This is a genomic window from Aeromicrobium sp. Leaf289 (assembly GCF_001423335.1).
In the GTDB taxonomy this organism is placed as follows: domain Bacteria; phylum Actinomycetota; class Actinomycetes; order Propionibacteriales; family Nocardioidaceae; genus Aeromicrobium.
This window is the reverse complement of sequence record NZ_LMNK01000002.1, coordinates 949,129-1,172,376: the sequence shown is the minus strand read 5'-3', so window position 1 is coordinate 1,172,376 and position 223,248 is coordinate 949,129. Positions and strand designations below refer to the sequence as shown.

Annotated in this window: 226 protein-coding genes and 7 tRNA genes (1 of these 233 only partly in view); 73 read left to right on the top strand and 160 right to left on the bottom strand. The window is 71.4% G+C overall.

Annotated elements, in window-relative coordinates; all coding sequences use genetic code 11:
• Window positions 1-205 precede the first annotated feature (205 nt).
• The 28 genes from rplO to ASF37_RS09555 all read right to left on the bottom strand — a co-directional run bounded on the left by rplO (window position 206) and on the right by ASF37_RS09555 (window position 20,778).
• Entirely contained in the window at window positions 206-646 is a 441-nt protein-coding gene (gene rplO / locus ASF37_RS09690) for a 50S ribosomal protein L15 (RefSeq protein WP_055964326.1), read from the bottom strand.
• A 1-nt stretch (window position 647) separates the two neighbouring features.
• Complete coding sequence (gene rpmD / locus ASF37_RS09685) at window positions 648-830, bottom strand: 50S ribosomal protein L30 (protein ID WP_055964323.1); 183 nt, start codon at window positions 828-830, stop codon at window positions 648-650.
• Complete coding sequence (rpsE, locus tag ASF37_RS09680) at window positions 830-1,447, bottom strand: 30S ribosomal protein S5 (RefSeq protein WP_055964320.1); 618 nt, start codon at window positions 1,445-1,447, stop codon at window positions 830-832. Before rpsE ends, rpmD begins: the two co-directional genes overlap by 1 nt.
• A gap of 40 nt (window positions 1,448-1,487) precedes the next feature.
• Complete coding sequence (gene rplR / locus ASF37_RS09675) at window positions 1,488-1,871, bottom strand: 50S ribosomal protein L18 (protein WP_055964318.1); 384 nt, start codon at window positions 1,869-1,871, stop codon at window positions 1,488-1,490.
• Window positions 1,871-2,413 carry a 50S ribosomal protein L6 gene (gene rplF, locus ASF37_RS09670; protein ID WP_055964315.1) on the bottom strand — a complete coding sequence of 181 codons (543 nt, stop codon included), beginning with the start codon at window positions 2,411-2,413 and terminating at the stop codon, window positions 1,871-1,873. The genes rplR and rplF overlap by 1 nt, the downstream gene beginning before the upstream one ends.
• Window positions 2,414-2,429: 16 nt before the next feature.
• On the bottom strand, window positions 2,430-2,837 hold the full coding sequence (rpsH, locus tag ASF37_RS09665) for a 30S ribosomal protein S8 (protein ID WP_055964313.1): 408 nt from the start codon (window positions 2,835-2,837) through the stop codon (window positions 2,430-2,432).
• Between the two features lie 101 nt (window positions 2,838-2,938).
• Window positions 2,939-3,124 carry a type Z 30S ribosomal protein S14 gene (locus tag ASF37_RS09660; RefSeq protein WP_055964310.1) on the bottom strand — a complete coding sequence of 62 codons (186 nt, stop codon included), beginning with the start codon at window positions 3,122-3,124 and terminating at the stop codon, window positions 2,939-2,941.
• Between the two features lies 1 nt (window position 3,125).
• Window positions 3,126-3,689 carry a 50S ribosomal protein L5 gene (gene rplE / locus ASF37_RS09655; RefSeq protein ID WP_055964307.1) on the bottom strand — a complete coding sequence of 188 codons (564 nt, stop codon included), beginning with the start codon at window positions 3,687-3,689 and terminating at the stop codon, window positions 3,126-3,128.
• 2 nt (window positions 3,690-3,691) lie between these two features.
• Window positions 3,692-4,066: a 50S ribosomal protein L24 gene (gene rplX, locus ASF37_RS09650; RefSeq protein WP_055964304.1), complete on the bottom strand. Its 375-nt coding sequence runs from the start codon at window positions 4,064-4,066 to the stop codon at window positions 3,692-3,694.
• A gap of 1 nt (window position 4,067) precedes the next feature.
• Window positions 4,068-4,436, bottom strand: a complete 369-nt coding sequence (rplN, locus tag ASF37_RS09645; RefSeq protein ID WP_055964301.1) for a 50S ribosomal protein L14 — start codon at window positions 4,434-4,436, stop codon at window positions 4,068-4,070.
• A gap of 7 nt (window positions 4,437-4,443) precedes the next feature.
• Window positions 4,444-4,749, bottom strand: a complete 306-nt coding sequence (gene rpsQ, locus ASF37_RS09640) for a 30S ribosomal protein S17 (protein WP_055964297.1) — start codon at window positions 4,747-4,749, stop codon at window positions 4,444-4,446.
• Window positions 4,746-4,970 (bottom strand): 50S ribosomal protein L29, encoded by a 225-nt coding sequence (gene rpmC / locus ASF37_RS09635; RefSeq protein ID WP_055964293.1) that lies wholly within the window; start codon window positions 4,968-4,970, stop codon window positions 4,746-4,748. Before rpmC ends, rpsQ begins: the two co-directional genes overlap by 4 nt.
• Before the next feature lie 2 nt (window positions 4,971-4,972).
• Window positions 4,973-5,395 (bottom strand): 50S ribosomal protein L16, encoded by a 423-nt coding sequence (gene rplP / locus ASF37_RS09630; protein ID WP_055964290.1) that lies wholly within the window; start codon window positions 5,393-5,395, stop codon window positions 4,973-4,975.
• Window positions 5,395-6,237, bottom strand: a complete 843-nt coding sequence (gene rpsC, locus ASF37_RS09625; RefSeq protein ID WP_055964287.1) for a 30S ribosomal protein S3 — start codon at window positions 6,235-6,237, stop codon at window positions 5,395-5,397. Before rpsC ends, rplP begins: the two co-directional genes overlap by 1 nt.
• A 1-nt stretch (window position 6,238) precedes the next feature.
• Entirely contained in the window at window positions 6,239-6,676 is a 438-nt protein-coding gene (gene rplV, locus ASF37_RS09620) for a 50S ribosomal protein L22 (protein ID WP_082480222.1), read from the bottom strand.
• Window positions 6,673-6,954 (bottom strand): 30S ribosomal protein S19, encoded by a 282-nt coding sequence (gene rpsS / locus ASF37_RS09615; protein ID WP_055964284.1) that lies wholly within the window; start codon window positions 6,952-6,954, stop codon window positions 6,673-6,675. Before rpsS ends, rplV begins: the two co-directional genes overlap by 4 nt.
• A 32-nt stretch (window positions 6,955-6,986) precedes the next feature.
• Window positions 6,987-7,814, bottom strand: coding sequence for a 50S ribosomal protein L2 (rplB, locus tag ASF37_RS09610; RefSeq protein ID WP_055964281.1), 828 nt, complete (start codon window positions 7,812-7,814; stop codon window positions 6,987-6,989).
• Window positions 7,815-7,827: 13 nt separating this feature from the next.
• Complete coding sequence (gene rplW, locus ASF37_RS09605; RefSeq protein ID WP_055964278.1) at window positions 7,828-8,130, bottom strand: 50S ribosomal protein L23; 303 nt, start codon at window positions 8,128-8,130, stop codon at window positions 7,828-7,830.
• Window positions 8,131-8,132: 2 nt separating this feature from the next.
• Window positions 8,133-9,119, bottom strand: coding sequence for a 50S ribosomal protein L4 (gene rplD, locus ASF37_RS09600; RefSeq protein WP_056573256.1), 987 nt, complete (start codon window positions 9,117-9,119; stop codon window positions 8,133-8,135).
• 3 nt (window positions 9,120-9,122) lie between these two features.
• Window positions 9,123-9,779: a 50S ribosomal protein L3 gene (gene rplC, locus ASF37_RS09595; protein WP_055964270.1), complete on the bottom strand. Its 657-nt coding sequence runs from the start codon at window positions 9,777-9,779 to the stop codon at window positions 9,123-9,125.
• Window positions 9,780-9,795: 16 nt separating this feature from the next.
• A complete protein-coding gene (rpsJ, locus tag ASF37_RS09590) occupies window positions 9,796-10,104 on the bottom strand; it encodes a 30S ribosomal protein S10 (RefSeq protein ID WP_055964267.1) in 309 nt (102 codons plus the stop codon).
• 785 nt (window positions 10,105-10,889) lie between these two features.
• The gene (gene tuf, locus ASF37_RS09585) at window positions 10,890-12,083 is read right to left on the bottom strand and encodes an elongation factor Tu (RefSeq protein ID WP_055964264.1); all 1,194 of its coding nucleotides are present in this window, start codon (window positions 12,081-12,083) and stop codon (window positions 10,890-10,892) included.
• 107 nt (window positions 12,084-12,190) lie between these two features.
• Window positions 12,191-14,302, bottom strand: coding sequence for an elongation factor G (gene fusA / locus ASF37_RS09580; protein WP_055964261.1), 2,112 nt, complete (start codon window positions 14,300-14,302; stop codon window positions 12,191-12,193).
• Window positions 14,303-14,373: 71 nt separating this feature from the next.
• On the bottom strand, window positions 14,374-14,844 hold the full coding sequence (rpsG, locus tag ASF37_RS09575) for a 30S ribosomal protein S7 (RefSeq protein WP_055964258.1): 471 nt from the start codon (window positions 14,842-14,844) through the stop codon (window positions 14,374-14,376).
• Entirely contained in the window at window positions 14,844-15,218 is a 375-nt protein-coding gene (rpsL, locus tag ASF37_RS09570; RefSeq protein WP_055964255.1) for a 30S ribosomal protein S12, read from the bottom strand. The genes rpsG and rpsL overlap by 1 nt, the downstream gene beginning before the upstream one ends.
• Before the next feature lie 567 nt (window positions 15,219-15,785).
• Window positions 15,786-18,713 (bottom strand): FAD-binding and (Fe-S)-binding domain-containing protein, encoded by a 2,928-nt coding sequence (locus tag ASF37_RS09565; protein WP_235497342.1) that lies wholly within the window; start codon window positions 18,711-18,713, stop codon window positions 15,786-15,788.
• Window positions 18,707-20,026, bottom strand: a complete 1,320-nt coding sequence (locus ASF37_RS09560; protein ID WP_055964252.1) for a hydroxyacid-oxoacid transhydrogenase — start codon at window positions 20,024-20,026, stop codon at window positions 18,707-18,709. The genes ASF37_RS09565 and ASF37_RS09560 overlap by 7 nt, the downstream gene beginning before the upstream one ends.
• Window positions 20,023-20,778, bottom strand: a complete 756-nt coding sequence (locus tag ASF37_RS09555) for a GntR family transcriptional regulator (protein WP_056573259.1) — start codon at window positions 20,776-20,778, stop codon at window positions 20,023-20,025. Before ASF37_RS09555 ends, ASF37_RS09560 begins: the two co-directional genes overlap by 4 nt.
• 172 nt (window positions 20,779-20,950) lie before the next feature.
• Here ASF37_RS09555 and ASF37_RS09550 point away from each other — a divergent pair, with 172 nt between their 5' ends.
• On the top strand, window positions 20,951-22,078 hold the full coding sequence (locus tag ASF37_RS09550; protein WP_056573262.1) for a hypothetical protein: 1,128 nt from the start codon (window positions 20,951-20,953) through the stop codon (window positions 22,076-22,078).
• Between the two features lie 29 nt (window positions 22,079-22,107).
• On the opposite strand, the gene ASF37_RS09545 is transcribed toward ASF37_RS09550, so the two are convergent.
• Window positions 22,108-22,602, bottom strand: coding sequence for an NUDIX domain-containing protein (locus ASF37_RS09545; RefSeq protein WP_056573264.1), 495 nt, complete (start codon window positions 22,600-22,602; stop codon window positions 22,108-22,110).
• A 38-nt stretch (window positions 22,603-22,640) separates the two neighbouring features.
• Between ASF37_RS09545 and ASF37_RS09540 the strand changes: the two genes are divergently transcribed.
• Window positions 22,641-23,720, top strand: coding sequence for an acyltransferase family protein (locus tag ASF37_RS09540; RefSeq protein WP_082480227.1), 1,080 nt, complete (start codon window positions 22,641-22,643; stop codon window positions 23,718-23,720).
• A gap of 328 nt (window positions 23,721-24,048) precedes the next feature.
• On the opposite strand, the gene ASF37_RS09535 is transcribed toward ASF37_RS09540, so the two are convergent.
• The 16 genes from ASF37_RS09535 to ASF37_RS09460 form a co-directional block, all read right to left on the bottom strand.
• Window positions 24,049-27,894, bottom strand: a complete 3,846-nt coding sequence (locus tag ASF37_RS09535; protein ID WP_055964235.1) for a DNA-directed RNA polymerase subunit beta' — start codon at window positions 27,892-27,894, stop codon at window positions 24,049-24,051.
• An 85-nt stretch (window positions 27,895-27,979) separates the two neighbouring features.
• A complete protein-coding gene (gene rpoB / locus ASF37_RS09530) occupies window positions 27,980-31,465 on the bottom strand; it encodes a DNA-directed RNA polymerase subunit beta (protein WP_055964232.1) in 3,486 nt (1,161 codons plus the stop codon).
• A 294-nt stretch (window positions 31,466-31,759) separates the two neighbouring features.
• Window positions 31,760-32,686, bottom strand: coding sequence for a hypothetical protein (locus ASF37_RS09525; protein ID WP_056555862.1), 927 nt, complete (start codon window positions 32,684-32,686; stop codon window positions 31,760-31,762).
• Window positions 32,683-33,309, bottom strand: coding sequence for a hypothetical protein (locus tag ASF37_RS09520; RefSeq protein WP_055964226.1), 627 nt, complete (start codon window positions 33,307-33,309; stop codon window positions 32,683-32,685). The genes ASF37_RS09525 and ASF37_RS09520 overlap by 4 nt, the downstream gene beginning before the upstream one ends.
• A complete protein-coding gene (locus ASF37_RS09515) occupies window positions 33,279-34,493 on the bottom strand; it encodes an MCE family protein (protein ID WP_055964224.1) in 1,215 nt (404 codons plus the stop codon). The genes ASF37_RS09520 and ASF37_RS09515 overlap by 31 nt, the downstream gene beginning before the upstream one ends.
• A complete protein-coding gene (locus ASF37_RS09510) occupies window positions 34,490-35,962 on the bottom strand; it encodes an MCE family protein (protein ID WP_056580009.1) in 1,473 nt (490 codons plus the stop codon). The genes ASF37_RS09515 and ASF37_RS09510 overlap by 4 nt, the downstream gene beginning before the upstream one ends.
• Window positions 35,959-37,152 (bottom strand): MCE family protein, encoded by a 1,194-nt coding sequence (locus tag ASF37_RS09505; RefSeq protein WP_055964218.1) that lies wholly within the window; start codon window positions 37,150-37,152, stop codon window positions 35,959-35,961. The genes ASF37_RS09510 and ASF37_RS09505 overlap by 4 nt, the downstream gene beginning before the upstream one ends.
• Window positions 37,149-38,099, bottom strand: coding sequence for an MCE family protein (locus ASF37_RS09500; protein WP_055964215.1), 951 nt, complete (start codon window positions 38,097-38,099; stop codon window positions 37,149-37,151). The genes ASF37_RS09505 and ASF37_RS09500 overlap by 4 nt, the downstream gene beginning before the upstream one ends.
• A complete protein-coding gene (locus ASF37_RS09495) occupies window positions 38,096-39,199 on the bottom strand; it encodes an MCE family protein (protein WP_055964213.1) in 1,104 nt (367 codons plus the stop codon). Before ASF37_RS09495 ends, ASF37_RS09500 begins: the two co-directional genes overlap by 4 nt.
• Window positions 39,200-39,275: 76 nt before the next feature.
• Window positions 39,276-40,739: an MCE family protein gene (locus tag ASF37_RS09490; protein WP_055964211.1), complete on the bottom strand. Its 1,464-nt coding sequence runs from the start codon at window positions 40,737-40,739 to the stop codon at window positions 39,276-39,278.
• A 2-nt stretch (window positions 40,740-40,741) separates the two neighbouring features.
• A complete protein-coding gene (locus tag ASF37_RS09485) occupies window positions 40,742-41,572 on the bottom strand; it encodes an ABC transporter permease (RefSeq protein ID WP_055964208.1) in 831 nt (276 codons plus the stop codon).
• A gap of 1 nt (window position 41,573) precedes the next feature.
• Window positions 41,574-42,293 (bottom strand): ABC transporter permease, encoded by a 720-nt coding sequence (locus ASF37_RS09480; protein WP_082480398.1) that lies wholly within the window; start codon window positions 42,291-42,293, stop codon window positions 41,574-41,576.
• Between the two features lie 53 nt (window positions 42,294-42,346).
• Window positions 42,347-43,306, bottom strand: a complete 960-nt coding sequence (locus ASF37_RS09475; RefSeq protein ID WP_055966233.1) for an ABC transporter ATP-binding protein — start codon at window positions 43,304-43,306, stop codon at window positions 42,347-42,349.
• A 358-nt stretch (window positions 43,307-43,664) separates the two neighbouring features.
• On the bottom strand, window positions 43,665-44,057 hold the full coding sequence (gene rplL, locus ASF37_RS09470) for a 50S ribosomal protein L7/L12 (RefSeq protein WP_055964201.1): 393 nt from the start codon (window positions 44,055-44,057) through the stop codon (window positions 43,665-43,667).
• Between the two features lie 56 nt (window positions 44,058-44,113).
• Window positions 44,114-44,731, bottom strand: coding sequence for a 50S ribosomal protein L10 (gene rplJ / locus ASF37_RS09465; protein WP_056580008.1), 618 nt, complete (start codon window positions 44,729-44,731; stop codon window positions 44,114-44,116).
• Window positions 44,732-45,002: 271 nt separating this feature from the next.
• Window positions 45,003-45,812: a hypothetical protein gene (locus ASF37_RS09460; protein ID WP_055964194.1), complete on the bottom strand. Its 810-nt coding sequence runs from the start codon at window positions 45,810-45,812 to the stop codon at window positions 45,003-45,005.
• Window positions 45,813-45,964: 152 nt separating this feature from the next.
• On the opposite strand from ASF37_RS09460, the gene ASF37_RS09455 reads away from it, so the two are divergent.
• The 7 genes from ASF37_RS09455 to ASF37_RS09425 all read left to right on the top strand — a co-directional run bounded on the left by ASF37_RS09455 (window position 45,965) and on the right by ASF37_RS09425 (window position 52,814).
• Window positions 45,965-47,137, top strand: coding sequence for a GAF domain-containing sensor histidine kinase (locus ASF37_RS09455; protein WP_082495383.1), 1,173 nt, complete (start codon window positions 45,965-45,967; stop codon window positions 47,135-47,137).
• 132 nt (window positions 47,138-47,269) lie between these two features.
• Window positions 47,270-47,797, top strand: coding sequence for a TasA family protein (locus ASF37_RS09450; RefSeq protein ID WP_055964191.1), 528 nt, complete (start codon window positions 47,270-47,272; stop codon window positions 47,795-47,797).
• Between the two features lie 182 nt (window positions 47,798-47,979).
• On the top strand, window positions 47,980-48,612 hold the full coding sequence (locus ASF37_RS09445) for a signal peptidase I (RefSeq protein ID WP_055964188.1): 633 nt from the start codon (window positions 47,980-47,982) through the stop codon (window positions 48,610-48,612).
• Window positions 48,613-48,682: 70 nt separating this feature from the next.
• On the top strand, window positions 48,683-50,527 hold the full coding sequence (locus ASF37_RS09440) for an Ig-like domain-containing protein (RefSeq protein ID WP_200931201.1): 1,845 nt from the start codon (window positions 48,683-48,685) through the stop codon (window positions 50,525-50,527).
• Window positions 50,527-50,904, top strand: coding sequence for a hypothetical protein (locus ASF37_RS09435; protein ID WP_056580004.1), 378 nt, complete (start codon window positions 50,527-50,529; stop codon window positions 50,902-50,904). Before ASF37_RS09440 ends, ASF37_RS09435 begins: the two co-directional genes overlap by 1 nt.
• Window positions 50,894-51,616 carry a response regulator transcription factor gene (locus ASF37_RS09430; RefSeq protein WP_056580002.1) on the top strand — a complete coding sequence of 241 codons (723 nt, stop codon included), beginning with the start codon at window positions 50,894-50,896 and terminating at the stop codon, window positions 51,614-51,616. The genes ASF37_RS09435 and ASF37_RS09430 overlap by 11 nt, the downstream gene beginning before the upstream one ends.
• Window positions 51,609-52,814: a HAMP domain-containing sensor histidine kinase gene (locus tag ASF37_RS09425; RefSeq protein ID WP_056580000.1), complete on the top strand. Its 1,206-nt coding sequence runs from the start codon at window positions 51,609-51,611 to the stop codon at window positions 52,812-52,814. The genes ASF37_RS09430 and ASF37_RS09425 overlap by 8 nt, the downstream gene beginning before the upstream one ends.
• Before the next feature lie 69 nt (window positions 52,815-52,883).
• Here the strand turns inward: ASF37_RS09425 and rplA are convergent, their stop codons facing one another.
• The 5 genes from rplA to ASF37_RS09400 all read right to left on the bottom strand — a co-directional run bounded on the left by rplA (window position 52,884) and on the right by ASF37_RS09400 (window position 55,388).
• On the bottom strand, window positions 52,884-53,600 hold the full coding sequence (rplA, locus tag ASF37_RS09420; protein WP_055964173.1) for a 50S ribosomal protein L1: 717 nt from the start codon (window positions 53,598-53,600) through the stop codon (window positions 52,884-52,886).
• Between the two features lie 83 nt (window positions 53,601-53,683).
• Window positions 53,684-54,112 carry a 50S ribosomal protein L11 gene (gene rplK, locus ASF37_RS09415; RefSeq protein WP_055964170.1) on the bottom strand — a complete coding sequence of 143 codons (429 nt, stop codon included), beginning with the start codon at window positions 54,110-54,112 and terminating at the stop codon, window positions 53,684-53,686.
• Window positions 54,113-54,162: 50 nt separating this feature from the next.
• On the bottom strand, window positions 54,163-55,020 hold the full coding sequence (nusG, locus tag ASF37_RS09410; RefSeq protein ID WP_235497344.1) for a transcription termination/antitermination protein NusG: 858 nt from the start codon (window positions 55,018-55,020) through the stop codon (window positions 54,163-54,165).
• A 16-nt stretch (window positions 55,021-55,036) separates the two neighbouring features.
• Window positions 55,037-55,258 carry a preprotein translocase subunit SecE gene (gene secE, locus ASF37_RS09405; RefSeq protein ID WP_055964164.1) on the bottom strand — a complete coding sequence of 74 codons (222 nt, stop codon included), beginning with the start codon at window positions 55,256-55,258 and terminating at the stop codon, window positions 55,037-55,039.
• 54 nt (window positions 55,259-55,312) lie between these two features.
• A tRNA-Trp gene (locus ASF37_RS09400) sits at window positions 55,313-55,388 on the bottom strand.
• 415 nt (window positions 55,389-55,803) lie between these two features.
• Between ASF37_RS09400 and ASF37_RS09395 the strand changes: the two genes are divergently transcribed.
• The 4 genes from ASF37_RS09395 (at window position 55,804) to ASF37_RS09380 (ending at window position 59,086) form a co-directional block, all read left to right on the top strand.
• The gene (locus ASF37_RS09395; protein WP_235493042.1) at window positions 55,804-57,177 is read left to right on the top strand and encodes an NAD-dependent malic enzyme; all 1,374 of its coding nucleotides are present in this window, start codon (window positions 55,804-55,806) and stop codon (window positions 57,175-57,177) included.
• An 81-nt stretch (window positions 57,178-57,258) separates the two neighbouring features.
• Window positions 57,259-57,756, top strand: a complete 498-nt coding sequence (locus tag ASF37_RS09390) for a hypothetical protein (protein WP_156364856.1) — start codon at window positions 57,259-57,261, stop codon at window positions 57,754-57,756.
• Window positions 57,753-58,763 carry an adenosine deaminase gene (locus tag ASF37_RS09385; protein WP_082480234.1) on the top strand — a complete coding sequence of 337 codons (1,011 nt, stop codon included), beginning with the start codon at window positions 57,753-57,755 and terminating at the stop codon, window positions 58,761-58,763. The genes ASF37_RS09390 and ASF37_RS09385 overlap by 4 nt, the downstream gene beginning before the upstream one ends.
• Complete coding sequence (locus tag ASF37_RS09380) at window positions 58,760-59,086, top strand: DUF4190 domain-containing protein (RefSeq protein WP_156364857.1); 327 nt, start codon at window positions 58,760-58,762, stop codon at window positions 59,084-59,086. Before ASF37_RS09385 ends, ASF37_RS09380 begins: the two co-directional genes overlap by 4 nt.
• Window positions 59,087-59,121: 35 nt before the next feature.
• Here ASF37_RS09380 and ASF37_RS09375 read toward each other — a convergent pair whose 3' ends face one another.
• From ASF37_RS09375 to ASF37_RS09330, 10 genes are all read right to left on the bottom strand, one after another.
• Window positions 59,122-60,147: a UDP-N-acetylmuramate dehydrogenase gene (locus tag ASF37_RS09375; protein ID WP_055964152.1), complete on the bottom strand. Its 1,026-nt coding sequence runs from the start codon at window positions 60,145-60,147 to the stop codon at window positions 59,122-59,124.
• 115 nt (window positions 60,148-60,262) lie between these two features.
• Complete coding sequence (gene rpmG / locus ASF37_RS09370; RefSeq protein ID WP_055964149.1) at window positions 60,263-60,433, bottom strand: 50S ribosomal protein L33; 171 nt, start codon at window positions 60,431-60,433, stop codon at window positions 60,263-60,265.
• 51 nt (window positions 60,434-60,484) lie between these two features.
• A tRNA-Met gene (locus tag ASF37_RS09365) sits at window positions 60,485-60,558 on the bottom strand.
• Window positions 60,559-60,587: 29 nt separating this feature from the next.
• A tRNA-Thr gene (locus ASF37_RS09360) sits at window positions 60,588-60,660 on the bottom strand.
• Between the two features lie 74 nt (window positions 60,661-60,734).
• Window positions 60,735-61,754, bottom strand: a complete 1,020-nt coding sequence (locus tag ASF37_RS09355) for a quinone-dependent dihydroorotate dehydrogenase (protein ID WP_056579998.1) — start codon at window positions 61,752-61,754, stop codon at window positions 60,735-60,737.
• Between the two features lie 164 nt (window positions 61,755-61,918).
• Window positions 61,919-63,265, bottom strand: a complete 1,347-nt coding sequence (locus ASF37_RS09350) for an NAD-dependent succinate-semialdehyde dehydrogenase (protein ID WP_056579996.1) — start codon at window positions 63,263-63,265, stop codon at window positions 61,919-61,921.
• 116 nt (window positions 63,266-63,381) lie between these two features.
• Window positions 63,382-64,182: an ABC transporter permease gene (locus tag ASF37_RS09345; RefSeq protein WP_055964139.1), complete on the bottom strand. Its 801-nt coding sequence runs from the start codon at window positions 64,180-64,182 to the stop codon at window positions 63,382-63,384.
• 9 nt (window positions 64,183-64,191) lie between these two features.
• Window positions 64,192-65,112 (bottom strand): ABC transporter permease, encoded by a 921-nt coding sequence (locus ASF37_RS09340; RefSeq protein ID WP_235493043.1) that lies wholly within the window; start codon window positions 65,110-65,112, stop codon window positions 64,192-64,194.
• Window position 65,113: 1 nt separating this feature from the next.
• Window positions 65,114-66,289: an extracellular solute-binding protein gene (locus tag ASF37_RS09335; RefSeq protein WP_056579994.1), complete on the bottom strand. Its 1,176-nt coding sequence runs from the start codon at window positions 66,287-66,289 to the stop codon at window positions 65,114-65,116.
• Window positions 66,290-66,327: 38 nt separating this feature from the next.
• Entirely contained in the window at window positions 66,328-67,359 is a 1,032-nt protein-coding gene (locus tag ASF37_RS09330; RefSeq protein ID WP_055964133.1) for an ABC transporter ATP-binding protein, read from the bottom strand.
• Between the two features lie 175 nt (window positions 67,360-67,534).
• Here ASF37_RS09330 and ASF37_RS09325 point away from each other — a divergent pair, with 175 nt between their 5' ends.
• Both ASF37_RS09325 and ASF37_RS09320 read left to right on the top strand, forming a co-directional pair.
• A complete protein-coding gene (locus ASF37_RS09325; protein ID WP_056579992.1) occupies window positions 67,535-68,278 on the top strand; it encodes a FadR/GntR family transcriptional regulator in 744 nt (247 codons plus the stop codon).
• A gap of 5 nt (window positions 68,279-68,283) precedes the next feature.
• Window positions 68,284-68,976 carry a cache domain-containing protein gene (locus ASF37_RS09320; protein WP_055964126.1) on the top strand — a complete coding sequence of 231 codons (693 nt, stop codon included), beginning with the start codon at window positions 68,284-68,286 and terminating at the stop codon, window positions 68,974-68,976.
• Between the two features lie 25 nt (window positions 68,977-69,001).
• Here the strand turns inward: ASF37_RS09320 and ASF37_RS09315 are convergent, their stop codons facing one another.
• Entirely contained in the window at window positions 69,002-69,889 is an 888-nt protein-coding gene (locus ASF37_RS09315; RefSeq protein ID WP_056555925.1) for a LysR family transcriptional regulator, read from the bottom strand.
• A 108-nt stretch (window positions 69,890-69,997) separates the two neighbouring features.
• Between ASF37_RS09315 and gabT the strand changes: the two genes are divergently transcribed.
• Window positions 69,998-71,350, top strand: a complete 1,353-nt coding sequence (gabT, locus tag ASF37_RS09310; RefSeq protein WP_056579990.1) for a 4-aminobutyrate--2-oxoglutarate transaminase — start codon at window positions 69,998-70,000, stop codon at window positions 71,348-71,350.
• Entirely contained in the window at window positions 71,347-72,816 is a 1,470-nt protein-coding gene (locus ASF37_RS09305) for an NAD-dependent succinate-semialdehyde dehydrogenase (RefSeq protein ID WP_056579988.1), read from the top strand. The genes gabT and ASF37_RS09305 overlap by 4 nt, the downstream gene beginning before the upstream one ends.
• Before the next feature lie 35 nt (window positions 72,817-72,851).
• Here the strand turns inward: ASF37_RS09305 and ASF37_RS09300 are convergent, their stop codons facing one another.
• Window positions 72,852-73,490: a TetR/AcrR family transcriptional regulator gene (locus tag ASF37_RS09300; protein ID WP_056555930.1), complete on the bottom strand. Its 639-nt coding sequence runs from the start codon at window positions 73,488-73,490 to the stop codon at window positions 72,852-72,854.
• 93 nt (window positions 73,491-73,583) lie between these two features.
• On the opposite strand from ASF37_RS09300, the gene ASF37_RS09295 reads away from it, so the two are divergent.
• Complete coding sequence (locus tag ASF37_RS09295) at window positions 73,584-75,116, top strand: MFS transporter (protein WP_055964111.1); 1,533 nt, start codon at window positions 73,584-73,586, stop codon at window positions 75,114-75,116.
• A 34-nt stretch (window positions 75,117-75,150) separates the two neighbouring features.
• Complete coding sequence (locus ASF37_RS09290) at window positions 75,151-75,963, top strand: oxidoreductase (RefSeq protein ID WP_056579986.1); 813 nt, start codon at window positions 75,151-75,153, stop codon at window positions 75,961-75,963.
• Window positions 75,964-75,966: 3 nt separating this feature from the next.
• Here the strand turns inward: ASF37_RS09290 and ASF37_RS09285 are convergent, their stop codons facing one another.
• Window positions 75,967-76,983 carry a LacI family DNA-binding transcriptional regulator gene (locus ASF37_RS09285; protein ID WP_056579984.1) on the bottom strand — a complete coding sequence of 339 codons (1,017 nt, stop codon included), beginning with the start codon at window positions 76,981-76,983 and terminating at the stop codon, window positions 75,967-75,969.
• A gap of 274 nt (window positions 76,984-77,257) precedes the next feature.
• Here ASF37_RS09285 and ASF37_RS09280 point away from each other — a divergent pair, with 274 nt between their 5' ends.
• Together ASF37_RS09280 and ASF37_RS09275 are read left to right on the top strand one after the other, a co-directional pair.
• Window positions 77,258-78,523 (top strand): Nramp family divalent metal transporter, encoded by a 1,266-nt coding sequence (locus tag ASF37_RS09280; protein WP_056555935.1) that lies wholly within the window; start codon window positions 77,258-77,260, stop codon window positions 78,521-78,523.
• Between the two features lie 200 nt (window positions 78,524-78,723).
• Complete coding sequence (locus ASF37_RS09275) at window positions 78,724-79,638, top strand: dihydrodipicolinate synthase family protein (RefSeq protein ID WP_055964098.1); 915 nt, start codon at window positions 78,724-78,726, stop codon at window positions 79,636-79,638.
• Window positions 79,639-79,813: 175 nt separating this feature from the next.
• On the opposite strand, the gene ASF37_RS09270 is transcribed toward ASF37_RS09275, so the two are convergent.
• A complete protein-coding gene (locus tag ASF37_RS09270) occupies window positions 79,814-80,449 on the bottom strand; it encodes an isochorismatase family protein (protein WP_056579982.1) in 636 nt (211 codons plus the stop codon).
• 102 nt (window positions 80,450-80,551) lie between these two features.
• On the opposite strand from ASF37_RS09270, the gene ASF37_RS09265 reads away from it, so the two are divergent.
• Window positions 80,552-81,505, top strand: a complete 954-nt coding sequence (locus tag ASF37_RS09265) for a GlxA family transcriptional regulator (RefSeq protein ID WP_056579978.1) — start codon at window positions 80,552-80,554, stop codon at window positions 81,503-81,505.
• 95 nt (window positions 81,506-81,600) lie between these two features.
• Here ASF37_RS09265 and ASF37_RS09260 read toward each other — a convergent pair.
• A tRNA-Tyr gene (locus ASF37_RS09260) sits at window positions 81,601-81,682 on the bottom strand.
• A gap of 127 nt (window positions 81,683-81,809) precedes the next feature.
• Here ASF37_RS09260 and ASF37_RS09255 point away from each other — a divergent pair.
• The 3 genes from ASF37_RS09255 (at window position 81,810) to ASF37_RS09245 (ending at window position 83,368) form a co-directional block, all read left to right on the top strand.
• Window positions 81,810-82,214 (top strand): helix-turn-helix transcriptional regulator, encoded by a 405-nt coding sequence (locus ASF37_RS09255; RefSeq protein ID WP_056555944.1) that lies wholly within the window; start codon window positions 81,810-81,812, stop codon window positions 82,212-82,214.
• Window position 82,215: 1 nt separating this feature from the next.
• Window positions 82,216-82,701: an SRPBCC domain-containing protein gene (locus tag ASF37_RS09250; RefSeq protein ID WP_056579976.1), complete on the top strand. Its 486-nt coding sequence runs from the start codon at window positions 82,216-82,218 to the stop codon at window positions 82,699-82,701.
• 175 nt (window positions 82,702-82,876) lie between these two features.
• A complete protein-coding gene (locus tag ASF37_RS09245) occupies window positions 82,877-83,368 on the top strand; it encodes a YajQ family cyclic di-GMP-binding protein (protein ID WP_055964084.1) in 492 nt (163 codons plus the stop codon).
• 42 nt (window positions 83,369-83,410) lie between these two features.
• On the opposite strand, the gene ASF37_RS09240 is transcribed toward ASF37_RS09245, so the two are convergent.
• From ASF37_RS09240 to ASF37_RS09230, 3 genes are all read right to left on the bottom strand, one after another.
• On the bottom strand, window positions 83,411-83,794 hold the full coding sequence (locus ASF37_RS09240) for a hypothetical protein (RefSeq protein ID WP_055964081.1): 384 nt from the start codon (window positions 83,792-83,794) through the stop codon (window positions 83,411-83,413).
• A gap of 82 nt (window positions 83,795-83,876) precedes the next feature.
• Window positions 83,877-84,617, bottom strand: a complete 741-nt coding sequence (locus tag ASF37_RS09235; protein WP_056579974.1) for a TIGR02206 family membrane protein — start codon at window positions 84,615-84,617, stop codon at window positions 83,877-83,879.
• A gap of 17 nt (window positions 84,618-84,634) precedes the next feature.
• Window positions 84,635-85,222, bottom strand: coding sequence for a bifunctional 2-polyprenyl-6-hydroxyphenol methylase/3-demethylubiquinol 3-O-methyltransferase UbiG (locus ASF37_RS09230; RefSeq protein ID WP_055966224.1), 588 nt, complete (start codon window positions 85,220-85,222; stop codon window positions 84,635-84,637).
• A gap of 93 nt (window positions 85,223-85,315) precedes the next feature.
• Here ASF37_RS09230 and rarD point away from each other — a divergent pair, with 93 nt between their 5' ends.
• Window positions 85,316-86,257 (top strand): EamA family transporter RarD, encoded by a 942-nt coding sequence (gene rarD / locus ASF37_RS09225; protein ID WP_082480402.1) that lies wholly within the window; start codon window positions 85,316-85,318, stop codon window positions 86,255-86,257.
• Window positions 86,258-86,320: 63 nt separating this feature from the next.
• Here the strand turns inward: rarD and ASF37_RS09220 are convergent, their stop codons facing one another.
• The 18 genes from ASF37_RS09220 to ASF37_RS09135 form a co-directional block, all read right to left on the bottom strand.
• Entirely contained in the window at window positions 86,321-87,301 is a 981-nt protein-coding gene (locus ASF37_RS09220; protein WP_369797006.1) for a polyprenyl synthetase family protein, read from the bottom strand.
• Window positions 87,302-87,329: 28 nt separating this feature from the next.
• On the bottom strand, window positions 87,330-88,946 hold the full coding sequence (gene nuoN / locus ASF37_RS09215) for an NADH-quinone oxidoreductase subunit NuoN (RefSeq protein WP_056579972.1): 1,617 nt from the start codon (window positions 88,944-88,946) through the stop codon (window positions 87,330-87,332).
• The gene (locus ASF37_RS09210) at window positions 88,946-90,526 is read right to left on the bottom strand and encodes an NADH-quinone oxidoreductase subunit M (RefSeq protein ID WP_056579970.1); all 1,581 of its coding nucleotides are present in this window, start codon (window positions 90,524-90,526) and stop codon (window positions 88,946-88,948) included. The genes nuoN and ASF37_RS09210 overlap by 1 nt, the downstream gene beginning before the upstream one ends.
• A complete protein-coding gene (gene nuoL, locus ASF37_RS09205) occupies window positions 90,523-92,415 on the bottom strand; it encodes an NADH-quinone oxidoreductase subunit L (protein WP_055964066.1) in 1,893 nt (630 codons plus the stop codon). Before nuoL ends, ASF37_RS09210 begins: the two co-directional genes overlap by 4 nt.
• 10 nt (window positions 92,416-92,425) lie before the next feature.
• Window positions 92,426-92,695 (bottom strand): NADH-quinone oxidoreductase subunit NuoK, encoded by a 270-nt coding sequence (gene nuoK / locus ASF37_RS09200; RefSeq protein ID WP_055966220.1) that lies wholly within the window; start codon window positions 92,693-92,695, stop codon window positions 92,426-92,428.
• A gap of 20 nt (window positions 92,696-92,715) precedes the next feature.
• Window positions 92,716-93,522 (bottom strand): NADH-quinone oxidoreductase subunit J, encoded by an 807-nt coding sequence (locus ASF37_RS09195; RefSeq protein WP_056579968.1) that lies wholly within the window; start codon window positions 93,520-93,522, stop codon window positions 92,716-92,718.
• Window positions 93,519-94,115 carry an NADH-quinone oxidoreductase subunit NuoI gene (nuoI, locus tag ASF37_RS09190; protein WP_055964060.1) on the bottom strand — a complete coding sequence of 199 codons (597 nt, stop codon included), beginning with the start codon at window positions 94,113-94,115 and terminating at the stop codon, window positions 93,519-93,521. The genes ASF37_RS09195 and nuoI overlap by 4 nt, the downstream gene beginning before the upstream one ends.
• Window positions 94,112-95,374, bottom strand: coding sequence for an NADH-quinone oxidoreductase subunit NuoH (gene nuoH, locus ASF37_RS09185; protein WP_056579966.1), 1,263 nt, complete (start codon window positions 95,372-95,374; stop codon window positions 94,112-94,114). The genes nuoI and nuoH overlap by 4 nt, the downstream gene beginning before the upstream one ends.
• Window positions 95,367-97,838: an NADH-quinone oxidoreductase subunit G gene (locus ASF37_RS09180; protein ID WP_056579964.1), complete on the bottom strand. Its 2,472-nt coding sequence runs from the start codon at window positions 97,836-97,838 to the stop codon at window positions 95,367-95,369. The genes nuoH and ASF37_RS09180 overlap by 8 nt, the downstream gene beginning before the upstream one ends.
• Window positions 97,835-99,145: an NADH-quinone oxidoreductase subunit NuoF gene (nuoF, locus tag ASF37_RS09175; protein WP_055964047.1), complete on the bottom strand. Its 1,311-nt coding sequence runs from the start codon at window positions 99,143-99,145 to the stop codon at window positions 97,835-97,837. The genes ASF37_RS09180 and nuoF overlap by 4 nt, the downstream gene beginning before the upstream one ends.
• Window positions 99,138-99,998 carry an NADH-quinone oxidoreductase subunit NuoE gene (gene nuoE, locus ASF37_RS09170; RefSeq protein ID WP_082482011.1) on the bottom strand — a complete coding sequence of 287 codons (861 nt, stop codon included), beginning with the start codon at window positions 99,996-99,998 and terminating at the stop codon, window positions 99,138-99,140. The genes nuoF and nuoE overlap by 8 nt, the downstream gene beginning before the upstream one ends.
• Complete coding sequence (locus ASF37_RS09165) at window positions 99,995-101,344, bottom strand: NADH-quinone oxidoreductase subunit D (RefSeq protein WP_055964043.1); 1,350 nt, start codon at window positions 101,342-101,344, stop codon at window positions 99,995-99,997. The genes nuoE and ASF37_RS09165 overlap by 4 nt, the downstream gene beginning before the upstream one ends.
• Entirely contained in the window at window positions 101,341-102,234 is an 894-nt protein-coding gene (locus tag ASF37_RS09160; protein ID WP_082506459.1) for an NADH-quinone oxidoreductase subunit C, read from the bottom strand. The genes ASF37_RS09165 and ASF37_RS09160 overlap by 4 nt, the downstream gene beginning before the upstream one ends.
• The gene (locus tag ASF37_RS09155) at window positions 102,234-102,788 is read right to left on the bottom strand and encodes an NADH-quinone oxidoreductase subunit B family protein (RefSeq protein WP_055964040.1); all 555 of its coding nucleotides are present in this window, start codon (window positions 102,786-102,788) and stop codon (window positions 102,234-102,236) included. Before ASF37_RS09155 ends, ASF37_RS09160 begins: the two co-directional genes overlap by 1 nt.
• Window positions 102,788-103,147, bottom strand: a complete 360-nt coding sequence (locus ASF37_RS09150) for an NADH-quinone oxidoreductase subunit A (RefSeq protein WP_055964037.1) — start codon at window positions 103,145-103,147, stop codon at window positions 102,788-102,790. Before ASF37_RS09150 ends, ASF37_RS09155 begins: the two co-directional genes overlap by 1 nt.
• A 145-nt stretch (window positions 103,148-103,292) precedes the next feature.
• Entirely contained in the window at window positions 103,293-103,667 is a 375-nt protein-coding gene (locus tag ASF37_RS09145; protein ID WP_055964033.1) for a helix-turn-helix transcriptional regulator, read from the bottom strand.
• Between the two features lie 4 nt (window positions 103,668-103,671).
• Window positions 103,672-104,880, bottom strand: coding sequence for an MFS transporter (locus ASF37_RS09140; RefSeq protein WP_056579962.1), 1,209 nt, complete (start codon window positions 104,878-104,880; stop codon window positions 103,672-103,674).
• Between the two features lie 130 nt (window positions 104,881-105,010).
• A complete protein-coding gene (locus ASF37_RS09135) occupies window positions 105,011-105,703 on the bottom strand; it encodes a demethylmenaquinone methyltransferase (RefSeq protein WP_055964025.1) in 693 nt (230 codons plus the stop codon).
• Window positions 105,704-105,735: 32 nt separating this feature from the next.
• Between ASF37_RS09135 and ASF37_RS09130 the strand changes: the two genes are divergently transcribed.
• On the top strand, window positions 105,736-107,016 hold the full coding sequence (locus tag ASF37_RS09130) for an isochorismate synthase MenF (RefSeq protein WP_056579960.1): 1,281 nt from the start codon (window positions 105,736-105,738) through the stop codon (window positions 107,014-107,016).
• Window positions 107,017-107,116: 100 nt separating this feature from the next.
• On the opposite strand, the gene ASF37_RS09125 is transcribed toward ASF37_RS09130, so the two are convergent.
• The 4 genes from ASF37_RS09125 to ASF37_RS09110 all read right to left on the bottom strand — a co-directional run bounded on the left by ASF37_RS09125 (window position 107,117) and on the right by ASF37_RS09110 (window position 112,959).
• Window positions 107,117-108,661 (bottom strand): aldehyde dehydrogenase family protein, encoded by a 1,545-nt coding sequence (locus tag ASF37_RS09125; RefSeq protein ID WP_082506458.1) that lies wholly within the window; start codon window positions 108,659-108,661, stop codon window positions 107,117-107,119.
• Window positions 108,658-110,253, bottom strand: coding sequence for a GMC family oxidoreductase (locus ASF37_RS09120; RefSeq protein WP_056555972.1), 1,596 nt, complete (start codon window positions 110,251-110,253; stop codon window positions 108,658-108,660). The genes ASF37_RS09125 and ASF37_RS09120 overlap by 4 nt, the downstream gene beginning before the upstream one ends.
• A gap of 187 nt (window positions 110,254-110,440) precedes the next feature.
• The gene (gene menD, locus ASF37_RS09115) at window positions 110,441-112,033 is read right to left on the bottom strand and encodes a 2-succinyl-5-enolpyruvyl-6-hydroxy-3-cyclohexene-1-carboxylate synthase (RefSeq protein ID WP_055964020.1); all 1,593 of its coding nucleotides are present in this window, start codon (window positions 112,031-112,033) and stop codon (window positions 110,441-110,443) included.
• Window positions 112,030-112,959: an o-succinylbenzoate synthase gene (locus tag ASF37_RS09110; RefSeq protein WP_055966210.1), complete on the bottom strand. Its 930-nt coding sequence runs from the start codon at window positions 112,957-112,959 to the stop codon at window positions 112,030-112,032. Before ASF37_RS09110 ends, menD begins: the two co-directional genes overlap by 4 nt.
• 149 nt (window positions 112,960-113,108) lie before the next feature.
• On the opposite strand from ASF37_RS09110, the gene ASF37_RS09105 reads away from it, so the two are divergent.
• A complete protein-coding gene (locus tag ASF37_RS09105; RefSeq protein ID WP_055964017.1) occupies window positions 113,109-113,762 on the top strand; it encodes an SDR family oxidoreductase in 654 nt (217 codons plus the stop codon).
• 29 nt (window positions 113,763-113,791) lie between these two features.
• Here the strand turns inward: ASF37_RS09105 and ASF37_RS09100 are convergent, their stop codons facing one another.
• Window positions 113,792-114,826: an AMP-binding protein gene (locus ASF37_RS09100; RefSeq protein ID WP_056579959.1), complete on the bottom strand. Its 1,035-nt coding sequence runs from the start codon at window positions 114,824-114,826 to the stop codon at window positions 113,792-113,794.
• A 29-nt stretch (window positions 114,827-114,855) separates the two neighbouring features.
• On the bottom strand, window positions 114,856-115,059 hold the full coding sequence (locus ASF37_RS09095) for a hypothetical protein (protein WP_056579957.1): 204 nt from the start codon (window positions 115,057-115,059) through the stop codon (window positions 114,856-114,858).
• A 110-nt stretch (window positions 115,060-115,169) separates the two neighbouring features.
• Between ASF37_RS09095 and ASF37_RS09090 the strand changes: the two genes are divergently transcribed.
• A complete protein-coding gene (locus tag ASF37_RS09090; protein WP_056579955.1) occupies window positions 115,170-116,060 on the top strand; it encodes a 1,4-dihydroxy-2-naphthoate polyprenyltransferase in 891 nt (296 codons plus the stop codon).
• The gene (locus ASF37_RS09085; protein ID WP_235493045.1) at window positions 116,057-116,605 is read left to right on the top strand and encodes a metallophosphoesterase family protein; all 549 of its coding nucleotides are present in this window, start codon (window positions 116,057-116,059) and stop codon (window positions 116,603-116,605) included. Before ASF37_RS09090 ends, ASF37_RS09085 begins: the two co-directional genes overlap by 4 nt.
• Here the strand turns inward: ASF37_RS09085 and ASF37_RS09080 are convergent.
• Together ASF37_RS09080 and ASF37_RS09075 are read right to left on the bottom strand one after the other, a co-directional pair.
• The gene (locus ASF37_RS09080) at window positions 116,598-117,698 is read right to left on the bottom strand and encodes a PLP-dependent cysteine synthase family protein (RefSeq protein ID WP_056579954.1); all 1,101 of its coding nucleotides are present in this window, start codon (window positions 117,696-117,698) and stop codon (window positions 116,598-116,600) included. The genes ASF37_RS09085 and ASF37_RS09080 overlap by 8 nt on opposite strands.
• A complete protein-coding gene (locus ASF37_RS09075) occupies window positions 117,679-117,945 on the bottom strand; it encodes a DUF4229 domain-containing protein (RefSeq protein ID WP_055964001.1) in 267 nt (88 codons plus the stop codon). The genes ASF37_RS09080 and ASF37_RS09075 overlap by 20 nt, the downstream gene beginning before the upstream one ends.
• 151 nt (window positions 117,946-118,096) lie before the next feature.
• On the opposite strand from ASF37_RS09075, the gene ASF37_RS17350 reads away from it, so the two are divergent.
• The gene (locus ASF37_RS17350) at window positions 118,097-118,372 is read left to right on the top strand and encodes a PLD nuclease N-terminal domain-containing protein (RefSeq protein WP_055963998.1); all 276 of its coding nucleotides are present in this window, start codon (window positions 118,097-118,099) and stop codon (window positions 118,370-118,372) included.
• 43 nt (window positions 118,373-118,415) lie between these two features.
• Here ASF37_RS17350 and ASF37_RS09065 read toward each other — a convergent pair whose 3' ends face one another.
• From ASF37_RS09065 to hemL, 7 genes are all read right to left on the bottom strand, one after another.
• Window positions 118,416-119,357, bottom strand: coding sequence for a DUF559 domain-containing protein (locus tag ASF37_RS09065; RefSeq protein ID WP_056579952.1), 942 nt, complete (start codon window positions 119,355-119,357; stop codon window positions 118,416-118,418).
• Between the two features lie 142 nt (window positions 119,358-119,499).
• On the bottom strand, window positions 119,500-120,450 hold the full coding sequence (gene ccsB, locus ASF37_RS09060; RefSeq protein ID WP_055963991.1) for a c-type cytochrome biogenesis protein CcsB: 951 nt from the start codon (window positions 120,448-120,450) through the stop codon (window positions 119,500-119,502).
• Entirely contained in the window at window positions 120,447-122,069 is a 1,623-nt protein-coding gene (locus tag ASF37_RS09055) for a cytochrome c biogenesis protein ResB (protein ID WP_056579950.1), read from the bottom strand. The genes ccsB and ASF37_RS09055 overlap by 4 nt, the downstream gene beginning before the upstream one ends.
• Window positions 122,069-122,815, bottom strand: coding sequence for a cytochrome c biogenesis CcdA family protein (locus ASF37_RS09050; protein ID WP_055963986.1), 747 nt, complete (start codon window positions 122,813-122,815; stop codon window positions 122,069-122,071). The genes ASF37_RS09055 and ASF37_RS09050 overlap by 1 nt, the downstream gene beginning before the upstream one ends.
• Entirely contained in the window at window positions 122,812-123,396 is a 585-nt protein-coding gene (locus ASF37_RS09045) for a TlpA disulfide reductase family protein (RefSeq protein ID WP_082495376.1), read from the bottom strand. The genes ASF37_RS09050 and ASF37_RS09045 overlap by 4 nt, the downstream gene beginning before the upstream one ends.
• Before the next feature lie 3 nt (window positions 123,397-123,399).
• Window positions 123,400-124,056, bottom strand: a complete 657-nt coding sequence (locus tag ASF37_RS09040) for a histidine phosphatase family protein (RefSeq protein ID WP_055963980.1) — start codon at window positions 124,054-124,056, stop codon at window positions 123,400-123,402.
• Window positions 124,053-125,426, bottom strand: a complete 1,374-nt coding sequence (gene hemL / locus ASF37_RS09035; protein WP_055963977.1) for a glutamate-1-semialdehyde 2,1-aminomutase — start codon at window positions 125,424-125,426, stop codon at window positions 124,053-124,055. The genes ASF37_RS09040 and hemL overlap by 4 nt, the downstream gene beginning before the upstream one ends.
• 206 nt (window positions 125,427-125,632) lie before the next feature.
• Here hemL and ASF37_RS09030 point away from each other — a divergent pair, with 206 nt between their 5' ends.
• Complete coding sequence (locus ASF37_RS09030) at window positions 125,633-126,859, top strand: lytic murein transglycosylase (protein ID WP_056579947.1); 1,227 nt, start codon at window positions 125,633-125,635, stop codon at window positions 126,857-126,859.
• A 129-nt stretch (window positions 126,860-126,988) separates the two neighbouring features.
• Here ASF37_RS09030 and hemB read toward each other — a convergent pair whose 3' ends face one another.
• The 7 genes from hemB to ASF37_RS08995 all read right to left on the bottom strand — a co-directional run bounded on the left by hemB (window position 126,989) and on the right by ASF37_RS08995 (window position 134,741).
• Entirely contained in the window at window positions 126,989-128,017 is a 1,029-nt protein-coding gene (gene hemB / locus ASF37_RS09025) for a porphobilinogen synthase (RefSeq protein WP_082506455.1), read from the bottom strand.
• A 4-nt stretch (window positions 128,018-128,021) separates the two neighbouring features.
• A complete protein-coding gene (locus ASF37_RS09020) occupies window positions 128,022-129,695 on the bottom strand; it encodes a bifunctional uroporphyrinogen-III C-methyltransferase/uroporphyrinogen-III synthase (protein ID WP_082482020.1) in 1,674 nt (557 codons plus the stop codon).
• The gene (hemC, locus tag ASF37_RS09015; protein ID WP_055963969.1) at window positions 129,692-130,672 is read right to left on the bottom strand and encodes a hydroxymethylbilane synthase; all 981 of its coding nucleotides are present in this window, start codon (window positions 130,670-130,672) and stop codon (window positions 129,692-129,694) included. The genes ASF37_RS09020 and hemC overlap by 4 nt, the downstream gene beginning before the upstream one ends.
• A complete protein-coding gene (locus tag ASF37_RS09010) occupies window positions 130,669-131,982 on the bottom strand; it encodes a glutamyl-tRNA reductase (RefSeq protein ID WP_055963966.1) in 1,314 nt (437 codons plus the stop codon). Before ASF37_RS09010 ends, hemC begins: the two co-directional genes overlap by 4 nt.
• Complete coding sequence (locus ASF37_RS09005; protein ID WP_055966207.1) at window positions 131,979-132,662, bottom strand: redox-sensing transcriptional repressor Rex; 684 nt, start codon at window positions 132,660-132,662, stop codon at window positions 131,979-131,981. Before ASF37_RS09005 ends, ASF37_RS09010 begins: the two co-directional genes overlap by 4 nt.
• A gap of 154 nt (window positions 132,663-132,816) precedes the next feature.
• Window positions 132,817-133,095: a glutaredoxin family protein gene (locus ASF37_RS09000; RefSeq protein ID WP_056556001.1), complete on the bottom strand. Its 279-nt coding sequence runs from the start codon at window positions 133,093-133,095 to the stop codon at window positions 132,817-132,819.
• Window positions 133,092-134,741, bottom strand: coding sequence for a class I adenylate-forming enzyme family protein (locus tag ASF37_RS08995; protein WP_200931200.1), 1,650 nt, complete (start codon window positions 134,739-134,741; stop codon window positions 133,092-133,094). The genes ASF37_RS09000 and ASF37_RS08995 overlap by 4 nt, the downstream gene beginning before the upstream one ends.
• 94 nt (window positions 134,742-134,835) lie before the next feature.
• Here ASF37_RS08995 and ASF37_RS08990 point away from each other — a divergent pair, with 94 nt between their 5' ends.
• From ASF37_RS08990 to ASF37_RS08980, 3 genes are all read left to right on the top strand, one after another.
• Window positions 134,836-135,714, top strand: coding sequence for an HAD family phosphatase (locus ASF37_RS08990; RefSeq protein WP_055963961.1), 879 nt, complete (start codon window positions 134,836-134,838; stop codon window positions 135,712-135,714).
• Between the two features lie 88 nt (window positions 135,715-135,802).
• On the top strand, window positions 135,803-136,513 hold the full coding sequence (locus tag ASF37_RS08985; RefSeq protein WP_055963958.1) for a sigma-70 family RNA polymerase sigma factor: 711 nt from the start codon (window positions 135,803-135,805) through the stop codon (window positions 136,511-136,513).
• Window positions 136,514-136,658: 145 nt separating this feature from the next.
• Window positions 136,659-137,747 (top strand): DUF5667 domain-containing protein, encoded by a 1,089-nt coding sequence (locus ASF37_RS08980; RefSeq protein ID WP_056579943.1) that lies wholly within the window; start codon window positions 136,659-136,661, stop codon window positions 137,745-137,747.
• Between the two features lie 82 nt (window positions 137,748-137,829).
• Here the strand turns inward: ASF37_RS08980 and ASF37_RS08975 are convergent, their stop codons facing one another.
• The 6 genes from ASF37_RS08975 to proC form a co-directional block, all read right to left on the bottom strand.
• Window positions 137,830-139,191 (bottom strand): 1-acyl-sn-glycerol-3-phosphate acyltransferase, encoded by a 1,362-nt coding sequence (locus tag ASF37_RS08975; protein WP_056579941.1) that lies wholly within the window; start codon window positions 139,189-139,191, stop codon window positions 137,830-137,832.
• The gene (locus ASF37_RS08970) at window positions 139,188-140,171 is read right to left on the bottom strand and encodes an NAD-dependent epimerase/dehydratase family protein (protein WP_055963949.1); all 984 of its coding nucleotides are present in this window, start codon (window positions 140,169-140,171) and stop codon (window positions 139,188-139,190) included. The genes ASF37_RS08975 and ASF37_RS08970 overlap by 4 nt, the downstream gene beginning before the upstream one ends.
• 6 nt (window positions 140,172-140,177) lie before the next feature.
• Window positions 140,178-140,279 (bottom strand): 30S ribosomal protein bS22, encoded by a 102-nt coding sequence (locus tag ASF37_RS16860; RefSeq protein ID WP_012359487.1) that lies wholly within the window; start codon window positions 140,277-140,279, stop codon window positions 140,178-140,180.
• A 66-nt stretch (window positions 140,280-140,345) separates the two neighbouring features.
• Window positions 140,346-140,531 carry a helix-turn-helix domain-containing protein gene (locus tag ASF37_RS08965; protein ID WP_055963945.1) on the bottom strand — a complete coding sequence of 62 codons (186 nt, stop codon included), beginning with the start codon at window positions 140,529-140,531 and terminating at the stop codon, window positions 140,346-140,348.
• Window positions 140,532-140,678: 147 nt separating this feature from the next.
• Window positions 140,679-141,887: an acetoin utilization protein AcuC gene (locus tag ASF37_RS08960; protein WP_056556016.1), complete on the bottom strand. Its 1,209-nt coding sequence runs from the start codon at window positions 141,885-141,887 to the stop codon at window positions 140,679-140,681.
• Between the two features lie 9 nt (window positions 141,888-141,896).
• Complete coding sequence (gene proC, locus ASF37_RS08955) at window positions 141,897-142,727, bottom strand: pyrroline-5-carboxylate reductase (RefSeq protein ID WP_056556019.1); 831 nt, start codon at window positions 142,725-142,727, stop codon at window positions 141,897-141,899.
• Window positions 142,728-142,760: 33 nt separating this feature from the next.
• Here proC and ASF37_RS08950 point away from each other — a divergent pair, with 33 nt between their 5' ends.
• On the top strand, window positions 142,761-143,708 hold the full coding sequence (locus ASF37_RS08950; RefSeq protein WP_200931199.1) for a bile acid:sodium symporter family protein: 948 nt from the start codon (window positions 142,761-142,763) through the stop codon (window positions 143,706-143,708).
• 95 nt (window positions 143,709-143,803) lie between these two features.
• On the opposite strand, the gene ASF37_RS08945 is transcribed toward ASF37_RS08950, so the two are convergent.
• The 3 genes from ASF37_RS08945 to ASF37_RS08935 all read right to left on the bottom strand — a co-directional run bounded on the left by ASF37_RS08945 (window position 143,804) and on the right by ASF37_RS08935 (window position 146,306).
• Window positions 143,804-144,451, bottom strand: a complete 648-nt coding sequence (locus tag ASF37_RS08945; RefSeq protein ID WP_056579940.1) for a LysE family translocator — start codon at window positions 144,449-144,451, stop codon at window positions 143,804-143,806.
• Window positions 144,452-144,515: 64 nt separating this feature from the next.
• Window positions 144,516-145,337, bottom strand: a complete 822-nt coding sequence (locus ASF37_RS08940; protein WP_056579938.1) for a sugar phosphate isomerase/epimerase — start codon at window positions 145,335-145,337, stop codon at window positions 144,516-144,518.
• 45 nt (window positions 145,338-145,382) lie between these two features.
• Window positions 145,383-146,306, bottom strand: coding sequence for an exopolyphosphatase (locus ASF37_RS08935; protein WP_055963926.1), 924 nt, complete (start codon window positions 146,304-146,306; stop codon window positions 145,383-145,385).
• 63 nt (window positions 146,307-146,369) lie between these two features.
• Here ASF37_RS08935 and ASF37_RS08930 point away from each other — a divergent pair, with 63 nt between their 5' ends.
• From ASF37_RS08930 to disA, 4 genes are all read left to right on the top strand, one after another.
• The gene (locus tag ASF37_RS08930) at window positions 146,370-147,128 is read left to right on the top strand and encodes a hypothetical protein (protein ID WP_056579936.1); all 759 of its coding nucleotides are present in this window, start codon (window positions 146,370-146,372) and stop codon (window positions 147,126-147,128) included.
• Between the two features lie 94 nt (window positions 147,129-147,222).
• Window positions 147,223-147,861, top strand: coding sequence for a VOC family protein (locus ASF37_RS08925; RefSeq protein ID WP_055966205.1), 639 nt, complete (start codon window positions 147,223-147,225; stop codon window positions 147,859-147,861).
• Window positions 147,862-147,996: 135 nt separating this feature from the next.
• A complete protein-coding gene (gene radA, locus ASF37_RS17150; RefSeq protein ID WP_056557153.1) occupies window positions 147,997-149,403 on the top strand; it encodes a DNA repair protein RadA in 1,407 nt (468 codons plus the stop codon).
• A gap of 9 nt (window positions 149,404-149,412) precedes the next feature.
• Complete coding sequence (gene disA, locus ASF37_RS17145) at window positions 149,413-150,480, top strand: DNA integrity scanning diadenylate cyclase DisA (protein WP_056579934.1); 1,068 nt, start codon at window positions 149,413-149,415, stop codon at window positions 150,478-150,480.
• A gap of 152 nt (window positions 150,481-150,632) precedes the next feature.
• Here the strand turns inward: disA and ASF37_RS08910 are convergent, their stop codons facing one another.
• Complete coding sequence (locus tag ASF37_RS08910) at window positions 150,633-151,388, bottom strand: hypothetical protein (RefSeq protein ID WP_156368152.1); 756 nt, start codon at window positions 151,386-151,388, stop codon at window positions 150,633-150,635.
• A gap of 46 nt (window positions 151,389-151,434) precedes the next feature.
• Between ASF37_RS08910 and ASF37_RS08905 the strand changes: the two genes are divergently transcribed.
• Window positions 151,435-152,370 (top strand): A/G-specific adenine glycosylase, encoded by a 936-nt coding sequence (locus tag ASF37_RS08905; RefSeq protein WP_056579931.1) that lies wholly within the window; start codon window positions 151,435-151,437, stop codon window positions 152,368-152,370.
• Window positions 152,371-152,424: 54 nt separating this feature from the next.
• Here the strand turns inward: ASF37_RS08905 and ASF37_RS08900 are convergent, their stop codons facing one another.
• Window positions 152,425-152,742 (bottom strand): hypothetical protein, encoded by a 318-nt coding sequence (locus ASF37_RS08900; protein ID WP_156364860.1) that lies wholly within the window; start codon window positions 152,740-152,742, stop codon window positions 152,425-152,427.
• Window positions 152,743-152,821: 79 nt separating this feature from the next.
• Window positions 152,822-155,335: an ATP-dependent Clp protease ATP-binding subunit gene (locus tag ASF37_RS08895; protein WP_055963909.1), complete on the bottom strand. Its 2,514-nt coding sequence runs from the start codon at window positions 155,333-155,335 to the stop codon at window positions 152,822-152,824.
• A gap of 395 nt (window positions 155,336-155,730) precedes the next feature.
• Between ASF37_RS08895 and ASF37_RS08890 the strand changes: the two genes are divergently transcribed.
• The gene (locus ASF37_RS08890; protein WP_056579929.1) at window positions 155,731-156,660 is read left to right on the top strand and encodes a TauD/TfdA family dioxygenase; all 930 of its coding nucleotides are present in this window, start codon (window positions 155,731-155,733) and stop codon (window positions 156,658-156,660) included.
• A gap of 16 nt (window positions 156,661-156,676) precedes the next feature.
• On the opposite strand, the gene ASF37_RS08885 is transcribed toward ASF37_RS08890, so the two are convergent.
• Both ASF37_RS08885 and lysS read right to left on the bottom strand, forming a co-directional pair.
• Window positions 156,677-157,693 (bottom strand): hypothetical protein, encoded by a 1,017-nt coding sequence (locus ASF37_RS08885; protein WP_056579927.1) that lies wholly within the window; start codon window positions 157,691-157,693, stop codon window positions 156,677-156,679.
• Between the two features lie 70 nt (window positions 157,694-157,763).
• Entirely contained in the window at window positions 157,764-159,269 is a 1,506-nt protein-coding gene (gene lysS, locus ASF37_RS08880) for a lysine--tRNA ligase (protein WP_055963901.1), read from the bottom strand.
• Window positions 159,270-159,429: 160 nt separating this feature from the next.
• Between lysS and nhaA the strand changes: the two genes are divergently transcribed.
• Entirely contained in the window at window positions 159,430-161,259 is a 1,830-nt protein-coding gene (nhaA, locus tag ASF37_RS08875; protein ID WP_235493046.1) for a Na+/H+ antiporter NhaA, read from the top strand.
• 86 nt (window positions 161,260-161,345) lie between these two features.
• Here the strand turns inward: nhaA and ASF37_RS16850 are convergent, their stop codons facing one another.
• The 3 genes from ASF37_RS16850 to ASF37_RS08870 form a co-directional block, all read right to left on the bottom strand.
• A complete protein-coding gene (locus ASF37_RS16850) occupies window positions 161,346-161,516 on the bottom strand; it encodes a CsbD family protein (protein WP_082480264.1) in 171 nt (56 codons plus the stop codon).
• Between the two features lie 113 nt (window positions 161,517-161,629).
• On the bottom strand, window positions 161,630-161,803 hold the full coding sequence (locus ASF37_RS16845) for a CsbD family protein (RefSeq protein ID WP_082482024.1): 174 nt from the start codon (window positions 161,801-161,803) through the stop codon (window positions 161,630-161,632).
• A 138-nt stretch (window positions 161,804-161,941) separates the two neighbouring features.
• On the bottom strand, window positions 161,942-162,733 hold the full coding sequence (locus ASF37_RS08870) for a TetR/AcrR family transcriptional regulator (protein WP_056556055.1): 792 nt from the start codon (window positions 162,731-162,733) through the stop codon (window positions 161,942-161,944).
• A gap of 494 nt (window positions 162,734-163,227) precedes the next feature.
• Here ASF37_RS08870 and ASF37_RS17740 point away from each other — a divergent pair, with 494 nt between their 5' ends.
• Both ASF37_RS17740 and ASF37_RS08860 read left to right on the top strand, forming a co-directional pair.
• The gene (locus ASF37_RS17740) at window positions 163,228-164,421 is read left to right on the top strand and encodes an HNH endonuclease signature motif containing protein (RefSeq protein ID WP_156368151.1); all 1,194 of its coding nucleotides are present in this window, start codon (window positions 163,228-163,230) and stop codon (window positions 164,419-164,421) included.
• Window positions 164,422-164,791: 370 nt separating this feature from the next.
• Window positions 164,792-165,202 (top strand): ankyrin repeat domain-containing protein, encoded by a 411-nt coding sequence (locus ASF37_RS08860; protein ID WP_156368150.1) that lies wholly within the window; start codon window positions 164,792-164,794, stop codon window positions 165,200-165,202.
• Here the strand turns inward: ASF37_RS08860 and ASF37_RS08855 are convergent.
• The 5 genes from ASF37_RS08855 to ASF37_RS08835 form a co-directional block, all read right to left on the bottom strand.
• The gene (locus ASF37_RS08855; RefSeq protein ID WP_055963888.1) at window positions 165,165-165,941 is read right to left on the bottom strand and encodes a type III pantothenate kinase; all 777 of its coding nucleotides are present in this window, start codon (window positions 165,939-165,941) and stop codon (window positions 165,165-165,167) included. The two genes, ASF37_RS08860 and ASF37_RS08855, sit on opposite strands and share 38 nt — an antisense overlap.
• On the bottom strand, window positions 165,938-166,408 hold the full coding sequence (panD, locus tag ASF37_RS08850) for an aspartate 1-decarboxylase (protein ID WP_055963884.1): 471 nt from the start codon (window positions 166,406-166,408) through the stop codon (window positions 165,938-165,940). Before panD ends, ASF37_RS08855 begins: the two co-directional genes overlap by 4 nt.
• A gap of 2 nt (window positions 166,409-166,410) precedes the next feature.
• Window positions 166,411-167,259 (bottom strand): pantoate--beta-alanine ligase, encoded by an 849-nt coding sequence (gene panC, locus ASF37_RS08845; RefSeq protein WP_056579922.1) that lies wholly within the window; start codon window positions 167,257-167,259, stop codon window positions 166,411-166,413.
• A 1-nt stretch (window position 167,260) separates the two neighbouring features.
• Window positions 167,261-168,217, bottom strand: a complete 957-nt coding sequence (locus ASF37_RS08840) for a Rossmann-like and DUF2520 domain-containing protein (protein ID WP_056573388.1) — start codon at window positions 168,215-168,217, stop codon at window positions 167,261-167,263.
• Between the two features lie 105 nt (window positions 168,218-168,322).
• Complete coding sequence (locus tag ASF37_RS08835) at window positions 168,323-169,828, bottom strand: glycosyltransferase (RefSeq protein ID WP_056579920.1); 1,506 nt, start codon at window positions 169,826-169,828, stop codon at window positions 168,323-168,325.
• A gap of 32 nt (window positions 169,829-169,860) precedes the next feature.
• On the opposite strand from ASF37_RS08835, the gene ilvA reads away from it, so the two are divergent.
• The 3 genes from ilvA (at window position 169,861) to ASF37_RS08820 (ending at window position 174,424) form a co-directional block, all read left to right on the top strand.
• Complete coding sequence (gene ilvA / locus ASF37_RS08830; protein ID WP_056579918.1) at window positions 169,861-171,156, top strand: threonine ammonia-lyase IlvA; 1,296 nt, start codon at window positions 169,861-169,863, stop codon at window positions 171,154-171,156.
• Window positions 171,157-171,219: 63 nt separating this feature from the next.
• Window positions 171,220-172,692, top strand: coding sequence for a polysaccharide pyruvyl transferase family protein (locus ASF37_RS08825; RefSeq protein ID WP_056579915.1), 1,473 nt, complete (start codon window positions 171,220-171,222; stop codon window positions 172,690-172,692).
• Window positions 172,685-174,424: a DUF885 domain-containing protein gene (locus tag ASF37_RS08820; RefSeq protein WP_056579913.1), complete on the top strand. Its 1,740-nt coding sequence runs from the start codon at window positions 172,685-172,687 to the stop codon at window positions 174,422-174,424. The genes ASF37_RS08825 and ASF37_RS08820 overlap by 8 nt, the downstream gene beginning before the upstream one ends.
• 187 nt (window positions 174,425-174,611) lie before the next feature.
• On the opposite strand, the gene ASF37_RS08815 is transcribed toward ASF37_RS08820, so the two are convergent.
• The 10 genes from ASF37_RS08815 to ASF37_RS08770 form a co-directional block, all read right to left on the bottom strand.
• A complete protein-coding gene (locus ASF37_RS08815) occupies window positions 174,612-175,100 on the bottom strand; it encodes a DUF3180 family protein (protein WP_156364862.1) in 489 nt (162 codons plus the stop codon).
• Window positions 175,100-175,663, bottom strand: a complete 564-nt coding sequence (gene folK, locus ASF37_RS08810) for a 2-amino-4-hydroxy-6-hydroxymethyldihydropteridine diphosphokinase (RefSeq protein WP_056556076.1) — start codon at window positions 175,661-175,663, stop codon at window positions 175,100-175,102. The genes ASF37_RS08815 and folK overlap by 1 nt, the downstream gene beginning before the upstream one ends.
• Complete coding sequence (gene folB, locus ASF37_RS08805; protein WP_055963858.1) at window positions 175,660-176,037, bottom strand: dihydroneopterin aldolase; 378 nt, start codon at window positions 176,035-176,037, stop codon at window positions 175,660-175,662. Before folB ends, folK begins: the two co-directional genes overlap by 4 nt.
• Before the next feature lie 13 nt (window positions 176,038-176,050).
• Complete coding sequence (locus ASF37_RS08800; protein ID WP_056579912.1) at window positions 176,051-176,500, bottom strand: nuclear transport factor 2 family protein; 450 nt, start codon at window positions 176,498-176,500, stop codon at window positions 176,051-176,053.
• Window positions 176,490-177,365 carry a dihydropteroate synthase gene (gene folP, locus ASF37_RS08795; protein WP_235493047.1) on the bottom strand — a complete coding sequence of 292 codons (876 nt, stop codon included), beginning with the start codon at window positions 177,363-177,365 and terminating at the stop codon, window positions 176,490-176,492. The genes ASF37_RS08800 and folP overlap by 11 nt, the downstream gene beginning before the upstream one ends.
• A gap of 13 nt (window positions 177,366-177,378) precedes the next feature.
• Window positions 177,379-177,954, bottom strand: coding sequence for a GTP cyclohydrolase I FolE (gene folE, locus ASF37_RS08790; RefSeq protein WP_055963852.1), 576 nt, complete (start codon window positions 177,952-177,954; stop codon window positions 177,379-177,381).
• A gap of 13 nt (window positions 177,955-177,967) precedes the next feature.
• A complete protein-coding gene (ftsH, locus tag ASF37_RS08785; protein WP_082495371.1) occupies window positions 177,968-179,983 on the bottom strand; it encodes an ATP-dependent zinc metalloprotease FtsH in 2,016 nt (671 codons plus the stop codon).
• Window positions 179,984-180,145: 162 nt separating this feature from the next.
• On the bottom strand, window positions 180,146-180,697 hold the full coding sequence (hpt, locus tag ASF37_RS08780) for a hypoxanthine phosphoribosyltransferase (RefSeq protein ID WP_369797005.1): 552 nt from the start codon (window positions 180,695-180,697) through the stop codon (window positions 180,146-180,148).
• A gap of 60 nt (window positions 180,698-180,757) precedes the next feature.
• Complete coding sequence (gene tilS / locus ASF37_RS08775) at window positions 180,758-181,705, bottom strand: tRNA lysidine(34) synthetase TilS (RefSeq protein ID WP_056556079.1); 948 nt, start codon at window positions 181,703-181,705, stop codon at window positions 180,758-180,760.
• 22 nt (window positions 181,706-181,727) lie between these two features.
• Window positions 181,728-182,780: a zinc-dependent metalloprotease gene (locus ASF37_RS08770; protein ID WP_056579910.1), complete on the bottom strand. Its 1,053-nt coding sequence runs from the start codon at window positions 182,778-182,780 to the stop codon at window positions 181,728-181,730.
• A gap of 55 nt (window positions 182,781-182,835) precedes the next feature.
• Between ASF37_RS08770 and ASF37_RS08765 the strand changes: the two genes are divergently transcribed.
• From ASF37_RS08765 to ASF37_RS08730, 8 genes are all read left to right on the top strand, one after another.
• Window positions 182,836-185,748 (top strand): Na+/H+ antiporter subunit A, encoded by a 2,913-nt coding sequence (locus ASF37_RS08765; protein ID WP_056579908.1) that lies wholly within the window; start codon window positions 182,836-182,838, stop codon window positions 185,746-185,748.
• Window positions 185,749-185,824: 76 nt separating this feature from the next.
• The gene (locus ASF37_RS08760) at window positions 185,825-186,244 is read left to right on the top strand and encodes a Na(+)/H(+) antiporter subunit C (RefSeq protein WP_055963841.1); all 420 of its coding nucleotides are present in this window, start codon (window positions 185,825-185,827) and stop codon (window positions 186,242-186,244) included.
• Window positions 186,241-187,848, top strand: a complete 1,608-nt coding sequence (locus ASF37_RS08755) for a Na+/H+ antiporter subunit D (RefSeq protein ID WP_055963838.1) — start codon at window positions 186,241-186,243, stop codon at window positions 187,846-187,848. Before ASF37_RS08760 ends, ASF37_RS08755 begins: the two co-directional genes overlap by 4 nt.
• Window positions 187,848-188,378 (top strand): Na+/H+ antiporter subunit E, encoded by a 531-nt coding sequence (locus ASF37_RS08750; protein ID WP_055963835.1) that lies wholly within the window; start codon window positions 187,848-187,850, stop codon window positions 188,376-188,378. Before ASF37_RS08755 ends, ASF37_RS08750 begins: the two co-directional genes overlap by 1 nt.
• The gene (locus ASF37_RS08745) at window positions 188,375-188,653 is read left to right on the top strand and encodes a monovalent cation/H+ antiporter complex subunit F (protein ID WP_200914374.1); all 279 of its coding nucleotides are present in this window, start codon (window positions 188,375-188,377) and stop codon (window positions 188,651-188,653) included. Before ASF37_RS08750 ends, ASF37_RS08745 begins: the two co-directional genes overlap by 4 nt.
• Entirely contained in the window at window positions 188,650-188,979 is a 330-nt protein-coding gene (gene mnhG, locus ASF37_RS08740; RefSeq protein ID WP_055963831.1) for a monovalent cation/H(+) antiporter subunit G, read from the top strand. The genes ASF37_RS08745 and mnhG overlap by 4 nt, the downstream gene beginning before the upstream one ends.
• A gap of 100 nt (window positions 188,980-189,079) precedes the next feature.
• Window positions 189,080-189,868, top strand: a complete 789-nt coding sequence (locus ASF37_RS08735) for an exodeoxyribonuclease III (RefSeq protein WP_055963828.1) — start codon at window positions 189,080-189,082, stop codon at window positions 189,866-189,868.
• 116 nt (window positions 189,869-189,984) lie between these two features.
• Window positions 189,985-193,218 carry a CDP-glycerol glycerophosphotransferase family protein gene (locus tag ASF37_RS08730; protein WP_056579906.1) on the top strand — a complete coding sequence of 1,078 codons (3,234 nt, stop codon included), beginning with the start codon at window positions 189,985-189,987 and terminating at the stop codon, window positions 193,216-193,218.
• Between the two features lie 21 nt (window positions 193,219-193,239).
• Here the strand turns inward: ASF37_RS08730 and ASF37_RS08725 are convergent, their stop codons facing one another.
• The 4 genes from ASF37_RS08725 to ASF37_RS08710 form a co-directional block, all read right to left on the bottom strand.
• The gene (locus ASF37_RS08725; RefSeq protein WP_055963823.1) at window positions 193,240-194,538 is read right to left on the bottom strand and encodes a class I SAM-dependent methyltransferase; all 1,299 of its coding nucleotides are present in this window, start codon (window positions 194,536-194,538) and stop codon (window positions 193,240-193,242) included.
• Complete coding sequence (locus ASF37_RS08720; RefSeq protein ID WP_056579905.1) at window positions 194,535-195,884, bottom strand: FAD-binding oxidoreductase; 1,350 nt, start codon at window positions 195,882-195,884, stop codon at window positions 194,535-194,537. The genes ASF37_RS08725 and ASF37_RS08720 overlap by 4 nt, the downstream gene beginning before the upstream one ends.
• An 89-nt stretch (window positions 195,885-195,973) precedes the next feature.
• A complete protein-coding gene (locus tag ASF37_RS08715; protein ID WP_055963816.1) occupies window positions 195,974-196,633 on the bottom strand; it encodes a pirin family protein in 660 nt (219 codons plus the stop codon).
• The gene (locus ASF37_RS08710; protein ID WP_082480410.1) at window positions 196,626-196,967 is read right to left on the bottom strand and encodes a metallopeptidase family protein; all 342 of its coding nucleotides are present in this window, start codon (window positions 196,965-196,967) and stop codon (window positions 196,626-196,628) included. The genes ASF37_RS08715 and ASF37_RS08710 overlap by 8 nt, the downstream gene beginning before the upstream one ends.
• 111 nt (window positions 196,968-197,078) lie before the next feature.
• On the opposite strand from ASF37_RS08710, the gene ASF37_RS08705 reads away from it, so the two are divergent.
• Together ASF37_RS08705 and gluQRS are read left to right on the top strand one after the other, a co-directional pair.
• Window positions 197,079-197,154: transfer RNA gene (locus ASF37_RS08705), tRNA-Glu, on the top strand.
• A gap of 257 nt (window positions 197,155-197,411) precedes the next feature.
• Window positions 197,412-198,272 (top strand): tRNA glutamyl-Q(34) synthetase GluQRS, encoded by an 861-nt coding sequence (gluQRS, locus tag ASF37_RS08695; RefSeq protein WP_055963807.1) that lies wholly within the window; start codon window positions 197,412-197,414, stop codon window positions 198,270-198,272.
• Window positions 198,273-198,412: 140 nt separating this feature from the next.
• On the opposite strand, the gene ASF37_RS08690 is transcribed toward gluQRS, so the two are convergent.
• The 7 genes from ASF37_RS08690 to ASF37_RS08660 form a co-directional block, all read right to left on the bottom strand.
• Window positions 198,413-199,225 carry an alpha/beta fold hydrolase gene (locus ASF37_RS08690; RefSeq protein ID WP_056579903.1) on the bottom strand — a complete coding sequence of 271 codons (813 nt, stop codon included), beginning with the start codon at window positions 199,223-199,225 and terminating at the stop codon, window positions 198,413-198,415.
• Between the two features lie 113 nt (window positions 199,226-199,338).
• Window positions 199,339-200,244, bottom strand: a complete 906-nt coding sequence (locus ASF37_RS08685; RefSeq protein ID WP_055963801.1) for an ABC transporter substrate-binding protein — start codon at window positions 200,242-200,244, stop codon at window positions 199,339-199,341.
• A 24-nt stretch (window positions 200,245-200,268) separates the two neighbouring features.
• Window positions 200,269-201,009, bottom strand: coding sequence for an ABC transporter permease (locus ASF37_RS08680; RefSeq protein ID WP_082480269.1), 741 nt, complete (start codon window positions 201,007-201,009; stop codon window positions 200,269-200,271).
• The gene (locus ASF37_RS08675) at window positions 201,006-201,626 is read right to left on the bottom strand and encodes an ABC transporter permease (RefSeq protein WP_055966194.1); all 621 of its coding nucleotides are present in this window, start codon (window positions 201,624-201,626) and stop codon (window positions 201,006-201,008) included. The genes ASF37_RS08680 and ASF37_RS08675 overlap by 4 nt, the downstream gene beginning before the upstream one ends.
• 30 nt (window positions 201,627-201,656) lie before the next feature.
• A complete protein-coding gene (locus ASF37_RS08670) occupies window positions 201,657-202,469 on the bottom strand; it encodes an ABC transporter ATP-binding protein (protein ID WP_055963798.1) in 813 nt (270 codons plus the stop codon).
• Window positions 202,466-202,924, bottom strand: a complete 459-nt coding sequence (locus ASF37_RS17345; RefSeq protein ID WP_055963795.1) for a rhodanese-like domain-containing protein — start codon at window positions 202,922-202,924, stop codon at window positions 202,466-202,468. The genes ASF37_RS08670 and ASF37_RS17345 overlap by 4 nt, the downstream gene beginning before the upstream one ends.
• Window positions 202,921-203,454, bottom strand: coding sequence for a cysteine dioxygenase family protein (locus ASF37_RS08660; protein WP_056579901.1), 534 nt, complete (start codon window positions 203,452-203,454; stop codon window positions 202,921-202,923). The genes ASF37_RS17345 and ASF37_RS08660 overlap by 4 nt, the downstream gene beginning before the upstream one ends.
• Window positions 203,455-203,608: 154 nt before the next feature.
• On the opposite strand from ASF37_RS08660, the gene ASF37_RS08655 reads away from it, so the two are divergent.
• From ASF37_RS08655 to ASF37_RS08640, 5 genes are all read left to right on the top strand, one after another.
• A tRNA-Asp gene (locus ASF37_RS08655) sits at window positions 203,609-203,682 on the top strand.
• Between the two features lie 117 nt (window positions 203,683-203,799).
• Window positions 203,800-204,411 (top strand): malonic semialdehyde reductase, encoded by a 612-nt coding sequence (locus tag ASF37_RS08650; RefSeq protein WP_055963789.1) that lies wholly within the window; start codon window positions 203,800-203,802, stop codon window positions 204,409-204,411.
• A 91-nt stretch (window positions 204,412-204,502) separates the two neighbouring features.
• A tRNA-Phe gene (locus ASF37_RS08645) sits at window positions 204,503-204,578 on the top strand.
• Between the two features lie 134 nt (window positions 204,579-204,712).
• A complete protein-coding gene (locus tag ASF37_RS17735; protein WP_082482031.1) occupies window positions 204,713-204,949 on the top strand; it encodes a helix-turn-helix transcriptional regulator in 237 nt (78 codons plus the stop codon).
• Between the two features lie 90 nt (window positions 204,950-205,039).
• Complete coding sequence (locus tag ASF37_RS08640; RefSeq protein WP_156367961.1) at window positions 205,040-205,234, top strand: hypothetical protein; 195 nt, start codon at window positions 205,040-205,042, stop codon at window positions 205,232-205,234.
• Window positions 205,235-205,350: 116 nt separating this feature from the next.
• On the opposite strand, the gene ASF37_RS17140 is transcribed toward ASF37_RS08640, so the two are convergent.
• The 3 genes from ASF37_RS17140 to ASF37_RS08630 all read right to left on the bottom strand — a co-directional run bounded on the left by ASF37_RS17140 (window position 205,351) and on the right by ASF37_RS08630 (window position 208,092).
• Complete coding sequence (locus ASF37_RS17140) at window positions 205,351-205,845, bottom strand: hypothetical protein (RefSeq protein WP_156364865.1); 495 nt, start codon at window positions 205,843-205,845, stop codon at window positions 205,351-205,353.
• A 62-nt stretch (window positions 205,846-205,907) separates the two neighbouring features.
• Window positions 205,908-207,158 (bottom strand): hypothetical protein, encoded by a 1,251-nt coding sequence (locus ASF37_RS08635; RefSeq protein WP_156364866.1) that lies wholly within the window; start codon window positions 207,156-207,158, stop codon window positions 205,908-205,910.
• A gap of 316 nt (window positions 207,159-207,474) precedes the next feature.
• Window positions 207,475-208,092 (bottom strand): TetR/AcrR family transcriptional regulator, encoded by a 618-nt coding sequence (locus ASF37_RS08630; RefSeq protein ID WP_055963777.1) that lies wholly within the window; start codon window positions 208,090-208,092, stop codon window positions 207,475-207,477.
• 81 nt (window positions 208,093-208,173) lie between these two features.
• On the opposite strand from ASF37_RS08630, the gene ASF37_RS08625 reads away from it, so the two are divergent.
• Window positions 208,174-209,526, top strand: coding sequence for a cytochrome P450 (locus tag ASF37_RS08625; protein ID WP_200931198.1), 1,353 nt, complete (start codon window positions 208,174-208,176; stop codon window positions 209,524-209,526).
• Window positions 209,505-210,338 (top strand): SDR family oxidoreductase, encoded by an 834-nt coding sequence (locus ASF37_RS08620; protein ID WP_056579897.1) that lies wholly within the window; start codon window positions 209,505-209,507, stop codon window positions 210,336-210,338. Before ASF37_RS08625 ends, ASF37_RS08620 begins: the two co-directional genes overlap by 22 nt.
• Window positions 210,339-210,375: 37 nt before the next feature.
• Here ASF37_RS08620 and ASF37_RS08615 read toward each other — a convergent pair whose 3' ends face one another.
• Window positions 210,376-211,167, bottom strand: a complete 792-nt coding sequence (locus ASF37_RS08615) for an SGNH/GDSL hydrolase family protein (protein ID WP_056579896.1) — start codon at window positions 211,165-211,167, stop codon at window positions 210,376-210,378.
• Between the two features lie 60 nt (window positions 211,168-211,227).
• Here ASF37_RS08615 and ASF37_RS08610 point away from each other — a divergent pair, with 60 nt between their 5' ends.
• Window positions 211,228-212,001 (top strand): SDR family oxidoreductase, encoded by a 774-nt coding sequence (locus tag ASF37_RS08610; RefSeq protein ID WP_056556110.1) that lies wholly within the window; start codon window positions 211,228-211,230, stop codon window positions 211,999-212,001.
• Window positions 212,002-212,011: 10 nt separating this feature from the next.
• Here ASF37_RS08610 and ASF37_RS08605 read toward each other — a convergent pair whose 3' ends face one another.
• Window positions 212,012-212,902, bottom strand: a complete 891-nt coding sequence (locus ASF37_RS08605) for a sterol desaturase family protein (protein WP_056579894.1) — start codon at window positions 212,900-212,902, stop codon at window positions 212,012-212,014.
• A gap of 100 nt (window positions 212,903-213,002) precedes the next feature.
• Between ASF37_RS08605 and ASF37_RS08600 the strand changes: the two genes are divergently transcribed.
• The 3 genes from ASF37_RS08600 to ASF37_RS08590 all read left to right on the top strand — a co-directional run bounded on the left by ASF37_RS08600 (window position 213,003) and on the right by ASF37_RS08590 (window position 215,649).
• Window positions 213,003-213,632: a TetR/AcrR family transcriptional regulator gene (locus ASF37_RS08600; RefSeq protein ID WP_055963757.1), complete on the top strand. Its 630-nt coding sequence runs from the start codon at window positions 213,003-213,005 to the stop codon at window positions 213,630-213,632.
• Window positions 213,629-214,453: an SDR family NAD(P)-dependent oxidoreductase gene (locus ASF37_RS08595; protein WP_055963752.1), complete on the top strand. Its 825-nt coding sequence runs from the start codon at window positions 213,629-213,631 to the stop codon at window positions 214,451-214,453. The genes ASF37_RS08600 and ASF37_RS08595 overlap by 4 nt, the downstream gene beginning before the upstream one ends.
• 119 nt (window positions 214,454-214,572) lie before the next feature.
• The gene (locus ASF37_RS08590) at window positions 214,573-215,649 is read left to right on the top strand and encodes a Glu/Leu/Phe/Val dehydrogenase dimerization domain-containing protein (protein WP_056579892.1); all 1,077 of its coding nucleotides are present in this window, start codon (window positions 214,573-214,575) and stop codon (window positions 215,647-215,649) included.
• Window positions 215,650-215,665: 16 nt separating this feature from the next.
• Here ASF37_RS08590 and ASF37_RS08585 read toward each other — a convergent pair whose 3' ends face one another.
• On the bottom strand, window positions 215,666-216,151 hold the full coding sequence (locus ASF37_RS08585; RefSeq protein ID WP_162239949.1) for a MarR family winged helix-turn-helix transcriptional regulator: 486 nt from the start codon (window positions 216,149-216,151) through the stop codon (window positions 215,666-215,668).
• A gap of 23 nt (window positions 216,152-216,174) precedes the next feature.
• On the opposite strand from ASF37_RS08585, the gene ASF37_RS08580 reads away from it, so the two are divergent.
• Window positions 216,175-218,235, top strand: a complete 2,061-nt coding sequence (locus ASF37_RS08580; RefSeq protein ID WP_082506451.1) for an MMPL family transporter — start codon at window positions 216,175-216,177, stop codon at window positions 218,233-218,235.
• 491 nt (window positions 218,236-218,726) lie between these two features.
• Here the strand turns inward: ASF37_RS08580 and ASF37_RS16830 are convergent, their stop codons facing one another.
• The 3 genes from ASF37_RS16830 to purF form a co-directional block, all read right to left on the bottom strand.
• Window positions 218,727-218,903 carry a DUF3073 domain-containing protein gene (locus ASF37_RS16830; protein WP_082480278.1) on the bottom strand — a complete coding sequence of 59 codons (177 nt, stop codon included), beginning with the start codon at window positions 218,901-218,903 and terminating at the stop codon, window positions 218,727-218,729.
• 93 nt (window positions 218,904-218,996) lie between these two features.
• Window positions 218,997-220,085: a phosphoribosylformylglycinamidine cyclo-ligase gene (gene purM, locus ASF37_RS08575; RefSeq protein ID WP_055963738.1), complete on the bottom strand. Its 1,089-nt coding sequence runs from the start codon at window positions 220,083-220,085 to the stop codon at window positions 218,997-218,999.
• Window positions 220,082-221,575: an amidophosphoribosyltransferase gene (gene purF / locus ASF37_RS08570; RefSeq protein WP_056579889.1), complete on the bottom strand. Its 1,494-nt coding sequence runs from the start codon at window positions 221,573-221,575 to the stop codon at window positions 220,082-220,084. The genes purM and purF overlap by 4 nt, the downstream gene beginning before the upstream one ends.
• Before the next feature lie 341 nt (window positions 221,576-221,916).
• Here purF and ASF37_RS08565 point away from each other — a divergent pair, with 341 nt between their 5' ends.
• The 3 genes from ASF37_RS08565 to ASF37_RS08555 form a co-directional block, all read left to right on the top strand.
• On the top strand, window positions 221,917-222,600 hold the full coding sequence (locus ASF37_RS08565) for a ZIP family metal transporter (protein WP_056579887.1): 684 nt from the start codon (window positions 221,917-221,919) through the stop codon (window positions 222,598-222,600).
• Between the two features lie 55 nt (window positions 222,601-222,655).
• Window positions 222,656-223,108, top strand: coding sequence for an SRPBCC family protein (locus ASF37_RS08560; RefSeq protein ID WP_056579885.1), 453 nt, complete (start codon window positions 222,656-222,658; stop codon window positions 223,106-223,108).
• A 108-nt stretch (window positions 223,109-223,216) separates the two neighbouring features.
• Window positions 223,217-223,248, top strand: the start of a protein-coding gene (locus tag ASF37_RS08555) for an AMP-binding protein (protein ID WP_055963725.1). The gene runs 1,546 nt beyond the window's last position; only the first 32 of its 1,578 coding nucleotides appear in the window; the start codon lies at window positions 223,217-223,219; its stop codon lies beyond the right edge, outside the window.

Below are 223,248 nucleotides of genomic sequence, written 5' to 3'. Positions count from 1 at the left end.
TCCTCGATCGTGGAACCCGTACGGGCCCCCGCGACTCTAACAGTCAGTTCTCGCAGGTCGGCCGTTGCCCGGTGGTTGCAGGACGGTCGTCCTGCGCCGGCACGGCGTCTGCGTCGGCACGAGGTGCCGGACGACGAACGACGGCGAGGCTCTCGGGTGGACCCGAGGGGTCCGAGAGCCTCGCCGTCGTGCGTCAGAGCGTCATTCAGAGCTCGGTCGCGCTGCCGCCGGCGGCCTCGATCTTGCTGCGGGCCGAACCGGAGAACTTGTGAGCCGTGACCTGGACGGCGACCGAGAGGTCGCCCTCGCCGAGCACCTTGACCAGGTGGCCCTTGCGGACCGCCCCGGCCTCGACCAGCGCGTCCACGTCGATGGCGCCACCCTCGGGGAAGAGGGTGCCGATCCGCTCGACGTTGACGACCTGGTACTCCTCACGGAAGGGGTTCTTGAACCCCTTCAGCTTGGGCAGGCGCATGTGGAGGGGGATCTGGCCACCCTCGAAACCGGCCGGCACCTGGTAGCGGGCCTTGGTGCCCTTGGTGCCGCGGCCGGCGGTCTTGCCCTTGGAGCCCTCACCGCGACCCACACGGGTCTTCGCGGTCTTGGCACCGGGGGCGGGGCGCAGGTGGTGGAGCTTCAGCGCCATGTCAGTCAACCTCCTTGACGTCCACGAGGTGCGGGATGGTCTCAGCCATGCCGCGGATCTCCGGACGGTCTTCCTTGACGACGACGTCACCGATGCGCTTGAGACCCAGCGACCGCAACGTGTGGCGCTGGTTCTGCTGGCGACCGATGGCCGAACGAACCTGGGTGATCTCGAGACGTGCCATCAGACACCAGCCTCGACGGGCGCGTTCTGCGCCTCCTTGATGCCCTCGGCCTGCGCCTTGAGCAGGGCGGCGGGCGCGACGTCCTCGACCGACAGGCCGCGACGCTGCGCGACCATCTCGGGCGACTCCAGGCCCTTGAGGGCCGCCACCGTCGCGTGGACGATGTTGATGGAGTTCGAGGAACCGAGCGACTTGCTCAGCACGTCGTGCACACCGGCGGCCTCGAGCACCGCGCGCACCGGGCCACCGGCGATGACGCCGGTACCGGGCGATGCCGGACGCAGGAAGACGACACCGGCCGCCTTCTCGCCCGTCACCGGGTGCGGGATGGTGCCCTGGATGCGCGGGACGCGGAAGAAGTTCTTCTTCGCCTCCTCGACACCCTTGGAGATCGCCGTGGGGACCTCCTTGGCCTTGCCGTAGCCGACACCGACCTGGCCGTCACCGTCGCCGACGATCACGAGGGCGGTGAAGCTGAAGCGACGTCCACCCTTGACCACCTTCGCGACACGGTTGATCGTGACGACCTTCTCGATGTAGTTGGACTTGTCGCCGCCGCGGTCGCCTCGACCACCGCGACGGTCTCCGCCTCCTCGGCGGTTCTGCTGGGCGCTCATGCGGCACTCCCCATGTCGTTGGTGTTGATGTTGTGGGTCATCAGAACTCCAGCCCGCCTTCACGCGCACCGTCGGCCAGCGCCGCGACACGACCGGCGTACCGGTTGCCCGCGCGGTCGAAGACGACGCTCTCGATGCCGGCGGCCTTCGCCCGGTCGGCCACGAGCTCGCCGACCTTCTTCGCCTTGGCGGTCTTGTCGCCCTCGAAGGACCGCAGGTCGGCCTCGAGGGTCGAGGCCGAGGCCAGCGTGTGACCCTCGAGGTCGTTCACGACCTGGGCCACGATGTGCTTGCTGGACCGGGTCACGACGAGACGAGGACGCTCGGGCGAGCCGTGGAGCTTCTTGCGACCGCGGATCTGGCGACGCGCGCGCGACGTGGCGCGAGCGGAGCGACCCTTGGACTGCTTGATGGAGACGGCCATCACTTACCAGCCTTTCCAGCCTTGCGCAGCACGCGCTCGCCGGCGTAACGGACGCCCTTGCCCTTGTAGGGCTCGGGCTTGCGGATCTTGCGGATGTTCGCGGCGACCTCGCCGACCGACTGCTTGTCGATGCCGATGACCGAGAACTTGGTCGGGGCCTCCACGTTGAACGTGATGCCCTCGGGGGCCTTGACGACCACGGGGTGGCTGAAGCCGAGCGCGAACTCGAGCTCCGTCGGGCCCTTGGACAGGACGCGGTAGCCGACGCCGACGATCTCGAGCTTCTTCTCGTAGCCGTCGGTGACGCCGACGACCATGTTGCTGATGAGCGTGCGGCTCAGCCCGTGGAGGGCCTTGCTCCTGCGCTCGTCGTCGGGACGGTTGACCTCGAGGCTGCCGTCCTCACCACGGGCGACCGTGATGGGGTCGGCGACCGTGTGGGACAGCTCGCCCTTGGGGCCCTTGACGCGGACGTCCTGGCCTTCGATGGTGACCTCGACGCCGTTCGGGACGGCGACGGGCAGCTTGCCGATGCGCGACATGTGTTCGTCTCCTCCCTCACCAGACGTAGGCGAGGACTTCTCCGCCTACACCCTTGGTCGTGGCCTGACGATCGGTCAGCAGGCCCTGGCTGGTCGAGATGATGGCGACACCGAGTCCGCCGAGCACCTTCGGCAGGTTCGTGGACTTGGCGTACACCCGCAGGCCCGGCTTGCTGATGCGGCGGATGCCGGCGATCGAGCGCTCGCGCTGGGGGCCGTACTTGAGGGTGATCTGCAGGTTCTTGGCCACCTCGCCCTCAGCGGGCTCGATGACGCGGTAGTCGGTGATGTAGCCCTCCTGCTTGAGCAGGGCGAGGACGCCCTCCTTCAGCTTGGAGTACGGCGCCGACACCTCGTCGTGGAACGCCTGGTTGCCGTTGCGGATCCGCGTGAGCAGATCCGCGATCGGATCGGTCATGGTCATGGTGGTGTGTTCCGTTCCTGCCGCGGTTTCGCATCCCGTGCCCCCAGGCGATGTGCCATGCGGGTGAGGGAGGACCTACGACGGTCGTGAGGGTTGGTGGATTACCAGCTGCTCTTGGTGACGCCCGGGAGCTCGCCGCGGTGCGCCATCTCGCGCAGGCAGATGCGGCACAGGCCGAACTTCTTGTACACCGAGCGGGGACGGCCGCAGCGCTGGCAGCGCGTGTAGCCACGGACCGCGAACTTGGGCTTGCGGGCCGCCTTGATCTTCAGGCCGGTCTTCGCCATGTCAGTTCTCCTTGAACGGGAAGCCGAGCCGCTTCAGCAGCGCGCGACCCTCGTCGTCGTTGATGGCCGTGGTGACGATGGTGATGTCCATGCCACGCGAGCGATCGATCTTGTCCTGGTCGATCTCGTGGAACATGACCTGCTCGGTGAGACCGAAGGTGTAGTTGCCGCGGCCGTCGAACTGCTTGCCGTTCAGACCACGGAAGTCGCGGATGCGCGGGAGGGCGAGCGTCAGCAGACGATCGAGGAACTCCCACATGCGGTCGCCCCGCAGCGTGACGTGCGCGCCGATCGGCATGCCCTCACGCAGCTTGAACTGGGCGATCGACTTGCGCGCCTTGGTCACCTGCGGCTTCTGGCCCGTGATGGCGGTGAGGTCGCGGATCGCGCCCTCGATGAGCTTGCCGTCGCGAGCAGCCTCGCCGACACCCATGTTGACGACGATCTTCGTCAGCCCGGGCACCTGCATGACGTTCGCGTGGTCGAACTCCTCGCGCAGGGCCGGGAGGATCTCCTCGCGGTACTTGGCCTTCAGCCGCGGAGCGGCGGTGGTGGACTCGGCCATGCTCAGATCTCCTTTCCGGTCTTGGAGGACACGCGCACGCTGCGCTGGGCCTCGTAGCTGGAACCGTCTGCACGGTTCTTGGTCACGTCGTCGCGGCGGTAGGACACGCGCGTGGTGGTCTTGTCACCGTCGACGTCGACCACGAGCATCACGTTCGAGACGTGGATCGGGGCCTCACGCGTGATGATGCCGCCCTGGCCGCCGTCGGCGCCGGCGCGCGTGTGCCGCTTGATGCGGTTCACGCCCTCGACGATGACGCGGTTGCGCTCGGCGATCACCTCGATGACCTTGCCCTCGACGCCCTTGTCGGCTCCGGCGATGACCTTGACCTGGTCACCCTTGCGGATCGACAGCGTCGACTTCTTGTTGCTGGTCATGTCAGAGCACCTCCGGGGCGAGCGAGATGATCCGCATGAACTTCTTGTCGCGCAGCTCGCGGCCCACGGGGCCGAAGATGCGCGTTCCACGCGGATCGCCGTCGGTCTTCAGGATGACCGCGGCGTTCTCGTCGAACTTGATGTACGAACCGTCCGGACGACGGCGCTCCTTGACGGTGCGCACGATGACGGCCTTGACGACGTCGCCCTTCTTGACGTTGCCGCCGGGGATGGCGTCCTTGACGGTGGCGACGATGGTGTCGCCGATACCGGCGTAGCGTCGACCCGATCCGCCGAGAACACGGATGCAGAGGATCTCCTTCGCACCGGTGTTGTCGGCGACCTTGAGTCGCGACTCCTGCTGAATCATCTGTCTCTCACTTCGCCTTCTCGAGGATCTCCACGACGCGCCAGCGCTTGGTGGCCGACAGCGGGCGGGTCTCCTGGATGAGCACACGGTCGCCGACGCCGGCCGCGTTGGCCTCGTCGTGCGCCTTGAGCTTCACGTTGCGACGCAGCACCTTGCCGTACAGGGCGTGCTTGACGCGGTCCTCGACGATGACGACGACGGTCTTGTCCATCTTGTCGCTCGTGACGAGTCCCTCGCGCACCTTGCGGTAGTTGCGGTCGCTGCTGGGGGTGTCGTTCGTGGTGGTCACGGTGTCCTTCTCGCTGGTGCTCATGCCTCGACCGCCTCGATGATGCCCAGCTCGCGCTCGGTCAGCACCGTGTAGATGCGGGCGATGTCGCGACGGACGGTCTTGAGGCGAGCGGTGTTGTCGAGCTGGCCCGTGGCGTTCTGGAAGCGCAGGTTGAACAGCTCTTCCTTGGCCTCGCGCAGCTTGGTCTCCAGAGCCTCGGCATCGAGGCCGCGCAGCTCTGCGGCAGTGGTCTTCGCAGCCATGCTCAGAACCCTCCCTCGGTGTCGCGGGTGATGAAGCGGGCCTTCATCGGCAGCTTGTGGATGGCGCGGCGCATCGCCTCACGGGCGACCTCCTCGGTCACGCCCGACAGCTCGAACATGACGCGTCCGGGCTTGACGTTCGCGACCCACCACTCGGGCGAGCCCTTGCCCGAGCCCATGCGGGTCTCGGCCGGCTTCTTGGTCAGCGGGCGGTCGGGGTAGATGTTGATCCACACCTTGCCGCCACGCTTGATGTGACGCGTCATGGCGATACGAGCGGACTCGATCTGGCGGTTGGTCACGTAGTGACCCTCGACCGCCTGGATGCCGAAGTCGCCGAACGCGAGCTCCGTGCCGCCCTTGGCCATGCCGCGCCGCTTGGGGTGGTGCTGCTTGCGGTACTTGACCCTACGAGGCATCAACATCAGGACTGCCCTCCTTCGGTGGCAGCGCCCGCGGCGGCCGCGGCAGGAGCTGCCTCGGCTGCGGGTGCGGCCTGCTCGGCCGAGGCCTGCGCAGCACCCTGTGCTGCCGGAGCCTGGCCGGCCTGGTCGTCACGTGCGGGACGACGCCCGCGCTGGGGGCGACGGCTGCCGGGAGCGGCGGCGCGACGCGCGGTCTCGGCCTCGCGCTCGGCGCGGGTACCGGCGACCTCACCCTTGTAGATCCACACCTTGACGCCGATGCGACCGAAGGTGGTCTTGGCCTCGTAGAAGCCGTAGTCGACGTCGGCGCGGAGCGTGTGCAGGGGCACGCGGCCCTCGCGGTAGAACTCCGAGCGGCTCATCTCGGCGCCGCCGAGACGACCCGAGCACTGGATCCGGATGCCCTTGGCACCGGAGCGCATGGTCGTCTGCATCGCCTTGCGCATCGCGCGACGGAACTGCACGCGACCGCTCAGCTGCTCGGCGACACCCTGAGCGACGAGCTGGGCGTCGAGCTCGGGCTGCTTGACCTCGAGGATGTTGAGCTGCACCTGCTTGCCGGTGAGCTTCTCGAGCTCACCACGAATGCGGTCGGCCTCGGCGCCACGGCGACCGATGACGATGCCCGGACGCGCGGTGTGGATGTCGACGCGGACGCGGTCACGCGTGCGCTCGATCTCCACGCGGCTGATGCCGGCGCGATCCATGCCCTTGGTCAGCAGCTTGCGGATCTTGACGTCCTCACCGACGTAGCTGCTGTACAGCTTGTCGGCGTACCAGCGGCTCTTGTGGTCGGTCGAGATGCCGAGTCGGAAGCCGTGCGGGTTGATCTTCTGGCCCATGTCAGCGACCGCCCTTCTTCGAGTTCTTGCGCGACTGCGGCACGTCAGCGGCCGGCTGCACGACGACGGTCAGGTGGCTCGTGCGCTTGAGGATGCGGTTGGCCGCACCCTTGGCGCGCGGGCGCCAACGCTTCATGGTCGGCCCCTCGTCGACGTGCACGACGGAGATCACGAGGTCGGACGCGTCCAGGCCCTCGGTGGTCTCGGCGTTCGCGACGGCGGACTCCACGAGCTTGTAGAAGTTCGACGCGACGGCCTGCGGAGCGAACCGCAGGATCGCGAGAGCCTCGTCGGTGTCCATGCCGCGGACCAGGTCGCCGACACGGCGGGCCTTCTGCGGCGTGACCCGCACGAAGCGGGCCACGGCGAACGCGCCCGGTGCGTCGCCCAGCAGGCGCTCGCGGCGCGCGCTGACGTTGTCTCGGGTGGCTGCACTCATCGCCTCTTGGCCTTTCGATCGTCCTTCTCGTGACCGCGGAAGGTACGGGTGGGGGCGAACTCGCCCAGCTTGTGCCCGACCATCGCGTCGGTGATGAACACCGGGACGTGCTTGCGGCCGTCGTGCACGGCGACCGTGTGTCCGATGAAGGACGGCAGGATCATCGAGCGACGCGACCAGGTCTTGATCACGGTGTGGGTTCCGGCCTCGTTCTGAGCGTCCACCTTCTTCTCGAGGTGGCCGTCGACGAAGGGACCCTTCTTCAAACTACGGGGCATTCTCTACTCCTGGTTCCTGAGCTCGTCGTAGCTCAGCGGCCGGACTTGCGGCGGCGGACGATCATCTGGTCGCTGGCCTTGCGCTTGCGCGTACGGCCCTCGGGCTTGCCCCACGGGGAGACGGGGTGACGTCCACCGGACGTCTTGCCCTCGCCACCACCGTGCGGGTGGTCGATCGGGTTCATGGCGACACCACGGACGGTCGGGCGCTTGCCCTTCCAGCGGTTGCGTCCTGCCTTGCCCCAGTTGATGTTGGACTGCTCGGCGTTGCCGACCTCGCCGATCGTGGCGCGGCAGCGGACGTCGACGTAGCGCATCTCGCCGGAGGGCAGGCGCACCTGGGCGCGCGTACCCTCCTTGGCGACGAGCTGGACACGCACTCCGGCGGACCGACCCATCTTGGCGCCACCACCGGGACGCAGCTCCACGGCGTGGATCTGGGTACCGACGGGGATGTTGCGCAGCGGCAGGTTGTTGCCGACCTTGATGTCGGCGGTCGGCCCGGCCTCGATGGCCTGGCCCTGACGGATGCCGTCGGGCGCGATGATGTAGCGCTTCTCGCCGTCGGCGTAGTGCAGGAGCGCGATGCGCGCGGTGCGGTTGGGGTCGTACTCGATGTGAGCGACCTTGGCCGGCACGCCGTCCTTGTCGTAGCGCTTGAAGTCGATCACGCGGTAGGCACGCTTGTGGCCGCCACCCTGGTGGCGCGTGGTGATGCGACCCTGGTTGTTGCGGCCGCCCTTCTTGGGCAGCGGCTCCACGAGGGACTTCTCCGGCGTGGTGCGGGTGATCTCGGCGAAGTCGGCGACGCTGGAGCCTCGACGGCCCGGCGTGGTCGGCTTGTACTTGCGAATAGCCATGTCTGGTCAGTCCTCAGCTCGGGCTCGAGAAGATGTCGATGCTCTGGCCGGCGGCGACGCTCACGATGGCCCGCTTGGTGTCCTTGCGCTTGCCCTCACCGTTGCGGGTGCGACGCGTCTTGCCCTTGCGGTTGATCGTGTTGACGGCCGTCACCTTGACGCCGAACACGTTCTCGACGGCGATCTTGATCTCCGTCTTGTTCGCGTCCGGACGCACCAGGAACGTGTACTTGTTGTCGTCGATGAGCGCGTACGTCTTCTCGGAGACGACGGGCGCGATCAGGACGTCGCGGTGGTCCTTGTGCAGGGTGCTCATGCTCACTCACCAGCCTTCGTGAAACCGGCGGCCTGCGCGGTCTCCTCGGTGTCGAACCAGACCTCGGCGACCGTCTGGTCGTACCAGGGGCTGTCCGCGGTGTGGTACTTCATCGAGTCGGCGTTGCCCTTGATCTCGTGACCCTTGGGGGCGTTGCCGCTCTTGAGCGGGGCCTTGGAGCCGGGACCGTAGGGCTGCGTCTTGGTCGCACCCTCGTTCGCGTCGGCGGCCGGGGCCTCGACCTTCTCGGCGGGCTCGGCGTCGGCCTTCGTGGCCTCGGCCTTCTTCGCCGGAGCCTTCTTCGCCTTGGCCTTCGTGGCCGGCTTCGCAGCAGGCTTGGCGTCGGCCTCGACGACCGCGGCGCTCAGCGCGACGGTCTCGGTGCCCTCGGCCGAACGCGCCTCGACGAAGGCCTCGAACGCGGCCTGCGTGAAGATCACGTCGTCGCTCAGCACGACGTCGTACGTGTTCAGCTGGTCGAAGGTCAGCACGACGAGGTCGGTGACGTTGCGCAGGCTCTTGGCCGTCAGCGCGTCCTCGCGCTTGACGACCACGAGCACGCGGCGACGCGTGGTGAGCTCGGCGATCGCGGCGACGGCGGCCTTGGTGGAGGGCACCTCACCGGTGACGAGCGACTCCACCACGTGCAGACGTCCGGAGCGGGCCCGGTCCGAGAGGGCACCGCGCAGGGCGGCGGCCTTCATCTTCTTGGGGGTCCGCTGGTCGTAGCTGCGCGGCGTGGGGCCGTGCACGATGCCACCACCGTTGTACTGGGGTGCGCGGATCGAGCCCTGACGGGCGCGGCCGGTTCCCTTCTGGCGGTAGGGCTTCTTGCCACCACCGGACACCTCGCCACGCGACTTGACGTCGTGCGTGCCCTGACGGGCGGCGGCGAGCTGGGCGGTGACGACCTGGTGGATCAGGGGGATGTTCGTCTGCACGCCGAAGATGTCGACGGGCAGCGCGGCATCAATGGTCTTGACGGCCATGGATCAGGCTCCCTTCGCGGCAGAGCGGACCACGACGAGTCCACCCTTGGGGCCGGGGACCGCGCCCTTGACGAGGATGACGCCCTTGGCGGCATCCACGGCGTGGACGGTCAGGTTCTGGGTGGTGACGGTCTCGGCGCCCATGTGGCCGGCCATGCGCAGGCCCTTGAAGACGCGACCCGGGGTGGCGCAGCCACCGATCGAGCCGGGCTTGCGGTGGTTGCGGTGCGCGCCGTGGGAGGCTCCGACGCCGGAGAAGCCGTGACGCTTCATGACGCCGGCGAAGCCCTTGCCCTTGCTCGTGGCGGTCACGTCGATCTCGTCGCCCGCGGCGAAGATCTCCGGGGAGATCTCCTGGCCCAGGGCGTAGTCGGCGATGGCCTCGGTGCGGATCTCGACGACGTGGCGGCGCGGCGTGACGCCGGCCTTCGCGAAGTGTCCGGCCTCGGGCTTGTTGACCTTGCGTCCGTCGATCTCGCCGAAGCCGATCTGGACGGCGCTGTAGCCGTCGGTCTCGGGCGTGCGGATCTGCGTGACGACGTTGGTCTCGGCAGCGAGGACCGTGACGGGCACGATCTTGCCCTCGGCGTCCCAGACCTGGGTCATGCCGAGCTTGCGGCCCAGGAGGCCGCGCGCGTTGACGGTGGAGGAGGTGCTCATGTGTTCAGGTCCTCCCTCAGAGCTTGATCTCGATGTCGACACCGGCCGGCAGGTCGAGTCGCATGAGCGAGTCGACGGTCTTCGGCGTCGGGTCGATGATGTCGATGAGCCGCTTGTGCGTACGCATCTCGAAGTGCTCGCGGCTGTCCTTGTACTTGTGCGGCGACCGGATGACGCAGTACACGTTCTTCTCGGTCGGCAGGGGCACGGGGCCGGCCACGGAGGCTCCGGTGCGCGTGACCGTGTCGACGATCTTGCGCGCCGAGGTGTCGATCACCTCGTGGTCGTAGGCCTTGAGCCGGATACGGATCTTCTGTCCCGCCATGCTCTGGTCGTCCTTACTCTTCGTCAGCTGTGTGTGCCCCTGGGGCTGGTTCTCCCTGGAGGGGATCGCTCCCCCTCCGCCCCCGAGGTCGGGCGTGTCGCGGAGTTGACCACGAGCGTGCGCGAACCTTCTGGAGTTGGGTGGTTGGACCGCCGGTCCCGGGCCGCGGCCTCTGACGAGTCCGCGTCTCCTACGTTTCCAGCAGCCAGGCCGTTCACCGTGCGGCGCACCCGTCGGTCCCGGCGTGAGTTCCGGGCAAGCACGCCCCAGCAATACGGCCGGAGCAACCGCACTAGTCTGACAGAGACTCCCCCGCAAACACAAATCGCCCCCTCCCTCGTTCTCGGGGGGCACGCGTGGGGGCTCCGTCGCCCCGCGGTTGCGCGGCGTCAGCACCCGCTGAGCCTGCTGCTGCGCCGGGCCGGCTCCTCCTCGAGGTGCGCTCCGAAAGGGCCTCGACCGAGGACCTGGGTGCGTCTCCGGACCGGGCTCGCGAGCTCCGGCGGGGCCAGGAGGCAAGAGGTAGGCGACGCGCCGAACCACTCCGTCAGAGGTAGGTGACGCACCTGTCTGCCGCGCTGAGAGGTGCGATGCCTACCGCAGACCAGACGGTCAGGCGCGTCACCTACCCCCACGCACTCGCCGACTGCCCGGGAGCCCGCCCGAACCCGGTGCCACCCGGCCGACCCCCGCAGGAAACCCGCCCATGAGCCCGGACACGACGAAGCCCCCCGGACCCGAGGGTCCGAGGGGCTTCGTCTCAGCAGTGCTGGTGTGTCGTCAGATCACTTGTTGATCTTGGTGACACGACCGGCGCCGACGGTGCGGCCGCCCTCGCGGATGGCGAAGCGCAGGCCCTCCTCCATGGCGATCGGCTGGATCAGCTCGACGCTCATCTCGGTGTTGTCGCCGGGCATGACCATCTCGGTGCCCTCGGGCAGCGTGACGACGCCGGTGACGTCCGTCGTGCGGAAGTAGAACTGCGGACGGTAGTTGTTGAAGAACGGCGTGTGACGACCACCCTCCTCCTTGGACAGGATGTAGACCTGGCCCTCGAACTCCGTGTGCGGCGTGGTGGAACCGGGCGCGATGATGACCATGCCGCGCTCGACGTCCTCACGCTTCGTGCCACGCAGGAGCAGTCCGACGTTCTCGCCGGCCTGGCCCTCGTCGAGCAGCTTGCGGAACATCTCGATGCCCGTGACGGTCGTCGTCTGCTTGGTCTCACGGATGCCGACGATGTCGACGGTCTCGTTGACCTTGACGATGCCGCGCTCGATGCGACCGGTGATGACCGTGCCACGACCGGTGATCGTGAAGACGTCCTCGACCGGCATGAGGAACGGCTTGTCCGTCTCACGCGGGGGCAGCGGGATGTACTCGTCGACCGCGTTCATGAGCTCGAGGATCGACTCGCCCCACTTGGCGTCGCCCTGCAGCGCCGGGTGAGCAGCGACCTTGACGACGGGGACGTTGTCGCCGTCGAACTCCTGGTCGCTGAGCAGCTCGCGGACCTCGAGCTCGACGAGCTCCAGGATCTCCTCGTCGTCGACCATGTCGCACTTGTTCAGGGCGACGACCATGGCGGGGACGCCGACCTGGCGGGCCAGGAGGACGTGCTCACGGGTCTGCGGCATCGGGCCGTCGGTGGCGGCGACCACGAGGATCGCGCCGTCCATCTGAGCCGCGCCGGTGATCATGTTCTTGACGTAGTCGGCGTGACCGGGGCAGTCGACGTGCGCGTAGTGACGGTTCTCCGTCTGGTACTCCACGTGCGCGATCGAGATCGTGATGCCGCGCTGACGCTCCTCGGGAGCCTTGTCGATCTGGTCGAAGGCCGAGGCCTCGTTCAGATCGGGGTACTTGTCGTGCAGCACCTTGGTGATCGCCGCGGTCAGCGTCGTCTTACCGTGGTCGATGTGACCGATGGTGCCGATGTTCATGTGCGGCTTGGTCCGCTCGAACTTCGCCTTAGCCACTGGGGCTCCTTCTGGGTTGTGAGTTGCAGTGTCTGGAATGTTGCCGGATCTGAAAGCCGTCGGGTCCCGCGGGGAGACCTAGGCCACCTTACCGATGACGCCGAGCGTTACTCGCCGCGGGCCTTCTTGATGATCTCCTCCGCCACGGCCTTGGGGACCTCGGCGTAGGAGTCGAACTGCATCGAGTACGAGGCACGCCCCGAGGTCTTGGACCTCAGGTCGCCCACGTAGCCGAACATCTCGGACAGCGGTACCAGTGCCTTGATCATCTTGGCACCGCCGTAGCCCTCCTCCATCGCCTGGACCTGTCCACGGCGGGAGTTGAGGTCGCCGATCACGTCGCCCATGTAGTCCTCGGGCGTCGTGACCTCGACGGCGAACATCGGCTCGAGCAGAGCCGGGTCGGCCTTGCGTGCGGCCTCCTTGAAGGCCATGTTGCCGGCCAGCTTGAACGCCAGCTCGCTGGAGTCGACGTCGTGGTACGCGCCGTCCTCCAGGGTGAACTTGACGTCGACCATGGGGTAGCCGGCGAGCACGCCGAACTCCATGGCTGCCTGACCGCCGGCGTCGACCGAGGGGATGTACTCCTTCGGCACGCGACCACCGGTGACCTCGTTGTGGAACTCGTAGCCGCCCTCGCCGCCCGCGTCGGGGCCGTTGGGGGCCACGCCGATGACGACCTTGGCGAACTGTCCGGAACCACCGGTCTGCTTCTTGTGGGTGTAGCTGTGCCCGGTGACCGTCTTCTTGATGGTCTCGCGGTACGCGACCTGCGGCTTGCCGACGTTGGCCTCGACCTTGAACTCGCGCTTCATGCGGTCCACGAGGATGTCGAGGTGGAGCTCGCCCATGCCGGCGATGATCGTCTGTCCGGTCTCCTCGTCGGTGTGGACCTGGAACGTCGGGTCCTCCTCGGCGAGCTTCTGGATGGCGACGCCGAGCTTCTCCTGGTCGCTCTTGGTCTTGGGCTCGATGGCGACCTGGATGACCGGGTCGGGGAAGGTCATCGACTCGAGCACGATCGGCTTGGCCGAGTCGGCCAGCGTCTCGCCCGTGGTCGTGTCCTTGAGGCCCATGACGGCCACGATCTGGCCGGCGCCGACCGACGCGATCTCCTCACGCTTGTTGGCGTGCATCTGGTAGACCTTGCCGATCCGCTCCTTGCGGCCCTTGGTCACGTTGAGCACCGAGGTGCCCGACTCCAGGCGACCGGAGTACACGCGGACGAAGGTGAGCTTGCCCAGGTGCGGGTCCGTGGCGATCTTGAAGGCCAGGCCGGCGAACGGCGCGTCCTCCGACGGCGGGCGGGTGTCCTCGACGGTCTCGTCCTTGGCGTCGTGGCCCTTGACGTCGCCCACGTCGATCGGGGACGGCAGGAAGTCGACGACGGCGTCGAGCAGGGGCTGCACGCCCTTGTTCTTGAACGCCGTGCCGCACAGCACCGGGTTGAGCTCGGCGGCCAGGGTGGCGCGACGGATCGCGGCCTTCAGCTCGTCGACGGGGATGTCCTCGCCGTCGAGGAACTTCTCGGCGATCGCGTCGTCGACGTCGGAGAGCGTCTCCAGGAGGGCCTCGCGACCCTCGGCGGCGGCGTCGGCGAGCTCGGCCGGGATCTCCTCGACCGTGTAGTCCTCACCGATCGTCGTCTCGCCGCGCCACGTGAGGGCACGCATGCCGACGAGGTCGACGACGCCGAGGAAGTCGCTCTCGGCACCGATGGGCAGCTGCAGGACCAGCGGCGTGGCGCCGAGGCGCTCGCGGATGGTCTTGACGCAGAAGTCGAACGAGGCGCCCGTGCGGTCGAGCTTGTTGACGAAGCACATGCGCGGCACGCCGTACTTGTCGGCCTGGCGCCACACGGTCTCGGACTGCGGCTCGACACCGGCGACACCGTCGAACACGGCGACGGCACCGTCGAGGACGCGCAGCGAGCGCTCGACCTCGACCGTGAAGTCGACGTGACCGGGGGTGTCGATGATGTTGATCTGGTGGTCCTTCCACCAGCAGGTCGTCGCGGCGGACGTGATGGTGATGCCGCGCTCCTGCTCCTGCTCCATCCAGTCCATGGTGGCGCCGCCGTCGTGGACCTCACCGATCTTGTAGGTGATGCCGGTGTAGAACAGGATCCGCTCGGTGGTGGTGGTCTTGCCGGCGTCGATGTGCGCCATGATGCCGATGTTGCGGACCCGGGTCAGGTCGGTGGTGATGTCGGTTGCCACGTGGCTTCAGCTTTCCTTCGGAAGTCTTGGATGTTCTGTCGCCGGAGCACCGGGGTGCTCCGGCGAACCGGCTACCAGCGGTAGTGGGCGAAGGCGCGGTTGGCCTCTGCCATCTTGTGCGTGTCCTCGCGCTTCTTGACGCTGCCGCCGAGGCCATTGCTGGCGTCGAGGAGCTCGTTCATGAGGCGCTCGGCCATCGTCTTCTCGCGACGCTCGCTCGAGTACTTGACCAGCCAGCGCAGGGCGAGGGTGGTCTGGCGGGCGGGGCGGACCTCGATCGGGACCTGGTAGGTCGCACCGCCGACACGACGGGACTTGACCTCGAGGGCGGGCTTGACGTTGTCGAGCGCGCGCTTGAGGGTGACGACCGGGTCGGTGCCGGACTTGTCGCGGGTGCCCTCGAGCGCGGTGTAGACGATGCGCTGGGCGGTCTGCTTCTTGCCGTCGACGAGGATCTTGTTGATCAGCATCGTGACGAGCTGGTTGTTGTAGACCGGGTCGGTCTCGGGGATGCGCTTCGGCGCGGGACCCTTGCGAGGCATTAGCTCTTCTCCTTCTTCGCGCCGTAGCGGCTGCGAGCCTGCTTGCGACCCTTGACACCCTGGGTGTCGAGGGAGCCGCGAACGATCTTGTAGCGCACACCCGGGAGGTCCTTCACACGACCGCCACGCACGAGCACGATGGAGTGCTCCTGGAGGTTGTGGCCCTCACCGGGGATGTACGCGGTGACCTCGGTACCGGAAGACAGACGCACACGAGCGACCTTGCGAAGCGCCGAGTTCGGCTTCTTCGGGGTCGTGGTGTAGACGCGGGTGCAGACACCGCGGCGCTGGGGCGAGCCCTTGAGTGCCGGCGTGGTGGTCTTGGTCACCTTGGTCTGGCGGCCCTTGCGGACCAGCTGGTTGATCGTGGGCACTACGGACTTCTTTCTTCAGGCGAGAAGGACTCTGAGTCGTGCTGCACTCGCCGCCGAACTGGTGCTGGGTGGCGGGATGCGCGCAGCGGCCTGGCAGATCCAGGCACAGCACTCAACAGTACCTTCCCGCACAACGCCCGAGCAAATCGCGGAGTTCCCGCGGCCGGGCTGTTCCGGACGGGTCTCGTCCTGCGGCTGCGTCGGCTCGGACTCGTCCTGCGGCTGCGCTGCCTCGGCGCCGAGCCGGGTCAGGCTCCGAAACGCCTCGAACGGGGAGCCGACCGGGCCGGCGGGGCCACCACCGGGCAGTGAGAGGTAGGTGGGCCGCGCCACGCGAGGGGTGGAGGTAGGCCGCCCGCGGATGGCGGGCCCGTATCCGCGGGCGGCCTACCTCCCGGGGCGGCTGAAGCGCGGGCCACCTACCGCGCGGGGCCCGGAGCGGGCGCACCCGGATCGGCGCGCACCCAGGTCCCTCGTCGAGGCCTCCGGGGCGCAGGTCCGCGGCGAGGCGCGGCGGCGCAGCCGCAGGACGGGACGAAGCCGGGCGGCGCAGCCTCGGGACGAGACCTACTCCCCCGGCGCGAGCAGCTCGGTCAGGTGGATTGCCGGCACGTCGGCCAGGTCGTCGAGCTGGGTGCGGCAGGAGAAGCCGTCGGCCAGGACGACCGCGCCCTCCCCCATCGCGCGGACGGCGGGCATCAGCTGCTGCTCGGCGACCGCCACCGACACCTCGTAGTGGCCGCGCTCGACCCCGAAGTTGCCGGCCAGGCCGCAGCAGCCCGACAGCCTCGTGACCGTGGCCCCGGTCCGGCCGAGCAGGTCCATGTCGGCCTCGAAGCCGAGCACCGACGACTGGTGGCAGTGCGGCTGGACGACGACCTCGGTGCCCCTGAGGTCCGGCGGCTCCCAGCCGTCGGTCCGCGCCAGCAGCTCGGCCACGGTGTGCACGCCTGCCGCGACCTCGACGGCCCGCGGGTCGTCGGTCAGCTCCACGGCGTCGGACCGCAGGACGGCGAGGCACGAGGGCTCGAGACCGACCACCGGCACGCCGGCGGCGACGTACTCGTGCAGCACGGCCACGGTGCGCTCGACGAGCTCGCGGGCGGTGTCGAGCTGGCCGGTCGTGATCCACGTGAGCCCGCAGCAGGACTGCTTCTGCACGACCTCGACCCGGTAGCCGGCGGACTCCAGGAGCCGGACGGCGGCGAGGCCGCCCGACGTGGAGAAGTACTCGGTGAAGGAGTCGGCCCAGATCGCCACGCGCGGTCGCTCGTCGCGGGAGGCCTCGGCCCGAGCGGTGAGCAGCGGTCGCGCCGCCCGGCTGAAGCGCTGCGTGGCGAAGGCAGGCAGGCTGCGACGCTGGTCGACGCCCGCCACCCAGCGCGCCACGTGGGCGAGTCCGGGCACGCGCAGCGCGAGGTTCGCCAGGCGAGCCACCGGAGAGGTGAGCCGCGCCCAGAACGGCAGCTTGCCGAGCACGTAGTGGCTGCGGGGACGGACCCGCCCCCGGTAGGTCTGGTGCAGCACCTCGGACTTGTAGGTGGCCATGTCGATGCCGGTGGGGCAGTCGTTCAGGCAGCCCTTGCAGGAGAGGCAGAGGTCGAGCGCCTCGTGCACCTCGGGAGCGCGGTAGCCGCCGGTGACGAGACGACCGTCGACCATCTCCTGCAGCACACGGGCGCGGCCACGGGTGGAGTCCTTCTCGTCGCGGGTGGCCTGGAACGAGGGGCACATGACGCCGTTCGACGTCCGGTTGTCGGCCAGGCACTTGCCGACGCCGGTGCAGCGGTGCACGGCGGCACCCAGGTCGCCGTCGTCGTGCAGCAGGCGCAGGCCGCGACGGGTGCCCTGGAGGCCCGCGGCCCAGCCCTTGCCCTGCGCGCGTAGATCGGCATCCAGGGCGCGCACGCCCGGCAGGGGTGCCGGGACTCCGCGGCCATGGGGGGCGGCGGACGGCACAGGATCGGGGTCGACGAGGACGCCGGGGTTGAGCAGGTCGTCGGGGTCGAGCACGTGCTTGACCCCGCGGAAGAGCGCGAGCGCCGGGGCGGAGTACATGAGCGGCAGCAGCTCCGAGCGGGCCCGGCCGTCGCCGTGCTCGCCCGAGAAGGAGCCGCCGTGCGACGCGGTCAGGCGGGCGGCGTCCTCGATGAAGGCCCGGTACCCGGCCGGACCACCGGGCTCGGAGATCGGGAAGTCGATCCGCACGTGCACGCAGCCGTCGCCGAGGTGGCCGTACGGCTCGCCGTGCAGGTCGTGCTGCTGGAGCAGGGCGTCGAAGTCGCGCAGGTAGGCGCCGACGCTCGCGGGCGGCACGGCGGCGTCCTCCCAGCCGGAGAGCGCGGGACGGTCCCAGATGCGTGAGGCGAGACCGGCGCCCTCCTCGCGGATCCGCCAGAACGCCGCCTGCTCGGCCACCGACGTCACGTGGCGGTGCGCCAGCGCGGCCGAGTCGGCCACGACGCGGTCGGCCTGGGCCGCGAGCTCGGCGGGGTCGTCTCCGGCCAGCTCCACGTAGAGGAAGCCGCCGCCACGGGGGTACTCGGGCACGCCCGCGGCACCCTTGGCGGCCCGGTAGACCTCGATGATCCGGGCGCCCAGGCCCTCGCAGGCGATCGGACCGTGCGGAAGCATGGTGGGCACGTCGTCCCCGGCCTCGGCCATCGACCCGTAGCCCAGCACGACGAGGTGCACGTGGCGCGGCGTGGCCACGAGGTCGACGGTGGCACCGAGCAGCACGCCGAGCGTGCCCTCGGACCCGGCCATGAAGGACGCGACGTCGAAGCCCCGCTCGGGCAGCAGGTGCTCGAGGCTGTAGCCGGAGACCTGGCGGCCGAAGCGGCCGAGCTCGGTGCGCACGGTCGCGAGGTCGGTCGCGACGACGTCGCGCAGCCGGTCCAGGGTGGACGACGTCGCGGTGACGTCACGGCCCACCACCAGGCGCTCCCCCGTCCCCGTGGCGAGGTCCAGCGCGGCCACGTTGTCGGAGCTGCGGCCGTACCCGAGGGCACGGTTGCCGCACGCGTTGTTGCCGATCATGCCGCCGATCGTGCAGCGGGTGTGCGTGGACGGGTCGGGCCCGAAGCGCAGGCCCTGCGGCGCCGCGACCTTCTGCAGCGCAGCGTGCACCACACCCGGGTCGACCCGTGCGACCCGCCGCTCGGCGTCGACCTCGTGCACCCGGTTGAGGTGCTTGGCGAAGTCGACCACGATCCCGGTGCCGACGGCGTTGCCGGCGATGGAGGTGCCGGCGCCGCGGGACGTGACGGGCACCCCGGTGGCGCGCGACGCGTCGAGGACGGCGAGCACCTCGTCGACCTCGCGCGGCCGCACGACCACCTGCGGCACGACGCGGTAGAGCGAGGCGTCGGTGCTGTAGAGCGCACGCGTGGTGGTCGAGTCGTCGACGTCGGCGACGCCGCGGCGGCGCAGCTCGGCCACCACGTCGGTCGCGGAGGCGCTCCCGGCCGTCGGCGGCGCCTCGAGGCTCACCACAGCTCGAGCGAGGCGTCGAGGATCCCCGCGACGTCGTCCTCGGTGACCTCGCGCGGGGCCGTGGCGAGGAGGCGCTGCTGCTTCATGGCGCCCTCGACGAGCGGGTCGAGGTCGGCGGCGCCGAACCCGACGGCGGCGAGGCCGGCGGGGATGCCGACGTCGCGCATGACCGCCGTGAGAACCTGCGGCAGCAGGTCGGCCGGGTCGTCGGTCATGACGGCGTCGGGGTCGAGCAGCCGGGCGGCGCGCACGTGGCGGTCGGGGGCGGCGTCGAAGGTGAACCGGAACGCGGCGGGTGCGGTGAGGGAGACCGCCATGCCGTGCGGCACCAGGCCGGCGTGGCCGGAGGCGCCGTCGTCGGCCGGGTAGTGGTCGGGACGGAACTCGCGGACCTGTCCGGCGATCGGGTAGGCGTTCGCGTGCGGGATGTGCACGCCCGCGTTGCCGAACCCGAGCCCGGCGAAGGTGGCGGCCGTGGCCACCTGCGTGCGCGCCTCGAGGTCGCCGCCGTGGGTCACGGCGCGGCGGAAGGACGTGGCCATGAGGGCGAGCGCGCGCTCGGACCAGACGTCGGAGATCGGGTTGGAGCCGCAGTAGGGCACCCGCTGGTCGGCGGTCTTGGCCTCGTAGGACGCGTAGGGCCGAGCCGTGTAGCTCTCCAGCGCGTGGCACAGGATGTCGAGCCCGGACGCGGCGGTCACGTTCGCCGGCTGGGTCAGGGTCAGCTCGGGGTCCACGACGGCCAGGGTCGGCCGCAGCCGGGGGTGGGAGATGCCGGTCTTGACGTGCTGGCTCACCACGTCGAGGACGCAGATGGTCGTGCTCTCGCTGCCCGTCCCGGTCGTGGTCGGCACGGCCACGAGGGGAAGCAGCGGGTTGGCCGGGGCGCGACCGCCGCCGACGGGGGCGTTCACGTAGTCCATGAGCTCGCCGTCGTTGGTCAGCATCAGGTCGACGGCCTTGGCGGTGTCGATGCTGCTGCCGCCACCGACCGCGAGCACGGCGTCGAACGGGCCGTTCTCGCGGGCGAAGGCGATGGCCTCGAGCAGGCTCGCGTCGGTGGGCTCCACCCGACTCCGGTCGAAGGTCACGACGTCGATCCCGTCGCGACCGACGCGCTCGGCGATCTCGGCGGGCGCCCCGGTGGCGGCCACGCCGGGGTCGGTCACGAGCAGCACCCGCCGCGCGCCCAGCACGGCAAGGTCGTGGCCGAGCTCGTGGCGCGCGCCGACGCCCAGCTTGAGGCCGGGAGCACCGTAGGTGAAGACGGTCTCGGGATGGTCGGGGGTGAACCCGCTCGCACCGTGGCTCATGTCCGCTCCTGCCGGCCGGGATCCGATGATCGGGAGATGTCGTCCGACAGTAGCATGCTACTGACGACGAACGAGGCGGTCCGCGTCCTCCAGGCCGCGACGTCGACCTCCGGGTCCAGCTGGCGCGCGAGCAGCTCGGCGGTGTGCACGAGGTGGTCGCGCATGAGCACCGCCGCGCTCCGGACGTCACCGGCGACGACCGCCTCGACGATGGGCGTGTGCTCCTCGAGGATCTCCTGCGCACCACGCGACCGGTGCAGGGTCACCGCGCCTCGCGCCTGGATGGAGGCGCGCAGCGCCAGCACCTCCTCCCCCAGCCTGCTGTTGCCGCTCACCGCGTGCAGGGCGGCGTGCAGGGCCCGGTCGTGGCCGTCGAACGCCTGCTCGTCCCCGTCCCGGGCCGCCTGCTCCATCGCCGCCAGGTGACCCTCCAGAGCGGCGCACTGGTCGGCGTCGGCGTGCCGTGCGGCGAACGCGGCGGCGGGGACCTCCAGCAGCAGGCGCAGGTCGAAGACCTCCAGCACGTCCTGCACCGTGACGCCCCGGACCCGGAGCCCCCGGTTGCGCTCGACCGTGACGAGCCCGGCGTCGGCCAGGCGGAGCACGGCCTCGCGCACGGGGGTGCGGGAGACCTCGAGCTCGTCGGCGAGCCGGTAGATCGAGTGCTGGGACCCCGGAGCCATCCGACCGGTCAGGATCTCCTCCCGCAGGCGGGCGAACACCCGCTCGGCGGTCGTCGTGCGGGCGGTCATCGCGTCGCCTCCTCGCCCCGTGTCCGGACCTGACGCGCCAACCTACCGCGCCTGCGTCGACCTGGGAGGCGCACCGTTGTGCGCCTGCGGCAGGATGGAACGGACCGGTTCGCGCTCCGGACCGGTCGAGGCACGCCCCCGCACCGGGCTCGACCCAGCCCCGAGGAGACCCATGAGACGGACCGCGACCCTGCTCGCCCTCGTCGGCGTGCTCACCCTCGGCGCGTGCGAGACCCGGTCCCAGTCCGACGTCGACCCGAGTGCCGACCCGAGCGCCCAGGCCTCTGCCGCCGTCGACGTCACCGAGCACGAGTCCGGCCCGCAGAGCCCGATCTCCTACGGGCTGGAGGTGCCCTCCGGCGCCGCGCAGCTCGGCCCGCTCGTGCGCTACCGCAGCCCCGCACTCATCCAGGCCTACCAGCCGCAGCTCGACGCGGCCGAGGCCCAGAGGGAGGCGGCCGAGGCCGACGGCGACGAGGACGCCTCCGAGGCACCGGAGCCCACGCCGAGCGAGAGCGAGACGCCCGCGACGCGCCCCAGCGACGACACGTTCGCCCTCATCGACGACGCACCTCGCCCCGACGTCACGATCTCGCTGCTGCGCGTCGACGGGGACCCGACGCTCGTGCTGCGGCGGCTGATCGCCCAGGTCAACGCCGTCATCCCCGATGCCAACCTCGTCGAGGACGACCTCTCGCAGTTCTGCAGGGCCGAGGGCAAGCGGATCACCGGCTGCACGGTCTCCGCGCGCGGCGCCACCGCCGACGACCGCGACATCCGCATCACCATCACCGCCGACCCCGGCGACGTGGCCACCCGCACCGCGTACCCGGCCAGCGACCGCCGCCCCGTCATGACCGTGCGCGCCGAGTACCTGGGCGATCCCCGCAGTGGTCAGCTGGAGCCCCGCGCCTCCTCGGCCGAGGTCCCCCGCGACGTCGAGGGCGAGGACCGGTCCGGGCTCATCTGGCCGAGCATGGACGTCGAGGCCGAGGGCAGCGAACCCCTGCTCGACGGACGCTGGACCGTCCCGTCCACGGGGACCCTCCTGCTGAGCGGCGACCGACCGCGCTTCGCGGCCGTCGTGGCCGACCGGGTGCGCGAGGCCGACGCGATCGCCGAGGACTTCGCGGCCAGCGTCGGGACGCCCACCAAGGACGTGGTGGAGGACCTCAACGAGATCAGCACGACGTACTCGGCGCGCGGCGAGGACGGGAGCCGCGCCCGCGCGACCTTCGTGCTGTCGGCCCGCGGGAGCTACGCGATGCTCTTCTACACGCCCGCGCCCGCCAAGCCCTGATCGTCCCGGCTCGCTACCGACACCGCCCGCTACCGGTACTGGTCGAGGTGGTCGAGCGCGTGCTGGACGGCGGGCAGCAGCCGGCGTTCTCCGTCGTCGACGTGGTCGAGCGGGAGCCAGGCCGCGACGTCGGCGGTGCCGTCGACCTCGACGACCCGAGGCGCGGGCAGCGGTCGGCCGGGCCCTGCCCCCTCGACGGTGACGGCGTACAGCAGGTGGACGCCGTGGTAGTCCTCGAACCGGTCGTCGCGCCCCGGCGCCACGGTGTGCACGTCGTGGACGTCGACCAGGCGGCTGGTGGTCGCGGCGAGACCCGTCTCCTCGTGCAGCTCGCGCAGCACGGCGTCGTGCGGCGACTCCCCGTGCTCGACGCCGCCGCCGGGCAGCGCCCACCACCCCGCGGGGTAGCCGGACGGCGAGACCCGCGTCAGCAGCAGGTGCGGCACGCCGCGCTCGTCGTCGACGACCACGACCGCATAGGCACCCAGTCGCTGCGTGCGACGCGCGTCCTGGCTGCTCGTCATCGGCTCCCCCTTGCCCGCTCCACTAGAGTTCATCCACGATGAGCGCTCTCGACCCGTTGCCCGTGACGACCGCTGCCCCCAAGGAGCGTGTCGCCTACCTCGACAACGCACGGTACTGGGTGATGCTGCTCGTCGTGATCGGGCACTCCCTGACGCAGTTCGTGGCCATGGACTCGGCGCGCGGCGTGTACGTGTGGATCTACGCGTTCCACATGCCGTTCTTCATCCTGATCTCCGGGTACACCGCGCGCCGGTACATGGGCGACGCCCGCCAGGTGCGGCGGATCGTCAGCACCCTCGTCGTCCCGTACCTGATCGTCGAGATCTCGATGCAGATGATCACGCGCCACTACACCGACGAGCCGGACCCCTACATGTTCCTCTCGCCCCAGTGGCTGGCCTGGTTCATGGCGGCGCTGTTCGTGTGGCGGCTGACCACCCCGATCTGGCGGGCGCTGAAGTACCCCATCACGACGTCGATCGCCATCTCGCTCCTCGTCGGGCTCATCGAGGTGCCGAACGTGCTCGCGCTGCCGAAGATCCTGGGGTTCCTGCCCTTCTACGTGATCGGGCTGCACATGAGTCGCGAGCGCTTCGAGCGGCTGGCCGACACCCGCATCCGCATCGCGTCGGCGCTGCTGCTCGCCGGCAGCTTCGTGGTCTGCTACCTGTACTCGGCCGACTGGACGCTCGACTGGCTGCTCTGGAAGCAGCGCTACGACGAGGACCCGTTGGGCGCCACCCCGCTCGAGGGGATCACGCAGCGCGCCGAGCTGTTGGTGGTGGGCCTCGTGCTCACGTTCGCGGCCCTCTCGCTCGTGCCGCGTCGACGCTCGTGGACGACGTTCATGGGCAGCCGCACCTTCTACTGCTACCTCCTGCACGGCTACATCATCCTGGTCCTGCGGTACCAGTTCGAGGTCTTCGACCGGATCGACCGGTACGGCGCCCCCGCCGCGGCCCTCACGATGGTGGTGGCCGTCGTGGTGGCCAACCTGCTGATGACCAAGCTCGTCTCCACCGTCTTCCGACCGGTCTTCGAGCCGCGCCTGACCTGGTTGTTCCGTCCCGAGGCGGACGCGAAGCCGGCCGAGAAGAAGGCGGCCACGGCGGGCTGAGTCGGCGCGCTGCCGGCGGTAGGTCTCGACCTGCGTGGGCGCTGCCTGCGCGGATCCGGTCCAGGCGTCGGGGTGACGCAGGATGCTGCGTCCCCCGAGGCCCGACGACAGCCCGAGAGCTCGACGAAGGTCCCGCCCCGCCGCCCGGTCGAGGCTCTTTCGGAGACCGCGCCGAGCGCTGGCCGAGGCAGCGCACCAGGAAGGTCGCGACCCCCTGCGAGAGCGCACCGGTGGGTCGGACGAAGGGCGACAGCGCACCACCACGTCGTCCGCCCGAACGCCGACGGCCCCGGACCGTGAGGTCCGGGGCCGTCGGGGTGTCAGTCGCTCAGGACTCGTACGACGTGAAGTCGTAGTCGTCGAGCTGGACGGGCTGGCCGTCGGCGGAGCCGAAGCCGTAGTCGTAGGACTCGTAGCCCGTGACGGCGTACGCCGCCTGGCGTGCCTCCTCGGTGGGCTCGACCCGGATGTTGCGGTACCGGTCGAGACCGGTGCCTGCCGGGATGAGCTTGCCGATGATGATGTTCTCCTTCAGGCCACGCAACGAGTCCGACTTGCCGTGGATCGCCGCGTCGGTGAGGACGCGGGTCGTCTCCTGGAAGGAGGCGGCCGACAGCCACGACTCGACGGCCAGCGAGGCCTTCGTGATGCCCATCAGCACCGGACGACCCGAGGCCGGGGTGCCGCCCTCGGCGACGACCCGACGGTTCTCGGACTCGAACGTCGCACGATCGGCCAGGTCACCGGGGATCAGGTTGGAGTCACCCTGCTCGATGACCGTCACCCGACGCAGCATCTGCCGCACGATGATCTCGATGTGCTTGTCGTGGATCGCCACGCCCTGGCTGCGGTAGACCTCCTGGACCTCGTCCACGAGGTGCTCCTGCGCCCGACGGACACCGAGGATGCGCAGGACCTCCTGCGGGTCCGGCGTGCCGTGCGTGAGCTGGTCGCCGACCTCGACGTGGGAGCCGTCCTCGATGAGCAGGCGCGAGCGCTTGCTGACCGGGTACTCCTGCTCCTCGGACCCGTCGTCGGGGACGACGACGAGCTTGCGGGTCTTGTCGGTGTCGTCGATGCGCACCCGTCCGGCCGACTCCGTGATGGGAGCGCGACCCTTGGGCTGGCGTGCCTCGAACAGCTCGACCACGCGCGGCAGACCGTGCGTGATGTCGTCACCGGCCACACCACCGGTGTGGAAGGTACGCATGGTCAGCTGCGTGCCGGGCTCACCGATCGACTGGGCGGCGATGGTGCCGACCGCCTCGCCGATGTCGACGAGCTTGCCGGTGGCCAGCGAACGGCCGTAGCACTTGGCGCAGGTACCGGCCGCCGCCTCGCACGTGAGCACCGTGCGGACCCGGATGGACTCCACACCGGCCACGACGAGCTGGCTGATCTCGACGTCGCCGAGGTCGCCACCGGCCTCCACGAGCACCTCGCCCGTCTCCGGGTGCGTGATCTGGGTGGCCGCGCTGCGCGAGTACGCCGAGGTCTCGACGTTCTCGGCGGGCACGAACGTGCCGTCGTCCAGGCGGGTCGCGATCACCTTGGGCAGACCGCGCTCGGTGCCGCAGTCCTCCTCGCGGATGATCACGTCCTGGCTGACGTCGACGAGTCGACGCGTCAGGTAGCCGGAGTCGGCCGTGCGCAGGGCGGTGTCGGCCAGGCCCTTGCGGGCACCGTGCGTCGCGATGAAGTACTCGACGACGCTCAGGCCCTCACGGAAGTTGGCCTTGATCGGGCGCGGGATGATCTCGCCCTTCGGGTTGGCCACGAGGCCACGCATGGCGGCGATCTGACGCACCTGCATCATGTTGCCTCGTGCGCCCGAGTGGACCATCATCCAGATCGGGTTGTCGGCGTCGGCCGTGAACTTCTTCTCCATCTCGCTGGAGACCTCGGCCGTGGCCTGGGTCCAGATCTCGATGAGCTCCTGGCGCCGCTCGTCCTCGGTGATGAGACCGCGGTCGAACTGCTGCTGGACCTTGGCAGCCTGACCCTCGTACTTGGTGAGGATCTCCTGCTTGTTCTCCGGCGTGACGACGTCCTCGATGGAGATGGTGACGCCCGAGCGCGTGGCCCAGTGGAAACCGGTCTCCTTGAGGTTGTCGAGCGCGACGCCCACGTCGATCTTGCTGTAGCGCTCGGCGAGGTCGTTGACGATGACCCCGAGCTCCTTCTTGCCGACCTGGTAGTTCACGTACGCGTAGTCGTCCGGCAGCGCCTGGTTGAAGATGGCGCGACCCAGCGTGGTCTCGCGCGACTCGACCGTTCCGTCGACGCCCGGGATGCGGATGCGCACCTTGCTCTGCAGGGTGATCTCGTGGCGGTCGAACGCCATGACCGCCTCGGAGACCGAGCTGAACGCACGACCCTCGCCCACGTGCCCCTCACGCTCGAGCGTGAGGAAGTACAGGCCGATGATCATGTCCTGGGTCGGCATGGTGACCGGGCGGCCGTCGGACGGCTTCAGGATGTTGTTCGTGCTCAGCATGAGGATGCGGGCCTCGGCCTGCGCCTCGGCGCTCAGCGGCAGGTGCACGGCCATCTGGTCACCGTCGAAGTCGGCGTTGAAGGCCGAGCAGACGAGCGGGTGGATCTGGATGGCCTTGCCCTCGATGAGCTGCGGCTCGAACGCCTGGATGCCCAGACGGTGCAGGGTGGGTGCACGGTTGAGCAGCACGGGGTGCTCGGTGATGACCTCCTCGAGCACGTCCCAGACCTCGGCCCGGACTCCGCGCTCGACCATGCGCTTGGCGCTCTTGATGTTCTGCGCGTGGTTGAGGTCGACGAGACGCTTCATGACGAACGGCTTGAACAGCTCGATCGCCATCTGCTTGGGCAGACCGCACTGGTGCAGCTTGAGCTGCGGGCCGACCACGATGACCGAACGGCCGGAGTAGTCGACGCGCTTGCCGAGCAGGTTCTGACGGAACCGACCCTGCTTGCCCTTGAGCATGTCCGAGATGGACTTGAGCGGACGGTTGCCCGGTCCCGTGACGGGACGGCCACGACGGCCGTTGTCGAACAGCGAGTCGACGGCCTCCTGCAGCATCCGCTTCTCGTTGTTGACGATGATCTCGGGCGCGCCGAGGTCGAGCAGTCGCTTGAGACGGTTGTTGCGGTTGATGACGCGGCGGTACAGGTCGTTGAGATCGCTCGTCGCGAAGCGGCCACCGTCGAGCTGGACCATCGGACGCAGCTCCGGCGGGATCACCGGGACGGCGTCGAGGACCATGCCCTCGGGGTGGTTGCTGCTGCCGAGGAACGCGGAGACGACCTTGAGGCGCTTGAGCGCACGGGTCTTCTTCTGGCCCTTGCCGGTGGCGATGATCTCGCGCAGCGACTCGGCCTCGGCGTCGAGGTCGAACGACTGCAGGCGCTTCTGGATGGCGGCGGCGCCCATGTACCCCTCGAAGTACGCACCGAAGCGGTACGTCATCTCGCGGTAGAGCATCTCGTCGCCCTCGAGGTCCTGGACCTTGAGGTTCTTGAAGCGGTCCCAGACCTCGTTCAGGCGGTCGATCTCGCGCTGGATGCGGTCACGACGCTGCTTGGCCTCACGCTCGGCGGCGTCCTTGACCTTGCGCTTGGCGTCGGCCTTGGCACCCTCGGCCTCGAGGGCCTTGAGGTCCTCCTCGAGCTTCTGCAGACGCTCGTTGACCTCGTTGTCGCGACGGGTCTCGAGCTGCTCGACCTCGAGGCCGATCTTCGACTCCAGGGACGACAGGTCGCGGTGACGCGCGTCCTCGTCGACGCGGGTGATCATGTAGGCCGCGAAGTAGATGACCTTCTCGAGGTCCTTCGGGGCGAGGTCGAGCAGGTAGCCCAGACGGCTGGGAACACCCTTGAAGTACCAGATGTGGGTGACGGGAGCGGCGAGCTCGATGTGGCCCATGCGCTCGCGACGGACCTTCGAACGGGTCACCTCGACGCCGCAGCGCTCGCAGATGATGCCCTTGAAGCGCACGCGCTTGTACTTGCCGCAGTAGCACTCCCAGTCCCGGGTGGGACCGAAGATCTTCTCGCAGAAGAGGCCGTCACGCTCAGGCTTGAGCGTGCGGTAGTTGATCGTCTCAGGCTTCTTGACCTCGCCGAACGACCACTGACGGATGTCGTCCGCGGTGGCGAGGCCGATCTTGAGCTGATCGAAGAAGTTCACGTCGAGCACGTTGTCTTCTTTCCCTTACGTTTCGAAAGTTCTGTGTAGAGCGGGGAGTGAGGGTGGGGCGCCGCCGAGGCGGCGCCCCAGGGGCTCACACTTCTTCGACGCTGGAGGGCTCGCGACGCGACAGGTCGATGCCGAGCTCCTCGGCGGCGCGGAAGAGGTCTTCCTCCGCGTCGCGCATCTCGACCCTCGAGCCGTCGGCCGAGAGGACCTCGACGTTCAGGCACAGCGACTGCATCTCCTTGACGAGCACCTTGAAGGACTCCGGGATGCCGGGCTCGGGCACGTTCTCGCCCTTGACGATGGCCTCGTAGACCTTGACGCGGCCCACGATGTCGTCGGACTTGATCGTCAGGAGCTCCTGCAGCGCGTACGCGGCACCGTAGGCCTCGAGGGCCCAGACCTCCATCTCACCGAAGCGCTGGCCACCGAACTGGGCCTTACCGCCGAGCGGCTGCTGGGTGATCATCGAGTACGGACCGGTCGAGCGGGCGTGGATCTTGTCGTCGACCAGGTGGTGCAGCTTCAGGATGTACATGTAGCCGACGCTGATCGGGTCGGGGAACTTCTCGCCGGTACGACCGTCGAAGAGCACCGCCTTGCCGTCGGGGCCGACCATGCGCTCGCCGTCGCGGTTGGGCAGGGTCGAGGCGAGCAGGCCCTGGATCTCGTCCTCGCGGGCACCGTCGAAGACGGGCGTCGCGATGTTGGAGTTCGAGGGTGCCCGGTCGGCGCCGATGGCGCGCAGCCGGTCGGCCCACTCGTCCTTCATGTCCTTGATGTCCCAGCCGGCCTTGGCGACCCACCCGAGGTGGATCTCCAGCACCTGGCCGACGTTCATGCGGCCGGGCACGCCCAGCGGGTTCAGCACGATGTCGACCGGCGTCCCGTCCTCGAGGAACGGCATGTCCTCGATGGGCAGGATCTTGGAGATGACGCCCTTGTTGCCGTGACGTCCGGCCAGCTTGTCGCCGTCGGAGATCTTGCGCTTCTGCGCCACGTACACGCGCACCAGCTGGTTCACGCCGGGGCTCAGCTCGTCGCCGTCGGCCGCGTCGAACACGCGGACGCCGATGACGGTGCCGGACTCGCCGTGGGGCACCTTGAGCGACGTGTCGCGGACCTCGCGCGCCTTCTCGCCGAAGATGGCGCGCAGCAGGCGCTCCTCCGGCGTCAGCTCGGTCTCGCCCTTGGGCGTGACCTTGCCGACGAGGATGTCGCCGTTGCCGACCTCGGCGCCGATGCGGATGATGCCGCGCTCGTCGAGGTCGGCCAGCATCTCCTCGCTGACGTTCGGGATGTCGCGGGTGATCTCCTCCGGGCCCAGCTTGGTGTCGCGCGCGTCGACCTCGTGCTCCTCGATGTGGATCGAGGTGAGCAGGTCGTCCTGCACGACGCGCTGGCTGAGGATGATCGCGTCCTCGTAGTTGTGGCCCTGCCAGGGCATGAAGGCCACGAGCAGGTTGGTGCCCAGGGCCATCTCGCCCTCGTCGGTGCACGGACCGTCGGCCAGCGGGGTGCCGACCTCGACGCGCTGGCCCTCGGCGACGAGGGGGCGCTGGTTCGTGCAGGTGCCGTGGTTGGAGCGGCGGAACTTGGCCAGGCGGTACGTGGTGTACGTGCCCTCGTCCTCCATGATCTCGACCATGTCGGCCGAGACCTCCTTGACCACACCCGCCTTCTTGGCGATCGTGACGTCGCCGGCGTCGACGGCGGCACGGAACTCCATGCCGGTACCGACGAGCGGGGCGTCGTTGCGCACCAGCGGCACGGCCTGACGCTGCATGTTGGCGCCCATGAGCGCGCGGTTGGCGTCGTCGTGCTCGAGGAACGGGATCAGCGCGGTCGCGACCGACACCATCTGGCGCGGCGAGACGTCCATGTAGTCGACGTCGCCGGCGGGGCGCAGCTCGGCCTCGCCACCGCGCTGGCGCACCAGCACGGCGTCGTCGACGAACGTGCTGTCGTCGGTGAGCGGCGAGTTCGCCTGGGCGATGATGTAGCGGTCCTCGTCCGTGGCGGTCAGGTAGTCGATCTGCTCGGTGACCGTGCCGTCGACGACCTTGCGGTACGGCGACTCGATGAAGCCGAACGCGTTGATCCGACCGTAGGAGGCGAGCGAGCCGATGAGGCCGATGTTCGGGCCTTCCGGCGTCTCGATCGGGCACATGCGGCCGTAGTGCGACGGGTGGACGTCGCGGACCTCGTAGCCGGCGCGCTCACGCGACAGACCACCCGGGCCGAGGGCGTTCAGACGACGCTTGTGCGTCAGGCCCGCCAGCGGGTTGTTCTGGTCCATGAACTGCGACAGCTGGCTCGTGCCGAAGAACTCCTTCAGCGCCGCCACGACCGGACGGATGTTGATGAGCGTCTGCGGCGTGATGGCCTCGACGTCCTGGGTGGTCATGCGCTCGCGCACGACGCGCTCCATGCGGGCCAGGCCCGTGCGGAGCTGGTTCTGGATCAGCTCGCCGACCGTGCGGATGCGACGGTTGCCGAAGTGGTCGATGTCGTCGGCCTCGACGATCGTGGAGCCCACGGGCGTCTCGAGCTCGGTCTCGCCGGCGTGCAGCGCCACCACGTACTTGATGGTCGCGACGACGTCGTCGATCGTCAGCGTCTGCTGGTCGAAGGCCTCGTCCGCGCCCAGCTTCTTGTTGACCTTGTGACGACCGACCTTCGCGAGGTCGTACCGCTTCGTGTTGAAGTAGTAGTTGTCGAGCAGGTTCTGGGCGGCCTCGCGCGACGGCGGCTCGCCCGGACGCAGCTTGCGGTAGATGTCGAGCAGCGCCTCGTCCTGGGTCTGGACGTTGTCCTTCTCCAGCGTGAGGCGGATCGACTCGTACTGGCCGAACTCCTCGAGGATCTGCGCCTCGGTGAAGCCGAGGGCCTTGAGCAGCACGGTGACGCTCTGCTTGCGCTTGCGGTCCAGACGGACGCCGACGAGGTCGCGCTTGTCGACCTCGAACTCCAGCCAGGCGCCACGCGACGGGATGACCTTCGCGGTGTAGATGTCCTTGTCGGACGTCTTGTCGGGCGTGCGCTCGAAGTAGACGCCCGGTGAGCGGACGAGCTGGCTGACGACGACACGCTCGGTGCCGTTGATGACGAAGGTGCCCTTGCCGGTCATGAGCGGGAACTCACCCATGAAGACGGTCTGGCTCTTGATCTCGCCGGTCTCGTTGTTCATGAACTCGGCGGTCACGAACAGCGGGGCGGCGTAGGTGACGTCGCGGTCCTTGCAGTCCTCCACCGAGTACTTCGGCGGCTCGAACCGGTGGTCGCGGAACGACAGGCTCATCGTCTCGGAGAAGTCCTCGATGGGCGAGATCTCCTCGAAGATCTCCTCCAGACCGGACTTCGTGGAGATGTCGGTGCGGCCGGCAGCGAGGGATGCCTCGACCTCGGCCTTCCACTTCTCGCTGCCGATCAGCCAGTCGAAGCTGTCGGTCTGCAGGGCCAGGAGCTCGGGAACCTCGAGCGGTTCGGAGATCTTGGCGAAGGAGATGCGGCGGGGGGCGTTCTTGTCCCCGGTGTTCTGGACAGGTGCGGCGGCGGTGCGCGAGGCGGCCAAGAGGGGTCCTTCCAAAGGCTCGCAAAGGGGTGTCACGTGATGGACTGCGCGCATGACTGACGCCCCCAGTCAAGGGGCAACGAGGGCGACGAGGTGGGCGCGAAGAATCAGTCTAGCCCCCGGGCCCACACGCACGCAAGCCTGGTCCTTGACAAGACGGCCGGTATGGTTCAGAGTATTCGGCCGCTCGTACGGGGAGCAGCGTGTTGGGACTGCAATGCCAGTGATTCTCGAGGACCCCAGGCGCCCGGTCGGCACCGGGCGAAGCACCGTCGCCCGCGGGCGGGCGTCGGTTCAGAGGGCCTGGATGTCGTCGACGAGCCAGCGGCCGTCGCGCTCGACCATGGTGAGCTCGACACGGTTGCCGAAGACCGTCGGCACCTGCGACCCGTCGGCGAGCCGAGCCTGGTCGACGAAGAGCAGGACCTTCGCCTCGCTGCGCGTGCAGTCGTCTCCGCACGGCAGCGCAGCGGAGTCGCGGGTCGTGGCCTCGACCTGGATCTTGCGCTGCGGAGCCAGGTCGTTGAGGGCCGGCGAGATGGTCTCGAAGTCCTTCGCGAACGAGGGCGTCATGACGTCCTTGGAGTCCTCGAGGTACTGGTCGAGCTGGTCGTAGCGATACGTGAAGATCGTCTCCGCCGCGGACGCCGCGGTCTCGGCCGCCTCCTCGTGGGCGCCGTCCACGCCGTGCGTCTGGCGCCACTCGACGACGCCCCGGTACCCGAAGAACGCGCCGAACACGAGCGAGGCCACCACCATGGCGAGCAGCAGGACCCGCCCGAGCGGCGGGCGGCCACGCGGACCGCTCGGCTCCACCGGAGCGGCCGACGTGGTCTCCGACGTGCCCTCCCCGTCGGTGGCCGCGGCTGCGGCGGCGCGATCCTGACGACGCGCGACCCGCGGAGCCACGCGCGGCGCGGCGACACGGTCCTCGTCGTGGTCCTGGTCCGCGCCGGTCCCGACCTGCGCGGCGTCGGCGGCGCCGGTGTCGCGGTCGTCGGTCGGGGTCGCCTCGGGTGCAGCAGGACCCGTGGTCGACTCCTCGACGGGCGTGGCCGGCTCCTCGCGCGGGGTCGAGCCGGGCGTCGACGTCGGAGGCGTGCCGGGACGCGCGACAGGCTTCTTGACGACCTTCTTGGCCGGTCCGGGGCGGGGCGCGTCGCTCGGCTTGCTCTCGCCGGCGATGCGGCGGCGCCTGGAGGGTCCGTCGTGGGTGCTCACTGGTCGGCCTCCGGCGTCTCCTGGGGCTCCGCGCCGGCGCTCGGGGTGGCGCTCGGCGCCGGGGTGGCGCCGCCGTCGGTGCCGGGCTCGCCCGTGGTGGCGTCGAGCGGCACGACGGTCTCGAACTGGCTCACGAGCCAGTCGTCGCCGCTGCGCGTGAGCGTGACCTTCCAGCGGAAGCGACGCTGCACGGCTGCCTCGTCGGCCGACGTCGTGATCGAGGCGTCGACGGCGACGATGGCCACGGCCGAGTCGTCGTCGATGCTGTCGACGGCGACCCCGAGCACGTTGGCGGCGCCGCTCTTCTGGTCCTTGGACTCGAGGGCTCCGAAGACGGCGCCGGTGATCCGCTCGAACTCGGTGTAGTAGCCCGGCGTCAGCAGCGGCTTCATCCGCTTCTGGTAGTCCGCGAGGTCGGCCACGTCGTAGGTGTTGTACACCGTGGCGAAGTCGTTGACCCGCGCCGCGACGGCGGAACGGTCGGAGTCCTCGCCGCCGTCGCCGATCACCCGCGGCACCACCAGGCCCGCGGCCCCCACGAGCACGCCGAGGACGGCGAGCACGACGAGGATGCGGGAGGAGCGGTGCGCGGTCAGCTGGTCGCCGGTCCGAGCAGGAGCCACTTCCACGAGTCCTTTCCGGCGGCGTCCGCCCCGGTCCCCACGGCGGCCCGGTCACGGTTGATGACGGTCTTGTCGGGCCCGCGCGGGACCTTGTCCTTGACGATACAGCCGGCCTCAAGGTCGAACTGCATGTCGTACAGCTCCTGCGGCTCGCGCCGCGGGCGCTGGCCGTTGTCGTCCTCGTCGCACGGCTTGATCGCGGCCGGGTCGGCCGGGTTGGTGATGACCAGGCCGAACGTGGCGTCGAACTCGCCCTCGGCCTGCTTGGCCGGGGCGACCACGCTGAACGAGCCCTCGAGCAGGTACGGGTAGAGGATCGCCAGCACGCGCAGCGACTTGGCGTTGCGTGCGAGCGGCTCGGTGGCCGAGCGCAGGTCGGCGAAGATCGTCTGCAGCTGCGCTGCGTTCTCCTCCACGACGTCGTTGACGAGCGCCGCGCTCGGCGCGCCCTCGTCGACCAGACGTCGCAGGTCCGGGTCCGCGTCGACCAGCGTGTCCGAGAGCAGAGCGAGGTTCTCGGCGAACGTCGCGAGCTGGGGCTGCTTGTCGATCTGGGTCTGCAGGACTCCCGAGGAGTTGCGGATGAGGCTCTGGGTCACGCCGAGGTTCTCCTGGGCGGCCTCGATGAACTCCGACGACGTGTCGAGGATGCGCTCCAGGTCGGGCGCGGTCCCCTCGAAGGCGGCGCCGAGCTCGTCGACCACGGTCTTGAGGCTGCCGGTGTCGATGCTGGAGACCAGCGAGTTCAGGTTGAGCAGCAGCGTCGTGGTGGAGATCGGGATGTTCGTGTCCGACCGCGGGATGACGGTGCCGGCCTTGAGGTACGGGGCCTGGTTGGAGCGCGGCGACAGGTCGACGTACTGCTCGCCGATGGCCGACTTGTTGGCCACGGTGGCGACCACGTCGTCGGAGATCTTCGGGGCGCTCTTCTCGATGTCGAGGATCACGTCCACGCCGTCGTCGGTGAACTTCAGCTGCTTGACCTTGCCGACCGCGATGCCGCGGTAGGTCACCTCGGCGCCGGCGAAGATGCCGCCGGAGTCGGCGAAGTCGGCCGTGACCGGGAAGGTCCGGTCGACGAAGAGCCGGTCGAGCTGGGCGTACTTGCCGCCGACGAAGGTCGCACCGACCGCCACGATGATGGCGAAGATGACGAGCTGGATCTTGGTGAGCCTGGTGATCATCGCGACACCACCGGTCCGAGCACGAGCCGGCCGACGTCCTCGGTCTGCTCCGCCATCAGCTGGCTCGTGGTGGTGACCCGGCAGTTGCCGAGCAGCGCGCAGATGCCGCTCCCACCGGATCCGCCCTGGCTCGAGCCGCCCCCGCCCGAGCTGCTCGACCCCGCGGACGGCGAGGCACTGGGCCTCGGCGTGGTGCCGGTGAGCGGGCCGAGGCCACCGTCGGTGGGCAGCGACGTGAGGCCCTCGACCAGGTCGACGAGCTGGCCCGCCGGGTCCGTCGCGGTCTCGCCCTCGGCGGGCGCCTCGGCGGTGGCCCCGGCCGGGACGAGCGTGTTGCCGAGCGACAGCAGGCCCTCGATCAGGCTCGTGAGCTGGTTGGTGTTGAGCGACAGGTTGATGTCGAGGTTCATGAAGTCGCCGTAGCAGGCGCCGTCGGCCACGTCCTGACGGACGGTCGCATCGTTCTGCGTGGAGGCGTCGTCGGGGTTGTAGGCCGTGCAGGGGTTGCTCGCACGGGCGGGGCTGCCCCCGACGATCGCGTCGGTGAACGGGAAGCTGAAGATCAGCTGGCTCGCGGTCGCGAGGTCGTCACCGGCGTTCGCCAGCTCGCGCAGCGTCGGCTCGAGGTCGCGCAGCACCGCGAGCGTGTCGTCCTTCGACCGGCGGATGACCCCGGTCGCGGTGTCGCTGAGCCGGTCGAGCGAGGTGAGCAGGCCGACGAGGTCGTCGCGCTGGGCGTTCAGCACCCGCAGGGCCTCGGGCAGGTCGTCGAGTGCGGCGGTGATGGCGCCCTCCTGGTCCTGCGTGGCCCGGGCGAGGTTGTCGACCTTCTCGAGCGCGGTGAGGATGTCCGCCTTGTTGTCGTCGAGCTGACCGACGAACGTCGTGGTGCTCTGCAGGAGCTGCTTGATCTCCGGCTCGTTGCCGTCGAGCGTCTTGTTGAGCTCCTTGACGATGGTGTTGGTCTTCTCGAGCCCGCCGCCGTTGAGCAGCAGCGAGGCAGCGCCCAGCACCTCCTCGATGTCGGGGTTGCGCCCCGAGCGGTCGAGCGGGATGCGGTCGCCGTTGCCGAGCTGGCCCACACCGCCGGTGGTCGGCGGGGCGAGCGAGACGAACTTCTCGCCCAGCAGGCTCGTCTGACGGATCTGGGCCTCGGCGTTGTCGGGCAGCTCCACGTCGCGGTTGATCTTGAGCGTGGCGGTGGCCGTCCAGCCGTCGAGCCGGATCTTGGTGACCTTGCCGACCGCGATGTCGTCGACCCGGACGGCGCTCTGGGGCACCAGGTCGAGGACGTCGCGGAACTGCACCGTGACGGTGTACGGGTCGGACCCGAGGTCCGCGCCGCCGGGCAGCGGGAGCTCGTAGGGCGAGAACGAGCAGCCCGAGAGCAGCACGGCGCTCGCCGCGCCGGCGGCCACGGTCCGCCAGGGGCGTCGTCGCGTGGAGGTGTTCACGGTCCGGGTGCTCATCGGTCCACCGCCAGCATCTGGGAGAGGGACGTGTCGGTGCGGTCCGGCGACGTGGGCTCGGCCACCGCCGCGTTCGCCACTGCGGCCCGTGGGAGCGGGAGCCCGCCGATGATCGGCGAGACGATCCCGTCGAGGATCGGTCCGAGCACGTCCTCGCAGGGTCCGTTGAGGTCGATCGGCAGCTGCTCGCTGAGGTTGCAGAGGAGGTCGCCGGGGTTCTCGGCGGCCCCGAGCACGAGACCCAGGACGTCGGCGTGGTTGTCGAGCGTGCCGGAGTCGCCGTTGTAGGCCAGCGCGACGTTCGACAGCGCCGTGGGGCCGCTCACGGTGAACTCCTCGAGGTCCTTCTGGTGGTCACCCAGCACCTCGGCGATCGTGGCGAGCTGCTTGACGTTGCCGCGCAGCTCCGAGCGGTTGTCCTTGACGAGCCCGCGCACCTCGACGAGGGCCTTGGCCAGCGCCTTCACGGTGGCCTGGAGGTCCTCGCGCTCGCCCTCGAGCACGGTGGAGACCTCCGCCGTGCTGTCGAAGAAGTCGCGGACCGCCTGGTCGTTGGTCTGGAGCAGCTGCACGAACTGGTCGACCTCGCGCATGCTGCCGAACAGCTCGTCCTTGTTGTCGGAGAGCGTCTGGCTGAGCTTGCCGAAGTTGCGCAGGGTCTCGTTGAGCTGGGTGCCCTGGCCGTCGAGCTGCGCCGCGGTGTCCTTCACCAGGTTGCTCACGGCACCGTTCCTGTTGGCGCCGTCGGGACCCAGGGCCACCGACAGGTCGTCGAGCGACTTGTAGATCTGGTCGAGCTCCACCGGCACGGCGGTGCGGTCGACGCCCAGCCGGGCGCCGTCCGCCAGCACCTGCCCACCGTCGTAGGCCGGGGCCAGCTGCACGAACCGGTCCCCCACGATCGACGGCGAGACCACGACGGCCTTGACGTCGGCCGGCAGCTTGACGTCGGCGTCGTAGGAGATCGTCGCGCGCACGGTCTCGCCGCGCGGGACGAGCCGGTCGACGGTGCCGACGGCCACGCCGAGGATGCGGACGTCGGAACCCTCGTACAGCGAGTTGGTCTGGGCGAAGTCGACCGTGATCGTGTTCTTCGCGTCGCGCTGGCCGAAGACGATCACCAGTCCCACGACGAGGACGAGGGCGACGAGCACGGTGAGGATGCGGGCGACGCCGGCGAGCCTGGTCATCCGGCACCTCCGATCTTGACGTAGGTCTCGAACCACGGACCGTTGCCCAGGGCGTTGGCGAAGACCCGCAGGAAGCCGGGCATCACGGTGAGGGCGCGGTCGAGGCTCTGCTCGTTGCGCGCCAGCATGGTCGTGACGGCGCGCAGCTGCCTGAGGGCGGGCTTGAGGTCGGCCTCCGTGTCGTCCACGAGGGCGCTGAGCTGCTCGGAGATCTCCTGCGTCGAGACGAGCAGGCGGTGGATGGCCTCGCGTCGCTCGGTGACCGCGTCGAAGAGGACCGAGGAGTCCTTCACCAGCTGGACGAGCTCGTCGTCGCGCGAGTTGATGACACCCGTGACCTTCTTGAGGTTCACCAGGAGGGTGTTGATCTGGTCGTCGCGCGCCGCGAGGTTGCGCGAGAGGTCCGAGACCCCGCGGATCGCGCCGCGGAACTCCTCGGGCGTCTGGGCGGCGACGTCGGACAAGGTCTCGAGCGCGTCGGAGATCTGGCCGACGTCGAGCGCGTCGGTGGTGGTGCTGAGGTCGGAGAAGGCCTGCACCACGTCGTACGGCGGCACCGTGCGGGACACCGGGATCGTGGTGCCCTTCTCGAGGCGGCCCGAGCCCGAGGGCGTGAGTGCCAGGAACTGCGCGCCGAGGAGGGTGCGGATGCGGATCTCCGCACCTGTCTCGCGGCCCAGCCGCGTGCCCTTGTCGACCTTGAACGTGACCTTGACCTTGTTGCCGGCGAGCTCGATGCCACGCACCTTGCCGACCGGCACGCCGGCCACGCGGACCTCGTTGCCGTCCTTGAGGCCACCGATCTCGGAGAACTCGGCGTGGTACGTGTCCCCTGCGCCGATGATCGGGAGCCGATCGGCGCGGAAGGCCGCGACGAGGAGCAGCGCGATGATCGTGAACCCGAGCAGGCCGATGATGACGGGGTTGCGTTCGCGGAAGGGCTTCATGAGGCGGCCTTCCCGTACTCGCCGTTGCCGGTGCGGCAGCGGTCGCCGCCGGCCTGGACGGCACCCAGCTCGCTGATCAGGCCGTCGAGCAGGCCGTCGAGCGGGGTTCCGGTCAGCTGGGAGACGTCGACGTTCAGCTCGCAGACGTAGAAGTTGAACAGGCTGCCGTTGGAGGCCAGGTTGCCCAGCTTCTCCATCTTGATGGGCAGGATCTGCACGGCTTCCTCGATGGTCTTGAGGTTGCGCTCGCTCGACAGGTTCTTGGTCAGGCGGCGCAGCTGCTTGACGTCGGCCGTGAGGTCGGGCCGGCCTTCCACGAGCAGGTTGGAGGTCTCGGTGGTGAGGTCGGAGATCGAGTCAAGCGAGCCGAGGATCGCCTCGCGGTCGCCCTTCAGGCCGGTGACGAACTGCTGCAGGGTGTCGATCGTGGCCGTGAGCTGCTGGTCGCGGCTGCCGATCGTGTCGAGCACGTCGGACAGGTTCACCACGACGTCGCCGATGAGCTCGTCGCGGTCGGCGAGCGTGCTGGTCAGCGACGCGGTGCGGGCCAGCAGGCTCTGCACGTTGCCGGCCTCGCCCTGCAGGGTCTGGACGATCTCGAAGGCGAACTTGTTGGTGTCCGACGGTGACAGCGCCTGGAAGACGGGCTTGAAGCCGTTGAGCAGCACGTTGAGGTCGAGTGCCTCCTCGGTGCGGTCCTGCGGGATGGTCGAGCCCGGGGCCAGGCGTGCGGTGCCGCCCTCGCCGCCCTGGAAGAGCGCCAGGTAGCGCTGGCCGACGAGGTTGCGGAACCGCAGCTGCGCGTTGGTGTCCTGGGTGAGCGGGGTCGAGGTGCGCACCGAGAAGGTGATGATGGCCTCGTCGGTGTCGTGGATCTCGACCTTCTTGATCGACCCGACGGAGACGCCGGCGATGCGGACGTCGTCGCCCTTGGCCACGCCGGTGACGTCGGAGAAGACGGCCTTGTACTCGTTGCTGCTGCCGAGGTTGGCCCCGCTGAGGGTCAGCATCAGCAGGAACGTGGCCGCACCGGTGACGGCGAAGAAGATCGACAGCTTGACGATCGCAGAGATGGACTCGCGGTCCAGAGCCTTGCTCATCGCGTCACCCCCGTCGGAAGAGCACGGTCCGGGAGCAACGCGATGAGGTGCTGGTCGTTCGCTCGCTTGCGCTCGCTCATCTCACCGTCACCTCCGTGCCACGCAGGATCGGGCTGAGCAGGAGCGACGCGGCGTCGGGGACGCGGTCGGCGTCGACACCGGCCACGGCGGCGGCCATCCGGCGCACGTCGTCACGCTGCTGGGCGCTGTCGGTGTCGGCCAGGCTGGGGTTCCAGAAGCCTGCCGAGTCGAGGTTGGCCACGGCAGCGCGCTCGAAGTCCGCCTCGCTGCCGAACTTGCCGTTGTGGCTGTTCTCGACGCCCACGAGCTTGTAGATCTCCGGAGCGACCTGGAACGGGTCGGCCTGGTTGTAGGGCCACTTGCTCGGGTCGTTGGCGTTCTTCTTGAAGACCTTGAGGTCCTCGCACACGGCGCCCAGGGTGTTGGGGAGTCGACCGTTGTCCTTGTCCGGCGCGTCGATGTACTTCACCTTGTTCGGGTCGGTCTGCTCGGTCTCGTCGAGGGTCTTGTTGTCGGGCACCACGGCGTTCTCCCCCAGCTGGTAGCCGGTGGGCTGCTCGGCGAGGAGCTCCAGGTCGATGTGCACGGTGTTGTTGCGCAGGACGCTGTTGAGCTTCGGCAGCACCGTGGCCATGCCGCCCGTGAAGCACGGGAAGGTGCTGGAGTAGTCGGCCGTGACGCTGAGCAGCTCGCGGTTCTGCTTGGCGAGCACCTCGAGGTTCTCGCCGTTGGCGTCGACGAAGTCGGTCAGCGTGTTCGCCAGCCGGGTGCCCTCGTCGAAGAACGCCGCGAGCTGCGTGCGCTTGGCGACGACCGTGTTGCCGGTGACGACCGTGTTCTTCAGCAGGCGCCCGAGGGTGGGCATCTGCGCGGCGTAGCCGTCGGAGACGGTGCCGAGCTTGGTGAGGTCGTCGACCAGCGTCGGGACGTCGGGGTTGAGTGCCGTGAGGTACTCGTTGGCGGACACGAGGGTCTCGCCGAGCTTCTCACCGCGTCCCTCGAGCGCCTGGGAGACCGCCGTGAGCGTGTACGACAGCTCGGCCGGTTCCACGGCCTGCAGCAGCGGGTAGAGGTCGTTGAGCAGCTCCTCGACCTCGATCGGCACCTCGGCGCGCTGGATCGTGTCGCCGGCCTTCAGCCGCTCGCTGCCCGCGTCGTCGGCGGGGATCAGCGCGACGTACTTCTCGCCGAACAGGGTCTTGGGCACGATCTCCGCGGTGACGTCGGCCGGCACCTGGCCGATCAGGTCGGGCTTGAGACCGAGCACGAGTCGCACGCCGCCGTCGCGCGGCTCGACGTCCTTGACCTCGCCCACGATCATGCCGCGCAGCTTGACGTCGGCGGCCTGCGGCAGGTTCAGGCCGGCCTTGCCGGTGTCGACGGTGACGTCGTCGGTGGCCACGAAGGTCTTGGAGAAGAACGCGAACGTCAGCCAGACGAAGAAGGCCATGAGGACGACGAGACCGGCCCCGAGGAGCTTCAGGCTCGTGGGACGCTCGGCGAAGGGAGTGGCAGCCATCGTCAACCTGCCAATCTGACGGTGACGGTCGTGCCCCAGATCGCCATGGAGGCGAGCAGGTCGACGACGTTGACGGCGACGATCGACGTACGGACGGCGCGGCCCACGGCCACACCCACGCCCGCGGGTCCGCCGGAGGCGTAGTAGCCGTAGTAGCAGTGGATCAGGATCACCACGACGGCGAAGATCAGCACCTTGCCGAACGACCACAGCACGTCACCTGGTGGCAGGAACGTCGAGAAGTAGTGGTCGTAGGTCCCGGTGCTCTGCCCGAGGAACTGCGTGATCGTCAATCTGGTCGCGAAGTAGGACGACAGCAGGCCGACGACGTAGAGCGGGACCACGGCGATGAGCCCGGCCAGCACGCGCGTGGTGACGAGGAACTGCATCGACGGCACGGCCATGACCTCGAGCGCGTCGACCTCCTCGGAGATCCGCATGGCGCCGAGCTGCGCGGTGAAGCCGCAGCCGACGGTCGCGGCGAGCGCGATGCCGGCGACGATCGGCGCGATCTCACGCGTGTTGAAGTAGGCCGAGACGAAGCCGGACAGTGCGGCGGTGCCGAGCTGGTCGAGCGCGGCGAAGCCCTGGATGCCGACCTCGGTGCCGGTGAAGAAGCACATGGCCACGATGACGCCGACGGTTCCGCCGATGACGGCGAGGGCGCCGGAACCGAGCGCGACCTCGGCGAGAAGCCGCAGGATCTCGCGGCTGTAGTTCTTGATCGTGAACGGGATGGCCCGCAGGACGCGCAGGTAGAACAGCAGCTGGGTGCCGAGGCCCTCCAGCGCTGCCGCGGGGCGCTCGTAGACGGCACTGATCTTCGTCGCCATGTCACATCCCCTTCGGTGGGACGAGCTGGATGTAGATGGACGACACGAAGAAGTTCACGATGAACAGCAGCAGGAAGGTGATGACGACGGCCTCGTTGACCGCGTCGCCCACGCCCTTCGGGCCGCCCTTGGCGTTCATCCCCTTGTAGGCGGCCACGATGGCCGCGATGTAGCCGAAGATGACGGCCTTCACCATGCCTTGGTACATGTCGGGCAGCTGGGCCAGCGCCGTGAACGAGGCCAGATAGGCCCCTGGTGTGCCGTCCTGCAGCACGACGTTGAACACGTAGCCACCGGCGACACCGACGATCGTCACCAGGCCGTTGAGGAAGACGGCGATGAGCATGGCGGCGAGCACGCGGGGCACGACGAGGCGCTGGATGGGGTCGATGCCCAGCACCATCATCGCGTCGAGCTCCTCGCGGATCTTGCGCGAGCCGAAGTCGGCCGCGATGGCCGAGCCGGCGGCACCGGCGATCAGCAGCGCGGTGGCGATGGGGCCGGCCTCGCGCACCACGGCCAGCACCGCGGCGGAGCCCGTGAACGACTGCGCACCGAACTGCTTGATGAGCCCGCCGACCTGGAGGGCGATGACGGCACCGAAGGGGATCGAGACCAGGGCCGTCGGCACGATCGTCACGGTGACGATGAACCAGGCCTGGGTCAGGAACTCCTTGAGCTGGAAGGGTCGCCGGAACAGCGCGACGGTGACGTCGAGCATGAAGGCGAAGAGGCCACCTGCGATCCGTGCGGGCGCCGCGATCTTGGTTGCGCTCACGCGGTGCTGCCCGGAGCGAGGCTCATGTTCTCGTCGAACGACCCGGGCGGAGGCGTGATGCCGTTGTCGCGGCACCAGGCGCCCGGCTCGCGCTGCGCGACACGGGGACGACCGTCCGACGGCTCGAGCTGGCGCGGGATGGGCGGCAGCGGCGGCATCTCGATCTCGGACTCGGCCGCGAGCTCGTCGGCGTCCTTCTCCTCGGACATGCCGATCGGACCGACGCGCTGGGCGTTGAGGAACTGCGCGACGACGGGCTCGGTGCTCGACAGCAGCATCTCGCGCGGGCCGAACATCGCCAGGTGCTTGTGGTAGAGCAGGCCGATGTTGTCGGGCACGGTGCGGGTGGAGTTGATGTCGTGCGTGACGATGAGGAACGTGGCGTCGATCTGGGCGTTCAGGTCGATGAACAGCTGGTTGATGTAGGCCGTGCGCACCGGGTCGAGGCCGGAGTCGGGCTCGTCGATGAGCAGGATCTCGGGCTCCAGCACGAGTGCGCGGGCCAGGCCGGCACGCTTGCGCATGCCGCCGGAGATCTCGCCGGGGAGCTTGTTCTCCGCACCGGCCAGGCCGACGATGTCCATCTTGTCCATGACGATCTGGCGGATCTCGGACTCGGACTTCTTGGTGTGCTCGCGCAGCGGGAAGGCGCAGTTGTCGTAGAGGTCCATGGAGCCGAACATGGCGCCGTCCTGGAACAGCACGCCGAACAGCTTGCGGATCTCGTAGAGGTCCTTCTCCTTGCACGTCGCGATGTCGACGCCCTCGATCCAGATGTGGCCCTCGTCAGGCTTCAGCAGACCGATCAGCGTCTTGAGGAACACCGACTTGCCCGTGCCGGACGGACCGAGCATCACGGAGATCTCACCCGCGGGGAGGGTCAACGAGACGTCGCCCCAGATCAGCTGCGAGCCGAAGCTCTTCGTCAGGTTCTCGACCTTGACCTCGACGCCCACGGACCCCTCCTCCACTCCAGCTCGGCCGGTCCCCGTACCGGGCCCGCAGTCGATGTGACCCGGGCCACCCAGCCTAACGAATTTCGGGCGACTCGGTTACGAGTTCGCTCCGTCATGATGACCCGCGAGTAACGTGTCGCAGGTCTCAGAGACCGTACCCCATGCAACTGCGAGTCACAAAGGTGGCCTCGGTCACGTCCCCGACCCTGCCGTTCGGCCCGTCAGCGGAGCGCGACGGCCGCTCAGGCGATCGGCGCGCCGCCGCCTCCTGACACGACGAGACCCCCGCCGACCCGGTCGGAACCGGGTCTGCGGGGGTCTGCGTCGACGTCACGTGGACGTCAGGCTGACAGCCAGGTCACTTGAGCGTGACGGTGGCGCCGGCGGCCTCGAGGGCCTCCTTGGCCTTCTCGGCGGCATCCTTGGCGACCTTCTCCAGGACGGGCTTCGGAGCGCCCTCGACGAGGTCCTTGGCCTCCTTCAGGCCGAGGCTCGTGAGACCGCGCACCTCCTTGATGACCTGGATCTTCTTGTCGCCGGCCGACTCGAGGACGACGTCGAACTCGTCCTGCTCGGCGGCGTCGCCACCGGCGTCGCCACCGGCGGCAGCGGGGGCCGCAGCGGCCACGGCCACGGGGGCAGCGGCGGTGACCTCGAAGGTCTCCTCGAAGGCCTTCACGAACTCGGAGAGCTCGATGAGGGTCAGTTCCTTGAATGCGTCGAGCAGCTCGTCGGTGCTGAGCTTCGCCATGATGTGGCGTCCTTTCGTTGGTGAGACCCCGAGGGGGTCCCGATCAGATCGGGCGTTCAGCCCTCGGTGGAGTCGGTCTCGGCGGGAGCCTCGACCTCGGGTGCCGCCTCGGCCGCGGGGGCCTCGGCAGCAGTGTCGGTGGAAGCGTCGGCGGGAGCCTCTTCGGCCTTCTTCGCCTCGAGGGCCGCCACGAGGCGGGCCGTCTGGGCGAGCGGGGCGTTGAAGAGGGACGCGGCGTTCTGAAGGCTGCCCTTCATGGCGCCGGCGAGCTTGGCGAGGAGGACCTCGCGCGACTCGAGGTCCGCCAGCTTCTTGACCTCGTCGGCATCGAGCGACTTCCCGTCGAGGAAGCCTCCCTTGATGACGAGGGTGGTGTTCGCCTTCGCGAAGTCACGCAGACCCTTGGCGGCCTCGACGACGTCGCCCTTGATGAAGGCGATGGCGGTCGGGCCGGTGAGCAGGTCGTCCGACAGTTCGACCCCGGCCTCCTTGGCCGCGATCCTCGTCAGCGTGTTCTTGGCGACGGCATAGCTCGCACCCTCACCGAGCGAGCGCCGCAGTTCCTGCAGCTGCTTCACGGTGAGACCGCGGTACTCGGTGAGGACGATGCCGTCGGAGTCGCGCAGGCTCTGCGTGAGCTCGGCGACGGCAGCAACCTTGTCCGGGCTTGCCATGGGTCTCCTTCTGGTGGTCGTTGCCTCGACCGACGCACGCGCTGCGGTGCACGTCGTCGGGAGGTCCTGACGGACCCACCTCTGAAGGACACCTGCGCGGGCCGCCTCGTTCGAGGCACTTCGCGGGACCCTTGCGGGACCCGGCCAGCGGTCTTCGGCGTGGTCAGTCTACGCACGAGCCCCCGCCGCACCAAATCGGTGCGACGGGGGCTCGTGTGGAGCGCTGGTCGAGCGGCGTCACCCGGCAGGTGCCGGGTGGGCTCGATCGAGCTCAGGCACCGCCCATCTGGGAGAGGTCGACGTCGGAGATCTGGTCCTTCGCCGGCGCCTCGATGGTGACGTCCTCGCCCCACTTGGTGTAGTCCATGGTCATCTTCGTGCCCGCGACGTCCATCAGGATGCGACGCGGCAGGTTGTCCGGGCCGATGTACATCGTGTAGGTGAGGGTCTCCGGGACCTGGGCGGCGTCCTGGCCGGGAGCACCCATCTGCTCGGTGAGCTTGCTGGAGTCCACGGTGACGACGTACGGGGTGGCCTCGACGCCGTCGAGCTTCTCGGCGTCGCCCTTCTGCTCGAAGCCGGTGACCGCTTCCTGCATCTGCTCGATCTGCTTGGAGGGATCGACGCTGTCGAGCAGGCTGCCGTACTGCTCGCCCAGCGGGTTGCTCTTGTCGTTCAAGTCGATCTTGGCGAACTTGTTCTGCGACATCGAGCCCATGTTCATGTAGAGGACGCCGTCGATGAGGCGCATCTCCATCTCGCCCTGGGCGCCGAGCGTCATGGTCATGCTCATGGCGGAGTCGGCGGCGGTCTTGCCGGTCGACACGTCGCCGGAGGCCTTGATGTCCTGGCCGCCGACGCCGAACGCCATCTCGACGTGGCTGGTCTTGGCGTCCTGCTGGGCCTTCGTCACCTCCGTGAAGAAGTTCTCCTGGGTGAGCTCGGTGTCGGCCTTCTCGCCGACCGAGGACGTGTCACCCTTGGCGCTGGAGGAGTCGTCACCGCCACAGGCGGCGAGGCCGAGGCCGGCGGTCAGGACGATGGCCACCGCGGCGGCGGACTTCTTGAGGCGCAGGTTCATGTTTGGATCATACCTCTCACTTCGCCCGAGTCGGCGTCCGGTCGGCCAATTCCGGACGTCCGTCCGGCGACGGGCGAAGCTCGCCGCGCCGGCGGACCGCGCCGGGACGCGCCAGGTGTGACATGGTCGAGCGAAGCGATCGAGGAGGTCCGGTGAGCACCGTCGTCGGGGGAACGATCGAGCAGCAGGAGCTCGAGCTGGAGCGCTACGCCGTGCTCACCGAGCCCGTGGGTCGCGACCTGCAGGCGCTCGTCGACCTCGTGGCGCAGGCGTGCGACGTCCCCAGCGCGGCCATCAACATCATCACGCGCAGCCAGCAGCACCAGATCGTCGCGACGGCCGGCATCGAGCCGTCCGTCTGCTCCCGGTCGGACTCCATGTGTGCCGCCGTGATGGCCGAGACCGGGAACGTGGTCGTGCCCGACGCGACGCAGGACGAGCGGTTCCGCACCAACCCCTTCGTCACCGGCGACATCGGGGCCGTGCGCTTCTACGCGTCGGCGCCGTTGGTCACGCCCGACGACGTGCACCTCGGCCGGTTGTGCCTGTTCGACGAGACCGCTCGCACCCTGACGCCCGCGCAGGAGGTCTCGCTGCGCACCGTGGCCGGGCAGGTGATGGACGTCCTCGAGCTGCGCCTGCGCACCCGCGAGCTGGAGCGGGCCAACCACCACCTGGCGCTCTTCGCGGGCCAGGTCAGCCACGACCTGCGCAGCCCGCTCACCGCCATCCTCGCCAACGCCGAGCTGCTCGAGACCGAGCCCGTGGTGGTCACCCACGACGACCTCGGCGCCGTCGTGCGCGCCGTGTCGGAGGCGGGCCGGCGGATGAACCGCATGATCGAGGAGATGCTCGACTTCGCGGTCCGCGGTGGTCGGCTGTCGCTCGTCGACACCCCACTGGAGCACGTGTTCACGCTGGCCCTCGCGGACCTGGAGCCGGTCGTGCGCCGCGGTGGCGCGACGATCACCGTCGAGTCGCTGCCCACCGTGGCCGCCGACGCCGACATGCTCTACTCCGTCGTGCTCAACCTGCTGACCAACGCGCTGAAGTTCACCCGTGAGGGCGTGTCCGCCCAGGTGGTCGTGAGCGCCGAGCGACACGGCGACGCGTGGCGGGTCGTCGTGGCCGACAACGGGCGCGGCATCGAACCCTCTCGCCGTAGCGAGGTCTTCGACCTGTACGACCGCGGCGACGACCCCGGCGGGCACGGCATCGGCCTGGCCACCACGCGTCGCCTGGTCCGCGCGCACGGGGGCCGAGTCGGCGTGGACGAGTCGCCGACCGGTGGCGCCGCGGTGTGGTTCGAGCTGCCCGCGAGGTAGCCGGCGGCGAGTTCCGAGATGTGGATCTCGTGGGGAGCTCGTGGGGGACTCGTGTGGATCTGGGCTCCGTAGCGTTCCAGACATCACCTCGACCACGGTCGAGCCCCACCGGTCCACACAGGAAGAACCCCCATGAACACCAAGAAGGTCCTCGTCCCCCTCGCCACCCTGCTCGCCGCCGGCGCGGTCGCCATCGGCTCGGGCGCCACGTTCACCTCGAGCACCGCCAACACCATCAGCTCGGTGACCTCCGGCACCCTGTCGCACACCAACTCCAAGAGCAACGCCGCGGTCTTCAACCTCACGAACATCAAGCCCGGCGACGTCGTCAACGGCAGCCTGACCATCACCAACACCGGCTCGCTGCCGGCCGCGTTCAGCCTGACCGAGACCACCTCGACGAACCAGTTCGCCGACGACGCCCTGACCCTCACCATCACGAACACGACCTCGGGCACCCAGGTCTACAGCGGCAACTTCGGCGGTCTCGTCGACGGCAAGAAGAACACCCTGGGCACCGTCGAGCCCGGCGTCGTGAGCAACTACACCTTCTCGGTGCGCCTCGCCGACACCGCCGACAACACGCAGCAGGGGAAGACCGCCTCCGCCGCGTACAGCTGGGACTCCACGCAGCTCTCGGCCACCACCACCAACCAGTGAGAGCCACCCGGACGCCGGCCGTGAGGGAGGCCGACGTCCGGGCGCCCCGGCCAACAGGGGTGGTCCGCGCACCTGACCGGGTTCGCGGACCACGGCCGGACGCAGGACACGTGCTGGTCCCCGTACGAGGAGAGGGACCGCACGGTACGACCACCCGCCACGAGCAGGAGAAGGAGAAGGACATGACCATCCCGCACCGCCGCACCCCCCGACGCGCAGGCCGGGTCCTCCCGGTCATCGTCAACTCCCTCCTGCTCGTGGCGACCGTGGCCGGGCTGGCCTACCTGGCGCCCAGCCTGCTGGGCTACGAGCGCTACGTCATCACCGGCGGGTCCATGTCCGGCTCGATCGAGAAGGGCGCGGTCGCCTTCGAGAAGGCCACCCCCGTCGCCGACCTCGCCGTCGGCGACGTGATCACCTACCAGCCCCCGGCCGACAGCGGCGTCACGAACCTGGTGACGCACCGCATCATCGACATCGGCACGTCCGAGAGCGGCGCCCCGCTGTTCCGCACCCAGGGCGACGCCAACCCCCAGCCCGACCCCTGGACCTTCTCCCTCACCGCACCGGACCAGCCGGTCGTCGAGTTCCACGTCCCGCACGTCGGCTGGGCCCTCGTCGCGCTCGCCGACCGCGACACCCGCCTCCTCGTGATCGGCGTGCCGGCCGGCCTGATCGCCCTCGCGAGCGGCGTCGAGCTGCTCGGCGCCCTCCGCAGCGGCGGACGACGCCGCGACCGGACCGAGGCGCCCGTCCAGCCGACCGCCCCACTGGTCCCCGTCCAGCTCCCCGTCCCCGTCCCCGTCCACTCCTGACCGGTTCCGTGGAGGTCGTGTGACCTTCGCGTGGGGTCTTCGTGGAGTCGACCTCCCTACCGTTGAGGACATGAGCATGAACGCCCGTCACCGAGCACCGTCCCCCCTGCGGGGCCGCGCGCCGCTGGCGGGCGTCGTCGTGGTCCTGGTCGCGCTCGCGTTCTCCGTGACCGGCTTCTCGTCGGCCAGCTTCTCGGCCCGCACCGTCAACCCGGTCGGTACCGTGACCGCGGCGTCGGACTGGACGCCGCCCAGCGTGGCCGTCACGGCGCCGGCCGGCGGCAGCGTGACCGGGACCGCCACGATCGCCGCCACCGCGAGCGACGCCGAGTCCGGAGTCGCCCAGGTGGTGCTGCAGCACCAGGCCGCCGACGCGTCGAGCTGGACCACGCTCTGCACGGACACCACTGCGCCGTACTCCTGCTCGTGGGACACCCGGACGGGCGCGACCCCCGACGGCCCCTACGACCTGCGCGCTGTCGCCACCGATAAGGCGGGCCACACCACCATCTCCGAGCCCGTCCGGACCTACGTCGCCAACACCTTCGCCATCGTGCTGGCCCCGCTCGGCGAGGCCCTGACCGGCACGGTGACGGCATCCATGAGCGTCTACAACGCCGGCCTCGCCATCGGCTCCCCCCGGTTCGAGTACTCCCCCGCCGGCACGAACAAGTGGACCCGAGCCTGCACCGGCAGCCTGTTCATCAACACCACCACCACCTGCTCCTGGAGCACCACGACGGTGCCGGACGGCACCTACGACGTGCGCGCCGCGATCGACACCCTCGCCGGCACCCGGTACTCCACCGTGCAGACCGACGTCCTCGTCGACAACACCAAGCCCGCCGTCACGATGACCGACCCGGGCACGCCGCTGAGCGGAACCCGCACCTTCTCCGCCACGGCGACCGACGCGGGCTCGGGTGTCGAGACGGTCGAGCTGCAGTACTCCCAGGGCACCACCGGCACGTGGAAGACGCTGTGCACCGTCACCTCCGCGCCGTGGTCGTGCCGCTACGACACCACCGCGCTGACCGGCGGCACCTACTCCTTCCGCGCCGTCGCCACCGACGCCGTCGGCCTGCAGTCCACCTCCGCTGCCGTGGCCAACCGGGTCGTCGACAACACCGTCTCCTCGGTGTCGCTGGCCGACCCCGGCCAGTACCTCACCGGCACGGTCACGCTGACCGCCGCCGCCAACGCCTCGGCGGGGATCGCCTCGGTCAGGATCCAGCGCGCCCCCGCCGGAGGCAGCACCTGGACCGACGTGTGCACCGACACGACCGCTCCCTACACCTGCGCCTTCGACACCAAGTCCGTCGGCGACGGCAGCTACGACCTCCGAGCGCAGCTGGTCGACACTCGCGGCACGATCACGACCTCCGCCGTCGTCGGTGCCCGCCTCGTCGACAACAGCCCGGTACGGGCGCTCGACGTGCAGTCCGCCAACGGCGGCGGCACCGTGGGCCGGGTCGACAACGGCGACACCGTCACCTTCACCTACAGCGAGAAGCTCGACCTCGCCACCGTGGTCGGCGGGTGGGACGGCACCGCCAGGGCCGTCACCGTCCGGCTGCGCGACGGCAACCTCGTCGGCGGCGGCGCCAAGGACGACACGATCGACGTGACCGGGGCCAACCTCGGCGCCGTCAACCTCAAGGCCGACTACGTCAAGAGCGGCAAGACCGTCCAGTGGGCCGGAAGCATGACGGCCACGACCGTGACCGTCGGCGCCTCCACCCGCACCGTCGTGACCGTGAAGATCGGTGCCGTGACCTCAGGATCGGGGCTGCGCACCGTGACCAGCGCAGCCACCATGACGTGGACGCCGTCCGCGTCCGCTGCCGACCTGTCCGGCCAGAAGTGCTCGACGGCCCCGGCCGTCGAGACCGGCACCGCCGACCGGGACTTCTGATGGCACGCGTCGCTCCGTCGCACCTCGCGCCGACCGGCACGGCCCTGCTCGGGCTGCTGCTCGGACGGGCGGCCGTGTCCACCGCGCACGAGCCGTACGCGTCGGTGCTGCTGGGGGTCCTGGCCGCCATCGCGCTCCTCTCGGCGGCCCGCCTGGGCACGGCCCGGTGCATCGAGTCGCGGGTGGCTGCGACCGCGGTGGCCCTGGCGACGGTGACGGGCGTCGTGCTCGCCAGCACCGTGGGTCCTCCCGGCTCGACACCGCACCCGGTCGACGTCACGGTGGTCGCACTTGCGCTGGCGGCCGCGGCGGTCCTGACCCTGGTGGTGGCACCCGAGCCGGAGCGCGCGCCCGCAGGTGACCTCTATGCTCGATGAGGTGTCTCACACTCTCTTGATCGTCGAGGACGACGACCAGATCGCCGCTCCCCTGATCCGCACGCTGGAGCGCGAGGAGCACCTGGTCGAGCGCGTGGCCACCGGCACCGAAGCCCTGGAGCGGCTGGACGTCGGCGGCGTCGACCTGGTGCTGCTCGACCTCGGCCTGCCCGACCTCGACGGGCTCGAGGTCTGCCGGAGGGCCCGGGCGGACGGGTTCGAGGGCGGCATCATGATCCTGACCGCCCGCGGTGGGGAGCTCGACCGCGTCGTCGGTCTGGACGTCGGCGCGGACGACTACCTCGCCAAGCCCTTCGCCCTGGCCGAGCTGCTCGCCCGGGTCCGGGCACTGCTGCGGCGCAGCGCCCGGCCAGGACCCGAGGTCGCCCCCGCGCCTCCCGTGTCGTCCCCGACCGGCGGGGTTCGCGTCGACCGCGACACCCGGCGCGCCTGGGTGGGCGACTCCGAGCTCACGTTGACGGTCAAGGAGTTCGACGTGCTGGCACTGGTCGAGGCCGCCGGCGGCAGCGTCGTCACGCGCGAGCACGTGATGGACGAGGTGTGGGACGAGAACTGGTTCGGCTCCACCAAGACGCTCGACACCACGATCGGTCGGTTGCGCCAGAAGCTCGAGGACGCCGACGCGCGGGGCCGTGTCGTCACCGTGCGGGGCGTCGGCTTCCGCTGGGAGATCGACGCCGCGGATGCGTGACCGCCTGGTCGCGACGTTCGTCGGGCTGACCCTGCTCGTGCTGGCGCTGTTCGCCGTCGCGGCGTCCTACGTGGTCGCCGACGTCGTGCAGGACCAGGAGCGCGAGCGCGCCGATCGCACCGCCGCCCTGATGGCGGCCGCGGTGGGCGCCCGGCTGACCGCGGGAGCCACCGTCGACCAGGACTACTTCACGTCCCTGCTGCAGGACGACGAGCGCGTGGTCTACCAGCCCCCCGCCGGCGAGCGCATCACCGCAGGGACGGTGACCGTCGACGGCCCGCGCAGCACCCGGGCGGTCGACGGTGGGGGCAGCGTGACCCTCAGCCTCTCCGGTCGGTCGATGACCGACCGCGTGTCGGCCGGAGTCCTGCCGCTGGTCCTGCTCTCCCTCGCGCTGGCCGCGGTCGCGGGCGTCGTGGCGGTGGTCATGGCACGTCGCTTCGCCCGGCCCTTCGGCGAGCTGTCGATCGTGGCCGCCGAGATCGGCGCGGGCCGCTTCGACACGCCGGTCCCCCGCTACCGGGTCCGGGAGGCCGACGAGCTGGGCCGGGCGCTGCGCGACACCGGTCGCCGGCTCGACGTCCTGCTGGAGCGTGAGCGCTCCCTGGCCGTGACCGCCTCGCACGAGCTCCGCACGCCCATCACCGCCCTGCGCCTCTCGCTGGAGGACCTCACGCTCTGGAAGCAGGTGCCGCCCGAGGTGGCAGCGGAGCTGACCAGCGCGATCGCCGCCGTGGACCGGCTGGGCGTCGCGGTCACCGAGCTGCTCGAGGTACGTCGCGACGACGCCCTCGACGACGAGGTCGCCCTGGACCTCGTGGACCTCACGTCCACCGTCGCCGAGCGCTGGCGGGAACGGCTGTCCGAGCAGGGTCGCGATCTCATCCTCACGTCGCGGGCGCCCGTCCCGGCCAAGGTGGCCCCCGAGCCGGTGCGGCAGGTCGTCGACGCCCTGCTGGCACAGGCGACCGACGGCGGCACGGGCAACGTCACCGTCGACGTGTCGACGCTGCGCACCGTGCTGCGCGTGCGCGTGACCGACCAGGGACCACGTCGCCTGCCGAGCGGCGTGCTGCACGGCGACGCCGGGGTCGACGGCCTGGCCGAGGCTGCCGTGACCGCCGAGTCGGTGGGCGGCTACGTCACCGTGCAGGACGCACCGCAGTCACGCGTGATGCTGATCCTGCCCCACCACTGAGGTCGCGCCCCCGGACGCACGGACCCCCTCCGCCCGAGGGGCGGAGGGGGTCCGGTGTCGGCTGGAGGCTCAGGCCTCGTCGGCCGACGTGAAGTTCCGCAGGTGCGTCGTGTCGACGGGGACACCCGGGCCGTTCGTCGTGGAGACGGTGATCTTCTTCAGGTACCGACCCTTGGAGCTGGCCGGCTTGAGACGCAGGATCTCCTCGAGGGCCGCGCCGTAGTTCTCGGCGAGCTGCTCGGCCGAGAACGAGGCCTTGCCGATCACGAAGTGCAGGTTGGCGTGACGGTCGACGCGGAACTGGACCTTGCCGCCCTTGATGTCGCCGACGGCCTTGGCGACGTCGGTGGTCACCGTGCCGGTCTTCGGGTTCGGCATCAGGTTGCGCGGGCCGAGGACGCGGCCGAGCCGGCCGACCTTGCCCATCATGTCGGGCGTGGCGACGACGGCGTCGAAGTCGAGCCAGCCCTCGTTGACCTTGTCGACGAGCTCGTCGGCACCCACGTGGTCGGCGCCGGCCTCACGGGCGGCGTCGGCGTTGGCACCGGTCGCGAAGACCAGGACCCGAGCGGTCTTGCCGGTGCCGTGGGGCAGGTTGACGGTGCCGCGCACCATCTGGTCGGCCTTGCGGGGGTCGACGCCGAGGCGGACGGAGACGTCGACCGTGGAGTCGTAGTTCTTGCTGCCCGACTCCTTGGCCAGCGTGGTGGCCTCGAGCGGGGTGTAGACGGCGTCCTTGTCGATCTTCTCGGCGACGGCGCGGTACGCCTTGCTGTGCTGTGTCATGTCTGGCTTCCTTCGGTGTGCACCAGGTGTGGTCTCGCGGGCCCAGCCGGCCCTGCCACGTGTTGCTGGTCGGGGTGGGTGTGTCAGTCGGTGGTGACGCCCATGGAGCGGGCGGTTCCCTCGACGATCTTCATGGCCTGGTCGAGGTCGTTCGCGTTCAGGTCAGGCAGCTTGGTCGTGGCGATCTCGCGGATCTGGTCCTTGCTGAGCTTGCCGACCTTGTCGGTGTGCGGCGTGGACGAGCCCTTGGACAGACCGGCGGCCTTCTTGATCAGCTCGGCGGCCGGCGGCGTCTTGGTCACGAACGTGAACGAGCGGTCCTCGTAGATCGTGATCTCGACGGGGACGACGTTGCCGCGCATGGACTCCGTGGCGGCGTTGTACGCCTTGCAGAACTCCATGATGTTCACGCCGTGCGGGCCGAGCGCGGTACCGACGGGGGGCGCCGGGTTCGCCATGCCGGCGTTGAGCTGCACCTTGACGAGTGCGGCGACCTTCTTCTTGGGAGGCATTGTTCTTCGGGTCCTTCTGTGGATGGGTGGTGCAGGCCGGAGGAGCCGGCTCAGACCTTCTGGATCTGGGTGAAGCTCAGCTCGACCGGGGTCTCGCGACCGAAGATCTCGACGAGGGCCTTGACCCTCTGCGCGTCGAGGTTGATCTCCGTGATCGTCGCGTGGAGCGTGGCGAACGGACCGTCGACGACCATGACGGAGTCACCCGTCGTGAAGTCGGCGAACTCGACCTTGGGGGACGATGCGGTCTGCTGCTGCTCGGGGGCGTCGGCCGCCTGCTGGGCGACCTCGGCCTCCACCGCCGGGGCGAGCATCTGCTCGACCTCGGCGAGGCTGAGGGGCACCGGCTGGTGGGAGTTGCCCACGAAGCCGGTGACCGACGGGGTGTGGCGCACGACGCCCCACGACTCGTCGGTGAGGTCCATGCGGACCAGGACGTAGCCGGGGAGCACGGTGCGCTTGACGAGCTTGCGCTGCCCGTTCTTGATCTCGGCGACCTCCTCGGTGGGGACGACGATCTCGAAGATGTAGTCCTCGGCGTTGAGCGAGGTGATGCGGTTCTCGAGGTTCGCCTTCACACGCTTCTCCATGCCGGAGTAGGTGTGCACGACGTACCAGTCGCCGAACTGGCTGTAGAGCCGCTCGCGGAACTCCGCGAGCGCGTCGACGGGGGCGTCCTCGCCGGCCTCTTCACCGTCACCGGCCTCGTCGGCAGGGACGTCGGCGTCGAGCTCGGCGTCGACCTCGGCCTCGGCGGCCTGGTCGGCGTCGACGGTCTCGTCGGCGCCCTCGGGCACGTCCTCGACCTCGGGGGCCTCGTCGATCGACGCGGCGGACTCGTCCGACGCCTCGACGTCGGAGAGCTCCTCGACCTCGACGTTGCTCGTCTCGGGGGACTGTTCAGTCACTGGTTTCCTCTGCAGTTCACGCGAACACGGCGAACATCGCCTTGCCGAACCCGTAGTCCAGGCCGGCGACGAACGCCATCATGATCAGGACGAAGACGAGCACGACGAAGAAGTAGTTGACGACCTGCGGCCGCGTGGGCCACACGACCTTCCGCAGCTCCGCGACGACCTGCCGGTAGAAGGTCAACGGCGACGTGCGCCGTTCCTTCGTGGCCGACGTCTCGTGGCGATCGCTCACGGTGTCCCCTTCGTTGGTCGTGCTGGTCTGGATGGTGCGATGTGGTGATGGTGCTGGCACGGCACGAGGGACTTGAACCCCCAACCTTCGGTTTTGGAGACCGATGCTCTGCCAGTTGAGCTAGTGCCGTCCACCGGCGCTTCTGCCCGTCTCCCCCGTCCTGCGTGCAGGACACGAGGGCATGACGAAACAGAGTGAGATCTCACCGGTCCGTCCAGTGTACGGGGTGCGCACCGGCCGAGTCGAACCGACCGCCGGCGCCCTCTGCCGCCTGCGGCCCGGCACCCCCGCTGCGCCGTCTGCCGCCTGCGGCCCGGCCCCCCGCCGTACCGTCCGCCGCCTGCGGCCCGGCCCCCCGCCGTACCGTCCGCCGCCTGCGGCCCGGCACCCCGCCGTACCGTCCGCCGCCCACGGCCCGGCACCCCCGCCGGGCGGCGTGAACTCAATGTGCACGACTCGCGGGTAACCGGTCCGGTCCCGTAGAACAGAGGATCGTGAGCCATTCCACGACCGAAAGTGCCGTCGGCGCGTCCCCCGCCCCGAACGTGTCCCACTCCATCACGGTGCGCCTCGAGGTGCCGGCCGGCGGCACCGCCGTGAGCCACCTGACGACCACGGTGGAGTCCAGCGGGGGCATCGTGACCGCGCTCGACGTGGCCGCGTCGCGCGCCGACGCCCTGCGCATCGACCTGACCATCGCCGCCGGCGACACCGCCCACGCCGACCGCATCGTCGAGGGGCTGCGGGCGATCCCCGACGTCGCCGTCAAGAAGGTCTCCGACCGCACCTTCCTCATGCACCTCGGCGGGGTCATCGAGACCGCGTCCAAGCACGCGCTGCGCAACCGCGACGACCTCTCGATGGTCTACACCCCCGGCGTCGCCCGCATCTGCCAGGCGATCGCGGCCGACCGCGAGGACGCGCGGCGCCTGACCATCAAGCGCAACAGCGTGGCCGTGGTCACCGACGGCTCGGCCGTGCTCGGACTCGGCAACATCGGCCCGCACGCAGCCCTGCCGGTCATGGAGGGCAAGGCCGCCCTGTTCAAGACCTTCGGCGGCATCGACGCCTGGCCGCTGTGCCTGGACACCCAGGACGTGGACCAGATCGTCGAGACCGTCGCCGCCGTGGCCCCCGGGTTCGCCGGCATCAACCTCGAGGACATCTCGGCGCCGCGGTGCTTCGAGATCGAGGCACGCCTGCGCGAGCGGCTCGACATCCCCGTCTTCCACGACGACCAGCACGGCACCGCCATCGTGGTGCTGGCCGCGCTGCGCAACGCCCTGCGCGTGGTCGAGAAGTCGCTCGAGGACGTGCGCGTGGTGCTGGTGGGTGCCGGCGCCGCCGGCACCGCGATCCTGCGGCTGCTCCTCGGGGCAGGCCTGCGCGACGTGGTCGTGTGCGACGTCGACGGCATCGTCTCCACGGAGCGCGGCGACACCGACCCCACGCTCGCCTGGATCGGGGAGAACACCAACCCGCGTGGCGTCTCGGGCACCCTGAAGGACGCTCTCGTCGACGCCGACGTGTTCATCGGCGTCAGCGCGCCACGCCTGCTCGGTGCCGCCGACGTCGCCACGATGGCCGACGACGCCGTGGTGTTCGCCCTCGCCAACCCGGACCCGGAGATCGACCCGGCCCTCGCCCGCGAGCACGCGCGCGTGGTGGCCACCGGTCGGTCGGACTACCCGAACCAGATCAACAACGTGCTGGCGTTCCCGGGGATCTTCCGCGGACTGCTCGACGCGCACAGCCACGGCATCGACGTGCCGGTGCTCCTGGCGGCGGCCGAGGCCATCGCGGCGTGCGTCGAGGACGACGAGCTCAACGCCGACTACATCGTGCCGAGCGTCTTCCACCCGGAGGTCCACCACCGCGTGGCCGACGCGGTCGAGCGTGCCGCCCGCGCCTCGCAGTAGCCGCGGCCTCCACCCGGCGCACGCGCGACGCACCCGGCGGTGGACGGGCGCGGGGTCGGCACCGGCCGATACGGTGACGCCATGAGCGTCGCCCAGCCCGCCCCGTCCCCCGGCCGCTCGCTGCGGGTCCTCGCGCTCACGTTGGGCACCTCGCCCCTCATCGTGCTGGTCGCGATCCTGTTCGTGCTGCCTCCCGACCAGGGTGAGCTCTCGGTGGTCGGCGCGGCCGCCGCCCTCGGTGCCGTGGTCCTCGGCTTCCTCGCCGCGCAGACGATCGGCTACCGCGTGGCCGCACTGGAGCCCGGGCTCGACGAGGCCGCCGCCCGGCGCGCCTCGGTGCAGGCGTTCCAGACCACGATGATCCTGCGCTTCGTCCTGACGGAGGCCCCGCTGATCGCCGCGCTGGCGCTGTCGTTCGTCCTCGACGAGGGGCCGTGGCCGTTCGTCCTCGCCGTCGTCGTCGGGGTGCCCTCCATGCTGTTCCACGTGCTGGTGCGTCCTCGCACGATCGAGCGGGTCCGGGCCGGGCTCGAGGCCCGCGGGGCCCGCTCGTACGTGGCGGAGGCCCTCACCCCGTGAGGTCCGTCGCCACGCTGCCCAAGGCGCACCTGCACCTGCACTTCACCGGGTCGATGCGCCACACGACCCTGGTGGAGCTCGCCGAGCGCGACGGCATCCGGCTGCCGCCGGCCCTCGTCGAGGAGTGGCCGCCCCAGCTCGTGGCCACGGACGAGAAGGGCTGGTTCCGGTTCCAGCGGCTGTACGACGTGGCCCGCTCGGTCCTGCGCACGGAGGACGACGTGCGGCGCCTGGTCCTGGAGGCGGCCGAGGACGACGCCCGCGACGGTGCGGTGTGGACCGAGATCCAGGTCGACCCGTCGGGCTACGGCGCCCGGTTCGGTGGCATCACCGCCTTCACCGACCTCGTGATCGACGCCGCCCGTGACGCCGGAGAGCGCGTGGGCACCGGCATGGCGGTCGTGGTGGCCGCGAACCGCACCCGCCACCCCCTCGACGCCCGCACGCTGGCGCGCCTCGCCGGGCAGTACGCCGGACGCGGCGTGGTCGGCTTCGGGCTCTCGAACGACGAGCGGCGGGGCGACACGGCCGCCTTCGCCCCGGCCTTCGCGATCGCCGAGCGGGCCGGGCTCTCGCTCGTGCCCCACGGCGGTGAGCTGCGCGGCCCGGCCCACGTGGCGCAGTGCCTCGACCACCTGCACCCCACCCGCCTGGGCCACGGCGTGCGCTCGAGCGAGGACCCGGCGGTGCTCGAGCGGGTCGCCGAGGCCGGCGTGGCCCTCGAGGTGTGCCCCACCTCAAACGTGGCGCTCGGCGTGTACGCCACGCTCGAGGAGGTGCCGGTGCGCACCCTCGTCGAGGCCGGCGTCGACGTCGCGCTCGGCGCCGACGACCCGTTGCTCTTCGGCTCGCGGCTGGCCGGTCAGTACAACGTGCTGCGGGCCGCGCAGGACTTCAGCGACGACGAGCTGGCCGACCTCGCCGCGATGTCGCTGCGCCGCTCGCACGCCCCCGACGACCTCAAGGCTGCGGCCCTGGCCGACGTCGACCGGTGGCGGACGTCGTGAGCGGCATCGACGTGCCGGACCTCGACCACCCCGCGCCCACCGTCCACCCCGGCGCGGACCGGGCCTACGTGCTGGGCCTGCTGTCCCTCGTCGGGGCCGTGTTCGTGCTGCCCGCCCTGCTCGGCCCGTACGTCTGGCACCTGGGGGTCTCGACGCGTCGCGAGATCGACCGTGATCCTGCACGGTGGGTCGGCCGCCGACAGGCCACGGCCGGAATGGTCCTCGGCGCGCTCGCCACGGCACTGGTCGTCGTCGGCCTGCTCGTCCTGGTGGGCTTCGCCGTACGGGCCCACCTGCAGCTCTCCGCGGACACGGGGTACTGAGGCCCTCGCCCGAACCGTTCGTCCGCGAGGCCGGCTCAGAGGGTGCAGCCGACGAGCACGGGTTCCGGCACGAGGGTGATGCCGAAGGCGTCGCGCACGCCGTCGCGCACCTCCCGGGCCAGGGCGAGCAGGTCCTCGCCCGTGGCGTCGCCGCGGTTCGTGAGGGCCAGGGTGTGCTTGGAGGAGACCGCGGCCCGCCCACCGGCCACCGTGTGACCGCGCTCGAACCCGGCGGCCTGGATGAGCCATGCCGCGCTCGTCTTGACGGTTCCGTCGGCCTGCGGGAACCGCGGGGCCCCCTCGGGCAGACGCCCGGCCGCGTCGGCGTCGAGGACGGGGTTGGTGAAGAACGACCCCGCGCTCCACGTGTCGTGGTCGTCGGCGTCGAGCACCATGCCCTTCGCGGCCCGCAGCCCGAGCACCGCCCCACGGACGTCGGCCAGGGGGGCGCGGTCGCCCACGTCGACGCCCAGGCGGGTGGCCAGCTCGGCGTACGCGACGGGCGCGGACAGGTCGCCCAGACGCAGCTGGAACGCCACGGCGAGCACCACGAACCGGCCGGGCTCGGCCTTGAAGCGGCTGTGCCGGTAGCCGAACCCGCAGTCCACGGCGAACAGGGTGCGCACCCGCTGCTCGGCGCGGTCGTAGACCCGCACCGAGGCGATGGTCTGCGCGACCTCCTGGCCGTAGGCACCGACGTTCTGGATGGGCGTGGCCCCCACGGACCCGGGGATGCCCGACAGCGCCTCCAGCCCGACCCAGCCGGACTCGACGGCCACCGCGACGAGCGCGTCCCACGACTCCCCCGCCTGCACGGTGACCATGGCGCCGCTGCAGGCGTCGGCGTCGACCTGGCGCCCCGTCGTGCGCACGAGCACGACGGTCCCCTCGAAGCCGGCGTCGCCGACCACGAGGTTGCTCCCGCCCGCGACCAGCAGGAGCGGGACGCCGGCGTCGTCGGCCGTCCGCACCGCGTCGACGAGCTCCTGCTCGGTGGTGGCCTCGACGACGTCGCGCGCCGGCCCCCCGAGGCGCAGGGTGGTCAGCTGCGCGAGATCCATGCGTCGAGCCTAGGACCCGCTCCCACGGTCAGGGGAAGGAGGTGACGCACCGGACCAGGACGCACGAGACCCCCGGCCGTGCGGCCGGGGGTCTCGTGACGGTGGTGCGGGAGGCTCAGCGCGTCTCGCGGTGGACCTGGTGGGTCTTGCAGCGCGGGCAGAACTTCTTGAGGTCGAGACGATCGGGATCGTTGCGACGGTTCTTCTTGGTGATGTAGTTGCGCTCCTTGCACTCGGTGCAAGCCAAGGTGATCTTGGGTCGAACGTCGGAGCTCTTGCTCGCCACTGGTCTGCCTCTTCTGGTCTGGGGGTGATGCCGTGCACGTGCGGTCTTCGGTAGCTGGGGCGGGACTCGAACCCGCGACACCACGATTATGAGTCGTGTGCTCTAACCACCTGAGCTACCCAGCCGCGAGGGGACGAGTCTCCCCGTCTCTCAGAGCCCCTTTACGGAATCGAACCGTAGACCTTTTCCTTACCATGGAAACGCTCTGCCGACTGAGCTAAAGGGGCAAGCCGACAGCCAACAGTACCCAATGGTCGGCGCAGGACGAAATCGGGGGGTCCCCCTTCTCCGCCGACGTCGCTCAGAGCCTGGAAGCGCGGGCCAGACGGGCCGGCCACAGCGGCCCGCCGTAGACGAATCCGGTGTACGCCTGCACCAGGTCCGCACCCGCGTCGAGACGGTCGCGGACGTCCTGCGGCGTGGTCACGCCGCCGACGCCGACCAGGGCCAGCCGGTCGCCCACACGTCCCCTCAGGCGGCGCAGCACCTCCGTGGACCGGTCGGCGAGCACCGGCCCGGAGAGGCCCCCGGCACCCGCGGCGTCGACCGTCGCCCGGGGCGTGCGCAACGAGTCCGGGCGCGCGATCGTCGTGTTGGTGGCGCTGATGCCGGCCAGCCCTAGCTCGAGAGCCAGGTCGGCCACCGCGTCGACGTCGGCGTCGGCGAGGTCCGGCGCGATCTTGACCACCAGAGGAACGCCCTCTCGGGCGGTGACGTCGCCCACGGCCTCGAGGATGGGCCGGAGCGAGTCGACGGCCTGCAGGTCGCGCAGGCCCGGGGTGTTCGGGCTCGAGACGTTGACCACGAGGTAGCTCGCGTAGGGGGCGAGCAGGCGGGCGCTCTCCACGTAGTCGGCCACGGCCTCGGCCGCCGGCACGACCTTCGTCTTGCCGATGTTGACGCCGATCACCGCGTCGGCACCCGCACGGGTGCGGCGCAGCCGGTGCAGGCGGGACGCCACCACGGCCGCACCGTCGTTGTTGAACCCCATCCGGTTCACGATCGCCTCGTCCTCGAGCAGCCGGAACAGGCGCGGCCGTGGGTTCCCCGGCTGCGGGCGCGCCGTGACCGTCCCGACCTCGACGTGCCCGAAGCCCAGCCCCAGCAGGCCCGGGACGGCGCGGGCGTTCTTGTCGAAGCCCGCCGCCAGCCCGAACGCGTTCGGGAACTCCACCCCCATCACGGTGCGGGGCGCCGGGGGCACCGACGTCAGCGGAGCGGCGAGGCGACCCCCGAGCCGGATCGCCCGGAACGCCTGCTCGTGCGCGACCTCGGGGTCCATGCGGGCGAAGACCGTCGAGAACAGCGCGTCGTAGGCCACGGCCGCCAGCCTAGTCCGGGCCGATCACGCCCATCGCGGCGACGCTGCCGTGGCCCGGGGTGCCGGCCCCGCCCGCCCTGTTGCCGAGCGGGACCGGCACCTACTGGGACGGAGCAGGACCCCGGTCATGACGCGGGACCGGGCACCTCGTCGAGGTGCGGCGCTCAGCCGACCGTGCGGATGAGCTTCTTGTTGACGAACTCGTCCATGCCGAAGCGTCCGAGCTCGCGGCCGAACCCGGACCGCTTGACGCCGCCGAAGGGCAGCTCGGCACCCTCGGCGCCGACGCCGTTGACGAAGACCATGCCGGCCTCGATGCGGTCGGCCACCCGCTGGGCCTGGTCGGCGTCGTCGGTGAACACGTAGGAGCCGAGACCGAACGGGGTGTCGTTCGCGAGCTCCACGGCCTCCTCCTCCGACCCGACCTTGAACACGATGCCCACCGGGCCGAACAGCTCCTCGTGGAAGGCGTCGTCACCGGGCTTCACGCCCGTGAGCACGCCGGGCGGGAAGTGGGCGCCGTCGCGCTCCCCCGCGCTCTCCAGGTGCGCGCCCTGCTCGACGGCACGCTCAACCTGGTCGGCCAGACGCTCGGCCGCGGCGACGGACGACAGCGGCGCGATGCCCTCGGCGGCCGCGAGCATCTTGGCGGTGAACTTCTCGACGAACGAGTCGTAGAGGTCCTCGACGACGATGAACCGCTTGCCCGCGTTGCAGGCCTGGCCGGTGTTGTCGAGCCGCGCCGCCACGGCCTTGTCGACCGTGTCGTCGAGGTCGGAGCTGCCCAGCACCACGAACGGGTCGGAACCGCCGAGCTCGAGGACGACCTTCTTGAGGTGGCGACCAGCGATCTCGGCCACGGCCGCACCGGCGCGCTCGGACCCGGTGAGCGAGACGCCCTGGACCCGCGGGTCGGCGATGACGTCGGCGACCTGCTCGTTCGTGGCGTAGACGTTGACGTAGGCACCCTCGGGGAAGCCGGCGTCGAGGAAGATCCGCTCGAGCGCCGCGGCGGACTCGGGGCACTGCGGTGCGTGCTTGAGGACGATGGTGTTGCCGGTCGCGAGGTTGGGGCCCGCGAAGCGTGCGATCTGGTAGTACGGGAAGTTCCACGGCATGATGCCGAGCAGCACGCCCACGGCCGTGCGCTTCACGACGGCCGATCCCTCGCCCTCGAGCAGCTCGAGCGGCTCGTCGGCCATGAACGCCGCGGCGTTGTCGGCGTAGAAGTCGTAGATGGCGGTGCAGAAGTCGACCTCGCCCAGGCACTCCTCGAGCGGCTTGCCCATCTCGCGCTGGATGATGGCGGCCAGCTCGTCGCGACGCTCGTGGTGCAGCGCGCCGACGCGGCGCACCAGCTCGGCCCGCTCGGCCACGGTGGAGGACCGCGACCACGTGCGGAACGCCTCGTCCGCGGCCGTGACCGCGTTCTCGACGTCGGCGTCGCTGGCGGTGGGGTACTCCTGGACGACCTCGCCGGTGGCGGGGTTCGTGACGGCGTAGAGGCTCATCGGGGGCTCCTTCGATCAGGGGCGGAGGGTGGTGGCTGGTCGTGAGGTCGGGAGTCCGACGTTACGCGGTGCGCGGGTCCTCGGCCCGGCGACGAGCGGCGGCACGGGTGCGCCGCTCATCGAACCGTCTCCGCCTCGCCGGCGATGCGCTGCGCGATCCAGATCGGCACCACGGAGACGACGATCAGCACCACGGCCACGACCGCGACCACCGGCGCCTGGTTGGGACGGAACAGGTTGTTGAGGATCCAGATCGGCAGGGTCGTGGTGCCGGGCCCGGCCGTGAAGGTGGTCACGATGATCTCGTCGAAGCTCAGCGCGAAGGCGAGGAGACCACCGGCGAGCAGCGCCGAGCGCAGCTGCGGGAACGTGACGAGTCGGAACGTCGTCCAGAGGCCCGCGCCCAGGTCGGCCGAGGCCTCCTCCAGGTTGCCGCCCATGCGGCGCAGCCGGGCGATGACGTTGTTGAACACCGTGACGATGCAGAAGGTGGCGTGCGCGACGATCAGCGTGGCCACGCCCAGCTCGATGGCCAGGATCCCGCGGAAGGCGTTGTTCAGCGCCACGCCGGTGACGATGCCGGGCAGGGCGATCGGCAGGATCACGAGCAGGTTCACCGTGTTGCGCCCGAAGAACGCGAACCGCTGCAGCGCGAAGGCCATGAGCGTGCCGAGCAGCAGCGCCACGGCGGTCGAGGCGAGCGCCACCTGCACGCTCGTGAGCACCGCGTCGCGGGCGCCCGCGCTGTGGAACGCGCGCACCCACCACTGGGTGGTGAACCCCTCGGGCGGCCACGTCATCGACGGGTCGGGGTTGAAGGAGTTGGCCACCACGACCAGCAGCGGCGCGTACATGAGCACCAGCACGAGGCCGGTGACGCCGAGCAGCAGACGTCGCGCGAGAGGACTGAGGGTCACGACGCGCTCCTAGAGGGTGTCCAGGGCGCCCGTGCGGCGGACCGCCGCGAGGTACCCGAGCATGACGACGATGGGGATGAGGGCGATCGCGGCGGCGAGCGGCAGGTTGTTGGCCGCGCCGACGTTCGTGTAGACGAGGTTGCCGAGCATCTGGTTGGCACCGCCCACGATGTTGACGCTGATGTAGTCGCCCAGCGTGAGGGAGAAGCTGAAGATCGAGCCCGCGGCGACCGAGGGCAGCAGCAGCGGCATCACGACGGTCCGGACGGTGGTGCCCGCCGACGCGCCGAGGTCGCCCGCAGCCTCGAGCATCGAGTCGGGGACGCGCTCCATGCCGGCGAAGATCGGCAGGATCACGTACGGCAGCCAGATGTAGGCCTGCGTGAGCACGACGGCGGTCAGCCCGTAGCCGGGCGTCTGGCCGCCGAACGGGTTCAGCACCCAGTCGACGAGCCCGCCCTCGCTGAGCAGCGACCGCCAGGCGAACGCCTTGACGAGGTAGCTCGCCCACAGCGGCGTGAGGACCGCGACCACCAGCAGACGCCGGGCACGCGGCGACGCGACCTTGGCCATGTAGAAGGCGATCGGCAGCGCGATCGCGACGTCGACGACCGTCACCAGCGCCGCGACACCGAGCGTGCGCAGCGTGACCGTGCGGTAGAGCGAGTTGGTGACGACCTCGCGCAGGTTGTCGAGGGTGAGGCCGCGGTCGATCTCACCGGTGAAGCTGTCGACCGACCACAGCGCCGTCACGAGCAGCGCCGAGAGCGCCACCACGTAGACGAGCACGAGCCACGTCAGCGGCGCGGTCAGGAACAGCCCGAGCCTCAGCCGCGGCCGCGTGGCGAGGAAGGAGGAGGCCCGGCGGGTGGCCGCCCCGGTCCCGGACAGGGACGGGACGGCCACCTCGGACGTGGTCGACTGGGTCACGTCAGCCCTTGATCTCGGTCCAGGCCTTGGTCCAGTCCGAGTAGTCGGTGCACTCGACGTCCGTGCGGCCGTCGAGGCACTCGGCGATCGGCGTGCGCCAGTACCAGATCTTGTCCGAGTAGGCCTTGTCGCCGGCGTGGTACGTCTCGCAGAAGCCCTCGCTCGCGAATTCGCACGCCTCCTCGCTGTTCGGCGACTCGCCGAAGTACTCGGTGGCCTGCGCGTTGGTCTTCGGGTCCTCGATGTGGTCGAGCCACTTGTAGGCGCAGTTGGGGTTCTTGGCCTTGGCGGCGATCATCCAGGTGTCGTTCCAGCCCGTGACGCCCTCCTTCGGCACCGTGACCTTCACGTTGTCCTGGTCGATCGTGTTCGCGATGACCTGCCAGGTGGTGCCCACCACGGAGTCGCCGGTCTTGAAGGCCGAGGCCTCCTTGAGGTAGTCCGACCAGTACTCGCCGACGTTGGTGCGCTGGCCCTTGAGCAGGTCGACCGCGGCGGCCAGCTGCTTCTCGTCGAGGGCGTAGGGGTTCTCGATCTTCAGCTCCGGCTGCGTCGACATGAGGTACATGGCGGCGTCGGCGATGTAGATCGGCGAGTCGTAGGCCGTGACCTTGCCCTTGTACTGCGAGGACTTGTCGAACACGACGTCCCACGACGTCGGCTCGTCCTTCACGACGTCGGCGTTGTACATGAGCAGGTTGGCGCCGTAGCCGTGCGGGACGCCGTAGTTCTTGCCGTCGACGGTGTTCCACTCCTGGTCCTTCAGGAAGTCGAAGACCTTCTCGTAGTTCGGCACCAGGTCGGTGTTGACCTCGGCGGCCGCCTTGGCGGCGATCATGCGCAGCGTGAGGTCGCCGGACGCGGCGACGACGTCGTAGTCGCCGGACTTGGCGAGGTTGAACGCCTCGTCGGACGTGCCGTAGACCTTGCTCGTGACCTTGCAGCCGGTCTCCTCCTCGAAGGAGGTGACCCAGTCGGCGTCGGGGTCGTTGCTGCCGTCCTCGACGTAGCCGGGCCACGCCAGGATCGAGACCTGGCCCTCGGTCTTGCCGAGCTTCGTGGGTGCACCCGTGGCGGCGTCGTCGTCGGAGCCCCCGCCACAGGCGGCGAGAGCGAGGCTGCAGGTGACGGCGGCGGCGATGGCGCCGACGCGGCCTCTCCTGGTCGTGGGGATCATCTCGGATTCCGTTCTCTTCTGTGGGTGTGGTGGGGGGATCAGGTGAGCGTCACGAGGTCGTCGTGGCGCCACGAGGCGACGACGGCGTCGCCCCGCTCGACCGCCGCCAGGGCGGTGGAGGGCTCGAGGACGACCAGGCGGGCGCCCTGCTCGGTGTCGACGACGACGCGCCGACCGATGCCGAGGTAGATGGTCTCGGCGACGACGCCGCGGACGCTGTCGCGACCGTCGACCGGGTCGCTGGCGATGCCGGAGGCCGCGAGGTGGATCTTCTCCGGCCGCAGCGCGTAGCGACCCTCCCGTCCGAGGACGGTGCGCGAGGCGTCGGGGTCGAAGAGGTTCGACGTGCCGACGAACGACGCGACGTACTCGTCGACCGGGGTCTCGTAGACGTCCCGGGGGCTGCCCAGCTGCACGATCCGCCCCTCGTTGAAGACGGCGACGCGGTCGCTGAGCGTGAGCGCCTCCTCCTGGTCGTGGGTGACGAAGACGAAGGTGATGCCGAGCTCGCGCTGCAGCTGCTTGAGCTCCACCTGCATCTGCTCGCGCAGCTTGAGGTCGAGGGCGCCGAGGGGCTCGTCGAGCAGGAGCACCTTCGGGCGGACCACGACGGCCCGGGCCAGGGCCACACGTTGGCGCTGGCCGCCCGAGAGCTGCGTGGGGCGACGGTCGGCCACGTGCTGCAGGCGCACCGTCTCGAGGGCCTCGAGCGCACGGGACCGGCGCTCGCGGCGGTCGACACCGCGCACCCGCAGTCCGTAGGCCACGTTCTCGAGCACGCTCATGTGCGGGAACAGCGCATAGTCCTGGAACACGGTGTTGACGTCGCGCTCGAAGGGTGCCGAGCCGGTGACGTCGCGGCCCCCGAGCTCGATCGAGCCCGCGGTCGGCTGCTCGAAGCCGGCCACGAGACGCAGCACCGTGGTCTTGCCGGACCCCGACGGACCCAGCATCGAGAAGAACTCGCCGTCGGCGATCTCCAGGTCCACGCCGTCGACGGCCCGGACCTCGCCGAAGTGCTTCTGCAGGCCGCTCAGTCGGATCGCGGGGGTGGCGCCGGTGCCGGTCATCGGGCTCCTTCGACGGATTCTCCCCGTCCGTCCTGACGGTCGGGAGGAGTGGTGCGGATCACCTTCCGCCGCAAAACATATGGTCTTGGATGTTAAATGTCCACACCTTCGTGTCACGATCCGGTAAACATGTGCGCACCGGCAGCCCGGCCGGTCCGAGGACACGAGGAGATCCATGGCCGCCGTCCGTCGACGCTCGACCCGGGCGCGGACCGCCGTGTTCGCGCCGATCGGCGAGCTCGGCCGCGCGGTCCGCGTGGAGCAGCGTCTGGCGCAGGCGATCCGCTCGGGGATCCTCGAGGACGGGGAGCGACTGCCCAGCGAGTCCGAGCTGGCGAGCATGCTCGGCGTCGCCACGGTCACGGCGCGCGAGGCGCTCGTGTCGCTGCGCGCGCAGGGGCTCGTCACCACCACGCGCGGGCGCGGCGGCGGCTCGTTCGTCACCCGCCCCGTCGGCGCGACCGACGACGTCCTCGAGCGTCGCGTGGCTGCCATGACCCGCGTCGACATCGCCGACCACGGCATCCACTACGCGACCGTGCTGAGCGGGTGCGCCGAGCTGGCCGCCGAGCGGGCCAACGTCGAGGAGGTCGAGGACCTGCGGGCGATCCTGCCCCCCGACGACACCGACGACGCGGCCACGTGGCGCCACGTCGACACCGAGCTCAACCTCGCCGTGGCGGCGCTCTCGCACTCGGCCCACCTGGCCCGCGACGTGATGCGCCTGGAGATGGAGTTCGGTGGGCTCCTGCGGCTCGGATTCGGGCACGCGGACCAGCAGTCCGCCCTGCGCGACCACCACAGTGCCCTGCTCGCCGCCATCGCGAGCCACGACGGGAACGAGGCCCGACGCGTGGTGCGCGCCCGGGTGCGACGCCTGCTCGGCGAGCTCGCCGAGCTCCACGCGAGGATCAGGTGAGTCCGATGTCCCAACCCCCGAACGCCCCCGCCCCGGGTCCCGGCACCGAGGTGCCCCCTCAGGTCGCGGCCTGCGTGCAGGCCGTCGAGGACCTGTTCCACCCGCTGCTGGTGACGCTGCGCGAGAGCGGCGAGGCCCTGGCCCCCCTCTTCGACGGCCCCGTCGACGCCGCGCGGGTGCTCACCGCGTCGCGCCCCCACGCCCTCGAGGTGCTCGCCGACCCGCACACCGTGGGCGCGGGCTTCGTCGTGTCACCGGGGATCCTCACCGACGAGACCTACCTGCTCGCGTGGTGGCAGGGCGACGACCAGGGGCTCATCCCCGACTCCATCGCCCTCGTGCAGTCGACGGACTACAGCCGCCAGGAGTGGTTCCGCACCCCGCAGCGCACCCACGCGTCGCACGTGACCGGTCCCTACATCGACTACGTCTGCACCGACGAGTTCATGCTCACCTCGACGGTCCCGGTGGAGCGGGACGGGCGCATGCTCGGGGTCATGGGGGCGGACGTGCTGGCCGAGACCGTCGAGCGGACGCTGCTCGAGGTCTTCCGCGCCGCCGACGCGACGCTCGTGAACGACCACGACCGCGTGGTCCTGTCCTCGCACGTGCACCTGTTCGCCGGCGAGCCGGTCGACCGCGGCGACTTCACGGCCCAGGTACCGTGCCCGGGACTGCCCTTCACGGTGCTGGTCTGACCCAGCAGGGCACCGGGCACTGGGATCAGGCGGGACCCGCGCCCGGGTAGGCGTCCACGACGAAGGTCCGCAACCGGTCGGCCAGGGCCGCGAGCGTCTCCTGCGCGGGATGGGTCGAGGACCAGGCCACGAACAGTCGGACCGTGAGGTCGGCTCCCCCGGCCCGGACACGCACCCCGTGCAGGCCGTACCGGCTGTCGTCGGAGACCACCGCCACGCCGCGACCAGCGGCGGCGAGCGCCTGCGCCACGGTGCCGCTGCTCGCCTCCACGAGCGACGCCGGCCAGCGCTGCTCGCGCTCGACCACCGCGTCGAGCACCTGCCGGGCGGCGAACGTCCGGGGCACGGTGACCACGACCTGCTCGAGCAGCTCGGCGAGCCCGACCCTTTCGCGGTCGCCCCATGGGTGGTCGGCCGGCACGAACGCCCACACCGGCAGCTCCGGAAGCGCGGCCGAGCGCAGCGGTCGGCGCGGGCGGCGGGTGGTCACCACGAGGTCGGCACCCCGACGCAGCGCCTCGTCCACGTCGAGCGGATCGGTCTCGACCACCGACGGGGTCGGGTCGTCGGGGGCCAGGCTGGCGAGGAAGGGCGACACGACGTCGGTGAGCGTGGTCGCGGGAGCGGCGATGGTCACGCGGTCCAGACCGCCCTCGGCCCGCACCCGGGCAGCGGTGCGCAGGGCGTCGGCCGAGGCCAGGACGTCGCGGGCCAGTGGCAGCAGGCTGCGACCCGCGGAGGACAGCACCAGCCGCCCGCCGTGCCGCTCGAACAGGTCGACACCCAGGTCGCGCTCGAGCTGGCGGACCTGGCGCGAGAGCGACGGCTGGGTCACCCGCACGCGTTCCGCCGCCGCGCTCACGGTCCCGGCGTCGACCACCGCGACGAAGTAGGTGAGGGTCCGCAGCTCCATCCGCCCACCATATGCCTGTCAGGCATCGACTTGATCCGATATCGGCATTGGACGGCATGACGTGACCGGCGGGAGACTGGCGTGGTCACCGCGTCCCAGGAGGAACCCATGTCCGTGCGACCGCCCGTCGTCCAGAAGCGCCACCTGGCCACCGAGCTGCCCGGACCGCGCTCGCGCGAGCTGATGGCCCGCAAGCACGCCGCGGTCGCCGCCGGCGTGGGCACGACCATGCCCGTCTTCGCCGTCGAGGCCGGGGGCGGCATCGTCGTGGACGTCGACGGCAACAGCCTCATCGACCTGGGGTCCGGCATCGCCGTGACCACGGTCGGCAACAGTGCGCCGCGCGTCGTGGCGGCCGTGCAGGAGCAGGTCGCCGCGTTCACGCACACGTGCTTCATGGTCACGCCCTACGAGGGCTACGTGGCCGTCGCGGAGACACTCAACCGGCTCACCCCGGGCGACCACGACAAGCGCACCGCCCTGTTCAACTCCGGCGCCGAGGCGGTCGAGAACGCCGTCAAGATCGCCCGCGCCCACACGAAGCGGCAGGCCGTCGTCGTCTTCGACCACGCGTACCACGGCCGCACGAACCTGACGATGGCCATGACCGCGAAGTCGATGCCGTACAAGCACGGCTTCGGACCGTTCGCCTCGGAGGTCTACCGCGCCCCGCTCTCCTACCCGTTCCGCGACGGCGACCTCGGCGGGGCGACCGCGGCCGCCCGCGCGCTCGACGTGGTCGAGAAGCAGGTGGGGGCCGCCAACCTGGCCGCGATCGTCATCGAGCCCGTCCAGGGCGAGGGTGGCTTCATCGAGCCGGCGCCGGGCTTCCTCCCCGCGCTGGCCGCGTGGTGCCGCGCGAACGACGTGGTGTTCGTGGCCGACGAGGTGCAGACCGGCTTCGCGCGCACGGGCGACCTGTTCGCCTGCGACCACGAGGGCGTGGTCCCCGACCTGATCGTGACGGCCAAGGGCATCGCCGGCGGCCTGCCGCTGTCGGCGGTGACGGGCCGCGCCGAGATCATGGACGCCGCGCACGTCGCTGGGCTCGGCGGCACCTACGGCGGCAACCCGCTCGCCTGCGCCGCCGCGCTGGCCGCGATCGAGACCATCGAGGCCGAGGGGCTCGTCGAGCGGGCCCGCGAGGTGGGGACGCTCATGACGGAGCGGCTCCGAGCCCTGCAGGCGCGCGACGACCGACTCGGTGACGTGCGCGGCCGTGGCGCGATGATCGCCGTCGAGCTGGTGAAGCCGGGCACGACCGACCCCGACCCCGACCTCGCGAAGACCGTGGCGTCGGCCGCCCACGCCGAGGGCGTCATCGTGCTGACCTGCGGCACCTACGGCAACGTGCTGCGCTTCCTCCCGCCGCTGGCCATCGGTGACGACCTGCTCCACGAGGGGTTGGACGTGCTCGAGGCGGCCTTCGCGGCCGCGCCGCGGTCCGGGCAGACCCGATGAGCGTGCAGGTCACGTCCGCCCACGTCGAGGCCCTCGACCCGACCCGTGGCGTGCTCGTGGGTGGCGTCTGGCGGGCCGGGGGCTCGGGGCACTTCGACGTCGTGGACCCGGCCGACCTCTCGGTCGTCGCCCAGGTGTCCGACGGCGACCTGGGCGACGCCACCGCGGCCGTCGACGCCGCCGCGGACGCGTTCGTGGCGTGGCGTCGCACGTCGCCGCGCCAGCGGTCGGTGGTGCTGCACCGAGCGTTCGAGCTGATGATCCGCGACACCGACCGGCTGGCCGACCTCATCGTCAGCGAGAACGGCAAGTCCGTCACCGACGCGCGCGGCGAGGTCGTCTACGCCGCCGAGTTCTTTCGCTGGTTCGCCGAGGAGGCGGTGCGCCCTCACGGCGACTACGGCTCCTCCCCCGCCGGCGGCACGCGCACGATCGTGACGCACCGACCCGTCGGCGTGGCCGCGCTCGTGACGCCGTGGAACTTCCCGGCCGCGATGGCCACGCGCAAGATCGCGCCGGCCCTCGCAGCCGGCTGCACGGTGGTGCTGAAGCCCGCCGCCGAGACGCCGCTGACGGCCCTGGCCGTCGCCCGTCTGCTGACCGAGGCCGGCGTGCCCGACGGTGTCGTGAACGTGGTGCCGACGACCGACGCCGCCGGGGTCGTGGGCCACTGGCTCGCCGACCTGCGGGTCCGCAAGATCTCGTTCACCGGGTCCACCCGCGTCGGCTCGATCCTGTTGGGCCAGGCCGCCGAGCGCGTCGTGAACGCGTCGATGGAGCTGGGCGGCAACGCCCCGTTCGTCGTGGCGGACGACGCCGACGTCGACGCGGCCGTGGCCGGCGCGATGGTCGCGAAGTTCCGCGGTGGCGGCCAGGCCTGCACGGCGGCGAACCGCTTCTACGTGCACGCCGACGTCGTGGACGCCTTCGTCGAGCGCCTCGGCGCCGAGGTCGAGCGGCTGTCGGTCGGTCCGGCACGCGGCGGCGCCACGGTCGGCCCCCTCATCTCCACCACGGCGGTCGAGACCCTGGGCCGCGTGGTGGACGAGGCGGTGCGGGCCGGCGCGCGCGTCAGCCACCGCGCCGAGCTGTCCGACGCGCCCGGCCACTTCTTCGCGCCGACGGTCCTCGTGGACGTCCCGGCCGACGCCGCGATCCTCGACCACGAGCTGTTCGGCCCCGTGGCCCCGATCGTCACGTGGCACGACGACGAGGAGCTGCTCCGGCTCGTGAACGCCAGCGAGATGGGCCTGGCCGCGTACGTCTTCTCGCGCGACCTGCAGCGAGCGATCCGGCTCGGGGAGGCGTTCGACGCCGGCATGGTCGGCGTGAACCGCGGCCTCGTCTCCGACCCGTCGGCCCCGTTCGGCGGCGTCAAGCAGAGCGGTCTGGGCCGCGAGGGCGCCCGCGAGGGCCTCGAGGAGTACACCGAGACGCAGTACCTCAGCGTCGACTGGCCCGCCTGACCCCGCGCCTCGGGAGTCCTCACGAGGCGCGACGCCTAGGGCAGCAGGTCGCCGGCGCGCGTCTCGGTGCCGGTCGTCGCTCCGTACGACCGGTCGATCGCGGTGAGCACGGTCTCCAGAGCGGCCTCCCGCTCAGCGTCGGACGCACCGCGCACGGCGCCGTCGACGGCGAGCACGGAGAACCCGTGCATCGCGGACCAGCACGTGATCTCCGCACCCGGGCGAGCCTGTGCCGACAGGAACCCGACCTCGACCAGCTCGTCCAGGGCCTGGCCCAGCAGCAGGTAGGGACCGGCTCCCTCCAGGTCCGTCGAGACCGCCACGCTGGAGAACGCCAGCGAGAACAGGCCGGGCTCGCCCACGGCGAACTCCACGTAGGACCGTCCGACCGCCGCGAGGCGACGGCGCGCCCTCAGCACGGGATCGTCGGTGTCGACGTCGGCCCAGCGCCGCTGCATCGTCTCGACCAGGCGGTCCATGACACGGCCCGCGACCTCCGCCACCAGGTCGTCGCGATTGGCGAAGTGCCGGTAGGCGGCGTTGTGCGAGACACCCACCCGGCGCGCGAGGTCGCGCAGCGCCAGGCCGTCGGCACCTCGCTCGCGGGCGGCGTCGACCGCGGCGTCGACGAGTGCCTCGCGCAGGTTGCCGTGGTGGTACGCGGGGGACGCCATGGCACCACCCTAGCGAAGGACGGCTCTCATGTTGACAGCGACAACACTAGCCCTCATGCTCAATGTTGACGCCATCAACTTCGAGGAGCGCGCATGCCCCGGAAGTCCCTGATCCTGCTCACCGTGTGCCTCGCGACGCTGACGATCAACCTCTCCACGATGATCGTGAACATCGCGCTGCCGTCGCTCGCGGACGAGCTCGACGCCGGCACGCGTGACCTGCTGTGGATCGTCGACGGCTACAACCTGGCCTTCGCCTCCCTCGTGCTCGCGATGGGCAGCCTGTCGGACCGGTTCGGTCGTCGGCCCGCCCTCGTCCTCGGCCTCGCCGGCTTCGGACTGAGCAGCGGCGCCGCCGCGCTGGTCGACAGCAGCGGTCAGCTGATCGCCCTCCGGTTCGCCATGGGCGTCTTCGCCGCCGTGATCTTCCCGACGACGCTGTCGATCATCGCCAACACCTTCACCGAACGGCGCGCACGTGCGTCCGCGCTCGGTCTGTGGGGCGCCTCCGTCGGCGTCGGCGTCGCCATCGGGCCCGTGGTCGGCGGCATCCTGCTCGAGCACTACTCCTGGCACAGCGTCTTCTGGGCGCTCGTGCCCCTGACCGTCGCCACCATGGGCATGGCGATCGCGTTCGTCCCGGAGTCACGCGACCCGTCGGTGCCGCGCATCGACCGGTACGGCTTCGCCGTCTCCGTCGCCGCCCTGGGCACGCTGACCTACACGATCATCGAGGGACCCGAGCACGGGTGGCGCAGCATCGAGACGTTGACCGGGTTCGCCGGCGCCGCGGCGCTGATCGCCGCGTTCATCGCGATCGAGCGGGCGGTGGAGCACCCCATGATCGACGTCACGCTGTTCCTCGACCGCCGGTTCAGCGCCGCCTGCGCGGCGGTCACGATCGCCTTCTTCGCGCTCTTCGGCTTCATCTTCCTCATCACGCAGTTCTTCCAGTTCATCCGTGACTACACGCCGCTCGAGACCGGCCTGCGCTTCCTGCCCGTGGCCCTCTCCCTGGCGGTCGCCTCGATCGTCGGCGCCCAGCTGGCACCGCGCATCGGCACGAAGCTCGTCGTCGCGCCCGGGCTCGCCCTGCTGGGTGGCGCCTTCCTCTGGATCTCCCAGATCCCGGCCGACGTGGACTACCCGACCGTCGTCGTGCCGCAGATGCTCATGCTCGGCATCGGGATCGGACTGGTCAGCACGCCGGCCACGGAGTCGATCATGCAGGTGCTCCCGCCCGCCCGCGCCGGGGTCGGCTCGGCCGTCAACGACGCGACCCGCGAGCTCGGTGGCACCTTGGGCGTCGCCGTCGTGGGCTCGATGTTCGCCTCCCGGTACGCCGACGCGCTCCGCTCGGCCCTCGAGGGGCGCGTCGAGGGGACGGTCCTCGACCGGGCCGCCGACTCCGTCGGGTTCGCCGACGTCGCCGCGTCCCAGGTCCCCGGCCTGTCCGCGGTGGTCGACGCGTCGTTCCTCGACGGCCTCGAGCTGGCGTGCGTCGTCGTCGGCGTGCTGTGCCTCGTCGGCGCCGCCGCAGGACTCCTGGCCCTGCCCGGCGACCGCTACGACCCCCTCGACGCCGAGGACGAGCCCGCCGACGGCACGGCACGCCTCGACGCGTGACTCCCTGACCCCCACCCCCACCACGGAGGACCACATGAACGAAGCACGCCCCGTCGCCATCGTGACCGGTGCGTCGTCGGGCATCGGCCGGGCCGCCGCCCGAGCGCTCGCAGACCGCGGGTTCGTCGTCGTCGGCACCAGCCGCCGCGGCAGCGGCGAACCCGACACCGACGGCATGCTGCTCCTGCCGCTCGACGTCACCAGCGACACGTCGGCGACCGCACTCGTGCAGGACGTGCTCGACCGGTTCGGACGGATCGACGTGCTCGTCAACAACGCCGGCATCGGGCTGCTCGGCGCCGCCGAGGAGAGCTCGGCCGAGCAGGCCGCGCGGGTGCTCGACGTCAACGTGCTCGGTGCCATCCGGATGACGAACGCCGTCCTGCCGCACATGCGCGGACGCGGCAGCGGACGGGTCGTCAACGTCTCGTCGGTGCTGGGCCTGATGCCCGCGCCCTTCATGGCGGTCTACTCCGCCACGAAGCACGCGCTCGAGGGCTACTCGGAGTCGCTCGACCACGAGATCCGCGCCCTCGGGGTGCGCGTGCTGCTGGTGGAGCCCGCCTACACCAGCACGTCCTTCGAGGGCAGCGCGCTCGCTCCGGACCGACCCCTCACCGAGTACGACGCGCAGCGGGCCACCGCGGCCGACGTGCTCGCCGCCGCCATGCGCGGTGCCGACGATCCGGCCGTCGTGGCCGACATCGTCGCGAAGGCTGCCACCGACCGCCGACCTCGCGTCCGCTACCCGGCGGGCCCCCTCGCGCGGCGGGTGTCCCTCCTGCGGCGGCTCGCCCCGCGGGCGGCGTTCGACCGCCAGGTCCGCAGCCTCAACCGCCTGCCGTGAACCTCAGCGCGGCGGACGCGCCGACGTACTGCGGGGGATGAGCGTGGGTGCGACGGTGACGTGCCGCGGCGACGCTCCGGCACGGGCCTCGTCGAGCAGCTCGAGCGCAGCGGCGGCGATCTGGTCGAACGGCACGCGCACCGTCGTGAGCGGACGAGGCAGGCGGGCCGAGACCGGGACGTCGTTGTAGCCCACCACGGAGAGGTCCTCGGGCACCGAGAGACCCAGCGCCTGGGCCGCCGCGAGCACGCCGATGGCCGTGTTGTCGTTGACCGCGAACACCGCGGTCGGCCGGTCGCCGGCCGCGAGCACCTCGCGCGCGACCAGCTCGCCGGACTCCATGCTGAACGCCGACTCGTGCACCAGGTCGTCGACGTCCGTCACCCCGGCCTCGGCCATCGCGCGCCGGAAGCCCGCCTGACGACCGACCGCGCTCGACGCGAACGAGGGCCCGGCCACCAGGGCGATGCGTCGGTGACCGAGGTCGAGCAGGTGCCGGGTGGCGAGGTAGCCACCGAGCTCGTCGTCCCCGGTGGCCGACGGGGTGGTGCCGTCGGAGCGCAGCGCCAGCACCACCGGCACCCCGTGCCCACGCAGCCCCGACGTCACGTCGTCGTCGAGGCGCGCCGTCGTGAGCACCAGGCCGTCGATCCGCTGGTCGAGGAGCTGCTCGACGGCCTCGGCCTCGGCGGCCGGGTCGTCATCGGTCGTGGCGACGATGGCGAACTGACCGCGGCGGGCGCACGCCGCGGCCAGCTGCTCGAAGGTCATGGCCATCACCGTGTCGGTGAGCCGTGGCACCAGCACGCCGATGGTGCGGGTCTGCTGCCGTCGCAGCGCAGAGGCGAAGCGGTCGCGTCGGTAGCCGAGCCGTCGCGCGGCCTCGCGGACGCGCTCCGCGGCCGGACTGCCCGACGGCGGCAGTCGCTCGTCGAGAACCCTCGAGACGGTCGACTTCGAGACGCCTGCCTCGCGCGCGACGTCGAGGATCGTGGGGGGACGCACGGGCGTCTCGGTCACGCTGTCCTCCTCTGGTCGACGAGCCGGGTGCTGGCCAGCATAGGCGCAGACGGCGCTCGCACCCATCTGCCCGCTCCCGAAGACGCTCACCCGAAACGGTTGACAGCGTGGTCCCGGTCACACACGATGGGAACGTTCCCGTGAACGTTGTCACACTCCGGCTGCGCAGCGTGGCCACCCGCCGACGACGTCCGTCCACCACGAGGACACCGCCCGGACCGACCGGACTGCCCACACGGACGAGCCCCCGTGGGATAGACAGAGAAGGACGACCATGACTGACACCGCCCCCGCCACCGCCGAGCAGGCGGGACCCCGCTCGGACCGATCCCGCCGCTCACGCCGCGGGCTCGCCGCCACGCTCGCCCTCATGGGACCCAGCTTCATCGCCGGGGCCTGGCAGTTCGGACCCGGCAACCTCGCGTCGGCCGTGCAGGCCGGCAGCGCCCACGGATACGCCCTCATCTGGGTCATCGCCGTCTCGACGCTCCTCATGATCGTCTTCACCGACATGAGCGTGCGCCTGGCCATCGTCTCCCCCGGCTCCCTCGTGCAGACGATCAAGGACCGACTCGGCCGCCCGGTCGGGACGGCCGCCGGCATCGGCGTCTTCCTCATCAGCCTCTGCTTCTCGGTCGGCAACGCCGTCGGGTCGGGCCTGGGCTTCTCGATGCTGTTCGGGGGCTCCCCCACCCTCTGGACCATCGGCTGCACCGTCGTCGTCGGGGCCGTGGCCTGGGCACCCAACTACTACAAGCTCTTCGAACGCGCCATGCTCGGGCTGGTCGTGCTCATGGGCATCGGCTTCGTGCTCGGCGCCTTCCTGTCCAAGCCCGACTGGGTCGCCGCGGCCGACGGCCTCTTCCCGACCATCCCCTCCGACGCGGGCCTGCTGATCATCGCCCTCGTGGGCACCAACTTCTCGATCAACGCCGCGTTCTTCACCGGGTACGCCTCGCGCGAGCGGGGTCTGAAGGCCGAGGACTACCGCACGACGACGATCGCGGACACGATCCCCGGCATCCTGGCGCCCGGCATCATGACGGCCCTCGTCATCGTCACCGCGGCCGCCGCGCTGCAGAACACCGGCACCGGCGCCGCCACCTTCCCCGAGCTGGCGAACGTCCTCCGTCCGGTCGCGGGCGAGCTCGGCGCCACGCTGTTCGGGCTCGGCTTCTCCGCCGCTGCGTTCTCGTCGATGGTCGCCAACGCGACGGCCGGCGGCACGCTGCTCTCCGACGGCCTCGGACGCGGCAACACGATGGACCGGGTGAGCGTCAAGCTCGGCATGCTCGCGGTGCTGGCCTTCGGGCTCGTGGTCACGCTCGTCTCGAACGGCTCACCCGTGGAGCTGATCATCACGGCACAGGCCCTCACGGTGATCGTCGCACCGCTGCTCGGCCTCCTGCTGTTCGTCATGACCACGCGCCGCGACCTGATGGGTCGCTACGTGAACCGGTGGTGGCAGAACGCGCTCGGGCTGGTGGGGCTCGTGGCGATCTTCGCGCTCTGCTACCGACTGCTCACGATCGTGCTCTGACCCGCTGCGCAGCACGCCGCCGTCGGCCCCGCTCCTTCTCGAGGAGCGGGGCCGACGGCGTTCGCAGAGGCCGTCCCGATCGATCTCGGGTCGACGTCGCTTGGCCCTTGACACGGTGACCGGGGTCACGCACACTCATTGTGGGAACGTTCCCGCGAACGTTCCGTAACCACGACCGACCCGTTCGAAGAGGACCCACCATGACGCTCGACCTCCGCGGCCTCACCCCGGCCCCCGTCACCCCGTTCACCCGCGACCTCGAGGTCGACTACGACGCCGTGGCGTCACTGACCCGCTGGTACGCCTCCATCCCCGGCATCACCGGCCTGGTCTATCTCGGCCACGCGGGCGAGGGCACCTACCTCACGCAGGAGGAGCAGGTGAAGGTCATCGAGGTGGCCGTCGCGAACGCCGGCGACGTGCCGGTCATCGCCGGCATCACCGGCGAGGGCGACAAGGTCGCGGGTCTCGAGGCCAAGCGCGCCGTCGACGCCGGCGCCAGCGCCGGACTCCTGTACCCCTCGCACGGCTGGCTCCGCTTCGGCTACCAGCAGGGCGCCCCGCAGGAGCGCTACCGCATCGTGCACGAGGAGTCGGGCCTGCCGCTCATCCTGTTCCAGTACCCCGATGCGACCAAGGCCTCCTACGACCTGCAGACCCAGCTCGAGATCGGCGCGCAGCCCGGCGTCTTCGCGACGAAGAACGGTGTGCGCAACATGCGCCGCTGGGACACCGAGATCCCCGTCCTGCGCCAGGAGCTGCCCGACCTGCAGATCCTCTCGTGCCACGACGAGTACCTGCTCCACACGATGTTCGACGTCGACGGCCTGCTCGTCGGCTACGGAGGAATCGCCCCCGAGCTGCTGGTCGAGCTCATCGCCGCCGGCAAGGCGCACGACTACCCCGCGGCCCGCGCCCTCCACGACGCCCTGCTCCCGGTGACCAAGAACGTCTACCACCGCGGTTCGCACATGGAGGGCACCGTGGCGCTGAAGCTGGCCCTCGTCGAGCGCGGCAAGCTCGAGCACGCCGCCGTCCGCCCGCCGCTGCTCGACCTCGCCCCCGAGGCGCAGGGCGAGATCAGCCTCGCCCTGAAGCAGGCCGGGATCATCTGATCCCACCCCGCGACCCGGTGGCTCCCGGCGTCGCGCCCCGACCCGCCGTGTGGACACGCGGGGCTCGGACCCACCTGACGGGTCCGGCTCGGGGCGCGACCCTGGGGGTCACCAGCGCACGAGACGCCCCTCGCCGACCGGCGAGGGGCGTCTCGTCGTGCGGGACGCGTGGCGCTCAGCCGCTGAAGCGCTCCCGGCCCTGGAGAGCAGACGTGCCGAGGTCGCTCTTCGGCAGCGCGGTGCCCGCCCGGGCGGCCTCGACCCAGTCGTCCGTGGTCCCGACGGCGGCGAAGTTGGAGTTGAGCAGCACCATCAGCGTCGAGTGCACCTGCTCGGCCGACGCGCTCCCCGCCTCGTTCGCGAGGTGGATGGCCCCGGTCGCGTCCGACAGCACCTCGGCGGCGATGCCCCGCGTCTCTGCGTCGGCGGCCGTGGCGAGGTCGCAGTTGTTGGTCATGTAGCCGACGATCGTGATCGTGTCGACCTGCCGGTCGGCGAGCCACTCGGTGACACCGTCGGCGCTGAACGCGCTGCCGTGGACCTTCGAGGCGCGGCCGAACTCCGGCCTCAGGCGGCGCTCGACCTCCGGGTGCAGCTCCCAGCCCTTCGAGCCGACCGCGAAGACGGGCGAACCCTCCGGCAGCTCGTGCTGGAGCACCAGGACCGGCACGTCGAGCTCGACGGCGACGTCGATGGCTCGGGAGATGTTGGCGAGCGACTCCTCGCGGGGTGGGTGCTGGACCTCGAGCGGACCGTCGACGTACTCGTTCTGGACGTCGACGACGACGAGGGCGCGGCGGGTGGCGGTCACGATGGTGCTCCTTGGTTCGTCCGGGTGGACCTCCATCCTCGGGGTGGGGGCCAGGTACCGTGAGTGGCCCGAACGCCACCTATCGATGCTTCCAGGACAATCATGCGGATCGCGGTCCACGCCTTCGACGGCATCAGCCTGTTCCACCTTTCCGTGCCGACGACCGTCTTCGCCGAGGTCGCGCGGCTCGGCCTCGACTCCTCCTGGCGCACCACGGTCTGGAGCAGCGAGGCCCGCGTGACGACGGCGGAGGGAGTCTCCCTCGGCGACCTGGCCGGTCCCGACGCGACGACGGACGCCGACCTGCTCGTCTTCCCCTCGTGGCACGCCGACCTGCGCCCGGCCGACGACACCGTGGCCACGGTGATCCGGGAGGCGGCCTGGCGGAGTGCTCGCCTGGTGGGGCTGTGCCTGGGTGCGTTCCCCCTGGCCGGAGCGGGGGTGCTCGACGGACGGTCCTCGGTCACCCACTGGGGCGCCGCCGAGGACCTGGCGGCGCGGTACCCCGACGTCGACGTCGACGCCGACGCGATCTACGTCGACCACGGCGACGTGCTCACCTCGGCCGGGACGGCCTCGGCCATCGACGCCTGCCTGCACGTCGTCCGACGCGAGCTCGGCTCCGAGGCGGCGACGACCCTCGCCCGGCACCTCGTCGTCGCACCCCACCGCGAGGGCGGGCAGGCGCAGTACATCGCTCGCCCCATGCCCGAGCCCGACGGCGTCGGACAGCTCGGTGACACCATCGCGTGGACCATCGAGCACCTGGACCAGCGGATGACCGTCGAGGCGATGGCCGACCACGCACGGATGAGCACCCGCAACTTCACCCGTCGCTTCACCGAGGCCACCGGCGCGAGCCCCGCGCGGTGGCTGTCCGGACGCCGCCTCGACGAGTCGCGCCGACTCCTGGAGCGGACCGACCTGCCGGTCGCGTCGGTCGCGCGGCGGTGCGGCTTCGGCAGCGTCGTCACGTTCCGCCAGCGCTTCACCGACGCCTACGGCACCACGCCGACCTCGTACCGTCGGCGCTTCGCTGCGCTTCCCCATCACTGAGCCGCCCGCAGCGGGTGGAGCTCGATCATGAAGAACGGGCCCCGCCGGGCTCTCGCCCGACGAGGCCCGTCGGTTCCAGCGACTCTCTCACGCTGTGGCAGGTGCAGGATTCGAACCTGCGAAGGCAATGCCGGCTGATTTACAGTCAGCTCCCTTTGGCCGCTCGGGCAACCTGCCAGGGATGCTGCCCGCCGAGACGGGCAACGACGAGAAACCATACCGCAGAGGGGCCTGCGCAGCCCAACCGCATCCGTGCCCTCGAAGGGGTTGACAACCTACAACCATCTAGTTGTAGGTTGTGCTCATGAGTGATCACCAGGACGACGACCGGGCCGATGCCCTGTTCGGCGCCCTGGCCGACCGGACCCGGCGCGACATCCTGCGCCGCGTGCTGGCCGGGGAGCACTCCGTGAGCCGGCTCGCCGAGCACTACCCGATGAGCTTCGCCGCCGTGCAGAAGCACGTCGCGGTGCTCGAACGGGCCGGTCTGGTCACCAAGCGTCGGGTCGGCCGCGAGGCCCTCGCGAGCGGGGACGTCGAGGCCGTGCGGTCCGTCGCCTCGATGCTCGGCGAGATCGAGGCCGTGTGGCGCGGACGCGTCGCCCGGATCGACGACCTCCTCGCCCAACCGACAGCCCAACCCACCGCACCATCCGCCACACCGTCCGAGCAGCACGACACCACCACCCACACCACCCAGGAGAAGTGACATGCCCGTCATCGACGTCCAGAAGGACCTGGACCAGCGCACCATCACCATCACCGCCGAGTTCGCCGCTCCCGTCGAGCGCGTGTTCGGCATCTACGCCGACCCCCGCCAGCTGGAGAAGGTCTGGGGACCGCCCACCCACCCCGCGACGTTCGTCGACCACGACCTGACGCCCGGCAGCCGCATCACCTACTACATGACCGGCCCGGAGGGCGAGAAGTACGGCGGCTACTGGGACGTGGTCTCCGTCGACGCCCCTCACGGCTTCGAGGTGCGGGACGGCTTCGCCGACGCGGACCTGAACCCCGTCGAGAGCATGCCGTCCTCGACCAACAGCTTCCGCTTCGAGCCGATCGACGGCGGCACCCGCGCCACCTACGTCTCCTCCTACCCGACCGCCGAGGCCCTGCAGCAGGTGCTCGACATGGGGGTCGAGGAGGGCGCGCGCGCCGCCATGGGGCAGATCGACGACTTCCTGGCGGCCTGACCCGGCAGGGGTGCCGGGCCCTGGGCGGCAGACGGCCCGGCAGGGGTGCCGGAGCTGCGTCACGGCCTGGGGCGGCAGACGGCACGGCGGGCACTCGAGGCGAGCGCCTAGTCTGAGGGGCGGGACCTGCGGGTCCCGTCCCTTCGCCGTCCCAGCCAGCACAGGAGAGAGAACCGTGGCCGACTCCTCGTTCGACATCGTCAGCAAGCTCGACCGTCAGGAGGCCGACAACGCCCTCAACCAGGCGATGAAGGAGATCTCCACCCGGTACGACTTCAAGAACACCGGCGCACTGCTGGAGTGGAAGGGCGAGGAGGGCATCGAGATCACCGCGAACGCCGACGAGCGCGCTCTCGCCGTGCTCGACGTGTTCAAGGAGAAGCTCGTCAAGCGCGGCATCAGCCTCAAGGCGCTCGAGACCGGCGATCCCCGTCAGAGCGGCAAGGACGTCAAGATCAACGGCACGTTCAGCCAGGGCATCAGCACCGAGCAGGCCAAGAAGGTCTCCAAGCTCATCCGAGACGAGGGGCCCAAGGGCGTCAAGGTCCAGATCCAGGGCGACGAGCTTCGCGTCACCAGCAAGAAGCGCGACGACCTCCAGGAGGTCATCGCGCTGCTGAAGGGTGCCGACCTCGACTTCGCGGTGCAGTTCGTCAACTACCGCTGACGGACGCATCACCCGGTCGAGGCCGGCCGTACCCCCTCGGCGTCAGCGGTCGACGCGGACCACCGACAGGTCCTCGGCGATCTCGACGCTGACGTCGTCGTCGTTGCCGAGGTCGACCTCGACCTCGTAGGCGTGGTCGCGGTCGTCGCTGCGCTCGACGTCGGTCACGCGACCCTGGCCGACCTCGTCGAGGGCGACCTTCTCGAGCTGGCCGCGCAGGTCGGCGTCGGTCACGTCGTCACCGTCACCGCCGTTCGTGGACCCGGCCGACGGGCTCTCCGACGTCGGCGCACTCTCGGTGGACTGCGCGGACGAGGTGGCGGCGGGGACGACGTCGTCATCGGCGTCGTCGGAGCCGCAGGCGGTCATGCCGAGTGCGAGCACGAGGGCGGTGGCGGAGGCGGCGAGCAGGCGGGTGGTCTTCATGGGGTTCTCCTCGGGGGCTTGGTGTGGTCCCCATGCAAGGCCCCGTGCGTGAGAGCGGCATGACGCGACGGTGAGAGGCTTCTCATGCAGGGCGCGCGGCGCCGGCGAGGGTGCCGGTGCGGGCGCGCGTCCACGGCCACACCAGCAGAGCCCAGACTGCGGCGACCACGGCGATCTCGACCGCCACGTACCAGGGCCACGCCGGCAGGACGTCGAGCAGCGAGGCGCGGCTCGGCTTGCCGTTGAGGTAGCCGTAGTTGGTGTCGGCGAGCGTGTTGTAGACCAAGACCGACGCCGCCCAGACGAGCGTGATCACGACCGTGCGGCGGTAGGTCGACCACGTCGGCAGCACACCGAGCCCGACGACGAGGTAGACCGCGGCCCACACGATGAGCAGGTGCATCGCCCAGAACATGACGAACCTCGGCTCGGGCCAGGCGGAGGCGAGGTCGGGCGTGGCCATGCCTTGCGTCGTGAGAGTGAGGCCCCAGAGGTAGGTGACGGTCGACGTGAGACGAGAACGCGTCCACAAGGCGTGCACCGCGAACATCCAGGCCAGGTCGCACAGCTGGAAGGGCAACGACGTGCGCGGGTTCCACTCCGCCGGCAGCAGCTGCAGGACCTGCAGGGGCACCGTCACGGCGACGATGCCGACGGCGAGGACGCGGCTCGTCGTGGCCTCCCCTGCCGTTCCGCGCACCCGCCGGCCGAGCAGCACGATCGGCGCCAGGCCGACGGCGAACAGCACGAGCACCGTCACGTGGCTGGTGTCGTACGCCTGGAACTCCCCCGCTGCGAGCACGTCCCGTCCGTCGATCACCACGACCGCAGCGTAGACCGCTAGGCGGGCCGCCGGGCGATCGTCACCGCGAAGTCGGACGCAGGGGTGAGCGGCCGCAGGTCCCACGTGGCGAACCGCTGCTCCACGGCGAGGCCGGCGGCGTCGAGGTCGGCGTCGAGGTCGGGCAGGCCGTAGTGCCAGTCGAGGCGGAAGCCGAGCACCAGCGCTCCGTCGTCGGTCACGTGGCTCGCGAGCCGCTGCACCACCTGCCGTTCGGTGCCCGGCGCCAGGAAGACCATCACGTTGCCGGCGGTGACCACGACGTCGAACGTCTCGCCGAGGTCGAGCCCGGCGAGGTCGGCGACCAGCCAGCGAGGCCCGGGGTGCGTGGCCTGCGCCTCGGCGACCAGCACCTCGTCGGCGTCGACGCCGGTGACGTCGTGCCCCCGCCGGTGCAGGGTCCCGCCGAGACGTCCGGCACCGCACCCGGCGTCGAGCACCCGGGAGCCGCGCGGGCTCAGCGCGTCGACGAGCCGCGCCTCGCCCTCGAGGTCGGCACCCTCGGCCGCCAGCTCGCGGAACCGGTCGCGGTACCAGGTGGAGTGGTTCTCGTCGGTGTCGGTGAACCAGCGTGGTGTCGACGTCATGGACACCATCGTGGACGATCGCCCACCCCCGTGCGCGTCCGGCCGGACGGCCCGTCGCATCGACTCGGACCGGACCGGGCCTACGCTCGGACGGTGACGCAGCAGGACACCCCCACCACCACGGCGCCTCGAGAGGGCAGCGGGCTCCCCTACGGCATCGGCGCGTACCTCTGCTGGGGACTGTTCCCGCTGTACTGGCCGCTGCTCGAGCCGGCCGGACCGCTGGAGGTGCTGGCCCACCGCATCGTGTGGTCGCTGGTCTTCGTGCTCGTGCTCATCGCCGCGACCCGACGCTGGGGACGCTTCCGCGACATCGCCCGTGACCGCACGCTCATGCTGTTCCTCGCGCTCGCGTCGGTCACGATCGCGCTCAACTGGGGCGGGTTCATCTGGGGCGTCACCAACGGGCACGTCATCGAGACGTCGCTCGGCTACTTCATCAACCCGCTGGTCACCGTGCTCCTCGGCGTGTTCGTGCTCAAGGAGACCCTGCGGCCCGCCCAGTGGGCCGCCGTCGGCATCGGGTTCGTGGCCGTGGTCGTGCTCACCGTGGACTACGGGCGCCTCCCCTGGATCGCGCTCCTGGTCGCGGGCTCGTTCGCGACCTACGGGTTCCTCAAGAAGCGGGCCTCGCTCGGGGCCTTCGAGGGGCTCGGCATGGAGACGCTCATCCTGGCGCCCGTGGCCGTGGCGTTCCTGGTCGTCCTCCAGCTGCGCGGCGACCTGACCTTCGGCCACGCGGGTGCCGCGAACGCGACGCTGCTCGTCGGGACCGGTGTGGTCACGGCCATCCCGCTGCTCATGTTCGGGGCCGCCGCCACCCGGCTGTCGCTCACCACCATCGGGCTCCTGCAGTACCTCGGACCGTTCCTGCAGTTCCTGCTCGGCCTGTTCGTCTTCGACGAGGCGATGAGCACCGCGCGCTGGATCGGCTTCGCCCTCGTGTGGTCGGCGCTCGTGATCTTCACGATCGACGCGATCGGCAACCGGCGCCGCATCCTGCGCCAAACCGCCACCAACGCCGAGGCCTGCTGACCTACCCGTCCGCTCCCGGGGCCGCGTCCTGACGCGGGCTGGGGGCGCGGACGGGGCGAGGCGTCAGGCCAGACGCGTGGCGAGGGAGTCGCAGAGCGCCTCGAGGGCGCGGCGGGCCGGCACGTCGGGCAGGTCGGCCAGCAGGGCTCGGGCGGCGTCGGCCTCGGCCTGCACGTGCGCCCGCGCCTCGGCCATGGCCGGGTGCACCCGCAGCGCGGCGAGCACCTCCTCGACGACGGCGTCGTCCTCGATCGGGCCGGCGAGGAGCTCGCGCAGCTCGGCGTCGGCCGGGTCGGTGCCGCGCAGGGCGAGCAGCGTGGGCAGCGTCGGGACGCCCTCTCGCAGGTCGGTGCCGGGCGTCTTGCCCGAGTCGTCGCTCTCGCTGGCGATGTCGAGCACGTCGTCGCTCAGCTGGAACGCCACGCCGATGCGCTCGCCGAACTCCGTGAGCGCGGCCTCGACCTGCTCGCCCGCGCCCGCCGCCCGCGCACCGAAGCGCGCCGACGTGGCGATCAGCGAACCGGTCTTGTCGGCCACGACGTCGAGGTAGTGCTGCAGCGCGTCCTCACCCTCGGACGGACCGATGGTCTCGCGGATCTGCCCCCGGACGAGCCGCGAGAAGGTCTCGGCCTGGATGCGCACGGCCTCGGTGCCCAGCGTCGAGACGAGCTCGGAGGCCTGCGCGAAGAGGTAGTCGCCCACGAGGATCGCCAGCGAGTTGCCCCAGCGGTCGTTGGCGCTCGGCGCCCCCCGCCTCAACGGGGCCTCGTCCATCACGTCGTCGTGGTACAGCGTGGCCAGGTGGGTGAGCTCCACGACGACGGCCGACGGCACGACGTCGGGGTGGTCGGGATCGCCCAGCTGCGCGGCGAGCACCACGAGCAGCGGCCGGAACCGCTTGCCCCCGGCGTTCACGAGGTGGGCGGCGGCCTCGGCCACGAACGGGTCGGGGCTGTCGACGGCCTCGGCGAGGCGACGCTCGACGGCCTCCACCCCGAGGCGCACGCGCTCCTCGAGGGTCGGGTCGTCGAACGAGACTCCCAGCGACACGTCTGCTCCTGGTCCGGTGGGCTCAGCGCACGAACGTGCCCGCGTGCTGAGCGAGATCGAGCACCGGCCCTGGAAGGATGCCCATGGCCACCGTGCCCACAGCGGCTGCTGCGATGACCACCGTAGTCAAGAGGCTCGGCAGCGCGACCGTCGGCCCGTCGCCGACGGGGTCGGTGAAGAACATCAGCACGATGACGCGCACGTAGAAGTAGGCCGCCACGGCGCTGGTCAGCACGCCGGCGACCACCAGGGCGCCGTACCCGCCCGACCATGCGGCACTGAACACGCTCCACTTGCCGATGAAGCCGCCGGTGAGCGGGATCCCGGCGAACGACAGCATGAACAGCGCGAACGACCCGGCCAGGAACGGCGACTCCTTGCCCAGCCCGGCCCACCGCGACAGGTGCGTGGCCTCGCCTCCGGCGTCGCGCACCACCGTGACCACGGCGAACGCCCCGATGGAGGCCACGCCGTAGACACCGAGGTAGAAGAGGATGCCCGAGACCGAGGTGATCCGGTCGGTGTCGGCCACGTAGGCGCCGGCCAGCCCCACCATGAGGAACCCGGCGTGCGCCACCGACGAGTAGGCGAGCATGCGCTTGACGTCGGTCTGCGCGATGGCGATGAGCGAGCCGACGACCATCGTCAGCAGGGCGATGACCCACAGGGTCGGACGCCAGTCCCACGAGGCTCCGCCGAAGGCCACGAACAGCACGCGCATGAACGCGATGAACGCCGCGGCCTTCGTGCCGGCCGCCATGAACGCGGTGACCGGGGTGGGGGCGCCCTGGTAGACGTCGGGGGTCCACTGGTGGAAGGGCACCGCGCCGACCTTGAACAGCATGCCGACGCTGATCAGCGCGACGGCCGCGAGCAGCAGGTGCTCACCGCCCGTGCGCGACGTGACCGCGGTGTCGATCTCCGAGAGCCGGAAGCTGCCGGAGTACCCGTACGCCAGGGCGACGCCGTAGAGGAAGAACACCGACGAGAACGCACCGAGCAGGAAGTACTTGAGCGCGGCCTCCTGGCTGAGCAGGCGCCGACGTCGCGCCAGCCCGCACAGCAGGTACAGCGGGAGGCTCATGACCTCCAGCGCCACGAACATGGTGATGAGGTCGTTGCTGGTGGCGAACAGCATCATGCCCGTCAGCGCGAACAGGGCCAGCGGGAAGGTCTCGGTGTGCTCGAGGCGCATCGTCGTGGCCTCGGCCTCGCCGGCCGAGCCGGGAGGATCGACCGCCCGGCCGGTGAAGGCGCTGAGCCCACCGTCGAGGCGACGCTCGGCGAACAGGGCCACGCTGAGCAGGGCGAACAGCAGCAGCAGGGCCCACGTGAAGACGCCGGGCCCGTCCACGGCGAGGGCGCCCTCGGTCACGACCGAGCCGCGCGCCGTGACATCGCCCTCGATGCGGTCGAGGGACAGGTAGACCCGCACCGTGTCAGCGAACGCGGCCACGATGCCGACGGCGGCGAGCAGCGCCTGTGCGGCGAATCGCGTGCGGCGGGGCCAGAAGGTCTCCACGAGCACGGCCACCATGGCCACGCCGCCCACGACCAGCAAGGGGGAGACGAGCGACCACTCGACGGTGGGCGCGGCGATGTCGGGTCGGTCGGCGACCAGTGGCAGCAGCGTCGACATCAGTGACCACCCTCCGTCTCGTGCGAGTCACGGGTCGGGACGTAGGCCCCCGACTCGCTCAGACCGTCCAGGCTGGCCGGGGTCCGCGGCGCGGGGTCGCCGACGCCGACCTGGCTCACGACCTCGGTCACCGCGGGGTTGATGACGTTGAGCAGCGGCTGCGGGTAGAAGCCCAGCCCGACGATCAGGACGATCGCCGGCGTCAGGGCGGCCACCTCGCGCGGCACGAGGTCGCGCACGGCCTCGGCCCCCGGCTGCAGCGGTCCGGTCATCGTCCGCTGGTACATGATCAGGATGTAGAGCGCCGCGAGCACGATGCCCAGCGTCGCGAGCACCGCGGCGGGCACCGACCGGGTGAACGTGCCGGCCAGCACCATGAACTCGCTGACGAACGGCGCGAGGCCGGGCAGCGACAGGCTCGACAGGCCCGCGACCAGCAGGATCCCCGCGAGCACGGGCGCGATCTTCTGGACCCCGCCGAAGTCGCGGATGCTCGCCGACCCGCGGCGCGAGATCATCATGCCGGTCACGAGGAACAGCGCGGCCGTCGAGAGCCCGTGGTTGAACATGTAGAGCGTCGAGCCCGCGGTGGCCGTGTGGGTGAAGGTGAAGATGCCCAGGATGATGAAGCCGAAGTGCGAGACCGACGTGAACGCCACGAGCCGACGGATGTCGTCCTGTCCGATCGCGCACAGCGCCCCGTAGAGGATGCTGATGACCGCGAGGGTGATGACCACGGGGCTGGCCCACTCCGAGGCGCCGGGGAAGATCTCCAGGCACCAGCGCAGCATGCCGAACGTGCCGACCTTGTCGATCACGCTGACCATGAGCACCGACGTGCCCGGCGTGGCCGTGCCGGCGGCGTCGGGCAGCCAGGTGTGGAACGGGAAGAGCGGCGCCTTGATCGCGAACGCGGCCATGAAGCCGATGAACAGCAGCCGCTCCGTCGTGGTGCTCATCTCCAGCCCCGAGAGGTCGGAGAGCAGGTACGTGGGATCGCCGGCGCGGGCCGTGACGACGTACAGGCCCACGATCGAGGCGAGCATGAGCAGGCCGCCGACCAGGTTGTAGATGAGGAACTTGACCGCCGCGTAGGTGCGCCCCGCCCCACCGTAGGAGCCGATGAGGAAGTAGATCGGGATCAGCGTCGCCTCGAACAGGACGTAGAACAAGAAGGCGTCGGTGGCGCAGAAGACACCGATCGCGAGACCTTCCAGCACGAGCATCCACGCGAGGTAGGAGTTCACGCTGCGGCTTGAAGGGATGCGGTCGTCCCAGGCGGCGAGCAGCACGATGGGCACGAGCACCGTGGTGAGCAGCACGAGCGTGAGGCCGATGCCGTTGACGCCCAGCGAGTAGTGCGCCCCCAGGGGACCGATCCAGTCGTGCAGCTCGGTCAGCTGGTAGCCACCGGCCTGCACGTCGTAGCGGGCCATCATCGCGAGCGAGAGCACGAGCGTCAGCACGCTGAACGCGAGCGCCACGATCTTCACCGAGCGCGCGCTCGCCGCGGAGCGCGGCATGAGCGAGATGGCCAGGGCACCCACGAGCGGGGTGGCGGCGAGGACGGACAGGATCATGCGAGGGTCACCGCCAGGAGAGCGAGCACCACGACGAGCGAGCCGACGAGGATGCTGAGGGCGTAGCTGCGCACGTAGCCGGTCTGGGGCTTGCGCAGGAACTGCGAGGTGTCGCCGAGTCGGTCGGCGAGGCCGGTGACCAGTCCGTCGACGAGCTTGGCGTCGAGGTACACGAGCACCCGGGTGAGGTGGCTCGTGGGCCGGACGACGAGCACGTCGTTGACGGTGTTGCCGTAGAGCTCGTGGCGGCCCGCGCGGGTGAAGGCGGAGACGTCGCCGTCGGACGGCGCCACCTGCGTGATGGGGCCGCGTCCGAACGAGCCCCGCGTGTAGGTGAGCCAGGCCAGGGCGACGCCGACCGCGACGACGAGCGTCACGATGATCGACATGCCCCACGCCGGCACCGCCAGCTCGTGGTGCTCGGTGGGTCCGACGACCGGCTCGAGCCAGTGCTCGATCCAGCCGCCGAGGAGCAGCACGCCGCCGAGCACCGACAGGGCGGCCAGCACCATGAGCGGCACCGTCATGACGCGCGGCGACTCGTGCGGGTGCACGTCGTCGAGCCAGCGCTTCGGCGAGGTGAAGGTCATGACCATGAGCCGGGTCATGTAGAACGCCGTGACCCCGGCACCGAGCAGCGCCGCGAGGCCCACCCAGAACGAGTGCCCGAACGCCGCCTCGATGATCTTGTCCTTGGAGAAGAAGCCGGAGAACCCGGGGAACCCGATGATGGCGAGGTAGCCCAGGCCGAACGTCGCGAAGGTGATGGGCATGGCTCGCTGGAGCGCGCCGTAGTGCCGCATGTCGACGTCGTCGTCCATGCCGTGCATCACCGAGCCGGCCCCGAGGAACATGTTGGCCTTGAAGAAGCCGTGGGTGATGAGGTGGAAGATCGCGAAGGCGTAGCCCGCCGGGCCGAGTCCGGCGGCCAGCATCATGTAGCCGATCTGGCTCATGGTCGAGCCGGCCAGCGCCTTCTTGATGTCGTCCTTCGCGCAGCCGATCCATGCACCGGCCAGGAGCGTGACGAGGCCGACGACCACGACCGCCGTCTGCGCCGTGGGCGCCGCGTCGTACACCCCGTTGCTGCGGACCACCAGGTAGACGCCGGCGGTGACCATCGTGGCGGCGTGGATGAGGGCCGAGACGGGCGTCGGGCCCTCCATGGCGTCGAGCAGCCAGGCCTGCAGGGGCACCTGGGCGGACTTGCCGCACGCGCCGAGGAGCAGGAGGAGGCCGAGCGCGGTCGCGACCGACTCGCTCGCCGAGCCGACCGCACCGTTGACCGCCTGGATCGACGACGTGCCGAACTGCGCGAACATCAGCATGATCGCGAGCGCCATGCCGAGGTCGCCCACGCGGTTGAGCACGAAGGCCTTCTTGGCCGCGGCGGCCGCCGACGGCTTGTGCTGCCAGAACCCGATGAGCAGGTACGAGGCCAGGCCCACGCCCTCCCAGCCCAGGAACAGCACCAGGTAGTCGTCCGCGAGCACGAGCGTGAGCATCGCCGCGATGAAGATGTTGAGGAACGCGAAGAACCGACGGCGCCGCTCGTCGTGCTCCATGTAGCCGATCGAGTAGACGTGGATCAGCGTGCCCACGCCGGTGATCAGCAGCACGAACAGCGCCGACAGCGGGTCGAACCGGTAGGCCATCTCGACGTTGAACGGACCGGCCGAGATCCAGGTGAACAGCGAGTCGGCGACCGAGCGGTCGTCCTCGGGTCGACCGAGGAGCTGGACGAAGGCCACCAGCCCGATGACGAACGAGGCCGCGGAGGCCGCCGTGCCGACGAGGTGGCCGACGCGGTCGCCCTCCTTGCCCCACACGAGCAGGCCGAGGCCGCTGACCAGCGGCACCACGACGAGCAGCCAGACGAGATCGAGCACGCCTACCCCTTCAGAGCTTCAGGAGGCTCGCCTCGTCGACCGAGGTCGTACGACGCGTGCTGTAGATGGACACGATGATGGCGAGGCCGATGACGACCTCCGCCGCGGCCACGACCATGACGAAGAACGCCGCGATCTGGCCGTCGAGGTTGCCGTGCTGACGGGCGAAGGTGACCAGGGCGAGGTTGGTCGCGTTCAGCATGAGCTCGATGCACATGAAGACGACGATCGCGTTGCGGCGCACCAGGACGCCGACCGCACCGATGGTGAACAGGATCATCGACAGCGTCAGGTACTCGTTCACGACTCGTCCTCCCGACCCGCGGCCCCGGAGCCCCGCCGGCGCTCTCCGTCGTCCTCGTCCTCGTCACGGAGCTGGTCGGTGACGGCGTGGATGTCGTCGTCGAAGCCGTCACGCAGCTGGCCGCGCGCGACGATGCTCGGTGAGACCGAGTCGTCGGCGGGGGTGCCGTCGGGCAGCGGGGCCGGGGTGTCGACCGCGTTGTGGCGGGCGAAGACGCCCGGCGTCGGCGGGTTTCCCGGGTGGCGACCGGTGGCGGCGTACTCGGCCATCCGGTCCCGGGCGATGTCGCCCTGGCTGCGCCGGGGCGACAGGGCCTCGCGGTGCGCGAGCACCATGGCGCCCAGCACCGCGGTGACCAGCAGCGCGGCGGTGAACTGCATCGCCACGACGTAGGGGCTGAACATCAGCTCCGCGAGCCCGAACACGTTGCCGTTCTCGTTGGCCGATCCGAGACCGGTGACCGGGCCGAGGGCCGTCTGGCCGACGGCCGTGACGAGCACGAGGCCGAACCCGAGACCGGCGACCGACGCGGCGAGCCGCTGGCCCTTGATGGTCTCGGTCAGCGACTCCGAGGAGTCCACGCCCACGAGCATCAGCACGAACAGGAAGAGCATCATGATCGCGCCGGTGTAGACGATGATCTGCACGGCGAACAGGAACGGGGCGCCCTGCGCGGCGTACAGCACGGCCAGCCCGATCATGACGACCGCGACGCTGAGCGCCGCGTGCACCGCCTTGCGCGCGAAGACCAGCCCGAGGGCGGCCACCACCACGATCGGCGCGATGATCCAGAACGCGGTCACTCGCCCGGCTCCTCGTCCGTGGTGGCGCCACCGCTGGTGACGCCGACGATCGGGAGGGTCTTGCCCGCGTAGTAGTCGTGGTGGTCGTCGCTGATCAGCATCCCGTGCGGCGGCTCGACCATGCCCGGAAGCAGGGGTGCCAGCAGGTCGGACTTCTCGTAGATGAGGTCCTCGCGGTTGTTGTCGGCCAGCTCGTACTCGTTGGTCATCGTCAGGGCCCGCGTGGGGCACGCCTCGATGCACAGGCCGCACAGGATGCAACGCAGGTAGTTGATCTGATAGACGCGGCCGTACCGCTCCCCCGGGCTGAAGCGCTCGTCGTCGGTCGTGCCGTTGGAGGCACCCTCGACGTAGATCGCGTCGGCCGGGCACGCCCAGGCGCACAGCTCGCAGCCCACGCACTTCTCGAGCCCGTCGGGCCAGCGGTTCAGCTGGTGCCGGCCGTGGAAGCGGGGCGCCGTCGGCACCTTCTCGAAGGGGTACTGCTGCGTGACGGGCTTCTTGAACATCGTGCGGAACGTGACGCCGAACCCGGCGATCGGGTCCCACAGCGTCTCCTTCAGGCTGCCTCCGCCGTTCGACTGCTGACTCATCGTCGGACGCCCTCCTTCCGGTTCCAGGACTGCTCGGGCATGGGCGGGGTCGGGTACCCCGCAGCGGGGCCCTCGCCGTCGGGCGCGGTCGCGCCGTCGGCTCCACTGGTCGGCACGGTTTCGGGCTTCTTCCGCTCGGGGATGAACAGGCTGACGAGCAGCACCACGGCGGCGACCCCGGCCGCGACGAACAGCGTCTGGCGGTCGAAGGTGCCGTCGGTCATTCCCTTGCGGACGATGATCACGGCCACGATCCAGGCCAGCGAGATGGGGATGAGCACCTTCCAGCCGAACGCCATGAACTGGTCGTAGCGCATGCGGGGCAGGGTGCCGCGCAGCCAGATGAACAGGAAGATGAAGCCCAGCGTCTTGCCGAGGAACCACAGCACCGGCCAGTAGCCCTCGTTGAGCATGCCGTCGTTGATCTGGCCGAGGCCGAACGGGGCGCGCCAACCGCCGAGGAACAGCGTGGTGGCCAGCGCCGAGACGGTGACCATGTTGATGTACTCGGCCAGGAAGAACAGCGCGAACTTCAGCGACGAGTACTCGGTGTGGAACCCGCCGACCAGCTCGCCCTCGGCCTCCGGCAGGTCGAACGGCGCACGGTTCGTCTCGCCGACCATGGCGATGATGTAGATGATGAACGACGGCAGCAGCGGCACGAAGAACCACAGGTCCTCCTGGGCGGCCACGATCTCGCTCGTCGACATCGACCCGGCGTAGATGAACACCGTGACGAAGCTCAGCCCCATCGCGACCTCGTAGGAGATCACCTGGGCGCTCGAGCGAAGACCGCCGAGCAGGGAGTAGGTGGAGCCCGAGGACCAGCCGGCCAGGACGATGCCGTAGACGCCGATCGACGTGACCGCCAGGACGTACAGCACGGCGACGGGCATGTCGGTCAGCTGCAGCGGGGTGACGGTGTCGGTGAAGGGGATCCGCACCTCGGGACCGAACGGGATGACCGCCCAGGCCAGGAAGGCCGGGATCGTGGCGAGGATCGGCGCGAGCACGTAGACGACCTTGTCGGCCGCCTTGACGACGATGTCCTCCTTGAGCGCGAGCTTGACGCCGTCGGCGAGGCTCTGCAGCAGGCCGAACGGGCCGTGCACGTTGGGGCCGACGCGGTGCTGCATGCGGGCCACGACGCGACGCTCGAACCAGATGTTGAACAGCGTGTAGACCACGAGGATCACGAAGACCAGCAGCGCCTTGAGCGCCACCACCCACAGCGGCTCGTTGCCGAACAGCTCACTCATGAGCGGCACCTCCGGCGCTCAGGCGGACGACCGATCCGTGGTCGGCACCGAGGGCACCGCGCAGGTGGACGCCGTTGTTGCCGGGTGCCCACACGACGCCGTCGGGCAGGTCGGCGACCTGGGTCGGGAAGTCAGCGCTGCCGAGGTCGGTCGCGATCGTGGCGACGCCGCCCGGCTCGACGCCGGCCGCGGCGAGGGTCGCGACCGATGCCTTGAGCACGGCCGGTCGCGCGGTGGCGCGGTAGCGCTCCTGGCCGTCCTGCAGCCGGCCGTCGTCGACCAGCTGGCGCCACGTGGCCAGCAGGACCTCGCCGGACCCGGGTGCCGACGGTTCGGGAGCAGCCAGGTCGGGGTCGGCGACGCCGGACCCGTCCCACGGCCCCAGCTCCCGCATGCTGCGCATGGCGCCGGCCGTGGTGCGGAAGCCGAGCGGTGCGCCGAGCTCCTCGGCGATGCCGGCGAGCACCCGCACGTCGGTGAGGGAGCCGGGCACCTGGAGCACCGTGTCGAACGGACGCAGCCGTCCTTCCCAGGTGACGAAGGTGCCGGACTTCTCCACCGGCGGGGCCACCGGCAGCACCACGTGCGCGGCACGGGTGACCTCGCTCTCGCGGACCTCCAGGCTGACGACGAAGTCGGCGGCGGCCAGGGCGGCACGTGCGGCCGCCGGGTCGGGCAGGTCGTCGATCTCGACGCCGCCCACGACGAGGGCGCGCAGCTGGCCCTTGGCGACGGCCTGCAGGATGCCGCTCGTGTCGCGTCCGGCCTTGGCCGGCACGGAGCGGATGCCCCAGGCCGCGGCGAGGTCGGCGCGCGCCTCGGCGTCACCCACTGGGCGTCCTCCCGGCAGCAGGCTGGGCAGGCACCCGGTCTCGACGGCGCCACGGTCCCCCGCACGACGCGGCACCCACGCGAGGCGGGCTCCCGAGCGCTCGGCCAGACGCACGGCGGCGCTGAAGGAGCCGGGCGCACTGGCGAGACGGTCACCGAGCAGGACGATCGCCCGGGCGTCGAGGCCCAGCTCGTCCGCGGCGATCGCGTCGGTGCCCAGTCCGTCCAGCACCGAGGCCTCCTCGCCGGGTCGGGCGGTGAGCAGCTCACCGCCGCACTTGGCGAGGCCACGGGTGGTGTGCGAGCCCACCGCGACGACGCGGACGCCGTGCTTGGAGGCCTTGCGCAGGCGCAGGAAGAGCGTGCCCGCCTCGTCCTCGGGCTCGAGCCCGACGAGCAGGACGGTCGAGGCCGACTCGAGGTCGCGCGTGACGACGTCGCGTCGGGCCGCCACCCGCGCAGCGAGGAACGCCGACTCCTCGAGGGAGTGCGGTCGGGTGCGGAAGTCGATGTCGTTGGTGCGCAGGGCAGCACGGGCGAAGACGCTGTAGGCGTAGGCGTCCTCGGCGGTCAGGCGACCTCCGGGCAGCACGCCGACCTTGCCGGCGGCCTCGCGCAGACCGGCCGCGGCCGCGGCCAGCGCACCCGGCCACGACGCCGCCACCAGCTCGCCGGAGTCCGGGTCGCGCACGAGCGGCGTCCGCAGCCGGTCCTGCTGACGGCTCCACGCGAACGCGAAGCGGTCCTTGTCGGTGATCCACTCCTCGTTGACCTCGGGGTCGTCACCGGCCAGGCGGCGCATGACCGCGCCGCGACGGTGGTCGACGCGGATCGCGGCGCCACAGGCGTCGTGCTCACCGACGGACGGTGTCGAGACGAGGTCGAAGGGGCGCGACCGGAACCGGTAGTCGGCACTCGTGAGGGCGCCGACCGGGCAGATCTGGATGGTGTTGCCGGAGAAGTAGGAGTGGAACGGCTGCTCGCCGCCCTCCCGGCGGTCACCGAAGGCCGCCTCGTCGGTGGCCGGTCCGATCCCGACCTGCTGACGGGCCCCACGCTCTACGAGCGCGATGAACGGGTCGCCCGCGATCTGCTCGGAGAAACGGGTGCAGCGGGCGCACAGCACGCAGCGCTCGCGGTCGAGCAGCACCTGCTCGGAGACCGCCAGCGGCTTGGGGAACGTCCGCTTGGTCTCGGCGAACCGGCTCTCGCCGCGGCCATGGCTCATGGCCTGGTTCTGCAGCGGGCACTCCCCGCCCTTGTCGCACACCGGGCAGTCGAGCGGGTGGTTGACGAGCAGCAGCTCCATCGTGCCGTGCTGGGCCTTCTCGGCGACGGGCGACGTGACCTGCGTCCTGACGACCATCCCGGGGGCCACCTCGAGGGTGCACGACGCCTGCGGCTTGGGGAACCCACGACCGTTGCCGGCGTCGGGGACCTCCACGAGGCACTGGCGGCACGCCCCCACGGGCTCGAGCAGCGGGTGGTCGCAGAAGCGCGGGATCTCGGTGCCCACCAGCTCGGCGGCGCGGATGACGAGCGTCCCCTTGGGCACGCTCACCTCGACGTCGTCGATGGTGCACGTGACGAGGTCGACGGGGGTCTGCGTCTCGCGGGAGGCCTCGAGGGTCATGCGGTCACCTCGCTCGGGAACAGGGTCGACGCCGCAGGCGGGAACAGCTCGGCCGACGGCGTGTGCAGGCCGGCCTCGAACTCGCTGCGGAAGTGCTGGACGGCTGACGTGATGGGGCTCGTGGCGCCGTCGCCCAGCGCACAGAAGGACCGTCCGAGGATGTTGTCGCACAGGTCGAGCAGCAGCTCGATGTCGCCCTCGCGGCCCTCGCCCGCGTCGAGACGCTGCAGCACCTGCACGAGCCACCACGTGCCCTCGCGGCACGGCGTGCACTTGCCGCACGACTCGTGCTTGTAGAACTCGGTCCAGCGCAGCACGCAGCGCACCACCGACGTGGTCTGGTCGAAGACCTGCAGCGCCTTGGTGCCGAGCATGGACCCCGCTGCGCCGACGCCCTCGTAGTCGAGGGGGACGTCGAGGTGCTCGGCGGTGAGGATCGGGGTGGAGGAGCCACCGGGGGTCCAGAACTTCAGCTCCGAGCCGTCCCGCAGGCCGCCGCCGAGCTCGAGCAGCTGGCGCAGGGTGATGCCGAGCGGCGCCTCGTACTGACCGGGACGCTTCACGTGGCCCGACAGCGAGTAGAGCGTGAAGCCCTTGGACTTCTCGGTGCCCATGGAGCCGAACCAGTCGATGCCACCGCGCACGATGGCCGGCACCGAGGCGATCGACTCGACGTTGTTGATGACCGTGGGGCTGGCGTACAGACCCTCCACGGCGGGGAACGGCGGGCGCAGCCGGGGCTGGCCGCGGCGGCCCTCCAGCGAGTCGAGCAGCGCCGTCTCCTCGCCGCAGATGTAGGCGCCCGCGCCGGCGTGGATGACCAGGTCGACCCGCCGGCCGGAACCCAGCACGTCGGCCCCGAGGTAGCCGGCCTCGTAGGCCTCGCGGCACGCGGCCCGGAGCCGGCGCACGACGTGCAGCACCTCGCCGCGCACGTAGATGAAGGCCTGCTCCGCCCGGATCGCCAGGCTCGCGATGATGACGCCCTCGATCAGCTCGTGGGGGTTGGCCATCATGAGCGGGATGTCCTTGCAGGTGCCCGGCTCGGACTCGTCGGCGTTGACCACGAGGTACTTGGGGTTCGGGTTGTCCTGCGGGATGAAGCTCCACTTCATGCCCGTCGGGAAGCCGGCGCCTCCACGGCCGCGCAGGCCCGCGTCCTTGACCAGGGTGACGATCTCGTCGGGCGCCATGTCGAGCGCCGAGCGCAGGGCCGCGTAGCCGTCGCGCTCCTCGTAGGCCGCGCGGGTCCAGGACCGCTCGTCGGCCCAGTTCCGGCTCAGCACCGGCGTCAGCACGTCAGTCATCGGACTCCCCGCTCTCCTTTGAGCCGCCACCCTCGACATCGGCGTCGGACTCCTCCGCCACGGTCTCGTCCTCGGCCCGACTGGTGTCGGCCTCCGCCTCGGCCCTGTCCTTCTCCGCCCGCGACCCGGAACCCCCGCCGGCGGCCTCGGACTCGGCCGCCGCGCTCGTCGAGCCGCCGTCGGTCGTGTCGAGCGGCGGGGCGGACCAACCACGCTCGTTCGCGATCTCCAGACCCACCAGCGACGCGGCTCCCGCGGACGGACCCTCGTCGACCCGGCCGTCCTCGAAGCCGGCGAGCACCCGCTCGGCCTCGCGCCAGCTGGTGATCGTGGCCCCGCGGCTGGAGGTGACCTGCTCGCCGGCACGCAGCCGGTCGACCAGCTCCACGGCCGACTCCGGCGTCTGGTTGTCCATGAACTCCCAGTTGACGGTCAGCACCGGCGCGTAGTCGCAGGCCGCGTTGCACTCGATGTGCTCGAGCGTGACCGTGCCGTCGGCGGTGGTCTCGTCGTTGCCGACGTCGAGGTGCTCCTTGAGCCGCTCGAAGATCAGGTCGCCGCCCATGACCGCGCACAGCGTGTTGGTGCACACGCCCACGTGGTGCTCGCCCATCGTCCGACGCTTGTACATCGTGTAGAAGGTCGCGACGCCCGAGACCTCGGCCGCCGAGAGGCCGAGCAGCTCGGCGCAGAGCTCGATGCCCTCGGCCGTGACGCTGCCCTGCACGGACTGCACGAGGTGCAGCATCGGCAGCAGCGCGGAGCGCGCCTGCGGGTACCGCCCCATGAGCTCGCGCAGCTCATCGACCGTGCTCTCGTCGATCGCCGGCGTGGACGACTGCAGCTCACTCACCTGTCGACACCTCCCATGACCGGGTCGATGCTGGCGATGGCCACGATGACGTCGGAGATCATCCCGCCCTCGCTCATGATCGACGTGCCCTGCAGGTTGATGAAGCTGGGATCGCGGAAGTGCGCGCGGTACGGGCGGGTGCCGCCGTCGGACACGACGTGGCAGCCGATCTCGCCGCGCGGCGCCTCGATGGCCGCGTAGGCCTGGCCGGGCGGGACCCGGAAGCCCTCGGTGACGATCTTGAAGTGGTGGATGAGCGCTTCCATCGACTCGCCCATGATGTGCCGGATGTGCTCGGCGGAGTTGCCCTGGCCGTCGGAACCGACGCTGAGCTTGGCCGGCCACGCGATCTTCGGGTCGTCGACCATGACCGGCGCTCCCTCGAGGGTCGCCAGACGGTCGATGGCCTGCTCGACGATGCGCATGGACTGCCACATCTCCTCCAGGCGCACCCGGAAGCGGCCGTAGGCGTCGGGCTCGTCCCAGGTGACGACGTCGAAGTCGTACGTGTCGTAGCCCCAGTACGGCTGCTTGCGGCGCAGGTCCCAGTCGTAGCCCGTGGCGCGCAGGGGCGGGCCGGTGAGACCGAGCGCGAGGCAGCCGTCGAGCTCGAGGTGGCCGACACCCTTGAGGCGCCCCTTGAAGATCGGGTTGGCGTTGCAGAGGGCGGCGTACTCGGGCAGGCGCTTCTTGAGCACCGCCACGGTGTCGCGAAGCTGCTGCAGGCCCCCGGCCGGCAGGTCCTGGGCCACGCCGCCGGGGCGGAAGTACGCGTGGTTCATGCGCAGCCCGGTGATCGCCTCGAACAGGTCGAGGATCAGCTCACGGTCGCGGAACCCGCAGGTCATGACCGTCAGCGCGCCGATCTCCATGCCGCCCGTGGCGATGCACACGAGGTGGGAGCTGATGCGGTTCAGCTCGAGCATGAGGACACGGATGACCTGGGCCTTCTCGGGGACGTCGTCCTCGATCCCGAGCAGCCGTTCGGTCGCGGCGACGTAGGCGGCCTCGTTGCTGAAGGGGGCCACGTAGTCCATGCGGGTGCAGAAGGTCACGCCCTGCGTCCAGGTGCGGAACTCCATGTTCTTCTCGATGCCGGTGTGCAGGTAGCCGATGCCGGGGCGGGCGTCCTTCACGGTCTCGCCGTCGATCTCGAGGATCAGGCGCAGCACGCCGTGCGTCGACGGGTGCTGCGGGCCCATGTTGACGACGATGCGGTCACCGTCGACGGCCGAGGCGTCGATGGTGTCCCAGTCCTGGCCGGTGACCGTGAAGACCGGTCCCGACGGCGTCTCGCTGGTGCCGGCGTACGCGTCGTGAGTGCCGGTCTCGTGGGTGCTCGTCACGAGTAGCTCCTGCGCTGGTCGGGGCTCGGGATCGTGCCGCCCTTGTACTCGACCGGGATGCCGCCCAACGGATAGTCCTTGCGCTGGGGGTGGCCCTGCCAGTCGTCGGGCATGAGGATGCGGGTGAGGGCGGGGTGGCCGTCGAACTCGATGCCGAACATGTCCCAGGCCTCGCGCTCCTGCCAGTCGGCCGTCGGGTAGGTGGCCACGACGCTGGGCACGTGCGGGTCGGCGTCGGGGCAGGTGACCTCGAGCCGGATGCGGCGGTTGTGGGTCATCGACAGCAGGTGGTAGACGACGTGCAGCTCGCGGCCGGTCTCGTGCGGGAAGTGCACGGCCGAGAGGCTGCTGCAGAACTCGAAGCGCAGGGCCGGGTCGTCGCGCAGGTGGCGGGCGGTGTCGGCGAGGGCCTCGCGGCGGACGAAGAAGGTGATCTCGCCGCGGTCGACGACGACCTTCTCGATCGCGCCGGTGTCCTCGGTGAGGGTGGCGAGCCGGCCGTGGACGTCGTCCCACCAGCTGGTCCCCCCGGCACCGAAGGGTGGCTGCGAGGGGGCGGGCATGGCCACGGGACGGGTCATGCCGCCGTAGCCGCTCGTGTCGCCCGTGCCGTGCACGCCGAACATGCCCTCGCGGACGTCGACGACCTCGAGGGTCTCGGCGTCGCTGGGGACCACGCTGGTGTCGGCGCTCGCGGCCCCGTCGTCAGTGGCCTCGGCGTCCGCGGCCCCGGCCTCAGCAGCCCCGGACCGAGCAGCCTTGGGGTCGCGGGAGCGGTCCTGCGTGTCGGTGTGGGCGTCGACCGTCTCGGTCTTGTCGCCCACCGCGGGCTTCGTCGCCGTGTCGGCGGCCTTCTTCCTCGCGGGCTTCTTCTTCTTCTCGTCCGCCATCAGCGCATCAGGCCCTTCATGGCCGACGTGGGCGTGGCCGACAGCGCGACCTGCTCGTCGGCCTTGATCTCGGCGAGGCGGTTGGCGCCGAGCTTGGTGTGCTGGATCTGGTCGTGCAGCTTGAGGATCGCGTCGATCAGCATCTCGGGTCGCGGCGGGCAGCCGGGCAGGTACATGTCGACGGGGACGACGTGGTCGACGCCCTGGACGATCGCGTAGTTGTTGAACATGCCGCCGGAGCTGGCGCACACACCCATGGCGAGCACGTACTTGGGCTCGGCCATCTGGTCGTAGATCTGGCGCAGGACAGGGGCCATCTTGTTGCTCACGCGGCCGGCGACGATCATCAGGTCGGCCTGGCGCGGGCTGGGGCGGAAGACCTCCATGCCGAAGCGCGAGGAGTCGAACCGGGGCGCGCCGAACGTCATCATCTCGATCGCGCAGCACGCCAGCCCGAAGGTGGCGGGCCAGAACGACGCCTTGCGCATGTAGCCGGCGAGGCCCTCCACCGTCGAGAGCAGGACGCCGCTGGGCAGCTTCTCCTCGAGACCCATCAGGTCCACTCCATTCCGCCGCGCCGCCACTCGTAGGCGTACGCGATCGTGACGTTGACGAGGAACAGCAGGATCGCGAAGACCGCGAACCAGCTCATCTGGTCGAAGGCGACCGCGAAGGGGTAGAGGAAGACGATCTCGATGTCGAAGACGATGAACATCATCGCGGTGAAGAAGTACTTGATGCTCACCTTGCCGCCGCCCTCGGGCAGCGGGCTCGGCTCGATGCCGGACTCGTAGCGATCGAGCTTGGCGCGGTTGTACCGCTTGGGCCCGGTGAACGGGGCGATGCCCACGCTGAACACGGCGAACCCTGCCGCGAGCGCACCCAGGACGAGAACGGGTGTGTACTCGTTCACCGCCACCTCCAGCGAGATCGACGCAACCTGACGTAGAGCGAGATCGTGACCTTGTGAATCACTTCACAACGTGACCTGCGCCTCACTCTACGCCCGGCTCGGACCGCCTGTAACTGAGGTCACACTAACCTCGCCCCGCACGCCGTCAGCGGTGGTGCGGCTCGCCCGTCACCACGTGGTCCGCATGGCCGATGGCCTCGAGCAGGAGCCGCCGCAGATGGCCGCCGACGAGCGTGTACCGCACCCGTCGGCCCTCGCGGTGCGCCTCCACGAGGCCGGCCAGCCGCAGCTTCGCCAGGTGCTGGCTGACCGAGGTCCGGCTCGCGTCCACGGTGTCGGCGAGCGTGGAGACGTCGGCGTCCTGACGGGCGAGCACCCACAGCAGGTGCAGCCGGGTGCGGTCGGAGAGGAGCCCGAAGACCTCGGACGCCTCCGCCAGGCGCTCCGGCGTCGGCTCGACGTCGTGGCGCAGGCTCGGCTCGGCCCGCACCGTCCTCGCGTCCGCACCGGTGTCGCTCACCCGGTCATTGTGTCGCAGGCACGGGCTCCTCCGACCCGGCGCGCCGCGGCGTCAGAACGACGACCGCCGCCACGAGGGCAACCCCGCCGAGCGCCACGAGCGCGAGGGCCGGGGAGACCTGCACGCCGACGAGCCCCGCCAGCGGGTACGTGAGGAGGTAGCAGGCGTGCGACCACGCGAAGTGGCCGGCGAACAGCACCGAGAGGGTCCGCCCTTCGGCCTGGGCGCGCAGCACCTGACCCGACGGAGTCAGCACGAGCGACGACCCCAGGCCCAGCAGCGCCCACAGGACCACCAGCCCTGCAGTGCTGCCGACCGCCCCACCGGCCAGCAGCGTGACGGCGACGACGACCGCGCCGAGCCGCATCGTCGACCACGGGTCGCCCCGACCCGGCAGCCAGCCGGCGCGCGAGACGAGCAGCGCCCCGACGACCGACCCGGCGCCGAACACGGCCAGCACGACCCCCACCCCTGCCTCCGCGCCGCCGACGTCGTCCACGAGCGTCGGCGTGAGCACCAGCGCCGCGGCGTACGCACACGCAGCCACGAGGTCGAGCAGGAGGAGCCGGCGCAGGGCCGAACGCCGGAGGAACTCCACGAACCCGCCGCCCACGCGGTCGTCGTCCCGCACCGGCGGGGCGGCACCAGGCGGACGCGCCAGGAGCACGGCGACCGCGGAGCCGACGAAGCCCGCCCCGGCGAGCACGAAGAGCGCGCGGGCGTCGACGACGAGCAGCGCGAGTGCCGCGAGGGACGGACTCACCACGGCCTCCGCGTCGTAGGCCACGCGCGACAGCGACAGCGCCTGGCGGTAATCGCCCTCGTCGCCGAGTACCCGAGGCAGCAGTGCCTGGTAGGCGGGCGTGAAGCCCGCCGAGGAGGCTTGGAGGACCAGCACGAGCAGGTAGACCTGCCAGGTGGCGTCGACCAGAGGCAGCGCCAGTGCCACCGCCACCCGCACGACGTCGGCTCCGACGAGCACCCGTAGCGGTGCCCAGCCCGCGGTCACGCGTGCGATCCACGGCGACAGGACGACGTACGCGGCGATCTTCACGGTCAGCGCCGTCGCCAGCACCCCCGCCGCCCGCGGTCCGGCGAGGTCGGCGGCGAGCAGCGCGAGGGCGACCGTGAGGACGCCGGTCCCCAGGAGACCGCTCAGCTGCGCGGCGAAGAGCCGGGCGTAGGTCGGGTGACGGCGGAGCGTGGTGAGCACGTGACCATCATGTGCGCATGCGCGCACATGTGCAACGGAGAAGGTGCGTCCACCAGCACGGCCCCGACGTTCGGCTCGCGCAGGTTCGCCCCCGCGGACGTGCCGACGCCCTAGGGCCTCCCCCGCCCGGTCAGGGACGGACGGAGTGGTGCAGCGCGACGATCCCGCCGGAGAGGTTGTGCCACTCCACGCGGCCCCAGCCCGCCTCGACCATGCGCAGCGCCAGACCCTTCTGGTCGGGCCAGGCGCGGATGGACTCCGCGAGGTAGACGTACGACTCCGGGTTCGACGACGTGCGGCGCGCGATGCTCGGCAGCGCCCGCATGAGGTAGTTGGAGTAGAGCGCGTCGAACGGCTCCCACGTGGGCGTGCTGAACTCGCACACGACGATCCGTCCGCCGGGGCGGGTCACGCGCAGCAGCTCGGTGAGCCCCTGCACCGGGTCGTGGATGTTGCGCAGCCCGAAGGAGATCGTGACGGCGTCGAACGAGGCGTCCGCGAACGGGAGCCGCATCCCGTCGCCCGCGACGAACGGCAGGTGCGGGAAGCGACGACGGCCCTCCTGGAGCATGCCGAGGGAGAAGTCGCACGGGACCACGGTGGCGCCGGCCTCGCGGAACGGCTCGCTCGACGTGCCGGTGCCCGCGGCCAGGTCGAGGATGCGCTCGCCGGGCTGCGGATCGACCAGCTCGACGACCCGACGGCGCCAGCGTCGGTCCTGTCCCATCGACAGCACGTCGTTGGTCAGGTCGTAGCGACGCGCGACGGTGTCGAACATGCGCGCGACGTCGCGGGGCTCCTTGTCCAGGCCTGCTCGGGTCACCTCCTTACCTTCCCACGAGTAGCCTGGATCGGGTGACGAGCCCTCCGACGCCAGCCGTCGACACCGCCTCAGCAGCGAGCCCCCTGCCGAGGCCGCTCGTGGCCCGCACCGTGGAGGTCGACGACCCGGGCCCCCTCCTGGCCCTGCTGGGCCGCGAAGTCGACGCCGTCGCCTGGGTGCACCACGGTGACGGGCTCGTCGGCTGGGGTCGTGCCGCCGCGTTCTCGACGGACGGCCCCGGCCGCTTCGAGCGCGCGCACCGCTGGTGGCGCGAGGTCACCCGGCACAGCGTCGTGCGCGACGAGGTCGAGGTGCCCGGGAGCGGCCTGGTGGCCTTCGGCAGCTTCGCCTTCGCCGACGACGGCCGCGGCAGCAGCCTCGTCGTCCCCGAGGTCCTGGTGGGCCGACGCGACGGTCGCAGCTGGGTGACGGTCGTCGGCACCTCCATCAGGACCGCGCCCGAGCTCGTCCCTGCCGAGGCTCCCGTGCACCCGACCGGCATCGAGCTGGTCGACGGGCCCGTCGACAGCGACGCCTGGCAGGACGTCGTCGCCGAGGCGGTGCGTCGCATCGCCGCCGGGCAGCTCGACAAGGTGGTGCTCGCCCGCGACCTCGTGGCCGAGCTGGACGAGCCGCTCGACGTCCGCGCCCCCCTGCGTCGCCTCGCCCGCGACTACCCCGGCTGCTGGACGTTCCACGTCGACGGCTTCTTCGGCTCCACGCCGGAGATGCTGGTGCGCCTGGAGCGCGGGCTGGTCACGTCGCGCGTGCTGGCCGGCACGATCCGGCGGACCGGCGACGACACCCGCGACCTCGCGCTCGCCGCGTCCCTCGCCCGGTCCAGCAAGGACCTCGAGGAGCACGAGTACGCGGTGCGCTCGGTGGCCGAGGCGCTCGCCCCGCACTGCCGCAGCACCAACGTCCCCGACGCCCCGTTCGTGCTGCACCTGCCCAACGTCATGCACCTCGCGACCGACGTGACCGCCGTGCTGCGCGGCGACGCCAGCGCCCTGACGCTCGCGGCCGCCCTGCACCCATCGGCGGCCGTCGGCGGCACCCCCACCGACGCCGCCGTGGCCCTGATCGCCGAGATCGAGGGACTCGACCGCGGCCGCTACGCCGGGCCGGTCGGCTGGATCGGGGCCGAGGGCGACGGCGAGTGGGGCATCGGGCTGCGCTCGGCCCAGCTGGAGGCCGACGGCCACCGCGTTCGCCTCTTCGCCGGCTGCGGCATCGTCGCGGACTCCGTCCCCGCCGACGAGCTGGCCGAGAGCCAGGCCAAGCTCGTGCCCGTGCGCGACGCCCTCGCCTGACGCCGACCGACCAGTCCCCACGTTTCGGACACTTCCGGGGCACTTTCGTGCCCTCGAATGCCCCGCAGGTGTCCGAAACGTGGGGACTGACGGGTCGGGACTACTCCTTGAGCGTCTTCTTGCCGCCGTGCAGCAGCGTGACGATGAGGTTGAGGCCCTTCTCGTCGCGCACGGTGCGCTTGAAGGACGTGAGGTTGAGCGGCGGGGCGTAGCGCTGGCGCGTGATGGCCTTGGCGTACGTGAACTCCTTGAGCCCGTCGGGGCCGTGGATGCGCCCGAAGCCGGACTCGCCGACGCCGCCGAACGGCAGGCCGGGCACGCCCGCGAACGTGATGATGCCGTTGACCGACGTCATGCCCGAGCGGATGCGACGGGCGATCTCCATGCCGTTGCGCTTGGAGAACACCGCACCCGCGAGGCCGTACTTGCCGGCGTTCGTGAGGCGCACCGCCTCGTCCATGTCGCGCACCGGGTTGATCGCCAGCGTCGGGCCGAACGTCTCCTCGGTGATCGCGCTGGACGTCTCCGGGACGTGGGCCAGGATCGTGGGCTGGACGAACCGCTCGCCCACTGCGTCGATGCCGCCGACGACGGCGGTGGCACCGCGGTCGAGGGCGTCCTGGACGTGACTGCGGATGACGTCGACCTGGGACGGCATCGTGATGGGGCCGATGTGCGCGCCCGCGTCACCACCGGCGCGCAGCCCCTGGGCCTGCTCGGTGATCTCGGCGACGAACGCGTCGAAGACCCGCTCGTGCACGTAGACGCGCTCGGTGCCGATGCAGGTCTGGCCGGCGTTGGACATGCCGCCCCACAGCGCGGCCTCGGCGGCCTTGGCGATGTTGGCGTCCTGGTCGACGATCAGCGAGTCCTTGCCGCCGGCCTCGATCACGACGGGCGTGAGCCGCTCGGCGCACGCGGCCATGACCTTCTTGCCGGTGGCGGTGGAGCCGGTGAAGGCCAGCTTGTCGACGCCCGAGGTGCACAGGGCGGCACCCGTGGGGCCGAGACCGGTGACCGTCTGCAGGACCGGGATGCCGCCGACGACCTCGCTGAGGGTGTCGGCCAGCCACACGCCGACGCCCGGCGTGTACTCGCTGGGCTTGAACACGACCGTGTTGCCGGCGGCGAGGGCGTAGGCGATCGAGCCCATGGGCGTGAAGACCGGGTAGTTCCACGGACCGATGACGCCGACCACGCCGAGCGGCTTGTACTCGACCGTCGACTTCTGGTTGGCCATGACGAGCCCGGACGACACGTTCTGCGGGCCGAGCACCTTCTTGGCGTGCTTGGCGGCCCAGGCGACGTGGTCGATCGCGAGCGCGATCTCCAGCTGTGCGTCGGCGATCGGCTTGCCCGTCTCGCTGCGCGAGAGCGCCGCCAGCTGCGCGATGCGGCGGGTGATGACGCTGCGCCACGTGAGCAGGTGCTCGGCCCGCTCGTCGAAGCTCAGGGCACCCCACCACTGCGCGGCGTCGCGGGCCCGCTCGACGGCCAGTGCGACGTCCTCGGGGCCGGCGACCGGGTGGACACCGACCACGTCGCCGGTGGCCGGGTCGAGCGACTCGAAGGTCTCGACACCGTCGGCAGGCACCGAGGCGGACGTGGCGGGCGGGTTCGGGTGACGGTCGAACGTCGAGGTCATCGGGACTCCTTGATGAGGTCGGCAGCCTTCTCGCCGACCATGATGGTGGGGGCGTTGGTGTTGCCGCGGGGGACGGCGGGCATGACGGAGGCGTCGGCGATCCGCAGGCCCTCCACGCCGCGGACACGCAGCTGCGGGTCGACGACGCTGTCGTCGCCCGTGCCCATCGCACAGGTGGCGACGGGGTGGTAGAGCGTCTGGCACAGGCGCCCGATGGAGGCGAGCACCTGGTCCTCGGTCGGGTCGAGCGACGCGGGCTCCCACGGCGCCTTGACGAAGCGGGCCAGCGGACCGTCCTTGAGGATCTCGCAGGCTCGACGGATGCCGGCGGCGAGCGCCTCGAGGTCGGCGCGGTCGTCGAGGTAGCCCGCCTCGATCTCCGGCTTCCACGTCGGGTCGGCCGAGCGGAGGCGCACGTGGCCGCGGCTCTTCACGTTGACGAGCGTGGCGGCGAGCGTGAGCGCCGGCTGCGACGGCTCGTGCAGGCCGTTGTCCCAGAAGCCGGTGGGCGCGAAGTGGAACTGCAGGTCGGGCAGGTCGAGGTCGTCGCGGCTCTTGAAGAACGCACCGGCCTCGGCGACGTTCGAGGTGAGCGGTCCGCGGCCGAGCTTCTGGGCCTTGAGCAGCTGGGGCAGGTTGAGCGACGCGGCGATGTCGGTGGTGTCCTGCGTGTGGGCGAGCACGCCCGACACGGGGTGGTCCTGCAGGTTCTGGCCGACGCCCGGCAGGTCGACCTGCACGTCGATGCCGTGCTCCTTGAGATGGGCGCCCGGGCCGATGCCCGACAGCATGAGCAGCTGCGGTGAGTTGACGGCGCCACCGGCGAGCACGACCTCGCCGTTCACGCGCACCGACTCGGTGAACGCGCCGCGCCGGTACGTGACGCCCACCGCACGCTTGGAGCCCTTCGTGCCCTCGAGGTCGATCGACGTCACGAAGGCCTCGGTGCGCAGCACCAGGTTGGGGCGGCCGAGCGCAGGCCGGATGTAGGCGTCGGCCACGGACCAGCGCCGACCCTTGCGGCACGTGACCTGGTAGAGCCCGGCGCCCTCCTGCTCGGCGCCGTTGAAGTCGTCGGTGCGCTTCATGCCGTTGGCCACGGCCGACTCGACGAACGCGGTGCTGAGCTCGTGGTCGTGGCGGCGGTCCTCGACGTGCAGGGGACCGTCGTTGCCGTGGAAGGAGTTGCGGATCCGCTGATTGCCCTCGGACTTGCGGAAGTACGGCAGGACGTCGTCGTAGCCCCAACCCTCGGCGCCGTAGCCGTCGCGCCACTCGTCGTAGTCGGCGTGGTTGCCGCGGATGTAGATCATGGCGTTCATCGACGTGCAGCCGCCGAGCGCCTTCATGCGCGGCCAGTCGGCCCGGCGGTTGCCGAGGTGCTTCTGCGGGGTGGTCTGGTAGCCCCAGTCCCACGACGTCTTGAAGAGGGTGGAGAAGCCGGCCGGCAGGTGGATCATGTCGTCGTCGTCGGCCGGGCCCGCCTCGAGCAGCAGCACCCGGACGTCGGGGTCCTCGCTCAGGCGCGTGGCGACGACGCCGCCACCGCTGCCCGACCCGATGACGACGTAGTCGAAGGTCTCGATCCCCATGTCCGTCCTTCCCTCGTCCGGCTGCGAGGTCGTGGACGACCTTCCGCCGGGATGCGTGATGCGCGTCACCACCGTACTCCCGGCATGGTCGATGACACCAGAACTGTCACGGTTTCTCGCCCACCGGACGGCCCCGTCGGACGGGGCCGTCGGACGGGGCCATCGGACGGGGCGCGGCCCTCTGCGGTCAGGAGCCGGCGAGGGCGCTCGTCGCGGCGGTGCGCAGAGCGGCGTCGAGGGCACGGCGGTCGTCGCGACGCAGGGTCACCTCGACCACCTCGAGCCCACCCGTCGGTGACGCGAGTGCGGCGGCGAGGCCGTCCGGCTCCACGCGTCGGTGCGGCACGCGGTACCCGGCGCAGAGCGCGCCAAGATCGGCACCCGTCGGGGTGCCGAAGACCCGCTCGAAGGCGTCGGCGTGCTCCGGGCCGCCCTGCTCGAGCGTCGCGAAGATGGCGCCGCCGTCGTCATTGACCACCACCACGGTGAGGTCGGGTCGGGGCTCGCCGGGGCCGACCAGCAGTCCGTTGCTGCCGTGCAGGAACGTGAGATCACCCATCACGGCGAGTGCTCGGGTGGAGTCGCGGGCGAGCGCCGCGCCCACCGCCGTCGACACCGTGCCGTCGATGCCCGCGAGGCCGCGGTTGGCGACCACGTAGCGGCGTTCCCCCACGATCCATGGCCTCGCGACGACGTCGAGGTCACGGATCGGCTGGGACGCGCCGACCACCAGCAGACCGCCGGGTGGGAGCGCCTCCGCCACGGTGCGGGCGACGGCGAGCCCCGACGCGGGGTTCGCGGCGACGACGGCGTCGACCGCGCCGACCACACGCGCGTCGGCGTCGGTCCACTCCTGCAGCCACGCGGCGTCACCGACCCCGGCCGCCGCGACCTCGTCGGTGAACGTGACGCGCGGACCGGCGGGCACCGGGAACGTGGCCTGCGTGCCCACGTGCACCACGTCGACGTCGGCGCGGGCGAGCAGCCGCGTGACGGGTCGGCTCAGCGTGGGGTGGCCGAACGAGACCACGCGCTCGACGCGGTCGGCGAGCGGCGGGTGGCCGAGCAGCAACCGGTACGTCGCGAGCGCGTCGCCGGTGCGCGAGCCCGACGTCGGCTCGGCGAGCAGCGGCCAGCCGGCGTCGCGGGCGAGCACGCGCGCGCGTCGGCCCGCGTCGTCGCCGGCGAGCACGACGGTGCGGGGCCCGGCGTCGAGCGTGACCAGGGTGCCCGGTTCGTACGCCCGACGCACGCTGCCCAGGACGGACGCTGCGGGGTCGTCGAGGGTCCAGTCGATCGGCTCCACCAACGGCTCGTCGAGCTCGAGGTTGAGGTGCACCGGCGCGTCCGGGCCCATCAGCAGCTGCTTGACCCGGTCGATGCTCCGGATCCCGGGGAAGATGTCCGGCTGCACGGTGGTCTGGTTCGCGCCGGTGCCCCGCAGCCGCGCCGGGCGATCCGCGGTGACGGCGAGCACGCCGATGCCCGCGTGGAGCGCCTCGAGCATCGCCGGGTGCAGGTTGGCCACGGCGGTGCCCGACGTCGTGACCACGGGCACCACACGGTGGGAGGTGCGGGCCAGGCCCAGCGCGAGGAAGCCGGCCTCCCGCTCGTCCACGCGCACGTGCAGACGAATGCGTCCGGCGCGGTCGGCGGCGTGCAGGGCCAGGGCGATCGGCGCCGACCGCGAACCGGGCGACAGGACGGCGTCCGTCACGCCGTGGGCCAGCAGGGTGTGCAGCAGCCGACGTGCGACGCCGGTGGCGCGCTGCTCGCTCACGGCGCGTCCCCCACCCGGAGCAGGGCGTCCACCCGGTCGAGCCGGGCGGTCCAGGCGGCGGCGGTCGGCAGGTCGGCGGCCACCGAGGCCAGGGCGGCGGGGTCGACGTCCACCCGGCGCACGGGCAACCAGCCGTCGACGGGCACCAGCGGGGCGTCCGTCACGTCGCCGCCGAGCAGCGAGGTGGTGCCCAGGCCGCAGGCGTAGGGCAGCTCCGGGAGCGCCGCGGCGAGCGCCACCCCGGCGGCGAGCCCCACGGACGACTCGACGGCGCTGGAGACCACGACGGGCAGCCCGATCTCCTCGGCGACCCGCAGGCACGCTCGCACGCCCCCGAGCGGCTGGACCTTGAGCACCGCGACGTCGGCGGCCTCGAGGTCGCGCACGCGGTACGGGTCGGCGGCACGCCGGATCGACTCGTCGGCCGCCACCGGCACGTCGACCCGACGTCGGACGAGTGCGAGCTCCTCGACGTCGGCACACGGCTGCTCCACGTACTCGAGGGTGCCGACGGTGTCGAGCGCCCGGATCGCCACGACGGCGTCGTCGACCGACCAGCCGCCGTTCGCGTCCACCCGGACCCGCCCGGCAGGACCCAGGGCGTCGCGCACCGCCTCGACGCGGGCGATGTCGTCGGCCAGCGACTGTCCGCGCTCGGCCACCTTGACCTTCGCCGTCGACGCTCCCGAGGCGCGCACGATCGCCGCCGCCTGCTCGGGGCCGACGGCCGGCACGGTGGCGTTCACGGGCACCCGGTCGCGCACCGGGTCCGGCCAGCCCTGGTGCGCCGCCTCGAGGGCGCTGGCGAGCCACGGCACGCACTCGTCGTCGTCGTAGTCGAGGAACGGGCTGAACTCGCCCCAGCCGGCCACGCCCTGCAGCAGCACGCCCTCGCGTCGGGAGATGCCGCGGAACCGCACGGGCATCCCGATGGCGAAGGTGTGCACCGGCCGAGCCTATCGCCGTCGGGACGCGCGCACCGGCTCGTCGGCCGCCGGCTCCTGCGAACGGTGAGCCTGCGCACACCACGCCGTCCGGACCTGCACCCTCACCACGGGCGTGCCACCGTGGAGGCATGTCGCAGATCGCCATCGTCGGGGGCCACGGCCAGATCGCCCTCCACCTCATCGACCAGCTCCGTGCCCGCAGCCACGACGTCGTCGCGCTCGTGCGCAGCGACGCCCACGTGTCCGACGTCGAGCAGCGCGGTGCCACCGCGCGCCGCCTCGACATCGAGAAGCAGGACGCCGACGGCTTCGCCCACGCCTTCGAGGGATGCCACGCCGTGGTGTTCGCCGCCGGCGGCGGCGCCGACGGCAACATCGACCGCAAGAGGAGCGTCGACCTCGAGGGGTCGCTGAAGTCGATCGACGGGGCGAAGCTCGCCGGCATCAGCCGCTTCGTGCAGGTCTCGGCCATCGGCGTCGACCTGCCGCTGCCCGAGGACACCGACGACGTGTGGCGCGCCTACGTGGAGGCCAAGCGCGACGCCGACGTCGCCCTGCGCGGGAGCGGCCTCGACTGGACGATCGTGCGCCCCGGCCGCCTCACCGACGACCCGGCTCGCGGCACCGTGACGCTCGGCGACTCCGTGGCCCGGGGGGAGATCCCCCGCGCCGACGTGGCCGCCGTGCTCGCGGAGTCCCTCGACACCGGGGCGGGCATCGGCCGCCAGTGGGACCTCGTGTCCGGAGACACCCCGATCGACCAGGCCGTCGCCTCCGCCTGACGCCACTCGGACCTGGGGCGGGCGGCGGCTCACCCGCCGGTGAGCCGCCGCACGGCCAGCCGGTCGACCTTGCCCCCGGGCAGGAGCGGCACCGCGTCGACGAGCACAACGTCGCGCGGCCCCCACGCCCGGGGCAGACCGGCATCCTCCAGGGCGTCGCGCAGGCGCTCGGCCCGCACGCCGTCGAGGCACGTGGCGTCGGCCGGCACCACCACGGCGACGACGCGCGTGCCCCACTCCTCGTCGGGCACACCGGCGACCGCCGCGTCGTGCACCTCGGGCACCTCGCGCAGCGCCCGCTCGACGGCGGGCAGCGGCACGTTGACCCCGCCACTGACCACCACGTCGTCGGCGCGACCCACCACGCTCAGCACACCGTCGTCGACCCGGCCGAGGTCGGCCGTGTCGAACCACGCACCGACCCGAGGCTCGTCGCCGTAGCCGTCGAACAGCACCGGGCCCGACACCTGGACGCGCCCCACGCCGTCGACGGGCTCGACGATGCGCAGGTCCACGCCGTCGAGCGGGACGCCGTCGTACACGCAGCCGCCGCTCGTCTCGCTCATGCCGTAGGTCCGCACCACCCGCACACCCGCCTCGCGCGAGCGCTCCAGCAGGGCGGGGTCGACGGCAGCGCCGCCGACGAGGACGGCGTCGAGCGACGCGACCACGTCGAGTCGTCCGGCCTGCGCCAGCCGGTGCAGCTGGGTCGGGACCAGCGAGGCGTACCGCCGGGGTGCCGCCGTCGGTGGCCGCATCGCCGCCACGGCCTGCTCCAGGTCGGCGTGCTCGTCGAGCAGCACCGGCTCGGCTCCCGCGAGCAAGGACCGCACCAGCACCTGCAGGCCACCCACGCCGGTGACCGGCAGGGCCAGGAGCCACTGGCCCGGCCCACCGAGACGCGCGGCGCTGGCGGTGGCGGACGCCAGCACCGCGTCGCGCGACAGCCGCACGTCCTTGGGCTCGCCCGTGCTCCCCGACGTGCGCACGACGAGGGGGGCGGTGTCGACGCCGTCGACCCACGGCCGGAGCAGCGCCAGGACCTCACGCGCCGGCCCCGCCACCGGGCGCAGCGACGCCGGGCCCGCTCCGGTCAGGGCCCCGGCTCCAGGTCGTCGTCGGTGATCGGGTCACCGGGCTCGCGCACCGGACGGGACTGGTACAGCGCCGCCGCTCCGGTGAGCAGCGCCCCGAACCCCGCGGCGATCGGCAGCCAGCCACCGGCCGTCGTGACCGCGAGCCACACGAACAGACCGGTCAGCCCCACGAGCACGAACGGGAACGGCGGCTGCTTCATGCGCCCAGCGTAGGCGCTGGCAGACTGACGGCTGAACCTTGCGGAGCCCGCGCGGAGAGCCCTCGACCGGAGGAGCCCCGGGCCGAGGAGCCCCCGGACGAAGGAGCACGGTGACCGACAGCAGCAGCGCGACCCTCTCGCAGTGGGTCGAGGGGGCCCGTCCCCGCACCCTCCCCGCCGCCGTGGCGCCCGTGCTCGCGGGCACGGGCGTGGCCGCGTTCGTCGACGACGTGGTCTGGGCCAAGGCGCTGCTCGCCCTCGGGGTCTCGCTGGCCCTGCAGATCGGCGTGAACTACGCCAACGACTACTCCGACGGCGTCCGCGGCACCGACGACGACCGCGTCGGCCCCCTGCGCCTGGTGGGGTCGGGGCTCGCGTCGCCGGCCGCGGTCAAGGCCGCGGCCCTCGGCTTCCTCGGCCTCGGCGCGCTCCTCGGCCTCGCCCTCGCCGCCACCACGACGTGGTGGCTGCTGCTCGTGGGCGTCGCCGCGCTCGGGGCCGCGTGGACCTACACCGGCGGCTCCAACCCCTACGGCTACCGGGCCCTCGGCGAGGTGAGCGTGTTCCTGTTCTTCGGGCTCGTGGCCGTGCTCGGCACCGTGTACGTGCAGGTCGAGGCGCTGCCCTGGGAGGCGTGGGCGGCCGCCGTCGGCGTCGGCGCACTCGCCTGCGCGATCCTCGTGGCCAACAACCTGCGCGACATCCCCACCGACGTCGAGGCCGGCAAGCGCACGCTCGCCGTCGTGCTCGGCGACGCCCGCTCGCGCACCTTCTACGTCGCGCTCGTGGTGGTCGCCGCGGCAGCGGCGGGGGCGATCGCCGTCGGCGCCACCCCGTGGGCCCTGCTGGCGCTGCCGGGGCTGCTCCCCGTCGTCCCCGCCGTGCGCGCGGTCGTCGGCGGGGCCGTGGGCCCGGCCCTCGTCCCCGTCCTCAAGACGACCGGCATCGCCGAGCTGCTGTGGTCGGCCGGGCTGGCGCTCGGCCTCGCGCTGGGCCGGTGAGCTCGGCCGATATGCCGCCCACGGCCCGGCACCCCCGCCGGCTCCGCGTCGGAGTCGTCTCCGACACCCACGCGCCGCGGTTCTGGAAGGGCCTGCCCGAGCGCGTCGCCGAGGAGCTGCGCGGCGTCGACCTGGTGCTGCACGCCGGCGACGTGTGCGTGCCGTCGGTGCTCGACGAGCTGGCCGCGCTCGCCCCCGTCCGCGTGGTCCTGGGCAACAACGACGGCGCCGACGTGGCCGCGTGGGGCGCACCGGAGACCCTCGAGCTCGAGCTCGCCGGCGTGCGCGTGGCGATGATCCACGACGCCGGCGCCAAGCAGGGCCGTGTGCGGCGCATGCGTCGGCGCTTCCCCGACGCCGACGTGGTCGTGTTCGGCCATTCCCACATCCCGTGGGACGAGACGAGCGAGGATCCCGACGACGGCCTGCGGATCCTCAACCCCGGCTCGCCCACCGACAAGCGACGCCAGCCGCACGGCACGCTGGGCCACCTCGTGCTCGCCGACGGTCGCGTCGAGTCGTGGACGCTCGTCGAGGTCAGCTGACCCCACGGTCGTTCGGCACCGGCAGGGAGCCGGTCGCGTCGTACTCCTCGAGTATCGCCGAGAACGGCGCGAGGTCGATGCCGCGCTCGGCCAGCCACGCGTCGTCGTAGTACGAGCTGAGGTAGCGCTCCCCCGCGTCGCACAGCAGCGTGACGATGCTGCCCTGCTCCCCTGCCCGGTGCATGCGGGTGGCAAGGGTCAGCGACGCCCACACGTTGGTGCCGGTGGAGCCGCCCACGAGTCGTCCGAGCCGGTCGCTCGTCCAGCGCATCGTGGCGATGGAGGCGGCGTCGGGGACGCGGAGCATGTCGTCGATGACGCCGCCGACGAACGACGGCTCCACGCGCGGCCGGCCGATGCCCTCGATGCGCGACGAGGCGCCCGTGACCACGTCGGAGGTGTCCTGCGCCCAGCCGTCGAGGAACGCGGAGTTCTCGGGATCGGCCACCAGCAACGACGTGGGGTGGCGGCGGTAGCGCAGGTAGCGGCCGATCGTGGCCGACGTGCCGCCCGTGCCGGCGCTGACCACGACCCAGGTGGGGACGGGATGACGCTCGGCCGACATCTGCTCGAAGATCGACTCGGCGATGTTGTTGTTGCCCCGCCAGTCGGTGGCTCGCTCGGCGTAGGTGAACTGGTCCATGTAGTGGCCACCGCAGTCGGCGGCCACGCGGCGGGCCTCGTCGTACACGTCGGCGGCGTTCTGCACGAAGTGGCAGCGGCCGCCGTGCCACTCGATGAGCGCGACCTTCTCGGTGCTCGTGGCGGCCGGCATGACGGCCACGAACGGCAGGCCGACGAGCCGGGCGAAGTATGCCTCGCTGACGGCGGTGGACCCGCTGGACGCCTCGACGATCGTGGAGTGCGGACCGATCCAGCCGTTGCAGAGGGCGTGCAGGAAGAGCGAGCGGGCGAGGCGGTGCTTGAGGCTGCCGGTGGGGTGGACCGACTCGTCCTTCAGGTACAGGTCGACGTCGGGCGTGGCGACGGGCACCGCGTGCAGGTGGGTGTCGGCGCTGCGGTTGGCGTCGGCCTCGACGCGGCGGATCGCCTCGTCGATCCAGGCGCGGGTCTCAGTCGACGTCTTCGGCACTGCGCGACTCCTCGATGCGCGACGACATGCGCTCGGCCCGCTGCTGCACGTTCGCGGCGAGGTCCTCGCGCATCCCGGCGAGCAGGAAGATCGAGATGATCGAGGAGATGATCATGGCGGCGAGGAGGACGAGCAGGTTCGTCAGCTCGTCGAACTCCAGGAAGAACTGGCCCACGCCCCACAGGAGCAGGTAGGTGACGGCCAGGACGCTGAGCCGGGCGAGCGTGTACCTCCAGAAGGCCTTCATGCCCCGAGGTTATCGGTCGACGCGTCGAGGCAGGTCGCTCGCCCGCGCTCACGCCCTCGACGGCGGGGCCGGGGTGGTCGTCCGCCGCTCGACCGTCGCGCGGCCCGGCCGTCGACCAGCCGAGGTTGAGGGTCGCGGGTACGGTGTCGCCATGGGCAAGGCACTGATCGCGATCGTGGGCGTGGTCCTGCTCGTGTACGCGTTCTTCGACCTCATCGCCACCCCTCGCTCGCAGGTCCGCGGCCTGCCGAAGGCGGCGTGGTTCGTCGCCATCCTGGTCCCGTTCGTCGGACCGCTCGCCTGGGTGTTCCTGGGCTCGCAGCCCCGCAAGGGCCGCCCGCCCCGCGACTCCGGCTACGGCTGGCCCGGCGGCCGCCCGCCCACCCGCGGCCCCGACGACGACCCCGACTACCTCCGCGGCCTCTGACCCCACCCCGGCCGTCTCCCCGTTTCGGACAGTTGCGGGTGGGTCAGGCGGCTCGTTGTGCCCCGGAAGTGTCCACAACGGGAGCCCGAGTGAACCAGCGGAGCCACTGGACGCTCGTCACCGGACGCGGTCCGTCGTAGCCGCGCTCGACCAGGGCGCGATGAACGCGCCACGGAATGTGCCGTGGCTCGGCCAGGTCGGCGGCCGCAACCACGATGACCCGGTAGCCGAGCGCCTCGAGCGCCTCCCGTCGCCACCGGTCACGTGCCCACTGGCGAGCGTCGGTCTCGTGGTGCCGCCCGTCGTACTCCACCACCACCTTCCAGCGCGGGTACAGGAGGTCGACCCGCGCGACGAACCGGCCCTGTGCGTCGCGGGCGACGACGTTGACCCGCGGCTCCGGCAACCGTGCGAAGACCAGCATGAGCCGGAGCAGGGACTCCATGGGTGACTCCGCTCCCTCCCGCACCAGGGCCATCGCTCGCCGTGCGCGAACCACGCCATGGAGGTGATGGGTCCAGCAGAAGGTGTCCAGGACGTTCCTCGTCGTGGCGGTCCGCAGGAGGTGTTCCGCCGCCTGCACCAGCGCGACGATCCCGAGCCGGGTCGCGCAGTCGACGAAGGTCCGCTCCGGCGTCGTCACCCGGAGGCCGTCGCGCTCGACGGTCTGGATGGGGTGCAGTCGACGGTGCAGCACGACCCCGGGCAGACGGGTACGCAGCTCGGTGCGGGTGGAGAGCTCCAGTCCCGCTCCCCTGGTGTCGTGTCCCCAGAGGGCCAGCGCGGTGCGGTGACTCACCGCGCAGTCGTCAGGGAGCACGAGGAGCACCGCGAGCAGCCGCACCCGCAGGGTCAGCGCGACGTCGGCTCCGACGTACACGCCGCGCAGCAGTCGACGGAACCGGCGACTCCGCAGGACGTCGCGTGTCACCCCGCTCGCCGCTGCCTCGCTCACGGTGAACGGTCGGTCGGTGGGCAGGTCCATCGCCCCACCGTGGCCGCACCCCGGTCGCAGGGCAACGCACCCCTGTGGACAACCGGCACGTCCCTACGTTTCGGACAGTTGCGGGGCACTTTCACCGGCCGGAGTGCCCCACAACTGTCCGAAACGTGGGGACTGGTCGGGGCTACTTGGCGTAGGAGTGGAGGCCGGAGCCGAAGAGGTTGACGCCGTAGTAGCTGAATAGGAAGGTGGCGAAGCCGACGATCGCGATGGTCGCGGCGCGCTTGCCCTTCCAGCCGGCCGTGGCACGGGCGTGCAGGTAGCCGGCGTAGACCACCCAGGTGATGAACGCCCAGACCTCCTTGGGGTCCCAGCCCCAGTAGCGGCCCCAGGCGTAGTGCGCCCAGATCGGGCCCGCGATGAGGGCGCCGAACGTCCAGAGCGGGAAGCCCACGGCGATCACGCGGTAGGCCAGCTGGTCCATCACGGCGGCGGTCGGGAACCGCGACAGCGTCGGGCCGACGGTGCCGTTCTCCTCGGCGCGGGCGCGGACGAGGTACAGCACCGACGCCGCCGTGCCGAGCAGGAAGAAGGCTCCCGCGATCATGACCGCGGCCACGTGGATGACGAGCCAATAGGAGTGCAGGGCGGGCACGAGCGGTCCGGCCGGCACGTACGTCGACGACGCCATTCCGAGCACGACCAGCGCGAAGCCCGTGACGATGCCACCGAGCCACTCGATGGGCGAGATCCGCGCGACGACGACGTAGACGACGAGCGCCACCAGGGCACCGCCGACGCCGAACTCGTACATGTTGCCCCACGGCACCCGCTGCGCCGCGAGCCCGCGGGAGACCATGCCGACGACCAGCACGACGCTCGCGAGCACGGCGAGGGAGTAGGCGATCGACGAGAGGACGTCGGGACGGCTCGGCGACTCCTCGGGCGAGGCAGGCGCGTCGTCGGCGACCGTCCCGGCGGGGGCACCGGCGGTGACCGGCACCTGGGCGGACGCGGGCGCGCTGCGCCGTGCGAAGCCCCACTCGGCGACGTGCGCGAGGAAGGCCAGGGCGACGATGCCCGTGGCCGAGGCGATGGCGTAGTTCGAGACCTGCGCGTAGTCGGCGAGGTTCATCGGGTCTCCTTCTGCGGATCGGTCCGGTCACCGAGCCCGCTGCGCAGCCGCTCGAGCAGCTCGTCGAGGCTCGTGCCGAGGTCGTCCCGGGGGACGCGGTCGAGCGCGGCGACCTCCACCACGGTACGTGAGCCGTCCCGACGGGCCCGGACCCAGGTGCGCCGGGGGCGGATCGCCAGCGAGAGCACCAGCCCGACGATGCCGATGCTGATGCCACCGAGGGGCAGCCACACCAACGGCGTCGACGCGATCTGGAACCGGGCGAAGAGGGTCAGGTCGACGAACTCGATGGTGCCGCCGTCGGGCAGGTCGGCCTCCTGGCCCGGGCTCAGGCTCACCCGGAAGTTCGACCCGTCGGCGTTCTTGTACTGCTCGAGGTTCTCCTTGTCGAGCACGTAGACCGACTGCGGGAGCCCGTCGTCGATGCCGAGGTCGCCGTGGAAGACGAACAGCCCGAGCAGCGGGTTGACGGCGCCGGGGAAGGCCGAGATCGACGCCTCCTCCGTGCCGTCCGACACCGCGGTCGGCAGGAAGAAGCCCTGGAAGCCGAGCTGCTCCGGCTGGGCCTCGGGCACCTTGATGACGCCGTTGGAGGTGTACGTGCCGTCCGCGGGCAGGAACGGGACCGCCCCGTCGAACACGACGTCGCCCTGTGCGTCCGTGACCCTGATGACGGGAGCGTAGCCCTGGCCCACGAGGAACACCGACGTGCCGTCGACGGCCAGGGGGTGGTTGACGCGGATCTCGTACGGCTTCTCCGCGCCGTCGACGCCGGCCCGGTAGGAGCCCGACGCCTCGAACAGCCGCGGCGCACCGCGCTGCGGGCCCTCGGTCCAGAACCGCGCGACCATCCGGTCCAGCTGCAGCGAGAACGGCGGCAGGTCGTCGGTGTCGAACAGCGCACCCGAGGAGAACTCGTCGTACTGGGTGAGCACGTTGGCGAAGCCGTCGCCCTGCGTCACGATCGCCGCACCCCGGTAGCCGAACAGCGCCCCCACGGCCACGCCGACCAGCACCGCCACGATGCTCGTGTGGAACACCAGGTTGCCGAGCTCGCGCAGGTAGCCGCGCTCCGCCCGGACCTCGGCAGCGTCGTTCGCCGCCCCGGGCCCGGCACCCCCGCGCACGACGTCGATGCGCGTGGGCAGCAGGCGCGGGCCACGCAGCGTCTCGCGCGCGACGGCCAGCACCTCCTCGACGTCGGCGTCGGTCTCGAACACGGCCGACGCGGGCAGTCGCTCGAGGTTGCGCGGGGCCTTGGGCGGACGGGCGCGGACCGCCTTCAGGTACACCCGGGTGCGCGGCAGGATGCAGCCCACCAACGACACCATGAGCAGCAGGTAGATCGCGCTGAACCAGGGCGACGTGTAGGTGTGGAAGACGCCGAGCCGCTCCAGCCACGGCGTGAGGTCGGGGTGCCGGGCCTGGAACGCCTCCACCGCCCGGGCGTCGACACCGCGCTGCGGGACGATCGAGCCCGGGATCGCCGCCACGGCGAGCAGCAGGAGCAGCAGGAGCGCCGTGCGCATCGACGTGAGCTGGCGCCACGCCCACCGCAGGGTCTCGACCGTGCCGAGCGCAGGCGCCAGGTCGGGGCGCTCACGAGGTTCGCGGGCCATCAGATCGCCGCCCCGTAGCCGCCGGCCCACGTCTGCAGGTCGGTCACGAGGGCGTCCCACACACCGGTCACCAGCAGCACCCCCACGACGACGAGCAGCCCGCCACCGACCCGCTGCAGCGTCTGCTGGTGGCGGCGGGCCCAGCGGACGGCACCCATGAAGCGGCCGAAGGCGAGCGCCGCGACCACGAACGGCAGCCCCAGCCCGAGGCAGTACGTGAAGGTCAGGAAGGCGCCGCGCTCGAGCGTGCCCTCGGTGTTGGCGAGCGTGAGCACCGCACCGAGCGTGGGGCCGATGCAGGGCAGCCACCCCAGCCCGAAGAAGACGCCCAGCACGGGGGCGATGGCCACGCCCACGGCGGGCACGGCGTGGACGCGCACCTCGCGCTGCAGCACCGGCAGCACGCCGCTGAACACGAGGCCCAGCACGATCACCACCAGGCCGAGCACGATCGACATCAGCCGCCGGTAGTCGTAGAGCTGCTGGCCCACCGCGCCGAACAGGGCACCGCCGGCCACGAACACGACCGTGAAGCCCAGGACGAACAGCACGGAGCCGAGCAGCAGGCGCGACCGGCCCGACGTCTCGAGGTCCTGCACGCCCACGCCGCTCACGTAGGACAGGTAGCCGGGCAGCAGCGGCAGCACGCACGGCGAGAAGAAGGACACCAGGCCGGCCACCACGGCCACCGGCACCGCGAGCAGCAGCGACCCCGACAGGACGGTGTCGGCGAACCAGTCGGTCATGACCGGCTCGTCAGCACGTCGTCGATGACGCCCGAGAGCGTGGACGCACGCAGGTCGGGGTCGATGATCCTCGCCGCCACCCGGCCCTCGGCGTCGATGACCCAGGTGGTCGGGATGGCCTGCGACGGCAGGCTGTCGGCGAACCCGAGCTGCTGGCGACCGTCGGTGTCGACGATGCTCGGGTAGGTCGTGCCGACGCGCTTCTCGAAGGCCCGCGCCGCGGCCGTCTGGTCGCGCACGTTGAGCCCGAGGAACTGCACGCCCTGGTCTGCGTACTGCTCCGCGACACCCTGCAGCACGGGTGCCTCCTTGCGGCACGGCGGGCACCACGAGCCCCACACGTTCACCACCAGCGTCCTGCCCGCGAAGTCGGCGGAGCTGATCGTCTCGCCCTCCAGGTCCTCACCCTCCAGGACGGGCGCCTCCTCACGCTCGTCGACCGGCACGAGGCTGACGAAGCGGCTGCCGCTCACGTAGCCGCCCGTGGAACCCTCGGTGCCGCGACCGGAGCAGCCGGCGAGCACCGCGAGGGTCACGACGAGCAGCAGCACGCCACCTCGCCGGGGGAAGGATCGGGTCACGGGTCAGGCGCCTCCGACGAACTTCTTGCCGGCCTTGAGGTCGTCGGGCAGCAGGTCGCCCGCGGGCTCGGCGTAGGTGAAGCCGACGTAGTCGTCGCCGTCGAAGGTGAGGCTCGTGATGCTGGCGAGCGTGCACTGCCGCTTGCGCGGGTCGTGCACGAACGAGTTCTGCTCGAACGCCTGGCGGGCGATCCAGACCGGCAGCTGGTGGGAGACGATGACCGCCTCGTGGCCGCGGGCGGCGTCGCGCGCGTCGGCCACGGCGGCCCGCATGCGCGTCGCGATGTCCTGGTAGGGCTCGCCCCACGAGGGACGGAACGGGTTGCGCAGCAGCCACCAGTTCTTCGGGTGCGCCAGCGCCCTCGGCTCCGCCCCGACGGTGCGGCCCTCGAAGAGGTTGTCGGCCTCGATGACCCGCGGGTCGATCGTCACCTCGGCCTCGAGCAGGGTCGCGAGCGGCGCGGCGGTCTGCTGGGCGCGCTCGAGGGGCGAGGACACGAGGTGGACGATCTCGTGCTTGGACAGGAAGTCGGCTGCCTTGACGGCCATCTGGTGACCGAGGTCGGAGAGGTAGAACTCCGGGAGCCGGCCGTAGAGGACGCCCTCGGGGTTGTGCACCTCGCCGTGGCGCATCAGGTGGACGATCGTGCGTTCGCTCATGAGGGGGTCCTTGCGATGGTCGACGGCTCTACCGATGACGGAGCGGCTGCCTCCTGGGGGGCCGGCGTCGCTGCGGCAGCAGCACGAGCGGCGGCGGGCAGCGCCTCGGCCATCCTAGAGAGTGCGCGGTCGTCGTGCGCCGCCGAGACGAACCAGGACTCGAAAGCGCTCGGGGGCAGGTACACGCCGGCGTCGAGCATGGCGTGGAAGAACGCGGTGTAGCGGTACGTCTCCTGGCGCTGCACGCCCGCGAAGTCGCGCACCGGCTCGGTGAGCCCCCACACCACGCTGAACATGCTGCCGACGTTCTGCACCACGTGCGGGACCCCGGCCTCGTCGAGCGCCGACGACACGAGGTCGCGCGCCTGGGCCGACCAGTCGTCGAGGCGGGCGTAGGCCGCGTCGTCGGCGAGGCGCAGCGTGGTGAGTCCCGCCGTGGAGGCCACGGGGTTCCCGGCGAGGGTCCCGGCCTGGTAGACCGGACCGCTCGGCGCCAGCAGCGACATGACGTCGGCGCGACCGCCGAAGGCCGCCGCAGGGAAGCCGCCGCCCATGACCTTGCCGAAGGTCAGCAGGTCGGGCCGCCATCCCTCGACCGCCCCGTCGAGGCCCCAGTGCCCGGAGCGCGTGACGCGGAACCCCGTCATCACCTCGTCGCTCACGAACAGCGCACCGTGCGCCGCGCACGTCTCGGACAGGAAGCGGTTGAACCCGGGCTCGGGCGCCACGACGCCCATGTTCCCGGCCGCGGCCTCGGTGATCACGCATGCGATGTCGGCACCGTGCTCGGCGAACGCCGCCGCCACGGCGTCGCGGTCGTTGAACGGGAGCACGATCGTGTCGGCGGTGACGTGGGCGGGGATCCCGGGCGAGCCGGGGAGCCCGAGCGTGACCACGCCCGACCCGGCCTCGGCCAGGAGGGAGTCGACGTGCCCGTGGTAGCAGCCGGCGAACTTGACCACCCGGCTGCGCCCGGTGAAGCCGCGGGCCAGGCGGATGGCCGACATGGTCGCCTCCGTGCCCGACGTGACCAGACGGACCTGCTCGACGGGAGCGCGGCCGACGATCTCCTCGGCCAGCTCCACCTCGGGCGGGCTGGGCGTGCCGAACGAGGTGCCGCGGGCCGCCGCGGCCGTGACCGCGGCGATCACCTCGGGGTGCGCGTGGCCGAGCAGCATCGGGCCCCAGGACCCCACGAGGTCGAGGTACTCGGTGTCGTCGGCGTCGCGCAGCCAGGCCCCCTGGGCCGAGACCATGAAGCGCGGGGTGCCCCCCACCGCACGGAACGCTCGCACCGGGGAGTTCACACCGCCGGGCGAGACCTGCACGGCGCGGTCGAACCACTGCTGGGACACGGGAGTGGGGGCCATGGATCCAGTGTCTCAAGCCGTGCCCGAGGAGGAGGCCCCACGCCCCCTTCCACCCCGGGAGAGGGATGCCGTCGTCCCTCGTTCGCCGTAACCTTGCGGTGATCCGTCTCGTTGGTGAGACGAGGGCCACACCTGCGGGGACGCACCAGCAGGTAACATCTGTTTACTGTGACGCGAGCCACGCTGTCACGGGAGGGACGAGACGCATGGGAGCACGCAAGCTCAGCCGCTGGCAGAAGGCCAGCGCCCTGGTGCCGATGAGCCTGCTCGTCGTCGCATGGGGTGCCGCCATCAGCAACTCCGGTCTCGCCACGGCGGACGACCGGGTCAGCGCCGACGAGGTCCCCGACGTGCCCGCCACGGCGTTCGAGAAGCCGGCCAGCGTCCAGGCCGAGCCCGCGGGCGTCGACTCGCGCGCCGGTGCCTCCGGCACCCTGGCCACGCTGTCCACCAACGGCATCCCGTCCTCCGCGCTCTACGCCTACCGTCGCGCCGAGACGCTGCTCGCCAAGGCCGACGCCTCCTGCAACCTGCCCTGGAACCTCGTCGCCGCGATCGGCCGCGTCGAGTCCAACCACGGCCGCACCGGCGGCAACGCGCTCGACTCCAAGGGCGTGGCCAAGCCCGGCATCTACGGCATCCCGCTCGATGGCCGCGACGGCGTCGCGAAGATCACCGACAGCGACAACGGCGCGCTCGACAAGGACTCGGTCTACGACCGTGCGGTCGGCCCGATGCAGTTCATCCCCGGCACCTGGCGCTCGGTCGGCGTCGACGCCGACGGTGACGGCAAGAAGGACCCCCAGAACATCAACGACGCCGCCACCGCGTCGGGCATCTACCTGTGCTCCGGCAGCGGCGACCTCTCCGACGAGGGCGACGCGGCAGCGGCCGTGCGGCGCTACAACAACTCCTCCTCCTACGTCGACCTCGTGCTGAGCATCAGCAAGGCCTACGCCAGCGGCGACTTCACCGCCACTCCCAACGGCACCTCCACGGGCTCGGTCCTCACCAGCCGCTCGTTCGACCAGACCCTCACGCCGGCCCAGCGCACCGACGCCGCCAAGAAGGAGAAGAAGGTCCGCCAGAGCGAGGCGTCCGGCGGGTCGAAGGGCGGATCGGGAAGCGGATCGACCGGCGGCACCGGCTCGACCGGCGGCGGGACCGGGTCCACCGGTGGCTCCACCGGCGGTGGCACGGGCTCGACCGGCGGGTCCACGGGTGGATCCTCCGGCGGTGGCGGCTCCACGGTCGGCGGTGCCGTCCAGGGCGCGGTCGAGAACACGCCCCTGGCACCCGTCACCAAGCCGGTGACGGACCTGCTCTCGGCCACCGAGGCCAACCTGCGCTGCGCGCTCGAGGTCTCCGCTCTCCCGCTCAGCACCCACGCTGCTCGGTTCAAGACCTGCATGGACAAGTACACGAAGGGCTGATCGCCCTGCTCGAAGCCCCCGGTCGTCCCACGACCGGGGGCTTCGTCGTTCCTGGCCCACCCGCCGCGACGGGACGGGGGCGCTGCGGAGCGCGTCGTCGCGACGACGGCACCTCCGGACCCGGAGGTCTCAGGCGCGACGGGCGAGCTCGGCGGCCCAGTACGTCAGCACGATGTCGGCGCCGGCGCGGCGGATCGACGTGATCGTCTCGTCGACGGTGCGGTCGCGGTCGATCCAGCCCTGCTGGGCGGCGGCCTCGACCATGGAGTACTCCCCCGAGACCGTGTACGCGGCGACCGGCAGGCTCACGTGCGCGCGCACGAGCGAGACCAGGTCGAGGTAGGCCAGTGCCGGCTTCACCATCACGATGTCGGCACCCTCGGCCACGTCGAGCAGGGTCTCGCGCAGCGCCTCGCGGGCGTTGCCCGGATCCTGCTGGTAGGTCTTGCGGTCCCCCTGCAGCGAGGAGTCGACGGCCTCGCGGAACGGTCCGTAGAAGGCGGACGCGTACTTGGCCGCGTAGGCCAGGATCGCCACGTCCGTGTGACCGGCCGCGTCGAGGGCGGACCGCACGACGCCGACCTGGCCGTCCATCATGCCGCTGGGACCCACGAGGTGGGCCCCCGCCTCGGCCTGCGCCACGCCCATCCGCCCGTAGATCTCGAGCGTGGCGTCGTTGTCGACCCGCCCGTGGTCGTCGAGCACACCGCAGTGGCCGTGGTCGGTGAACTCGTCGAGGCACAGGTCGGCCATGACGAGCAGGTCGTCGCCGACCTCGTCGCGCGCGTCGGCGAGGGCGATGTTGAGGATGCCGTCGGCCGCCAGCGCCCCGGACCCCTCGGCGTCCTTGTGCTCGGGGACGCCGAACAGCATGACGCCCCCGAGGCCGAGGTCGGCGGCCTCGCGCACGGCACGCCGCGCCGAGTCACGCGAGTGCTGCACGACGCCGGGCATGCTCGCGATCGGCCGCGGCTCCCGCAGGCCCTCGGCCACGAACATCGGCAGCACCAGCTGCGACGGCTCCGTGCGCGTCTCACGCACGAGCGCCCGCATGGCGGGCGTCGTGCGGAGACGGCGCGGTCGGTGGAGGGGCGGTCGGTGAAGGGGCGGACCCTGCACCGGTCCTGCGGAGCGATCGGCCGAGGGTCCCGACGTCATCGACTCAGGCCTTGCGCCGCGAGGAGGGCTTCTTCTGCGACGGCTTCAGCACCGGCTCGCCGGCCTCGAGGAACTCGAGACGGCGCGCGGCACCGAAGGCGGCCAGCGCGTCGGCCAGCACCTCGGCCGACGGCTGCTCGGCCATGACGTCGACCCGCAGACCGTGCTCCTCGGCCGTCTGGGCCGTGGCCGGGCCGATGCACGCGATGATCGTCGACGCGTGCGGCTTGCCCGCGATGCCGACCAGGTTGCGCACCGTGGAGCTCGACGTGAAGAGCACCGCGTCGAACTTGCCGGTCTTGATGGCCTCGCGGGTCGGCGCCGGCGGCGGGGCCGCCCGCACGGTGCGGTACGCCGTGACGTCGTCGACCTCCCAGCCGAGCTCCTGCAGACCCGCCACGAGCGTCTCGGTCGCGATGTCGGCGCGCGGCAGGAACACCCGGTTGATCGGGTCCAGCAGCTCGTCGAACGGCGGCCAGTCCTCCAGGAGGCCCCGGGCCGACTGCTCGCCGCTCGGGACCAGGTCGGCCTTGATGCCCCAGGTGGCGATGGCCTCGGCCGTCTTCTCGCCCACGGCTGCGATCTTGAGACCGGAGAACGCACGGGCGTCGAGCCCGTACTCCTCGAACTTCTCGCGGACGGCCTTGACGGCGTTCGCGCTCGTGAAGGCGACCCACTCGTACCGGCCCTCGACGAGTCCGCGCACGGCCTTGTCCATCTGCTGGGGGTTGCGCGGCGGCTCGACCGAGATGGTGGGGACCTCCTCGGACACGGCGCCGTAGGACCGCAGACGCGCGGCCAGGCCGGCCGACTGCTCCTTGGTGCGGGGCACGAGCACGCGCCACCCGTAGAGCGGCTTGGTCTCGAACCACGAGAGCGCCTCGCGCATGGCCACGACCTCGCCCACGACCGTGATGGCCGGCGAGGTCATGCCTGCGGCGCGCGCGTCGACGGCGATGTCGGCGAGCGTGGAGACGACCGTCGACTGCTCGGTGGTGGTGCCCACGCGGGTCATGGCGACGGGGGTCTCGGCGGACCGGCCGGCCTCGATCAGGCCCGCGGCGATCTCACCGATCCGCGCCACGGCCGACAGCAGCACCAGGGTGTCGGTGCCGGCGTAGTCGGGCCAGGCGATCGACGCGTCTCCGACGCTGACGACGCGGTACTGGCGGTGCGCCTTGTTGGTCAGCGGCACGCCCGCGTAGGCGGGGACGCCCGTCACAGACGAGACGCCGGGGACGATCTCGAAGGCGATGCCCGCCTTCGCGCAGGCCGCGGCCTCCTCGGGTGCCGTGGCGTACGTGAACGGGTCGCCGCTCACGAGCCGCACGACGTGCGCCCCGGTCTTCGCGTGGCGCACCACGAGACGAGCGCGCGCGGCGTGGGTGAGGACGACGCCGTCCTCACCGAGCCCGCCGTCGACGACCTCGACGCCCTCGGGCACGAGGGCAGCCTGCTCGGGCTGCTCGATGATGGCGACGTCGGCCTGCGCGATGAGCTCGGCCGCGCGGACGGTCAGCAGGCTGGCGTCGCCCGGTCCCGTGCCGACGAAGCTCACGTGCCCCAGCGGCTTGGGGCTGCGCTTCGTGGCGGGCTCCTTCTTCGCGGGTGCTTCGACGGTGGCGGTGGTGGGTGGTGTCACGGTGGTGGTCTTCTTCCTGGACTGCCGGGTGGTCATGAGGCGGAACCGATCGATGGACCGACCGCAGGGGTGGCCATCAGCTCGGCTGCGCCCTCGGCGAGCATCTCGGCAGCGAGACGTTCGCCGACCGCTGCCGGCTCGCTGAGCGAGCCGGAGGCGGACAGGCGGATGGTGGGTGAGCCGGAGGGGTCTCCGACCACGGCACGCAGCCACAGCTCGTCGCCGTCGTCGCCCCAGACGACGTCGGCGAGAGCTCCGACCGGTGCGCTGCACCCTGCCTCCAAGGTGGAGAGCAGGGAACGTTCTGCCGTGACGGCGGCCCGGGTGTCCGGGTCGTCGAGCACGGAGAGGAGGCGAGCGGTCGCGTCGTCGTCGACGCGGCACTCACAGGCGAGGGCCCCCTGTCCGGGGGCGGGGAGGACCTGGATGGGGTCGAGGACCTCGGTGGCCTCGGACTCCCGCCCCAGGCGCAGCAGGCCGGCGCGGGCCAGCACCACGGCGTCGAGGTCGCCGGAGCGGACCTTGGCGATCCGGGTGTCGACGTTGCCGCGCACGGGGACGACCTCGACCCCCAGGCCGAGGGCGTTCAGCTGGGCCTCGCGACGCGGGGAGCCGGTGCCCACGCGCGCACCACGGGGCAGCTCGCCCAGGGTCAGGCCGTCGCGGGCCACGAGCACGTCGCGCGGGTCCTCGCGGACGCTGACCGCCGCGAGGGAGAGCCGGGGGTCGGCGGCGGTGGGCAGGTCCTTCAGGGAGTGGACGGCGACGTCGACGGTCCCGTCGACCAGGGCCTCGCGCAGCGCGGCCACGAACACCCCGGTGCCACCGATCTGGGTGAGCGGCGCCTGGTTGCGGTCGCCCTCCGTGCTGATGGTCACGAGCTCGACCTCGACACCGGTCAGCTCGGTGATCCGAGCCGCCACGTGACCGGACTGGGTCGTGGCCAGGGCGCTGGCGCGCGTGCCCAGACGCAAGGGGGTCTCACGCGCGGGATGCTGGGAGGCGGTGGTCATGCCTTCTCCCCCTTCACCTGGGTGACCGCCTGGACCGCGGCGGGGTCGAGCGCGAACAGGTCGGAGAGCGCGTCGGCGTAGGTGAGGCCGCCCGGCCCGTCGACCAGCTGCTGCACGCGCACGGTGGGAGCGTGGATGAGCTTGTCGGCGACCCGCTTGAGCGCCAGGCGCACCTGGTCGACCTGCTCGTCCGGCAGGCCGTGGAGCCGGCCGAGCAGGCGGCTCGTCTCGGCCTCGACGACCTCGGTCGCCATGCTGCGCAGCGCCACGACCGTGGGCGTGACGCGTGACTGGCTCTTGGCGGCGAGGAAGCTGCGCACCTCGTCGTCGACGATGGCGCGGACCTGCTGGACGTCGGCCGCGAGCTCGGCGTTCTCCGAGCGAGCGGCCAGCGTGACGAGGTCGATGACGCTGACGGACTCGAGCTCGGCCACCCCGGCCTCGACGTCGCGCGGCAGCGCCAGGTCGACGAAGACCAGCTCGCCGGTGACGTTGGACAGCCCGTCGTCGAGGACACGGGACACGCGGTCGGTGGCGAACACCGAGCCGGCCGCCCCCGTGCAGCTGATGACGACGTCGGCCGCGGACAGCTCGACGTCCATGGCCTCCCACCGCACGGCGCTGACGCCGAACGTGGCGACGAGCTCGTACGCCCGCTGGAACGTGCGGTTGGCGACCATGATCCGGTGCGGGGCCACGCCGCGGTCGACGAGCGTGCGCACGGCGAGGCTCGCCATGGTGCCGGCACCGGCCACCAGGAAGCGCGTCCCCGGAGCGGTCACGACCGGGCCGACGGCGTCGAGGCCGGCCGTGACGGTCGAGGGCGCGAGCCGGTCGATGCCCGTCTCGGCGTGGCCGCGCTTGCCGATGCGCAGCGCCTGCTGGAACAGGGCGTTCAGGGCCGACCCGATCGTGGACTCGGCCTGGCCGGTGTGCAGCGCCTGCCGCACCTGGCCGAGGATCTGGCTCTCGCCGAGGATCATCGAGTCCATGCCGGAGGCCACCGAGAACAGGTGGGCCACGGCCGAGTCGTCGTAGTGCACGTAGGCGTGGTGCACGAGGTCCTCGCGGCCCATCCCGGCCTGCTCGGCGAGCAGGTGGGAGACGTCCTCGAGGGCGTTGTGGAAACGGTCGGCCTCCACGTACACCTCGACGCGGTTGCACGTGGAGATCACGGCCGCCTCGGTGACCGACGCCGACTCGAGGGCACGGTGGGCCAGCTTGACCGCCGCGTCCGTGTCGAGGGAGGCGCGCTCCAGCACGTCGATGGGGGCCGAGCGGTGGGACATGCCCACGACCAGCACGCTCATGCAGTCTCCGCCTTCCGCTGCTCGTGGTAGGCCAGGATCTGCAGCTCGACGGAGAGGTCGACCTTGCGGACCTGGACGTGGTCGGGGACCTGCAGGACGGCCGGGGCGAAGTTGAGGATGCTCGTGACGCCGGCGGCGACCAGCCGGTCGGCGACGTCCTGGGCCGCGTCGCCCGGCACGGCCACGACGGCGATCGCGATGCCCTGCTCGGACACGAGCGAGTCGAGCGCGGCGAGCGGCTGCACCTGCAGGTCGCCGATGGTCGAGCCCACCCGGTCCGGGTCGGTGTCGACCACCGCGGCGACCCGGATCCCGCGCGGGCTGAAGCCCGGGTACGTGGAGAGTGCCGAGCCGAGGTGGCCGGCACCGACGATCACGACGTCCCACGTCTGCGTCTGACCCAGTCCGCGGGCGATCTGGTAGCGCAGGTACTCGACGTCGTAGCCGACCCCGCGCGTGCCGTAGGAGCCGAGGTGGGAGAGGTCCTTGCGCACCTTGGCCGGGTTGACCCCTGCCGCCTCGGCGAGCTCGACGGACGAGCACGTGGTGGCGCCGGCGTCGGCGAACGACGCGAGGACCCGCAGGTACAGCGGCAGCCGGGCGACGGTGGCGTCGGGAACGTCACGCGGGGCCTGGGCCGTTGCACGGTCAGGGGTCCCGGCGAGCCGGGGGGTGCGCAGAAGGGTCACGGTGCTCCATCGCGCCGCGGCGGGGATTCACCCAAGGGGGTGTTCGCAGCGCCACATCAGTTTACGAGCTTGTGAACGTGGGAACAAAATCGAGAGCAGGGGTGGGTGGGATTCCTCACACGCGCCGTGGTAAAGGTCGCGACGCTCAGGAGCTGCCGAGGGCCGTGCGCAGCCGCGCCTCGGTGACCCGGAAGAAGTCGTGCTGCCGGCCGTCGACGAAGGTCACCGGCACCATGTCGGAGAACCTGCGGACCAGGGCGGGGTCGGCGTCCACGTCGACGCGGGCCCACGTCGCGTCGACGTCGGCGCACACCTCGGCGACCGTGGCCTCGGCGGCCTCGCACAGGTGGCAGCCCTCGCGGCTGTAGACGACGACCCGCGCGTCGAGGGCGTGCGGGACGTCGGTGTCGGCGGGACCGGTCACGGTGCGAGCAGCCCGAGGTCCTGGCTGCGGGCCAGCGCCCGCAGGCGCCCCTTGGCGACCTTGCCCGTCGCCGAGTGCGGCAGCCCCTCGACCACGACGACCTGGCGCGGCTGCTTGAACCGAGCGAGCCGAGTGGAGCAGTGCTCGACCACGCTCGCCTCGAGCGCCGCCGCGTCGACGTCCGAGGACGTGGGGACGACGAACGCCACGACCGCCTCGCCGGTGCTCTCGTCGGGCAGGCCGACCACGGCCACCTCCGAGACCTCGGGGAGCTCGACGACCACGGCCTCGACCTCGGCGGGGTAGACGTTGAAGCCAGACACGATCACGAGCTCGCGCACCCGGTCGACGAGCGTGAGGTCGCCCTCGTCGTCGAGGTAGCCGATGTCACCGGTCGGGTACCAGCCGTCGTCGCGCGGGCCGTCGGAACCGTCGGGCCAGTAGCCGGAGAACAGGTTGGCGCCACGCACCCAGATCTCCGCAGGGTCGCCGGGAGCGGCGTCGGAGCCGCCGGCGTCGACGAGGCGCAGCTCGACACCCGGCAGCGCGCGACCGACCGAGCCGGGGCGCGGCGGGACGCCGACGTCGCGACCCGACGCCAGCGTGGCGGTGATGACGGGGGCGGTCTCCGTGAGCCCGTACCCCTGCTCGACGTGGTGCCCCGACGACTCGGCGAAGACGGCCGCCAGCTCCGGGTCGAGCGCCGACGCGCCGCTCAGCACGTGCTTGACCCCGCCCAGGTGCTCGCGCAGGTCGGAGCGCCCGGCCCAGGCCGCGATCACGGGGGGCGCGAGCGCCACGTTCGTGACCCCCTCGTCGCGGATCGTGCGGAGCAGGCCGGCCGGGTCGAACCCGTCGACCATCACCACCCGCGCACCCTGGCGCACGGCTTGGCCGAGGACGGCGTTGAGGCCGTAGATGTGGAACATCGGCAGCAGACCGAGCACGACGTCGTCGGCCGTGACGATGGCCGGCTCGACGGCCGCGGTCTGCTCGACGTTGGCCAGCAGGGCACGGTGCGACAGGACCGCGCCACGGGGCTTGCCGCTCGTGCCCGACGTGTAGAGCACGACCGCCGGGGCCTCGTCGTCGCGGGGAGCTGCCGGCTCCACGGCGGGCGCGTCGCGCAGCAGGCGCTCGAAGGCGATCTCGCCCGGTCCGGGCTCGGTCCCGTCGACGACGACCGTGAGGCCGGGGCCCTCGTGGTCGAGCCCGGCGACGGCGGCGCGGACCTGCTCGATGCCCGTCTCGTCGCAGAGGACGACCCTGGCGCCGGAGTCCGCCAGCATGCGGCCGATCTCGCGCTCGGTCGAGCGGGGGTTGACGGGGACGGCCACCATGCCGCCGCGCAGGATGCCGAAGTAGGCGACCGCCAGGTCGATCCGGTTGGCCATCACGAGGGCGACGCGATGGCCGCCGCGCAGCCCCACCCCGCTCAGGCCGCGGGCCACGGCGTCGGCCGCTGCGTCGAGCTCGGCCCAGGTGCGCTCGTGACGCCCGCCGCGGTGCTCCACCAGGGCCACGGCGTCCGGCGTGCGCTCCGCCGCGGCGCCCAGCAGCCCCGAGACGTTGGTGGGCCCCGGGACGCTGGTGGGAGCCGGGACGTTCGTGAGCCCAGGGACGTCCGACTCGTTCGAGGAGGTCACGATGCGAGTCAACCACAGCGCGCCCGGCCCCCGCGGGGGGTTCGAGCGACCGAGGAGCCTGGGCGAAGGACCACTCGACCGATAGCCTCGTGGCATGACCAGCCAGCGGGTCCCCCGGACCGGGCCGAACCTGCGGTCGCGCTCCGTCCTGGCCGGTCAGGCCGCCGCCGCCGCGAGCGAGGTCGAGCACTGGCTGGCACCGCGTCCGGACGCCGACGCCGCAGCGTTCTTCGACGTCGACAACACGATCATGCAGGGCGCCTCGATCTACCACTTCGCCCGCGGGCTGCACCGGCGCGACTTCTTCACGACCGGCGACATCGCCAAGGCCGCCTGGCAGCAGGTGTACTTCCGCCTCGCCGGCGTCGAGGACCCCGAGCACATCGCGAAGGCCCGGTCCTCCGCCCTGGCCTTCATCGCCGGGCACAGCGTCCGCGAGCTGGAGGAGGTCGGCGAGCAGATCTTCGACGAGCACATGGCGCACAAGATCTGGCCCGGCACGCGGGCGCTCGCCCAGCAGCACCTCGACGCCGGCCAGCGCGTCTGGCTCGTGACCGCCGCGCCGATCGAGATCGCCGCCGTCATCGCCCGTCGTCTCGGCCTCACGGGCGCGCTCGGCACCGTGGCCGAGCACGTCGACGGCGTCTACACCGGCGAGCTGGTCGGCGAGCTGCTGCACGGCGAGGGCAAGGCCGTCGCCGTCACGGCGATCGCCGAGCGCGAGGGCCTCGACCTCGCGCGGTGCTTCGCCTACTCCGACTCCCACAACGACCTGCCGATGCTCTCGCTCGTCGGGCACCCCTGTGCCATCAACCCCGACCCGAAGCTGCGCTCCCACGCCAAGGACCAGGGCTGGGACGTCCGCGACTACCGCACCGGTCGCAAGGTCGCCCTCGCCGGCGGACGGGTGGCCGGCAGCGGGGCCCTCGCCTTCGCGGCCTGGCGTGCGGCACGCGCCCTCCGGCGCCGCTGACCGCCCAGGGAGCGAGACCGATCCCGGATTTCTGCAGACACGCGCCGTCCCAGCGGCATACGATCGACTCGATCTTCGGGAGGGATCGATGGCCGCGAACGTGGGAGCACTGCGATGGGCGCTGTCCCACGCCCTGGCGACCCCTGACGACACCCTCCTCGCCATGGCGCTGGCCGAGCCGGCGCCCGCGCCCGGCCCCTCGCTCAGCTCCGCGTTCTCGAACGGACCGGTCGACCCGCACGGCGATCCCGAGGAGCTGCGCCTGCGCGCCCTCGTCGACCTCGCCCGCGAGGGCGACGCCGAGGCGTTCGGCCAGCTCTACGACCACTACGTGAACGGGATCTTCCGGTTCATCTACTACCGGGTCGGGTCCCAGCAGCTGGCCGAGGACCTGACGAGCGAGACCTTCGTCCGCGGCCTGCGTGCCATCCAACGCTTCAGCTGGCAGGGCAAGGACTTCGGCGCGTGGCTCACCACGATCGCCCGCAACCTCGTCGTCGACCACTTCAAGTCCGGCCGGGCTCGGCTCGAGATCGTCTCCGACGACGTGCCGGAGGGCCCGCAGACCGCCCCCAGCACCGAGGACGACGTCATGTCGCTCCTGTCGAACGAGATGCTCTTCGCGGCCGTGGCCGAGCTGCCCACCGAGCAGCGCGAGTGCGTGCTGATGCGCTTCATCCAGGGCCTGAGCATCGCCCAGACGGCCGCCGCCCTGGGCCGGACCGAGGGCGCCATCAAGCAGCTGCAGCTGCGCGCCGTGCGCAACCTCGCCAAGAAGATGCCGGAGGGCATCCGATGAGCGGCGTCGCGCGGACCGGGCCGACGCGCCGCCTGGCCACCGGGCCCCTGATGGACGAGATGGTGCGAACCGCGTCACGAACGCGTAACTCCGACGTCTTCCCCATCGTTGGAGCTGTAGACGCCACCACAGACAGGACGACGCGATGAGACCCCGCTCGGGCCGCGACGACGCCCAGGCCTTCCACGAGGCCTGGGAGTCCGGCACCCCCGCCACCGCCGAGGTGGCCGAGCTGGTGCGCGCTGCCGAGCTGGTGTGCGAGTCCGCCGTCGCGACCCCGCGACCGGAGTTCCGCGCCGCCCTGCGCGAGCGACTCATGACCGAGGCGCAGACCGTCCTCGTGCCCGACCCGGGCGCCTCGCGGCGTGCCGTGGCCGACCGCACGCCGCCCACCGTGGCGCCGTCGGCTCCCCGCACCCGCCGCCGGATCGCCGGCCTGGCCGTGGCCGCCGTCTCCTCCCTCGGCGTGGTCGGCATGGTCGCTGGCAGCGCCCAGGCCATCCCGGGCGACGTCCTCTACCCCGTCAAGCGCGGCGTCGAGAACGTCGAGCTGGCCATGCAGCGCACCGACGAGGGCCGCGGCACGCAGCGGCTCGAGATCGCCGCCGAGCGGCTCCGCGAGGCCCGCGCCGTGCTGGGCGACGGCTCGACCAAGCAGCGGGCCCAGGTCGGCGCGCTCCTCGACGACTTCAGCACCGAGGCCGAGCAGGGCTCGGCCGAGCTCTTCGGCGCCTTCGACTCCGACGGCTCCACCGCGACGATCGACACCGTCAACGACTTCGCCGCGGCCTCCGCCGTCGACCTGAGCGTCATGTCGGCCGAGGTCCCCGCCGACGCGGCGTCCGCGTTCGACTCGGCGACGGCCGTCGTCACCGACCTGGCCGGTCAGGCCGGCCGTCTGTGCGGCACGTGCGCCAAGGCCGACGTCGACGCCCTGGTCCAGGTCGTCCAGCAGGTCGTCCGACCGGGCCGTCCCGCGTCTGCCTCCGATGCCGAGCCGGCCGCCAGCACCCGCGACGACACCGCCCCGGCCCCGGTCACGAAGGCGCCCACGTCGGACGAGGCCACGAGCGCCCCGACGCCGGCTCCGGCACCGGTCACCCCCTCGCCCTCGGCGAAGCCGCAGGGCCTGCGCGCGGTCACCGATCCACTCGTCGGCGGCCTGCTCGGCAACGAGGAGACCGAGGGGCTGGTCCCCGGCCTGCTCAACGGCCTGCTCGGCACCAAGAAGTAGCAGCGGCTCCGCCGCAGGGGAGCAGCAGCGGCTCAGCCGCAGGGCCACGTCCTGGACGGTCGCGCCCGACCCGTCCCGCCGCTCAGAAGAACGCGTTGCCGCGATCGACGAGCAGCCGGTACAGCGTCTGCTGGATGGTCTCGCGCACCTGGTCGGTGACGTTGAACAGCAGCATCGGGTCGTCCGCGGCGTCGGGCTCGTAGGCGTCGGTGCGGATGGGCTCGCCGAACTCGATGATCCACTTGCTCGGGAGCGGGATCATGCCGAGCGGGCCGAGCAGCGGGAAGAACGGGGTGACCGGCAGGTAGGGCAGACCCAGCAGACGAGCCAGCGAGGGCACGTTGCCGACGAGGGGATAGATCTCCTCGGCACCCACGATCGAGACCGGCACGATGGGCACCTGGGCCCGCAGCGCGGACGACACGAAGCCGCCGCGACCGAAGCGCTGAAGCTTGTACCGCTCGGCGAAGGGCTTGCCGATGCCCTTGAACCCCTCGGGCCAGACGCCGGCGATCTCGCCGGTGCCGAGCAGACGCTCGGCGTCCTGGGTGCAGGCCAGGGTCGCGCCGGCACGTCGGGCCATCTGGCCCACGAAGGGCAGGGCGAAGACCAGGTCGGCGCCCAGCGGACGCAGGTCGCGGCCGCTGTACTTCTTGACCGCGTATCCGGTCATCACGCCGTCGAGCGGCACCGTGCCCGAGTGGTTGGCCACGAGGAGCGCGCCACCGTCGGTGGGGATGTTCTCCGCGCCGCGCACCTCGAGCCGGAACCACGTCTCGGCGAGCGGCTCGACCGCGGCGATGAGGATCTCGGTGAGCTGGGGGTCGAAGCCGAACTCGTCGACCTCGAAGTCCCCGGTCAGTCGCTTGCGCAGGGCCGCGAAGGCGAGGGCGAGCCGGTGCTCCCAGTCGGAGCCGAGGACGCGCTGGGCCGCCTGCGCGACGGCCAGGACGATGTCCTCGACCGGCAGGCCGGGCAGGGTGGCCCTGCCCGATGCCGTGCGCGTCTCGCGTGCCGCCTCCTCGGCCGCAGCGGCGGCAGCAGCCGCGGCGTCCTCCTCGGTGACCGCCCGGAGCCGAGAACCCCCGGCGGTGGACCGCGACGAGGCGGGCCGCTTGGCCGAGGCACCCGTCGCACGCTTGGCCGAGGCGGCCTTCTTCGTCGCCCCGGGGCCGGTGGCGGCGGACTTCTTGGCGCCCGACGTCGTGCCCTTCGTGGTCTTGGCTGCGCCGGACGTCACGGCCTTCGTCGCGGCGGGCGGGGTCTCCACAGCCGGGGTGTCGGCGGGCTCCACGGGCTCGGCCGGTGCCGCAGCCTTGCGGACGGGCTTGCCCGACGCCGGGGTCTTGCCGGCGAGGGAGCGTGCGCCCGAGGAGGGCGAGCCTCCGCGGGAACCGCGTCCGGCTGCGCCCTTCGTGCCGATGGTGCGGCGCTCGTCCGTCATCGGCCACCTCCCAGGAGCGCCAGGACACCGGGTCGCTGCGCGAGTCGGAACTCCTCGAAGACCTGCTCGGTCGTGGCCGAGAGCTCGTAGCCGAAGATGTCGCGCAGGGCGCTGGTGTCGACCGCGCGGCCGTACGTCAGGAGCCGGTGCAGGTCGGGGGAGATCTCGCCGCCCATGCTGCGCACGATCCGTGCCGCAGCGGCACCGAAGCCGATGCCGGGCAGGGGCACCACGGGCTTGCCCATGCGGCGCGCGGCCTGCGACAGCAGCAGCACGCCGGACCCTGCCGCGTTGAACGTGCCGGGGCGGTCCTTCACGACCGACTGCTCGATGATCGAGAGCGTGTCCTGCAGCGAGAGGAACTGCAGCCGGGGGTCGAAGCCGATCACGGCCGGCAGCAGCGGGTTCAGGAAGTAGCTGCGCAGCGGCGACTCGATCTGCGGGTGCAGCGTCTGCGCGGCCCGCACCGTCGTGATCAGGATCTCGGGCCGACGCCGCGCGAAGCCGCGCACGTACGACTCCACCTCGACGACGTCCTTGGGGAAGCCGGTCCGCACCCCGCCGCGAGCGGAGTCGGACTCCATGAACAGGGCGGGGTCGCGCGGCGACGAGCCGTAGACGGCCACCGACGACCCGACGACGAGCTTGGAGACCGTGGTGGAACGCTGGCAGGCCGCCAGCAGCTGCATCGTCCCGATGACGTTGCGCTCCTTGACGCCGGAGCCGGAACGGCCCCGGGCCGGGGCGAGGTCGAGGTGGACGACGGTGTCGACGTCCTCGACCGCGATCACCTTCGCGACGACGGGGGTGCGGATGTCGGCGCGGACGAACTTGACGCCGCCGAGGTCGCCCTCCGGGGGGCGCAGGTCGATCCCCACCACGCGGTCGATCCCGGCGGACTCACCGAGATCGGCGAGATGGCGAGAGACGCGCGAGGCGAGAGTGCCCGAGACCCCCGTGACGAGGACGACCCGCCCCATAGGTCCCTACTTGCCGAGCTTGCGACGCTGGACGCGGGTTCGCTTGAGCATCTTGCGGTGCTTCTTCTTCGACATCCGCTTACGACGCTTCTTGATGACTGAACCCACGGATATGACCTCTGCTTGTTGCGGAACTGGCGGACGCCAAGACTACGCGACGACGGACGGGACGGCTCAGCCGGCCTCGTAGTAGGACTTCTGGAGGTAGTCCTCGACCGCCTTCTCCGGCACGCGGAAGCTGCGGCCGACGCGGATCGCCTCCAGCTGTCCGTTGTGGACGAGTCGGTACACGGTCATCTTGGAGACGCGCATCTGTGCCGCGACCTCCGCGACGGTCAGGAAGGTCGTTCCTGCGGTCATGTCCTCACCTTTGCTTTCGGGGCACCCGCGCCTCCCCGGCTTCCCCTCCGGCGACGCGTCACGAGTGCGTGCTGGGAAGCGTAGTGCCTCGTGGGACGTTTGGGATAGGGGAGACGAAAGTGGCCGGGCGCGACGTGCCCGCGCAGGTCACAGGTGCGGGTCGAGACCGAGCAGCGGGAAGGTGTCGGTGCGGGCCGCGAGGATCGAGCGGTCGAGCCAGCTGGCGGGGTCGTAGCCCAGCTCCCAGGCTCGGTACGAGGCGGACCGACCGTCGGTCATGCGCTGCGGGGCCCGCACGCCCCGGAGCCGCTCCACGTGGTCGCGCCAGCCCTGGGTCGTCGCGGTCTCGGGGTCCACGTCGTGGTCCGCCAGGATCGCGAGCAGGTGCGTCCACGCCCTGGGCACGACCTCGGTGACCGCGTACCCGCCGCCACCGGTCGCCACCCACCGTCCGCCGCAGACCTCGCGGGCGAGGTCGCGCACGGCCAGGTACGACGCGCGCTGGCCGTCGACGCTGAGCATCAGGTTGGTCAGCGGATCGTCCATGTGGGAGTCGCACCCGTGCTGGGAGACGATGATCTCGGGACCGAACTCGCGGATCACGTCGGGGACGATCGCGTGGAAGGCGCGCAGCCACCCCGCGTCGGACGTGCCGGGCGGGAGCGGGATGTTGACCGCCGAGCCCTCCGCGCCCGGGCCGCCGGTCTCCGTGGACCAGCCCGTGCCCGGGAACAGCGACTGCGGCCCCTCGTGGATCGAGATGGTCAGCACCCGCGGGTCGTCGTAGAACATGGCCTGGACGCCGTCGCCGTGGTGGGCGTCGACGTCGAGGTAGACGACCTTCTGCGCGCCCTGCGCCAGCAGCCACGCGATCGCGACGCCGAGGTCGTTGTAGATGCAGAACCCGCTCGCCGAGCCCGGCATCGCGTGGTGCAGGCCGCCCGAGACGTTGGCGGCGTGGGTGTTGCGCCCCGTCCAGACCCGACGCGCGGCCTCCAGGGTGGCCCCGGCGATGAGCGCGCTCGCGTCGTGCATGCCGCTGAAGACCGGGTTGTCCTCCGTGCCGAGGCCGACGCTCGGGTCGGCGTGGGTGGGGTGCTGCGACAGCTTGCGCACACGCTCCACGTAGGCGGGCGTGTGGACGGTGCACAGCTCCTCGTCGGTGGCGGGCTCGGCGCCCACGACCTCGAGGTGGTCGAGCACGCCGAGCTCGCCGGCCAGGACCATCGTCAGGTCGACGCGCACCGGCGCCATGGGGTGCGCGGCACCGAAGTTGTACCCGGTGAGGCGTTCGTCGAAGACGAGGCAGGGCCCAGCGGTCTCGTCGCTCGCCCCGGTCGGTTCGGTGTCCGGCATGCTGGCAGCCTACGACGCGGAGAGCTCGGCCGAACGGCGTGCCGCCGCTTCGACCCCCGCACGCAGGGCCGCGTCGACGCCGTGGTCGTCGAACGTGCTGATGGCGGCGTGGGTGGTGCCGTGCGGCGAGGTGACCCGGCGGCGCAGCTCGGCGGGCTCGTCGTCGGTGTCGGCGAGCAGGGCCGCGGCTCCCCGGATGGTCTGCTCCGCCAGGGCCCGGGCGGTGGCGCGGTCGAGGCCGGCCGCCACACCGCCGTCGATCATCGCCTCGGCCAGGTAGAAGACGTAGGCGGGTCCGGAGCCGGAGACCGCCGTGACGCCGTCCTGCTGGTCCTCCGGCACCACGACGACCCGACCGCCGGTCTCGAGCAGGGCCACGGCCTCGGCCAGCCGCGTGTCGTCGCAGGCGGCGCCCGGCGAGACGCCGAACATGCCCTCCCCCACCAGCGCCGGGGTGTTCGGCATGGCTCGCACGACCGCGACGCCGTCGGCCAGCGCGCTCTCGTAGGTCGCGATGCGGACGCCTGCGGCCAACGACACGAGGGTGGCCGCGGGGTCGACGAGCGGGGCGATCTCGGCCACGACGGACGGCACGTCCTGCGGCTTCACCACGACGAGCACCACGCCGGCGCGCTGCACGGCCGCGGCGACGTCGGTGACCTCGACCCCGTGCCGCTGCCTCAGCTCCTCGGCACGCTCGGGCATCTTCTCGCTGACGACGAGGTCGACGGGGCGTCGGCCCGACGCGATCAGGGCGGTCAGCAGCGTCTCGCCCATGACCCCGCCGCCGAGGATCGCGATGCGTGCGGGGTCGATGCCGTCGCTCGAGGTACCAGTCATGACGCCAGCGTAGGCGGGCGTAGCGTCGTGGCCGTGCGCCGTGTCGACCCGTTCCTCCTGCTGCTGCTCGCCGTGGCCGTCGCCGGCTCCGTGGTCCCGGCGACCGGGCCGGCGTTCGAGGTCGTGCGGATCGCCTCCATGGTGGGCATCGGGCTGCTGTTCTTCCTCTACGGCGCGCGACTCTCGGCGGCCGAGACCCTGCACAACCTCCGGCACTGGCGGCTCCAGCTCAGCATCCTCTCGGTCACGTTCGTGGTCCTGCCCGTCCTGGGGCTCGGCGCCCGACTGCTGACCGACGCGTGGCTGTCCCCGCAGCTCGCCGCCGGCCTCCTGCTCGCCACGCTGGTCCCGTCGACGGTGCAGGGCTGCGTCGTCTACACCCGCATCGCCCGCGGCAACGTGGCCGCGGCCGTGGTGAGCGCCTCGACCTCGAACCTGCTGGGCGTGGTCCTGACCCCGGTGCTCGTCGCCCTGCTGCTGGGTGGCGAGGCCCGCGTCGACGCCGACTCCGTGCTGCGGATCGTGCTGCAGCTGCTCGCCCCGTTCGTGCTCGGCCAGCTCCTGCGACCCGTGGTCGGCGGCTGGGTGACGCGCCACGACACCGGGCTCAAGCGCTTCGACCGGTCCACCATCCTGCTGATCGTCTACGTCGCCTTCAGCGAGGGAGCCGAGGCGGGCATCTGGTCGGCCGCCCCCGTCCTGGACGTCGTCGCCGTGGCACTGCTCTGCGCGGCGCTGCTGGGCGCCGCCCTCGGCTGGTGCGTGGCCTGGGGACGGCTCGTCGGGTTCGACCGCGGCGACCGGGTGGCTCTGCTGTTCTGCGGCAGCAACAAGAGCCTCGCGAGCGGCCTGCCGATGGCGACCGTGCTGTTCCCCAGCGACGTCGTCGCGTTCGTCGTGCTGCCGCTCATGATCTACCACCAGCTGCAGCTGATCGTCGGCTCCGTGCTGTCGAGCCGGCTGGGGCGGGCGGGGGCCTAGGTCGTCCGTCCGCGTCGTCGCAGGTAGGCGTAGCACCTCTCGGCGGTCCGAACAGGTGCGTCACCTACCTCTGGCTGCCGCGACACGTGCGTCACCTACCTCCGGTGCCCGGTGGCGGCGAGGGCCACGCCGAGCCCGATCATCGACACGCCGCCGAGGGCGCCGACGGCCTCGCCGCGCCGCGGCGACCGCGCGAACCAGGACCGCAGGCCGCTGGCCACGACGGCCCAGAGCCCGTCGCTCAGCAGACCGATCGCGAAGGCCACGAGTCCGAGCAGCAGCATCTGCGCGGGCACGTGGCCCGCTCCGCGGTCGACGAACTGGGGCAGCACGGCAGCGAAGATCATGAACGCCTTCGGGTTGGTGATCCCCACGACGAAGCCCTGCCGGGCCACCACCCGCAGCGGGAGGCGCCGCTGCGGCGCAGCCCCGTCGACGTCGGCCATGGTGAGGTCCTTGCGGTGCCGCACCGCCTGCACCCCCAGCCAGACCAGGTAGGCCGCGCCGGCCAGCTTGACCACGGTGAAGGCGAGCACCGAACGTTCCAGGATCGCGGACAGGCCGAGCGTCACCAGGCCCACGATCACGAGCAGCCCGGCGGAGTTCCCGACGACGGTCGCCAGGGCGACGGCGCGGCCGTAGGCGAGGGCGCGCCCGATCACGAACACGACGCTGGGCCCCGGGATGGCGATGAGCACGAGCGCGGCGAGGCCGAACGCGACCAGCTGGTCCAGGGAGATCATGGCCGCATCCTGGCACGCGGTCCCGTCGTCGGGGCGCTGTTCGCGGGGTCCGACGCGTGACCCGTCAGGGACGTCGCGCGGCGTGCAGCCGGGCGAAGGCCAGGGCCTCCAGCAGGTCGGCCTCGCGCTCGGCCGTGTCCGAGGCCTTGCGGGTGTTGATCTCGACCACGATCTCGCCGTCGAAGTCGGACTCGGCGACGAGCTCGAGGAACTCCGCGCACGGCTGCGTCCCGCGCCCGGGCACCATGTGCTCGTCCTTCGGCGAGCCGGCCCCGTCGGCCAGGTGCACGTGGGCCAGGCGGCTGCCCAGCGTGCGCGCCATCGCGACCGGGTCGTCCCCGGCGGTCGCGCTGTGCGAGAGGTCGAGCGTGACGTGCGCGTACTCCTCGTCGACGGGGTTCCAGTCGGGCAGGTACGCGTGGAACTCGCGCTTGCCCGTGCGCCATGGGTACATGTTCTCCACGGCGAACACGACGCCGTGCTCGGCCTCGAGGTCGGCGATGCCCTCGACGAAGCCCTTGGCGTAGTCCCGCTGCCAGCGGAACGGCGGGTGCACCACCACGACCGACGCGCCGGTGGCGTGAGCCATCTCGGCGCTGCGGTGCAGCTTGCCCCAGGGGTCGGTGCCCCACACCCGCTGCGTGAGCAGCAGCGTCGGAGCGTGGATCGACACGATCGGGACGCCGTGGAACTCCGAGAGCGCGCTGCAGGCCACCGCGTCGGTGCTCACGTCGTCGACGCCGACCATGACCTCGACGCCGTCGTACCCCAGGCGCGCCGCCGCCTCGAACCCGCTGGCCGTGCTGCCGGGGTAGACCGACGACGTCGACAGCGAGACCCGCAGCTGCGGGTCGGAGCGGCGCTCGGCAGGCTTCCGGGTCGACATGGCAGGGGCAGCCTAGATCAGCGGACCATGGTGGGCAGACCGGGCCTACAGGTGCGCGAGGTGCTCGAGGAGCACCCCTTCGCGCAGCGCCCACGGACAGATCTCGAGCTCGTCGACGTCGAAGAGGTCCATGGCGGCCTCGGCCACGACCGCGCCGGCCACCATCTGGTGAGCACGGTCCTGGGAGACACCGGGCAGGGCGGCGACCTCCTCGTCGCTCAGGTGGACGATCTCGGAGATGAGCGGGCGCAGGTCGGCGCGGCGCAGCACGCGCCTCACGTACCGACCCTCGCTCGACGGCGCGGCACCGCACATGCGCGCGAGGGACCGGAAGGTCTTGCTGGTGGCGACCGCCCGGTCGAATCCACCGCCACGCAGCAGCGGCCCGGCCACGTCGGCCATCACCGAGCGCGCGTGCAGACGCAGCTCGACGTGACCGCGCTCGCGACGCGGGTCCGACGAGAGCCAGTCGCGGGTGAGACGCCCGGCACCGAGCGGCACCGAGCGGGCGACCTCGGGCTCCTCGTCGGCTCCCACGGCGATCTCGAGCGACCCGCCGCCGATGTCGAAGACGCCGAGGCGGCCGGCGGACCAGCCGAACCAGCGGCGGACCGCGAGGAACGTGAGTCGTGCCTCGTCCTCGCCCGGGAGGACCTTGAGGTCGACGCCCGTCGACTCCCGGACCGCGGCCAGGACCTCGTCGGCGTTGTCGGCGTCGCGCACCGCGGAGGTGGCGAAGGCGACCACGCTGGAGCAGCCGCGCTCGAGCGCCTCGGACTGCGCCTCGCCCACGTACTTCACGAGCCGGGCGAGGCCCTCGCCGGTGACCCGGTTGTCGTCGCCGAGCTGCTCCGCCAGGCGCAGCGGCTCCTTGAAGGAGTGCGCCGGGAGCGGGGGTCCGCCACGGTAGGCGTCGACGATGAGCAGGTGCCCGGTGTTCGACCCGATGTCGAGGACGCCCATGCGCATGGCCCCATCCTCCCACGGATGCCCACGGCCGGGGCGCGGCGTCGGTCTCCGTACAGTGGACGCATGCCGGAGGTCGACCTGGGATTCCCGCGGACGTGGGTCGAGTTCGCGAACCCGGACGACGCCGACGAGGTGTTCCGCTGCGACCTCACGTGGCTCACCTCCCGCTGGACCTGCGTCTTCGGCGGCGGGTGCGCGGGCATCTACGCGTCGAGCCCCGACGCCGGCTGCTGCACGCTCGGCGCGCACTTCGCCGACGACGAGGACCAGGCGCGCGTGGCCACGGCGGTCGAGCGCCTGACGCCCGAGCGCTGGTACCGCCACCCCGACGGCCCGAACCCGTTGGACGGATCGTGGACCGAGACCGACGAGGACGACGAGCCCAAGACCCGCGCCGTCGAGGGCGCCTGCGTGTTCCACAACCCGCGTGGCTTCGAGGGTGGCTACGGCTGCGCGCTCCACGGGCTCGCGCTCGCCGAGGGCGTGCCGCCGCTGACGCTGAAGCCCGACGTGTGCTGGCAGCTGCCGCTGCGCCGCCAGTTCCGCGACGTCGAGCGCGGCGACGGCACCTCCTACTCGGAGGTCCAGATCGGCGAGTACGTCCGGGCCGGCTGGGGCCCCGGCGGTCACGACCTCGACTGGTACTGCTCGTCCAACACCGAGGCGCACGTGGCGCCGGAGCCGCTGTACCTGACCAACCGCGACGAGCTGGTGGCGCTCATGGGCGAGTCGGGCTACGCCGAGCTGGCGCGCCAGTGCGAGGACCACCTCGACGCCGGCGGCCCCAACCCCCACCCCGCGACGGTGGGAGCGACGCCGTGAGAGCCGCTGCGGGAGCGGTCCGATGAGCACCGCGCACCTCACGCTGGTCGACCCCGGTCGTCCGGACACCTGGGCCGTCTGGCAAGAATGGCCCATGCACCTCGACCACCTCTCGTACGCCGCCGGACCCGCTGGCCTCGACGCCACCGTGGCGGAGCTCTCCGAGGCCCTCGGAGCCACGTTCCTCGACGGCGGGGCCCACCCCCGCTTCGGCACCCGCAACATGGTGCTCCCCCTGCGCAACCGTCAGTACGTGGAGGTCGTGGAGGTCCTCGACCACCCGGCCGCCGACAAGGCCGCTTTCGGCCAGGTCGTGCGCCAGCGCACCGAGGCCGGGGGCGGCTGGATGGCCTGGTGCGTGTCGGTCGACGACATGGCCGAGGTCGAGCACCGGATCGGTCGGCACGCCGTGCCGGGCAACCGACGTCGCCCCGACGGCTTCAACCTCGAGTGGCGCCAGATCGGGACCAGCGGCATGAAGGCCGACCCGCAGCTGCCCTACGTCACCTGCTGGGACGTCCCGCCCGAGGAGCACCCGTCGCAGATGGCGCCGTCCGACATCGCCCTCACGGCCGTCGAGATGGCCGGTTCCCCGCAGCGGCTCTCGGACTGGCTGGGCGAGCCCGCCGTGACCGCACTCGAGGAGATCGCCGTCGAGTGGGTGGCACCCCACGGCCTGCCCGGCATCATGAGCGTCTCGTTCTCCACGCCGCAGGGCGACGTCCGCATCTGAGCCGTCCCCACGGACTGCCCGACATCGCCGCTTCCCTCCCGACGGGCGCCGGCCCCGGCGGGAGCCGACGTGACGCGGGCGCGCCCTGTGCGTGCGGCCGACCTCCTGTCGGCACCCGCGCCTAGGGTGGGCAGCATGCCCACTGCCAAGGCGACCAAGGCCGCCAAGCCCGTCTACGCCTGCGCGGAGTGCGGGTGGACCACCAGCAAGTGGGTGGGCCGCTGCGGCGAGTGCCAGGCGTGGGGCACGGTCGACGTCGCCTCCCCCGCCGCCCGGGCCGGTCGCACGGCCCCGGCCGCCACCGTCACCCCCGCCCGTCCGATCACCCAGGTCGAGGTCGAGTCGGCACGGTCCATCTCCTCGGGCATCGGCGAGCTCGACCGCGTGCTCGGCGGCGGTGTCACGCCCGGCGGCGTGCTGCTGCTCGCCGGCGAGCCCGGCGTCGGCAAGTCCACGCTGCTGCTCGAGCTGGCCGCCCGGTGGGCCCAGCAGGGCCGCCGCACCCTCTACGTCTCGGGCGAGGAGTCGGCCGGTCAGGTACGGCTGCGGGCCGAGCGCACCGGGGCCGTCCACGACGAGCTGTACCTCGCCGCCGAGACCGACCTGGGGGCCCTGCTCACCCACGTCGAGCAGGTGCGCCCGAGCCTGCTCGTGGTCGACTCCGTGCAGACGATCGGCTCGGCCGACGTCGACGGCGTCCCCGGCGGCGTCACCCAGGTGCGCGAGGTCGCCTCGGCGGTCATCCAGCGCGCCAAGGCCGAGGGCATCGCCACCCTGCTCGTCGGGCACGTCACCAAGGACGGCTCGGTCGCCGGTCCGCGGGTGCTCGAGCACCTGGTCGACGTCGTCCTCCAGTTCGAGGGCGACCGCGCCTCACGACTCCGTCTGCTGCGAGCGGTCAAGAACCGCTTCGGTCCGGTCGACGAGATCGGCTGCTTCGACCTGGCCGACTCCGGGCTCGTCGAGGTTCCCGACCCCACCGGCCTGTTCGTCAGCCGGCACGAGCAGCCGGTCCCGGGCACGTGCGTCACGGTCACGATGGAGGGTCGTCGCCCGCTCCTGGCCGAGGTGCAGGCGCTGGCGGTCGAGACGAACGCCCCGTCACCCCGTCGCACCTCCAGCGGCCTCGACTCCTCACGCGTGGCCATGATCCTGGCCGTGCTCACGCGGCACTGCGGCGTCAACCTGTCCCGCCACGACGTCTACACGGCGTCGGTCGGCGGCGCGCGTCTGGTGGAGCCGTCGGTCGACCTCGCGGTGCTCGTGGCGGCCGCGTCGGCCCAGGCCGACCGCGTGGCGCCGCGGGGTCTGGTGGTGCTGGGCGAGGTGGGCCTGGCCGGCGAGGTGCGCCCCGTGCGGCACACCGCCGAACGTCTGCGGGAGGCCGCCCGCCTCGGCTTCACCTCGGCCATCGTGCCCGCACGTTCGGAGGGTCTCGACGACGTCCCGCGCTCGCTGCGCGTCACCCAGGTGGCCGACGTCGTCCAGGCGGTGCTGGCCCTGCCGAGCGCGCGTGGTCGCGACACCCCCGCGCGGCCCTAGACTGCTCCCGTGGCCTCCCGACCCGACCTGCGCACCGTCCTGGCAGCGATCGCGCCCGGAACCGCCCTGCGCGAGGGGCTGGAACGCATCCTGCGCGGCCGCACCGGCGCGCTCATCGTGCTGGGCCAGGACAAGGTCGTCGAGTCCGTGAGCACCGGCGGCTTCGCCCTCGACGTGCCCTTCACCGCCACCGGCCTGCGCGAGCTGGCCAAGATGGACGGCGCGATCGTCCTCGACTCCGACGCCCAGCGGATCCTGCGTGCCGCCGTGCACCTCATGCCCGACCCGTCGATCCCCACCGACGAGTCCGGCACCCGCCACCGCACCGCCGACCGGGTCGCCCGCCAGACCGGGCTGCCGATCATCTCCGTCTCGGCCTCGATGCACATCATCGCCCTCTACCTCGAGGGCACCCGTCACGTGCTCGAGGACGCGGGAGCGATCATCGGCCGCGCCAACCAGGCCATCGCCACGCTCGAGCGGTACCGCAGCCGCCTCGACGAGGTCTCCGACGCCCTCTCCGCGCTCGAGATCGAGGACCTCGTGACGGTGCGCGACGTCGCCGCCGTGGCCCAGCGTCTGGAGATGGTCAGCCGCATCGCCACCGAGATCGACCAGTACGTGCTCGAGCTCGGCACCGACGGTCGCCTCCTGGCGCTCCAGCTCGAGGAGCTGATCAGCGGGGTCGACGCCGAGCGCGAGCTGGTCATCCGCGACTACATGCCGTCCGGCCGTCGCGGACGCGCCGTCTCGACCGTCCTGAACGACCTCGCACGGATCGACTCCTCCGAGCTGGTCGACCTCACGAGCGTGGCCACCGCCCTGCGCATCGGCGCCGGCGACTCGCTCGACCACCCTCTCGCCCCCCGCGGCTACCGGCTCCTCGCGCGCGTCCCGCGACTGCCCCACACGGTCGTGGACCGGCTCATCGACCACTTCGGCACGCTGCAGAAGCTGCTCGCCGCCAGCATCGACGACCTCCAGACCGTCGACGGCGTCGGCGACCTGCGCGCCCGCGGCGTTCGCGACGGCCTTTCCCGCCTCGCCGAGTCGAGCATCCTCGAGCGCTACGTCTGACCCGTCCCCCTCGTCAGAGGTAGGTGACGCACCGAACCGGGCCGTCAGAGGTAGGTGACGCACCAGATCGCGCGTCCGAGAGGTACGACACCTACCGTCGACCCCTCAGCGAGGAGGTGCGCTGCCGGAGTCCACGACGGAGGCCACCGGGCTCACTCCTCGTCGGGCGCCGGGGTGGGGGTGGTCGTCTTCGGCGACGGCGAGCCGCTCGGCTTCGGGGTGGCGCTCGCGGAGCTGCTGGCGGTGGCCGTCGGCTTCGGCTTGGCAGCTGCCTGCCCGAGACGGAACTTCGCCGACCCGGGCTCGCCGCCGAGGGTGCCGATGCGCAGCGTGTACGTGCCGGGCGAGGCCCAGCCCTCCTTGGCCGAGCAGGCGGGCCCGGAACCGCGACCGGACCAGCTGGTGGCCACCGACGTCGACCACCCGGGACTCAGCGCGACCGGATCCTCGAGCAGCGCCGACCGGCAGACCGCCGAGTCCCACACCGCCGTGTCACCGCTGCTGATGACGGCCACGAGGTCGGCATCGGCTGGGTCGAGCGTGCAGCCCTTCGCCTCGGTGGTGGACACGAGGAGCTCCACGCGGACCGCCTTCTTGGCCCGCTGGTCGGCCGGGACGGTGGGCGTGATCCGCACCGCCTCCGGGTCGCACGGGGTGCTCGCCGTGGCGAGCGCCACCTGGACGTCCGACTGCGCGGCCTGGGTGGGCGCGGGCTCGGGCGTGGGTGTGCTGCCGGCCGACGTGGACGCCGACGGAGCAGGCGCAGCGGCCGGCGGGTCGTCGTCGGCGCCACCGGGCCAGAGGGTCACACCGACCCACACCAGTGCGATGACCAGGGCCAGCAGCATGAAGCGACGACGCCAGTAGATCGCCCGCGGGACGGGGCGTCGGACCGGTCGCGAGCTCACCCTCCGACCCTAGTTCGCGCGGCACCCGTGCGAGGATCGACGCGCCATGACCTCCTCCCCCAGCACACCGGTCGAGGACCTGCCCGGACTGCACGCCGCGGTGGTCGACTGGTTCGACGCGAACGCCCGCGACCTGCCCTGGCGGGGACCCGTCCGCCGCCCACGGCCCGGCACCCCCGCCGGGGGGCCCGACGACCTGCCCGATCCGTGGGCCGTTCTGGTCTCCGAGCTCATGCTCCAGCAGACCCCCGTGTCCAGGGTGCTTCCGGTCTTCGAGACCTGGATGACGCGCTGGCCCACCCCCGCGTCGCTGGCCGCGGAGCCCTCGGGCGAGGCGGTTCGAGCCTGGGGACGACTCGGCTATCCGCGCCGGGCGCAGCGCCTGCACGCCGCGGCCGTCGCGATCACGACCGACCACGGCGGCCGGGTGCCCGACGACCACGCCGCCCTCCTGGCCCTTCCGGGGGTCGGCGAGTACACCGCCGCGGCCGTCGCCTCGTTCGCCTTCGGGCAGCGGCACGCGGTCATGGACACCAACGTGCGTCGCGTGCTGGCACGCGTGGTCCTCGGCCAGGCGTACCCCTCGACCTCGATCTCGGCGTCCGAGCGACGACTGGCGGCAGCGCTGCTGCCCGCCGAGGGCGCCCACCGCTGGGCCGCGGCGACCATGGAGCTGGGCGCGCTCGTGTGCACCGCCCGGGCGCCGCGGTGCGACGTGTGCCCGGTGGCGGACCGCTGCCGCTGGCTCGCGCTGGGCCGACCCGACCACGACGGCCCGCCCCGCCGAGGACAGACCTGGGCCGGCACCGACCGCCAGTGCCGTGGTCGCCTGCTGGCCGTCCTGCGCGACGCCACGGAGCCGGTGGACCAGGGGCGGCTCGACGCCGTGTGGGACGACGCGGCGCAGCGCGAGCGCTGTCTGGACGCCCTGCTGGACGAGGGCCTCGCCCAGGTGCACCCCGACGGCACGTTCAGCCTGTGAGCGAGCGCCTCGGCGACACCGCGGCGTGACTCAGGGGCTCAGGGGCTCAGGGGCTCAGGGAGCGTTCGGCGAGCTCGCGCCTCCACGGCGGCCGATGACGAGGGCGGCCACGCCCGCGCCCACGCCCGCGACGAGCAGGAGCAGCCCGGCGATCCGGAAGGGCTTCGGCGCCGACCGGTAGTCGGCGATCTCCTCGTAGCTCTCGATCGAGATCGGGCACCCACCCTGGTCCTCGTCGACGAAGCCGGACGAGGGCGTGCCCTCCTGGACGCACACGGCCTCGGGCTCACCCGGCTGCAGTGCGAAGGCGAGGACGCCTGCCACCACGAGGGCTGCGGCGACGATGAGGAGCTTCTTGGCCTTCGAGGTCATCCCCGCATCCTCGCCCAGCACGACGACGGCGTCCAATCCCGGAGGGATCGGACGCCGTCGTCGTGACTGCTGCGTGCTGCTACTCGGAGCTGCCTGCCTCGACCGCGAGCGGGTCGTGGCCCTCGGTCAGCTCGAGGTCGGCCTTGGGCGTGCCCACGAACGTGAACACGGCCTCGGCACCCTCGCCCTCGACGTCGACCAGGACGATCTCGCCGGCCCGAAGCTCACCGAAGAGCATCTTCTCGGCCAGCGTGTCCTCGATCTCGCGCTGGATGGTGCGGCGCAGGGGGCGCGCACCGAGCACCGGGTCGAACCCGCGACGCGCGAGCAGGTCCTTGGCCGCGGTCGTGAGCTCGATGCCCATGTCCTTGTCGCGCAGACGGTCCTCGAGGTTGCGGACCATCATGTCGACCATCTGGATGATCTCGTCCTGCGTGAGCGGCGGGAACACCACGATCTCGTCGACACGGTTGAGGAACTCGGGCCGGAAGTGCTGCTTGAGCTCCTCGGAGACCTTGGCCTTCATCCGGTCGTACGACCCCATCGTGTTGTTCGCGTCGGCGAAGCCGAGCGAGACGCCCTTGCCGATGTCACGCGAGCCGAGGTTCGTGGTCATGATGATCACGGTGTTCTTGAAGTCGACCACGCGGCCCTGGGAGTCGGTCAGGCGACCTTCCTCCAGGATCTGCAGCAGCGAGTTGAAGATGTCCGGGTGGGCCTTCTCGACCTCGTCGAACAGCACCACGCTGAAGGGCTTGCGGCGCACCTTCTCGGTGAGCTGGCCGCCCTCCTCGTAGCCGACGTAGCCGGGAGGCGCACCGAACAGTCGTGCCACGGTGTGCTTCTCGCTGTACTCGCTCATGTCGAGCTGGATGAGCGCGTCGTCGTCGCCGAACAGGAAGTTGGCGAGCGCCTTGGACAGCCACGTCTTGCCGACGCCCGAGGGCCCGGCGAAGATGAAAGACCCACCGGGACGACGCGGGTCCTTCAGACCTGCGCGCGTGCGGCGGATGGCACGGCTGAGGGCCTTGATGGCCTGGTCCTGGCCGATGACCCGCTTGTGCAGCTCGGCCTCCATGTTGAGCAGGCGGCCGGACTCCTCCTCGGTCAGCTTGACGATCGGGATGCCGGTGGCGAGCGCCAGGACCTCGGCGACGAGCTCCTCGTCGACGACGGCCACGACGTCCATGTCGCCGGCCTTCCAGGCCTTCTCACGCTCGGCCTTGGCGAGGATGAGCTTCTTCTCCTCGTCACGCAGGGAGGCCGCGGCCTCGAAGTCCTGCGCGTCGATGGCGCCCTCCTTGCGGCGGCGGACGTCGGCGATCTTCTCGTCGAACTCCTTGAGGTCCGGCGGAGCCGTCATGCGGCGGATGCGCAAGCGCGAGCCGGCCTCGTCGATGAGGTCGATGGCCTTGTCCGGCAGGAACCGGTCGGACACGTAGCGGTCGGCCAGCGTGGCGGCCGCGACCAGCGCGTCGTCGGTGATGGTGACGCGGTGGTGCGCCTCGTACCGGTCGCGCAGGCCCTTGAGCATGTCGATCGTGTGGGCGATCGAGGGCTCCGGCACCTGGATCGGCTGGAAGCGGCGCTCGAGCGCCGCGTCCTTCTCGAAGTGCTTGCGGAACTCGTCGAGCGTCGTGGCGCCGATGGTCTGCAGCTCACCACGGGCCAGCATCGGCTTGAGGATGCTGGCGGCGTCGATCGCGCCCTCGGCGGCACCGGCACCGACGAGGGTGTGGATCTCGTCGATGAACAGGATGATGTCGCCGCGGGTGCGGATCTCCTTGAGCACCTTCTTGAGGCGCTCCTCGAAGTCGCCGCGGTAGCGCGAGCCGGCCACGAGCGCGCCGAGGTCGAGCGTGTAGATCTGCTTGTCCTTGAGCGTCTCGGGCACGTCGCCGCGGACGATGTCCTGGGCGAGACCCTCGACGACCGTCGTCTTGCCGACGCCGGGCTCGCCGATGAGCACCGGGTTGTTCTTGGTGCGGCGGCTGAGGACCTGCATGACGCGCTCGATCTGGTTCTCGCGACCGATCACGGGGTCGAGCTTGCCCTCGCGGGCGGCCTGCGTGAGGTTGCGACCGAACTGGTCGAGCACGGCCGACGTGCTGGGCGCGGCCTCGGCGGGGGCGCCGGAGGTCTCGGCCTCCTTGCCCTGGAAGCCGGAGACCAGCTGGATGACCTGCTGGCGGACGCGGTTGAGGTCGGCGCCGAGCTTGACGAGGACCTGGGCGGCGACGCCCTCGCCCTCGCGGATCAGGCCGAGCAGGATGTGCTCGGTGCCGATGTAGTTGTGGCCGAGCTGCAGCGCCTCGCGCAGGCTCAGCTCGAGGACCTTCTTGGCGCGCGGCGTGAACGGGATGTGCCCGCTGGGCGCCTGCTGGCCCTGGCCGATGATGTCCTCGACCTGTCCGCGGACGGCCTCGAGCGAGATGTCGAGGCTCTCCAGGGCCTTGGCGGCGACGCCTTCACCCTCGTGGATGAGGCCGAGGAGGATGTGCTCGGTGCCGATGTAGTTGTGGCTGAGCATGCGCGCCTCTTCTTGGGCGAGCACGACGACGCGACGGGCGCGGTCGGTGAACCTCTCGAACATGGGGCCCCCTTGATCGGGTGTGTTCTTGTCAGTCTAGGTGCGGGTGCCCCAGCGCACTGCGGGACGTCCACGTACGTCACACAACTGGAACCCGGGGCCGGGTGTTCCGCTGTTCACCCTGGGCGTAACCAGCGCCGGCCCCGCCGCGGGCACCGGGGCGCAGGGCTCGCCCTCAGGGGGTGCTCGGGCCGGCTCGGCGATTCCCATCACCTGATGGGAATCGCGAGCTCACCATGGCTCTCCCCCACCCACCATGGCGGACCTTCGCAGGTGAGTGAGGGAGAGCCAAGGTGAGCGAGGGCGGGGCGTCCACACTGCGAGATCGTCGCCAGGCGTCGCCGATCGGGCGCACCGTGGGAGGGACACACCCCCGACGACGTCCGGAGCGACTCCTCATGACCCTCACCGCACCCGATCCCACGACGACGGCCTCCACGGTCGCGGTGCGACAGGTGGGTGGACGCATCGGCGCCGTGGTCTCCGGCGTGCGTCTCGGTGGCGACCTGACGGCTGCCGAGGTGCGTGACGTCCGCGCCGCGCTGCTGCGCCACAAGGTGATCTTCGTCCGCGGGCAGCACCACCTCACCGACGCCGAGCACCACGCGTTCGCCGCCACCCTCGGCGTCCCGACCTCGCCGCACCCGACGGTCCGCGGGGTCGGAGCGGCGGTGCTGCCGATCGACTCCTCGCACGGCAAGGCCAACGCCTGGCACACCGACGTGACCTTCGTCGACCGCGTGCCCGCGATCAGCGTCCTGCGGTCGGTGACGCTCCCGCCGTACGGAGGGACGACGGTCTGGGCCAACACCGCGGCGGCCTACGCGTCGCTGCACCCCGCGGTCCGGGCGATGGCCGACCGGCTGTGGGCCGTGCACACCAACCGGTACGACTACGCCGCGGACGTCGACGAGCAGCGCATCGGCGGCATCGACGTCGCCGAGGAGACGTACCGGGAGGAGTTCGGGTCGAGGCTGTTCGAGGCCGAGCACCCGGTCGTGCACGTGCACCCGGAGACCGGCGAACGGTCGCTGCTGCTGGGCCAGTTCGTCAAGCGCCTCGTGGGACTGTCCACGCGCGACTCGGCCTCGGTCCTCGAGATGCTGCAGCGCGAGATCACCCGCCTCGAGAACACCGCGCGATGGAGCTGGGAGCCGGGCGACGTCGCGATCTGGGACAACCGCGCCACCCAGCACTACGCGGTGGCCGACTACGACGACCACCACCGCGTCATGCATCGCATCACCGTCGCGGGCACCGTTCCGGCGAGCCTCGACGGCACCCGCTCCACGCAGCGCGTCGGCGACACCTCGGCCTACTCCTCCTGACGGCCGACGCAGCCGCCTAACGCGTCGGGACGGGGCCCGCCCGGTGGTGGAACGCCGCCGCGACCGTGCACCCGGACAGGACGAGCACGGCCAGACCCCGGCGCAGCATCTCGCCGCCCTCCGCCGCGTCCGGCGCGAGCCCGCTGGAGAACCAGCCGAGGAACAGCAGGAGCAGGCCGAGCAGCACGCCGACGACGGCCGAGCCGCGCCACACCAGCGCCACCCGGCGACGCGCCGTCGACGCGGGGGCGCCCGACGTCGCGACCCGCGCGACCGCCTCCTGCTCCCGCACGAGCAGCGACACGGCGGCGAGCGCCACGAATCCGGAGAGCACGGCCGTGCCGCGGTCGGGCCAGCCGAGGGGAACGACGAGCGCGAACAGCGTGAGCACGAGCATGCCGATCGGCAGCTCGGGCGAGCGCGCCGCGCGCTCCAGCCGGTCCGGCTCGGCGTCGGCGGCCGCGCGCGTGCCGGCGAAGCGTCGGCCGAGACCACCGGGCTCGCGCGACGCGACCACCGTGGCCAGCACGCAGCCGAGCAGGAGCACGCCGAGCACCAGCCCGACCGTCCACCGCGTCAGCGTCGCCCGGTCAGCAGCGGACGAGGCCGCGTCGACGCGCCGTGCGATCTCGACGTCGAGCGAGGCGAGGGACTCCCCCCACTCGACCGCCTCGGCCCGACCCCGGTCGTCGCGCGCGATGCGCAGGTCGAGCCGGTCGGGCTGCTCGGACTCCTGCGGCGGACCGCTGTCGCTGCGCGCAGGCACGTCGACCTCGACGGGCGAGGACGCCCCGCTCACCTCGACCTCGTAGGTGGAGCGGGCGCTGTAGGAGCGCGGGAGCACCTCCTGCACGCGGCTCATGCGCACGAAACGGCCCTCGACCAGCTGGGTCGTCCCCTCCCACCCGCGGGCCTGGGCGAGCTCCTCGGCCGTCGACTCGGCACGGTGCTCGACCGAGCCGACCGGCACGATCGCGACCCCCGCCGCGACCAGCAGCAGTAACCACCAGAGGGCGACCGGCGCACGGGACATGCCGCGATCCTGCCCGACGTCGCACGGCCGACGCGACCGCCGCGCGCCCCCGCGGGTCGTGCGTCCGGTCTCAGACCTCGCGACGCGAGATCGGGAACAGGATCGCCTCGCGGATGCCGATGCCCTGCAGCAGCATCACCAGCCGGTCGACGCCCAGCCCGAGCCCACCGGCCGGGGGCATGCCGAACTCGAGCGCGCGCAGGAAGTCCTCGTCGACGTCCATGGCCTCGGGGTCACCGGCCGCGGCGAGGCGCGCCTGCTCCTCGAGCCGCTCGCGCTGCACGACGGGGTCGTTGAGCTCGGTGTAGGCCGGAGCCAGCTCGACGCCGTTGATGATCAGGTCCCACGCCTCGACCAGGCCGGGGGTGGTGCGGTGCTTCTTCGCGAGCGGACGCACGGCCTCGGGGTAGTCGCACACGAACGTCGGCTGGATCAGCGTGTGCTCGACGAGCTTCTCGAACAGCTCGAGCACGATCTCTCCGGCGCCCCAGTGGTCCTGCAGCGCCACGTCGTGCCGGGCGGCCAGGGCCTTCAGCGACTCCTCGGACGTCTCGACGTCGACCTGCTGGCCGACGGCCTCGCCCACCAGCTCGTGGATCGTGGCCCGCCGCCAGGGCTGCTCGAGGTCGATCTCGCTGCCGTCCCGACCGGGGACGACCGTCCGACCGACCGCACGGGCCGCGTCGACCACGAGCGCGCGGGTGAGGTCGGCCATCGTGTCGTAGGAGCCGTACGCCTCGTACGCCTCCAGCATCATGAACTCGGGGTTGTGGGTGTTGTCCACGCCCTCGTTGCGGAACGTCTTGCCGATCTCGTACACGCGGTCGATGCCGCCGACGAGCGAGCGCTTGAGGTGCAGCTCGAGGGCGATGCGCAGCAGGGCGCTCTCGTCGAAGGCGTTGACGTGGGTGTGGAAGGGGCGGGCGGCCGCTCCACCGTTGGTGTGCTGGAGCACCGGCGTCTCGACCTCGACGTAGGCGCGCTCGTCGAGGGTGCGGCGCAGCGACTGCAGCACCTTGGCCTTCACGCGGACGTTGTCGCGGGCCTCGGGGCGGACGATCAGGTCGACGTAGCGCATCCGACTGCGCGCCTCGTCCGAGAGCGGGTTGTGCTCGTTCGGCAGCGGCCGCAGCGTCTTGGCGGCGATCGCCCACGACGACGCCTGGACGCTCAGCTCGCCGCGCCGCGACGTGATGACCTCGCCCGTGACGGCCAGGTGGTCGCCGATGTCGACGAGGTGCTTGAGCCGCTCGAGCGACTCCTCCCCCACGCCGTCGAGCGAGACCATCGCCTGCAGGCTCGTGCCGTCGCCCTCGCGCAGCGAGACGAACACCAGCTTGCCCGTGCCACGGCGGAAGATGACCCGCCCGGCCACCGTCACGACGTCGCCGGTGTGGTGGTCGGCGCCGAGCACCTCGGGGTCGTAGGCCTCGCGCACCTGCGCCAGGGTGTGGGTGAGACCCAGGTCCGTCGGGTACGGCTCGAGGCCGGCGTCGATGAGCTGCTGGCGCTTCTCGCGGCGGATCCGCAGCTGCTCGGGCAGGTCGTCGTCGGGGTTCTGGGTGTCGGCGCTCACGGAAGGGGAGTCTAGTGGCCGGGCACGGCCCGGCTCGCCCGGCGGGCGGGTCCGGGCAACGGCCCACCCGCCGCGGTCGGGTGCCACCGACGGCAGCGGGAACAGCACGGCGAGGCCGATGGTTGGTGCACTCCGTGACCCGACTGCGAGGATGTCGCCCGTGAGCGAGACCGAGACCGCTGCCGACTCCCGCCTGACCCGGCTCCGTCGTGGGGTGGCCGGGGCCGAGACCGAGCAGCTGGGCGCCGGCATGCTGCTGGTGGCCACCCTCGCGGCCATCGCCTGGGCCAACCTCGGCAGCGGGTACGACGCGTTCTGGCACACCGAGGCGCGCGTGGCCGTGGGCGACTGGTCGATGGGCCTCGACCTCTACCACCTGGTCAACGACGCGCTCATGGCGTTCTTCTTCTTCGCCGTCGGGCTGGAGGTCAAGCGCGAGCTGACGATCGGCGAGCTCACCGACCGGTCCCGCGCCATCGTGCCCGCGACCGCGGCGCTCGCCGGGCTGCTGGTCCCCGCGCTCGTGTTCCTGCTGATCGCACGCGACTCCGGCCAGGCGCACGCCTGGGGCGTGGTCATCTCCACCGACACGGCGTTCCTCGTGGGCGCGCTCGCCATCATCCGGCCGCACCACCCCTCCCGGCTCCGGGTCTTCCTGCTGACGCTGGCCGTCGTCGACGACATCGGCGCCCTGGGCGCCATCGCGATCTTCTACACCGACGACCTGCGCGTCACCCCGCTGCTCGTCGCGGTGGGGGCCCTCGCGCTGATCGCTCTCGTGCGACTGCTGCCGTCGGGCCGGGGCCCGTTGTACGCGGCGCTGTCGGTGGTGGTCTGGTTCGGTCTGCACGAGGCGGGGGTGCACGCCACCCTCGCGGGCGTCGCGGTCGCGCTGCTCATCCCCGTCGCAGCGCCTCGCCGGCACGACGTGGAGCGCGTCGTGGAGCTGACGCGTGCGTTCCGCCAGTCCCCCAACCCGGCCTACGCCGCGGCCGCGGGCCGCCAGCTGCGCGAGTCCATCTCCATCAACGAGCGGCTCCAGCAGTCGTTCGCGCCCTACGTCGCGTTCGTGATCCTGCCGATCTTCGCGCTCGCGAACGCCGGCGTGGTGCTCGACGCCGCGACCCTCGAGCGGTCGGCCTCGTCGTCACTGACGTGGGGCGTGGTGGCCGGGCTCGTCGCCGGAAAGCTCCTCGGCATCACCGGCGCGACCCTGCTCGCCCAGAAGGTGGGCCTCGGTGTGCTCGCGCCCGGTCTGACCATCGGCCGCGTCGCGGGCGGGGCCGCCCTCTCGGGGATCGGCTTCACGATCTCGCTGCTGATCGTCGGCATCGCCATCGACGACCCCGCGGCGCAGGACGAGGCTCGCGTGGGCGTCCTCGCCGCCTCCGTGCTGGCGTTCGTGCTGGGCTGGGTCGTCCTCAAGGCGCTCGACGCCCGCCGGCCCGTCGTGCAGCCCGGTGCCGTGCTCCTGCGGCCGTTCGACCCCGAGCGCGACCACTTCAAGGGCCGTGCCGACGCCCCGCTCGTGCTCGTGGAGTACGGCGACTTCGAGTGCCCGTTCTGCAGCCGGGCCACGGGCATGGTCGACGAGGTGATCGAGCACTTCGAGGGCGACCTCGTGTGGGTGTGGCGCCACCTGCCGCTGCACCAGCACCACCCGCACGCCGAGCTGGCGGCGCGCGCCTACGAGGCGGCCTACCTGCAGGGTCGGCACTTCGACTACGCCCGCCTGCTGTGGGCCAACCAGGCGCAGCTGGAGCGGCTCGACCTGCTCCGCTACGCCGACGAGATCGGCCTGGACCTCGAGCGCTTCGAGGCCGACCTCGACTCCGACCCGGTGCGCCGACGTGTGCGCGAGGACGAGGACGACGCCGACCTCATGGACGTGTCCGGGACGCCGACGTTCTTCATCGGCACCGCCCGGCACGGCGGCCAGTGGGACGCGCCCACGCTCATCGCCGCCCTCGACGCCAGCCGGGGCCGCTGAGTCCGTGCCCGCACGTGCGGGCACAGAAAAGCCCGGTCGCCGTCGTGACGGTGACCGGGCTTCGCCGGATGCTCAGCGAGCAAGGATCACTTGAAGGCGTCCTTGACGTTCTCGCCGGCGTTCTTGACCGAGCCGGACGCCTGGTCCTTCTTGCCCTCGGCCTCGAGGTCCTTGTTGTCGGTGGCCTTGCCGACGTTCTCCTTGACCTCGCCGGCGACCTTCTCAGCGGTGTTCTTGGCCTTGTCGATGAAGCTCATGATGATCCTCCTGGATCGGTGGGTGACACTTCGACGGTACGACGGCTGGAAGTCGCTGCAACTCCAACGAGCGCTGCCCGATGAACGTTCAGTGACTTCTCAGTGACACGCGTTTACTTCTTGAAGGCGTCCTTGACGTCCTCGCCCACGTTCTTGATCGAGCCCTTGGTCTGGTCCTTCTTGCCCTCGGCCTCGAGGTCCTTGTTGTCGGTCGCCTTGCCGACGGCCTCCTTGACCTCGCCGGTGACCTTCTCCGCGGTGTTCTTGGCCTTGTCGATGAAGCTCATGGAACTCTCCTTCTCGGGTGGGGGAACGGGGTGGCTTACGTTGTAAACCTTACGCCGTAAGCCTGCGGCCCACAAGACGAGTGTCGTGCGACCTCGGTCACGAACGGGGGCGCGCTCGCGACCCGGTCGGCGAGCAGGTCAGTCGGCGAGACGCGAGGCGATGCCGTCGAGCATCTCCTGCAGGGCGCGGTCGAACTCCTCGGCGTAGCGGTCGGCCGCCAGGCCGGCAGCCAGCCGGTGGATCGTCGGGTACGTCGCCTCGTCCACGGCGCCGGAGGGGTCGAGGATCTCCAGGGGCGTCTCGGCCTGCGCCACCGCCTCCTGCTCGTCCTCGTCACGGGTGGGGGTGAGCCCACCGGGCACGGGCTCCGCGGCGTCGGCACCTGCGGAGAAAGACCCGTCGCCGTCCCGCGGGTCTCGCAGCGTCCGCGCCCCCGTCTCCATGAGCAGGTAGCCCAGCAGGAAGCTGTTGAACGACCGGTAGGCGAACACCACCTGGTCGTCGTCGAAGCCCTCCGCCTGCAGCGCCTCGAGCACCGACTCGATCCAGGTCAGGGACCGCAGCGGCGGGTTGATCCACGGCGCCTCCGACGGTCGCGTGGCCACGATCGGGAAGGCGTGCGGGTGCGCCATCGCGTAGCGGCGGACGCCGCGCGCGAGCCGCTCCAGGTAGTCGCGCCAGCCGTTCTCGGCCACCCGCAGCACCTCGGGATCGGCGTCCAGCTCGGCCACCACCAGGTCGACGACCGCGTCGAGCAGGTCGTCACGCGTGCCGACGTGCTTGTAGAGGCTCATCGCCTCGACGCCCAGACGCTTGGCGATCCCCCGCATCGAGGCCGACCCGATGCCCTCGTCGTCGATCAGCCGCAGGGCGGCCTCGGCGATCTTGCGGCGCGTCAGCGTGCCGCGTCGGGAGGTCGTGGAGGGCATGGGGGGATCGTGCCACGGAGGAGCAGGGCCAACGACCCGGAGTGCCGGCGCCGAAGGACTCGAGGGTTTCGGACCTTCGTCACGCATTCGAATATGTGCTTGTTTCCTGCCTGATACTACCTCTACAATGGGGGTAGGCCAGCAGGAGGAAGCATGAGCGTCGCCGCACTCGACACCCACCCGGTGCCGTCGTGCGTGCAGAACCTCGAGCTTTGCCTCGACGCGATGACCACCGACGCGTGNAGGAGGAAGCATGAGCGTCGCCGCACTCGACACCCACCCGGTGCCGTCGTGCGTGCAGAACCTCGAGCTTTGCCTCGACGCGATGACCACCGACGCGTGGTCGGGCCTGGATCCCGACACCGTGCGTCAGCTCCTCACCCGCCTCGCGAAGATCGAAGCCAGGATCAGCGCTCACAAGATGGCTGCGGCCCGGGTGCTCGAGAAGGCCCGCAAGGCCGCAGCCAANTCAGCTCCTCACCCGCCTCGCGAAGATCGAAGCCAGGATCAGCGCTCACAAGATGGCTGCGGCCCGGGTGCTCGAGAAGGCCCGCAAGGCCGCAGCCAACGGGGACGGACCGCGACCGGGAACGGGCACCTCCACCGGAGCCACGATCTCGATCGACTTCGGTGGGGACCGCAGCGGCGCCGACGCGCTGGTCAACACCGCGCAACGGATCGAGGAGCAGACCACCCTCATCGAGAACGCGCTCGCCGCCGGAGTGATCAGCACCAAGCAGGCCGACCTGATCTCCCGCGCCCTGGCCAAGCTTCCCGACGACGTCACCCCAGAGCAGCGTGAGCGCTGCGAAGAGACTCTCCTGAAGGATGCGCAGAAGCTGACGCTCAAGGACCTGCGCCGCAGGGCCGCCCGGATCACCGACGCCTACAAGAAGACCACCGACGAGGTCGACGCCGACGAGGACGAGATCCTCCGCCGCCGCGAAGAGGAAGCCCGCAAGAAGACGTCGTTCTCGATGTGGGACAACAACGACGGCACCATCACCGGCCGTTTCACCCTCCCCGAGGCCCAGGGCGCGATGCTCAAGACCGCTCTTGACGCGTTGGCTGCGCCGCACCAGAAGGTCGGGACCGTCAACGCCGCGACCGGCGAGATGGACGAGATCGGCTTCGGCCAGACCTACCCCCAGCGCCTCGGCCACGCCTTCGCCACGTTGATCGAGCACATCCCGGCTGATTCCCTGCCGTCCAACGGTGGCGTCTCCGCCGTCGTGACGGTCAACCTCGACCTCGACACCCTCATGGGCGGCGTCAAGGCCGCCGGGCTGTCGGACGGCACCCGCATCAGCGCCGGCGAAGCGCGCCGGCTCGCCTGCTCGGCACAGATCGTCCCCATGGTCCTCAACGGAACGCCACTCCCGCTCGACCTCGGCTCCGCCAACCGGTACTTCAACCGCAGCTCACGCCGGGCGATGGAGAAGCGCGACATGGGATGCACGACACCCGGATGCGACCGTGACGCCAGGTGGACCGAGGCTCACCACCTGAATCCGTACGCGATCTCCAAGACCACCGACATCAGGGACGGCGCACTTCTCTGTCCGTTCCACCACCACCGAGCACACGACCAGGGCTGGATCGGACGCATCAACCCCGACGACGGACACGTCGAGTGGAAGCTCCCCGGCTCCGACACCTGGCAACGCAACCAACGCTGGCGACCCTGAACCCTCACGCCCACGACACCCCGACCTCTTGGTGGGGGGTGCTCGTGCTGCCCGCGCATCGCTGAGCTGCCCAGAGTGGTCTCGATACGCGGTTCCGAGCTCCTCCGTCGCCGGAACCGCTACTCGACCACCGGGCGTGAGCCGCGCTCGACCACCGAGGCCGACGTCGCTGGTCGAGCAGGACGGGCGAGCGTGCGAGGCCCGTCCGTATCGAGACCACTCACCGACGGTCTCGACACGCAGGGCGGCTACCGCTGGACCGCCCAGGAGTGGTCTCGATACACCTCCCCTCGCTGGCGCTCGTGGAGGCACTCGACCACCGAGTGCCGGCCCGGCCGGCCCTAGACTCGCGGCGACGAAGGGAGTGCCCATGTCGGGCGGGGACTTCAAGGACATGTTCGCCGCCGCCGTGCGCGGCGACGTCGAGCTGGTCCGCTTCCACCTGGAGCGGGGCGTCGACCCCGACTACGTGCACCCCGAGCTGCAGTCGACCGCGCTGGTGACCAGCATCCTGGCCGGTCAGGATGCGGTGGCTCGAGAGCTGCTCGGCCACGGAGCCGACCCGACGCTGGTCTCCGAGCTGGACGAGACCACACCGGTCGCGGCGGCCCGGGCTGCGGGCCTGACCGCGCTCGAGGCCCACCTCGTCGAGCTCGGCGCACGCCCGGCAGCGGGTGCACCTCCGGCAGGGCCCGCTCCTCGTGGGCGGGGCGACCGACGGGCGGCGTGGTGGCCCGCGTGGCTCAGTGGTTCTTCTCGTGCACCAGACGCAGACCGGTGAGGGTCAGCCACGGGTCGCGTGACGTGATCGTCGTGCAGTGGTCGAGCACCACGTCGGCGTAGGCGCCGGTCGCGATGACCGCCACGTCGTCGGGGTCGGCCTCCAACGACTCGATGATCCGGTCGACCATCCCGTCGACCAGGCCCGCGAACCCGTAGACCGCGCCCGACTGCACGGCCTCGACGGTGTTCTTGCCGATGACGTCGCGGGGGACGGCCAGCTCGACCGCCCGCAGCTGGGCGCCGCGACGAGCCAGCGCCTCGAGCGACAGCTCGACGGCCGGCGCGATCGCCCCGCCCAGGTACCGGTTCCGGTCGTCGACCACGTCGAAGATCGTGGCCGTGCCGTTCATGTCGACCACGATCGCCGGCCCGCCGTACACCTCGGCCGCGGCGAGCGCGTTGACGATGCGGTCGGCACCCACCTCGCGCGGGTTGTCGGTGTGGATCGGGATGCCGGTCTTCACGCCCGGCCCGACGATCGAGACCGGGAGTCCGCCGTAGTACCGCTCCAGCATCGCCTTCAGCTCGACCTGGATCGACGGCACGGTGCAGCACATGGCCACCGCCTGGACGTCGGCCAGACCCGCTGCGCGCACGAAGCCGTGGGCGAGCAGGTGCCACTCGTCGGCCGTGCGCTGCGTCTGCGACGAGACGGTCCAGTGCTCGACGAGCTTCTCGCCCTCGAACGCGCCGATGACCGACTGGCTGTTGCCGACGTCGAGCGTCAGGAGGGTCACGGCGCCACCGTCGCCGCCCCCGGCCCGGCACCCCCACCGGCCGCCACGAGCGGGTTCTCCACGACGTCGCCGCGGGTGAGCCCCGACCCGGGCAGGGCCTCGGCCGGGTCGGACCCGGTGCCGATGATGCGATTCTCGGAGTCCACGAACACGACGCTCGGCTGGTGCTCGCGCGCCTCGGCATCGTCCATCTGGCCGTAGCCGATGAGGATCACCAGGTCACCGGGATGCACGAGGCGCGCGGCGGCACCGTTGATGCCGATGACGCCCGAGCCCCGCTCGCCGGCGATCGTGTAGGTCTGGATGCGGGCGCCGTTGTCGATGTCGACGATGTGCACGAGCTCGCCCGGCAGCAGGTTCGCCGCGTCGAGCAGGTCGGCGTCGACCGTCACGGAGCCGACGTAGTGCAGGTCGGCCTGCGTGACGGTGGCGCGGTGGATCTTCGAGGTCATCATCGTGCGGAGCATGGTCAGGGTCCCTTCCGGAGCACCACGGGTGAGTTGTCGAGCAGGCGCGTGGTGCCGACCCTGGCTGCCACCAGGATCCGCGCCTCCCCCTCGTAGGAGTCGTCGACGTCGCCGAGCAACAGGTCGGTCACGACCAGGTAGTCCACCTCGACGCCGTCGGCGGCGTCGAGCACCTCGCGCGCGGCCTTCAGCACGGCGTCGCGTCCGACGACGCCCTCGTCGGCGGCGGCTCGCAGCGCGACGGAGAGGGCGAGCGCCTGCTCGTGCTGGATCGGCGTCAGGTAGGTGTTGCGCGAGCTGAGCGCCAGGCCGTCGGCCTCGCGGACGATCGGGTGGCCCACGACCTCGACGTCGAGCGCCAGGTCGCGCACCATGCGGCGGATCAGCGCCAGCTGCTGGAAGTCCTTCTCGCCGAAGACGGCGACGTCGGGGCGCACGAGGGCGAACAGCTTCGCGACCACGGTGAGCACGCCGCGGAAGTGCGTGGGGCGGGCGGCGCCCTCGAGCACCTGCCCGAGCGGGCCCGGGTCGACGGTCACAGCCCCGTCCAGGCCGCCGGGGTACATCTCGTCGACGTCGGGCGCGAACACGACGTCGACGCCCTCGCGCTCGCAGACGACCAGGTCGGCGTTGAAGGTGCGCGGGTAGGCGTCGAGGTCCTCGCCCGGCCCGAACTGGGTGGGGTTGACGAAGATCGAGACCACGAGCGTGTCGCCGAGCGGGCGTGCGTGCCGCATGAGGCGCGCGTGGCCGTCGTGCAGCGCACCCATGGTGGGCACGAACGCCGTGCGGTCGGCCCCCGCGAGGGCCGCACGCAGCTCGGCCCGGGTACGGGCGACGACGGGGGTCATGTCAGGCCCGTCCGTGCGCGTGCTGCCGCTCGTCGGCCGATCCCGACCCGTGGAGCCCCGACCCGCGAAGCACCGACTCGTCGAGGGCGGACTCCACGACCGCCGCGGTGGCGGCGTCGAGCCGACCGTCGGCCGCGGCGCGCTCGGTGGTGGCGTGGGCCATGGCGACGTAGGCGTCGCGGGTGGAGGCGGGCTCGGTGGCGAGAGCGTCGACGTGGGCCCGCACGGTGGTGACGTCGCCGCGGGCGATGGGGCCGGTCAGCGCGGCGTCGCCGAGGTCGAGAGCGTTCTCGAGGGCCGCCTCGAGCAGCGGGCGCAGGATCTGCGAGGCCTCGGCCCCGGCACCGATGCCGTGGAGCAGCTCGCGGGCCTGGGCGACGAGCGTGACGAGGTGGTTGGCGCCGTGGCTGAGCGCCGCGTGGTAGCGGACCCGGTCGGCGTCGTCGATCCACACCGGGGTGCCGCCGAGCGTGACGGCGAGGTCCTCGGCGACCTCGCGCTCGGCGTCGCCGGCCGTGAGGCCCATGGCGCACGAGCGACCCAGGTCGACCGACGAGCCGGTGAACGTCATGGCCGGGTGCAGGGCCACCGGGCGCGCGCCGACGCGCGCCGCGGACCGGAGGGCGTCCAGACCGTGCCGCCCGCTCGTGTGCACGACCACCTGGCCGGGACGCAGCACCGTCGAGAGCTCCTCGGACACGGCCACGAGGGCGTCGTCGGGGACGGCGAGCACCAGCACGTCGCTGCGCGCGGCGACCTCGGCCGGCGACAGCACCGGCACGTCGGGCACGAGGGTGCGGGCGCGCAGGGCGGAGGCGTCGGAGCGGGCGCTGATGCCGACGACGTCGCGGCCGGCGGCGCGCAGTCGGGCGGCCAGGACGGAGCCGACCCGGCCGGCGCCGACGACGCCGTAGGTGGTGCGCTCACGCGCAGGGTCGTGCTGACGTGCGTGCGTCATGGGGAGTGCCTCTCGTTCCAGTCCCGCGAACGGGTACCAGACTGCTGACACCGTCAGTCTACGACCGTCCTCCGGCGGCGCACAGTGGCACGGAGGTGGCGAGGGTCACAGCGTGAGCCGGTGGCTCCGCAGGCCCTCGAGGTGCAGGCCCTCGGGCCCGTCGACGGTCAGCGTCAGCACCAGCTCGCAGCGCCGGGTGGCGGGGGCCGGGAAACGCAGCCGCCAGCCCGAGCCCGGGTAGCCGCGGACGGTGCCCGCCCGCGACGTGAAGGCGGCGGCGTCGTCGGTCCGCTCGACCTCGCCGGCTGCCGTGTCGCGGCCCGTGAGCACGCGTGCCGTGAGCGACGCGGCGGCCACGTCGGCGTGGGGGAACCAGGCCCGCACGTCGACCACGAGCTCGTCGGCTCCGGCCAGGACCTCGCGCACGGTCGTGCGAAGCCGCACCTGCTCGGCGGTGGCCAGGTAGGTCACGGGGTCGAGATCGTCGTCGAGGCGCCCCGGCAGGTCGATCGCCGGGCCGTCGGACGTGGGCACCAGGTCGAACAGCTGTGACTGCAGGCCCTCCGCGCGCACGAACCGCCAGACCGCGGCGAGGTCCCCGGTGGCGCGGGCCTGGTCCAGGAGGGCGTTCATGACGCGGTGCTGGGCCGGCACCTCGCGGGCGTAGCGGTCGGGGGCCACCGCCGCCACGAGCCGAGGGATCCGCTGCACGAGGACCTCGAGGTAGGCGTCGTCGGCCCGCTCGAGCTTGAGCGTGGAGTTGGGGACGTTGTGCTTGAGCAGCTGCAGCGCCCGCTCCTCGCGGACGGCGGGCAGCGGCTCGAGCAGGCGGAGCGACTCGTCGGCGGCGTCCATGCGGGCCGTCACGTTCTCGACGGTCACCTGCCCCTGCGAGGTGGAGGCCGTCTGCCGCCGCCAGGAGTAGGCCATCGTGGAGGTCACGTCGATGCCTGCGGCCTCGCGGAACGCCTGGGCCGTGAGGATCTGGTCCTCGTAGATGACCCCGGGAGGGAACGCCAGCCCGGCCGCGTCCCAGAAGGTGCGCCGGAACACCTTGGCGCAGGCGATGGCGTGGACGAGCACGTCGGGCCGTTCCGACACCGTGGTGCCCTCCACCGGCCGCGCGTGCAGCGCCCGGATCCACGGCGCGGGCCGCACCACGGTCCCGCCCTCGAGCCGCTGGTACGGCAGCACGGCGAGGTCGGAGCCGCTGCGCTCCAGCCCCCGCACTGCCGCGTCGAGACCCTCGCGGGTGACGACGTCGTCGGCGTCCACGAACGTGAGGTAGGTGCCGGTGGCCACCTCGACACCACGGTTGCGGGCCGCGCTCTGGCCGGCGTTCGGCTGCGAGAGCACCACCACGCGCGGGTCGCGCGCCGCGACCTCGTCGGCGATGGCCCGGCTGCCGTCCGTCGAGCCGTCGTCGACGACCACGACCTCGAGGTGGCGGTAGCGCTGCCCGAGCACCGACTCCAGGGCCGCCGCCAGGTGCTCCTCGCCCTGGTACACGGGCATCACGACGCTGAGCGTCGGCCCGCGCAGGTCGCGGACCCGACGGGCGGCCCGGCCGACGGCACCGCGGACGAGGCGACGGACGGGCGGGCGGGGCACGCCGCGAGCATAACGTCGGGTAGACAAGCACCATGAGCACCGACGCACAGGCCGAGGCCGACGGCCTCCTGGTCACGGCCGACGACGTCGAGGCGGCCGCGGAGCGGCTGGCCGGCGTGGTGACCGCCACCCCGGTCGAGCGCAGCGCGCGGCTGAGCGAGGTCACGGGTGCCGACGTCTGGCTCAAGCGGGAGGACCTGCAGGTCGTGCGCTCCTACAAGGCGCGGGGCGCGTACAACCTCATCGCGCAGCTCGACGACGCCGCACGGGCGGCCGGCGTGGTCACCGCGAGTGCAGGGAACCACGCCCAGGGCGTGGCGTTCGCGTGCGCCGCGCTCGGCGTGCGCGGCCGCGTGCACCTGCCCCGCACGACGCCCCACCAGAAGCGCGACCGGATCGCGAGCATCGGCGGCGACGCCATCGAGATGATCCTCGACGGCGAGACCTACGACGACGTGTCGGCGGCAGCCACCCGCGAGGCGCTCGACGGCGCCACCCTGGTGCCGGCCTTCGACGACCCGCGCACGATCGCCGGTCAGGGCACGGTCGTGCAGGAGGCGTTCGACCAGCTGCAGCAGCTCGGCGAGCCCGTCCCCGACGTGCTCGTGGTGCCCGTCGGCGGAGGCGGCCTGCTCGCCGGCAGCATGGCCTGGCTCCGCGAGCGCCATCCCGGGGTCCGGGTCGTGGGCGTGGAGCCGGCCGGGGCGACGTCCATGGCGGCGGCGCTCGCAGCCGGCGAGCCGGTGACGCTGCCCGAGATCGACACCTTCGTCGACGGCGCCGCGGTGCGACGCGCGGGTCGGCACACCCTCGACACCGTGCGCGGCAACGGCTCCCCGTCCGTGCAGATGCTCGGCGTCCCGGAGGGCCAGGTGTGCAGCGAGATGCTCGCGCTGTACCAGAGCGACGGCATCATCGCCGAGCCCGCAGGCGCCCTCGCGACGTCGGTCCTGGGCTCCCTGCTGACGGTGGCGCCCGGCTCGCGCGTGCTGTGCATCCTGTCCGGCGGCAACAACGACGTCAGCCGCTACGCCGACGTCGTGGAGCGCTCGCTCGTGCACGAGGGCCGCAAGCACTACTTCCTCGTTGAGTTCGCGCAGGAGCCGGGTGCGCTGCGACGCTTCCTCGACGAGGTGCTCGGCCCCGACGACGACATCGCCCTGTTCGAGTACGTCAAGCACAGCAACCGCGAGACCGGCCCCGCCCTCGTGGGCATCGAGCTGGCCCGCGCCGACGACCTCCCGGCCCTGCTCGAACGCATGGAGGCCGCACCGCCGCGCATCGAACGGATCGAGAGCGACAGCCCGCTGTTCCGCTTCATCCTCTGACCCTCCTCGGGCACGGCGGCGCGACCCCGCCGTCGTGAGCACGGCCTCTGACAGACTGGCGCCATGCCTCGTCTGCTGGTCCGCTCCGGCAAGGACCCGTTCACCCCGGTGGGCGCGGAGACGACCCTCACGCAGGACGTCTTCAACTCCAACTCCGGCAACTACCTCTTCCAGCACTCGGTGTGGCGGTCCCTGGCCGTCGACGGCACCGAGCTGGTCAGCTCGAGCACGCTCTCGGAGCGGCGCTCGCCCGAGCCCGGCGACGCCGAGCGGATCAACGCCGAGTTCGACCACCTCGTGGTGCCGATGGCCAACGCGTTCCGACCGCAGTTCGTGCGTCACCTGACGGCGCTCACCGAGCTCGTCGAGCAGCTCACCATCCCCGTCACCGTGGTCGGCATCGGCTCGCAGGCGCCGCACGGCGAGGGCCCGGAGTCCCTGGGCGAGATCGCCGACCCCGTGAGGCGCTTCGTCTCCGCCGTGCTCGAGCGCTCCGCCTCCATCGGCGTACGCGGCGACTTCACGCGACGCCACCTGGCACTCCTCGGGTTCGGCGACGACGTGGTCGACGTCATCGGCTGCCCCTCGCTGTTCCTCTGGGGGCCGGACCACCGCGTCGAGCGGCGCGTGACCGCCCTCGGCGACGACGCGGCCCTGGCCCTCAACTTCACGCCCGAGGTACCGGGCATCGGCGACTTCGTCACCCGGCAGGGCGAGCGGCACCCGAACCTCGTGGCCGTCGGCCAGGACGCGCACGACCTGCGGGCCATGCTCTGGGGCGTCCCGCACCCGCACGTCGACGACCCCGCCGTGCCTGTCCACCTGCACCACCCGCTCTACCAGCAGGACCGGCTGCGGCTGTACCTCGACACCTGGACCTGGTACCGCGACCTCGCCCAGGTCGACTTCGTGTACGGCACGCGCTTCCACGGCAACGTCGCGGGGCTGCTCGGCGGCACGCCGGCCGTGCTGCTGGCCCACGACTCGCGGACCCTCGAGCTGGCCGAGTACCACCGCATGCCGCACCGCGTGGTGTCGGCGTTCGACGAGGCCACCGCCGGGCTGCACGCCGACGAGCTGCACGCCGCGGCCGACCTCGACGCCTTCCACGCCGAGCTGCCGGCCGGCTTCGCCCGGTACACCGCCTTCCTGGAGCGCAACGGCCTCACCCACCGGTGGTCGCCCGGCACCAGCGCGCAGTCCTTCGACGAGCGCCTCGCCGCGGTGGACCTGCCGCCGGCGGTGCACACGCTCGCCGCGCCGGGGCTCGACCAGGTGGCCGCACGCCTGCAGTGGCTGCGCGAGGGGATGGTCCTCGACATCACACGGCACCCGCAGCGGTACGAGCCGCCCTTCCCGCACCCCGCGTGGCGCGGGGCGGGCAGCCGCCACGCGCGCCTGGCCGACGACGCGAAGGCCCGCGACGCCGCCAACGCCGACGCGGTCGCCGCGCTGGCGCGCCGTGTCGAGTCGTTGGAGAACACCCGGTGGCGGCGCTTCGTCGCCCGGCTCAGGAAGGCGGTCGGTCGTGGCTGACGCCTCGGGGCAGCGGGAGTCGGGGTCGCAGCGGTCGGGGCGGGTCCCGTCGGCCGTCGACGTCCTGGCCGAGGAGTGGCTCGACGTGATGCTCGAGCACGAGCCCGAGTGGCACGTCTCCCTCGGCCGGCCGGGACGCGATGGCGAGTACGCCGACCTGTCGCCGTCGGGGCACGAGGCGTACGCCGACGCGGCACGCGCCATGCGTCGCCGGCTCGACCACGTGGAGCCGCGTGACGACGTCGACGTCGTCACGCACGCGGAGCTCGTGCGCGTGCTCGACCTGCACGTCGAGGAGCACGACGCCGGCACTTGGCGCAGCGACCTCAACGTGATCGCCTCGCCCGTGCAGAACGTGCGCGACGTCTTCGACCTGATGCCGCGCGACGACGTCGACGGCTGGTCCGGCGTCGCCACCCGCCTCGCGAACATGCCGGGTGCGCTCGCCGGGTACACCGAGTCGCTGCGCTCCGGGATCCGCGCCGGCGACACCCCGGCGCGCCGCCAGGTCGTCGAGGTCGTCGACCAGGCCCGACGCCAGGCCGAGGCCGGCGCGTTCTTCGACGAGCTGGCCGACGCCGCCGCGTCCGCGTCCGTGCCGGCGTCGCTGCAGGCCGACCTGCGGCGCGGCGCCGACGGCGCGCGGGCCGCGTACGCCGAGCTGGCGACCTTCCTGGCCGACGAGCTGGCCCCGGCGGCCCGAGAGCGCGACGCCTGCGGCCGCGACCGGTACGCCCTCGCCTCGCGCGGCTTCCTGGGCGCGGCCGTCGACCTCGAGGAGACGTACGACTGGGGGCTCGAGGAGCTCGACCGCATGGTCCGCGAGCAGGAGGCCGTCGCGCAGCAGGTCCTGCCCGGAGCGTCGGTGGCCGAGGCCGTCGCGCACCTCGAGTCCTCCCCCGAGCACCGGCTGGTGGGCACCGACGCCCTGCAGGCCTGGATGCAGGAGACGAGCGACCGCGCCGTCGAGGAGCTGGGGCGCACCCACTTCGACGTGCCCGACATCATGCGCTCGCTCGAGTGCCGCATCGCGCCCACCCAGGAGGGCGGCATCTACTACACGCCGCCGAGCGACGACTTCGCCCGCCCGGGGCGCATGTGGTGGAGCGTGCCGGAGGGTGTCACGGAGTTCGACACCTGGCGCGAGCTGACCACCGTCTACCACGAGGGCGTGCCCGGCCACCACCTCCAGTGCGGCTATGCGGTGTGGAACGCCGCCGAGCTGAACGCCTGGCGTCGCGGGGCCCTCTGGACCTCCGGACACGGCGAGGGCTGGGCGTTGTACGCCGAGCGGCTCATGGCCGACCTGGGCTACCTCGACTCCCCCGCCGACCGGCTCGGCATGCTCGACGGCCAGCGCATGCGGGCGGCCCGGGTGGTGCTCGACCTCGGGGTGCACCTCGAGCTGCCCCGTCCCGACGGCGACGGTCCCTGGACCGCCGAGCACGCCTTCGCGTTCATGGCCGAGCACGTGAACATGAACGCCCCGTTCGTGCGCTTCGAGGTGAACCGCTACCTCGGCTGGCCGGGCCAGGCGCCCAGCTACAAGGTCGGCCAGCGCATCTGGGAGCAGGTCCGCGACGCCTGGGTCCGTGAGCACGGTCCGGATCTCAAGGAGTTCCACCGCCGGGCGCTGAGCCTCGGCTCCGTCGGGCTCGACACGCTGCGCGCCACGCTGGTCGGTGGATGCGCAACATCAGAACGCGACCTGCGGTTGAGGATCCACCGATGACCACCACGTCCCCCGCCATCGGTGGATGCGCAACATCAGAACGCGACCTGCGGTTGAGGATCCACCGATGACCACCACGTCCCCCGCCATCGGTGGATGCGCAACATCAGAACGCGCGCTGCGGTTGAGGATCCACCGATGGGGGCGGATCGGCGTCACTCCAAGGTGGTCCGCAGACCCGGCCGAGCTACGCCGCCGTCGCGGCGCCGGGAGGGGCGTCGTCGTCCTCGTCGTCGGGCTGGGGCACGTGCAGGGTGCGCTCGAGCAGGAGCGCTGCGACGAGGAGGAGGAGGCCGGAGACGGAGGCGAGACCACCCTGCAGCACCCTGTCCTGCCCGAACATCGTGTCCCAGTCACGCACGAAGGAGAGCGCGAAGCCGCCGTAGGCACCCACCGAGAGCGCCCCGACGATGCTGCACGCCTTCGCCATGGCGAGCAGGGTCACGGCGTGCTGGGAGGTCATCCGCTGCTTGCGCTGGTGCAGGCTCTGCCAGGTGCTCCAGGCGACCGCTGCCACGAGGGCCGCCAGCGCCAGGAGCAGCACGGCCACCAGCCAGCCGGGCCGCGGCGGCGACAGGCCGAGACGCAACGACGCGGGCCGGACGACCGATCCCAGCAGCAGCCCTACGGCGACCAGGGCGGCGACGTGGACGGCGGTCGTCCGCCCGGCGTGCATCACAGAAGGATCTCGAGATCCTCTCGCCGGACGACGCCGGACGTGTCGACGTCGCCGACGAGGTCGGCCACGAATCCCTTGCCGGGGATCTCGCCCTCGGGGTCGATCTCGAGCCACGGGACGAGCACGAAGCCACGCTCGTGCGCCCGCGGGTGCGGCAGCGTGAGGGTCTCGTCGTCGGCGATGCGGTCGCCGACGACGACCAGGTCGACGTCGAGGGTGCGCGGGGCGCCCGGCTCCGAGCGCTCGCGTCCGAAGGCGTCCTCGATGGCGTGGGCGCGGTCGAGCAGCGTGTGCACCGTGAGGGTCGTGTCGAGGAGCACGACGGCGTTGAGGAAGGCCCCCGACCCGTCGGGCGTGCCGACCGGCTCGGTCTCGTAGACCGACGACACGGACACGACCTGGACCTCAGGGGTGTCCTCGAGGGCGGACACCGCGCCCTGGAGACGGTTCAGCCGGTCGCCCAGGTTCGACCCGATCGCGATGACGGCCTGGCGGATGGGACGCATGCCACCCGTCATGGTGTCGGCGTCCAGCACGTACGGCGTGGGCGATTCGGTCACTGGTGGCTCCGCTCTATCGTCACGCTGACGTCGGAGAACGTCACCGCGATGGGCGCTTGGGGCTTGTGCACGGTCACGCTCGCCCATTCCACGGACGGACGTGCCAGGCACCAGTCCACCATACGGAGGGCGAGGGACTCAATCAGGTCCACCGGCTCCCCGGTGACCACGGCCTGGACCATCTCGGCGACCTCGGCGTAGTTGACGGTCGCCGTCAGGTCGTCGCTCGACCCGGCCGGTCCCAGGTCGATGCCGAGGCTCACGTCGACCACGAAGGTCTGGCCGAACCGGCGCTCGTGCTCGAGCACGCCGTGGTGGCCGAAGGCCGTCACGCCGCTCAGGTCGATGCGGTCGAGACCGTCAGGACATGCCATCAGTGCTCCTCCATCAGGGCTGTTCCGTCATGCCGGGCTCATCGGGAGCCTCGGGGTCGATGTCGAGCACCGGCGAGGCGTGCCGCGACCACAGTCGCCACACGCCGCCGGACCGGACGAGCACCGACGTGCAGATCGCCTTGCCGCCGGAGAACTGCTCCGGTGACTCGGTGCCCTCCCCCGAGAGGATGTTCTCGGTGCACGTGACGAGCGCCAGGTCGGCCTCGGAGCCCAGCGGCCAGGACACCTGGACGTCGGTGAGGAAGAACTGGATGTACTCCACGTTCGCCATGACGAGCGCCCACGAGCGCAGCACCGCGTCGGTGCCCTCGATGGCCTCGGCGCCGGGGTGCACGCACAGGGCGCTGGGCGAGTCCACCCACAGCGAGCTCATGAGGTCGAGGTCGCCGGACTCCACCGCGTCGTAGAACGCGCGGTGACGCGCCAGCACGTCAGCGGCCATGGTCGACACCCCCTGGGACGGACTCCTGCGCGATCCGCGCGACCACCCGCACGGCGTCGGCCGACGCGGCCACCTCGTGCACCCGCACGGCCCACGCCCCGGCCTGCGCGGCCAGCGTGGACAGCGCGACGGTGGCCGCCTCCCGACCCTCGGTGGGCCGCAGCGTGCCGTCGGCGTCGGCGAGGAGCTCGCCGAGGAAGCGCTTGCGGCTGGCCGCCACGAGCATCGGGAGCCCCAGCGCGGTGAAGGCGGAGAGCGCGGCGAGCACGGTCCAGTTCTGGCCACCGGTCTTGGAGAAGCCGAGACCGGGGTCGACCACGAGGCGGGACCGGTCGACTCCCGCGGCCAGGGCCTCCTCGACCCGCTCGGAGAGCTCGGCGACCACGTCGGCGACGACGTCGTCGTAGTGGGTGAGGTCCTGCATCCGGTCGGCGTGGCCGCGCCAGTGCATGAGCACCAGCGGGACGTCGCGCTCGGCGGCGAGCGGCACCATGCGGGCGTCGGCACGGCCGCCGGACACGTCGTTCACGAGCACGGCACCGGCGTCCAGCGCCGCCTCGGCCACGTCGGCGCGCATCGTGTCGACCGAGACGGCCACGCCGTCGGCAGCCAGCTCGCGCACCACGGGCACGACGCGGCGCAGCTCCTCGTCGAGGTCGACGCGCACCGCGCCGGGGCGCGTGGACTCACCACCCACGTCGACGAGGTCGGCGCCGGCCTGGGCCAGCTCACGCCCGTGCCGGACCGCGCTGTCGAGGTCGAACCAGCGTCCGCCGTCGGAGAACGAGTCGGGCGTCACGTTGACGACGCCCATGACCCGGCACCGCCCGATGGGCTCCAGCACCTGTGCGGGTGCGAGCCCCATCAGCAGGCCCCGGTCACCGAGCGCCACCGCTCGTGATGAGCCCCATCGCCTCGGCCCGGGTGGCGGGGTCGCGCAGCTGTCCGCGCACGGCGCTGGTGACCGTCCGGGCGCCGCCCTTGCGGACGCCGCGCATGGTCATGCACAGGTGCTCGGCCTCGATCACGACGATCACGCCGCGCGGTTCCAGCACCTCGGTGAGGGCGTCGGCGATCTGGGTGGTGAGCCGCTCCTGCACCTGGGGCCGACGGGCGAAGACGTCGACGAGCCGGGCCAGCTTGGACAGGCCGGTGACGAATCCGTCGGATCGCGGGATGTAGCCCACGTGCGCGACCCCGGTGAACGGCACCAGGTGGTGCTCGCACATCGACCACAGCTCGATGTCCTTCACGAGCACCAGCTCGTCGTGACCGACGTCGAACGTGGCCGTGAGGACCTCGCGCGGGTCCTGGTCGAGACCGGCCAGCAGCTCGGCGTACGACCGGGCCACGCGGTCCGGGGTCTCCTTCAGGCCGTCACGGTCGGGGTCCTCCCCGACGGCGATCAGCAGCTCGCGCACCGCCGCTGCGGCGCGCTCGACGTCGACGCTCATGCTGTCCTCGTCCTCACGCCGGCCCGACCGGGCCCTGCGGGGTGGGATCGTCCGGCGGCGGTGCGTCCGGGCCGGTGTCGGGACCGACGACGATGCCCTCGGTCTCGGGCTCCTTGAGCCGTGCCGCCTCCGGCGCCTCGACCGGGGGCTGGTCCGACGGCTGCCGCGTGTCCGAGCCGGTCCACGCCGGACGCACCTCGCGCCGGCGCAGCGGCTCGAAGATGCGGGCGACCTCGCGCTTGTCGAGGGTCTCCCTCTCCATGAGCTCCAGGACGAGGGAGTCGAGCACGTCGCGGTTCTCCGCGAGGATGTCGAACGCCTCCTGGTGGGCGTGGGCGATGAGCGAGGAGACCTCCTCGTCGACCACGGCGGCCACCCGCTCGGAGTAGTCGCGGGTGTGGCCCATGCCCATGCCACCACCGAGGAAGGGCTGGCTGTTGTCGCTGCCCAGCTTGATGGCGCCCACGCGCTCGCTCATGCCGTACTGGGTGACCATGGCCCGGGCCAGGCCCGTGGCCTTCTCGATGTCGTTGCCCGCGCCGGTGGTCGGGTCGTGGAAGACCAGCTCCTCCGCCGCGCGGCCACCGAGCATGTACGCCAGCTTGTCCTGCAGCTCCGCGCGCGTCTGGCTGTACTTGTCCTCGTCGGGCAGGACCATCGTGTAGCCGAGGGCGCGGCCACGGGGCAGGATCGTGATCTTGTGCACCGGGTCGCTCTGCGGGAGCGCCGCGGCCACCAGGGCGTGTCCGCCCTCGTGGTAGGCCGTGACCAGCCGCTCCTTCTCGTTCATCAAGCGCGTGCGCTTCTGCGGACCGGCCATGACGCGGTCGATGGCCTCGTCGAGCGTGGCGTCGGTGATGACCTTGTCGCTGTTGCGCGCCGTGAGCAGGGCGGCCTCGTTGAGCACGTTGGCGAGGTCGGCGCCGCTGAAGCCGGGGGTACGTCGGGCCACGCTCTCGAGGTCGACGTCGGGGCCGATCGGCTTGCCGCGGGCGTGCACCTTGAGGATCGTCTCGCGGCCCTTGAGGTCGGGGGCCTCCACGCCGATCTGGCGGTCGAAGCGGCCGGGACGCAGCAGGGCGGGGTCGAGCACGTCGGGCCGGTTGGTGGCCGCGATCAGGATGACGCCGCCGCGCACGTCGAAGCCGTCCATCTCGACGAGCAGCTGGTTGAGGGTCTGCTCGCGCTCGTCGTGGCCGCCGCCCATGCCGGTGCCGCGGTGGCGGCCGACCGCGTCGATCTCGTCGATGAAGACGATCGCCGGGGCGTTCTCCTTGGCCTGCTCGAACAGGTCGCGCACGCGGCTGGCGCCCACGCCCACGAACATCTCGACGAAGTCGGAGCCGGAGATGGAGTAGAACGGCACGCCGGCCTCGCCGGCCACGGCGCGGGCCAGCAGCGTCTTGCCGGTGCCGGGCGGGCCGTAGAGCAGCACGCCCTTGGGGATCTTGGCGCCGACGGCCTGGAACTTGGCCGGCTCCGACAGGAACTCCTTGATCTCGCCGAGCTCCTCGATGGCCTCGTCGCAGCCCGCGACGTCGGCGAAGGTGGTCTGCGGGGTGTCCTTCGTGATGAGCTTCGCGCGCGACTTGGCGAACTTCATGACGCCACCGCCGCCGCCCTGGAAGCGGGTCATGATGAACAGGAAGAGACCGACCAGGAGCAGGATCGGCAGGATCGAGCTGGCGAGGTAGGTGAGGAACCCGGTGGTGGGGACCTTGACGTCGAAGGTCTTGAGCTTCTTGTCGACGACCTCGGCCTCGGCCTTCTCGACGAGGCGGTCGCCCTGGCCGGCGAGGAACTTCGCGCGCACCTTGGTGCCGTCGTCGAGGGTCGCCTGGATCTCCTGGTCACCCTCGACGAAGGTCATCTCCGAGATCGTGCCGTCGTCGAGGTAGCCGACCATGGTGGCCGTGCGGACCTCCTTGAAGCCGTCGGCCCGCCCGGAGAACTGGAGGGTGACGACGACGAGGACGAGGATGAGGACGATCCAGACCCAGGGACCGCGGAACAGGCGCTTGGCGTTCATGGACACGGGCCGGCGGGGCCCACTCCTCCTCGTGTGCTCGGTCGGCGGCCCTCGCCGCCGACACAGGAACCGTACACGTCAGGACGAAGTCCGACCTGCCGATCCCGTACTGGCAGAACGCTCACGCGAACCGTGACGTTCCCGCTGGATCGGGACGTGCTCTCAGGAGTACACGTGGGGCGCCAGCGTCCCGATGCTGCGCAGGTTGCGGTACTGCTCGGAGTAGTCCAGGCCGTAGCCCACGACGAACGCGTTGGGGATGTCGAAGCCGACGTACTTCACGTCGACGTCCATCTGCAGCGCGTCGGGCTTGCGCAGGAGCGTGGCGATCTCGACCGAGGCCGGACCGCGGGAACGCAGGTTGGTCACGAGCCACGACAGCGTCAGGCCGGTGTCGATGATGTCCTCGACGATGAGGACGTCACGGCCCGAGATGTCGGTGTCGAGGTCCTTGAGGATGCGGACCACGCCGGACGACGTGGTGCCGGAGCCGTAGGACGAGACCGCCATCCAGTCCATCTCGACGTGGCGGTCGAAGCTGCGCGCGAGGTCGGCCATCACCATGACGGCGCCCTTGAGCACGCCGACCAGGAGCAGGTCGCGACCGGCGTAGTCCGTCTCGACCTGGCGCGCGATCTCGCGCAGCCGCGCGACGATCTGCTCCTCGGTGAACAGGGTCTGGTCGAGGTCGAGGTCGGACTCGACGTGCTGGATGTCCACGGACTCAGCCTGCCACAGCACCCCTCGGCACGGACGAGGACCGCCCCGATCGGATCAGGGACCGCCGCCGATCCGGTGGAGCCGGCCTGCCGTCCGCGTCAGCGCGACGTGACCGGGCAGCTCGACCCGGTCCTGGCCGTGCCAGTCGGTGACGAGACGGTCGAGCGCGGCGAGGTGGACCGAACCGAGCTCCCCGGGGACGGCGCCGGCCTCGAGCGCGAGTCGGCGGAGCACCCGGGACCGCAGCGCAGGCGGGAGAGCCACGAGCGTCGCGACATCGGCGGCGTCCTCGACCTGGCCCGCCAGCTCGTCGAGCAGCGTCGTGTCGTGACGCAGCTGGTCGGCGGTGCGGGCGAGCGCCTCCGGCACCCCCGAGCCCAGCACGTCGTCGAGCAGGGGAAGCACCTCGTGCCGGAGCCTGGCACGACGGTAGGCGGGGTCGGCGTTGTGCGGGTCGGTCCACCAGACCAGGTCGTGGGCGCGGCACACCGCCTCGGTGTCGGACCGGCGCAGACCGAGGAACGGCCGACGCCAGCGCCCGTCGCGCGCTGCCATGCCGGCGAGCGAGCGCGGCCCCGAGCCCCGGCCCAGTCCGAGCAGCACGGTCTCGGCCTGGTCGTCCAGGGTGTGCGCCAGCAGCACCACGCCTTCGCCACCCGCGGCCTCGAGCAGGGCCGCCCGGCGTGCCGCACGCGCTGCGGCCTCGGGCCCGCCGACGGTCCCCACCTGCACACGGACCGCGCCGCCGGGCAGGCCGAGCGAGCGCACCTGCTCGACCGCGCGGGCCGCCACCGCGTCCGACCCGTCCTGGAGACCGTGGTCGACCACCACGACGCGCGCGCTTCGGTCGTCACGGTCGGCCACGAACGCGGCGCAGACCGCCAGCGCGAGCGAGTCGGCCCCGCCGGAGACGCCGAGCACCACCGGTGCGTCCGGTGCGACGTCGGCGAGGGCGTCGCGCACGCCCGCTCGACCACGCGCTTCCGCGTCGAGCAGCCTCACGCCGCGGCTCCCGGCCCGTCGCTCAGCCGTGCACCCGCGCCACCCAGGCGGCGGGGTCGAGGATCTCGGCCCGGTCGGGCAGGTTCTCCGGCCGTTCCCACACCGCGTTGAAGCCCGACAGCCCGACCTTCTCGTTGACCTCGCGGACGAACACGGCGCCGTCGCGGTACTGGCGCATCTTGGACTCCAGGCCCAGCAGACGCCGCAGCACCCGGTCGAGCCCGCCGCCGCCCTGCCGTCGCTGGTCGAACCGCTTGCGGATCGTGGCCACCGACGGGATCACGTCGGGCCCCACGCCGTCCATGACGACGTCGGCGTGGCCCTCGAGCAGCGACATGACGCCGGTGATCCGGTCGACGACGGCCTTCTGCCGCTCGTTCTGGAACAGCTCGGCGAGAGAGGCGTCGGAGGTGCCCCGCAGGACCTTGACCAGCTCGCCCACGCCCTCGGTGAGGAAGCGCTGCACGGCCTCGGAGTCGAGGTCCGTGGCGGCGGTCAGCTCGTCGATCAGGCCGCGGAGGTGGTCGCGCATCCACGGCACGGCCGTGAACTGCACCCGGTGGGTCTCCTCGTGCAGGCACACCCACAGCCGGAAGTCGTGCGGATCGACGTCGAGCGTGCGCTCCACGTGGACGATGTTCGGCGCGACGAGCAGCAGCCGGCCGCCCTCGCCGCGCGGCCCGGTCCAGAACGGGTCGAACTGGCCCAGCACCTTGCCCGACAGCAGTGCCACCAGTCCGCCGATCTCGGCACCGCTCACCCGGCTGCCGACGGCGTGGGCCAGACCGCTGCGCGGCCGCCCCGCCTCGATGCGGGCCACGACCGGGTCCATGAGCACCTCGAAGGTGCCGAGGTTTGCCTCGATCCATCGAGGCCGGTCGACCACGAGCACCGGCGCCTGCGCCTGGACGGTGTCGGGTGCGTGGAGGTCGGAGAACTCGCGGACCGGGCCGGTGGACCGGGCCGCCGCCTCCCGCAGCTCGCCGACGACGTCGTCGGCCTCCGCCGGCGACAGGTCGGGCCCCGGACGTGACAGCTTCGTCGCCGTGCCCTGCGCGACGCCCCAGTCGATCATGGGGCCACGGTACGGCGTGCCGCCATGCGGGACCTCCCGATAGGGTGGGGTCAGAATGATCGGGCTCCTCGCGCTGCACCTCGTCGCCGCAGCGGGAGCCCCTCTCCTGGTCAGGTTCCTCGACCGTCGCGCCTTCGTCGTGCTGGCCCTCGTTCCGGCCGCGTCCTTCGCGTACCTGCTGCCACGGGCGCTCGACGTGAGCTCGGGCACGAGCGACCCGATCGTCGAGCGCTGGAGCTGGATCCCCTCGCTCGGTGTCGACGTCGACCTGCTGATCGACCCCCTCACGGCACTGATGTCACTGGTGGTCACGGGCGTCGGTGCACTGGTGCTGCTCTACTGCGGCTGGTACTTCCGCCAGGGCGATCCCGAGATCTGGCGGTTCTCCGGCGTGCTCACCGCCTTCGCCGGGTCGATGCTCGGACTGGTCCTGTCCGACAACATGTACGTGCTGTTCGTGTTCTGGGAGCTCACGACGGTGCTGTCGTACCTGCTGATCGGGCACAACCCCGAGCGCCGGGCCAACCGCCGGGCGGCCATGAACGCGCTGCTCGTGACCACGTTCGGCGGGCTTGCCATGCTCATGGGCCTGTTCGTGCTGCACGCCCAGACCGGGACGGCTCGGCTCAGCGAGATCGTCGCCGACCCGCCGTCGGGCCCGGCCGTCACGGCCGCGGTGGCGCTGCTGCTCGTCGGCGCGCTCAGCAAGTCGGCACTCGTCCCGTTCCACTTCTGGCTCCCGGGAGCCATGGCGGCGCCCACGCCGGTGAGCGCCTACCTCCACGCGGCGGCCATGGTGAAGGCCGGCGTGTTCCTGGTGCTGCTCCTGGCCCCCGCGTTCGCCGACACCCCCGGCTGGCGGCCCGTGCTGCTCACCCTCGGCATCATGACGATGATCATCGGCGGGCTGCGCGCCCTGCGCCAGCACGACGTCAAGCTGCTGCTCGCCTACGGCACCGTGAGCCAGCTCGGCTTCCTGGTCGCGGTGGCCGGGGCCGGCACCCGGTCGGCCGCGTTCGCCGGTCTCTCGCTCGTGCTCGGGCACGCGCTGTTCAAGTCCACCCTCTTCCTCGTGGTCGGCATCGTCGACCGCAGCACCGGCACGCGCGACCTGCGCGAGCTCAGCGGACTCGCCCGTTCCATGCCCGTCCTGTTCGTCGTCACGCTCGTGGCCGCGGCGTCGATGGCCGGGCTGCCCCCGCTGCTCGGGTTCACGGCGAAGGAGGCCGCGCTCGCGGCGTTCGTCGACCTCGGCGAGGACGCGGGCATCGGCGTCTGGGGCACGGTCTCGCTCGTGGGACTGGTGGTCGGGTCGGTCCTCACGGTGGCGTACACGGCACGCTTCGTGTGGGGCACGTTCGGCACCAAGGACGTCGCCCCCACCGACGTCGCGGCACCGGGACCCTGGTTCCAGGCATCTCCCGTGATCTTGTCCGTCCTCACGGTCGCCGGCGGCGTGGCCGGTCCCCTCCTGACGCCGCGGATCGAGTCCTACGCCGAGGCGTTCGGCGCCGGCGCCCACGAGCCCGTCCTGACCCTCTGGCACGGGTTCACCCCGGCGCTGTGGCTGTCGGTCGCCGCCGTCGTCGGCGGCATCGCCCTCTGGCTGCTCCGCCGACCCGTCGCGCACCTGCAGGAGACGCTCGTGCGTCGGCTGCACCTGCCCGACGCCGAGCGCAGCTACCACGCGGTCGTGCGCGGCGTCGACCGCGCGAGCGTCGAGGTCACGGGCTTCACGCAGCGCGGCTCTCTCCCGGTCTACCTGGGTGTCGTGCTCGTGGTGCTCGTGCTCCTCCCCGGCAGCGCCGCCATCAGGGCGTGGGGCTCACCGTCGATCTCCGTCGGCGACGGCGGTGCCTTCGAGCCCGACGACGCGCTACGCATCGCCACGGCGGCCCTCGTCTGTGGCGCCGCGCTGCTCACCGTCCGCTCCCGCCGACGCCTCCGTGCCGTGCTGATGCTCGGCGTCACCGGCTACGGCACGGCCCTGCTGTTCGTGCTGCACGGCGCCCCCGACCTCGCGCTCACCCAGGTCCTCGTGGAGACCTTCGCGCTGGTCACCTTCGTGCTGGTGCTGCGCCGCTTCACGCCGTTCTTCTCCGACCGGCCGTTCACCGCGGCCCGCCGGGTGCGCATCGCGATCGGCGCCACGGCCGGCCTGGCCGTGGCCGCGTACGCCGTGGTCGCGGCGAACGCCCGCACCGCGTCGCCGGTCGGGCGGGCGTTCGAGGGTCCGGCCTACGACTTCGGCGGCGGCGAGAACATCGTCAACATCACGCTCGTCGACATCCGCGTGTGGGACACCTTCGGCGAGCTGGCCGTGCTCGTCGTGGCCGCCACCGGCATCGCGAGCCTCATCTTCCTCATCACCGACCGGGCCCAGTCCCACCGCGAGACCCGTCGGGCGCGCCCCAGCGCCACGGACGAGCGCGAGGACTGGCTGCCCGGCGCGGCCTCCCTCGACATCGAGCGCCGCTCCGTCGTCTTCGAGGTCGTGGCGCGCGCGGTGTTCCCCGTGCTGATGATCTTCTCGGTGTACCTCATGTTCACCGGCCACTACACGCCCGGCGGCGGGTTCGCAGGCGGGCTCGTCGCAGGGCTGGCGCTCGCCGTGCGCTACCTCGCCGGCGGTCGGCGCGAGCTCGACGCCGCCGCGCCCGTCGACGCCGGCGTCGTGCTCGGCTCGGGCCTGGCCATCGCCGCCCTGTCCGGGCTCGTGCCACTGCTCGTGGGTGCCAACACCTTCCAGAGCGGTGTCTTCGACATCCCCGTCCCGCTCCTCGGCGACGTCCACGTGGTCACCTCGGTGGCCTTCGACGTCGGCGTCTACCTCGTCGTCATCGGGCTCGCGCTCGACGTGCTGCGCAGCCTCGGCGGTGGCATCGACCGGCACGGCGAGCAGGGCCACACCGACTCCGGGCTCTCCGAGGAGTGCACGAGCGACGACGCGAAGGGGGCGAAGGCATGAGCGAGCGCCAGCGAGCGAACCGAGGGCTCCTCATGTCGGCGCGCCCGTACCATGCCCTTCCCACGGGGGTGACGACATGAGTGTCGATCTCGCCCTCGTGATCGCGATCGCCGTCCTGGTCGGCTGCGGCACGACGCTCATGCTCGAGCGCAGCCTGAGCCGGATCCTCGTCGGGTTCGTCATGGTCGGCAACGGCGTGAACCTGCTGTTCCTCGTGGCCTCCGGACCGAGCGGGGCGCCGCCGATCGTCGGCCGCGAGGACATCACCGACCCCCTCCCCCAGGCGATGGCCCTGACCGCCATCGTCATCACCCTCGGCGTCAGCGCGTTCGGCCTGGCCCTCGCCTACCGCTCCTGGCAGCTGTCCGGCAGCGACGACGTGAAGGACGACGTGGAGGACGACCTCGTGCGCCGTCGGGCCGAGGCCGACGAGACGTCCGGGACGTTCGACGAGCCCGAGACCAGCGTCCCCGACGAGGAAGGGGCCGACTCGTGACCCAGCTCGTCGTCCTGCCCGTGCTGCTCCCCCTGCTCGGCGCCGGCCTCTGCCTCGTGCTCGGCCGCTCCGCCCGCGCCCAGCGGATCGTCAGCGTCGCGGTGCTCGCGTCCGTCGTCGCCACCGCCGCCACCCTGCTGGTGCGCGCCGACACGCAGGGGCCCCAGGCGCTCACGCTGGCCGGCTGGGGACCGGAGATCGGGATCACGCTGGTCGCGGACCGGCTCTCGGCGCTCATGCTGCTGGTCTCGTCGGTCGTCACCCTCGCCGTGCTGCTGTACTCCTTCGGCCAGGGCATCGTCGAGTACGGGCGCGACACCCCGCTCTCGGTGTTCCACCCCACCTACCTGGTGCTGAGCGCGGGCGTCTCCAACGCGTTCCTCTCGGCCGACCTGTTCAACCTGTTCGTCGGCTTCGAGGTGCTGCTGGCCGCCAGCTACGTGCTCATCACGCTGGGCGGCACGGAGGCGCGCATCCGGGCGGGCACCGTGTACATCGTCGTCAGCCTGCTGTCGTCGGTCGTCTTCCTCATCGCCATCGCGTGCGTGTACGCCGCGACCGGCACGGTGAACTTCGCGCAGCTCTCGCAGCGGCTCGGTGAGCTGGACCCGGCGGTCGCCCACATGCTGCAGCTGCTGCTGCTCACGGTGTTCTGCATCAAGGCCGCGGTGTTCCCGCTGTCGGCCTGGCTGCCGGACTCCTACCCCACCGCGCCCGCCCCGGTCACCGCCGTGTTCGCCGGACTGCTCACCAAGGTCGGCGTGTACGCGATCGTGCGCACCCAGACCCTGCTGTTCCCCGACGACTCGATGAGACCCCTGCTGCTGACGGCAGCGATCCTCACGATGGTGGTGGGCATCCTGGGCGCGGTCGCGCAGACCGACATCAAGCGCATCCTGTCGTTCACGCTCGTCAGCCACATCGGCTACATGCTGCTCGGCGTCGCGCTCGGCACGGAGCTGGCGCTGTCGGGCGCGGTCTACTACATCGCGCACCACATCACCGTGCAGACGGCGCTCTTCCTGCTGGCCGGACTGATCGAGTACCGCACCGGCACCACCAACCTCGACCGGCTCGGTGGGCTGGCACGGTCGGCGCCGATCCTGGCCGTCGCCTTCTTCGTGCCGGCGATGAACCTGGCCGGCATCCCACCCTTCTCGGGATTCCTCGGCAAGGTCGCGCTCGGACGCGCCGGCATCGAGGCGGGCGACTGGCTCGCGGTCACGGCCGTGGTGGCCAGCGTCGCGGTCAGCCTCCTCACGCTCTACGCCATCGCCAAGGTCTGGAACCGCGCCTTCTGGCAGCCGGTCGACGACGACCTGGCCCAGTCCGTGGTCGACGACGGCTCCGACGTGTGGTCGCACGGTGCGATGCACGGGGGCGGCGACGTGAACACCCGCTTCCAGGCGACGTCGGCCTGGCAGCGCCTGGCCGAGGAGCAGCGGCTCCCCCTCGGCATGGGACTGCCGACGCTCGCGCTCGTCGTCGCCTCCGTGGCGCTCACCGTGCTCGCCGGGCCGTTGTTCGGCGTCACCGACGCCGCTGCCGTCGAGCTGCTGCAGCGCACCCCCTACATCACGGCGGTCCTGGGAGGTGGCGGCTGATGCCCCGCTGGCGGGTCGTCCTCGGCCTCACCGTCGTCTGGCTCCTGCTCTGGGGCTCCGTCACGCCCACGCTCGTGCTCGGCGGCCTCATCACGTCGGTCCTGGTGCTGCTGCTCTTCCCCTTCCCGCGGGCACCCTGGCGCTGGACGCTGCGACCGTGGCCGACGACCACCCTGGTCCTCCGGTTCGCCGCCGACATGCTGCGCGCGTCGGTGCAGGTGGCCTGGCTCGCCGTCCGTCCGTCCGCACCGCCGCCGAGCGCGGTCGTGCGCGTGCCGCTGGTGACCCGCTCGGAGCTGCTGCTCACCGCCACGGCCGAGCTGGTCTCCCTGGTCCCGGGCTCGTTGCTCGTCGAGCTCGACCCGGAGGCGCCGGCGCTCTACATCCACGTGCTCGACGCCCGCTCCCCCGAGCGCATCGAGCGGGCCATCGCCGCGGTCCACGAGCAGGAGCGTCGCGTCGTCGAGGCGTGGGCCCCCCGTGACGAGCGCGACGCCTACCGCCGCACCGTGCAGGAGGCCGCCTCGTGATCCCCGTCGCCGTCGCCTGCGCCACCATGCTGGTCGTCACCGGCGTGCTGTGCCTCGTCCGGATCGTGCGCGGCCCGACGATGCTCGACCGCACCGTTGCCGCAGACGTCTTCGTCGCCGCCTGCCTGTCCGCCGTGGGGGTCGAGGCCGCCATCAGCGGTCACGTCGACACCGCCCCCGTGCTGCTGGCCCTGGCGCTCGTGGGCTTCCTCGGCTCGGTCAGCATCGCGCGGTTCGCCGCACGCGACATCGACGCACCCCCGGAGGACCCATGACCACGTCCCTGATCGTCGACATCGTGTCCGGAGCCCTGCTGCTCGTCGGCAGCGCGCTCGCGCTCATCGCCGCCATCGGCCTGGTGCGCTTCCCCGACGTGCTCACCCGCATGCACGCAGCCACCAAGCCGCAGACCCTCGGCCTGCTCCTGGTGCTGGCCGGCCTGGCCCTGCGCATCCGCGACCCCGGCGCCCTCGCCATCATCGGGCTCGTCGCCCTCTTCCAGCTGTTGACCGCACCCGTCTCGGCGCACATGGTGGCGCGCGCCGCCTTCCGCACGGGCGTCGCCGACACCTCCCGCCTCGAGCGCAACGACCTCGACTAGTCCTTCCATTTCGGACACCTCCGGGGCACCACGTCCGGTCGAGATGCCCCGGAGGTGTCCGAAACGGAGGGACTGGAGCGACGTTGGTAGGTTCGGGGACGTGCGCATCGCCACCTGGAACGTCAACTCGATCCGCAGCCGCGTCGACCGCGTGACGGCCTTCCTGGAACGGCACGACGTCGACGTGCTGGCCATCCAGGAGACCAAGTGCCGCGAGGACCAGTTCCCCGCGCTCGAGCTCAGCTCGATGGGCTACGAGTACGTGCACGTGGGCCTCAACCAGTGGAACGGCGTGGCGCTGCTGTCGCGGGTGGGCCTCGAGGACGTGGCCACCTCCTTCGCCGACCAGCCGACGTTCGGCGACCCCGCGGTGGTCGAGCCGCGCGCCGTGGGCGCCACGTGCGGCGGTGTGCGGATGTGGAGCCTCTACGTCCCCAACGGCCGCGACCTCGAGCACGAGCACTTCACCTACAAGCTCGAGTGGCTCGACCGCCTTCGCGCCGACGCCGCAGGCTGGCTGGCCGCCGACCCCGACGCGCAGATCGCGCTCACCGGCGACTGGAACATCGCCCCCCAGGACGACGACGTCTGGGACATGGCGGCCTTCGACGGCAAGACCCACGTGTCGGCACCCGAGCGTGCCGCGTTCGCGAGCTTCGTCGACACCGGCTTCAGCGACGTCGTCCGCCCGCACGCCCCCGGCCCCGGCACCTACACGTACTGGGACTACCAGCAGCTCGCGTTCCCGAAGAAGCGCGGCATGCGCATCGACTTCGTGCTCGGCTCCCCCGCGCTGGCCGCGCGCGTCGAGGGTGCCTTCATCGACCGCGAGGAGCGCAAGGGCAAGGGCGCCAGCGACCACGCCCCCGTGGTCGTCGACCTCGGCTGAGGTCGTTATCGTGGCGCAGTCGCCCAGCGTGACGGCACCGGACCGGCTCCTCGCCCCTCCGTGCGGAGACGCTCCGACCGTCCCGCCCCCGTCCCGAGCGCCCAGGGAGGTCAGTCGTGCCACCTCGTGAGACCACCGACGCCCCGCCGCTCGGACCCGACTCGCGTCTCGTCGTCCGCCGCGACGGCGCCCTGCTGACTCTCGAGATCTCGCTCGCACGGCCCGCCCACACCCTCGTGGTGCGCCAGCGCGACACCCTGCGTGAACGACGCGTCCCCGTGACCGACGGCACCGCGACGTTGGACCTCGACGACCTCTGGGCCTGGAGCGGTGACTTCGAGCGCTTCCTCGACCTCTGGCTCCTCGTCGGCGAGTCCGCGGACGAGGTCCGGCTCGGCGGGTTCGCCCACACCGACCGCGACGCGGCCTTCGGCCAGCACGTGGTCGTCCCCGGCGACGGGACCGAGGTCGTGCCCCACCGCGGCCTGACCTTCACGATGTCGCGAGCCGGGAACGCCGCGGTCCACGTGGGCCCACCGCGGCGGCAGGACGTGCGCACCGCCACCGACCGCATGACCACACGTCGCGGCAACCTGCACGTGTCCGCGCGGTTTACCACGGGAAACAACCTGCTCGGCCGAATCCGCCTGCTGGCCGTGGTGCGTGACACCGGCGAGGAGCACGAGCTGCCGATCACCGCCACGTACGACGAGGAGTCCACGCGGCGTAGGGCCGGCAACCGGCACTACGGCGTCGACTTCGAGGTGCCGTTCCAGCAGATCGCACCCGACGGACACCTCGACGGAACCGTGCTCGACCTCGTCTACGAGATGGAGTTCGCCGACGGCGCGACACCGCTGCGTCGCGGCATCGTCATGCCGTCGCTGGTGGGCCGTCGCGGCCTGCGCGAGATGTTCGCCCGCGGACCCGAGCACGCCACGACGTTCATCCCCTACCGCACGTCGAAGGCGCACCGCGTCGCGTTCAACATCGAGACGACGACGCGCGAGCTCCTGCGGTACCGCCGGCGCCTCGCCGTCGTCGCGCCGCTGCTCAGCCTGCTGCGGCCGTTCCTGCGCGTCTGGCTCGTCGGCGAGCAGCCGTTCAAGGCCCAGGACAACGGCTACCACTTCTTCCGCTGGGTGCGGCTCAACCGGCCGAGGCGCCGCGTGTACTACGTGGCCGACCCCGGCCTGTCCAACCTCGCGGAGCTGCAGGACCTCGGCCAGGTGGTCATGCGCGGCTCGCGTCAGCACCTGCGTCTCAACCTGGTCGCGTCGCGGATCCTCTCCACCCACCACGCCGACTACCTCCTCGCCTCCCGCTCCCCCGGGTACCGGCGCTGGGTGCGCGGTCGTCGCGTCTTCCTGCAGCACGGCGTGATGGGCACCAAGAACATGGCGCACCTGTACGGGCGCCGCGCTCCCGGCTTCCGCACCGACGACGTCATCGTCAGCTCGACCTTCGAGGCCGAGATCCTGCGCAACGACTTCGGCTACGAGGCCGCTCAGGTGCACGTGACCGGTCTGGCGCGGTTCGACCGGCTGCTCGACGGCAGCGTCGAGCCCGACCGCGCACTCCTGGTCATCCCGACCTGGCGCGACTGGCTGCTGAACCCCAACGACGTGCCGGACAGCGAGTACGCGCAGGCCTGGTCGGCCGTGCTCGACCACCCCCGCGTGCGCGCCATGGCCGACGACGGCGTCGAGGTCCGGTTCATCCTGCACCCCAACATGCGCGCCCACTCGGCCCTGTTCGACCGACCCTGGGTCACGGTGCTGCCGTCGGGCGCGACGAACGTCCAGGACCTCATGAAGTCCAGCGCGGCGCTCCTCACCGACTACTCGAGCGTCGGGTTCGACTTCAGCATGCTCGAGCGTCCGGTGTTCTACCTGCAGTTCGACCGACGTCTCTACCTGGCTGGCGGCGGCTCCCACCTCGACCTCGATGCCCAGCTGCCCGGCCGCATCGCCTTCGACGTCGAGACCGCCGTGCGCCTCGTGACCGAGTCGGCTGCCGGGGGCTTCGTCGCCGACGAGAAGTCACGGGCGCGGGCGCGTCGCTTCCTGGACCACCGCGACCTGGAGTCCTCGCGCCGCATCCACGACCTCGCGATGCGGCGGTCGTCGCCCCTGGTGGCCGTCCGCCGCGTGCGCGCGAGCGTCTGGTCGATGCGCCTGTTCGAGACGTTCCGGCGCAGCAAGGCCTACGGACCGGCCATGCGGATGCTGTTCCGCATCGCACGGCTGCTCCCTCGGCAGGACGTCGTGGTGCTCGAGAGCGGCCTGGGCAAGCAGTACGGCGACAGCCCACGTGCCATCCACGAGGAGCTCCTGCGCCGTGGCACGCCGTTGCACCTGACCTGGGTCAACGACACCTCCACCCGTATCCCGGGTGACGACGTCGAGAAGGTGCGTCGGCTCTGGCCCCGGTACTTCTGGCGTCTGGGCCGGGCCCGCTACTGGGTCAACAACCAGAACTTCCCGCACTACCTGCGGCCGTCCTCACGCACCCGCTACCTGCAGACGTGGCACGGGACGCCGCTGAAGCGCATGCAGCACGACATCGACGGCATCGGCGAGCGCGACCCCGAGTACCTCGAGAAGGTCACCCGGATGACCGGCTACTGGGACGCACTCGTCTCGCCCAGCCCCTACGCCACCGAGTGCTTCCGCTCGGCGTTCCGCTACACCGGCGAGGTGCTCGAGTCCGGGTACCCCCGCAACGACCTCTTCCACTCGGCCGACGCCGCAGCCCGGGCCCGGCTCGTGCGGCAGCGTCTGCGCATCCCCGAGGACCGCAAGGTCGTGCTCTACGCGCCGACCTTCCGCGACGACGTGAAGCGCGGCAACAGCTTCCTGGCCGACCTGCGGCTCGACCTCGACCTGCTGCAGCGCAGGCTCGGCGACGAGTACATGGTGCTGCTGCGCTTCCACTCCATCGTCAAGGGCCGGCCCGAGGTGCGGGCCGAGCAGATGGACTTCGTCCGCGACGTCACGCTGTTCCCCGACGCCCAGGACCTGTTGCTCGTGGCCGACGTGCTCATGACCGACTACTCCTCGATCATGTTCGACTACGCCGCCCTCGACCGGCCGATGGTCTTCTTCACCTACGACCTCGACCACTACCGCGGGTCGCTGCGCGGCTTCTACCTCGACTTCGAGGACGTCGCGCCGGGCCCGCTCGTGCGCACCAGCGAGGAGGTCGCCGACGCGCTCGCCGACCTCGACGCCCTGCGCGAGACGTACGCCCCCCAGCGCGCGGCGTTCATGGAGCGCTTCGCACCGCTCGACGACGGTCACGCCGCCGCGCGGGTCGTCGACGGCTTCTTCGGCCCTGCGGGCTCGTAGGGCCGTCGCCCGGTCCGGGGGTCAGCTGCCCCAGGTGGGCCGCAGCGGCATGTGGGCGTCGCCGTCGGGCCCGACCTTCACGCCCAGCACCTGGTGCAGGCCGATCTCGTTGCGCTCGAAGGCGAGGCGCGAGCCGGCCATGTAGAGCCCCCACACCTTGGCGATGCCGAGGCTGACCTCGCCGAGAGCCTCGTCCCAGTGCTCCTCGAGGTTCTGCGACCAGCCCTGCAAGGTGAGGGCGTAGTGCTCGCGGATGTCCTCGACGTGGCGCACCTCGAGCCCGTGGTCGTGCATGGCCGACACGATCGTGCCGACCGGGGCCAGCTCGCCGTCGGGGAAGACGTAGCGGTCGATGAACGCGCCCGCCTTCGGCGACAGCGACCCGTCGCGCCGGGTGATGCAGTGGTTGAGCATGCGACCCCCGACCCGCAGCTTCCCCTGGAGGAAGGCGAAGTAGTCGGGGTAGTTGCGCACGCCGATGTGCTCCATCAGGCCGATGGACGAGACGGCGTCGAAGTCGCTCTCGCCCACGTCGCGGTAGTCGCTGAACCGCACCTCGGCCAGGTGGTCCAGACCCTGGTCCTTGATCGCCTGCTGCGCCCACTGCGCCTGCTGCTCGCTGAGTGTGACGCCGAGGGCCTGCACGCCGTAGTGCTCGGCGGCGTGGCGCACCATGCCGCCCCAGCCGCAGCCGACGTCGAGGAGCCGGTCGCCCGGACCGAGCCCGAGCTTGCGGCACACCAGGTCGTACTTCTCGTACTGAGCCTGCTCCAGCGTGGCGTCCTCGGTGGGGAAGACGGCGCAGGTGTAGGTCATCGACGGGCCGAGCACCAGCTCGTAGAACCGGTTGGACACGTCGTAGTGGTGGTGGATCGCCTCGGCGTCGCGCGCCTTGCTGTGCCGCATCCCCTCCACCACACGGCGCCAGCGCGGCAGGTGCTCCTCCGGGGGAGGCGGCGGCGGCTTGAGGTTCGACAGACCGAGGCTGCGGACGATCTGCAGCAGCTCGGCCGGGCCGGGCACCTTGAGCCGCAGGCGGCTCTGCACCAGGGTCATCAGGTCGTAGGGGTTGGCCAGCGACACGCCCTCGATCTCGAGGTCGCCGGCCACGAAGGCGCGGCCGAAGCCGAGGTCCCCGGGGGCGGTCATCAGGTAGGCCAGTCCGCGCTCGGTGCGCAGGCGGACGGTGATGTCGGCGTCCTCGGGCCCGGCGCTGCTGCCGTCGTAGGCCTCGAAGCGGAAGGGCATGCCATCGCGCATGAGGCGCTCGACGGCGCCGGCGATGGTGAGGGTGTCGGTGTCCCGCGTGATGATGCTCATGAGTTCCTCACGGCTTTCTCGTACAAGGAGCTGAGTCGCCCCTCGGGGTCGTGCTCGGCGCGCACGGCGTCGAGCGCCGCGGTGCCGTACAGGTCGGCGAAGGTGGCCTCGTCGTAGAAGGCCTCGGAGTACAGCGACTTGTGGCCGCCGAGGGTGTGCACGTGCTCCTCGATGCGCCGGTTCACCAGGCCGTCGGGAGAGCCGACCGGCACGACGACGGTGCCCCAGAAGCCCAGGTTCACGTAGGTCTCGCCCGGACGCAGCGGGTAGCCGGGCCAGGAACGGGTGGTGCGCAGCGGGCACAGCCACACCGGCCGCATGCCGACCTCGGCGTCGAACCAGGAGAGGAACTCCGGGACCGCGGCCACCGGGACCTCCACGTCCTGGATGACCTTCTCGCGGCCGGGGACCTTCTTCACGCGGTCGAGCAGCCGGCTGACGCCGACCTTCGCGTCGAGCGCGATGATCCGGTGGTAGACGTCGGAGCGTCGCCAGCGTCGGGGCCAGACGCGACGCACCCACGGGTTCTGGGCACCGAAGGCGGCCGAGCACCAGAACCAGTCGGTGTCCCAGCGCCACAGGTAGTCGTGCATCGTGAGGCGGTCGGTCTCGCGGCGCTGGAGCGAGCGGTAGAACACGTCCTGGCCGGTGTAGTCCGACGTCGGACCGGGCTCGTCGGTGAACCGGGCCAGCGTCACGTACACCTCGTCGGGCGCGAAGGCGGTGGCGTCGAGCCCGTGGACCGGTTCGCCGTGCCAGGTGCCGGACTCGGCGACCTCGCCCAGCATCGTCGCGGCGTCGGCGGCGTCGTCGAGGCGGACGTGGCGCAGCGCGACGTAGGGCGGCACGGCCTCGAGACGGATGCGCAGTCGCGTGGCGTAGCCGAGGCTGCCGTAGGAGTTGGGGAAGGCGTCGAACAGCCCGTCGCCGGGCTTGCAGGTGACGATCTCCCCAGCGCCGGTGAGCACGTCCATCTCCAGGACCGACTCGTGCGGGAGGCCGTTGCGGAACGACGTCGACTCGATGCCGAGCCCCGTGACGGCGCCGCCGAGCGTGATGGTGCGCAGCTGCGGGACCACGTAGGGGATCAGACCGTGCGGGAGGGTGGCGTCGACCAGGTCCTCGTAGGTGCACATGCCCTGGACGTCGGCGGTGCGCTCGCCGACGTCGAGGGCGACGACCCCGTCGAGGCCGTCGACGTCGAGGCCGGGGACCCCTGGGTCGGCACGTGGGCGGAACAGGTTGGACGTGCGCTTGGCGAGGCGGACCGGAGCGCCGGCCGGGATCGCCGCGTAGGAGCCGAGCAGCCTGTCGGCCGCCCGCTGGTGCTCGCTCCAACCCTTCACCCGCCCAGACTAGAGCGGCGGGAGGGCGGACCTCCACCCGGGATGGTTGCAGACGTCAACGACCCAGGGGGGACGCCTCGTCCGGCTCCTCAGCGCGCGTCGGGCAGTCGCCAGACCAGTGCCTCGCCGTCACCGGCGACGAGGACGCGTTCGACGTCGGTCGCGCGGAGCTCGTCGCCCGGCCCGAGGCGGACGCCGTCGGCCACCACCTCGCCGCGCGTGACGTGGACGAGGACCTTCGCGGCACCGGTGACCTCCAGCGGCCTGTCGCCCCGAGGACGCGCCACCAGGAGCTCGGCGTCGGCATGGACGGGCACGGTCGGATGGAGCCCGGGCTTCTCCGGCACCTTCGCGGAGGCGTACTGCGGCGCGGCGTCGTGACGGGAGCGCAGCATCATCTGCACGAACCGCAGCGGCTCGGTCGGGGAGGCGTTCAGCTCGGCGTGCTCGGCCCCCTCACCGGCACTCAACCGCTGCGCCACGCCCGGCGCGATCGTGCCCGCGTGGCCGGTGGTGTCGCGGTGCGCGAGCGCCCCCTCGAGCACCCAGGTGACGATCTCGACGTCGGCGTGGCGGTGGGCGTCGTACCCGCGACCCGGCGCGACGAGCTCCTCGTTGATCGCCACGAGAGGACCGAACGCCACGTTGTCGGGGTCGTAGTGCGCGCCGTAGGAGAACGAGTGGAGCGTGCGCACGCCCTCGCCCTCGGTGACGTAGCGCTCGCCCGCGCGGCGGACCCGACTAGGCATAGCCGAGCTCGTGCAGCCGTGCGTCGTCGATGCCGAAGTGGTGCGCGATCTCGTGCACCACGGTGATGCCGACCTCGTGCACCACGTCGTCCTCGGTGTCGCAGATCGCGAGGGTGGGGTTGCGGTAGATCGTGATGCGGTCGGGCAGGACTCCCCCGTAGGCGGTGTCGCGCTCGGTGAGCGCCACGCCGTCGTAGAGCCCCAGCAGGTCGGGGTCCTCGGGCGGGGCGTCGTCCTCGACGAACAGCACCACGTTGTCGAGCATCGCCGTCAGCTCGGGGGGCACCTGCGCGAACGCGGCCTCGACCAGCTCGGCGAACCGGTCCTCGCTCATCTCCACCACGGGTCCATCCTGCCCGAGCGCTCCACGGCCGTCGGGGCGGAGCACGCGGGGTGACGGGCGCGTCCCGTCGGCCTCCGCGGCCCCGTATGCTGGGGCGGCCGCGCCCCCTTCGTCTAGCGGCCCAGGACGCCGCCCTTTCAAGGCGGTAGCGCGGGTTCGAATCCCGTAGGGGGTACCAGATCTCCCCTCGCCCGAGCCGTCTCGATGTGATCTTGGTCACTTCTGGGCCCTTTTCCAGGAATATGCCCTGACCTGCGAAAACTCGAGTTGGAAGCGTGTAGTTCTCGACCTACGATGACCCCATGGTCGCCGTCCTCCTCACCTTCGTCAGTCTCGTCCTCACTCTCGCCATCGGCGCCGTCTTCCTGCTCGGGGCCCACCAGCTCGTGACCATGATCGTGCGCCACCTCGAGACCCGTCCGACATACTCGGACGATGCCCGCCGGACGCTTCGCTCCCTCGCCGTCCGGCGACCTGCACGTCGGTAACCTCCGCACCGCGCTCCTCGCCTGGCTGTTCGCCCGCTCGACGGGACGCAGCTTCCTGATGCGCGTCGAGGACCTCGACCGCGTCCGCGCCGGCTCCGAGGAGCAGCAGCTGGCCGACCTGCGCGCCCTCGGCATCGACTGGGACGGACCCGCCGTGCGCCAGAGCGAACGTCGCGACGTCGTCGACGCCGCCATCGCCACCCTCGAGTCGGCGGGCCTGACCTATCCGTGCTTCTGCACCCGTCGTGAGGTGCAGGAGGCGGCGAGCGCACCCCACCTGCCGCCCGGTGCCTACCCGGGGACCTGCCGCGACCTGACCGCCGACGAACGCACCGCGCGCGCCGCCGAGCGGCCGGCGGCCCTGAGGCTGCGGTCCGCGACGCCCACGTGGACCGTGCACGACGAGCTCCACGGCGACGTCGAGGGAGCCGTGGACGACTTCGTCCTGCGTCGCAACGACGGCGTGCCGGCCTACAACCTGGCCGTCGTGGTCGACGACGCGGCGCAGGACGTGGACCAGGTGGTGCGCGGTGACGACCTGCTGACGTCGGCGCCGCGACAGGCCTACCTCGCCACGCTGCTCGGCCACGCCCAGCCGACGTACGCGCACGTGCCGCTCGCCGTGAACACCCAGGGCGTCCGCCTGGCCAAGCGCGACGGGGCGGTCACGCTCCGCGAGCTCGGCCGCGACCAGGCCTGGGCCATGATCACGGCGTCACTCGGCTTGAGCGGTGACACCCCGTCCGACCTGCTCGCGTCCTTCGACCCCGCATCACTCCCGCGGCAGCCCTGGACCGTGGTCGGCTGAGGCCGCCCTTCCCCTTCCCCCGGCAGTGGGTGGCCCGCACTGCCGGACCACCCAGAGGTGGGAGAGCCGCGGATGGCGGCGCCGTGTCCGCGCACCACCTACCTCGGCCCCGGAGGCACCGCAGCCACACGAGGAGTCGTTCAGGAGCGGGCGAGGAAGTCCTCCACCAGACGGGTCACGGCCTCGGGCTGCTCGATGGTGCTCGAGTGCCCCGCCTTCGGCACGACCTCGAGGCGAGCACCGGCGATGCCGGCCACGATCGCCTCGGCCTTGGCCACCGGCGTGGCCACGTCGTCCTCCCCCACGATCACCAGGGTCGGTGCCTCGATCCGGTCCAGCTCCGGAGCGATCGGGTCGCGATCGGTCACCCCGAGGATCGCCGCGCGCATGCCTCGGCGGTCGACCGTGGCCAGCTTCGCCATCCACGGGCCGACGACCTCGTCGCGCCGCGACGAGCCGAGCAGGTCCGGGCCGAACATGATCGGCTCGACCTTCGAGCGCACCGGCCCCATGCCGAGCCAGCGGTAGACCCGCGCCAGCGTGCGGTACTGCGCGACCTTCTCGGGGTCCTCGGGGCCGGCGCTGGTGTCGAGCAGCACGAGCGAGAGCACCCGTTCCGCGTGTCGGGCCGCGAGCCTCATGCCCACGAACCCGCCCATCGACAGACCGGCGTAGTGCACCGCGTCGAGACCCAGGTGGTCCAGCAGGGCCACCAGGTCCCCCGTGAGCGAGTCCATGTCGGCAGCGCGGTCCGCTGCGGCCGGCGTGTCCCCCTGCCCGCGCCAGTCCACCGTGATGCAGCGGTACCGATCCTTCAGCGTCGCCACCTGCGGGTGGAACATCCACCCGCTGAACAGCAGGCCGTGGCCCATCACCAGCGTCGGCGCACTGGGCGACGGCTCGCCGGAGTCGGTGTAGTGGAACGAGATCCCGTTGACATGAGCGTGTGGCACGGCTCACAGGGTGCCACATCACCAGGCGCGTCCGGGGCGCACCGAACCGGGGCCGGACGCACCACGGCCCGGCACCCACGCGGGTGCCGGGGCCGTGACGCGGGTCCGATCGATCAGATGAGGCCCTTCTCCTCCAGCCACTCCTTGGCGACGGTGGCGGCCGAGGCCTTCTCGTCGCCGTCGACCCGGCCGTTGAGCTCGATGAGGTCCTCGGTCGTCAGCTCGGCCGAGACCGCGTCGAGAGCGTCCTCGACCACGTCGCTGGACTTCGCGTCGTTGATCAGCGGGATGATGTTCTGCGCCGCGATCAGGTTCTCCGGGTCCTCGAGGGTCACGAGGTCGTTGGCCTTGATCGAGGGCGTCGTCGAGTAGATGTTCGCGACGTCGACGTCACCGTCCTTGAGCGCCTTGATCGTGGCCGGTCCACCGGCGTCGCTGATGGGCGTGAACTCCACGTCCTTGGCGCCGTAGACCTTCTTCAGGCCGGGGACGCCGTAGGGCCGGGTCTCGAACTCGGGGTTCGCGCCGACCTTGACCGTGCCGAGCTTGGCGAGGTCGCCGATCGAGGTGATGCCCTCGGACTCGGAGAGCTCCCGGGTGACGTTGTAGGAGTCCTTGTCCTCGGCCGGGGCGGGCTCGAGCGTCTCGAGCTCGTCCGGCAGCGCGTCGTCGAGCGCGTCCTCGACCGCACCGGGCTCGGTGGCCGTGGCGTTCTTGTCGAAGTAGAGCAGCAGGTTGCCGGTGTACTCGGGGATGAGGTCGATCTCGCCGCCCTCGAGCGCGGGGATGTAGGCCTCGCGCGCACCGATGCGCAGCTTCTTCTCGACCTTGACGTCCTTGGCCTCGAGGGCCTGGGCGTAGATCTCGGCGACGATCTCGGCCTCGGTGAAGTCGGCCGAGCCGACGACGATCGTGTCGGAGTCGGACGCGCCGGCCTCCGTGGGGTCACCGCCGCAGGCGGTGAGGGTGAGGGCGGCGGCCGCGAGGGCGGCGCCGATCCCGATCTTGTGCACGGACATGTCTCTCCTTGGGGGTGGTCGTGCTCAGGTGGTGGAGGTCTGGGTGGTGGAGGTCTGGGTGGTGGCCGTCTCGATGGTGTCGTCGTGCGAGGAGCCGGCGCCCCGCGTCGGGCGGGCGCTGCGGGCGGCAGCACCCTGCGCGACGGCGAACAGGCCGTCGAGCAGGAGCGCCAGGACGACGACCACCACGGACCCGCCCACCATCTGGGGGTAGTCGCGGACGGCCTGGCCGTCGAAGATGAAGCGGCCGAGCCCGCCGAGCGAGACGTAGGCGGCGACCGTCGCCGTGGCCACCACCTGCAGCGTGGCGGCCCGGAAGCCGCCGACGACGAGTGGCAGGCCCAGAGGGACCTCGACCTTGGTGAGGATCTGCCACTCCGTCATGCCTTGGGCGCGTGCGGCGTCGACCGTCTGGGGATCGACGGACTCGACGCCGGAGTAGGCGCCGGCCAGCAACGGCGGCACGGCGAGGACCACGAGAGCCAGGATCGGTGCGCCGAGGCCGATGCCGAGCAGCAGGGTGAAGACGGTCAGCACGCCGAGCGTCGGCAGAGCGCGCAGGGCGCCGGTGACGCTGATCGCGAGCCCGCGGAAGCGGCCCGTGTGGCCGATGTAGAGACCCAGCGGGACCGCGATCGCCGCGGCCACCGCGATCGTGAGGCTCGTGTACCCGAGGTGCTCGACCACCCGGTTCGGGATGCCGCGCTCGCCGGACCAGTTCGCGCCGTCGGTGAGCCAGGCTGCGGCGTCGGAGACCACGCTCATCGCTTCGCTCCGCTCGTCTGCGCCCACGGCATGAGCGTGCGTCCGGCCAGCACCAGGAGGGCGTCGATGACCAGGGCCAGCACCACGATGCCGACCAGGCCGACCATGATCTCGGTCAGGAAGTCACGCCGGTAGCCGTTGGTGAACAGCGACCCGAGGTTGGAGACACCGATGAGCGCGCCGACGCTCACCAGGCTGATCGTGGAGACGCTCACGACCCGCAGCCCGGCCAGCAGCACCGGACCGGCGAGCGGCAGCTCCACCCCGAAGCCCCGCTGTCGCGACGAGTACCCGGTGGCGGTGGCGGAGTCGAGCACCGCCGGGGACACCGACTCGAAGGCGTCGGCGGCCGTGCGGACCATGATGGCCACGGCGTAGAGGCTGAGCGCGACGACCACGTTGAGCGGGTCGAGGAAGCCGGTGCCGATGATGCCCGGCAGCGTGACGAACAGGGCCAGCGACGGGATCGTGTAGAGCACGCTGCCCGCCCCGAGCAGCGTGCCGCGCAGCCTCGGGTGCCGGCTGGCGTACCAGCCGATGGGCACGGCCAGGACGAAGCCGATGACGATCGGCACCAGGCTGAGCCAGGTGTGGGCCCAGAAGAGCTCGAGCACCATGTCGCGGTTCTGCCACGCCCACTCCACGGCTCAGTCCTCCAGCACGCCGGCGGGGCGCCCCGTGGCGTCGACGACGACACGGCGGCCGTCACGATCCTCCACGCGCAGGGACCGGCCCCCCTTGTCGAGGCCGACGAAGCTGGCGACGAAGTCGTCGGCCGGCGCGGCGAGGATGTCGGCCGGTGCGCCGACCTGCGCGATCTCGCCGCCCTTCTTGAGGATCACGACCTGGTCGCCCAGGGCAAAGGCCTCGTCGATGTCGTGGGTGACGAAGACGATGGTCTTGTCCAGGTCGCGCTGCAGTCGGCGCAGCTCGCCCTGCAGCTCGAGCCGGACGATGGGGTCGACGGCGCCGAACGGCTCGTCCATGAGCAGGATGTTGGGGTCGGCCGCGAGCCCGCGCGCCACCCCGACGCGCTGCTGCTGCCCCCCGGACAGCTGCCCGGGGTACTTGCGCGCCTGGGACTCGTCGAGCCCGACCGTGCGCAGCACCTCGAGCGACCGCTCGCGCGCCGCCTTCTTGTCGGTGCCGTTGAGCCGGAGCACGGTGGCCACGTTGTCGACGACCTTGCGGTGCGGCAGGAGGCCGGCGTGCTGCATGACGTAGCCGATGCTGCGGCGCAGCTGCACGGGCTCGGAGGTCGCGACGTCGACGTCGTCGATGAGCACCTGCCCGGCACTCGGGTCGACCATGCGGTTGACCATGCGCAGCAGCGTGGTCTTGCCACACCCCGACGAGCCGACGAACACGGTCGTCGTGCGCGACGGGATGGTGAGGTCGAAGGAGGCGACGGCCTGGGTCCCGTCGGGGAAGGTCTTGCCGACGGACCGGTACTCGATCATGGGACGACAGTCTTCACGGCCGCACCGACATCGGCAATCGGAAACGTGTCGACGGGCAGCCCGGCGGCTCGCCACGCGTGGATCCCACCGACCACGTCGGTGGCGTCCAGACCCAGGGATCGCAACGCTGCGGCGGCGAGCGAGGACGTGTAGCCCTCGGTGCAGAGCACGATCCACTCGGCGTCCCACGTGGCCTCGGCCAGGCTGGCGCCGGACTCCGGGTGCAGACGCCACTCGAGGTGGTTGCGCTCCACGTGGAGGGCGCCGGGCACGATGCCGTCGGACTCACGCTGCCACTGCGGGCGGATGTCGACGAGCCGGGCGCCGGCCCTCGTGCGGTGCGCCGCCTGGTGAGGACTGACCCGGACCAGCCGGCTGCGGGCGTCGGCCAGCAGCGCGTCGACCGAGGCGAAGCGTGCCGCCCTGCGGGGCGGCTCGGCCGCGAGCGCGCTCACGAGGCAGCCTGCCGAGCGTCCCGTGCGGGCGCCTCGATCTCCGGGTCGTCGGTCCAGACGTGGGCGAGCCGGACGAGTCGAGCCGATCCGTCTCCGTCGGGCTCGACGTCGAAGAAGTCCATCCGCTCCAGGGGCGGGGAGTAGACGTGGACGCTGACCGCCGTGCCGGGGAGGACGTTGCGCACGTCGTGCACGTACCCGGGACCGAAGGCGACGACGTCCCCTCGCGTGCGAGTGGCGCCGTCGGCCTCGCGGACGGCGGGGTCCCACACGGTCTCCTCGAGCTCGCCGGACACGACGGTGAAGGCGCCGCTCGACCCGCCGTGCCCGTGCAGCTGGGTGCCCTGCTCCCGGGTCCAGGAGATGAGCCAGACGTCGACGTGGTCGTCGTGGTGCAGGCGCACGTGCCAGCGCTCGTCGGGGTCGGCGTGCACGGAGTGCAGCTCGGCGCGGACCTCGTCGGCCACACAGGTCGCGCGCTCGACCAGCTGGGCGAGGGGCAGTGCGCGGCGGTGACGGCGAGGCTTCATGGGTCGATCGAACCGCGCCGCGACCGTTCGCGGGCGGGGTCCCGGCATGCGGACGCACCGCTGGGCGCCGACGTGCAGTGGTAGGCGAGCCCCCGTTTTGTGGTCGCCCGACCCCATGGGATAGAGTGACCGTCGCGGTTACGCCGCACTGCAAGGCCCCGTGGCGCAGTTGGTTAGCGCGCCGCCCTGTCACGGCGGAGGTCGCCGGTTCGAGTCCGGTCGGGGTCGCAGAGGAACGAAAAGAGGGCCCGCGCCATCAGGCGCGGGCCTTCTTCGTGCTCCGGCGCCGGTGTCCGGTGCGTCACAGTCGGAATGCTCAGCGGCGTAGAGGTGGTTGAACGTTCCATGACTTCCACGACCACGAGTGAGTACGTCCTCGACGACACGGCCCTCGACACGCTGTTCCGCGAGGCACGCACGGCGAACACCTTCACCGACGAGCCCGTGACGGTCGAGGAGATCCGCGCCGTCCACGCGCTGACCAAGTTCGGCCCCACGGCCATGAACAACCAGCCCCTGCGGATCGTCCTCGTGCAGAGCCCCGACGCCCGCGCCCGTCTCGTCGAGCACATGAGCGGCAGCAACAAGGCCAAGACCTCCACGGCCCCGCTCGTCGCGATCCTGGCGGCCGACACGGACTTCCATGACCACCTGCCGGAGTTCTTCCCGCCCTTCCCCGGCGCCCGCGACATGTACGACGCCGACGAGGCCATGCGCTTCCAGCAGGCCGAGTTCAACGCGGCCCTGCAGATCGCCTACTTCCTCATGGGGGTGCGCGCGACCGGTCTGGCCGCCGGACCCATGGCGGGCTTCGACCGCAGCGGCGTCGACCGTGACTTCCTGGGCGGCACGAGCTGGCGGTCGCAGCTCGTGGTGAACCTCGGCCACCCCGGCCCGGACGCCTGGCAGGAGCGCCTCCCGCGCATCGAGTTCGACGACGCGGTGCGCGTCGTCTGACGTCCGGCCCCCCTTTGCCGCACCCACCCAAACCGGTTTCAGGTCCGCGGATCCTGTGCGATAAGGTGGCGGTCGCCCGTTCGCGGGCGACGGTCAGGTAGCTCAGTTGGTAGAGCGTCCGCCTGAAAAGCGGAAGGTCAGCGGTTCGACCCCGCTCCTGACCACCAGAGCGGTCCCGGTGATCGGGACTGCTTTCCGGGGTAATTGTTTCCCCTCGAATCCCAGACTCAGATCGAAGATGGCCCGCGGAAGTCGCGGGAGGGTTTGATTTCTCAAACCTGCCCGATCAAGGAGTGAGTGGATGCCCGCTACTGAGCCCGCGGGCAGGTCCGAAGGCCGTCGAGCCACGCTCACGGAACTGGGCCTCCGCGTTGCTGCGTGTCGCACTGAACTTGGACTGAGCCTGGCGTCTGTCGCCGAGGCCGTTGGGGTCCACCACTCCACGCTGTCGAGACTTGAACGCGGCCAACAGGACCTCGGCGCGAGTCATCTCCCGATGCTTGCCCAGGCCCTCGACGTCAGCGTCCGTGTGTGGTGACGTGTGACGCAGCGATCTAACTTGAGGACGCGTATCTTCGAAGTGTCTTGCGGCTCGGGCGGCGCTTACCACCTCGATAGGACTAACGCCATGGGTGACACCGCCGACATCCCGTACGACGAGCAAGCACCAGAGCAGCGGGCCGTGACCCGGCACCAGTGGGATGTCGACATCAGGGCGACCCGCGAGGCTCTGAACTATGCGGAGCGCTTTGCCTCAAAGGGCCGCGCCTACGTGGAGGCAGCCTCCGATGAGTCCGTAATTCGTCGCAGCGGGGCGCGCTAGCCGATGGAAAGCCGATCAGCCGCGCCTATGCCTGGCTGAATTCTTGGCAGCGCAGTCATACATTTGCGCAAGCGCAGCAGGAGGCCCACTCACGACATTGGATCGAACAGAGGAGGTCACGCCTCGGGGCAAGTCTTTCCGGCGACGATCTGAAGGCTATAGCGAACCTCTTGCTGAAGTTCTTGCCCGTCGTGCAGATAGTTGACGCGCACGGCCCCAGACGAGCCTGCACCGGTCCGCGCGCGGACGCCGACCCAGAGAAACCATGTCTGGGCCGGCTTGATAACCGCGCCGGGAACAGACTGACCTTCCTCCTTTAAAGTCTCTTCGGCCCCGGGATAGGCGGGTGGCCACTGAGACCAGACCAGCCCATTCGCTTTCTTGTCGCTAGGCACGATCGCTGCGCCAACGATCTCCAGTCCCTGGGCATCGATCAGTTCTGCGGACTCGAGCGTGACGTCTGACTGAGTAGTGTTCTTGAGTAGTGCCTGCCCGAACGTCTTCGGCTCGCTGCCATTCGCCTGGCAAAGAGTCCACGCCGATCCGACATCGAGCGCCTCGCCGGTCCGGACTCCATTGCTCGAACAGCTCGCCGTGGCCGCGACCAACAAGGCAACGGCTAGGACCGCCGCGACCCGTCGAGACTGGGACGAAACCCGTACAGGTGAACCTCTCACGTGAGCCCTTGCATGGCGATGACTCGGGCGTCACCACCGGGGAAGTCGGCGCTGCCGCACAAGTTTCCAGCCGTCGTGAAACTCCATTTCTGCTCAGCCGCGGTCGTGAACCCCGTCTGCGAGGAGAGGTCGATGCCGATGGCTGCCTCGATCTTGACGCCGTTGTTCCACCTGATCGCCTCGGTAGAGTTCTTCGTGCCTGACGAGCCCGCGGCGTAGGGAGTGCAGTTGGGTGTTGCGAGCGTGCTGCGACCCGTTCGGGTTCGCGTACCGCCCTCGTGCTTGATGGGGCGCACCGTCACTTCGCTGACGCCCCTCGTGGGGTAGAACGTGCAGTACTTGCCGTACGAGAACTGAGTGTCGAAATTCAGGTACTGCGGAGTAGTAATCTTCGGGAACTCGACCTTCAGGGTGTGTTCGCGAGTTACTGCATCAGAAGCGGTGAAGATGCCGTCGACCTCGATAGCGGTCCCGAGCGACGTCGACGCCAGAGTGCTGTAGACGAACTCTGATTCTTTCCCGCTCACCCTGATGAGGGCGTTGCCGACGTTGACCCAACGGTTTCCGAGATTCTCGATCAAGGTGGTGCCGGTGGACGGGCAGACCTCGTCCTGACTGGCCTTGGTGCTCGTCGGCGAAGGCACGTCCGTCAGCGCTTCCGCTTGAGACTTCGACTCTTCGTCGGACTCACCCACGGTCTGGCCAGTCGCCGAGTACGACCGCTTGCCGGCTGTAGCCGTCGTCGATGGCGCATTTAGAGCGACTTCGGAGCCGCGCAAAACGTCGCCCGTCCTGCTGTCGACCACGGCCGCAGATTCAGGCACACCGTCAGCCACACGGGAGTCCGCGAGCGTCACCGTCCGAGTCACGATGCCTTCTGACCCGAGGTCGCCGACGACGTCAATGTCGAGGTACTTCTCGCCATGCATGAGGTTCGTGATGTCGGCGATGTCGCTCGCAAGAATGTCGACCTGCCCCGTCCGTGAGGTCGCGCGTCGCGCGATCTCCACGCGATCAACTTGCTGTCCCACCCTCACATCGGCAAGGTCCTTTGCCGATGGCCACGCGTAGAGGGTGACGGGGACATGTGCTGCCGGGTCGCCTTGCGCATCAGCGACCCCGACCGAGACGACGACCTCGTCGTCAGCAGAGGCGGTTGCGCTCTGCCAAGTCAGTCCCACAACTGCCACCGCGCCCACGACTGCGCTGACTCCGATTTTTTGTGCGCCCAACAAGCTTGTACGCATGCCTCGACCCCCCGAGATTGGTTCCGCTCAAGCAAGCGGTGCCCGCAGTTTCGGCGTTCAGGTGGCCGCCGTCAAGGATTCAGTAGATGGCCACACCGTTTCGAGACGAACGTAGGTACTTCTCGACCTTGTTGTCATTATTCGGCTTCTGCCATGTTATCGACGCCGTTATTGCCTGACTGTCACACGATGTCGAGGTCGCCCGACTCCGCCGAAGAGGTTCGCCTCGAGGACGACCGTCGGATTGGCGCGGTACCGGCCTGGCGCGACGGATCTCCCGCGCCGCGTCCTCCCGTCCGGAGGCACGAGCGCACCCTCAGCGGTGCGCGGTGGCCTCGAAGAGGTGGACCGCCGCGTCGACGATGTCGTCGGGCTCCGCCTCGACGGCACCCTCGAGCCAGTCGGTCACCAGCTGGGCGATCCCGCCGATGAACATCGTGGCGGCCAGCCGACCCTCGGGCTCGTCCCAGGCGCTCGGCCCGTGCAGCGACCGCGACTCCTGGGCGGTGAGCGCCACGAAGTCGCGCAGCAGCTCGGCGCGGCGTGCCCGCAGCGCCGGCAGCGCGACCGACTCGATCATCGCCACACGTCCCTTGCGGGGGTCGTCGGTCAGGATGCGCACGAAGGCCGCGAGACCGGCGCGCACCCGCTGCTCGGCGTCGCCCTCGGCCTGCTCGAGCGCCGAGACCGACGCGGACGCGATCTCGGCGGCGACCGCCTCGAGCACCGCCGTGAGCGCCGCCTCGAGGTTCGTGAACTGCTCGTAGAAGTAGCGCTCGGAGAGTCCGGCGGTCGTGCACACCCGGGTCATCGTCACCGGTCCGGCCGCCTCGGTGCCCCACACCTCGAGGGCAGCCTCGAGCAGCCGTTCACGCCGCTCCCGCCGTCGCTCCTCGTGCGTCCGTCCGCCGTAGACCCCTGCCTTCACCGCCATGTCGACATCATACGTGGATATTGACAGGACGCCCTTCCTGAATCAGGATGACCCGTGATGCAGGTCACTCCTGGAGGTCCCATGACACAACCGGTGGACGCCCCGTACCGACGCGGGCTCCCGTGGGTCGGGCAGACGCTGCGCTACGTGCGCGACCCGCTCGCGATGATGCGCGACCAGCACGACCGCTACGGCCCCGTCAGCGAGATGGACTTCATCGGCGACCGGTGGACCGTGCTGCTCGGCCCCGACGCCTGCGAGGCAGCGTTCCGCAACGCCGACAAGGCCTTCGCCAGCGGACCAGGATGGGGGCGGCTGGTGGGGCCGTTCTTCGACCGCGGGCTCATGCTGCTCGACTTCGAGGAGCACCACCGCCACCGCCGGATCATGCAGGCCGCCTTCACGCGCGACCACCTCGCCGGCTACACCGCCGCCCTGCAGGAGCCGGTCCGCCGGACGATCGCCGCCTGGGAGCACGGACCCGACGTCCAGGTGTACCCGGCGCTCAAGTCGCTCACCCTCGACGTCGCGACCGAGGTCTTCATGGGCGGCGTGGAGCCCACCGACCCCGGCGAGCTCGACCGCGTCAACGCCGCCTTCATCGACTGCGTCCAGGCCGCGACCGCCCTCGTGCGTCTGGACGTGCCGTTCACCCGCTGGGGCCGGGCGCTGCGCGGACGGCGACTCCTCGAGGACTTCTTCGCCCGCCACCTGCCCGGCCGCCGCGACGGTGACGGCACCGACCTGTTCTCGGTGCTGTGCCGCCTGCGCGACGAGGACGGCAGCACGTTCAGCGACGACGACGTCGTCAACCACATGATCTTCCTGCTCATGGCCGCGCACGACACGTCCACCATCACCAGCTCGACCATGGTCCAGCTGCTCGGCCAGCACCCCGAGTGGCAGGAGCGCTGCCGGGCCGAGGCGATGGCCCTCCCGGAGCACCCGACCCTCGACGACCTCGACACGCTCGTCGACATCCCGCTGGTGATGAAGGAGGCGCTGCGGCTGGTCCCGCCCGTCCCCGTGGTCGCCCGGCGCACCGTGAAGGAGACCGAGGTGCTCGGCCGACGCATCCCGGCCGACCGGCTCGTCGTCGTGATGATGCACCTGTCGCACCACCTGCCCGAGCTGTGGCCGGACCCGGAGCGCTTCGACCCCGAGCGCTTCGCCGAGCACCGCCGCGAGGACAAGGCCCACCGGCACGCGTGGGACCCGTTCGGCGGCGGGGTGCACAAGTGCCTCGGCCTGTTCTTCGCCGGCGCCGAGGTGAGCTCGATCCTCGTGCACCTGCTGCGGCACCACCGCTGGAGCGTCGACCCCGACTACCGGGCTCCGCTGAGCTACCTCTCCCTCCCGTTCCCGAAGGACGGACAGCCCGTCCACCTCTCACCCCTCCCCCAAGGAGCGACATGGCACGCACGCACCAGCTGACCGGCAGCACCGTCCTCGTCACCGGCGCCGCGCGCGGCATCGGTCTGGCCACCGCCGAGCGGTTCGCCGCGGCGGGGGCCCGCGTGGTCCTGGGCGACCTCGACGACGACCTGGTCGACAAGGCGGCGCGCTCCGTCGGTCGCGGCGCCGTCGGCCACCGCCTCGACGTGAGCGACCGCGCGTCCTTCGCCGCGTTCGTCGCGTTCGCCGAGGCCGAGGTCGGGCCGGTGGACGTGCTCGTCAACAACGCGGGCATCATGCCGATCTCCCCGCTCGTGGACGAGACCGACGACGCCACCGACCGGATCCTCGACGTGAACCTGCGCGGCGTCATCACCGGCACCAAGCTCGTCGTGCCGGGGATGATCGCGCGAGGTCGCGGTCACGTGGTCAACGTGGCGTCCGGCGTCGGCCGCATCGCCCTGCCGCACGGCGCCACCTACAGCGCGAGCAAGTACGCCGTCGTCGGCTTCACCGAGGCGATGCGCACCGAGCTCGCACCCCAGGGCGTCGACGTCTCGGCGATCCTGCCCACCGTGGTCGCCACCGAGCTGGGCTCAGGCATCCAGGCGACGCGCGGCATGCGTCCGTGCCGCCCCGAGGAGGTGGCCGACGCCGTGGTGGCGGTGGCGCGGAAGCCGCGCTTCGAGACCTGGGTGCCGCGGCACGCCAAGGCGATCTACTACGGGGCCAACCTGCTCCCACGACGAGCGAAGGACACGCTCGGTCGGGCCCTCGGCACCGACGGCGTCCTGGCCGACGCCGACGAGGAGATCCGCGACGCCTACGAGCAGCGCGCCGCCCACTCCTGAGTCCCCGCGTCTCGGAGCGTCATCGGCCGATCCGCCGTCACTCGGACGACGGTGCTCCGAGGCGCGAGGGGTCGGGGTAGCGCGCCGACAGGGTGTCGCCCGACGAGGTGCCCGTGAGGCGGCGCTTCACCCACGGGGCGGCGTGCGTGCGTGCCCAGTCGAGGTGGTCGGCCCGGGCTTCCCGGGGCGTCCGTGCCGGCGGGTCCACGAGGGGCAGCGACTCGAGGTCGTGCGGCACGCCCAGCTCGTCGAGCACAGCGATGGCCATCCGCTGGTGGCCGGCCGACGACATGTGCAGCCGGTCGACGGCCCACATCCTCGGGTCGCGGTACTCACGCATGCGCCAGAAGTCGACGAGTCGCGTGCCGTGCCGGTCGGCCACCTCGCGCACCAGCTCGTTGTAGATCGCGAAGCGCCCGCGCCCGGCGGAGAAGATGGGGAAGCCCGCAGGGTCGAACGCGGTGAACAGCACGACCGTCGCCCCCGTGCCCGCCAACGTCCCGACAGCGTCGTCGTACCGGGACACGAGCGCGTCGATGTCGACCTTGGGGCGCATGATGTCGTTGCCGCCCGCGTACAGCGAGACGAGGTCGGGCCGGGCCGCCACGGCGGGCTCCAGCTGCTCGTCGAGCACCGCGGCCAGCTTGCGACCGCGGATCGCGAGGTTCACGTAGCCGAAGCCGTCACCTCCCCCGCCGACCGCACCGCGGCCGAGCACCTCGGCCACCCGGTCGGCCCACCCGCGCACGCCGTTGGGGCGGGTCGGGTCGGGGTCGCCGACGCCCTCGGTGAAGGAGTCGCCGAGGGCCACGTACCTCTGGAAGCTCATCCGGACAGGCTAGGTGGCGCGCCCGACGCCGGTCACCGGAGCCCGCCGTAGGCTGACGACATGGACCTCGGACTGGCAGGCAGGACGTACGTCGTCACCGGTGGGACCCGCGGACTGGGTCGCGCGACGGCGGAGGTGCTCGTGGCCGAGGGCGCGAACGTCGTGCTCTCCTCCCGCTCGCAGGAGTCGGTCGACGCCGCCGTGCGGGAGCTGGGCTCGGCCGGTCCCGGCGGAGCGGTCGGCATCGCCGCCGACAACGCCCACGAGGACACCGCCACCTCACTGGTCGCCGTCGCGCAGGAGCACTTCGGCGCTGTGCACGGAGCCCTGGTGAGCGTGGGCGGCCCGCCTCCGGGCACCGTGCTGGGACGCACCGACGCGGAGTGGCGCGGCGCCTTCGAGAGCGTCTTCCTCGGCGGCCTGCGCATCGCCACCGCCGTCGCCGAGGCGATCGAGCCGGGACGGGGCGGCTCCATCGCGCTCGTCCTGTCGACGTCGGCCAAGATGCCCGTCACCGGGCTGGGCATCTCCAACGGCCTCCGCCCAGGGCTGGCCATGGCGGCGAAGGACCTGTCCGACGAGCTGGGCCCTCGCGACGTGCGTGTGAACGCGTTGCTGCCCGGACGCGTGGACACCGAGCGCGTGCAGGAGCTGGACGCGCTGTCCGGCGACGCGGCGGGCTCCCGCGAGCGCGCCGCCGCCGCCATCCCGCTGCGCCGCTACGGCCGACCCGAGGAGTTCGGTCGCGCCGCGGCCTTCCTGCTCTCCCCCGCGTCGGGCTACCTGACCGGCGTCATGCTCCCGGTCGACGGCGGCCTGTCGCGCGGTCTCTGACGCCCCCGCGTCAGCGCCGGGGCAGGACCGTCTGCTCCGGTTCCGAGTGGTCGGCGGGCGTCCAGCCGGGCGGGCCGAACAGGTAGCCGAGCTTGTCGCGGAACCCGTGGGCCGAGCGCACGTCGCGCACGATCTCGACGTAGTCGCCGTACTGCAGCTTCAGCAGGTTGTACGTCTCGACCTTCTTGGTCAGGCCGTAGGTGGGGCGCTGTCGCTCCTCGGTGAACGAGCCGAACAGCCGGTCCCACACGATGAGGATGCCGCCGTAGTTCTTGTCGAGGTACTCGGGGTCGCTGCCGTGGTGCACCCGGTGGTGGGACGGCGTGTTGAACACGTACTCGACGGGCCTCGGCAGCTTCGTGACCAGCTCGGTGTGCACGTAGAACTGGTAGATCAGGTTGAAGCCGAACGCCACGTAGAGCGTCCACGGCGCGAAGCCGAGCAGCGGCAGCGGCAGCCAGAAGAAGAACTCGAACCAGGGGTTCCACTTCTGCCGCAGCGCGGTGCCGAAGTTCATGAACTCGCTGGAGTGGTGCGCCTGGTGCCCGGCCCACGCGATGCGGACCCGGTGGCTGAACCGGTGGTGCCAGTAGTAGCCGAGGTCCACGCCCAGGATCACCAGGACCCAGTACCACCACGTGTCCGTGGGCAGCTGGAACGGCGCGACGTAGACGTAGACGGCCACGAAGCCGAAGAACGTCACGACCTTGAACGCCGTCAGGAAGACCAGGGAGAGGACGCCCATCGAGATCGACGTGCGGGCGTCCTTGAGGGCGTAGCCGGTCGTGTTGTCGTCGTGGTCGAGCCACTTGAGGGCCGCGAACTCGATGAGGATGGTCAGCACGAAGAACGGCGCGGCGTAGGTCACCGGGTTCTTCAGCGGGTCCAGCAAATCGTCCATGCGTCCTCCGACGTCGACATCCACCCCGGGCGTCACCGTCCGGGCATATGACTTTCGGGTAAGTTACCACGTGTTCATACTCGTCCGCTAGAGTTCGGGCATGGCCGTCCGACCCAACGCCGGCACCAAGGGGGTCCCCCGTGCCGAGCGCGAGGAGCAGATCCTCGACGTCGCATCCGTGGCCTTCGGGACCGACGGCTTCGCGGCCACCAACATCGCCGACGTCGCGCGCGCCGCCGGGATCTCCAAGCCGCTCGTCTACAACTACTTCGGCTCCAAGGAGGGCCTCTACGCCGCGTGCCTCGACCGCGCCGGGACCCTCCTGGGCGACGAGATCGAGCGCATCGCGCGGGAGGACGTCGTGGGCATCGAGCGCGGCGTCCGCACGCTCGCGGGGATGTTCGCCGTGCTGGAGGACCGCCGTCACGTCTGGCGGCTCCTGCACGACCGCACCGCGCCTACCGCGAGCGAGGTCGTGGGCGTGGTCAGCGCACACACCGAGCGTCTCGACAAGCTGGCCCACGAGGGCGTGAGCGAGCTGCTCGCCCTGGGAGGCGTCACCGACGAGCTCGACGTGTCGGCCATGACCGCCACCTGGCTCGGCATCGTCGACTCCCTCATGGACTGGTGGGTCGACCACCCCGAGCAGACGGCCGCCGACATGGTCGACCGCGTGGGCCGGCTCATCGGTGCCCTGTTCGTCGACGCGTCCGCCGTGGCCACGCGATGAGTCCGCGAGTCCGACGGTCCAAGGTCGCGGTCGTCACCGGCTCCTCGAGCGGCATCGGCGCCGAGGCGGCGGTGCAGCTGGCCGAGCGCGGCTGGACCGTGTGCCTGCTCGCCCGTCGCGCCGACGAGCTCGACACCGTCGCGGCTCGCGTGCGAGAGGCCGGCGGCACGGCTTGCACCTACCCCGTCGACCTCACCGACGACGCCGACACCGCCCGGGTCGTCGACCAGCTGCTGGCCGAGCACCCACGCATCGACGTGCTCGTCAACAACGCCGCCCGGTCCATCCGACGCTCGATCCGCGACTCCACGGACCGCCTGCACGACTACGAGCGCACCGTGGCGATCAACTACCTCGGCGCGGTGCGGCTCACGCTGGCCCTGCTGCCCCGCTTCCTCGAGCAGGACCGCATCGACGGGTCACGCGGCCACGTCGTGTTCTCCTCGACCATGTCGTCCCAGCTGCCGATCCCGCTCTTCTCGGCCTACCTCGGCAGCAAGGCCGCCCTCGAGTCGTTCGCGCGGTCCCTGCTCGCCGAGCACGGCCACGAGGGCGTGACCACCACCGTCGTGTACTTTCCGATGGTGCGAACGGAGATGTCCGGGGCCACGAGCATCTACGCCGCCATGCCGATGATGACGCCCGACAAGGCGGCTCGCTGGCTGGTCAAGGCCGCCACCGAGCGGCCGACGCGGGTCACCAGCCTCGGCGGCGCCGTCACCGAGGCCGGCATGTCGGTGCTGCCCGGGGCGCTCACCAAGGTGATCACCCCGAGCATCCGCCGGATGGACAAGCGTCTCGCGCGCCGCACGCGCGACTGATCGATCCGTGCGTCGAGCGTCCGGACGGGAGTAGCATCCGAGGAGGTCCTCACCACCCCGAGGGCCACCACCAGCGCCCCGTCCACCCACACCGGGGCCCAGCACACCAGGAGCACTCCGTGACCACGTCCGTCTTCGCCCATCCGCACGAGCAGGTCGTCTTCTGCCACGACGAGGCCAGCGGCCTGCGGGCCATCATCGGCCTGCACTCGACCGCCCTCGGCCCCGGCCTCGGCGGCACCCGCTTCCACCCCTACGCGAGCGAGGCCGACGCCCTCGCCGACGTGCTCGCGCTCAGCCAGGGCATGGCCTACAAGAACGCGCTCGCCGGGCTCGACCTCGGCGGCGGCAAGGCCGTCATCATCGGCGACCCGCGCACCCAGAAGACCGAGGCCCTGCTGCGCGCCTACGGTCGCATGGTCGAGTCGCTCAACGGTCGCTACTACACCGCGTGCGACGTGGGCACCTTCAGCCCCGACATGGACGTCATCGCCCGCGAGACCTCCTACGTGACCGGCCGCACCGTCGAGCACGGCGGCGCCGGCGACTCCTCCGTGCTCACCGCCTTCGGCGTCTACCAGGGCATGCGCGCCAGCGCCCAGCACGCGTGGGGCAGCCCGTCCCTCGCCGACCGTACCGTGGGCGTGGCCGGCGTCGGCAAGGTCGGCAAGCACCTCGTGGAGCACCTCGTGGCCGAGGACGCCTCCGTCGTCGTCACCGACGTGGACACCGCCGCGATCGAGCGGCTCACCGCGCGCTTCCCGCAGGTGCGCGTCGTCGCCTCCACCGAGGCCCTGGTGGCCGAGCCGCTCGACGTCTACGCGCCGTGCGCGCTCGGGCGGGCCCTGTCCGACGACGTGGTCGACGTCCTGTCGGCCCGCGTGGTCTGCGGCGGCGCCAACAACCAGCTCGCGCACGACGGCACCGCCAAGCTGCTCACCGAGAAGGGTGTCGTCTACGCCCCCGACTACTGCGTGAACGCCGGCGGCGTCATCCAGGTGGCCGACGAGCTCGACCCGCAGGGGTTCAGCTTCGAGCGCGCGAAGGCCCGTGCCACGGGCATCTTCGACACGACCCTCGCCGTGCTCGACCGGGCCGCCTCCGAGAGCATCACGACCGCCGAGGCCGCGGACCGCCAGGCGGAGCAGCGCATGCGCGACGTGGGTCGCCTCGGCCAGATCCACCTGCCACGCTGACCCTCAGCGCCGTCGATCAGGGGTCCTGCGCGCGCGGTTCCTGGGCGTCGATGACGTCGATCATCGCGCCTAGGAACCGGCGCACGACGGCGAGCTCCTCGTCGTCGAACTGGTCCATGGCCGCGTCCATCGACGCGGCCATGGGCCCGAACATCGCGCGGGCCGCCTCGCCGGCCGAACGCGTCATGGCCAGGCTGACCCGACGGCGGTCGACCTCGTCGTGGGAACGCTCCACGTGGCCGGAACGCTCCAGGCGGTCGAGCAACGTGGTCGTGGCCGACGGGCTCAGCGCGAGGGCGCGGGCGAGCACGCCGGGGGTCAGCGGGGCCCGCCCGTCCTCGTGCGCGCGAGCCAGCACCGACAGCGCCGTGAGGTCGGACCGGTGCAGTCCGTGGGCGGCGCCGGCGCGCTCGGCGTAGCGCGTGGACCGCTCGGACAGGTCTCGGAGCTGGCGCACGACGTCGGCCCGGTCGCCCTCGGGGGGTCCGTGTTGCGCACTCATGCGGCCCATCCTATCCTTCCATCGTGGAAACTTTCGATCATCGAACCTTCCCCCTCGCCCGACTCGTCGGTCCGAGGCGGTCCGTCGTCGTCCTGCTGCTCGGGCTCGTGCTCTCGGCAGCCGTTCTCATTCTGGCCCCCGGGCCCACGGAGAGCACCGACGCCTCCGTGAACCTGCCCGACAACGCCGAGTCCGCGATCGCGCGCGACCGGCTCGCCGACCTGCCCGGAGGCCAGGACGCTCCCGCGATCGTCGTGGTCTCCAACGGCGGCGAGCGCATCGACCGCACGCAGCTGGCTGCCCTGGGTCGGCTCTCGCGGGACCTGGGATCGTCCTTCGACAGCGAGGTCGCCGGACCCGTCCCGTCGCAGGACGGCACGGTCGCCCTGCTCACCGTCCCCCTGCCCGGAGGCGTCGGCACCGACGAGAACTCCGAGCGGATCGAGGACCTGCGGGCCGACGTCCGCGAGGCCCTGCCCGACGGCCTGACCGCGGAGGTGACGGGCGCCCCGGCCGTCCAGGCCGACCTCGGCGCCGTCTTCGAGGGCGCCGACTTCCGCCTGCTCGCCGCGACCGCGATCGTGGTGGCCCTGCTGCTCATCGTCACGTACCGCAGCCCGTGGCTCTGGCTCGTCCCGTTGATCGTCATCGGGCTCGGCGACCGCGTGGCCGCGAAGGTCGTCGAGGCCATCTCGGGCCTGACCGACATCCCGATCGACGGCTCGACCACCGGCATCACGTCGGTGCTCGTGTTCGGCGCCGGCACCAACTACGCACTCCTGCTCATCGCGCGCTACCGCGAGGAGCTGCGCCGCCACGAGGATCGCCGCGAGGCCATGCGTCAGGCCGTCGGCGCAGCCGCACCGGCCATCCTGTCGAGCTCCGGCACGGTCGTGATCGGCCTGCTGGCGCTGCTCCTGGCCGACGCGCCGTTCGTCAGCCGCATCGGCCTGTCCGGTGCTGCGGGCATCGTCGTGGCCGTCTTCTTCGCCCTGGTCGTCCTCCCCGCCGCCATGACGCTGCCCGGACGCTGGCTGTTCTGGCCGTTCGTGCCCCGCGTCGGCGACCCCGACCCGTCCGAGCGTGGGCTCTGGCGTCGGGTCGGCACGACCGTGACCCGTCGTCCCGTCGTCGTGACCGTCAGCGGCCTCGTGATCCTGGTCCTGATGGCCCTCGGCACGCTCGGGCTGCGCACCGGCCTCGGCCAGGACGAGCAGTTCCTCGACACCCCGGAGTCGATCACCGCGCAGAAGACGCTGTCGTCGGCCTTCCCGGCCGGCTCGTCGGCGCCGACGAGCATCGTCACCACACCCGAGCGGGCCGAGCAGGTGGCCCGTGCCGCGGGCGACGTGCCCGACGTCCGCTCGGCCGAGGTGGGCCGCGAGGGCGACGGGATCGCCGAGGTCAGCGTGGTGCTGAGCGACGAGCCGTCCAGCGAAGCGGCCCTGCGGACGGTCGGGCTGCTGCGCACCGCCGTGCAGGACGTCGACCCCGACGCCCTGGTCGGTGGCCAGGACGCCGAGGCCCTCGACGAGGCCGACACCGCAGCCCGGGACCGCGGCGTCATCATCCCGGTCGTCCTGGCCGTCGTGCTCGGCATGCTGCTCCTGCTGCTGCGCTCCGTGGTCGCGGCCCTGCTGCTGGCGTCGACGACGGTGCTGTCCTACCTGTCGGCCCTCGGCGTGGGGTGGCTCGTGTTCGACCACGTGCTCGGCTGGTCGGCGATGGACGTGGGCACCCCGCTGCTGGCCTTCGTCTTCCTGGTGGCGCTCGGCGTGGACTACAACATCTTCCTCACCGCGCGCGCACGGGAGGAGATGCGTCGGACGGGGGACGCGACCGGGTCGATCGTCACGGCCCTGGCCGTCACCGGTGGCGTGATCACGAGTGCCGGCATCCTGCTGGCTGCCGTGTTCGCCGTCCTCGGTGTCCTGCCACTGGTGCTGCTGGCCCAGCTGGGCGTGCTGGTCGGCTTCGGCGTGCTGCTCGACACCGTGGTGGTGCGTGGCCTGGTCACGCCGGCCCTGGTCGCCTGGTGCGGCCGCCGGTTCTGGTGGCCGAGCCGGCTGTCGCGCTCCGCCTGACCCCGCGGGGCGCCGGCTCCCCCACCCAGGGCACTGCGGGTGAGAGGTAGGTGGCGCGCGGAATGAGCACGTCGGAGGTGGGTGGCGCGCGGAATGGGCGCGTCAGAGGTAGGCAGCACGCGGAATGGCGCCCCGTATCCGCGTGCCACCTACCTGCGCACGGCGAATAACGCGCGCCACCTACCTCTGACGGCCCCGACCGGCGCACGATGAGGCACCGAGGCGGTCAGGACGGCCCGAACGCATCATCCTGCGCGCCCGCGGCCGGAGGACCCAGACACAGCGCAGGCCCCGCCGCCGGTCGAGGCTCCTCTCGGAGCGCAGGTCGACGCGGAGCCGCGTCGTCGCAGCCGCAGGACACGACCCCAGCCGAGCAGGCACACCCGCAGAGCACGCCGACGACGGAGTGCACCGCCGGACCCACCCTCGCGGGCAGACGCCAGCCCACGACCGCCCCACGACGACGGCCGCGGAACCACGGCCGGACCGCGTCAGCTGGCGGCTTCGTCCCCGTACTTCTGGGCGAGATCGGCGTACTGGTCCGGGATCGGGTCACCGGAGTCGTGGTGGAGTTCCTGTTGCAGATCGTCGAAGTCCGGATCAAAGGTCCGGTACTTCAGGTCGCGTGCGACCTTGGTCTGCTTTGCCTTTGCACGGCCGCGCCCCATGGGTCCGACCCCCTCGCAGAAAGAAATCGTCAGTATGTCGTGGGGCCCACCCTACCCAAACCCTGCCAACGTCGCTGGCACCGGGTCGAAGAGTCAGGCGTGTGTCCCGGCCAGCGTGACGCTGCCGCCCGGTCCGTGCACGCCCGCCTCGGCGACGTCGCCGGCGATCCAGGCCTCCACGCCGTGCTCGCCCAGCAGGCGCACGGCCGCGTCGGCGTCGTCGGGCGCGACCAGGGCGACCATCCCCACGCCGATGTTGAGCGCCTCCTCGAGGTCGCCCTGCGAGACGCCACCCAGGTCGGCCACCAGGTCGAAGATCGCCGGCCGCGCCCAGGTGCCCCGGTCGACGCGCACCGAGACGGCCTCGGGGACCACCCGCTCGAGGTTGGCCGCGAGCCCACCGCCGGTCACGTGCGACATGGCGTGCGTCTGCGTGCGCCGCACGAGGTCGAGGCACGGCAGCGTGTACAGGCGCGTGGGCGTCAGCAGGGCCTCGCCGAGCGTGGCACCCAGCTCGGGCACGTCGCGGTCGAGGGACCACTGCGCCGTCCCGAAGAACACGTGGCGCGCGAGCGAGTACCCGTTGGAGTGCAGGCCGGAGGACGCCATGGCGACGACGACGTCGCCCGGGCGGACGAGCTCGGCGCCGATCAGCGCGTCGGCCTCGACCACACCGGTGGTGGAGCCGGCCACGTCGTACTCGTCGGGGTGCAGCAGTCCGGGGTGCTCGGCGGTCTCGCCGCCGAGCAGCGCGGTGCCGGACTCGGCGCACGCCTGGGCGATGCCCTTCACGATGTCGGCGATGCGCTCGGGCACGACCTTGCCGCACGCGATGTAGTCGGTCATGAACAGCGGCTCGGCACCGCAGACCACGAGGTCGTCGACGAGCATCCCGACCAGGTCGAAGCCGATGGTGTCGTGCACGTCCATGCGCTGGGCGATCTGCACCTTCGTGCCCACGCCGTCGGCCGACGTCGCGAGCAGCGGCCGGCGGTAGTCCTTCAGGGCCGACGCGTCGAACAGGCCCGCGAAGCCGCCGATGCCACCGACCACCTCGGGGCGCCGAGCCTTGTCGACCCACTCCTTCATCAGCTCGACGGCGCGGTCGCCCGCCTCGATCGAGACTCCGGACGCGGCGTACGCGCTCGGCTCCGTGGTCGTGGGATCGGCGGCACTGGTCACTGGATCACCTTCAACGGCGTGACGTCGGACTCGAGCAGGTGCTTGCCGATCAAGTCGTCCTCGGGCAGCGGCACGGGGTAGATCCCGTCGAAGCAGGCCCGGCACAGCTTGTCCTTGGGGACGTTCGTCGCCTCGACCAGCTGGTCGAGCTCGACGTAGGCGAGCGAGTCGGCGTCGATGGAGCGGCAGATCTCGTCGACGCTGATGCCGTTGGCGATGAGCTCGGCGCGCGAGGCGAAGTCGATGCCGTAGAAGCACGGCCACTTGACCGGCGGGCTCGAGATGCGCACGTGCACCTCGGCGGCGCCGGACTCGCGCAGCATCCGCACGAGGGCGCGCTGCGTGTTGCCGCGCACGATCGAGTCGTCGACCACCACGAGGCGCTTGCCGGCGATGACGTCGCGCAGCGGGTTCAGCTTGAGCCGGATGCCGAGCTGGCGGATGGTCTGCGACGGCTGGATGAACGTGCGGCCCACGTAGGAGTTCTTGACCAGCCCGTGGCCGAAGGGGATGCCGCTCTCCTCGGCGAAGCCGATGGCCGCAGGGGTGCCCGACTCCGGCACGGGGATGACCAGGTCGGCGTCGACGGGGTGCTCACGGGCGAGGCGGCGTCCGATCTCGGCGCGGACGGAGAAGACCCGCTGGTCCGAGATCGTGGTGTCGGGGCGCGCGAGGTAGACGTACTCGAAGATGCAGCCCTTGGGCGCTGCGGGCGAGAACCGCTCGGTGCGCAGCCCGTTCTCGTCGATCGCGATGAACTCGCCGGGCTCGATCTCGCGGATGAAGGACGCACCGACGATGTCGAGGGCCGCCGTCTCGCTGGCGACCACCCAGCCGCGCTCGAGGCGACCCAGCACGAGCGGTCGGATCCCCTGCGGGTCGCGTGCGGCGTACAGCGTGGTCTCGTCCATGAACACCAGCGAGAACGCGCCACGCAGCTTCGGCAGGACCTCGATGGCCGCCTCCTCGACCGAGCGGTCGCGGTAGGAGGCGAGCAGGCTGGCCATGACCGACGTGTCGGTGGTGGCGGTCTCGCCCTTGCCGCGGCGGTCCGGAGCCTGCTGGGCGGTCCGCTCCTCGAGCATGGTCACGAGCTCGGCGGTGTTGGTGAGGTTGCCGTTGTGGGCGAGGGCGACCGACCCCTGCGCCGTGGGGCGGAACGTCGGCTGGGCGTTTTGCCAGACGCTGGCGCCCGTGGTGCTGTAGCGCGCGTGGCCGATCGCGACCGACCCCTTGAGGGACTCCAGCGTCGACTCGTCGAAGACCTGGGAGACCAGGCCCATGTCCTTGTAGACGAGGATCTGCTTGCCGTTGCTCACCGCGATGCCGGCGGACTCCTGGCCGCGGTGCTGCAGGGCGTAGAGGCCGAAGTAGCTGAGCTTGGCGACCTCCTCACCAGGGGCCCACACCCCGAACACGCCACAGGCGTCCTGGGGTCCGACGTCCTGGGGATCGATGTCGTGCGTCAGCCGACCGTCTCCGCGTGCCACCGCTCCAGTGTAGGGGCCTGCGCGAGGCCCCGGAACCGTCCTGGGCGTGACGTGGTCGGCAGTGGGAGGTAGGTGGCGCACCGAACCAGGCCGTCAGAGGTAGATGGCGAACCTCGAAGCGTCGAGATGAGGTACGAGCCCTACCCCCGGGCGAGCCGCAGCCCGAGGACCCGACCCGAGGACTCCTCCAGCCGCTCGGTCGAGGCCCTTCGGAGGCCACCCCCGGCGCGAGTCCAGACAGCGCAGCAGCGGGTTCGGACCTCCCACACCAGCGCACCCGCAGAACGTCAGGACCGGGCCACCGACAGGCACGACCGCGCCGCCGGTCCTAGCGTGGAGGGGTGCTCACCGCTGCTCTGTACGGCGCCGCCACGGCCGTCCCGCTGGTCGTCGGAGCCGCAGCTGGCCTGCGGTGGCGGATCCCCCAGGCAGCCCTCGCCGCCCTCATGTCGTTCGGGGCCGGCACCATGATCGCCGCAGCCTCCCAGGAGCTGTTCGGGCCGGCCTTCGAGGCCCTCGACGCCGTCCGGGCCGGGATCGCCCTGCTCGGCGGTGCCGGGATCTACGTGGTCCTCAGCCATCTGTTGGACCGTCGGGCGGGCACCTCGGCCGTCGGCATGGGCCTGCTGCTCGGGGCCTTCCTCGACGGCGTGCCGGAGAACACCGCGCTCGGGGTCTCGCTGGGCGAGGGTGGTCTGGCCCTGCTGGTCGCGATCGCCGTCGGCAACACGCCCGAGGCCATCGCGAGCGCTGCGGCCCTCCGCGACGACGAGCGACTCGGGCCTCGCCGCGGGCTGGCGCTGTGGGCGGCCGTCGGCGTGCTGCTGACCCTCGTGACCGTCGGTGCGCACGCCGCAGGCGGGGCGGTCTCCCCGGCCGCCGTGGCGGTGGCCCAGGCCGTGGCCGGCGGCGCGACGCTGGCCGTGCTCTCCGACACGCTCCTCCCCGAGGCCTACCGCGAGGGCGGATGGTGGGTCGGGATCGCCACCGCACTCGGCTTCTGGCTCGCGTTCGTGCTCGGCTGACCCGCGCACCCCTGCTTGGCGTGCGGGCACGCCCCACCTCCGCCACGATGAGCCCATGTCCACCGACCAGGTCACGGCCGAGCGCCTCGTCGCCGCCCCCGCCGAGCGCATCTTCGCCCTGCTGTCCGACGCCGCACGGCACCGTGAGATCGACGGCTCCGGAACGGTCCAGGGCACGAGCAACGAGAGCGAGCCGCTGTACATGGGCTCGGTGTTCGGCATGTCGATGAAGATGGGTCTGCCGTACTCGACGAAGAACGAGGTCGTCGAGTACGAGCCGAACCGACGCATCGCGTGGCGCACCACCGGCCTGTTCGGCCTCATCGGCGGCCGGGTCTGGCGCTACGAGCTCGTCGACCAGGGCAGCAGCACGATCGTCCGCGAGACGTGGGACATCAGCCGCGACCGCCAGCGCGTCGCCCTGCGGCGCGGCAACATGCCTCGCTCCACGAAGCGCAACATCGAGCGCACGCTCGAGCGGATCGCCACGGTCGTCGAAGGCTCCTGAACGGTTGTCCCAGTACTCACGACGGGCCGAATCCGGTACCGGGAAGCTGCTTCACCGTGGGGTCAGGAGCCCCTAGGCTGGCGTGACCCACGCCACAGAGGAGACGCCGTGCCCGACCTGCCCGACGCCACGTACCTGAC

Excerpts from the sequence above, each read along its gene's own strand:
- rplO (WP_055964326.1), bottom strand. The coding sequence starts at position 646 with ATGGCGCTGAAGCTCCACCACCTGCGCCCCGCCCCCGGTGCCAAGACC.
- rpmD (WP_055964323.1), bottom strand. The coding sequence starts at position 830 with ATGGCACGTCTCGAGATCACCCAGGTTCGTTCGGCCATCGGTCGCCAG.
- rpsE (WP_055964320.1), bottom strand. The coding sequence starts at position 1,447 with ATGAGCGCCCAGCAGAACCGCCGAGGAGGCGGAGACCGTCGCGGTGGT.
- rplR (WP_055964318.1), bottom strand. The coding sequence starts at position 1,871 with ATGGCCGTCTCCATCAAGCAGTCCAAGGGTCGCTCCGCTCGCGCCACG.
- rplF (WP_055964315.1), bottom strand. The coding sequence starts at position 2,413 with ATGTCGCGCATCGGCAAGCTGCCCGTCGCCGTCCCGAACGGCGTCGAG.
- rpsH (WP_055964313.1), bottom strand. The coding sequence starts at position 2,837 with ATGACCATGACCGATCCGATCGCGGATCTGCTCACGCGGATCCGCAAC.
- ASF37_RS09660 (WP_055964310.1), bottom strand. The coding sequence starts at position 3,124 with ATGGCGAAGACCGGCCTGAAGATCAAGGCGGCCCGCAAGCCCAAGTTC.
- rplE (WP_055964307.1), bottom strand. The coding sequence starts at position 3,689 with ATGGCCGAGTCCACCACCGCCGCTCCGCGGCTGAAGGCCAAGTACCGC.
- rplX (WP_055964304.1), bottom strand. The coding sequence starts at position 4,066 with ATGACCAGCAACAAGAAGTCGACGCTGTCGATCCGCAAGGGTGACCAG.
- rplN (WP_055964301.1), bottom strand. The coding sequence starts at position 4,436 with ATGATTCAGCAGGAGTCGCGACTCAAGGTCGCCGACAACACCGGTGCG.
- rpsQ (WP_055964297.1), bottom strand. The coding sequence starts at position 4,749 with ATGAGCACCAGCGAGAAGGACACCGTGACCACCACGAACGACACCCCC.
- rpmC (WP_055964293.1), bottom strand. The coding sequence starts at position 4,970 with ATGGCTGCGAAGACCACTGCCGCAGAGCTGCGCGGCCTCGATGCCGAG.
- rplP (WP_055964290.1), bottom strand. The coding sequence starts at position 5,395 with ATGTTGATGCCTCGTAGGGTCAAGTACCGCAAGCAGCACCACCCCAAG.
- rpsC (WP_055964287.1), bottom strand. The coding sequence starts at position 6,237 with ATGGGCCAGAAGATCAACCCGCACGGCTTCCGACTCGGCATCTCGACC.
- rplV (WP_082480222.1), bottom strand. The coding sequence starts at position 6,676 with ATGAGTGCAGCCACCCGAGACAACGTCAGCGCGCGCCGCGAGCGCCTG.
- rpsS (WP_055964284.1), bottom strand. The coding sequence starts at position 6,954 with ATGCCCCGTAGTTTGAAGAAGGGTCCCTTCGTCGACGGCCACCTCGAG.
- rplB (WP_055964281.1), bottom strand. The coding sequence starts at position 7,814 with ATGGCTATTCGCAAGTACAAGCCGACCACGCCGGGCCGTCGAGGCTCC.
- rplW (WP_055964278.1), bottom strand. The coding sequence starts at position 8,130 with ATGAGCACCCTGCACAAGGACCACCGCGACGTCCTGATCGCGCCCGTC.
- rplD (WP_056573256.1), bottom strand. The coding sequence starts at position 9,119 with ATGGCCGTCAAGACCATTGATGCCGCGCTGCCCGTCGACATCTTCGGC.
- rplC (WP_055964270.1), bottom strand. The coding sequence starts at position 9,779 with ATGAGCACCTCCTCCACCGTCAACGCGCGCGGCCTCCTGGGCCGCAAG.
- rpsJ (WP_055964267.1), bottom strand. The coding sequence starts at position 10,104 with ATGGCGGGACAGAAGATCCGTATCCGGCTCAAGGCCTACGACCACGAG.
- rpsG (WP_055964258.1), bottom strand. The coding sequence starts at position 14,844 with ATGCCTCGCAAGGGTCCCGCGCCGAAGCGCATCCCCGAGACCGACCCG.
- ASF37_RS09560 (WP_055964252.1), bottom strand. The coding sequence starts at position 20,026 with ATGAGCCACGGTGCGAGCGGGTTCACCCCCGACCATCCCGAGACCGTC.
- ASF37_RS09555 (WP_056573259.1), bottom strand. The coding sequence starts at position 20,778 with ATGACCGCCCGCACGACGACCGCCGAGCGGGTGTTCGCCCGCCTGCGG.
- ASF37_RS09550 (WP_056573262.1), top strand. The coding sequence starts at position 20,951 with ATGAGACGGACCGCGACCCTGCTCGCCCTCGTCGGCGTGCTCACCCTC.
- ASF37_RS09545 (WP_056573264.1), bottom strand. The coding sequence starts at position 22,602 with ATGACGAGCAGCCAGGACGCGCGTCGCACGCAGCGACTGGGTGCCTAT.
- ASF37_RS09540 (WP_082480227.1), top strand. The coding sequence starts at position 22,641 with ATGAGCGCTCTCGACCCGTTGCCCGTGACGACCGCTGCCCCCAAGGAG.
- ASF37_RS09515 (WP_055964224.1), bottom strand. The coding sequence starts at position 34,493 with ATGATCACCAGGCTCACCAAGATCCAGCTCGTCATCTTCGCCATCATC.
- ASF37_RS09510 (WP_056580009.1), bottom strand. The coding sequence starts at position 35,962 with ATGAGCACCCGGACCGTGAACACCTCCACGCGACGACGCCCCTGGCGG.
- ASF37_RS09505 (WP_055964218.1), bottom strand. The coding sequence starts at position 37,152 with ATGACCAGGCTCGCCGGCGTCGCCCGCATCCTCACCGTGCTCGTCGCC.
- ASF37_RS09500 (WP_055964215.1), bottom strand. The coding sequence starts at position 38,099 with ATGAAGCCCTTCCGCGAACGCAACCCCGTCATCATCGGCCTGCTCGGG.
- ASF37_RS09495 (WP_055964213.1), bottom strand. The coding sequence starts at position 39,199 with ATGAGCAAGGCTCTGGACCGCGAGTCCATCTCTGCGATCGTCAAGCTG.
- ASF37_RS09490 (WP_055964211.1), bottom strand. The coding sequence starts at position 40,739 with ATGGCTGCCACTCCCTTCGCCGAGCGTCCCACGAGCCTGAAGCTCCTC.
- ASF37_RS09485 (WP_055964208.1), bottom strand. The coding sequence starts at position 41,572 with ATGGCGACGAAGATCAGTGCCGTCTACGAGCGCCCCGCGGCAGCGCTG.
- ASF37_RS09480 (WP_082480398.1), bottom strand. The coding sequence starts at position 42,293 with ATGCTCGACGTCACCGTCGCGCTGTTCCGGCGACCCTTCCAGCTCAAG.
- rplL (WP_055964201.1), bottom strand. The coding sequence starts at position 44,057 with ATGGCGAAGCTCAGCACCGACGAGCTGCTCGACGCATTCAAGGAACTG.
- rplJ (WP_056580008.1), bottom strand. The coding sequence starts at position 44,731 with ATGGCAAGCCCGGACAAGGTTGCTGCCGTCGCCGAGCTCACGCAGAGC.
- ASF37_RS09460 (WP_055964194.1), bottom strand. The coding sequence starts at position 45,812 with ATGAACCTGCGCCTCAAGAAGTCCGCCGCCGCGGTGGCCATCGTCCTG.
- ASF37_RS09450 (WP_055964191.1), top strand. The coding sequence starts at position 47,270 with ATGAACACCAAGAAGGTCCTCGTCCCCCTCGCCACCCTGCTCGCCGCC.
- ASF37_RS09445 (WP_055964188.1), top strand. The coding sequence starts at position 47,980 with ATGACCATCCCGCACCGCCGCACCCCCCGACGCGCAGGCCGGGTCCTC.
- ASF37_RS09440 (WP_200931201.1), top strand. The coding sequence starts at position 48,683 with ATGAGCATGAACGCCCGTCACCGAGCACCGTCCCCCCTGCGGGGCCGC.
- ASF37_RS09435 (WP_056580004.1), top strand. The coding sequence starts at position 50,527 with ATGGCACGCGTCGCTCCGTCGCACCTCGCGCCGACCGGCACGGCCCTG.
- ASF37_RS09430 (WP_056580002.1), top strand. The coding sequence starts at position 50,894 with ATGCTCGATGAGGTGTCTCACACTCTCTTGATCGTCGAGGACGACGAC.
- ASF37_RS09425 (WP_056580000.1), top strand. The coding sequence starts at position 51,609 with ATGCGTGACCGCCTGGTCGCGACGTTCGTCGGGCTGACCCTGCTCGTG.
- rplA (WP_055964173.1), bottom strand. The coding sequence starts at position 53,600 with ATGACACAGCACAGCAAGGCGTACCGCGCCGTCGCCGAGAAGATCGAC.
- rplK (WP_055964170.1), bottom strand. The coding sequence starts at position 54,112 with ATGCCTCCCAAGAAGAAGGTCGCCGCACTCGTCAAGGTGCAGCTCAAC.
- ASF37_RS09390 (WP_156364856.1), top strand. The coding sequence starts at position 57,259 with ATGAGCGTCGCCCAGCCCGCCCCGTCCCCCGGCCGCTCGCTGCGGGTC.
- ASF37_RS09375 (WP_055964152.1), bottom strand. The coding sequence starts at position 60,147 with ATGGATCTCGCGCAGCTGACCACCCTGCGCCTCGGGGGGCCGGCGCGC.
- ASF37_RS09350 (WP_056579996.1), bottom strand. The coding sequence starts at position 63,265 with ATGAGCCTCTACGCCGTCACGAACCCCGCCACCGGCGAGGTCGTCCAG.
- ASF37_RS09335 (WP_056579994.1), bottom strand. The coding sequence starts at position 66,289 with ATGATCCCCACGACCAGGAGAGGCCGCGTCGGCGCCATCGCCGCCGCC.
- ASF37_RS09330 (WP_055964133.1), bottom strand. The coding sequence starts at position 67,359 with ATGACCGGCACCGGCGCCACCCCCGCGATCCGACTGAGCGGCCTGCAG.
- ASF37_RS09325 (WP_056579992.1), top strand. The coding sequence starts at position 67,535 with ATGGCCGCCGTCCGTCGACGCTCGACCCGGGCGCGGACCGCCGTGTTC.
- ASF37_RS09320 (WP_055964126.1), top strand. The coding sequence starts at position 68,284 with ATGTCCCAACCCCCGAACGCCCCCGCCCCGGGTCCCGGCACCGAGGTG.
- ASF37_RS09315 (WP_056555925.1), bottom strand. The coding sequence starts at position 69,889 with ATGGAGCTGCGGACCCTCACCTACTTCGTCGCGGTGGTCGACGCCGGG.
- gabT (WP_056579990.1), top strand. The coding sequence starts at position 69,998 with ATGTCCGTGCGACCGCCCGTCGTCCAGAAGCGCCACCTGGCCACCGAG.
- ASF37_RS09305 (WP_056579988.1), top strand. The coding sequence starts at position 71,347 with ATGAGCGTGCAGGTCACGTCCGCCCACGTCGAGGCCCTCGACCCGACC.
- ASF37_RS09300 (WP_056555930.1), bottom strand. The coding sequence starts at position 73,490 with ATGGCGTCCCCCGCGTACCACCACGGCAACCTGCGCGAGGCACTCGTC.
- ASF37_RS09295 (WP_055964111.1), top strand. The coding sequence starts at position 73,584 with ATGCCCCGGAAGTCCCTGATCCTGCTCACCGTGTGCCTCGCGACGCTG.
- ASF37_RS09290 (WP_056579986.1), top strand. The coding sequence starts at position 75,151 with ATGAACGAAGCACGCCCCGTCGCCATCGTGACCGGTGCGTCGTCGGGC.
- ASF37_RS09280 (WP_056555935.1), top strand. The coding sequence starts at position 77,258 with ATGACTGACACCGCCCCCGCCACCGCCGAGCAGGCGGGACCCCGCTCG.
- ASF37_RS09275 (WP_055964098.1), top strand. The coding sequence starts at position 78,724 with ATGACGCTCGACCTCCGCGGCCTCACCCCGGCCCCCGTCACCCCGTTC.
- ASF37_RS09265 (WP_056579978.1), top strand. The coding sequence starts at position 80,552 with ATGCGGATCGCGGTCCACGCCTTCGACGGCATCAGCCTGTTCCACCTT.
- ASF37_RS09255 (WP_056555944.1), top strand. The coding sequence starts at position 81,810 with ATGAGTGATCACCAGGACGACGACCGGGCCGATGCCCTGTTCGGCGCC.
- ASF37_RS09250 (WP_056579976.1), top strand. The coding sequence starts at position 82,216 with ATGCCCGTCATCGACGTCCAGAAGGACCTGGACCAGCGCACCATCACC.
- ASF37_RS09240 (WP_055964081.1), bottom strand. The coding sequence starts at position 83,794 with ATGAAGACCACCCGCCTGCTCGCCGCCTCCGCCACCGCCCTCGTGCTC.
- ASF37_RS09230 (WP_055966224.1), bottom strand. The coding sequence starts at position 85,222 with ATGACGTCGACACCACGCTGGTTCACCGACACCGACGAGAACCACTCC.
- nuoN (WP_056579972.1), bottom strand. The coding sequence starts at position 88,946 with ATGTCGACGCTGCTGCCACTGGTCGCCGACCGACCCGACATCGCCGCG.
- ASF37_RS09210 (WP_056579970.1), bottom strand. The coding sequence starts at position 90,526 with ATGATCCTGTCCGTCCTCGCCGCCACCCCGCTCGTGGGTGCCCTGGCC.
- nuoK (WP_055966220.1), bottom strand. The coding sequence starts at position 92,695 with ATGATCCTGTTCACCATCGGTGCGGTCGGCGTCCTGGTGCGCCGCAAC.
- nuoI (WP_055964060.1), bottom strand. The coding sequence starts at position 94,115 with ATGAGTCAGCAGTCGAACGGCGGAGGCAGCCTGAAGGAGACGCTGTGG.
- nuoH (WP_056579966.1), bottom strand. The coding sequence starts at position 95,374 with ATGAGTGAGCTGTTCGGCAACGAGCCGCTGTGGGTGGTGGCGCTCAAG.
- ASF37_RS09180 (WP_056579964.1), bottom strand. The coding sequence starts at position 97,838 with ATGACCCTCGAGGCCTCCCGCGAGACGCAGACCCCCGTCGACCTCGTC.
- nuoF (WP_055964047.1), bottom strand. The coding sequence starts at position 99,145 with ATGACTGACGTGCTGACGCCGGTGCTGAGCCGGAACTGGGCCGACGAG.
- ASF37_RS09160 (WP_082506459.1), bottom strand. The coding sequence starts at position 102,234 with ATGGCGGACGAGAAGAAGAAGAAGCCCGCGAGGAAGAAGGCCGCCGAC.
- ASF37_RS09155 (WP_055964040.1), bottom strand. The coding sequence starts at position 102,788 with ATGGGTCTCGAGGAGAAGCTGCCCAGCGGCGTCCTGCTCTCGACGGTG.
- ASF37_RS09125 (WP_082506458.1), bottom strand. The coding sequence starts at position 108,661 with ATGACCTCGACGTTCGACCGTCACCCGAACCCGCCCGCCACGTCCGCC.
- ASF37_RS09120 (WP_056555972.1), bottom strand. The coding sequence starts at position 110,253 with ATGGGGATCGAGACCTTCGACTACGTCGTCATCGGGTCGGGCAGCGGT.
- ASF37_RS09110 (WP_055966210.1), bottom strand. The coding sequence starts at position 112,959 with ATGCCCGTGCGGTTCCGCGGCATCTCCCGACGCGAGGGCGTGCTGCTG.
- ASF37_RS09105 (WP_055964017.1), top strand. The coding sequence starts at position 113,109 with ATGTCGCAGATCGCCATCGTCGGGGGCCACGGCCAGATCGCCCTCCAC.
- ASF37_RS09095 (WP_056579957.1), bottom strand. The coding sequence starts at position 115,059 with ATGAAGCAGCCGCCGTTCCCGTTCGTGCTCGTGGGGCTGACCGGTCTG.
- ASF37_RS09075 (WP_055964001.1), bottom strand. The coding sequence starts at position 117,945 with ATGAAGGCCTTCTGGAGGTACACGCTCGCCCGGCTCAGCGTCCTGGCC.
- ASF37_RS17350 (WP_055963998.1), top strand. The coding sequence starts at position 118,097 with ATGGGCAAGGCACTGATCGCGATCGTGGGCGTGGTCCTGCTCGTGTAC.
- ASF37_RS09065 (WP_056579952.1), bottom strand. The coding sequence starts at position 119,357 with ATGGACCTGCCCACCGACCGACCGTTCACCGTGAGCGAGGCAGCGGCG.
- ccsB (WP_055963991.1), bottom strand. The coding sequence starts at position 120,450 with ATGAACCTCGCCGACTACGCGCAGGTCTCGAACTACGCCATCGCCTCG.
- ASF37_RS09055 (WP_056579950.1), bottom strand. The coding sequence starts at position 122,069 with ATGGCCCGCGAACCTCGTGAGCGCCCCGACCTGGCGCCTGCGCTCGGC.
- ASF37_RS09050 (WP_055963986.1), bottom strand. The coding sequence starts at position 122,815 with ATGACCGACTGGTTCGCCGACACCGTCCTGTCGGGGTCGCTGCTGCTC.
- ASF37_RS09040 (WP_055963980.1), bottom strand. The coding sequence starts at position 124,056 with ATGAGCGAACGCACGATCGTCCACCTGATGCGCCACGGCGAGGTGCAC.
- hemL (WP_055963977.1), bottom strand. The coding sequence starts at position 125,426 with ATGGCCCCCACTCCCGTGTCCCAGCAGTGGTTCGACCGCGCCGTGCAG.
- ASF37_RS09030 (WP_056579947.1), top strand. The coding sequence starts at position 125,633 with ATGGGAGCACGCAAGCTCAGCCGCTGGCAGAAGGCCAGCGCCCTGGTG.
- hemB (WP_082506455.1), bottom strand. The coding sequence starts at position 128,017 with ATGACGTCGGGACCCTCGGCCGATCGCTCCGCAGGACCGGTGCAGGGT.
- ASF37_RS09020 (WP_082482020.1), bottom strand. The coding sequence starts at position 129,695 with ATGACCACCCGGCAGTCCAGGAAGAAGACCACCACCGTGACACCACCC.
- hemC (WP_055963969.1), bottom strand. The coding sequence starts at position 130,672 with ATGACCACCGCCTCCCAGCATCCCGCGCGTGAGACCCCCTTGCGTCTG.
- ASF37_RS09010 (WP_055963966.1), bottom strand. The coding sequence starts at position 131,982 with ATGAGCGTGCTGGTCGTGGGCATGTCCCACCGCTCGGCCCCCATCGAC.
- ASF37_RS08990 (WP_055963961.1), top strand. The coding sequence starts at position 134,836 with ATGACCAGCCAGCGGGTCCCCCGGACCGGGCCGAACCTGCGGTCGCGC.
- ASF37_RS08985 (WP_055963958.1), top strand. The coding sequence starts at position 135,803 with ATGGCCGCGAACGTGGGAGCACTGCGATGGGCGCTGTCCCACGCCCTG.
- ASF37_RS08980 (WP_056579943.1), top strand. The coding sequence starts at position 136,659 with ATGAGACCCCGCTCGGGCCGCGACGACGCCCAGGCCTTCCACGAGGCC.
- ASF37_RS08975 (WP_056579941.1), bottom strand. The coding sequence starts at position 139,191 with ATGACGGACGAGCGCCGCACCATCGGCACGAAGGGCGCAGCCGGACGC.
- ASF37_RS08970 (WP_055963949.1), bottom strand. The coding sequence starts at position 140,171 with ATGGGGCGGGTCGTCCTCGTCACGGGGGTCTCGGGCACTCTCGCCTCG.
- ASF37_RS08965 (WP_055963945.1), bottom strand. The coding sequence starts at position 140,531 with ATGACCGCAGGAACGACCTTCCTGACCGTCGCGGAGGTCGCGGCACAG.
- ASF37_RS08960 (WP_056556016.1), bottom strand. The coding sequence starts at position 141,887 with ATGCCGGACACCGAACCGACCGGGGCGAGCGACGAGACCGCTGGGCCC.
- proC (WP_056556019.1), bottom strand. The coding sequence starts at position 142,727 with ATGACTGGTACCTCGAGCGACGGCATCGACCCCGCACGCATCGCGATC.
- ASF37_RS08945 (WP_056579940.1), bottom strand. The coding sequence starts at position 144,451 with ATGATCTCCCTGGACCAGCTGGTCGCGTTCGGCCTCGCCGCGCTCGTG.
- ASF37_RS08940 (WP_056579938.1), bottom strand. The coding sequence starts at position 145,337 with ATGTCGACCCGGAAGCCTGCCGAGCGCCGCTCCGACCCGCAGCTGCGG.
- ASF37_RS08935 (WP_055963926.1), bottom strand. The coding sequence starts at position 146,306 with ATGCGCATGGGCGTCCTCGACATCGGGTCGAACACCGGGCACCTGCTC.
- ASF37_RS08930 (WP_056579936.1), top strand. The coding sequence starts at position 146,370 with ATGCCGGAGGTCGACCTGGGATTCCCGCGGACGTGGGTCGAGTTCGCG.
- ASF37_RS08925 (WP_055966205.1), top strand. The coding sequence starts at position 147,223 with ATGCACCTCGACCACCTCTCGTACGCCGCCGGACCCGCTGGCCTCGAC.
- radA (WP_056557153.1), top strand. The coding sequence starts at position 147,997 with ATGCCCACTGCCAAGGCGACCAAGGCCGCCAAGCCCGTCTACGCCTGC.
- ASF37_RS08905 (WP_056579931.1), top strand. The coding sequence starts at position 151,435 with ATGACCTCCTCCCCCAGCACACCGGTCGAGGACCTGCCCGGACTGCAC.
- ASF37_RS08900 (WP_156364860.1), bottom strand. The coding sequence starts at position 152,742 with ATGACCTCGAAGGCCAAGAAGCTCCTCATCGTCGCCGCAGCCCTCGTG.
- ASF37_RS08895 (WP_055963909.1), bottom strand. The coding sequence starts at position 155,335 with ATGTTCGAGAGGTTCACCGACCGCGCCCGTCGCGTCGTCGTGCTCGCC.
- ASF37_RS08890 (WP_056579929.1), top strand. The coding sequence starts at position 155,731 with ATGACCCTCACCGCACCCGATCCCACGACGACGGCCTCCACGGTCGCG.
- ASF37_RS08885 (WP_056579927.1), bottom strand. The coding sequence starts at position 157,693 with ATGTCCCGTGCGCCGGTCGCCCTCTGGTGGTTACTGCTGCTGGTCGCG.
- ASF37_RS16850 (WP_082480264.1), bottom strand. The coding sequence starts at position 161,516 with ATGAGCTTCATCGACAAGGCCAAGAACACCGCTGAGAAGGTCGCCGGC.
- ASF37_RS16845 (WP_082482024.1), bottom strand. The coding sequence starts at position 161,803 with ATGAGCTTCATCGACAAGGCCAAGAACACCGCGGAGAAGGTCACCGGC.
- ASF37_RS08870 (WP_056556055.1), bottom strand. The coding sequence starts at position 162,733 with ATGCCCTCCACGACCTCCCGACGCGGCACGCTGACGCGCCGCAAGATC.
- ASF37_RS08860 (WP_156368150.1), top strand. The coding sequence starts at position 164,792 with ATGTCGGGCGGGGACTTCAAGGACATGTTCGCCGCCGCCGTGCGCGGC.
- panD (WP_055963884.1), bottom strand. The coding sequence starts at position 166,408 with ATGCTCCGCACGATGATGACCTCGAAGATCCACCGCGCCACCGTCACG.
- panC (WP_056579922.1), bottom strand. The coding sequence starts at position 167,259 with ATGACCCCCGTCGTCGCCCGTACCCGGGCCGAGCTGCGTGCGGCCCTC.
- ASF37_RS08840 (WP_056573388.1), bottom strand. The coding sequence starts at position 168,217 with ATGACGCACGCACGTCAGCACGACCCTGCGCGTGAGCGCACCACCTAC.
- ilvA (WP_056579918.1), top strand. The coding sequence starts at position 169,861 with ATGAGCACCGACGCACAGGCCGAGGCCGACGGCCTCCTGGTCACGGCC.
- ASF37_RS08825 (WP_056579915.1), top strand. The coding sequence starts at position 171,220 with ATGCCTCGTCTGCTGGTCCGCTCCGGCAAGGACCCGTTCACCCCGGTG.
- ASF37_RS08815 (WP_156364862.1), bottom strand. The coding sequence starts at position 175,100 with ATGCACGCCGGGCGGACGACCGCCGTCCACGTCGCCGCCCTGGTCGCC.
- folB (WP_055963858.1), bottom strand. The coding sequence starts at position 176,037 with ATGGCATGTCCTGACGGTCTCGACCGCATCGACCTGAGCGGCGTGACG.
- ASF37_RS08800 (WP_056579912.1), bottom strand. The coding sequence starts at position 176,500 with ATGGCCGCTGACGTGCTGGCGCGTCACCGCGCGTTCTACGACGCGGTG.
- folP (WP_235493047.1), bottom strand. The coding sequence starts at position 177,365 with ATGGGGCTCGCACCCGCACAGGTGCTGGAGCCCATCGGGCGGTGCCGG.
- folE (WP_055963852.1), bottom strand. The coding sequence starts at position 177,954 with ATGAGCGTCGACGTCGAGCGCGCCGCAGCGGCGGTGCGCGAGCTGCTG.
- ftsH (WP_082495371.1), bottom strand. The coding sequence starts at position 179,983 with ATGAACGCCAAGCGCCTGTTCCGCGGTCCCTGGGTCTGGATCGTCCTC.
- ASF37_RS08770 (WP_056579910.1), bottom strand. The coding sequence starts at position 182,780 with ATGATCGACTGGGGCGTCGCGCAGGGCACGGCGACGAAGCTGTCACGT.
- ASF37_RS08765 (WP_056579908.1), top strand. The coding sequence starts at position 182,836 with ATGATCGGGCTCCTCGCGCTGCACCTCGTCGCCGCAGCGGGAGCCCCT.
- ASF37_RS08760 (WP_055963841.1), top strand. The coding sequence starts at position 185,825 with ATGAGTGTCGATCTCGCCCTCGTGATCGCGATCGCCGTCCTGGTCGGC.
- ASF37_RS08750 (WP_055963835.1), top strand. The coding sequence starts at position 187,848 with ATGCCCCGCTGGCGGGTCGTCCTCGGCCTCACCGTCGTCTGGCTCCTG.
- mnhG (WP_055963831.1), top strand. The coding sequence starts at position 188,650 with ATGACCACGTCCCTGATCGTCGACATCGTGTCCGGAGCCCTGCTGCTC.
- ASF37_RS08725 (WP_055963823.1), bottom strand. The coding sequence starts at position 194,538 with ATGAGCATCATCACGCGGGACACCGACACCCTCACCATCGCCGGCGCC.
- ASF37_RS08715 (WP_055963816.1), bottom strand. The coding sequence starts at position 196,633 with ATGCCTAGTCGGGTCCGCCGCGCGGGCGAGCGCTACGTCACCGAGGGC.
- ASF37_RS08710 (WP_082480410.1), bottom strand. The coding sequence starts at position 196,967 with ATGAGCGAGGACCGGTTCGCCGAGCTGGTCGAGGCCGCGTTCGCGCAG.
- gluQRS (WP_055963807.1), top strand. The coding sequence starts at position 197,412 with ATGCCCGCCGGACGCTTCGCTCCCTCGCCGTCCGGCGACCTGCACGTC.
- ASF37_RS08685 (WP_055963801.1), bottom strand. The coding sequence starts at position 200,244 with ATGTCCGTGCACAAGATCGGGATCGGCGCCGCCCTCGCGGCCGCCGCC.
- ASF37_RS08680 (WP_082480269.1), bottom strand. The coding sequence starts at position 201,009 with ATGAGCGTGGTCTCCGACGCCGCAGCCTGGCTCACCGACGGCGCGAAC.
- ASF37_RS08675 (WP_055966194.1), bottom strand. The coding sequence starts at position 201,626 with ATGGTGCTCGAGCTCTTCTGGGCCCACACCTGGCTCAGCCTGGTGCCG.
- ASF37_RS08670 (WP_055963798.1), bottom strand. The coding sequence starts at position 202,469 with ATGATCGAGTACCGGTCCGTCGGCAAGACCTTCCCCGACGGGACCCAG.
- ASF37_RS08660 (WP_056579901.1), bottom strand. The coding sequence starts at position 203,454 with ATGAAGCCTCGCCGTCACCGCCGCGCACTGCCCCTCGCCCAGCTGGTC.
- ASF37_RS08650 (WP_055963789.1), top strand. The coding sequence starts at position 203,800 with ATGACTTCCACGACCACGAGTGAGTACGTCCTCGACGACACGGCCCTC.
- ASF37_RS17735 (WP_082482031.1), top strand. The coding sequence starts at position 204,713 with ATGCCCGCTACTGAGCCCGCGGGCAGGTCCGAAGGCCGTCGAGCCACG.
- ASF37_RS08640 (WP_156367961.1), top strand. The coding sequence starts at position 205,040 with ATGGGTGACACCGCCGACATCCCGTACGACGAGCAAGCACCAGAGCAG.
- ASF37_RS08635 (WP_156364866.1), bottom strand. The coding sequence starts at position 207,158 with ATGCGTACAAGCTTGTTGGGCGCACAAAAAATCGGAGTCAGCGCAGTC.
- ASF37_RS08630 (WP_055963777.1), bottom strand. The coding sequence starts at position 208,092 with ATGGCGGTGAAGGCAGGGGTCTACGGCGGACGGACGCACGAGGAGCGA.
- ASF37_RS08625 (WP_200931198.1), top strand. The coding sequence starts at position 208,174 with ATGACACAACCGGTGGACGCCCCGTACCGACGCGGGCTCCCGTGGGTC.
- ASF37_RS08620 (WP_056579897.1), top strand. The coding sequence starts at position 209,505 with ATGGCACGCACGCACCAGCTGACCGGCAGCACCGTCCTCGTCACCGGC.
- ASF37_RS08615 (WP_056579896.1), bottom strand. The coding sequence starts at position 211,167 with ATGAGCTTCCAGAGGTACGTGGCCCTCGGCGACTCCTTCACCGAGGGC.
- ASF37_RS08610 (WP_056556110.1), top strand. The coding sequence starts at position 211,228 with ATGGACCTCGGACTGGCAGGCAGGACGTACGTCGTCACCGGTGGGACC.
- ASF37_RS08605 (WP_056579894.1), bottom strand. The coding sequence starts at position 212,902 with ATGGACGATTTGCTGGACCCGCTGAAGAACCCGGTGACCTACGCCGCG.
- ASF37_RS08600 (WP_055963757.1), top strand. The coding sequence starts at position 213,003 with ATGGCCGTCCGACCCAACGCCGGCACCAAGGGGGTCCCCCGTGCCGAG.
- ASF37_RS08595 (WP_055963752.1), top strand. The coding sequence starts at position 213,629 with ATGAGTCCGCGAGTCCGACGGTCCAAGGTCGCGGTCGTCACCGGCTCC.
- ASF37_RS08585 (WP_162239949.1), bottom strand. The coding sequence starts at position 216,151 with ATGAGTGCGCAACACGGACCCCCCGAGGGCGACCGGGCCGACGTCGTG.
- ASF37_RS16830 (WP_082480278.1), bottom strand. The coding sequence starts at position 218,903 with ATGGGGCGCGGCCGTGCAAAGGCAAAGCAGACCAAGGTCGCACGCGAC.
- ASF37_RS08560 (WP_056579885.1), top strand. The coding sequence starts at position 222,656 with ATGTCCACCGACCAGGTCACGGCCGAGCGCCTCGTCGCCGCCCCCGCC.